At 40.7% G+C, this 230,686-nt stretch carries 208 protein-coding genes and 4 tRNA genes (3 of these 212 cut by a window edge); 74 read left to right on the top strand and 138 right to left on the bottom strand.

Features of this window, described 5'->3' with window-relative positions; translation table 11 throughout:
- Window positions 1-4: the 5' portion of a hypothetical protein gene (locus tag IA57_RS07250; protein WP_036121219.1), read on the bottom strand. Its footprint begins 1,133 nt before the window's first position; the window shows 4 of its 1,137 coding nt (coding positions 1-4); the start codon lies at window positions 2-4; its stop codon lies off the left edge, out of view.
- On the bottom strand, window positions 1-1,241 hold the 5' portion of the coding sequence (locus IA57_RS07245) for a hypothetical protein (RefSeq protein WP_036121216.1). It extends 10 nt beyond the left edge of the window; 1,241 of the gene's 1,251 nt are visible here — the first part of the coding sequence; the start codon lies at window positions 1,239-1,241; the stop codon falls past the left edge of the window. The genes IA57_RS07250 and IA57_RS07245 overlap by 14 nt, the downstream gene beginning before the upstream one ends.
- Window positions 1,223-2,431: a UDP-N-acetyl-D-mannosamine dehydrogenase gene (wecC, locus tag IA57_RS07240; protein ID WP_036121214.1), complete on the bottom strand. Its 1,209-nt coding sequence runs from the start codon at window positions 2,429-2,431 to the stop codon at window positions 1,223-1,225. Before wecC ends, IA57_RS07245 begins: the two co-directional genes overlap by 19 nt.
- Window positions 2,432-2,622: 191 nt before the next feature.
- On the bottom strand, window positions 2,623-2,982 hold the full coding sequence (locus IA57_RS07235) for a four helix bundle protein (protein ID WP_036121212.1): 360 nt from the start codon (window positions 2,980-2,982) through the stop codon (window positions 2,623-2,625).
- A gap of 172 nt (window positions 2,983-3,154) precedes the next feature.
- Window positions 3,155-4,276 carry a non-hydrolyzing UDP-N-acetylglucosamine 2-epimerase gene (gene wecB / locus IA57_RS07230; RefSeq protein WP_036121208.1) on the bottom strand — a complete coding sequence of 374 codons (1,122 nt, stop codon included), beginning with the start codon at window positions 4,274-4,276 and terminating at the stop codon, window positions 3,155-3,157.
- Window positions 4,277-4,283: 7 nt separating this feature from the next.
- Entirely contained in the window at window positions 4,284-5,282 is a 999-nt protein-coding gene (locus IA57_RS07225) for an SDR family oxidoreductase (RefSeq protein WP_036121206.1), read from the bottom strand.
- Window positions 5,283-5,694: 412 nt separating this feature from the next.
- Window positions 5,695-6,993, bottom strand: a complete 1,299-nt coding sequence (locus IA57_RS07220; RefSeq protein ID WP_036121203.1) for a nucleotide sugar dehydrogenase — start codon at window positions 6,991-6,993, stop codon at window positions 5,695-5,697.
- A 503-nt stretch (window positions 6,994-7,496) separates the two neighbouring features.
- The gene (locus IA57_RS07215) at window positions 7,497-7,925 is read right to left on the bottom strand and encodes a CBS domain-containing protein (RefSeq protein WP_036121200.1); all 429 of its coding nucleotides are present in this window, start codon (window positions 7,923-7,925) and stop codon (window positions 7,497-7,499) included.
- An 84-nt stretch (window positions 7,926-8,009) separates the two neighbouring features.
- Window positions 8,010-8,861, bottom strand: coding sequence for a zinc-dependent peptidase (locus IA57_RS07210; protein ID WP_036121198.1), 852 nt, complete (start codon window positions 8,859-8,861; stop codon window positions 8,010-8,012).
- Between the two features lie 74 nt (window positions 8,862-8,935).
- Window positions 8,936-9,009 (bottom strand) — tRNA-Arg (locus IA57_RS07205).
- Between the two features lie 13 nt (window positions 9,010-9,022).
- Window positions 9,023-9,472, bottom strand: coding sequence for a GatB/YqeY domain-containing protein (locus IA57_RS07200; protein ID WP_036121196.1), 450 nt, complete (start codon window positions 9,470-9,472; stop codon window positions 9,023-9,025).
- A 104-nt stretch (window positions 9,473-9,576) separates the two neighbouring features.
- On the bottom strand, window positions 9,577-11,535 hold the full coding sequence (gene ftsZ, locus IA57_RS07195; protein WP_036121194.1) for a cell division protein FtsZ: 1,959 nt from the start codon (window positions 11,533-11,535) through the stop codon (window positions 9,577-9,579).
- 17 nt (window positions 11,536-11,552) lie between these two features.
- Window positions 11,553-12,884 (bottom strand): cell division protein FtsA, encoded by a 1,332-nt coding sequence (gene ftsA, locus IA57_RS07190; RefSeq protein ID WP_036121191.1) that lies wholly within the window; start codon window positions 12,882-12,884, stop codon window positions 11,553-11,555.
- A 3-nt stretch (window positions 12,885-12,887) separates the two neighbouring features.
- Window positions 12,888-13,607, bottom strand: coding sequence for a cell division protein FtsQ/DivIB (locus tag IA57_RS07185; protein ID WP_036121189.1), 720 nt, complete (start codon window positions 13,605-13,607; stop codon window positions 12,888-12,890).
- On the bottom strand, window positions 13,594-14,949 hold the full coding sequence (gene murC / locus IA57_RS07180) for a UDP-N-acetylmuramate--L-alanine ligase (RefSeq protein ID WP_036121188.1): 1,356 nt from the start codon (window positions 14,947-14,949) through the stop codon (window positions 13,594-13,596). The genes IA57_RS07185 and murC overlap by 14 nt, the downstream gene beginning before the upstream one ends.
- 3 nt (window positions 14,950-14,952) lie before the next feature.
- On the bottom strand, window positions 14,953-16,044 hold the full coding sequence (murG, locus tag IA57_RS07175) for an undecaprenyldiphospho-muramoylpentapeptide beta-N-acetylglucosaminyltransferase (RefSeq protein WP_036121187.1): 1,092 nt from the start codon (window positions 16,042-16,044) through the stop codon (window positions 14,953-14,955).
- Window positions 16,044-17,231 (bottom strand): FtsW/RodA/SpoVE family cell cycle protein, encoded by a 1,188-nt coding sequence (locus IA57_RS07170; RefSeq protein ID WP_036121184.1) that lies wholly within the window; start codon window positions 17,229-17,231, stop codon window positions 16,044-16,046. The genes murG and IA57_RS07170 overlap by 1 nt, the downstream gene beginning before the upstream one ends.
- 9 nt (window positions 17,232-17,240) lie before the next feature.
- Window positions 17,241-18,572 (bottom strand): UDP-N-acetylmuramoyl-L-alanine--D-glutamate ligase, encoded by a 1,332-nt coding sequence (gene murD, locus IA57_RS07165; RefSeq protein ID WP_036121181.1) that lies wholly within the window; start codon window positions 18,570-18,572, stop codon window positions 17,241-17,243.
- Complete coding sequence (mraY, locus tag IA57_RS07160) at window positions 18,573-19,814, bottom strand: phospho-N-acetylmuramoyl-pentapeptide-transferase (protein ID WP_036121179.1); 1,242 nt, start codon at window positions 19,812-19,814, stop codon at window positions 18,573-18,575.
- Window positions 19,815-21,278, bottom strand: coding sequence for a UDP-N-acetylmuramoyl-L-alanyl-D-glutamate--2,6-diaminopimelate ligase (locus IA57_RS07155; protein WP_036121176.1), 1,464 nt, complete (start codon window positions 21,276-21,278; stop codon window positions 19,815-19,817).
- Window positions 21,278-23,233 (bottom strand): penicillin-binding protein, encoded by a 1,956-nt coding sequence (locus tag IA57_RS07150; protein ID WP_051881001.1) that lies wholly within the window; start codon window positions 23,231-23,233, stop codon window positions 21,278-21,280. The genes IA57_RS07155 and IA57_RS07150 overlap by 1 nt, the downstream gene beginning before the upstream one ends.
- A 61-nt stretch (window positions 23,234-23,294) precedes the next feature.
- Complete coding sequence (locus IA57_RS07145) at window positions 23,295-23,612, bottom strand: FtsL-like putative cell division protein (RefSeq protein ID WP_036121170.1); 318 nt, start codon at window positions 23,610-23,612, stop codon at window positions 23,295-23,297.
- A 6-nt stretch (window positions 23,613-23,618) separates the two neighbouring features.
- The gene (rsmH, locus tag IA57_RS07140) at window positions 23,619-24,515 is read right to left on the bottom strand and encodes a 16S rRNA (cytosine(1402)-N(4))-methyltransferase RsmH (RefSeq protein ID WP_036121411.1); all 897 of its coding nucleotides are present in this window, start codon (window positions 24,513-24,515) and stop codon (window positions 23,619-23,621) included.
- Window positions 24,502-24,969 carry a division/cell wall cluster transcriptional repressor MraZ gene (gene mraZ / locus IA57_RS07135; RefSeq protein WP_036121168.1) on the bottom strand — a complete coding sequence of 156 codons (468 nt, stop codon included), beginning with the start codon at window positions 24,967-24,969 and terminating at the stop codon, window positions 24,502-24,504. Before mraZ ends, rsmH begins: the two co-directional genes overlap by 14 nt.
- Window positions 24,970-25,252: 283 nt before the next feature.
- On the opposite strand from mraZ, the gene IA57_RS07130 reads away from it, so the two are divergent.
- Complete coding sequence (locus tag IA57_RS07130; RefSeq protein WP_036121165.1) at window positions 25,253-26,017, top strand: alpha/beta fold hydrolase; 765 nt, start codon at window positions 25,253-25,255, stop codon at window positions 26,015-26,017.
- Window positions 26,018-26,029: 12 nt separating this feature from the next.
- On the top strand, window positions 26,030-26,635 hold the full coding sequence (gene yihA / locus IA57_RS07125; RefSeq protein WP_036121162.1) for a ribosome biogenesis GTP-binding protein YihA/YsxC: 606 nt from the start codon (window positions 26,030-26,032) through the stop codon (window positions 26,633-26,635).
- Here the strand turns inward: yihA and IA57_RS07120 are convergent.
- Together IA57_RS07120 and IA57_RS07115 are read right to left on the bottom strand one after the other, a co-directional pair.
- The gene (locus IA57_RS07120) at window positions 26,632-27,717 is read right to left on the bottom strand and encodes an ABC transporter permease (protein WP_036121160.1); all 1,086 of its coding nucleotides are present in this window, start codon (window positions 27,715-27,717) and stop codon (window positions 26,632-26,634) included. The genes yihA and IA57_RS07120 overlap by 4 nt on opposite strands.
- Before the next feature lie 6 nt (window positions 27,718-27,723).
- Complete coding sequence (locus IA57_RS07115) at window positions 27,724-29,865, bottom strand: carboxy terminal-processing peptidase (protein ID WP_036121409.1); 2,142 nt, start codon at window positions 29,863-29,865, stop codon at window positions 27,724-27,726.
- Between the two features lie 212 nt (window positions 29,866-30,077).
- Between IA57_RS07115 and surE the strand changes: the two genes are divergently transcribed.
- The 5 genes from surE to IA57_RS07090 are packed head-to-tail and all read left to right on the top strand — an operon-like array spanning window position 30,078 to window position 34,898.
- Complete coding sequence (gene surE / locus IA57_RS07110) at window positions 30,078-30,854, top strand: 5'/3'-nucleotidase SurE (RefSeq protein WP_036121157.1); 777 nt, start codon at window positions 30,078-30,080, stop codon at window positions 30,852-30,854.
- The gene (locus IA57_RS07105; protein WP_036121154.1) at window positions 30,847-31,131 is read left to right on the top strand and encodes a hypothetical protein; all 285 of its coding nucleotides are present in this window, start codon (window positions 30,847-30,849) and stop codon (window positions 31,129-31,131) included. Before surE ends, IA57_RS07105 begins: the two co-directional genes overlap by 8 nt.
- Before the next feature lie 15 nt (window positions 31,132-31,146).
- Window positions 31,147-32,271, top strand: a complete 1,125-nt coding sequence (lpxB, locus tag IA57_RS07100) for a lipid-A-disaccharide synthase (protein ID WP_036121151.1) — start codon at window positions 31,147-31,149, stop codon at window positions 32,269-32,271.
- Window positions 32,268-32,822, top strand: a complete 555-nt coding sequence (locus tag IA57_RS07095) for a C40 family peptidase (protein ID WP_036121149.1) — start codon at window positions 32,268-32,270, stop codon at window positions 32,820-32,822. Before lpxB ends, IA57_RS07095 begins: the two co-directional genes overlap by 4 nt.
- A 33-nt stretch (window positions 32,823-32,855) precedes the next feature.
- Window positions 32,856-34,898, top strand: a complete 2,043-nt coding sequence (locus IA57_RS07090) for a ComEC/Rec2 family competence protein (protein WP_036121146.1) — start codon at window positions 32,856-32,858, stop codon at window positions 34,896-34,898.
- A gap of 4 nt (window positions 34,899-34,902) precedes the next feature.
- Here the strand turns inward: IA57_RS07090 and IA57_RS07085 are convergent, their stop codons facing one another.
- From IA57_RS07085 to IA57_RS07070, 4 genes are all read right to left on the bottom strand, one after another.
- A complete protein-coding gene (locus IA57_RS07085; RefSeq protein WP_036121144.1) occupies window positions 34,903-35,451 on the bottom strand; it encodes a thioredoxin family protein in 549 nt (182 codons plus the stop codon).
- 88 nt (window positions 35,452-35,539) lie between these two features.
- Window positions 35,540-37,324 (bottom strand): peptide MFS transporter, encoded by a 1,785-nt coding sequence (locus IA57_RS07080; protein WP_036121142.1) that lies wholly within the window; start codon window positions 37,322-37,324, stop codon window positions 35,540-35,542.
- A gap of 15 nt (window positions 37,325-37,339) precedes the next feature.
- Window positions 37,340-38,740, bottom strand: coding sequence for a peptide MFS transporter (locus tag IA57_RS07075; RefSeq protein ID WP_036121139.1), 1,401 nt, complete (start codon window positions 38,738-38,740; stop codon window positions 37,340-37,342).
- A 26-nt stretch (window positions 38,741-38,766) separates the two neighbouring features.
- The gene (locus IA57_RS07070) at window positions 38,767-41,001 is read right to left on the bottom strand and encodes a S9 family peptidase (RefSeq protein ID WP_036121137.1); all 2,235 of its coding nucleotides are present in this window, start codon (window positions 40,999-41,001) and stop codon (window positions 38,767-38,769) included.
- A gap of 218 nt (window positions 41,002-41,219) precedes the next feature.
- Here IA57_RS07070 and IA57_RS07065 point away from each other — a divergent pair, with 218 nt between their 5' ends.
- Complete coding sequence (locus IA57_RS07065) at window positions 41,220-42,536, top strand: hydroxymethylglutaryl-CoA reductase, degradative (RefSeq protein WP_036121134.1); 1,317 nt, start codon at window positions 41,220-41,222, stop codon at window positions 42,534-42,536.
- Complete coding sequence (locus tag IA57_RS07060) at window positions 42,536-43,450, top strand: GYDIA family GHMP kinase (RefSeq protein ID WP_036121131.1); 915 nt, start codon at window positions 42,536-42,538, stop codon at window positions 43,448-43,450. Before IA57_RS07065 ends, IA57_RS07060 begins: the two co-directional genes overlap by 1 nt.
- 49 nt (window positions 43,451-43,499) lie before the next feature.
- Here the strand turns inward: IA57_RS07060 and IA57_RS07055 are convergent, their stop codons facing one another.
- From IA57_RS07055 to IA57_RS07025, 7 genes are all read right to left on the bottom strand, one after another.
- Window positions 43,500-45,626: a SurA N-terminal domain-containing protein gene (locus IA57_RS07055; RefSeq protein WP_036121128.1), complete on the bottom strand. Its 2,127-nt coding sequence runs from the start codon at window positions 45,624-45,626 to the stop codon at window positions 43,500-43,502.
- 100 nt (window positions 45,627-45,726) lie between these two features.
- The gene (locus IA57_RS07050) at window positions 45,727-47,016 is read right to left on the bottom strand and encodes a hemolysin family protein (RefSeq protein WP_036121125.1); all 1,290 of its coding nucleotides are present in this window, start codon (window positions 47,014-47,016) and stop codon (window positions 45,727-45,729) included.
- Window positions 47,017-47,024: 8 nt separating this feature from the next.
- Complete coding sequence (locus IA57_RS07045; RefSeq protein ID WP_036121122.1) at window positions 47,025-47,216, bottom strand: hypothetical protein; 192 nt, start codon at window positions 47,214-47,216, stop codon at window positions 47,025-47,027.
- A gap of 33 nt (window positions 47,217-47,249) precedes the next feature.
- The gene (lptC, locus tag IA57_RS07040) at window positions 47,250-47,771 is read right to left on the bottom strand and encodes an LPS export ABC transporter periplasmic protein LptC (protein WP_229730260.1); all 522 of its coding nucleotides are present in this window, start codon (window positions 47,769-47,771) and stop codon (window positions 47,250-47,252) included.
- 32 nt (window positions 47,772-47,803) lie between these two features.
- Window positions 47,804-49,180 (bottom strand): tetratricopeptide repeat protein, encoded by a 1,377-nt coding sequence (locus IA57_RS07035; protein WP_036121116.1) that lies wholly within the window; start codon window positions 49,178-49,180, stop codon window positions 47,804-47,806.
- Window positions 49,181-49,201: 21 nt separating this feature from the next.
- Window positions 49,202-50,515, bottom strand: coding sequence for a membrane protein (locus tag IA57_RS07030; RefSeq protein WP_036121112.1), 1,314 nt, complete (start codon window positions 50,513-50,515; stop codon window positions 49,202-49,204).
- Window positions 50,515-51,243 carry a type III pantothenate kinase gene (locus IA57_RS07025; RefSeq protein ID WP_036121110.1) on the bottom strand — a complete coding sequence of 243 codons (729 nt, stop codon included), beginning with the start codon at window positions 51,241-51,243 and terminating at the stop codon, window positions 50,515-50,517. Before IA57_RS07025 ends, IA57_RS07030 begins: the two co-directional genes overlap by 1 nt.
- Before the next feature lie 100 nt (window positions 51,244-51,343).
- On the opposite strand from IA57_RS07025, the gene IA57_RS07020 reads away from it, so the two are divergent.
- A tRNA-Phe gene (locus tag IA57_RS07020) sits at window positions 51,344-51,419 on the top strand.
- Window positions 51,420-51,472: 53 nt separating this feature from the next.
- Here IA57_RS07020 and IA57_RS07015 read toward each other — a convergent pair.
- From IA57_RS07015 to IA57_RS07005, 3 genes are read right to left on the bottom strand one after another with little or no spacing between them, the layout of a single operon-like run.
- Entirely contained in the window at window positions 51,473-55,126 is a 3,654-nt protein-coding gene (locus IA57_RS07015) for a metallophosphoesterase (RefSeq protein WP_036121107.1), read from the bottom strand.
- Between the two features lie 27 nt (window positions 55,127-55,153).
- On the bottom strand, window positions 55,154-57,496 hold the full coding sequence (locus tag IA57_RS07010; RefSeq protein WP_036121406.1) for a hypothetical protein: 2,343 nt from the start codon (window positions 57,494-57,496) through the stop codon (window positions 55,154-55,156).
- Window positions 57,497-57,500: 4 nt separating this feature from the next.
- Window positions 57,501-58,679, bottom strand: a complete 1,179-nt coding sequence (locus IA57_RS07005; RefSeq protein WP_036121105.1) for a Pycsar system effector family protein — start codon at window positions 58,677-58,679, stop codon at window positions 57,501-57,503.
- Window positions 58,680-58,839: 160 nt separating this feature from the next.
- Between IA57_RS07005 and IA57_RS07000 the strand changes: the two genes are divergently transcribed.
- Both IA57_RS07000 and IA57_RS06995 read left to right on the top strand, forming a co-directional pair.
- Window positions 58,840-59,652, top strand: a complete 813-nt coding sequence (locus IA57_RS07000) for a purine-nucleoside phosphorylase (RefSeq protein WP_036121102.1) — start codon at window positions 58,840-58,842, stop codon at window positions 59,650-59,652.
- Between the two features lie 12 nt (window positions 59,653-59,664).
- Window positions 59,665-60,486, top strand: coding sequence for an alpha/beta hydrolase (locus IA57_RS06995; RefSeq protein WP_036121100.1), 822 nt, complete (start codon window positions 59,665-59,667; stop codon window positions 60,484-60,486).
- Here IA57_RS06995 and IA57_RS06990 read toward each other — a convergent pair.
- The 15 genes from IA57_RS06990 to IA57_RS06920 all read right to left on the bottom strand — a co-directional run bounded on the left by IA57_RS06990 (window position 60,483) and on the right by IA57_RS06920 (window position 74,525).
- Window positions 60,483-61,262 carry an RMD1 family protein gene (locus IA57_RS06990; RefSeq protein ID WP_036121097.1) on the bottom strand — a complete coding sequence of 260 codons (780 nt, stop codon included), beginning with the start codon at window positions 61,260-61,262 and terminating at the stop codon, window positions 60,483-60,485. The two genes, IA57_RS06995 and IA57_RS06990, sit on opposite strands and share 4 nt — an antisense overlap.
- Complete coding sequence (locus IA57_RS06985) at window positions 61,262-61,675, bottom strand: VOC family protein (RefSeq protein ID WP_036121094.1); 414 nt, start codon at window positions 61,673-61,675, stop codon at window positions 61,262-61,264. The genes IA57_RS06990 and IA57_RS06985 overlap by 1 nt, the downstream gene beginning before the upstream one ends.
- A 132-nt stretch (window positions 61,676-61,807) precedes the next feature.
- On the bottom strand, window positions 61,808-62,119 hold the full coding sequence (locus IA57_RS06980; RefSeq protein ID WP_036121091.1) for a hypothetical protein: 312 nt from the start codon (window positions 62,117-62,119) through the stop codon (window positions 61,808-61,810).
- A gap of 7 nt (window positions 62,120-62,126) precedes the next feature.
- Window positions 62,127-63,101: a deoxyhypusine synthase family protein gene (locus IA57_RS06975; protein WP_036121088.1), complete on the bottom strand. Its 975-nt coding sequence runs from the start codon at window positions 63,099-63,101 to the stop codon at window positions 62,127-62,129.
- The gene (gene speB / locus IA57_RS06970; protein ID WP_036121085.1) at window positions 63,091-64,029 is read right to left on the bottom strand and encodes an agmatinase; all 939 of its coding nucleotides are present in this window, start codon (window positions 64,027-64,029) and stop codon (window positions 63,091-63,093) included. Before speB ends, IA57_RS06975 begins: the two co-directional genes overlap by 11 nt.
- A gap of 59 nt (window positions 64,030-64,088) precedes the next feature.
- The gene (locus IA57_RS06965) at window positions 64,089-65,510 is read right to left on the bottom strand and encodes an arginine decarboxylase (protein WP_036121082.1); all 1,422 of its coding nucleotides are present in this window, start codon (window positions 65,508-65,510) and stop codon (window positions 64,089-64,091) included.
- A gap of 326 nt (window positions 65,511-65,836) precedes the next feature.
- Window positions 65,837-66,712, bottom strand: coding sequence for a pseudouridine synthase (locus tag IA57_RS06960; protein ID WP_036121079.1), 876 nt, complete (start codon window positions 66,710-66,712; stop codon window positions 65,837-65,839).
- 76 nt (window positions 66,713-66,788) lie between these two features.
- Entirely contained in the window at window positions 66,789-67,703 is a 915-nt protein-coding gene (locus IA57_RS06955) for a geranylgeranylglycerol-phosphate geranylgeranyltransferase (RefSeq protein WP_036121076.1), read from the bottom strand.
- Window positions 67,704-67,761: 58 nt separating this feature from the next.
- Window positions 67,762-68,691 (bottom strand): mevalonate kinase family protein, encoded by a 930-nt coding sequence (locus IA57_RS06950; protein ID WP_036121073.1) that lies wholly within the window; start codon window positions 68,689-68,691, stop codon window positions 67,762-67,764.
- 226 nt (window positions 68,692-68,917) lie between these two features.
- Complete coding sequence (locus IA57_RS06945) at window positions 68,918-70,018, bottom strand: diphosphomevalonate/mevalonate 3,5-bisphosphate decarboxylase family protein (RefSeq protein WP_036121070.1); 1,101 nt, start codon at window positions 70,016-70,018, stop codon at window positions 68,918-68,920.
- A 9-nt stretch (window positions 70,019-70,027) separates the two neighbouring features.
- On the bottom strand, window positions 70,028-70,558 hold the full coding sequence (locus tag IA57_RS06940) for a DUF1697 domain-containing protein (RefSeq protein WP_036121067.1): 531 nt from the start codon (window positions 70,556-70,558) through the stop codon (window positions 70,028-70,030).
- A 58-nt stretch (window positions 70,559-70,616) separates the two neighbouring features.
- Window positions 70,617-71,849 (bottom strand): BaiN/RdsA family NAD(P)/FAD-dependent oxidoreductase, encoded by a 1,233-nt coding sequence (locus IA57_RS06935; RefSeq protein ID WP_036121064.1) that lies wholly within the window; start codon window positions 71,847-71,849, stop codon window positions 70,617-70,619.
- Window positions 71,846-72,709: an acyl-CoA thioesterase gene (locus tag IA57_RS06930; RefSeq protein ID WP_036121063.1), complete on the bottom strand. Its 864-nt coding sequence runs from the start codon at window positions 72,707-72,709 to the stop codon at window positions 71,846-71,848. The genes IA57_RS06935 and IA57_RS06930 overlap by 4 nt, the downstream gene beginning before the upstream one ends.
- 23 nt (window positions 72,710-72,732) lie before the next feature.
- Complete coding sequence (locus IA57_RS06925; protein ID WP_036121060.1) at window positions 72,733-74,292, bottom strand: protein adenylyltransferase SelO; 1,560 nt, start codon at window positions 74,290-74,292, stop codon at window positions 72,733-72,735.
- A gap of 148 nt (window positions 74,293-74,440) precedes the next feature.
- Window positions 74,441-74,525 (bottom strand) — tRNA-Leu (locus IA57_RS06920).
- 108 nt (window positions 74,526-74,633) lie between these two features.
- Between IA57_RS06920 and IA57_RS06915 the strand changes: the two genes are divergently transcribed.
- The 3 genes from IA57_RS06915 to IA57_RS06905 all read left to right on the top strand — a co-directional run bounded on the left by IA57_RS06915 (window position 74,634) and on the right by IA57_RS06905 (window position 77,856).
- Entirely contained in the window at window positions 74,634-76,022 is a 1,389-nt protein-coding gene (locus tag IA57_RS06915; protein WP_036121059.1) for a dipeptidase, read from the top strand.
- Between the two features lie 242 nt (window positions 76,023-76,264).
- Window positions 76,265-77,365, top strand: a complete 1,101-nt coding sequence (locus tag IA57_RS06910; RefSeq protein WP_036121056.1) for a DUF4407 domain-containing protein — start codon at window positions 76,265-76,267, stop codon at window positions 77,363-77,365.
- A gap of 44 nt (window positions 77,366-77,409) precedes the next feature.
- Entirely contained in the window at window positions 77,410-77,856 is a 447-nt protein-coding gene (locus tag IA57_RS06905) for a YybH family protein (RefSeq protein ID WP_036121054.1), read from the top strand.
- A 3-nt stretch (window positions 77,857-77,859) separates the two neighbouring features.
- On the opposite strand, the gene IA57_RS06900 is transcribed toward IA57_RS06905, so the two are convergent.
- From IA57_RS06900 to IA57_RS06865, 8 genes are all read right to left on the bottom strand, one after another.
- Window positions 77,860-78,438 (bottom strand): PhnA domain-containing protein, encoded by a 579-nt coding sequence (locus tag IA57_RS06900; RefSeq protein WP_036121051.1) that lies wholly within the window; start codon window positions 78,436-78,438, stop codon window positions 77,860-77,862.
- Between the two features lie 114 nt (window positions 78,439-78,552).
- A complete protein-coding gene (locus IA57_RS06895) occupies window positions 78,553-79,374 on the bottom strand; it encodes a hypothetical protein (protein WP_036121049.1) in 822 nt (273 codons plus the stop codon).
- Between the two features lie 183 nt (window positions 79,375-79,557).
- A complete protein-coding gene (locus IA57_RS06890; protein ID WP_036121046.1) occupies window positions 79,558-79,920 on the bottom strand; it encodes an MmcQ/YjbR family DNA-binding protein in 363 nt (120 codons plus the stop codon).
- Window positions 79,917-80,525, bottom strand: a complete 609-nt coding sequence (locus IA57_RS06885) for a DUF4230 domain-containing protein (protein ID WP_036121043.1) — start codon at window positions 80,523-80,525, stop codon at window positions 79,917-79,919. Before IA57_RS06885 ends, IA57_RS06890 begins: the two co-directional genes overlap by 4 nt.
- A 116-nt stretch (window positions 80,526-80,641) precedes the next feature.
- Window positions 80,642-81,391 carry a cyclase family protein gene (locus tag IA57_RS06880; RefSeq protein ID WP_036121041.1) on the bottom strand — a complete coding sequence of 250 codons (750 nt, stop codon included), beginning with the start codon at window positions 81,389-81,391 and terminating at the stop codon, window positions 80,642-80,644.
- 145 nt (window positions 81,392-81,536) lie between these two features.
- On the bottom strand, window positions 81,537-82,712 hold the full coding sequence (hemW, locus tag IA57_RS06875) for a radical SAM family heme chaperone HemW (protein WP_036121038.1): 1,176 nt from the start codon (window positions 82,710-82,712) through the stop codon (window positions 81,537-81,539).
- 7 nt (window positions 82,713-82,719) lie between these two features.
- Complete coding sequence (gene ruvC, locus IA57_RS06870) at window positions 82,720-83,274, bottom strand: crossover junction endodeoxyribonuclease RuvC (RefSeq protein WP_036121036.1); 555 nt, start codon at window positions 83,272-83,274, stop codon at window positions 82,720-82,722.
- Window positions 83,274-83,912, bottom strand: a complete 639-nt coding sequence (locus tag IA57_RS06865; protein WP_036121032.1) for an outer membrane beta-barrel protein — start codon at window positions 83,910-83,912, stop codon at window positions 83,274-83,276. The genes ruvC and IA57_RS06865 overlap by 1 nt, the downstream gene beginning before the upstream one ends.
- 26 nt (window positions 83,913-83,938) lie before the next feature.
- Here IA57_RS06865 and IA57_RS06860 point away from each other — a divergent pair, with 26 nt between their 5' ends.
- From IA57_RS06860 to IA57_RS06845, 4 genes are read left to right on the top strand one after another with little or no spacing between them, the layout of a single operon-like run.
- Window positions 83,939-84,895, top strand: a complete 957-nt coding sequence (locus tag IA57_RS06860) for a membrane protein (RefSeq protein WP_036121029.1) — start codon at window positions 83,939-83,941, stop codon at window positions 84,893-84,895.
- Window positions 84,896-86,023, top strand: a complete 1,128-nt coding sequence (locus IA57_RS06855) for a glycosyltransferase family 2 protein (RefSeq protein ID WP_036121027.1) — start codon at window positions 84,896-84,898, stop codon at window positions 86,021-86,023.
- Window positions 86,024-86,074: 51 nt separating this feature from the next.
- Window positions 86,075-86,959 carry an outer membrane beta-barrel protein gene (locus IA57_RS06850; protein ID WP_036121024.1) on the top strand — a complete coding sequence of 295 codons (885 nt, stop codon included), beginning with the start codon at window positions 86,075-86,077 and terminating at the stop codon, window positions 86,957-86,959.
- A gap of 1 nt (window position 86,960) precedes the next feature.
- Window positions 86,961-87,695 carry a Bax inhibitor-1/YccA family protein gene (locus tag IA57_RS06845; protein ID WP_036121021.1) on the top strand — a complete coding sequence of 245 codons (735 nt, stop codon included), beginning with the start codon at window positions 86,961-86,963 and terminating at the stop codon, window positions 87,693-87,695.
- On the opposite strand, the gene IA57_RS06840 is transcribed toward IA57_RS06845, so the two are convergent.
- Genes IA57_RS06840 through IA57_RS06825 form a run of 4 tightly spaced genes read right to left on the bottom strand, consistent with a single transcriptional unit; the run spans window position 87,692 to window position 91,120 of the window.
- On the bottom strand, window positions 87,692-88,168 hold the full coding sequence (locus tag IA57_RS06840) for a hypothetical protein (RefSeq protein WP_036121018.1): 477 nt from the start codon (window positions 88,166-88,168) through the stop codon (window positions 87,692-87,694). The genes IA57_RS06845 and IA57_RS06840 overlap by 4 nt on opposite strands.
- A 42-nt stretch (window positions 88,169-88,210) precedes the next feature.
- A complete protein-coding gene (locus IA57_RS06835; RefSeq protein ID WP_036121015.1) occupies window positions 88,211-89,344 on the bottom strand; it encodes a tetratricopeptide repeat protein in 1,134 nt (377 codons plus the stop codon).
- Window positions 89,337-90,758 (bottom strand): M56 family metallopeptidase, encoded by a 1,422-nt coding sequence (locus IA57_RS06830; RefSeq protein ID WP_036121012.1) that lies wholly within the window; start codon window positions 90,756-90,758, stop codon window positions 89,337-89,339. The genes IA57_RS06835 and IA57_RS06830 overlap by 8 nt, the downstream gene beginning before the upstream one ends.
- Window positions 90,755-91,120: a BlaI/MecI/CopY family transcriptional regulator gene (locus tag IA57_RS06825; protein ID WP_036121010.1), complete on the bottom strand. Its 366-nt coding sequence runs from the start codon at window positions 91,118-91,120 to the stop codon at window positions 90,755-90,757. The genes IA57_RS06830 and IA57_RS06825 overlap by 4 nt, the downstream gene beginning before the upstream one ends.
- A gap of 120 nt (window positions 91,121-91,240) precedes the next feature.
- Here IA57_RS06825 and IA57_RS06820 point away from each other — a divergent pair, with 120 nt between their 5' ends.
- Window positions 91,241-91,750, top strand: coding sequence for a DUF456 domain-containing protein (locus IA57_RS06820; protein ID WP_036121007.1), 510 nt, complete (start codon window positions 91,241-91,243; stop codon window positions 91,748-91,750).
- Window positions 91,751-91,998: 248 nt separating this feature from the next.
- Here the strand turns inward: IA57_RS06820 and IA57_RS06815 are convergent, their stop codons facing one another.
- From IA57_RS06815 to IA57_RS12345, 8 genes are all read right to left on the bottom strand, one after another.
- Entirely contained in the window at window positions 91,999-92,676 is a 678-nt protein-coding gene (locus IA57_RS06815; protein WP_036121004.1) for a helix-turn-helix domain-containing protein, read from the bottom strand.
- Between the two features lie 10 nt (window positions 92,677-92,686).
- Window positions 92,687-94,702: a tetratricopeptide repeat-containing sensor histidine kinase gene (locus tag IA57_RS06810; protein WP_036121002.1), complete on the bottom strand. Its 2,016-nt coding sequence runs from the start codon at window positions 94,700-94,702 to the stop codon at window positions 92,687-92,689.
- 142 nt (window positions 94,703-94,844) lie between these two features.
- Window positions 94,845-95,027: a hypothetical protein gene (locus tag IA57_RS06805; protein WP_036120999.1), complete on the bottom strand. Its 183-nt coding sequence runs from the start codon at window positions 95,025-95,027 to the stop codon at window positions 94,845-94,847.
- A gap of 470 nt (window positions 95,028-95,497) precedes the next feature.
- Window positions 95,498-95,571, bottom strand: a tRNA-Asp gene (locus IA57_RS06800).
- 77 nt (window positions 95,572-95,648) lie between these two features.
- Entirely contained in the window at window positions 95,649-96,578 is a 930-nt protein-coding gene (locus IA57_RS06795) for a DUF58 domain-containing protein (RefSeq protein WP_036121403.1), read from the bottom strand.
- 69 nt (window positions 96,579-96,647) lie between these two features.
- Entirely contained in the window at window positions 96,648-96,965 is a 318-nt protein-coding gene (gene trxA / locus IA57_RS06790; RefSeq protein ID WP_036120996.1) for a thioredoxin, read from the bottom strand.
- A 241-nt stretch (window positions 96,966-97,206) separates the two neighbouring features.
- Complete coding sequence (dnaE, locus tag IA57_RS06785) at window positions 97,207-101,589, bottom strand: DNA polymerase III subunit alpha (protein WP_036120993.1); 4,383 nt, start codon at window positions 101,587-101,589, stop codon at window positions 97,207-97,209.
- Between the two features lie 160 nt (window positions 101,590-101,749).
- On the bottom strand, window positions 101,750-102,763 hold the full coding sequence (locus IA57_RS12345) for a DUF6252 family protein (protein WP_051881000.1): 1,014 nt from the start codon (window positions 102,761-102,763) through the stop codon (window positions 101,750-101,752).
- A 153-nt stretch (window positions 102,764-102,916) separates the two neighbouring features.
- Here IA57_RS12345 and IA57_RS06775 point away from each other — a divergent pair, with 153 nt between their 5' ends.
- The 5 genes from IA57_RS06775 (at window position 102,917) to IA57_RS06755 (ending at window position 107,031) form a co-directional block, all read left to right on the top strand.
- Window positions 102,917-103,426, top strand: coding sequence for a 30S ribosomal protein S16 (locus IA57_RS06775; RefSeq protein WP_036120989.1), 510 nt, complete (start codon window positions 102,917-102,919; stop codon window positions 103,424-103,426).
- 108 nt (window positions 103,427-103,534) lie between these two features.
- Complete coding sequence (gene rimM / locus IA57_RS06770; RefSeq protein ID WP_036120987.1) at window positions 103,535-104,059, top strand: ribosome maturation factor RimM; 525 nt, start codon at window positions 103,535-103,537, stop codon at window positions 104,057-104,059.
- Entirely contained in the window at window positions 104,059-104,769 is a 711-nt protein-coding gene (locus IA57_RS06765; RefSeq protein WP_036120985.1) for a tRNA1(Val) (adenine(37)-N6)-methyltransferase, read from the top strand. Before rimM ends, IA57_RS06765 begins: the two co-directional genes overlap by 1 nt.
- 62 nt (window positions 104,770-104,831) lie before the next feature.
- Window positions 104,832-106,010 carry an acyl-CoA dehydrogenase family protein gene (locus IA57_RS06760; protein ID WP_036120982.1) on the top strand — a complete coding sequence of 393 codons (1,179 nt, stop codon included), beginning with the start codon at window positions 104,832-104,834 and terminating at the stop codon, window positions 106,008-106,010.
- A 121-nt stretch (window positions 106,011-106,131) separates the two neighbouring features.
- Window positions 106,132-107,031 carry a metallophosphoesterase family protein gene (locus IA57_RS06755; protein ID WP_036120979.1) on the top strand — a complete coding sequence of 300 codons (900 nt, stop codon included), beginning with the start codon at window positions 106,132-106,134 and terminating at the stop codon, window positions 107,029-107,031.
- A gap of 3 nt (window positions 107,032-107,034) precedes the next feature.
- On the opposite strand, the gene IA57_RS06750 is transcribed toward IA57_RS06755, so the two are convergent.
- The 7 genes from IA57_RS06750 to trmB form a co-directional block, all read right to left on the bottom strand.
- Window positions 107,035-107,364 (bottom strand): 2Fe-2S iron-sulfur cluster-binding family protein, encoded by a 330-nt coding sequence (locus IA57_RS06750; protein ID WP_036120977.1) that lies wholly within the window; start codon window positions 107,362-107,364, stop codon window positions 107,035-107,037.
- Between the two features lie 68 nt (window positions 107,365-107,432).
- Window positions 107,433-108,491, bottom strand: coding sequence for an NAD(P)/FAD-dependent oxidoreductase (locus IA57_RS06745; protein WP_036120974.1), 1,059 nt, complete (start codon window positions 108,489-108,491; stop codon window positions 107,433-107,435).
- Window positions 108,492-108,558: 67 nt separating this feature from the next.
- Window positions 108,559-108,801 carry a NifU family protein gene (locus IA57_RS06740; RefSeq protein WP_036120972.1) on the bottom strand — a complete coding sequence of 81 codons (243 nt, stop codon included), beginning with the start codon at window positions 108,799-108,801 and terminating at the stop codon, window positions 108,559-108,561.
- Between the two features lie 2 nt (window positions 108,802-108,803).
- The gene (locus IA57_RS06735; RefSeq protein WP_036120970.1) at window positions 108,804-109,937 is read right to left on the bottom strand and encodes an Mrp/NBP35 family ATP-binding protein; all 1,134 of its coding nucleotides are present in this window, start codon (window positions 109,935-109,937) and stop codon (window positions 108,804-108,806) included.
- An 87-nt stretch (window positions 109,938-110,024) separates the two neighbouring features.
- Complete coding sequence (locus IA57_RS06730; protein WP_036120967.1) at window positions 110,025-110,372, bottom strand: MGMT family protein; 348 nt, start codon at window positions 110,370-110,372, stop codon at window positions 110,025-110,027.
- Entirely contained in the window at window positions 110,372-111,001 is a 630-nt protein-coding gene (locus IA57_RS06725; RefSeq protein ID WP_036120965.1) for a lysine transporter LysE, read from the bottom strand. The genes IA57_RS06730 and IA57_RS06725 overlap by 1 nt, the downstream gene beginning before the upstream one ends.
- Window positions 110,998-111,678 (bottom strand): tRNA (guanosine(46)-N7)-methyltransferase TrmB, encoded by a 681-nt coding sequence (gene trmB / locus IA57_RS06720; protein WP_036120963.1) that lies wholly within the window; start codon window positions 111,676-111,678, stop codon window positions 110,998-111,000. The genes IA57_RS06725 and trmB overlap by 4 nt, the downstream gene beginning before the upstream one ends.
- Window positions 111,679-111,737: 59 nt before the next feature.
- On the opposite strand from trmB, the gene IA57_RS06715 reads away from it, so the two are divergent.
- A complete protein-coding gene (locus tag IA57_RS06715; protein WP_036120960.1) occupies window positions 111,738-112,799 on the top strand; it encodes a glycosyltransferase in 1,062 nt (353 codons plus the stop codon).
- Here the strand turns inward: IA57_RS06715 and IA57_RS06710 are convergent.
- Complete coding sequence (locus IA57_RS06710) at window positions 112,773-113,810, bottom strand: sensor histidine kinase (RefSeq protein ID WP_036120957.1); 1,038 nt, start codon at window positions 113,808-113,810, stop codon at window positions 112,773-112,775. The two genes, IA57_RS06715 and IA57_RS06710, sit on opposite strands and share 27 nt — an antisense overlap.
- On the bottom strand, window positions 113,810-114,493 hold the full coding sequence (locus IA57_RS06705) for a response regulator transcription factor (RefSeq protein ID WP_036120954.1): 684 nt from the start codon (window positions 114,491-114,493) through the stop codon (window positions 113,810-113,812). The genes IA57_RS06710 and IA57_RS06705 overlap by 1 nt, the downstream gene beginning before the upstream one ends.
- 285 nt (window positions 114,494-114,778) lie before the next feature.
- Here IA57_RS06705 and IA57_RS06700 point away from each other — a divergent pair, with 285 nt between their 5' ends.
- The 3 genes from IA57_RS06700 (at window position 114,779) to IA57_RS06690 (ending at window position 118,058) form a co-directional block, all read left to right on the top strand.
- Window positions 114,779-115,111 (top strand): T9SS type A sorting domain-containing protein, encoded by a 333-nt coding sequence (locus IA57_RS06700; protein WP_036120952.1) that lies wholly within the window; start codon window positions 114,779-114,781, stop codon window positions 115,109-115,111.
- Window positions 115,112-115,222: 111 nt separating this feature from the next.
- On the top strand, window positions 115,223-117,007 hold the full coding sequence (locus tag IA57_RS06695; protein ID WP_036120950.1) for a DUF5689 domain-containing protein: 1,785 nt from the start codon (window positions 115,223-115,225) through the stop codon (window positions 117,005-117,007).
- Window positions 117,008-117,080: 73 nt separating this feature from the next.
- Window positions 117,081-118,058, top strand: coding sequence for a LuxE/PaaK family acyltransferase (locus IA57_RS06690; protein WP_036120947.1), 978 nt, complete (start codon window positions 117,081-117,083; stop codon window positions 118,056-118,058).
- Window positions 118,059-118,175: 117 nt separating this feature from the next.
- On the opposite strand, the gene tyrS is transcribed toward IA57_RS06690, so the two are convergent.
- A complete protein-coding gene (tyrS, locus tag IA57_RS06685) occupies window positions 118,176-119,483 on the bottom strand; it encodes a tyrosine--tRNA ligase (protein WP_036120944.1) in 1,308 nt (435 codons plus the stop codon).
- An 89-nt stretch (window positions 119,484-119,572) separates the two neighbouring features.
- Here tyrS and IA57_RS06680 point away from each other — a divergent pair, with 89 nt between their 5' ends.
- Window positions 119,573-120,577, top strand: a complete 1,005-nt coding sequence (locus IA57_RS06680) for an NAD-dependent epimerase/dehydratase family protein (RefSeq protein ID WP_036120941.1) — start codon at window positions 119,573-119,575, stop codon at window positions 120,575-120,577.
- Here IA57_RS06680 and IA57_RS06675 read toward each other — a convergent pair.
- From IA57_RS06675 to IA57_RS06665, 3 genes are read right to left on the bottom strand one after another with little or no spacing between them, the layout of a single operon-like run.
- Window positions 120,574-121,026: a DUF4296 domain-containing protein gene (locus IA57_RS06675; RefSeq protein WP_051880999.1), complete on the bottom strand. Its 453-nt coding sequence runs from the start codon at window positions 121,024-121,026 to the stop codon at window positions 120,574-120,576. The two genes, IA57_RS06680 and IA57_RS06675, sit on opposite strands and share 4 nt — an antisense overlap.
- Window positions 121,023-122,369 (bottom strand): dihydroorotase, encoded by a 1,347-nt coding sequence (locus IA57_RS06670; RefSeq protein ID WP_036120939.1) that lies wholly within the window; start codon window positions 122,367-122,369, stop codon window positions 121,023-121,025. The genes IA57_RS06675 and IA57_RS06670 overlap by 4 nt, the downstream gene beginning before the upstream one ends.
- Window positions 122,359-123,096, bottom strand: a complete 738-nt coding sequence (locus IA57_RS06665; protein WP_036120936.1) for a polyprenol monophosphomannose synthase — start codon at window positions 123,094-123,096, stop codon at window positions 122,359-122,361. The genes IA57_RS06670 and IA57_RS06665 overlap by 11 nt, the downstream gene beginning before the upstream one ends.
- Window positions 123,097-123,201: 105 nt before the next feature.
- Between IA57_RS06665 and IA57_RS06660 the strand changes: the two genes are divergently transcribed.
- Window positions 123,202-123,849: a DUF4271 domain-containing protein gene (locus tag IA57_RS06660; protein ID WP_036120934.1), complete on the top strand. Its 648-nt coding sequence runs from the start codon at window positions 123,202-123,204 to the stop codon at window positions 123,847-123,849.
- A gap of 19 nt (window positions 123,850-123,868) precedes the next feature.
- Window positions 123,869-124,618 (top strand): uroporphyrinogen-III synthase, encoded by a 750-nt coding sequence (locus IA57_RS06655; RefSeq protein WP_036120931.1) that lies wholly within the window; start codon window positions 123,869-123,871, stop codon window positions 124,616-124,618.
- Between the two features lie 134 nt (window positions 124,619-124,752).
- Here IA57_RS06655 and pckA read toward each other — a convergent pair whose 3' ends face one another.
- Together pckA and IA57_RS06645 are read right to left on the bottom strand one after the other, a co-directional pair.
- Complete coding sequence (gene pckA, locus IA57_RS06650; RefSeq protein WP_036120928.1) at window positions 124,753-126,369, bottom strand: phosphoenolpyruvate carboxykinase (ATP); 1,617 nt, start codon at window positions 126,367-126,369, stop codon at window positions 124,753-124,755.
- Between the two features lie 68 nt (window positions 126,370-126,437).
- The gene (locus IA57_RS06645) at window positions 126,438-126,827 is read right to left on the bottom strand and encodes a DUF423 domain-containing protein (protein ID WP_036120925.1); all 390 of its coding nucleotides are present in this window, start codon (window positions 126,825-126,827) and stop codon (window positions 126,438-126,440) included.
- A gap of 77 nt (window positions 126,828-126,904) precedes the next feature.
- On the opposite strand from IA57_RS06645, the gene IA57_RS06640 reads away from it, so the two are divergent.
- The 6 genes from IA57_RS06640 to IA57_RS06615 all read left to right on the top strand — a co-directional run bounded on the left by IA57_RS06640 (window position 126,905) and on the right by IA57_RS06615 (window position 132,625).
- A complete protein-coding gene (locus IA57_RS06640; protein ID WP_036120922.1) occupies window positions 126,905-128,269 on the top strand; it encodes a saccharopine dehydrogenase family protein in 1,365 nt (454 codons plus the stop codon).
- 284 nt (window positions 128,270-128,553) lie between these two features.
- Entirely contained in the window at window positions 128,554-129,918 is a 1,365-nt protein-coding gene (locus tag IA57_RS06635; RefSeq protein ID WP_036120920.1) for a LytTR family transcriptional regulator, read from the top strand.
- 165 nt (window positions 129,919-130,083) lie between these two features.
- On the top strand, window positions 130,084-130,335 hold the full coding sequence (locus tag IA57_RS06630) for a hypothetical protein (RefSeq protein WP_036120918.1): 252 nt from the start codon (window positions 130,084-130,086) through the stop codon (window positions 130,333-130,335).
- A 67-nt stretch (window positions 130,336-130,402) separates the two neighbouring features.
- Window positions 130,403-131,362 carry a TolB family protein gene (locus tag IA57_RS06625; RefSeq protein WP_036120915.1) on the top strand — a complete coding sequence of 320 codons (960 nt, stop codon included), beginning with the start codon at window positions 130,403-130,405 and terminating at the stop codon, window positions 131,360-131,362.
- 21 nt (window positions 131,363-131,383) lie between these two features.
- Window positions 131,384-131,875: a hypothetical protein gene (locus IA57_RS06620; RefSeq protein ID WP_131505678.1), complete on the top strand. Its 492-nt coding sequence runs from the start codon at window positions 131,384-131,386 to the stop codon at window positions 131,873-131,875.
- Window positions 131,876-132,154: 279 nt separating this feature from the next.
- The gene (locus IA57_RS06615; RefSeq protein WP_036120909.1) at window positions 132,155-132,625 is read left to right on the top strand and encodes an Lrp/AsnC ligand binding domain-containing protein; all 471 of its coding nucleotides are present in this window, start codon (window positions 132,155-132,157) and stop codon (window positions 132,623-132,625) included.
- A gap of 72 nt (window positions 132,626-132,697) precedes the next feature.
- Here the strand turns inward: IA57_RS06615 and IA57_RS06610 are convergent, their stop codons facing one another.
- From IA57_RS06610 to leuS, 4 genes are all read right to left on the bottom strand, one after another.
- A complete protein-coding gene (locus IA57_RS06610; protein ID WP_036120906.1) occupies window positions 132,698-133,393 on the bottom strand; it encodes a zinc metallopeptidase in 696 nt (231 codons plus the stop codon).
- 78 nt (window positions 133,394-133,471) lie between these two features.
- A complete protein-coding gene (locus tag IA57_RS06605) occupies window positions 133,472-133,819 on the bottom strand; it encodes a hypothetical protein (RefSeq protein ID WP_131505677.1) in 348 nt (115 codons plus the stop codon).
- A 50-nt stretch (window positions 133,820-133,869) separates the two neighbouring features.
- A complete protein-coding gene (locus IA57_RS06600) occupies window positions 133,870-136,173 on the bottom strand; it encodes a type IA DNA topoisomerase (RefSeq protein WP_036120904.1) in 2,304 nt (767 codons plus the stop codon).
- 170 nt (window positions 136,174-136,343) lie between these two features.
- A complete protein-coding gene (gene leuS / locus IA57_RS06595) occupies window positions 136,344-139,178 on the bottom strand; it encodes a leucine--tRNA ligase (RefSeq protein ID WP_036120903.1) in 2,835 nt (944 codons plus the stop codon).
- Between the two features lie 127 nt (window positions 139,179-139,305).
- On the opposite strand from leuS, the gene IA57_RS06590 reads away from it, so the two are divergent.
- From IA57_RS06590 to IA57_RS06565, 6 genes are read left to right on the top strand one after another with little or no spacing between them, the layout of a single operon-like run.
- Window positions 139,306-140,184 (top strand): cell division protein FtsX, encoded by an 879-nt coding sequence (locus IA57_RS06590; RefSeq protein ID WP_036120900.1) that lies wholly within the window; start codon window positions 139,306-139,308, stop codon window positions 140,182-140,184.
- Window positions 140,185-140,200: 16 nt separating this feature from the next.
- Window positions 140,201-140,554 (top strand): hypothetical protein, encoded by a 354-nt coding sequence (locus tag IA57_RS06585; protein WP_036120897.1) that lies wholly within the window; start codon window positions 140,201-140,203, stop codon window positions 140,552-140,554.
- A gap of 2 nt (window positions 140,555-140,556) precedes the next feature.
- On the top strand, window positions 140,557-140,820 hold the full coding sequence (locus tag IA57_RS06580; RefSeq protein ID WP_036120894.1) for a DUF3098 domain-containing protein: 264 nt from the start codon (window positions 140,557-140,559) through the stop codon (window positions 140,818-140,820).
- A gap of 46 nt (window positions 140,821-140,866) precedes the next feature.
- Window positions 140,867-141,661, top strand: coding sequence for an undecaprenyl-diphosphate phosphatase (locus IA57_RS06575; protein ID WP_036120892.1), 795 nt, complete (start codon window positions 140,867-140,869; stop codon window positions 141,659-141,661).
- Window position 141,662: 1 nt separating this feature from the next.
- Window positions 141,663-142,364 carry a tRNA pseudouridine(55) synthase TruB gene (gene truB / locus IA57_RS06570; protein WP_036120889.1) on the top strand — a complete coding sequence of 234 codons (702 nt, stop codon included), beginning with the start codon at window positions 141,663-141,665 and terminating at the stop codon, window positions 142,362-142,364.
- 42 nt (window positions 142,365-142,406) lie between these two features.
- The gene (locus IA57_RS06565) at window positions 142,407-143,132 is read left to right on the top strand and encodes an energy transducer TonB family protein (RefSeq protein WP_229730262.1); all 726 of its coding nucleotides are present in this window, start codon (window positions 142,407-142,409) and stop codon (window positions 143,130-143,132) included.
- On the opposite strand, the gene IA57_RS06560 is transcribed toward IA57_RS06565, so the two are convergent.
- On the bottom strand, window positions 143,116-143,727 hold the full coding sequence (locus IA57_RS06560) for a thioredoxin family protein (RefSeq protein ID WP_308418504.1): 612 nt from the start codon (window positions 143,725-143,727) through the stop codon (window positions 143,116-143,118). The genes IA57_RS06565 and IA57_RS06560 overlap by 17 nt on opposite strands.
- 108 nt (window positions 143,728-143,835) lie before the next feature.
- Between IA57_RS06560 and IA57_RS06555 the strand changes: the two genes are divergently transcribed.
- Window positions 143,836-144,411 carry a DNA-3-methyladenine glycosylase I gene (locus tag IA57_RS06555; protein ID WP_036120884.1) on the top strand — a complete coding sequence of 192 codons (576 nt, stop codon included), beginning with the start codon at window positions 143,836-143,838 and terminating at the stop codon, window positions 144,409-144,411.
- Between the two features lie 64 nt (window positions 144,412-144,475).
- On the opposite strand, the gene IA57_RS06550 is transcribed toward IA57_RS06555, so the two are convergent.
- From IA57_RS06550 to IA57_RS06530, 5 genes are all read right to left on the bottom strand, one after another.
- Window positions 144,476-145,027: a DUF4256 domain-containing protein gene (locus tag IA57_RS06550; RefSeq protein WP_036120882.1), complete on the bottom strand. Its 552-nt coding sequence runs from the start codon at window positions 145,025-145,027 to the stop codon at window positions 144,476-144,478.
- A 77-nt stretch (window positions 145,028-145,104) separates the two neighbouring features.
- Window positions 145,105-145,728: a leucyl/phenylalanyl-tRNA--protein transferase gene (gene aat / locus IA57_RS06545; RefSeq protein WP_036120880.1), complete on the bottom strand. Its 624-nt coding sequence runs from the start codon at window positions 145,726-145,728 to the stop codon at window positions 145,105-145,107.
- On the bottom strand, window positions 145,725-147,101 hold the full coding sequence (locus IA57_RS06540; RefSeq protein ID WP_036120878.1) for a short-chain fatty acid transporter: 1,377 nt from the start codon (window positions 147,099-147,101) through the stop codon (window positions 145,725-145,727). Before IA57_RS06540 ends, aat begins: the two co-directional genes overlap by 4 nt.
- 65 nt (window positions 147,102-147,166) lie before the next feature.
- Window positions 147,167-147,544: a DUF3127 domain-containing protein gene (locus IA57_RS06535; protein ID WP_036120876.1), complete on the bottom strand. Its 378-nt coding sequence runs from the start codon at window positions 147,542-147,544 to the stop codon at window positions 147,167-147,169.
- Window positions 147,545-147,563: 19 nt separating this feature from the next.
- Window positions 147,564-148,433, bottom strand: a complete 870-nt coding sequence (locus IA57_RS06530) for a flavin reductase family protein (protein ID WP_036120874.1) — start codon at window positions 148,431-148,433, stop codon at window positions 147,564-147,566.
- 119 nt (window positions 148,434-148,552) lie between these two features.
- Here IA57_RS06530 and IA57_RS06525 point away from each other — a divergent pair, with 119 nt between their 5' ends.
- Entirely contained in the window at window positions 148,553-149,752 is a 1,200-nt protein-coding gene (locus tag IA57_RS06525; RefSeq protein ID WP_036120871.1) for a sensor histidine kinase, read from the top strand.
- Between the two features lie 11 nt (window positions 149,753-149,763).
- The gene (locus tag IA57_RS06520) at window positions 149,764-150,111 is read left to right on the top strand and encodes a hypothetical protein (RefSeq protein ID WP_036120869.1); all 348 of its coding nucleotides are present in this window, start codon (window positions 149,764-149,766) and stop codon (window positions 150,109-150,111) included.
- Here the strand turns inward: IA57_RS06520 and IA57_RS06515 are convergent.
- The gene (locus IA57_RS06515) at window positions 150,083-150,475 is read right to left on the bottom strand and encodes an HIT family protein (protein ID WP_036120866.1); all 393 of its coding nucleotides are present in this window, start codon (window positions 150,473-150,475) and stop codon (window positions 150,083-150,085) included. The genes IA57_RS06520 and IA57_RS06515 overlap by 29 nt on opposite strands.
- Before the next feature lie 98 nt (window positions 150,476-150,573).
- On the bottom strand, window positions 150,574-151,047 hold the full coding sequence (greA, locus tag IA57_RS06510; RefSeq protein ID WP_036121388.1) for a transcription elongation factor GreA: 474 nt from the start codon (window positions 151,045-151,047) through the stop codon (window positions 150,574-150,576).
- Between the two features lie 224 nt (window positions 151,048-151,271).
- Between greA and IA57_RS06505 the strand changes: the two genes are divergently transcribed.
- Entirely contained in the window at window positions 151,272-151,721 is a 450-nt protein-coding gene (locus IA57_RS06505; RefSeq protein WP_036120863.1) for a hypothetical protein, read from the top strand.
- 88 nt (window positions 151,722-151,809) lie between these two features.
- On the opposite strand, the gene IA57_RS06500 is transcribed toward IA57_RS06505, so the two are convergent.
- The 8 genes from IA57_RS06500 to IA57_RS06465 form a co-directional block, all read right to left on the bottom strand.
- The gene (locus IA57_RS06500) at window positions 151,810-153,996 is read right to left on the bottom strand and encodes a TonB-dependent receptor (protein ID WP_036120859.1); all 2,187 of its coding nucleotides are present in this window, start codon (window positions 153,994-153,996) and stop codon (window positions 151,810-151,812) included.
- A 399-nt stretch (window positions 153,997-154,395) separates the two neighbouring features.
- Window positions 154,396-154,800, bottom strand: a complete 405-nt coding sequence (gene arfB / locus IA57_RS06495; protein ID WP_036120857.1) for an alternative ribosome rescue aminoacyl-tRNA hydrolase ArfB — start codon at window positions 154,798-154,800, stop codon at window positions 154,396-154,398.
- On the bottom strand, window positions 154,793-156,325 hold the full coding sequence (locus IA57_RS06490) for a DUF4301 family protein (RefSeq protein ID WP_036120853.1): 1,533 nt from the start codon (window positions 156,323-156,325) through the stop codon (window positions 154,793-154,795). The genes arfB and IA57_RS06490 overlap by 8 nt, the downstream gene beginning before the upstream one ends.
- Window positions 156,322-156,891: an AAA family ATPase gene (locus tag IA57_RS06485; protein WP_036120849.1), complete on the bottom strand. Its 570-nt coding sequence runs from the start codon at window positions 156,889-156,891 to the stop codon at window positions 156,322-156,324. Before IA57_RS06485 ends, IA57_RS06490 begins: the two co-directional genes overlap by 4 nt.
- The gene (gene pnuC / locus IA57_RS06480; RefSeq protein ID WP_036120846.1) at window positions 156,852-157,484 is read right to left on the bottom strand and encodes a nicotinamide riboside transporter PnuC; all 633 of its coding nucleotides are present in this window, start codon (window positions 157,482-157,484) and stop codon (window positions 156,852-156,854) included. The genes IA57_RS06485 and pnuC overlap by 40 nt, the downstream gene beginning before the upstream one ends.
- Window positions 157,468-157,728 (bottom strand): thiamine-binding protein, encoded by a 261-nt coding sequence (locus tag IA57_RS06475; RefSeq protein ID WP_036120843.1) that lies wholly within the window; start codon window positions 157,726-157,728, stop codon window positions 157,468-157,470. The genes pnuC and IA57_RS06475 overlap by 17 nt, the downstream gene beginning before the upstream one ends.
- A 50-nt stretch (window positions 157,729-157,778) precedes the next feature.
- The gene (locus IA57_RS06470) at window positions 157,779-158,516 is read right to left on the bottom strand and encodes a phosphoglycerol geranylgeranyltransferase (protein WP_036120840.1); all 738 of its coding nucleotides are present in this window, start codon (window positions 158,514-158,516) and stop codon (window positions 157,779-157,781) included.
- A gap of 1 nt (window position 158,517) precedes the next feature.
- Complete coding sequence (locus IA57_RS06465; protein ID WP_036120838.1) at window positions 158,518-159,144, bottom strand: 4'-phosphopantetheinyl transferase family protein; 627 nt, start codon at window positions 159,142-159,144, stop codon at window positions 158,518-158,520.
- A 123-nt stretch (window positions 159,145-159,267) separates the two neighbouring features.
- Here IA57_RS06465 and ahcY point away from each other — a divergent pair, with 123 nt between their 5' ends.
- Window positions 159,268-160,584, top strand: coding sequence for an adenosylhomocysteinase (gene ahcY / locus IA57_RS06460; protein WP_036120835.1), 1,317 nt, complete (start codon window positions 159,268-159,270; stop codon window positions 160,582-160,584).
- Between the two features lie 192 nt (window positions 160,585-160,776).
- Here the strand turns inward: ahcY and IA57_RS06455 are convergent, their stop codons facing one another.
- The 5 genes from IA57_RS06455 to IA57_RS06435 all read right to left on the bottom strand — a co-directional run bounded on the left by IA57_RS06455 (window position 160,777) and on the right by IA57_RS06435 (window position 166,322).
- A complete protein-coding gene (locus IA57_RS06455; protein WP_036120832.1) occupies window positions 160,777-161,814 on the bottom strand; it encodes a phytase in 1,038 nt (345 codons plus the stop codon).
- On the bottom strand, window positions 161,795-164,641 hold the full coding sequence (locus IA57_RS06450) for a TonB-dependent receptor (RefSeq protein ID WP_188358225.1): 2,847 nt from the start codon (window positions 164,639-164,641) through the stop codon (window positions 161,795-161,797). Before IA57_RS06450 ends, IA57_RS06455 begins: the two co-directional genes overlap by 20 nt.
- 204 nt (window positions 164,642-164,845) lie before the next feature.
- Window positions 164,846-165,106, bottom strand: a complete 261-nt coding sequence (gene rpmA, locus IA57_RS06445) for a 50S ribosomal protein L27 (protein ID WP_036120831.1) — start codon at window positions 165,104-165,106, stop codon at window positions 164,846-164,848.
- 38 nt (window positions 165,107-165,144) lie between these two features.
- Window positions 165,145-165,780: a 50S ribosomal protein L21 gene (gene rplU, locus IA57_RS06440; RefSeq protein ID WP_036120828.1), complete on the bottom strand. Its 636-nt coding sequence runs from the start codon at window positions 165,778-165,780 to the stop codon at window positions 165,145-165,147.
- An 86-nt stretch (window positions 165,781-165,866) separates the two neighbouring features.
- Window positions 165,867-166,322 carry a DUF4199 domain-containing protein gene (locus IA57_RS06435; RefSeq protein ID WP_036120825.1) on the bottom strand — a complete coding sequence of 152 codons (456 nt, stop codon included), beginning with the start codon at window positions 166,320-166,322 and terminating at the stop codon, window positions 165,867-165,869.
- 195 nt (window positions 166,323-166,517) lie between these two features.
- Between IA57_RS06435 and IA57_RS06430 the strand changes: the two genes are divergently transcribed.
- Together IA57_RS06430 and IA57_RS06425 are read left to right on the top strand one after the other, a co-directional pair.
- Window positions 166,518-167,837 carry a M16 family metallopeptidase gene (locus IA57_RS06430; protein ID WP_036120822.1) on the top strand — a complete coding sequence of 440 codons (1,320 nt, stop codon included), beginning with the start codon at window positions 166,518-166,520 and terminating at the stop codon, window positions 167,835-167,837.
- A 16-nt stretch (window positions 167,838-167,853) separates the two neighbouring features.
- The gene (locus IA57_RS06425; protein WP_036121382.1) at window positions 167,854-169,917 is read left to right on the top strand and encodes a M16 family metallopeptidase; all 2,064 of its coding nucleotides are present in this window, start codon (window positions 167,854-167,856) and stop codon (window positions 169,915-169,917) included.
- Window positions 169,918-169,951: 34 nt separating this feature from the next.
- Here IA57_RS06425 and IA57_RS06420 read toward each other — a convergent pair whose 3' ends face one another.
- The gene (locus IA57_RS06420) at window positions 169,952-170,836 is read right to left on the bottom strand and encodes a DMT family transporter (protein ID WP_036120819.1); all 885 of its coding nucleotides are present in this window, start codon (window positions 170,834-170,836) and stop codon (window positions 169,952-169,954) included.
- 88 nt (window positions 170,837-170,924) lie between these two features.
- On the opposite strand from IA57_RS06420, the gene IA57_RS06415 reads away from it, so the two are divergent.
- Window positions 170,925-171,434, top strand: coding sequence for a heavy-metal-associated domain-containing protein (locus IA57_RS06415; RefSeq protein WP_036120817.1), 510 nt, complete (start codon window positions 170,925-170,927; stop codon window positions 171,432-171,434).
- 49 nt (window positions 171,435-171,483) lie between these two features.
- Here IA57_RS06415 and gldD read toward each other — a convergent pair whose 3' ends face one another.
- The 4 genes from gldD to mutY all read right to left on the bottom strand — a co-directional run bounded on the left by gldD (window position 171,484) and on the right by mutY (window position 174,978).
- Window positions 171,484-172,068, bottom strand: coding sequence for a gliding motility lipoprotein GldD (gene gldD / locus IA57_RS06410; protein WP_036120814.1), 585 nt, complete (start codon window positions 172,066-172,068; stop codon window positions 171,484-171,486).
- A gap of 3 nt (window positions 172,069-172,071) precedes the next feature.
- Entirely contained in the window at window positions 172,072-173,376 is a 1,305-nt protein-coding gene (locus IA57_RS06405) for a gliding motility-associated protein GldE (RefSeq protein ID WP_036120811.1), read from the bottom strand.
- A 37-nt stretch (window positions 173,377-173,413) separates the two neighbouring features.
- Complete coding sequence (locus tag IA57_RS06400; protein WP_036120809.1) at window positions 173,414-173,857, bottom strand: single-stranded DNA-binding protein; 444 nt, start codon at window positions 173,855-173,857, stop codon at window positions 173,414-173,416.
- A gap of 89 nt (window positions 173,858-173,946) precedes the next feature.
- Window positions 173,947-174,978 (bottom strand): A/G-specific adenine glycosylase, encoded by a 1,032-nt coding sequence (gene mutY / locus IA57_RS06395; RefSeq protein ID WP_036120807.1) that lies wholly within the window; start codon window positions 174,976-174,978, stop codon window positions 173,947-173,949.
- An 80-nt stretch (window positions 174,979-175,058) separates the two neighbouring features.
- Here mutY and IA57_RS06390 point away from each other — a divergent pair, with 80 nt between their 5' ends.
- Entirely contained in the window at window positions 175,059-175,406 is a 348-nt protein-coding gene (locus tag IA57_RS06390) for an HU family DNA-binding protein (RefSeq protein ID WP_160171684.1), read from the top strand.
- A gap of 348 nt (window positions 175,407-175,754) precedes the next feature.
- Window positions 175,755-177,296: an Rne/Rng family ribonuclease gene (locus tag IA57_RS06385; protein ID WP_036120801.1), complete on the top strand. Its 1,542-nt coding sequence runs from the start codon at window positions 175,755-175,757 to the stop codon at window positions 177,294-177,296.
- A gap of 55 nt (window positions 177,297-177,351) precedes the next feature.
- On the opposite strand, the gene IA57_RS06380 is transcribed toward IA57_RS06385, so the two are convergent.
- The 6 genes from IA57_RS06380 to IA57_RS06355 form a co-directional block, all read right to left on the bottom strand.
- Window positions 177,352-179,259, bottom strand: a complete 1,908-nt coding sequence (locus IA57_RS06380; RefSeq protein ID WP_036120798.1) for an OmpA family protein — start codon at window positions 179,257-179,259, stop codon at window positions 177,352-177,354.
- Between the two features lie 21 nt (window positions 179,260-179,280).
- Entirely contained in the window at window positions 179,281-180,195 is a 915-nt protein-coding gene (locus IA57_RS06375; RefSeq protein ID WP_036120795.1) for a PorP/SprF family type IX secretion system membrane protein, read from the bottom strand.
- Between the two features lie 25 nt (window positions 180,196-180,220).
- Window positions 180,221-185,989 carry a fibronectin type III domain-containing protein gene (locus tag IA57_RS06370; RefSeq protein ID WP_036120792.1) on the bottom strand — a complete coding sequence of 1,923 codons (5,769 nt, stop codon included), beginning with the start codon at window positions 185,987-185,989 and terminating at the stop codon, window positions 180,221-180,223.
- Between the two features lie 199 nt (window positions 185,990-186,188).
- Window positions 186,189-187,226, bottom strand: coding sequence for an aldo/keto reductase (locus IA57_RS06365; RefSeq protein WP_036121379.1), 1,038 nt, complete (start codon window positions 187,224-187,226; stop codon window positions 186,189-186,191).
- A gap of 56 nt (window positions 187,227-187,282) precedes the next feature.
- Complete coding sequence (locus IA57_RS06360) at window positions 187,283-188,242, bottom strand: OmpA/MotB family protein (protein WP_036121377.1); 960 nt, start codon at window positions 188,240-188,242, stop codon at window positions 187,283-187,285.
- A 17-nt stretch (window positions 188,243-188,259) separates the two neighbouring features.
- Window positions 188,260-189,024, bottom strand: a complete 765-nt coding sequence (locus IA57_RS06355; RefSeq protein ID WP_036120789.1) for an exodeoxyribonuclease III — start codon at window positions 189,022-189,024, stop codon at window positions 188,260-188,262.
- Between the two features lie 124 nt (window positions 189,025-189,148).
- On the opposite strand from IA57_RS06355, the gene IA57_RS06350 reads away from it, so the two are divergent.
- The 5 genes from IA57_RS06350 to IA57_RS06330 all read left to right on the top strand — a co-directional run bounded on the left by IA57_RS06350 (window position 189,149) and on the right by IA57_RS06330 (window position 200,546).
- Complete coding sequence (locus IA57_RS06350; protein WP_036120787.1) at window positions 189,149-192,583, top strand: hypothetical protein; 3,435 nt, start codon at window positions 189,149-189,151, stop codon at window positions 192,581-192,583.
- 56 nt (window positions 192,584-192,639) lie between these two features.
- Window positions 192,640-193,032 (top strand): hypothetical protein, encoded by a 393-nt coding sequence (locus IA57_RS06345; RefSeq protein WP_036120783.1) that lies wholly within the window; start codon window positions 192,640-192,642, stop codon window positions 193,030-193,032.
- Between the two features lie 73 nt (window positions 193,033-193,105).
- Window positions 193,106-197,407 carry a CusA/CzcA family heavy metal efflux RND transporter gene (locus IA57_RS06340; RefSeq protein WP_036120780.1) on the top strand — a complete coding sequence of 1,434 codons (4,302 nt, stop codon included), beginning with the start codon at window positions 193,106-193,108 and terminating at the stop codon, window positions 197,405-197,407.
- A gap of 2 nt (window positions 197,408-197,409) precedes the next feature.
- On the top strand, window positions 197,410-198,564 hold the full coding sequence (locus IA57_RS06335; protein WP_036120778.1) for an efflux RND transporter periplasmic adaptor subunit: 1,155 nt from the start codon (window positions 197,410-197,412) through the stop codon (window positions 198,562-198,564).
- Between the two features lie 5 nt (window positions 198,565-198,569).
- On the top strand, window positions 198,570-200,546 hold the full coding sequence (locus tag IA57_RS06330; RefSeq protein ID WP_036120774.1) for a heavy metal translocating P-type ATPase: 1,977 nt from the start codon (window positions 198,570-198,572) through the stop codon (window positions 200,544-200,546).
- A 45-nt stretch (window positions 200,547-200,591) separates the two neighbouring features.
- Here the strand turns inward: IA57_RS06330 and IA57_RS06325 are convergent, their stop codons facing one another.
- Both IA57_RS06325 and IA57_RS06320 read right to left on the bottom strand, forming a co-directional pair.
- Window positions 200,592-202,133 (bottom strand): glycine--tRNA ligase, encoded by a 1,542-nt coding sequence (locus IA57_RS06325; protein ID WP_036120771.1) that lies wholly within the window; start codon window positions 202,131-202,133, stop codon window positions 200,592-200,594.
- Between the two features lie 64 nt (window positions 202,134-202,197).
- Window positions 202,198-203,061 carry a hypothetical protein gene (locus tag IA57_RS06320; protein WP_036120768.1) on the bottom strand — a complete coding sequence of 288 codons (864 nt, stop codon included), beginning with the start codon at window positions 203,059-203,061 and terminating at the stop codon, window positions 202,198-202,200.
- A gap of 146 nt (window positions 203,062-203,207) precedes the next feature.
- Between IA57_RS06320 and IA57_RS06315 the strand changes: the two genes are divergently transcribed.
- Window positions 203,208-203,891, top strand: a complete 684-nt coding sequence (locus tag IA57_RS06315) for a ComF family protein (RefSeq protein ID WP_236625378.1) — start codon at window positions 203,208-203,210, stop codon at window positions 203,889-203,891.
- A gap of 62 nt (window positions 203,892-203,953) precedes the next feature.
- Window positions 203,954-205,585, top strand: coding sequence for an Ig-like domain-containing protein (locus tag IA57_RS06310; RefSeq protein WP_036120766.1), 1,632 nt, complete (start codon window positions 203,954-203,956; stop codon window positions 205,583-205,585).
- Here IA57_RS06310 and IA57_RS06305 read toward each other — a convergent pair.
- The 3 genes from IA57_RS06305 to IA57_RS06295 form a co-directional block, all read right to left on the bottom strand.
- The gene (locus IA57_RS06305; RefSeq protein WP_036120763.1) at window positions 205,545-206,324 is read right to left on the bottom strand and encodes a nitrilase family protein; all 780 of its coding nucleotides are present in this window, start codon (window positions 206,322-206,324) and stop codon (window positions 205,545-205,547) included. The genes IA57_RS06310 and IA57_RS06305 overlap by 41 nt on opposite strands.
- A 32-nt stretch (window positions 206,325-206,356) precedes the next feature.
- Entirely contained in the window at window positions 206,357-206,860 is a 504-nt protein-coding gene (locus IA57_RS06300; protein ID WP_036120759.1) for a hypothetical protein, read from the bottom strand.
- A gap of 75 nt (window positions 206,861-206,935) precedes the next feature.
- The gene (locus tag IA57_RS06295; protein ID WP_036120756.1) at window positions 206,936-208,078 is read right to left on the bottom strand and encodes a methionine aminotransferase; all 1,143 of its coding nucleotides are present in this window, start codon (window positions 208,076-208,078) and stop codon (window positions 206,936-206,938) included.
- 87 nt (window positions 208,079-208,165) lie between these two features.
- Between IA57_RS06295 and IA57_RS06290 the strand changes: the two genes are divergently transcribed.
- The gene (locus IA57_RS06290) at window positions 208,166-210,256 is read left to right on the top strand and encodes a S46 family peptidase (RefSeq protein ID WP_036120753.1); all 2,091 of its coding nucleotides are present in this window, start codon (window positions 208,166-208,168) and stop codon (window positions 210,254-210,256) included.
- A gap of 51 nt (window positions 210,257-210,307) precedes the next feature.
- On the opposite strand, the gene IA57_RS06285 is transcribed toward IA57_RS06290, so the two are convergent.
- The 5 genes from IA57_RS06285 to IA57_RS06265 all read right to left on the bottom strand — a co-directional run bounded on the left by IA57_RS06285 (window position 210,308) and on the right by IA57_RS06265 (window position 216,590).
- Window positions 210,308-212,077 (bottom strand): MutS-related protein, encoded by a 1,770-nt coding sequence (locus IA57_RS06285; protein ID WP_036120748.1) that lies wholly within the window; start codon window positions 212,075-212,077, stop codon window positions 210,308-210,310.
- Window positions 212,078-212,162: 85 nt separating this feature from the next.
- On the bottom strand, window positions 212,163-212,909 hold the full coding sequence (locus IA57_RS06280; RefSeq protein ID WP_036120744.1) for a succinate dehydrogenase/fumarate reductase iron-sulfur subunit: 747 nt from the start codon (window positions 212,907-212,909) through the stop codon (window positions 212,163-212,165).
- A gap of 8 nt (window positions 212,910-212,917) precedes the next feature.
- Window positions 212,918-214,930 (bottom strand): fumarate reductase/succinate dehydrogenase flavoprotein subunit, encoded by a 2,013-nt coding sequence (locus tag IA57_RS06275; protein ID WP_036120741.1) that lies wholly within the window; start codon window positions 214,928-214,930, stop codon window positions 212,918-212,920.
- 12 nt (window positions 214,931-214,942) lie between these two features.
- Window positions 214,943-215,617: a succinate dehydrogenase cytochrome b subunit gene (locus IA57_RS06270; protein WP_036120738.1), complete on the bottom strand. Its 675-nt coding sequence runs from the start codon at window positions 215,615-215,617 to the stop codon at window positions 214,943-214,945.
- Between the two features lie 103 nt (window positions 215,618-215,720).
- Window positions 215,721-216,590, bottom strand: coding sequence for a hypothetical protein (locus tag IA57_RS06265; protein WP_051880997.1), 870 nt, complete (start codon window positions 216,588-216,590; stop codon window positions 215,721-215,723).
- Window positions 216,591-216,709: 119 nt separating this feature from the next.
- Here IA57_RS06265 and IA57_RS06260 point away from each other — a divergent pair, with 119 nt between their 5' ends.
- Window positions 216,710-218,002 (top strand): aminopeptidase P family protein, encoded by a 1,293-nt coding sequence (locus IA57_RS06260; RefSeq protein ID WP_036120735.1) that lies wholly within the window; start codon window positions 216,710-216,712, stop codon window positions 218,000-218,002.
- A 75-nt stretch (window positions 218,003-218,077) separates the two neighbouring features.
- Here the strand turns inward: IA57_RS06260 and IA57_RS06255 are convergent, their stop codons facing one another.
- A complete protein-coding gene (locus tag IA57_RS06255) occupies window positions 218,078-219,409 on the bottom strand; it encodes an aspartate kinase (RefSeq protein ID WP_036120732.1) in 1,332 nt (443 codons plus the stop codon).
- A gap of 107 nt (window positions 219,410-219,516) precedes the next feature.
- Here IA57_RS06255 and IA57_RS06250 point away from each other — a divergent pair, with 107 nt between their 5' ends.
- From IA57_RS06250 to IA57_RS12605, 4 genes are all read left to right on the top strand, one after another.
- Window positions 219,517-220,173, top strand: coding sequence for a hypothetical protein (locus IA57_RS06250; protein WP_036120730.1), 657 nt, complete (start codon window positions 219,517-219,519; stop codon window positions 220,171-220,173).
- Window positions 220,174-220,197: 24 nt separating this feature from the next.
- Window positions 220,198-220,977: an alpha/beta fold hydrolase gene (locus IA57_RS06245; RefSeq protein WP_036120728.1), complete on the top strand. Its 780-nt coding sequence runs from the start codon at window positions 220,198-220,200 to the stop codon at window positions 220,975-220,977.
- A 61-nt stretch (window positions 220,978-221,038) separates the two neighbouring features.
- Window positions 221,039-221,296 (top strand): hypothetical protein, encoded by a 258-nt coding sequence (locus IA57_RS06240; RefSeq protein WP_036120724.1) that lies wholly within the window; start codon window positions 221,039-221,041, stop codon window positions 221,294-221,296.
- Window positions 221,297-221,411: 115 nt separating this feature from the next.
- Window positions 221,412-221,639: a hypothetical protein gene (locus IA57_RS12605; RefSeq protein WP_036120722.1), complete on the top strand. Its 228-nt coding sequence runs from the start codon at window positions 221,412-221,414 to the stop codon at window positions 221,637-221,639.
- Here the strand turns inward: IA57_RS12605 and thiL are convergent.
- On the bottom strand, window positions 221,636-222,685 hold the full coding sequence (gene thiL / locus IA57_RS06230; protein WP_036120719.1) for a thiamine-phosphate kinase: 1,050 nt from the start codon (window positions 222,683-222,685) through the stop codon (window positions 221,636-221,638). The two genes, IA57_RS12605 and thiL, sit on opposite strands and share 4 nt — an antisense overlap.
- 119 nt (window positions 222,686-222,804) lie before the next feature.
- Between thiL and IA57_RS06225 the strand changes: the two genes are divergently transcribed.
- From IA57_RS06225 to sufB, 7 genes are all read left to right on the top strand, one after another.
- Window positions 222,805-224,250 carry a choice-of-anchor B family protein gene (locus tag IA57_RS06225; protein WP_036120717.1) on the top strand — a complete coding sequence of 482 codons (1,446 nt, stop codon included), beginning with the start codon at window positions 222,805-222,807 and terminating at the stop codon, window positions 224,248-224,250.
- Window positions 224,250-225,599, top strand: coding sequence for a choice-of-anchor B family protein (locus IA57_RS06220; RefSeq protein ID WP_036120714.1), 1,350 nt, complete (start codon window positions 224,250-224,252; stop codon window positions 225,597-225,599). Before IA57_RS06225 ends, IA57_RS06220 begins: the two co-directional genes overlap by 1 nt.
- Window positions 225,600-225,601: 2 nt before the next feature.
- A complete protein-coding gene (locus tag IA57_RS06215; protein WP_036120713.1) occupies window positions 225,602-226,957 on the top strand; it encodes a hypothetical protein in 1,356 nt (451 codons plus the stop codon).
- A gap of 7 nt (window positions 226,958-226,964) precedes the next feature.
- Window positions 226,965-227,738 (top strand): MbnP family protein, encoded by a 774-nt coding sequence (locus tag IA57_RS06210; protein ID WP_036120710.1) that lies wholly within the window; start codon window positions 226,965-226,967, stop codon window positions 227,736-227,738.
- 7 nt (window positions 227,739-227,745) lie between these two features.
- On the top strand, window positions 227,746-228,819 hold the full coding sequence (locus IA57_RS06205) for a cytochrome-c peroxidase (RefSeq protein WP_036120707.1): 1,074 nt from the start codon (window positions 227,746-227,748) through the stop codon (window positions 228,817-228,819).
- 103 nt (window positions 228,820-228,922) lie between these two features.
- Window positions 228,923-229,252 (top strand): HesB/IscA family protein, encoded by a 330-nt coding sequence (locus IA57_RS06200; RefSeq protein ID WP_036120705.1) that lies wholly within the window; start codon window positions 228,923-228,925, stop codon window positions 229,250-229,252.
- Window positions 229,253-229,272: 20 nt separating this feature from the next.
- Window positions 229,273-230,686, top strand: partial view of a Fe-S cluster assembly protein SufB gene (gene sufB, locus IA57_RS06195; RefSeq protein ID WP_036120702.1) — the 5' portion only. It continues 35 nt past the right edge of the window; only the first 1,414 of its 1,449 coding nucleotides appear in the window; the start codon lies at window positions 229,273-229,275; its stop codon lies off the right edge, out of view.

The raw sequence follows: 230,686 nt of genomic DNA, 5'->3' as shown, positions 1-230,686 counted from the left end.
ACATTCTTATTAATCAGTTTTAATTCTTTAATTGTAAAGTAATTAGATACAGAAAATCTTCCAATCCAATTTAATAAAGAGGCTATTGCAATTCCGAGAACTACAAATTCATTTTCTAAATAAGCCAACATTATAAAAATGCTGAATATATAAACAATAGTAAATACCCAAAACATTAAAGCTGATTTTCCTATAGACCTCTTAGAACCAAAAATCCCTAACCCTATTGATGTTGAAATATAGACTCCTCTAACTATACAAAGAAAAGCTAATACTAAAATCAATGCCCAATCTATTTCTATTTTCGTAATATTCATAAATTTTATCATATAAAAATATCCTGATATCACTGAAAAAATTGTAATTAAAATTGAGAACACAAGAATTTTCTTAGAAAAATTAAAATAATGTTTCAAGTTAAATTCTTTTTGGCGTCTTATTTTAGGTCCAAAATAGAAACCTAAAAAACCATTAATACTAAGTGCTATAGGAGTAAAAACAGAAAAATAAGTAAATAAATGAGCTGAAACATTGGCATCTCCGTATAAGTTAATTACAAACTGTTCTCCATTAACTGCAAAAATGAGCGTCAGATTAGTCAATAAAAAGTAGAATCCCATTTTATTGGCGTCTGGTAACGATAGATATTTTCCTCCTTCTTGAATATTCTCTTTTTTAGGATAATAACCTTTTAAAAAAAAAGACAATAAAACCCCTATAATAACAGCTAAAACATAATATTCAATAGGTTGAGCGAAATAGCCTAATAATAACAAAAGAAGTAGTATAATCTTCCAAAAATTAATTGAAAATTGTGCCTTCCATAAATTATAACAAGCCCTAGAACTTGAAGATATATAATTAAGAAAAGCTAAACCAACAATAGCAAAAAAAAGCATTATAACTTGATTGATAGACAACCCTTTTACCTGCCAAATAATTGTCGATACTAAAAAAGCAATAATAATTGTTTGTCCCCAGAAACGTTTAAAATATCTTTTAATTAACGATTGATCTCTTATAAAAAGAGTATCATATCCCATAAGGCAAACTGTGCTAATTATTAAAACAGATGATTTAACAAACGCCCAATCTGCGATAAAATCAATATCAAAATTTTTTGATATATACAAGTCTGATATTAACATTGAAGCTAAACCAACACCATATATTAAAAACGAAACTACAACCTCTTTATTGACATTCACCCCAATCCAAACTATTACTTTCTTACCCCACAAAAATCTAACACAATTTGCTCCTTTTTAAAGATCAAATCTTTAAACTCATTATGTGCTACTAATAATACCACAATATCTGCTTTTTCAACAGCTACTTTATAATTAGTTAATTTAAACACTTTATGCTCTTCTATATTAGGTTCTACAATAAAATACTCGCCATTGCTATCGTTTTGCAGCACTTTGTTTACAATGTACTTGGCCGGAGACTCCCGTAAATCGTCAATATTGGGTTTAAAGGCCAGACCCATCAGTGCCACTTTGGGGGTGCGGCCGTGTTGCAGCTCGAACTGCAGTTTGGCATTTTGTATTTTTTCGGCACACCAAAACGATTTGTAGTTGTTTACGCCCCTAGCGGTACCAATAAGTTTGGACTCCATGGGGTAGTCTGAGACAATAAAGTAGGGGTCTACAGCTATGCAGTGGCCGCCAACGCCACAGCCGGGTTGTAAGATGTTTACCCGCGGGTGTTTGTTGGCCAAACGGATGAGTTCCCACACGTTAATATCGGCCTTGTCGCAAATTAAAGACAGCTCGTTGGCAAAGGCTATTTGGGTATCGCGGGAGGCGTTTTCGGTCAGTTTGCACATTTCGGCGGTACGGGCATTGGTAGGGTGCAATTCGCCCTGTACAAACTGCTGGTAAAAGGCCATGGCTTTTTGGGTGCTGGCGTTATCTACTCCGCCAATCACGCGGTCGTTATGCACCAGCTCGTACATGACATTGCCCGGCAATACGCGTTCTGGACAATAGGCCAGGTGTATTTTGCCTTCCAGCTCTGGGCGCTCGGCGAAAATCAGGGCCATCATTTTTTCGGTGGTTCCTACTGGCGAGGTGGACTCGATAATATATAAATCGCCTGCTTTTAACAGGGGGATGATGCCTTTTGTGGCGGCTTGCACATAGGAAATGTCGGGTTCGTTATTGCCTTTAAAGGGTGTGGGTACCACGATCAGGTAGACATTGGCCGTGGCGGGTTTGGTATCGGCTTTTAGGTAGCCGTCTTGTACTGCTTTGGCCACCGCTTGGTCTAAATCGGGCTCTACGATGTGTATGTTCCCTGCATTAATGGTATCGACCACATGTTGCGAAATGTCTACGCCATGCACCGGGATTTGGTTGTTGGCTATTAAAGCTGACGTTGGTAATCCGATGTAGCCTAAGCCTATGGTTGTTACTTTTGGTTGCATATCTGTTTTTTATTGCGGATTCGTTGATTTGCTGATTTGCTGATTTGTTTTTTTGCGGATTCGTTGATTTGCTAATTCGCTGATTTGTTTTTTTGCGAATTTGCGGATTCGCGGATTTGCCTATTTGCTTCTCTGCCTCTTTACCTCTCCACGAACAGCGAATCCACGAATTTGCGAATTTACGTTTCTACTTACCTTTCAAATTTATTATATAAGCTATTCAATTGATTTGTTATTTTTTCTAATTTTTCTCTCAGCTGAACATATTCTTCATGCTTTAAAAATTGTAAATCGTTACTTAATATTAAAAAACTCATGACTTCTATTGCCGAACTGAACGCCTGATTGATAAAACGCGCTTTGTCTTTTTCAGTTTTTCGAGACATCCCTTCTGCTGTATTTGCTGCAATACTCATAGATGCTCTTCTGATTTGAGATATTAAACCAAATTTTTCTTCAGAAGGAAAATGGTTTGTAACTAGATAGATCTCTTTTATAAAAGACCTTCTCGCTTTCCAAACTTCCAGTCGCTCAAAGTAATATTCTCTCATCTGTTTTTTCTTATTTGTTTATCTGCGGATTTGCTGATTCGTTGATTTGTTTTTTTTTTGCGGATTTGCGGATCTGCGAATCTGCAAATTTGCGAATTTGCCTCATTGCGTCTCTGCGAACTTACGAATTAGCGAATCCACGAATTAGCGAATTTGCATTTCTGCAATCATCTTATTCTTTCAATTCATTAATAAACTCCACTATTCGTTGACATGCTTTTCCATCTCCATACGGATTATGTAATTCACTCATCGATTGATAGCGACTTGTATTGGTTAATAAACTATTGGCTTCTTCTACAATTTTATGCTTGTCGGTTCCTACTAAAATAACGGTACCTGCGTCTACAGCTTCCGGGCGCTCGGTGGTATCTCGCATAACGAGTACAGGTTTCCCTAAACTTGGGGCTTCTTCTTGTACGCCTCCTGAATCGGTAATAATCATATACGATTGATTCATTAACCACACAAAGGCCGGATAGGCTAAGGGATCTATTAACTTTATGTTTTCGATACCCGACAGGATTTCATGCACCGGTTTTTGTACGTTTGGGTTTAAATGCACGGGATAGATAATTTGCACATCCGCATGTGTGGTAGCAATCTCTTTCAAGGCTTCACAGATGTTGATAAAACCTTGTCCGTGATTTTCGCGGCGGTGTCCTGTTACTAAGATTAATTTCTTGGCAGGATTTACCATTTCTTTTAGTGCTGAAATTTCGTCATTTTGAAGTGATGTTACACGTTCTGAACTATCCAGCAAGGCATCAATCACTGTATTTCCGGTGACTAAAATATCTTCTTCCTTGACATTCTCGGCCAATAAATTCTGTTTGGATTGGGCGGTTGGTGCAAAGTGATAATCACAAATACGTCCCGCTACTTGGCGGTTGATTTCTTCGGGGAAGGGTGACCGTTTGTTATGGGTACGCAAGCCTGCTTCGACATGACATACCTTCGCCCCTGAATAAAAAGCAGCGATACTAGAGGCCATGGTGGTGGTGGTATCGCCATGTACATACACATAGTCGGGCTTAAAGTCCTCGAGTATGGGTTTTAGGCCTGTAATGATATCGGCGGTTAGGGTGTACAGGTTTTGGTTGGGTTTCATCAGGTCTAAATCGTAATCGGGTGTAATTTCGAAAAAGTCCAATACCTGGTCCAGCATTTCACGGTGTTGGGCGGTCACGCATACGCGTGTATCAAAGTTGTTGTATGTTTTAAAGGCCTTTACCAAGGGGGCCATTTTTATGGCTTCGGGGCGGGTACCAAATACAATCAGGTTTTTTTTCATGTTCGGGTTATTTTAAATGCGTCCAATACCAATTAACAGCAGCTTTAATACCGGCTTCTATGGTGTGGGTAGGCGTATAGCCCAATAGAGTTTCGGCCTTGGCCACCGATGCTAACGAATGGGGAATATCGCCCTTGCGGTTAGGGCCATGGGTTACGGTTACGTCGTTTATTTTTTTATCGTATTCGGCGAGGTATTTTTTTAAATGGCTAGTGAGTTCCAATAGGGTTGTTCTATCGCCAACGGCTGTGTTATACACTTGGTTTAAGGCACTTTTACGCTCGGTGGTTAGCGCTAGTAAATTCATTTGTAGCACATTGTCGATGTAAGTGAAATCGCGCGAATAGGTACCATCGCCATTAATTACCGGGCTCTCGTGGTTCATAAATTGTTTAACAAAGAGGGGAATTACCGCAGCATAGGCCCCATTGGGATCCTGACGGCGCCCAAACACGTTAAAATACCGCAAACCTATGGTGTTTAGGCCGTAGGTGGTGTAGAAGTTTTCGGCATACAGCTCGTTTACATACTTGGTAATGGCATAGGGCGACAGCGGCTTGCCAATCTTATTCTCTACTTTTGGCAGGGCTTCGTGGTCGCCATAGGTGGAGCTGCTGGCCGCATAAACGAATCGCTTTACACCGGCATCGCGAGCAGCTACAAGCATGTTTAGAAAGCCACTAACGTTCACCTCGTTGGAGGTAATGGGGTCGTTAATGGACCGTGGCACCGAACCCAAAGCTGCTTGATGCAACACAAAGTCGGCCTTGTTGCAGGCCTTATGGCAGGTTTCCAAATCCCGAATGTCTCCTTCTAGCAATGTAAAGTTGTTGTTGCTTAAGAAGGGTGCTATGTTATGGCGGTGTCCTGTGGCAAAATTATCCAAACACCGCACCTTAGCGCCAATGTGTAAAAGGATTTCACAGAGGTTGGAGCCAATAAAACCAGCGCCTCCTGTTACTAATATCTGTTTGCCTTTTAATGCTGTAAATTGATCTATGTTCATGTATCGTTCTTCTTGACCTATGACATACGATTTGAGACAATTTCCCAAAACATGTTACATAGGGTGTTTTTAAATATTTTTTTTGCGGGTTTTCTTGCCGCGGCTTAAGTCGGATTTCCTTTTCCTGACCTAAGTCGGATTTCCCTTCCCCAACCCTAAAGGGTGGGAAATCCTTTATTCTTTCTTTATTTTTCCGCTTTTGCACCCTTTAGGGTTGGGGAACAAAAGTGGGTTAATCTTGGATTTCTTGCCCCGACCTAAGCGGATTTCCATTCCCCGACCCTAAAGGGTGGGAAATCCTTTGTTTATTCTTTCTTTATTTTCCACTTTTGCACCCTTTAGGGCTGGGGGAACAAAAGTGGTTAACTTGACTCCCTTTAGGGGTGGGGAAACAAAGCGATTTAATGTGCTCTTATAATTTCGCACAGGCTTTTTCGCCTAGTACGCCTTTTACATCGTAAACAACGGCATCTTCGGTTTTAAGGGCATCAAAGTCCAAGCTTAAAAACGTTTTGTGGGCAACTGCCAGCACGATAGCTTCAAACGGGCCTTCTGGCAGGGTTTGGGTGGTGGTTAGTCCATACTCATGCATCACCTCCTCCGGATTGGCCCACGGGTCGTAAATAGTGACTTGGGTACCAAAACTTTCCAATTCGGCAACCACATCCACCACCTTGGTATTGCGCACATCGGGGCAGTTTTCCTTAAAGGTAATGCCCAGTAGTAAGACCTTAGCGCCTTTTACCTTAATATCGTTTTGCAGCATGCGTTTAATCACCTGGCTGCCTACATATTGCCCCATGGCATCGTTCATGCGGCGGCCGGCCAAAATAATTTCGGGGTGGTAGCCCACTTCCTGAGCTTTTTGAGCCAGATAGTAGGGGTCTACACCTATACAGTGCCCCCCTACAAGGCCTGGGGTAAACGGCAAAAAGTTCCATTTGGTACCTGCTGCTTTTAACACCTCGTGGGTATCGATGTCTAAGCGGTTAAAAATTTTGGCCAGTTCGTTAACAAAGGCGATGTTAATATCGCGCTGGGAATTTTCGATGACCTTGGCTGCTTCGGCCACTTTTATAGAAGCCGCTTTATAGGTGCCTGCGGTAATTACCGAACGGTACAGCTGGTCTATGGCTTCGGCAGCTGCCGGGGTAGAGCCCGAAGTTACCTTTAATATTTTACTAACGGTATGTTCCTTATCGCCCGGATTGATACGCTCTGGAGAGTAGCCCACCACAAAATCGGTGTTAAAGGTCAGGCCGCTCTCACGCTCTAGAATAGGAATACACACCTCTTCGGTTGCCCCAGGGTATACCGTCGATTCGTACACCACCGTATCGCCGGGTTTTAATACCCGACCCACCGTTTCTGAAGCTTTAACTAAGGGGGTTAATACCGGACGGTTGTTTTTATCGGTAGGTGTTGGTACCGTAATGATATACACATTGGCCTGTTGCAGATCTAAAACATCGGCTGTGGGCAATAACCCCTGTGGGGTTTGCAACAACGCTTGCGGATGGCTTACCAAAACGGCTTGCAAATCTTGATCTTCTACCTCTAGGGTCATGTCGGTTCCTTCTTGTAATTCGGAAACCCGTTGGGTGTTAATATCGAACCCTACGGTTTTATACTGTTTAGCGAATTCTACCGCTAAGGGCAAGCCCACATAACCAAGTCCTATAACGGCAATGGTTGGATGTTGTTTGGTCATTATTCAAAAGTTTTTTAGTGCGACAGCTTTAAGGTGTTACCCCTAACATATATATGAAGTAAACTCTCTTTAGCTGTCTTTATTGTTTATATATTATGTGCAGCCCCGACCAATACCACCTAGCATTTTATCGGTAACGGATAGAAAAAATACTACGGCCAGCTGTAGGCTACAGACTTAACCAGGCAGACATTTAGATTTAAGGGCGGCATGCTTTTAAATACATGCTGTATTTAAGCCGATAAAATTACCATTTTTCATTGGCTTTTGCCCATCTAAATCCGGAAAATTAACGATTTGATAAAAACAACGCATGGCTGTATGAGGGCGTTGGATTAAAGCTGTTTGCTTTATGCCCTTCTGAAGATTTTTTAACAGTGCCCCTACGAGTTATGACATGTAGTCTCCTTGCCATTGGCAACCTGCAAAGCAAGGGCGGTTATGGATGTTTAACCCCTTAGGATTCCTCGCTGGATTGGGTTAAACATCACATACCCCCTAAATTACGCTTCAGCTTCCTCCTTTAGCATATACCGAATTAAATCGGTTGTGGTTACGATACCCACTATGGTTCGTCCTTCTAAAACCGGCAACGCATGAAACTCTCTAATGGCTAATATTTGCGCCACCTCTCTAACGGTTGCTGTGGGCGGTACGCTAATGAGCTTTTTGGCCATCACCTGTTCTATGGTAAACATGTTATACACCAATGCCTCTACGGTATCGTCATCGTCGTTTACAGCATCGGCAAAACTAATGCGTAACAGGTCGGTATAACTTAGCATGCCTACAATAGCTTTCCCATCGACCACAGGGATGTGTCGTATTTTATGGGTTTTAAAAAGGCGTTCGGCCGTTTCTAGTTCATCTGTATGGTTTAATGTAATGACCTTCTTGGTCATAATCTCTGAAATGGGCGTATACATTTTCATCACTTATGGCTTTTTTAAATTCTTCATTAAAATTAGCCCAGATTGGTTTAATAAAGTATGACAAAAATCATGGAAATCGCCGTATTAATATCCAGCGAAATTAAAATTCAGCATTTGCTTGGTTTTGGTGTAAAGTTGCGGGAACTGGCTTCTGAACTCCCTAGGGGTTTCTATAAAACTCTCGATAATCACCGCCACAAACTCGTATTGGTTGGTAAAGGCATAGTCACGTAGGTATTGCGAATCTAGCAAATCTTGTTTGAGTTTCTGGTTTTCGGTTAGCAGTTGAACTAACTCTTCAAAAGACTTTAAGAACAGCGCTCCATTAATATCGCTGTACGTTTTACTGTTTAAATGAATGGCATGGGCAAACTCGTGTACGCCCAGGTTTAAATTGTCGTTAGTGACATCCAGCCCCATAACAAAATCTTCCCAGGAGAGCACCAAGGTTTTTAATTTGGGGTTAAACTCGCCTTTGTGGTGGTTGTCGTTGGTTTGGGAGTAGAACGTTGAAGGGTAGACCAAAATGGTATTGATGCCCTCGATAACATAATTGCGAAAGCCAAACGTCAGCATTACGGCCGTAGCCGAGATGAGCAGTTTTACCTCTTCGGTCATTTCCAGCCCCTGCCGTCCAACAAATTCTTTATCGTTAATAAAGGTTGCCAAGCGGTGCTTAAAATACCGTTGTCGCTTTGGGGTTAACCGCTTATAGAAGGCCAGCCTAGAGATCAAAAGGCGTTCTTGTTCGGGACTAATGGTTTGCAGGCGCCAATACCAATGGGTGTATATGGGCTTTTTTCTTAGCAGGGCATAGCCCATTTCGAAATACCGAAAGACAAACCGAAAAAAGAAGAGCACAAAGGCCATAATAAAAAGGCCATCCACAACCCAATCGTAGGGTGTTTTTGGAGCTATAAACAAGACACAGTACATGGTTAAGTTGGGGCTTAGTGGTTTTAAAATGCACTAATATAAAAAAAGCAAGCGAGAACGCTTGCTTTTTTTTGTGACCACGGTAGGATTCAAACCTACGACCGCTGGAGCCGAAATCCAGTGCTCTATTCAGCTGAGCTACGTGGCCAATAAGGGGATGTTTAGCCCAATTGCTGTTTAACAATGGCCGAAATGGTCTTGCCATCGGCCTGACCTGCCAGTTTTTTGCTGACAACGCCCATAACTTTTCCCATATCTTTCATGCCTTCGGCTTTTAGTTCGCTAATCACCTCGGCCACGACCTGGGCGATAGCGTCCTCCGATAAGGCTTCTGGCAGGAACTGCGAAATCACTTCGGCTTCCTCCAATTCTGGGGTTGCCAAATCCTCGCGGTTTTGATCTATATATACTGCGGCGCTGTCTTTGCGCTGCTTAACTAGTTTTTGAAGCAGTTTTAATTCCTCTTCCTCGGTCAATTCGGCTTTGGCTCCACTTTCGGTTTGCGCCAACAATATGGCCGATTTTACCGACCTTAAGGCGGTTAATGCGGTTTGATCTTTCGCTTTCATTGCGGCTTTTAAGGCCGTCATAACCTCTTGCTGTAAACTCATAATTCCATAAAATTAAATCGTGCCGCGAAGATAAAAAAGAAAACCCGATTTTAAACTATAAAAACGGGTTTTCAAGAAGCTTAAAACACTAAACTTACCTGCTATTAATCTACATTGTCATGCAAAAACGAATTATTACTTCGCAATTGGATGTCGTCGTTCTCATCGGAGCTGATGCTCGTTTTTGAAATGGCATTGGTTGCCGAGGAGTGTTTGGTTTCATCCAAATCAACTCCTTGTCGCTTGTATGCCGGAACGCGCTCTATGTCGTCTATTTTTGAATTGTTGAACTTATAGTTAAAGTCTTTCATTTTACGTCTTCGCTCTGCTGCACGTTCTTTTAACAGCTCGGAAATTGGCGTATTCACGGGATCGATGTCCTCCTGAGGCGTTTCTGGTGCCACGGGTGCCGTTTTCTTTTCGAAGGCCAGCTCCTGATCTGCTTTTGTCTCTGCTAGCTGTGAAGCCGCTTGTTCTTTTTGGTGGTTTTCTGCAGGCTCGAAAGTCATATAATCGTCTAGAGCGTAGCGCTTTTCGCCCACCTCGTTGGTTTCGGTTACGGGAATTAGCTCGACATAATCCTTAACGGGTAACTTTTTTATGTTCTCATCCAGCTCGTGTACCACGAAATCCTCATCCTTGGCCTGTGGCGGCTCGGGCTTAGGGTTAGTGTTGTTTATGGGCATATCGAAGGTTAGCGTAAACTGCTGCTCCTCCTCAATCGCTTCGGGTGTCACGGGCTCGGTTTCTGGAGCCACTGCCGTAATGTTAAATTCGTCGTCCTGAACAACATCTACAACCACTGTTTCATAATCGACAGCGATGTTTCTTATTTCCGGCGTGGTTTCTACCAAATCGGGCGCTTGGGGTTGCGGCTTGGGTTTATCCATAGCCTCCAACTCTTCCAGGTCTAAAGTATGTTTAACTACGGGCGGGGCTTTTTTCTCCAGCTCGATATGCGGTGTAATAATGGCCGGGTTTTTTTCCCGTTGGGTCAGGTCGCGCTCTAGGGGTTTTTCCTCTTCCAGGGCGTGAATAACTTTTCGCGACTCGGTATTTGAGATTTCGTGCTGTTGGTCCACATCAAAGCCTGTTGCAATAATGGTTACTGCAATCGATTCTTCTAACGCATCGTCTTCGCCAACCCCCATAATGATGTTGGCGCCATGGCCCGCTTCTTCTTGGATGTGGTCGTTAATCTCTCCAATCTCATCGATGGTGATTTCTTGGGTTCCAGAAACGATAAGCAACAATACGTTTTTGGCCCCTGTAATTTTGTTGTCGTTCAGCAATGGCGAATCCAAAGCTTTTCTAATGGCCTCTTGGGCCCTGTTTTGTCCTGTAGCCGTAGACGAGCCCATAATGGCGGTTCCGCTATTGCTCAAAACGGTTTTGGCATCGCGTAAATCGATGTTTTGGGTGTAGTGGTGGGTAATTACTTCGGCTATGCCTCGCGCTGCTGTAGATAGCACTTCGTCGGCCTTGGAGAACCCGGCTTTAAAGCCTAGGTTACCATAAACCTCACGCAGCTTGTTGTTGTTAATAACCACCAACGAATCTACCACATCCCTAAGGCGTTCGACCCCTTGTTGGGCTTGTTTGTTTCTTGTTTTCCCTTCAAACTGGAACGGCATGGTTACAATACCCACGGTTAAAATGTCCATATCTTTGGCCATTTTTGCAATAATGGGTGCTGCTCCGGTACCGGTACCACCGCCCATTCCTGCGGTAATAAAGACCATTTTGGTGTGGGTATCCAGCATGTGTTGGATGTCTTCCAAACTTTCGACTGCTGCCTGTTCGCCTACTTCGGGATTGGCTCCAGCCCCCAACCCTTCGGTTAGGTTAACCCCTAATTGGATTTTGTTAGGAACACCGCTGTTTTGCAAGGCTTGTGCATCGGTATTACAAATCACAAAATCTACGCCCCTAATGCCTAACTGGAACATGTGGTTAATGGCATTGCTACCACCGCCGCCAACTCCAATAACCTTAATGACATTGGATTGGTTTTTAGGGAGATCAAAAGAAATGTTGTGTTCGAATTCGTTGTTGCTACTCATGAATTTCGGGTTTTTTGTTATTCTGCGTTATCTAAAAAATCTTTAACTCGTTCGGTTAATTTATCCAGAAACGAACGGCGTTCTGGTTTTGGTTGGGGCGTTTGTTGGTTGTTTTCTATGGGGGTGTCCTCGGCTGCTTCGGGATTTTCCTCCTCTGCTATTTCTGCTGCCGTTTCGACCTGTTTTCGCTCTTGACGCTTTAGGCCGTCCATAACCAAACCTACTGCTGTTGCATATAAAGGACTGGTTACTTCGTCGTCGCTATCGCCTGCCAAGTGCTCGTTTGGATATCCTATGCGGGTATCCATTCCGGTAATGTACTCTACAAGTTGTTTAAGGTGCTTTAATTGAGCACCGCCACCGGTTAGCACAATACCGGCTATAAGTTTCTTTTTCTGTTCTTCGTGGCCGTAGTTTTTTATCTCGACATATACCTGTTCTACAATTTCCACCACTCGGGCATGAATGATTTTCGACAGGTTTTTTAAGGTGATTTCTTTGGGTTCGCGTCCTCTTAATCCCGGGATGGAAACGATTTCGTTATCCTTATTTTCTCCCGGCCAGGCCGAGCCAAACTTAATTTTTAGCAGTTCGGCTTGCTTTTCGATAATGGAGCAGCCTTCTTTAATGTCTTCGGTAATCACGTTACCTCCAAACGGAATGACTGCGGTATGGCGAATGATGCCATCTTTAAACACGGCCAAATCGGTTGTTCCGCCACCTATATCGATTAATGCTACACCTGCTTCTTTTTCTTCCTGACTTAAAACGGCATTGGCAGACGCCAGAGGTTCTAGCGTAATGCCCTCTAGGGTGAGCCCTGAGCTTTTTACACAGCGCCCAATGTTCCTGATGGAAGATACTTGGCCTACCACCACATGGAAATTGGCCTCTAAGCGGCCACCATACATGCCTATGGGCTCTTTTATTTCCGGTTGCCCATCGACCTTATACTCTTGTGGCAACACATGGATAATCTCTTCGCCGGGCAACATAACCAATTTGTGCACCTGATTGATTAGGCGTACAATATCTGCTTCATCGATAACCACTTCTGAGTCTGGTCTAGTAATATAATCGCTGTGTTGTAAACTACGGATGTGCTGTCCTGCAATGCCTACGGTAACCTCTTCTATTTTAAGTTGAGAAGCGGCCTCGGCCTCTTGTACCGCGGCTTGTATGGACTGAATGGTTTGCGTAATGTTATTCACCACACCTCTATGCACCCCAAGGCTTTTAGAGCGCCCAATACCCAAAATCTCTACTTTTCCATAATCGTTTTTTCGTCCAATCATGGCCACAATTTTTGTGGTTCCTATGTCTAATCCTATCGCTATATTATGCTCCATAGTTTACGCTTTAGTACACACCACCTGACTGTCGAATTTCAGGTTGATTGTTTTGTAATCGTTCAGTGTTTTAGCTTTTAGCCCTATTTTATAGAACGCTTTTAAGTTGTTTATTTTTTTGTCCAGTTGTTCCAATCCGCCCAATTGCACCACAAACGCATGGCCTCTTAAGCTTAACAGAATGTCCTGGTTTTTTGTTTGATGGATTTCCACCACATGCTCCTTTAAGAACGTATCCTGCGTTACTTTTTGGGCAATTTTAAAAACCGTTTCAAGATTTTTCTTACTCACTTGACCTGTTACAAGAGGCACGCGAGCCGTATAATTAGGCGACAACGGCATATACCCCCCTTGATCATCGATATAATATGATGTTTGTGTTTGCACTCTTGCAATAGGTTTTTTTTGCACAACCTCGGCGGTAAGCGCTCCATTTACAGACAGATACACTTCTGCCGATTTAATCATTGGATTGGAATTTAGGGCAGTTTCCAACGTATTCAAATCTAAAGTTTCTTTAGACGTGTTTTTAACACTGCTATAATTTTGTATTAACAATTTACTAACAGTCTCACGGGCAATATATAAGTTCTCGTCGCCATGAAATACGACCCTAGGATCGCCAACGATGCGCTTGGCATTTTTTTGGGTCGAAAACGCATACAAGCATGCGGTTGCCAACAGCAAAAGCCCTAGTGCTATGTTTGTTCTATTTTTCCGCAAGTTCCAAAGCTTGTTTAATGTGTTTAACGTCTTCTCCTATATCGCCAGCACCAACGGTTAACACCACTGATGCGCCACTTTCCTTTACCTTTTGAACAATGTCGCTCTTGCTTATGAGCTGTTTGTTTGTTTGCGTTATTTTTTCCAGCAACCAGGCTGCGTCTACCCCTGCAATGGGCAGTTCCCGAGCTGGGTAAATGTCTAACAGCAAAACCTCGTCGAAAAGGCTTAGGCTTTCTGCAAAGCCCTCGGCAAAATCCCGTGTTCTACTGAACAGGTGCGGCTGGAACACGATAACATTCCTACGGTTTGGAAACATCTCCTTAACCGCTTGGTATACCGCTTTTATTTCTTCTGGGTGGTGCGCATAATCATCGATATAAACCAATTCACTGGTTTTTATATGATATGTAAACCGTCGCTTAACGCCTTTATATAATGCTAAAGCCTTGGCAAGCTGCTGGTGAGGGCAACCGTATTCTGCAGCCATTGCCAAGGCTATTAAAGCATTTGACAGGTTGTGCCTGCCCGGTAGGTTAAATTTAATGTCGTTAAGCGTGGTGCTTGGTGTTTGCACATCAAACACATAAGTCCCATTGTGTATTCTTATGTTGGTAGCACAGTAATCTGAGCCATCCTCTATACCATAGGTTTTTCCTGCCAAGGTCAACCCTTGTTTTACAAAAAGGGTGCCTTCCGGCTTTAATTTGGCCGCAAAATCCTTAAACGAGGTTTGCAGTGTTGCCGCATCGCCATAAATATCTAGGTGGTCTGCATCCATAGACGTGATGCACGCCATGTTGGGCGACAGGGTTAAAAAGGAACGATCGAACTCATCGGCTTCCACCACGGTAACTGCTGTGCCTTTAGAAATGTAATTGGACTGGTAGTTTTCACTAAACCCGCCCAAAAATGCTGTTAATGGCACATCGCAACTGTAAAGCAAATGCGCCAAAATGCTTGTGGTTGTGGTTTTACCGTGCGTTCCTGCAACCGCCAAACAGTAGGTGTTTTGTGTAACAAGCCCCAAAACCTGAGCCCGTTTCATGACGGGATAACCTGCCTTTATAAACGCATTCAGTTCGCTGTGGGTTTTAGGAATTGCCGGCGTGTAGACCACCAAAGTATGGTCTATACTAAGCTGGTTAAAATCGAGGTTTGCCGCATCATCTTCAAAATGTACTGCGATGCCTAATTCTATGAGTCCCGCTGTTGTTTCGGTTGGGGTTTTATCATAACCCATCACCTGTTTGTTATGGGCATGGAAATACCGGGCCAGGGCACTCATCCCTACGCCGCCTATGCCTATAAAGTAAACATGATGTATGTGTTCTAAATTCATGTGTTATGATACTAATTTTTCAACCTCATCGACAATATGCTTGGTTGCCTGGGCCAAGGCCATGGCTTTTATATTGGCTCCCAGCTCTTGGCGACGCTCTGGCGACATCATGAGTTGGGCAAATTTGTTTTCGAAATCGACGTCCAAATCGGCTTCTTGTATTAAAATTGCTGCATCTTCCTTAACTACGGCCTGGGCATTTTTGGTCTGGTGGTCCTCGGCCACATTGGGCGAGGGGATAAAAATAACGGGCTTGCCCACTAGGCTCAATTCTGAAACCGATAGCGCCCCTGCCCTAGAGATAATAATATCGGCAGCAGCATAGGCCAGATCCATTTCCTTAATAAACGCATGTACCTGCACATCTTTTGTGTGGCCATACAGTTTGTACTTATCGTAATACAGCTTACCACATTGCCAAATGATTTGCACGTTGTGGGTTTGAATAACATCCAGTTCTTTTTTTAGCAATTGGTTTATTCGTCTAGCGCCCAAACTTCCACCTAAGACCAAAAGGGTTTTCTTGTCCTTATTCAAAGAAAAATGCGCTAGAGCTTCAGGGCGTTTCGAGTGGATGGTAAGCACATCCTGACGTACTGGATTGCCCGTTTTCACGAGTTTTTCCTTTGGAAAAAAGCGCTCCAACCCATCGTAAGCTACACAAATCCTATCGACTTTTTTTGCCAACAGCTTGTTGGTAATTCCGGGATAAGAATTTTGCTCCTGAATGATGCTGGGAATGCCTTTAGACACCGCCACCTGAAGCAAAGGTCCACTAGCATAACCGCCGGTACCAATAACGATATCGGGTTTAAAGCGAGCAATTATGGATCGGCATTTAAACAGGCTGCTTATCACCTTAAAGGGAAAGCTCAGGTTTTTTAATGTCAATGCACGCTGTAAGCCAGAAATCCAAAGGCCTTCTATGGCGTAGCCCGCTTCGGGCACCTTCTCCATCTCCATTCTATCCTTAGCCCCAACAAACAAGAATTCGGTTTCGGGATACCGCGCCCTAATCTCGTTGGCTATGGCTATGGCCGGGTAAATATGCCCCCCTGTGCCTCCTCCAGATAATATGACTTTAATGTTTTTCATTATATGGTTTCAGACAACACCTCTAACGGGTTGTCCTCATTATTTTGTTGTTCTTTAATTTCTTCTCTTTTGGCACTTACGCTTAAAACAACGCCTAAGGCCAAGCATGTCATCCAGATTGATGTTCCTCCGCTACTAATTAGCGGCAGGGTTTGCCCCGTTACGGGAAACAGCTCTACGGCAACCGCCATATTTATCAAGGCTTGGAAAACAATAGGCAACCCTACTCCAAGCACCACCAATTTTCCAAAAACCGTATCGGCTTTTTGCGAGGCGATTACAATTCTAAACAGCAGCCACAAATAGCATATCATTAAAATAAAGGCGCCTATTAACCCATACTCTTCGACGATAATGGCATAAATAAAATCGGATGAGGATTGCGGTAAAAAGTGCTTTTGCATGCTTTTTCCCGGGCCCAGCCCTTGTATGCCTCCAGAAGCGATGGCTATTTTTGCTTTTTCTATTTGGTAGCCCTCTTCGCCAACTTCGTTGTTACTAAAACTTTCTATTCTGCTCATCCAGGTATCTACCCTATTGGGCATGGCCTCTGGAAATGCTTTGGCCACTAGAACAAACAAGGTTAATGCCAACACCCCAGCGCCAACAATAACCGCCAGATACCTAATGGGATACCCCCCCAGAAAAACCAACATCAATACCATAGAAAACATGATGGCCGCTGTGGAGAAGTTTGCCGGAAGAATTAATATCAATACTAAAAACACGGGCAACCACAAGGGTAAAATAGAGGCTTTGAAGGTGATGGTTTGTTCTTTCATTTTTGACATATACCGTGCCACATACACCATTAAAACCACAAATGCCAAGGTTGATGTTTGAAAGGACATGTTAACAATAGGAATGTTAATCCATCGGCTGGCATTGGCTCCGGCCATGGTTGTGCCCTGAAGCAAGGTAATAAGCAGCAAGACCAAAACCACGGGCAGTAGTACAATGGACAACCCCCTAAAATACCTATACGGCACTTTGTGCACCCCAAACATCAATAAAAACCCAAGCATTAAATGCAGGAAGTGCTTGGCAAAATCACCAAAGGTTCCGCCACCGGCTTGCGACAAATTACTGGCAGCACTATAGACCGGCAAAAACGAAAAGATGGCCAATAGCGCTGCAATGGCCCATATAAGCCGATCGCCTTTGATATTTTTAAAAATGCCCTGCATCAATTGAGGTTATAGGTTTCTTACGGCCTCTTTAAACTGTCGGCCGCGATCTTCGTAATTTTCAAACAAATCGAAACTTGCGCAAGCTGGTGATAACAACACATTATCGCCAGGCGCTGCTAGCTTATAGGCAATTTTTACAGCCTCGCTCATGAATTGGGTTTCTACCACCACATCTACCATACTGCTAAAGCTTTTTAGCAGCTTCTCGTTATCGACACCCAAACAAATGATGGCTTTTACCTTTTCGTTTACAAACGGAAAAAGCTCTTCGTAATTATTGCCTTTGTCTTCGCCACCAACAATCCAAACGGTTGGTGCTTCCATGCTTTCTAGCGCGTAATACGTTGCATTAACATTGGTCGCTTTAGAGTCGTTAATGTATTGCACCCTGTTTATTTTAAGCACATTTTCCAAACGGTGCTCTACCCCATGGAAATTCTCCAGGCTTTCGCGTATGGTTTGCTTTCTTATACGAAGTAAATGCGCCACTGTAGATGCCGCCATGGCATTTTTAACATTGTGCTTGCCCTCTAAGGCTAAATTATTTGTTGGCATATGTATTTTGTTGTTATCTATGGTTATTATTATGTTATTGTTTTCTAAATAAGCGCCTTGGCTAACGGGTTGCGTTAACGAAAACGGCAATAATGTTGATTTTACGGGATGCTTGCTTAACCAATTGGTTATGACCTTATCATCGGCATCATAAATTAAATAGTCGCTACTAGTTTGATTTTCGGCTATCCTGAATTTAGAGGCGATGTACTTTTCAAATTGATTCTCGTAGCGGTCTAAATGGTCGGGTGTAATGTTAGTAAGCACTGCTATATGCGGCTTAAACTGCTCGATATCGTCCAATTGAAAGCTGCTAATTTCCAAAACATAAACCGCCTTATCGTTAAGTAGCAGCTGTTTTGCAAAACTGTGGCCAATGTTTCCCGCCAGACCAACCTGCAATTCCTGTTTAAGAATGTGATGCGTTAAGCTGGCTGTTGTTGTTTTGCCATTGCTTCCTGTAATCCCCACTAGGGTTGCTTGGGTAAATCTGGCTGCGAATTCAATTTCTGAAACAATAGGAACTTGCTGTTCCCGCAGCTGTTTTACCAAAGGCGCCCATTCTGGAATACCAGGGCTTTTCATGACCAAATCGGCTTGCAACACTTTGGCTGCTGTATGCTGCCGTTCCTCCCATGCAATCCCATTATTTATAAGAACGTCTTTATAAGCTTGTTTTATGCTTCCCGCATCTGAAACAAACACTTCAAATCCTTTTGCCTTTCCCAAAAGTGCGGTTCCTACACCGCTCTCGCCACCACCAAGGATCACCAATCGCTTCATCTATCTGATTTTTAGCGTCACTATGGTTACTATGGCCAGTAAAATCCCTACAATCCAAAAGCGCGTAACAATCTTACTCTCGTGATATCCTAGCTTTTGATAGTGGTGGTGCAATGGCGACATTTTAAAAATACGTCGGCCTTCGCCATACTTTTTCTTGGTGTATTTAAAGTAGCCTACCTGCATGACCACCGACAGGTTTTCTGCTAGGAAAATGCCGCACAACACTGGGATTAGCCATTCTTTTCTAACAGCTATAGCAATAACCGCGATAATACCGCCTATGGTTAAGCTTCCCGTATCGCCCATAAACACTTGTGCCGGATAGGTATTGTACCACAAAAATCCTATTAACGCCCCCACAAATGCCGCGATATAAATGGTAATCTCCTCGACCTTTGGGATGTACATGATGTTTAGGTAATCGGAAAAGATGATGTTTCCCGATACCCAGGCAAAAATGCCCAAAGTCAAGACGATTATCGCCGATGTGCCTGCTGCCAGGCCATCTATTCCATCGGTGAGGTTTGCTCCGTTAGACACGGCCGTGATGATAAAAATGGCCACCAGAATGAAGATGATCCACGCGTAAGGTTTTAAGCCCGGATTAATCCAGGTAATTAAATCGGCGTAGTCAAACTCATTGCCTTTTACAAAAGGGATGGTTGTTTTGGTCGATTTTTCCTCCGGCTTAAATAGCTTGGACGGCTCTATGTCTGGGTTTTCTGCCAGCATTTCCTTTTGCTGGGCTACCGGTAATTTTTCTTTTATGGTTACATTTTGGTTAAAGTACAAGGTGGCACCAACAATAATCCCCAGACCTACTTGTCCCAGCACTTTAAACTTTCCTTTTAGCCCCTCTTTATCGTTTTTAAATTTTTTAATATAATCGTCAATAAACCCAATGGCTCCCATCCAAACGGTTGTAACCAATAAGAGAATGATGTAGATGTTTTCCAATTTGGCCATAAGCAAAACGGGAATGATAGTAGCCAGAATGATGATAATCCCTCCCATGGTGGGGGTCCCTGCTTTTTCTACCTGTCCTTCAAGCCCTAAGTCTCTTATGGTTTCGCCTACTTGTTGGCGCTGTAAAAACTTAATGATGCGCTTACCAAATATTGTGGAAATTAAGAGCGACAGAATGATTGCCACCGCAGCGCGAAAGGTTAAATACCCAAATAGCGATGCCCCTGGAACGTCGTAATGTTTTTCTAAATATTCGAATAGGTAATACAACATCTATTTTTCTATTTGCTTTAAAGTTTCTTGTACTATTTTAAAATCATCAAAATCGAAACGCTCCCCCTTAATCTCCTGATAGGTTTCATGGCCTTTACCGGCGATTAAAATAATATCGTTTGGTTGCGCCATTTGGCAGGCGGTTTTTATGGCCTGTTTTCTATCGGTAATGGACAGTATTTTTTTAATATGGGTTGGTGCTACTCCGGCTTCTACATCCTTAATAATTGCATCGGGGTCTTCGTTTCTGGGGTTGTCGCTAGTAAACACAACCTTGGTACTCAAAGCCGAAGCGATATGTCCCATTTTTGGGCGCTTGGTCTTATCTCTATTTCCACCACAACCAACTACCGTTATTAAGGTTTCGTTTTTTGTACGGATGCTGTTTATGGTTTCCAGAACGTTTTTTAGGGCATCTGGTGTATGGGCATAATCGACAATGGCTGTTATTTTCCCTTCGGATATCACATACTGAAACCGCCCAGAGACACTCTCCAGCTCGCTTATCAATCTTAAAATCTCGATACGTTCCAGCCCCAACAAATCTGCAGCACCGTAAATGGCCATGATGTTATATGCATTGAAAGTCCCTATAAGCTTTGTCCACACATCGTTATCATTAATCTTTAGCAACAAGCCGCTAAACTGATTTTCCAGAATTAACGCCCTATAATCTGCCATGCCTTTTAGGGCATAGGTGTATTTTTTTGCTTTGGTATTCTGCAACATGACGCTTCCATTTTTATCGTCGGTGTTTACCAATGCGAACGCCTGACTTGGAAGCTCGTCGAAAAAGCGTTTTTTCACATCCCTGTATTCGGCAAACGAGGCGTGGTAGTCTAAGTGATCGTGCGATAAATTGGTAAAAATCCCTCCCGCAAACTCCAGAGCTTTTGTTCTGTCTTGATGAATGCCATGAGAGCTCACCTCCATAAAGCAAAATTGCACCCCAGCATCGTTCATCATGCTTAAATAGCGGTTTATGGTTAGGGAGTCTGGCGTTGTATGGGTGGCTGCATAAGCTGTATCGTCTACCATGATTTTTACCGTAGACAACAAGCCCACTTTATACCCTGCTTTCTTAAACAATTGGTACAATAAGGTTGCAATGGTGGTCTTACCATTGGTTCCTGTTACCCCTACCAGTTTTAGGTTTTTTGAGGGCGCATTGTAGTAGTTAGAAGCCATAATGGCCAACGCTTCCGAAGTGCGTGCGACTTCCAGATACACCACATTTGGCGCGGGACGCTCTGGCATGTTTTCGCACACAACAGCAACTGCACCATTGGCAATAGCCACATCGATATAATCATGGCCATCTACCACATTTCCTGTAATGGCCACAAACACATCGTTCTTTTTTACCAGTCTAGAATCGAACTGAATGCTATTGATTGCCACATGCGTGTTCCCAATAACTGCGTTTAATCCTACTTTGTACACTATGTCTTTTAATACTCTCATTATGCTTTGATCACGACTGTTTGACCTTTTTTTAACTTTTCGCCTTTAGCGACCGACTGCGACGCCACTTCACCACTACCCTGCACTTTAACCTTAATTGACACCTCCATGTTTTCCAATAATGCTACGGCATCCATCACTGGCATTCCTACCACACTTGGCATGATTGTTTTATATGTTTGGGCGATATCGTAATACCCTTTATAGCTCTTATCTGCCACCTGACTTGCCACCTCTAAAGACTCCAACTCCTCTACAATTGGTGTTTCGGTAAATATTTTTTGGGCAATTCGTTTAAATACCGGCCCCGAAACATCGGCGCCATAATACCCTTTCTTGATGCTGGGCTTGTGTATGATGACAATGCAGGAGTACTTAGGGTTTTGAGCGGGAAAATAACCTGCAAACGACGACACATACCTCGGGTCGTCATTCCAATCGTCCATCCAATATTCTGTCTTGGCCGTTCCTGTTTTTCCTGCCATAGAGAAGTAAGGCGAATACAACGAACGCCCTGTTCCGCGCACCACCACATTCTTTAACACTTCCTGCATTTGTTTCACCGTTTCGTCTGAACAGATTTTATCATTAATAACCTGGCGGTCGAAATGCTCTATCTCGCGGTTAAGCTCCTTAACCCGTTTTATAAATCTTGGTTTTACCATAACCCCATCGTTGGCAATGGCATTGTAAAACGTTAACACCTGTAGCGGCGTTAGGCGTAGGTTATACCCATAGGCCATTGAAGGCAGTGCATTTTTACTCCAAAGCTTATGCCCCGGCCCCGGTATTACAGGATCGCCCTCGCCAATTATAGGTAAACCTAAAGGCTTGTCTAACCCCCAAGATTTCAATCTGTTTAAGAACTTTTCTGGCTGTTGGGAGTAGTTTTGATCTACAACTGTTGCCAGACCAATATTAGACGACACCTCCAAGGCCCGTGCTATTGAAATCTTACCATAGCCTCCATATTTGGAATCGGTAATATCCCTTCCGTAAAAACGTTTTCTCCCATGCCCAGTATCAACTATGGTTGCGGTATCTACCACTTTATCCTCCAAGGCCGCTGTAAGCACCATGGTTTTAAATGTAGAGCCTGGTTCATGCGACTCCCAAACGGCATAGTTGCGCTTTTCGTAATAATTCCCTTCCTCTGTCCTTGCCAAATTAGAAATCGCCCTTACTTCGCCGGTTTTAACCTCCATAACCACCACACAACCGTGTTCAGCCTTATAATATTCTAACTGCTGTAATAAGGCATGGTGCGCAATATCCTGAATGTTGCTGCTTATGGTGGTATACACATCGTAACCATCTTGTGGCTCTACCTGATTGTAATCTGCCACAGGTTTCCATTGGCCGTTTCCTATTTTTTGTTTTAAGCGCTTGCCATCAACCCCGCTTAAATACTTAGCTCCAAAGGCACCATCTAGCCCCGGACGTGTTACATTGCCCGCATCATCAACACGCTCGTAACCAATGGTTCTTTGCGCTACGCCCCCCATAGGGTATTCCCGTTTGGTGGTTTGCTCAACAATCAGCCCGCCCTTAAACGCTCCCAATTTTAAAAGCGGGAAGCTTCTAAAACGCATATAATCTGAATAGCCTACATTTCGCGCCAAAAGGTAATAGCGGTTTCGGTTTGCCCTAGCCGCTCTTAATTTTTTCTGGTAGTTGGCAGACGGTTTCCCGTAATAGACCGCCAACGAATCGGAAAGCGCTTTTATGTTTTCTTCAAATACTTTTGAGGTTGGTGTAACGGCATCGATCCTGATATCGTACTTAGGTATTGAGGTTGCCAACAGGTTGCCATCTACCGAGTAAATATTGCCCCTATTTGCGGGAATGGTCACGTTCTTCACCAAACGCTTCTCGGCCATGCTCTTGTATTTTTCGCCTTGAACAAATTGAATGCTCAAAAGTTTAAACACAATGAGTAGCGCGAAGATGAACATACATCCTGCTATAAAATACAATCGGTTTAATATGTTCTTCTCATTTACTGCCAAGCCGAACTTACTTTTTAGATTTTACTTTGATTTTTGTTGGCGGGATTTCCGAAATAAAAATCCCTTTTTCTTTCATTCTGTGCTCTACAACCGTCTCTTTTTTTAAGCCCATAAGCTCACTTCGGCCCTCTACAAATCGCGAATGCAATTCCCGCACCTCATCTTTTAGCCTTGCTACTTCGTGCACCTTCCTATCGGCGCTGTGTGAGCTGGCAATCATAATTAAGGCCAATACGGACAAAAACAGAATCATGCGCCAATTTTTAAAAGCATCATCATTAACTAAAAACTTACCTTTTAGAATGTTATAGATTTTTCTTTTCACGACACTTTATAGTTTTTCTGCCACCCGAAGCTTCGCGCTTCTCGCCCTGCTGTTCTGTTGGATTTCTGCTGCTGAAGGCACAATTAAGCCGCCCACTTTTTTTAAAGGCACCTCTACGTTGCCATAAATATCTTTTTCCGGCTCACCTTCAAACAGGCCATTTCTTATGAACCGTTTTACCAAACGATCTTCTAACGAGTGGTACGAGATGGCACTTAACCGTCCTTTGGGATTTAACAGCTCGGGCACCTGAAGCAAAAACGCCTTAATCACTTCCAACTCCTGGTTAACCTCTATTCGGAGCGCCTGATATATTTGCGCCAAAACTTTATTCTCGTGGCGATGCCCTAAAAACTTGGACAGCACCTCCTTTAACTCCTTACCTGTAGTAATCGCCTCTGTTTTTCGCTGGTGTACAATCTCCCTAGCCATTGCCGGTGCTTGCCGCAATTCGCCATATTGACGAAAAATCTCCGCTAGATGCTTCTCGTCATATTCGTTAACCACATGAAAGGCCGAAAGCTTATCGCCTTGGTTCATACGCATGTCTAGAGCGGCATCAAATCGGGTAGAAAACCCGCGTTCCGGCACATCGAACTGATGGGATGACACGCCAAAATCGGCCAAAATCCCATCGACCTTTCTCACACCGTACAGTCTTAAAAACCGCTTGATATACCTAAAATTTTCATTAATCAACACAAACCTATCGTCATCCAATGCATTTTCCAGCGCATCTTTATCCTGGTCGAAGGCAAACAACCTGCCGTGATCGCCTAGCCTGCTTAATATTTCTTTACTATGGCCACCGCCACCAAAGGTCACATCAACATACACACCATCTGCAACGATGTTTAATCCATCGACCGACTCGTGCAACAATACCGGATTATGATATTCCATCTGCTTCATCTTGACCCATTACTTCTTCGGCTAAATCGGCAAAATCCAACGCCGCATCATCAATAGCCGCTTCATATTTATCTTTATCCCAAATCTCGAGAATGTTTACTGCAGAAGACACCACAATATTTTTTGAGATGCCTGCAAAAACCACTAAATCCTTAGGGATTAACAACCTTCCAGACGCATCGACCTCTATGGGTTTTACCCCAGCCGTAAAGCGTCGAATAAAATCGTTGTTCTTTTTCTTAAATCGGTTTAATTTGTTCACTTTTTGCATAAGCGCTTGCCACTCGGCCATAGGATACAATTCCAAACACGGCTGAAACACGGCTCGCTTAAGCACAAACCCATCCTGAAGCACACCTGCCAACTGCTTTTTTAGCACAGAAGGCAACATTAACCTGCCTTTGGCGTCTACTTTGCATTCATATGTTCCTATTAATGAGTTCAAAAGCTAAACAATCTTTAAAATTCAAATATATCGAAAAATATACCACATTTTACCACAATTTCCCACTTTGTTAATAATTTTTCGATTAAAGCCTCTAAAAACCCAGCCAAAAAGCACAGCACACAGGCTTCTTCCTTGGCTTTTAACAGGTTTCAACATTGAAAGGCAACGGTGCCTTTTTGTTAATATCTCGATTTGCCATCGCGAGATGCTTGCTGCAATAATTGCTTATATTAGGAATGATTTGACTATATTTGCTCTAACGATCAAGACCAACTAATTAATGACGCATAGACTAAAAAAAGAAAAAAACTACAGCTATATTGAGGTAGGAGAAGGCACGCCAATTATTGTTTTACACGGATTAATGGGCGGGTTAAGTAATTTCGACTCTGTGACCTCACACTTTAGTCAGACCGGATACAAAATCGTCATTCCCGAACTTCCTATCTACTCCATGTCGTTGCTAAAAACCAATGTTAAAAGTTTCGCAAAATACCTGCACGACTTTATTGATTTTAAAGGTTTTGAAGAGGTTATTTTACTGGGGAATTCTCTTGGCGGCCACATTGGACTATACCATACCAAAATGTTTCCAGAGAAGGTAAAAGCACTTGTTATAACCGGGAGTTCTGGCCTATACGAAAGTGCCATGGGTAGCGGTTACACCAAGCGTAGCGACTATGAGGTGATTAAGAAAAAGGCTCAAGATGTTTTTTACGACCCCGAGGTGGCTACCAAAGCCATTGTAGACGAGGTTTACGAAACGGTAAACGACCGCAACAAACTAATAAAAACCCTAGCCATAGCAAAAAGCGCCATTAGGCACAACATGTCTAACGATTTGCCAAAAATGCACGTTCCTACCTGCATTATTTGGGGCAGGAACGACACGGTAACCCCGCCAGAGGTGGCTGAAGAATTTCATGAGCTGTTGCCAGATTCGGACCTATACTGGATTGATAAATGTGGGCATGCGGCCATGATGGAGCACCCAGAAACGTTCAACACCATTCTTGATGCGTGGCTTACTAAACGAGGCTTTTAAAACACCCCTCCTATGGATATAAAATCGGCTGAGTTTATTGTAAGTAATTCTGAGGTTAGCAAATGCCCCAACAACAATCTACCCGAATATGCCTTTATTGGACGAAGTAATGTGGGCAAATCGTCTTTGATTAATATGCTAACCGGCAAAAAAAAGTTAGCTAAAACTTCTGGAAAACCAGGAAAAACACAGCTGATTAATCACTTTTTAATAAACAAAAACTGGCATTTGGTGGACTTACCCGGTTATGGTTACGCCAGAGTTTCGAAAAGTACAAAAAAGACCTTTCAAAAATTTATTACCCAATATTTTGAAAAGCGCAAGCAGTTGGTATGCGGCTTTGTTCTTGTAGACATTAGGCACGACCCGCAACCCATCGATTTGGAATTTATGCAATGGCTGGGTGAAAACCTGATTCCATTCTCTATTGTATTTACCAAGGCCGACAAACTAAAACCCAAAGCGATTGAAAATCACATAGAAAGCTACAAAACCATTTTATTAGAATTTTGGGAAGACATGCCTAATTATTTTGTAACCTCCTCGACAAAAAATATGGGCAAGGACGAACTTTTAGGTTACATCGACAACATTAATCAGTCTTTACGAAGCTCTTAAACTTTAACTTCCAAAGCATCTCTAAGCGCATTACCCATAAGCATAAATGCCATAACCAAGACCATAATACACAGGCCGGGGATTAATGCCAGATAGGGTTTCCCTAAAATAATGTAGTTGTAGTGGTCTTTTATCATAGCACCCCAACTAGCCATGGGCGGTTGCGCCCCAATACCTAAAAAGCTCAACCCGCTTTCTATTAAGATTGCTGCTGCAAAATTGGCCGCACAGATAACAATAACGGGCGCCATAATATTGGGAAGCACATGCCTGATGATAATTCTAACATCCCCGTAGCCTAACGCTTTGGCCGCCGTAACGTATTGCATGTTTTTTACGCCTTTAATCTGCCCCCTAACCACACGAGCCACCTCGACCCACATGGTTAAACCCACCGCTATAAAAACCTGCCAAAACCCTTTTCCTAAGGCTAAGGTAATGGCTATTACCAAAAGCAAGGTTGGTATGGACCAGGTTACATTAATGAGCCACATAATTACTGCATCGGTCTTACCGCCAAAATATCCCGACAGGCTGCCCAGAACAACCCCAATAAACAATGAGATAAGCACGGCTACAAAACCAATAAAAAACGAAATCCGGGCACCCACCAAAACACGGCTCAACAAATCTCTACCATACTTATCGGTGCCAAACAAAAAGGTTTGCTTTGCAACAAAGGGTTGCTCGCCTGTTGCGGGTATTGCCAATGATTTTTGTATTCCTTTCAGGCCATCGGAAGCATATTCGGTATAAAACAGCGTATCGTTTTTAATGTGATGCGCAGAAACCGGAACACTATTAGCCACGACCTTTTTTCCAAAAAACAGTTTATTAAACAACCCCTGGTCCGATTCTAAATTAGACGGTATGCTTAGCATATCGACTTTAAATCCCGGGGCTTTGGAGTGAATGGCCAAATGCATTTGATTGGCATTTTGCGAATTATCTGGGGCAATAACATACGCAAACACGGCTATTAGCCCTATGCAGATTATAACTACCAAACTAAAAACGCCCCAAAAATTTGTCTTGAATTTTTGGAGCGCCAAAGCACTCAATGCGTTTGAATTGTAAGCCATAAATGCTTAGTCTTTTACTGTAGCTACTTTTTTAATGCTGTAAGACAGTTTTAAATCTTCTAATACATTAAGCGCTTCTTCTATATACACATCTTGGCTTAAACTTTTATGCCAACGGTTTCGCTTGTCTTCCAGCACGGTATCTTTAAGGAACATCTCCTGTTCGTAAGGCAGCGACTCGAAGGTTAAATTTGTTTGGTAGTCTGCAATTTTATCAAACATTTTGGCCACCGCTTCATTTTCCTCCAGTTTACTGGCATACGCTTCGTAATTTAGCGGATGTGTCGTTTCGTCCATGCGCTCTTTTACCCATTTCGCATTCTCGTCTATAAGCTTTAATTGGCTGTTGTTGCGCATTCGCGCTTCACTGTTCTTTATGGCTTCTTCGTAATCGTAATAGCCATCCCAAAAGGCGTGGTCTACAGATTCTATCTTATCGTAAGGCAATGGATTTTCAAGATCCTTTTCACCCACGTTTATATACGAATACCTATCTGGAACAACAACATCGCTTTTAACGCCTTCCAATTGTGTTGAACTACCGTTAACACGGTAAAATTTCTGGGTGGTTATTTTAAGCGCTCCCAAATCGCCATCCCTATTATTTCGCACCATACGGTTTAAGTCCAAAACATTTTGAACTGTTCCTTTACCATAAGTTTGTTTGCTTCCTATAATAATTCCACGCTTGTAATCTTGCATGGCGGCAGCTAGGATTTCTGATGCTGAGGCAGACAGTTCGTTAACCATAATCACCAAAGGACCATCCCACACAATAGAGCGGTCTTTATCCTTTAATATTTCTTTTGGTTCGCCTGTTGATCTCACTTGAACAATAGGACCATCTTTAATAAACAGCCCGGCAATATCGACAACTGTTTGCAGGGAACCTCCGCCATTGTTTCTTAAGTCTAACACCAAGCCTTCTACGCCTTGTTCCTTTAAGCGTTCGATTTCCTTTTTAACATCGGAAGCAGCATTTCGGTTTTTATAATCTTCGAAATCCACATAAAACTTAGGCAAGTTTATCACCCCAAATGTCTGGTTGTTTTTCTTTACTATTGAAGATTTTGCATAGGTTTCTTCCAGCTCGACAACATCTCTTACAATAGCAATCTCTTCGTGGGTACCATCGACCTTCTTAACCGTTAAGATAACCTTAGTCCCTTTTGGACCTTTAATTAGTTTAATGGCATCGTCTAGGCGCATGCCTACAATATTCACCGCCTCTTCTTCAAACTCTTGACGAACTTTTACAATAATGTCGCCCACTTCCAGCTCTTGTCCTCGCCATGCGGGCCCACCAGAAATTAGCTCGACTATTTTGGTATTGTCCATACGCTTTTGAAGTCTAGCGCCAATGCCTTCTAATTTGCCCGACATTTGCTGATCGAAACGGTCCTTATCTTCTGGAGCAAAATAGAATGTGTGTGGGTCGAACGCTTCTACTATCGCATTAACATACATGGCAAACCAATCTTTTCGCAACAGGTCGTCTACATAATCGGTATAGTAGTTGTCTATGGTTTTCAGGGTTTCTTCCCTGGCCTCTTTTTCTAGTGCTTCTATGGTTTTTGGCGCTGCGTTGACTTCGTCTTCTGCGGCGGTCTCGGCATTGTTTCGCTCCTGCATTAAGGCATCGTAATTGGCTAAATTAGAAAACTTAAGCTGTTTTCTCCAACGGTCTTTTAGCAGGCGTTTGCTTTTTACATAATCTTGGTTTTCGTAATCGGAGCTATACGTTTCATCCAAGGTATAATTGAAAGGCTGGGCCAAAACCTCTTTATAAATAATTTTGGCTTCGTCTATTCTTTGTATGAGCCTATCGTAGGTTAGGTTAAAAAACGAAATATCGTTAGACCTGAGTTGGTCGTCTATTTCGTATTTATAGGCTTCGAACTCTTTAATGTCCGATTTTATAAAATACCTTTTTAACGGATCGAGTTGTTCTAAATAAGCATCAAACACACCTTCGGAAAAATCGTCGTTTAAATCTTTAGGATCGAAATGCCCACGCTCCAAAACAAAGGTGATCACCTGTACCAACAGCTTGTCCTTGTCTGGATTCTCAAACTTTTTGGACGTAAAACTGCATGACGCAAATGCCAATAAGAGCATTAACATCAATATTCTATAATTACTTTTCATAAATCTTATCATCATTTTTTTAAACCTACTTAGCATTTTGGGCACTATAAAGACACGACCCTCTTTTTTTAAACATTTTTAAGAAACACTAATTTAAAGGAAAAAACCATGCCAATAAAATGTATTGGCGCTAATTTTTTGTTAAACGGGATAATTTCATGCTTTACATCAGATTTTATGTATTTTAGCCTACATAAAAACACCACCTAAAAATGTCTAAAAAACCGCTTATTTTAGTCACCAATGACGATGGTATTACAGCGCCTGGTATTCGAGCATTAATCGAAGCCATGAAAACGCTTGGCGATGTTGTGGTTGTCGCGCCAGACAGCCCACAAAGCGGCATGGGCCATGCCATTACCGTTAATTCGACCTTGCACCTTGATCGCGTCACCATAGACCAAGGCGACCAACCCGAATACAGCTGTTCTGGCACACCCGCCGATTGCGTTAAACTGGCCGTTAGAGAGATTATGGATCGGCAACCCGACATTTGCGTATCGGGTATTAACCACGGCGCCAACTCATCGATAAACGTTATCTATTCTGGCACTATGAGTGCTGCCTTAGAAGCTGGCATTGAAGGGATTCCTGCCATTGGCTTTTCGCTTTGCAACTACAACTACAACGCCAATTTTGATGCAGCCAAGCACTATGCCAAACAAATTGTTGCAAAAGCATTGGCAGAAGGCATTCCTAAGGATGTTGTTTTAAACGTTAATTTTCCAGACGTTCCACAAAAGGACATTAAAGGCATAAGAATTTGCCGCCAAGCCAAAGCCAATTGGATTGAGGAGTTCGACAAACGCCAAACCCCTCATGGCAAGGATTACTATTGGCTTACTGGAACCTTTGTAAACCAAGACAATGGGCAGGACACCGATGAATGGGCCTTGGAAAACAATTACATTTCTATAGTTCCGGTACAGTTTGACCTTACAGCACACCACAGCATACAAACTTTAAACTCTTGGGATTTTAATGACTAAAAAAGAAGTATTCATAGGCTTTATTATTGGTTTGGCAGCAAATGCTGTCGGGCTATTTATCGCTGCCTTGTTGTACAACAACAACGGCTCGGTTTTCAACAACATTAAAGCCGCTTCGGTGCATGGCAATCTTGGGCAGCTTATTAGTTTTGGAGCCGCTATAAACCTTTTGGTATTTTTCTTATTTTTAAGAAAAAAACACGAGTACCGTGCACGTGGCGTGTTACTGGCTACACTTTTTGCAGCCCTATTAACATTGGCCATTAAGTTTTTTTAACCCTATTTTTAATTAATGAAATATTACATTATTGCAGGAGAAGCCTCTGGAGACTTACACGGCGCCAACTTAATGAAAGCGCTACTAAGGCAGGATGTAAATGCCGAATTTAGGTTTTGGGGCGGCGATTTAATGCGCCAGGTTAGCAACAGCCTTATAAAGCACTATAAGGATCTTGCCTTTATGGGGTTTGTAGAGGTTTTACTAAACCTTAAAACCATTGCTAAAAACCTGTCGTTTTGTAAAAAAGATATTGCTGCATACCAACCCGATGTTATTATTTTTATTGATTACCCGGGGTTTAACCTAAGAATTGCCAAATGGGCCAAAGTCCAAGGCTATAAGACTCACTACTACATTTCCCCACAAATTTGGGCCTGGAAAGAAAGCAGGATAAAAGCCATAAAACGGGACGTTGACAAGATGTATGTTATTCTTCCTTTTGAAAAGGATTTTTATGAGACAAAACACCACTACCCTGTTCATTTTGTGGGCCACCCACTAATCGATGCTATTGCCAACCGGGTACAGGTAGATGAATACGAATTTAGGGCAGACCACGAACTTAACGAAAAGCCTATTATTGCCATTTTACCTGGCAGCCGAAAGCAAGAGATAAAAAAAATGCTCTCGGTTATGTTGGAGATGCCGCAATATTTCCCAAACTATCAGTTTGTTATTGCCGGAGCTCCCAGCCAGGATTATGAGTTTTACAAACCGTTTATTAAAAGCGATCAAGTTCATTTTGTATCGAACAAGACCTACGACCTTTTAAGTGTTTCTACAGCGGCCTTGGTTACCTCTGGAACGGCTACCCTAGAAACGGCTTTGTTTAAAGTTCCCGAAGTGGTTTGCTACAAAGGCAGCTGGCTGTCTTACCAAATTGGGAAACGTCTTGTTAAGCACATTAAGTACATTTCATTAGTTAATTTAATTATGGATCGGGAGGTGGTTGTGGAGTTAATTCAAGGCGACTTTAACAAACGCCGCCTAAAACAAGAACTGGCTCTTATTCTCGATCAAGAAAAACGCACCGAGCTTTTTATGGCCTATTACGATCTGGAAGCCAAACTTGGCGGTAAAGGCGCCAGTAAGAAAACCGCAACTTTAATTTACGATACGATTGCCAATACCCCATGAAAAAACAAATTCTCATACTTACTTTAATCTTATTATTTTCATCCTGTAAATCTACCAAGGGCACTAAAGTCGTTACCAAACGCAGCGATCGACCAACGCCAACAACGCCCCAAGTAGCCACAACGCCTGAAAAAACAGCAGCTATTCCGGCAGCCCCCTACAACAGCAAGACCGTGAATAGCATCATCTCTGAAGCACAAACCTACAATGGTGTAAAATACAAATACGGTGGTGACACCAAGCGTGGTATAGATTGCTCTGGATTGATTACCACGGCTTTTAAACGTGAAAACATTTTGCTTCCTAGGTCGACCTCTAGTTTATCTTCCCATGGTGATTGGATTGCCCTAAAAGAGGTTCAAAAGGGGGATTTATTGTTTTTTGCCACAAAAAAGAACAGCCGCCAGATAAACCACGTAGGCCTAGTTACCGCTTCGCGCCCTGGCCATGTGGAGTTCATCCATTCGACGACCAGCCGTGGGGTAATCACCTCTAAGCTTTCGGAAAAATATTGGTATTTCGCCTTCGTACAAGCCAGACGGGTCCTCTAAAACATATCTCGCTTATTTTTAGTAACTTACACTATGAAGTTACTAGACTTTGTTATTGTTAAGCTAACACTTGCACTCCTTTTAGGCATTATAGCGGGCGTATATTTAAACGCTGCAAGCAGTGTTGTTTATACCGCTCTTGGCATTGCCTTATTTGCTTTAGGAGGCGCTTATTTGATGTACAAAAACACTTCAAAAAAGACCATTTGGTTTGGAGTCATAACCTATTTAACCACCTTTTTTCTCGGAATGGCTACGGTTAACCTACATCACGAAAACAATCTAAAATCCCATTATTCCCAAGTCATCCATTTAGATAGCGCAGCAAGAACCCGGCTTATTTTTAAGGTGAAAACGTCTTTAAAACCGGGAAACTATCACCAAAAATATGTTGTTGAACTTCTTGAAATTGGCCCCCATAAAGTCACTGGAAATGTACTGCTTAATGTTAAAAAGGATAGTTTGCAACACCCGTTAATCACCGATGGCATATATGCAACAAAAACGGCACTGGCTCCTATTGCAGCTCCTTTAAACCCTTATCAGTTTGACTATGGTGCTTATTTAAAGAAGCGCTACATCTACCATCAAATATTTTGCGACCCAAGGGAGTTGCTTACTGTAAGCACAAAAACATCTACCCTATCTGGTATTGCCTACAACATAAGAACTCAGATTAACAACAAACTGGCCATATACAACTTTCATCCTGATGTTTTGGCCATTACAAACGCCCTTATTTTGGGGCAACGCCAAACCATTAATCAAGACATCTACAGCAATTACACCAATGCGGGTGCCGTGCATATTTTAGCGGTTTCGGGGCTACATGTTGGTATTATTCTCATTATTTTAAACGTTCTTTTCCGACCGATTTCACGCTTAAAACACGGCAACACCCTAAAAATTTGCCTATTAGTTGTTTGCCTTTGGAGCTTTGCTATTATCGCGGGGCTTTCTGCTTCGGTAATTCGTGCCGTTTCCATGTTTACAGCTGTTGCCATTGCCATAAACTTAAAAAAGCCTACAAACACCTTAAACATTCTTGCCATTTCTGCCTTTGTATTGCTGCTAATAAACCCCTTATTTTTATTTCATGTGGGCTTTCAATTGAGCTATCTGGCCGTGATTGCCATAGTGACTATCAATCCCTTACTACGGCAATTATACAAACCCCGATGGGCCTTAGACAAGTTGTTTTGGAATATTAGCACGGTATCCTTTTCTGCCCAAGTTGGCGTAGCACCCATTGCCCTATATTATTTTCATCAGTTTCCGGGGTTGTTCTTTGTTTCCAACCTTGTTATTTTGCCTGTACTTGGCACTATTTTAAGCCTGGGTATCCTTTTAATGGTGTTGGCTCTAATGCATGTTAACCTCCCCTTCTTAGCGATAATTTATGCGTTTCTTATAAACAGTATGAACCGTTTAGTCGCATGGATAGCCAAGCAAGAGGCTTTTCTTTTTGACAACATTCCGTTTAATTTATGGCATGTACTGGCCACTTATATCTTGATTATTTTAGGGGTGTCCCTGCTGCAATCTAAACATAAGGCTAGGTTTGTAGTCCCAATTCTAGCAACCGTATTTTTATTTCAGTTGGTGTTTATAGGCACGAAAAAGAAACACAGCAAAACCAGCTTGGTTATTTTTCATAAAAGCCGCCACAGCATTATTGGGCACAATGCTGGAGGCACACTCGCCATTGATCACAATTTGCCTTATGATGACGCTAAAACCCTATCCCTAATTAAAAATTACGAAGTTGGGGCTCATGTTGCTGAAACGACATACGATTCTTTAAAATCCTTTTATGTGGTAAACAACAAACTTCTACTTGTTGTTGATAGTTTAGGCATTTACAACACCAAAACGCTAACTCCTGATATTATTTTACTAAGAAACTCCCCTAAAATAAACTTAACGCGCTTAATCAACGCTATTCAACCCGAACTCATTATCGCGGATGGCAGCAACTACAAGTCGTATGTTGCGCGTTGGAAAACCACGTGTAGAATGCAAAAACTCCCTTTTCATTATACTTATGAAAAGGGAGCTTTTATTGTTTCTTATTAATTTTTTAATTTGAAAACTCTGGCGTAAAGCCTTGATAGTAGGCATTAAATTTTTCCTGAGTATCCATTTCCACATGCTTGTTATCTTTAAACAGTTTTAAATAAAGTTCTAACTGCTGTGGTGTTTTATAGCCTATTACCGGGGTTAACAAATTGGCCTGTTCGTCTAGGAATACTAATGTAGGGTATGATCTAATACTAAAATATCTAGACAATTGGTGGGGCGAATTACGCCTGTTGGCCTTAGCCGGATCGTAACCCGGGTTGGTAAATGTATTGCCCTTAAAACGCACTTCCTCGTTGCCTTCGGCATTAAATTTTACCGCGTAGTAGTGCTTGTTAATGTAATTGATAACGTCTTTATTGCTAAAGGTGTTTCTATCTAACATTTTACACGGTCCGCACCATTTGGTATACGCATCTAAAATAATTTTTTTAGGTGATTTTTTCTGAAGCTTCACGGCCTCTTCCAAAGAGACCCAATTAATTTCCTGTGCCGATAACGTGCCCACAAAAAGGCATACCGCTAGAACGGCTATAACATTTGTTTTCATAATTATAGTTGTTGCAAAAATGGTTCCTAACTTACAAAAAATGCTCCAAGAATGGAGCATTTTTGTGTTATTTTAACGGTTTTATCGATTAACGAATTCCGTGCATGAGTTTTTTAAGTATCGGGTTTAGGATTATCGATACAATACCTGCACCTATTGGAATTAGTGTAAAAATCAAAAAGAACGTACTTAAAGAGTACTCTTCAGAAATCTTATCGATCATACCTCCCATAGTTCCTGCGGCTTTTTGGCCTACGGCTATGGCCAAATACCAAACACCAAACATAAACCCGATCATTCTTGCTGGCACAAGCTTGCTTAAGTATGAGAGTCCAACCGGCGAAATACACAATTCGCCCATGGTGTGAAACAGATATGCCACAATTAAGAATACCATGCTTACAGAAGCTGTTTTAGCCCCTTGCGGGATGTCTCCTGTACCGTAAGAAAGGAAGGCAAAACCTAGTCCTAATAGTATTAGGCCAATTCCGTATTTCATGGCCGCACTAGGGTTGTATTTGCTTTCCCACCATCTTGAAAACAACGGTGCTAAAGTAATAATGAAGAACGAGTTTAAAATCCCGAACCAAGTGGCATCTACTTCGTTTCCTTCTTGCGAAAACTTATCTACCAAACGGTAAATAACCAAAGCCCAGATACCAACAAAAGCTACACCTAAAATAATATTCGACAAGGCAATTCGGTTAAAGGTTTTCTTAGCTAAAAGAAATAAAACCCACGTTATTATAATTAACGGCACCGTGGTTAGTAAGGCATCTACAATTTTAAAAACCATGGCCGATGATCCTACTAAAGACCTATCGGTATAATCTCTGGCAAAAAGGGTCATGGATCCTAACGACTGCTCGAAAAAAGCAAAGAAAAACACCGTGAACAACCCAAAAACCGACACCGCTATAATACGGTCTCTTACAATGGGCATATACCGTGCTATTCTAGTAATTAACAAGACCAAAAACATGGCCAATGCCGCCAATACCACTACATTAGAACCACTTAATCCACCTATTTCGAACGGTAGCATGTTTAGGTTTCCAATTTTTTCTAAGGGATCATTAAACAAATACAGTAGTCCCCCTATTGAAGACAACACGATTAATACCTTATCGAAAAGTGTAAAAGGGTTTAATTTTGTTTCTTCTTTAGTTTCTTCGTGTTCTTGTGGGTGTTCTTCGTTAATGTTTTGTGGCAGCTCTACTTCATGTATTTTGCTTGGCTTGGCACCAACGCTTCCAAACAACTTACCGGCCAACAAAAACTGCAACATCCCCAAAAGCATGAAGATACCAGCAAGACCAAAGCCCCAAGACCATCCGAAATTTTCTGCCAAATACCCACAAAGCATCATTCCAAAGAAAGCCCCTGCATTTACCCCCATGTAAAATATGGTATAAGCGCCGTCTTTTTTAGACTCTTTCCCTTTATACATGGTCGAGATTATTGACGTGATGTTCGGCTTAAAAAAACCTGTACCAATAACCAATAAGGCTAAACCTACGTAAAACATAACCGTGGTCTCTATTGCCATTGCGGCGTGCCCTAGGGTCATGATAATACAACCTAAAACCACAGCCATACGGTAGCCTGTAATTTTATCGGCTACCCAGCCCCCTATAATTGGAGTTAAATATAAAAGCGAGGCATAGGTTCCTATTAAGGCTAATGCATTTTCGCGTGGCCATTCCCAGCCTGGGTTGTCGCTTAATATGGGTGCCGTTAAAAACAGCACCAAAAGGATTCGCATCCCATAAAACGAAAAGCGTTCCCACATCTCGGTAAAAAACAGCACGAATAGCGCTGCTGGGTGCCCAATTACTTTATCCTTAAATAAATTTTCAATATCCGTATTCATTGTTTGTATTGTTGGTTAGTTTAGTTTGTTGTCTGCCAGTTGCTGGCCTTGAGGCAATTCTTCAGCCATTTCTCTTTCGTTATCTTCTACACCATGGGTAAGAACTTCCAGTTTCTTTCTAAATAACATAACAATACACCCGAAAATCACACAAAACACAGCAATTCCGGTAAAAATGGTAAACTCACCAAACTCAGAGGCCGATTCTCCTAACAATCCAGCCAGTTTGTTCCCGAAGCCCGTCATAGCAAAAAATACCCCCATCATTAACGAGGCGTATTTTAATGGGGCTAATTTGGTAATATACGATAAGGCTACTGGCGAGATACAAAGTTCTCCAATGGTGTGGAATAAATATGCCAACACCAACCAATACATGGCCGATGAGCCTGTACTCTCTAATTGCGATGAGGCAGCAGACATAAAGAAAAAGCCGGTTCCCATAATAATTAGACCTATAATCATTTTAAACAAGGATGTAGAAACTTTTCCTTTTAATTTTCTTTTGGCCCAAAATCCTGCTACAGTTGTTCCTAAAAATATAATGAACATGGCATTTAACGACTGGAACCATGACGCTGGAACTTCCCAGCCCATTAACATCCTGTTGGTGTTATCCATGGCATAAATGTTCATAAGACCACCTGCTTGTTCGAAGGCACCCCAAAAAACAATTACCAATAAGAAAGAAATGAGCAATACAACTATTCTATCTTTTTCAATTTTAGTTAGTGGTCTGTTTACAGCCTCTTTATCTGCTTCGTTATCTGAAGTTCCTATAAAGTTACCCACATATTTTAAGTGCTTTTGACCCAGCACGTATTGTAGCAATCCTAAGGCCATACCAATTCCAGCAAGACCAAAACCGTAATGCCAGCCGTGAACTTCGCCCACATAACCTACAATTAAACTCGACAGGAATGCCCCTACGTTAATTCCGATATAGAAAATGGTAAATCCTTTATCTCTTCTAATATCGCCCGGTTTGTAAAGCCCTCCTACCATGGTAGAGATGTTAGGCTTAAGCATGCCTACACCGGCGATAATAAGACCTAGACCCGTATAAAACGCCCACATTTGTTCGATGGCCAAAACGCTGTGTCCTGCTACCAATAAAATTCCGCCATAAAGCACCGATTTTTTTTGTCCTAAAAACTTATCGGCAATCCAACCGCCTGGTATCGAAGCCACATAAACCAACATGGTATACCAACCGTACAGCGCTAGGGCTTCGGCATTTGTCCATCCTAATCCAGCATTGGCATCGGTGGTTTGCGCCACCAAATAAAGTACCAGGATGGCTCGCATTCCGTAATAGGAGAAGCGTTCCCACATTTCGGTAAAAAATAAAACATACAATCCTATTGGATGCCCAAAGAGTTCTTTTTGTTTAATCGAATTGGCTTGATCTGACATAAATTTTATATTAGTTAGTTTGGTTATTATAATTTAATTTTCACTTGATCGTTTTCTTCTGAAGCGTCGTTTTTAAGCTTATCGCCTAGGGTGTTGTCTATGAAGTTGGTCATTTTCTTATATAGGTGCAATCGGGTATTGCCGCCATAAATTCCATGATTATCGTCTGGATAAACCATCCATTCAAACTGTTTATCGGCTTGAATTAGCGCTTCTACCATACGCATGGTATTTTGCAAATGCACATTGTCATCGGCCGAGCCATGGATTAATAAAAAGTCGCCCTTCAACTTATCGACATGACTTAATGGTGAGTTGTCATCATAGCCGCTAGGGTTTTCCTGTGGTGTGGTCATGTAGCGTTCGGTATAGATGGTATCGTAAAACCTCCAGCTTGTTACAGGCGCAACAGCAATGGCCATTTTAAACACATCGTTGCCTTTAAACAGGGCATTACTACTCATAAAACCACCGTAGCTCCAGCCCCAGATTCCAATTCTAGACGCATCGATATAAGGCCGCTCGCCCAATTTTTTTGCGGCTGCTATTTGGTCTTCCACTTCGTATTTTCCTAATTCTTTTTGGGTAACCTTTTTAAACTCGGCCCCTTTAAACCCGGTACCGCGACCATCTATACAAACAATAATGTAGCCTTTTTGCGCTAACATTTGATACCAATAATCGTTTGCCCCATTCCAGCGGTTTGCCACCTGCTGCGATCCTGGCCCCGAGTATTGATACATAAGCATGGGGTATTGTTTTTTTGCATCGAAATTGGCGGGTTTTACCATCCACATGTTTAGGTCGTTACCATTTATGTTTATGGTGGTAAATTCCTTTTCTGACGTTTTATAGTCTAACAGTTTTTCGGCTAGCTTATCGTTGTCTTTAATGCTTTTTATTAAATCGCCGCTTGCCGCATTGTTTAAGGTGTATTCTGGCGGCGTAGTAGCATTGGAGAACGTATTGATGAAGTATGAAAAATCGGCACTAAATGCAGCGCTATTGGTCCCTTCGCTTTTTGTTAAACGCACTTTGTCTCTACCGTTTAATTTAATGGCGTAAACGTCTCTGTTGATTGAGCCATTTTCGGTAGATTGATAAAAGATTCTTTCGGTTTTAGGATCGTACCCATAATAGTTGGTAACTTCCCAATTACCTAGCGTTACCTGATTGATTAACTTGCCGTCTTTACTGTAGTGGTAAATGTGGTTAAACCCATCTTTCTCGCTAGTCCATATAAAGCTATTGTCTTTAAGAAAGGTTAGGTTATCGGTAACGTCTACATAGGCCTTATCGGTCTCTTCCAGCACCAGTTTGGTCTTGTTGTTGTTTTTGGTGTTTATCATCCACAAATCCAACTCATTTTGGTGTCTGTTCATAAACTGTGCACTTAGCACATCGCTATCCTTGGTCCATTTAATTCTAGGAATATAAAAATCGTTGTAGTCTTTGCTTACCTGTATTTCGTTAAGCTTATCCGATTTCAGATCGTACAGATGTAACGATACCACAGCATTGGCCTCGCCAGCCTTAGGGTACTTAAACTCTTGTTGGTCTGGGTAAAGTCCTGTACCGTAAACATCCATAGAAAATTCTGGCACTGCACTTTCATCAAAGCGTATAAAAGCAATTCTATCTCCAGAGGCATTCCATTGAAACGCTCTTACAAAGGCAAATTCCTCTTCGTAAACCCAATCTGTAATCCCGTTAATTATTTTATTCACTTCGCCATCGAAGGTTATTTGCTTGGTTGCTCCCGAGTTTAAATCCTTTACAAAAAGGTTGTTTTTGTAGGCATAAGCCACTTTACTACCATCTGGCGAAAAGGTAGGCTCCTGAATTTTTTTATTAGCCACCAAGGTGGTGTTTTGTGTGTTTGTATCGTAAACAACATATTTCCCAACGGTAGAGTGTCTATAAATAGATTCGACCTCTGAGGCTAGTAAAAGTTTGCTTTCATCTTGGCTAAACGTATAGTTGGTAAAATATTGCATTTGTTCAATATTGGCCGAACTCACCAAAGTTTTCACTTTCGCTAAGGTTTTATAATCGTACACATCTACAGAGGTGCTTCGTGCTTGTCGGTCAAAATTTAAAACCGAATATTGTTGGCCATTTTTCATGGAGTGTAACGCATCCATACGCTGTGTAGAAAACGTTCCATTCCAAATTTCATCTAATGTTATGTCCTTTTCTTGAGCAGTTACCAAGGTTATGGCAAAAAAGAAAATGAGGGGCAAAGACTTCAAAAATCCCATGAATTATTTTTTTTGGTAAAATGTCGTCAAGTTTACTAAAAAATACTCAAAAAACCGTACACATTAACAGTTTAATAAGCAATTATAACGTATGAAACCGAATAATGACACAAGAATAGTATCTTTGTTGTTTAAAAACGCCGTTCTTACCTACAGAACAGGATTAAATTAACGTGTAACCTTAGCATTGAAGTCTCCCATAGCGAGCACTAATATATATGAGCAAATCGATTTCCGGGTTCTCGAAACTCTCTAAAACCAAAAAGATAGATTGGATTGTAGATACGTATTTCAGCAACAACAAAAATGCCAAAAGCATTATTAAACAATACTGGAATACCAACGAGAAACTACAACAACTACACGACGAGTTTATAGAAAATACCATTACCAATTACTATTTGCCTTTAGGCGTTGCGCCCAATTTTTTAATTAATGGTAAAATGCATACCATTCCTATGGCCATAGAGGAAAGCTCGGTGGTTGCTGCTGCCAGTAAGGCCGCAAAATTCTGGTTGGATCGCGGTGGTTTTAAGGCCGAAGTGCTCTCTACCACAAAAATTGGGCAGGTTCACTTTATGTATGCTGGCGACAAGGCCAAGCTTACCGCTTTTTTTAACCACGTTAAGCCCAAGCTCATTTTAGCGACCAAGCCCATTACAAAAAACATGGAAAAACGCGGGGGCGGTATTTTAGATATTGTGCTTCGCGATAAAACCCAAGACATTCCTGGGTATTACCAGCTGCACGCCACTTTTGAGACCTTAGATGCCATGGGCGCCAACTTTATAAACTCCTGCCTAGAAGCATTTGCCAAAACCTTTAAAGCTGCTGCCAACGATTTTACTGACTTTACAGACAAGGAAAAAGACATTCAGGTGATTATGAGCATTCTCTCCAACTATGTGCCAGAATGCTTGGTAAGGGCCGAGGTTAGCTGCCCTATTGCAGAGCTTACCGAAAATAGCGATATAGATCCCGTAGCGTTCGCCAATACATTTGTGCAAGCGGTAAATATTGCCGAAGTAGAACCTTATCGTGCCGTTACACACAACAAAGGCATTATGAACGGTATTGATGCTGTTGTACTCGCTACCGGAAACGACTTTCGCGCTGTTGAGGCTGGTGTTCATGCCTACGCCTCCAGAAATGGCAGATACAGCAGTTTAACACATGCCAAGATTGAAGGGGACAGGTTTATTTTCTGGATTGAAATTCCTTTGGCACTTGGTACCGTTGGGGGCTTAACGAGCCTTCATCCACTGGTAAAACTATCGTTAGAACTCTTACACAAACCAACAGCAAAAGCACTTATGCAAATTGTTGCTGTTGCCGGACTGGCGCAAAACTTTGCCGCTTTAAGGTCGTTAACCACAACAGGCATACAAGAGGGGCACATGAAAATGCATTTGATGAATATTTTAAACCAGTTTGAAGCTTCCGACAGCGAAAAAAGCAAATTGATTGCGCATTTTAAAACCCATCCCGTAACCCACAGCGCTGTTGTAGAAGCCCTTGAAAAATTGCGTTCGTAATGGAATTTTACAGCTCAGGCAAACTTCTTATAAGCGGCGAATATGTTGTACTTGATGGCGCCAAGGCTTTGGCCTTGCCAACAACTTACGGTCAGTATTTAGAGGTTAGCCCCATTGCAGACAACTCTCTTATTTGGGAAAGCCTAACCAACACCAACACCCTTTGGTACACCAACCGCTTTAAGTTGGAACCAACTGGTATAACCAGCCAAACAGAGGATGAAACCACAACGTGGCTCGCACGCCTTCTTAACGAAGCCAAGAAAATGAACCCCCATTTTTTAACCCAAGGCGCTAAAGTGGTAACACGACTCACTTTTCCGCGTGATTGGGGGCTAGGATCCTCTTCAACCTTAATTAACAACATTGCCCAATGGGCAGAGGTTGATCCTTTTAAATTATCGGATAAAACCTTTGGTGGTAGCGGTTACGACATTGCTTGTGCCAATGCAAAAACGGCCTTATGCTACCAATTAATTCGCCATACAGCACCCGAGGCTACAGAACGGCAAATAACGCCACTGCCGTTTAACCCAGCGTTTAAATCACACCTCTATTTTGTTTTCTTAAACAACAAGCAAAACAGTCGTGAGGGCATAGCCCAGTACAAGGCCGCGTTGTTTAACAAGGCACAAACTATTACACAAATTAGCCAGATAACCCACGACATCATCCAAGCCGATACATTAGAAACGTTTTCGAATCTTGTGGAAAGGCACGAACAGCTTATTGGGGAAATTATTAAACAGCAGCCAGTAAAAGAGCGGTTGTTTTCAGATTTTTCTGGCAGCGTAAAGAGTCTTGGTGCCTGGGGAGGCGATTTTGTACTGGCCTGTAGCCAGGAAGACCCAACCGCTTATTTTGCCCAAAAAGGCTTTAATACCGTTATTCCTTTTGAAAAAATGATTCTATAAAAAAAAGTCCTACATTGCTGTAGGACTCTTTTTTGTGTGTTACACCTTTTTACTGAACGGTGTTAGCTCTATTATCTTCAATTTCTGAAGCTTCTTTTAAGGCTTCGTACAATTTAGAATTTACGCTATTTGCTTTTTGTTGCTCAACTTGGAAAGAAAACCCTTGGTAGTTCTCTAAATCGACTGCTGGTGTTTTTTTGGTTACTTCTACCATATACACCCCTTTGTCGCCATTGATTAAACCTGAGGTTTGTCCTTCGTTTAACGCAAAAGCCTGACCTACTACCAATGGTTCTGAACCGGCACCCGAGATGGTTGGGTTTTTCATGTTGATGGCCATTGATGTTTTTACTGTTGTATTTTCGGCCGTTGCAAGGTCTTGCAAAGTTGTTGCCGAGATGCGCTCGCGAATTTGGGCGGCTTTTTTCTCTTTTCTAAGTTTAGGCAATACGTTTACCGAAGCTTGCTCAACATCCATTAAACCAGCTTTGTGCTTAGCCGTTACTTGTACAACAACAAATCCATTAGACACGGTAAAACGCTTGTAATCGCCTACTTTTGTGCCTTCTTCAAAAGCCCAACGAACAATTTGTCTTTGTGCATTTAACCCTGGAATGTTCTCATCTAAAGCTTTTACCCCGTTAACTGGTCGCACCGCATAACTGTTCTCGTTTGCTAAAGTTTCGAAATCTTTATTCTCTAAAGCGATTTCGAAGTTAGACACATCGGCGAACACCTTATCTATGGTTGCTTCTGAAGCTTCTATCTTTCTGGCGATTGTGCCTAGTTTAACCACCTTTTGTGTGTTCTTGTGGCCTTCTACTTCTATGATATGAAATCCGAAGTTAGATTTAACAACGCCCAAGTCGCCTTTGTTGTTTTCAAACACAAAATCTCTAAACTCTGGCACCATGCGGTTGTATCCGAAGTACTCATATCTTCCGCCGTTTTCAACACTTCCTAAATCTGAAGAGAAATCGGTTACAAAAGTATCAAACTTTGTAATATCGGTTTTTAAAACGCTTAGCAAGCTATCTGCTGTTGCTTTGGCTTGGGCTTCTGTTTGGGTAACATCGGCAGCAGCGCTAGCAGCACCAACAAACGGAATTAAGATGTGTCTTGCTTGAGCAGAATCTGGTAAGTTTTTAGTTGCAATAAGTTTTGTTAGCTTTAAGAAACCTGCATCTTTGTAAGGGCCGTATACATCGCCTACGTTTAGGTTGTAAACGCTATCGACAATTGCTTTTGAGATTTCTGATTTAAACTGAAAACGGTCGTTAAATTTTATATCAGAATTTGCGTTGATAAACGCCTTGTTATCGGTTGCTGTTCCAAAGCCTTGTACGGTGTCGTTTGCTTTGGTTGTTTCGTTATACTCTACACGTCCTTTTAGTAATTCTTCAAGGTCGGCTTTAATTTGGTCTTCATCAGCTACAGAAGCTACTTCTTCGAACTTCACATAACGAAGGTCTCTGGTTTCATCTACTTTAAACTCGGCAGCATGTGCTTTGATGTAGTTTTGGATGTCGCCTTTAGACACTGTAATGGTGCTATCTGGGATAGAGGCGTAAGGCAGCTGTACAAATTTAATGTCTATTTTATCGTTTTGCAGTTTGTACTCCAATTCGCCTTCGGCAACGGTACCCATCATTCCAGCTTTAACCATATTAAAATAATCTTGCTGTAATGAGTTGGTGGCAATGCTGTTTTCGTAATCTACCCATTGGGCATAGGCTATTTCTGAGGTTGCTTTTAAATTGGCAATGTACTCGTTTAGTTTTGCTTCGTCGAAAAGTCCGGCTTCATTTTGAAAATTTGGGTTGGTCGCCAAACTGGTTCTCAACAAATCTCTCATTTCATCGGTCTCTATGCTTAGGCCTAATTTTTCAAATTGTGTTTCCAACACGGCTTGTCTAAGCTCCTGATCCCATACACGGTTCATGGCTTGTGTTGTGGTTCCTGCACCGCCCATTTGTCGTTGTGCAAGTTCTACCTTTTGCATGAAGTCCTCTCTGGTGATGTCTTTGCCGTTAATGGTGGCCACGACATTTTGGGATTTGCTCATAAGGGCATCGCTGTTTCTAAACAAATCTGCCAATACAAATGAGAATAATGCTAACGCAATAACAATGATTAAAAACAATCCGCGTTTTCTAATATTATTTAAAACTGCCATTCTTTACTATGTTGATTAAAATTTATCGTGCGCGAAAATACCATTTTCTATTTAATAATAAAAGCAGAAGAGTCCATTAATTACAAAGCCCTTAAGTATTTTAGTCTTCTTGCAGGACTTTAAGTTCTACCAAGTCGATTTTGGTATTGGACACCTCTAGGATGGTAAATTGAAAAGGCGGAATAACCACCACTTCGTTTTGCTGTGGGATTTCCTCTGTATGGGCGACTATAAGCCCACCAAGAGTTTCGTAATTTTCGTTTTCGGGAAGCTCCAGCTTGTAGGTTTCGTTTAGGTAATCGACTTCTAGTCTGGCCGAAAACTTATAGGTGTTTTCATTTAGGGGTTCTTCGGTTAGGACTATGGTATCGTGTTCGTCCTCGATCTCGCCAAAAAGCTCTTCAACAATGTCCTCTACGGTCATTACGCCAGAAGTCCCGCCGTATTCATCGAGGACTATGGCCATGCTTTTGCGCTTTTTAATAAGCACGTTTAAAATATCTTTAATAAGCATGGTTTCTGGCACAAACTCGACGGGCATGATAATAGACTTGACCGTTTTTGGTTTTTTAAACAGCTCGAAAGAGTGCACATAGCCTAGAATATCGTCGATGGTATCTTTAAACACTAGGATTTTAGAGTAGCCTGTTTCGGTAAATAGTTTGTTTAGGTTTTTTGGGGTTTCGGTAACATCTACCGCTACAATCTCGGTTCTTGGCACCATAACCTCACGGGCTTTTACATCGGAAAACTCCAAGGCATTTTGAAAGATTTGTATTTCACTATCAACCTCATCGTCTTCTTCTACCGATTCCATTTGCTCGCTAATATAATGCCCCAACTCTACTTTTGAAAAGGCTAACTGCACCTGATCGCCTTCGGTTTTAAACACATACTTTAGTATAACATCGGAAATCCACATGACTACCCGCGACACTGTAGAAAACAATCTATAGAACACATAAGCGGGCAAGGCCAATACCTTTAAAAGTTTGTTGGCATAAATCTGGAAAAACACTTTGGGCAAGAATTCTGCTGTTACCAAAATAACCAATGTCGAGATTATTGTTTGCGACAATAGGCTCAGCTCATCGAACAAATAGTTAATAAGCCCTATGTTAGAGGGCAAAAACGACTGAAACCACGCCACTAGCAAATCGCCCATAAAAAACCCGTAAACAACTAGGGCTACGTTGTTGCCAATTAACATGGCCGCAATAAATTTTGACGGTTTTGCTGTAAGTTTTGTAAGGATTTTAGCTAGAATGCCTGTTTGTTTTTTCTCTATTTCGATGTGAATTTTGTTTGAAGACACATACGCAATCTCCATACCCGAGAAAAACGCCGATAAAATTAGGGATACGATAATAATAAGAACCTCTGCTCCCATAAGCACTACTAATCTTTATCCTCGAACCTTTTATTAAATCGTTTTCTAAAGAAAAACATAAAAACTGCTGTAGCCGCTAAAAGCAGTGACATATAAGCTATAGTTCCATTGGCCATATACTTGCTTATGGCATCGTAAAGAAAGATTACCGCGAAGAACAGGTAAGCGTACTGAAAAAACTTAAACAGTTTGGTTTTCATATAAAAGTCTATTAAAGACGTAAAGATAGTGAATTATTCGTCAAGTGTGATAATCCCATCGATTTCCAGAACCTGGGCTTGTTTAAATTTCACGTCAGAGTCGAAGCCTGTGCCATTTATACGGTCACGTCCTGTTTTAAACGTTACTTTTTGGTTGGTAAACAGCCATTCTTTTTTCTGGTCGTAAAACAGCTGATCGGCATAGAGGGTGTCTTTTGTTGCCGATGCCAACACCACATTGCCCTGCATATCGATAAGGCCTGTTTTGTCGTACACAATGGCATAATCTGCAAGCACCGTACTCTTTTGGTCTTGCTCATCAAAAAGATAAAGTGTTATCCCGTTAGGAAACTCGTTAAACGCAAACTCTCTGTTTGAGTAGTCTAGCATTTTGGGACTTAACAAATTGGCTGTAACGCGCCCAGAGTCTGTATACTTTAGGTTAATGTGCTCGGCTACGCCTATGGGCTCGTTTTCTGAAACGCCTATTTTCTTAACGTCTTCGAAGTTGCTTTTGCACGAAAAAAACATGGTCACAGCGCATGCTGTGACCATAAGTTTTATAATATGTTTTGAGTGTTCACCCATTAGATTGTTGGTACTTTAACGCTAGCGCCAATCCAACATCCAATGTTAATGGTTTGTCCTGCGTTACCTTCGCTAAAGATCTCAGATTTTTGAGGAGCTTTAGCTCTGTAGCTTGTAGCAGATTGTGCAGCGGCACTCTTTAAAGTTGGGTCTACACGTCCCGCTTTTTCAGCTTCGATAGCAGCCAACCAGAATACGGCACGCTTGTTAAAGTTTGTATCGCCACAGCTGTTTGCGCTGCTTGCATACATCGAAGCTATAGCCAAGTGTGGTCTACCATTAGATGGGTTTAACTTTAAAGCTTCTCTGTAATAGCTTCTCGCCTTAGCGTAGCTACCTTTAGCCTTAAGTTTAGATGCTATTTTGCTGTATAATTTTGCTTTCTTAAAGTTATCGGTTTCTAACTTTAAGGCTTGCTCGTAATACTTAAGCGCTTCTGATGATTGCCCAGCTTTATCCTTTAAGATTCCCACATAGAACGCCGTGTTTGAATCTGGATCGATGGTATTTTTTTGCTCTACAATCTTTACAAATAACGGATCGTCTGTACATTCTTTTTGGTACATTTTACCCATAGCTCTTTGCAACCAAACCGCATCGTTTTTGTTTGCTTCAAAATCTCTGGTGTAAAGCGGGATTAAGTTTTCGCAATTTGCTCTTTCACCTAACTTGCTATCTATACTCCCAGAAATTTGGTCGTATGCTTTTAAATAGCTTTCATAATATTTTTTGTACGACTTGTCTTTAGACGTTAAAGCCGTACCAGCATCTTCTTTTTCTATTAGCTTGTTTAGCTTGTTAGAATAGTTTTCTACTTCGCTCTCTACCTTTTCAACAACATCGTCGTATTTGTTAAATAATTCTGCTGGTTGCTTGTTCCCGGCATCGTAAAGATCTACCATTAACGAAAAATATGTATATAACGATTTTGGGTTGGTAAAGGTTTTTGGGTCTGCTTTGTAGGCATCGTCAAAACACTTGTACAACTCATCGCTAGATTTATTTAATTCTTTTCTGTAGTCGTACATTAACTGACACGCTTTGGCACCGTACTCACCTTTTGGGGTATTGGCCGAGAAGTGTAAAGCTCTTTCATCCCAAAGCTTAATCATATCGTTAATATAGGCAACTTGTTCTGCACCTGTTGTGTTTTCTATTTTATGCTCAAGAATATCCTCTCCATACTTATAAATTCCTCTATGGTATTTTGGATTTCTCTCGCGTAATTCCATAAACGGTTTATATGCGGCGTCGTAGTTTTTAGACTTCGCATACTCTGTCATGATGGAAAGCGTGTTTAAATCTTCATTTTGGGCTGTGGCAGCACCCCATCCTAAAAACACAAAGGTTAATAATAATGCAATTTTAGTTTTCATAATTCGTTAATTTATCTGACCTTAATTATACTTTCTTTTTTGGAACCATCTATCGTTTAACGACAGGCTTAAGTTAATATTAACAAAGTTTTCTTGTATTAGATTATTGTTAACAGTTCCTTTTTTACCCATCTCAAATCCAAGGTTAGCATTGGAGAACAGATTTCCCATTGGTAATCCTACTCCAAAAGATATGCCAAACTCCTTCACATCTTCACCTTGAATGTTTAACCCTGTATTCTCGAACCTTAATCCGGCACGGTAAACCACGCGTTTTAAGTAACTTGAAAACGAATTGTACTCTGGAATATAAAATCCACCAAGGGCAAATGTTGAAGCATTTTTATATTGCGTTCCTGTTACAGATTGGCTGGTGTTGTAAAATTTATTGGTGAAATCTTTTGTTTTCTGAAGCGTATACTCGGCTCCTACAAACCATTTTCTTGGTTGTCCAATTCCTGCGCCAAAAGAAAACTTGGCGGGCATAACCAACTTGGTTTCCTCTAATCCTGCAGACGCTAAATCGGCGGCTATAGTATTGGCTATGACTTCTTCTCCAGTGGTTGTTATGTTTATGGTGTTAAACTCCCTTTGATTTTTAGAGGTTAATTCGCTTTTAGGAGTATAGGTCATGGCCGATGTTAGTTCTAATGTCTCATTCAGCATGCGCTTGTAAACCACCCCAAAATTAACATTAAACCCACTAAGGTCAGACCTGTTGTCCTCTCGTGTTTGGTAGCGTGCCAATGTATTGTCTGAATTATAAACATACGCGATGGTATTGTTCTGTATGTTTCCGAAGTTATAATTTACATCGATTCCTGCGCTTAAGCCATCGGTAATCTGGTACCCTAACGACAAGAAGGCTTTGTTCACCCCACCGTCGCCTCTAAATCTGGTTTCCAGGCCGCGGCTGCTAGAGGATTCTAATTTGTAGCCTACAGATGTAAAGGGCAATAGGCCAAATCCTACACCAAATTTTTGCATCGGAATTGACAAGGCAATATAATCGAAGGTCGAGCTGCTATATCTGTCGCTTCCAGAGTTGCTTTTAAGTTTTGCCGTTGTATGGCTTCCTCCTACTGCAAACTTAACTGGCCTTCCTTCATCCTGAAAAGTCGCTAAATTATGGCCCGCATACGAAGCAGGGTTTCTTAGGTTAACATGTATACTATCTGTAAAAATGCTAATGCCTCCCATGCTTCTGTTTTCAACTGTCCCCTTAAACTTCAAGCTTCCTATGCCGTAAAAGGAATAAGGCGAGGTCGTGTCTTCTTGGGCATATCCAGTTATTGCAAACAGCACACCGAAAACAATTAAAAGTTTCTTTATCATTAAGTTAAATTAAATCGTAATATATGGTTCAAACCTTCTAAAAGAAAATTAGAGTTGGCAAATATGCTACTTTTTAATTGTTTAGACAAAAAATTAGCGTCCCCTCCTGTTAAAATAACTGTTAAATCTGGATATTGGCGCCTATATTTTTCAATAAACCCATCAATCTCGTTTAAAACCCCACACACAACACCGGCATGAATGGCCTGGTTTGTCGTGTTTCCTACATAACTTTCGGGCAACGCTTTTTCCAACAAAGGCAATTTTGCTGTAAATGCATTTAATGCTTGGTAGCGCATGTTTACTCCTGGAGAAATAGCACCGCCAAAATACACTCCTTCGCTACTTAAAAAATCGTAGGTTATACAGGTTCCCGCATCGATAACCAAGACGTTTTTTTGCGGAAATTGCGCTGTCGCAGCACTTACTAATGCCAACCTATCTACACCCAATGTTTTTGGTGTTTTGTATTTATTTTGAAAGGGTAATTTTGTTTCGTGGTTTAAAACCAATAGCTCTGCACGTTGTTTTAACCAACTTATATCACTTTCGGGAAGATGCCCTACCGAAGACACCACAACCTGTACTATTTCGGGAAATTCCTTAAAAATGGCCGCCGCATTTTCTTTAAAATCACCTTGTAACTCACTGGTTTTAAACACCAAGTCCTGTGCCTTAAAGACCGCCCATTTAATTGCGGTATTGCCTACATCTATAATTAAATTCATCTGTTTTTTTATAGCTTCAAAAATACAAAAGGAATTTTTATATCTTTTATTTTTGTAATTTTAAAAATGGCGTTATATTTGCATCCGCAATTAAGCGACTGGTGCCTTAGCTCAGTTGGTAGAGCAAAGGACTGAAAATCCTTGTGTCCCTGGTTCGATTCCTGGAGGCACCACCAGAAAAAACCCTGACAACTGTCAGGGTTTTTTGGTTTATAGCAGGTTGTGGTTTTTAAAATCCAAACCCTAAGCCCACGGTTAACCGGGTACCGTCATCGGAATTAAAAAGCCCTACATTGGCCGAGAGCACATCGACAGCATTAATAAAAAGCCCGCCCCCAAAAGAGGTGTGCCACTTTTTAGAGGTATCGTTTTCTATCCATACCCTACCATAGTCGAAACTCCCATACACACCTACATGCAAAGGGATTAACTGCGTTTTAAAACGGTTGAAGCTGTAACGCAAATCGGTGTTTTGGTATAATGCCTGCTGTCCTGTAAAACGCTGGTTTCTAAACCCGCGAAGCCCATCAGAGCCTCCAATGGCTGCGGCCTGATAAAACTCGAAGCCATCGCCAAAATTTAAGTGCGACTTTACCAACGAAGCCAGCACCAACCGCCCTTCGTAATCTAATTTATGAACCACATTTACCGATGGCACCACATAAACAAAATCGCTATTCCCAACATCGAGATTTCGGGTATAGCCCAAGTTTAAATTAAAGTTTAATCCCATTGTAGGGTAGGCTTTACTATCGGTATTAGTGTAATTGAATTTTGCATAGACCCCACCAAAATTCACCTCATCAAACAAATAGTCGGGCAAGACATTAAACGCATTAACAAACCTGTTTTTGGTGTTGTGCACTTCTATAGATTGATAAGACACCCCTGCCGCCACACTACTGCCGCGCTTGGAATCCCACCGCAGGGCTGGAGCCACAGAAAACTCCCGCACTTTCACCCGATTGTAATTCATCCCAAAAGCGCCATCGTGATTTTTGGTTTCATTGCCATAACCAAAGAAATTTAAACTAAAATTAGGGCTATGAAACACCACATTAGCCACCAGATTTAACCGGCCAACCACATGTGCAAACTCCCCTCGGTATTTTAAATCGTAGCCTCTAGTCGCAAAAAAATAGTCGGCTTGAAATTGATGCTTCCCAGTAAATGGATTTTGCTCAAAGCCATACGTTTTATAGGTGCTAGACATGCCTAACCGTACGCCATCGTCTGGGTTATACCCTAGTTTTGGCAAGAGCAGGTTTTCGTTATTCCTTAACTTTCTGTAGTTATACACATTTATATCGTAGGCATCGGTTTGTTTTACTGTCGCCTTTTGGGCACGATTAAAGGTGTTTTTTTTGGTTTTGTAATCGTAAATTATAACGTTTCTACCGTTTTCAACAATAAACTCATCGTTATTCTGCCCACCAATTAGCCTAACCTTTATTTTCTTAAGTGTACCAAAAACCTCAAACGTATCGTCATCGTCCAACCCATAAATCCATATTTCTTTAGTTAAGGAAGGGGTAAATGTTTTGTAGTAAAACTGGTCTTTATAGGCGTCGCCTTTTTTTCGCAGCATGCTAACCGTTACGGCTCCATGCTCTCCTGCTTCAATTTTAATGTAATCGTCCTTATCGGTTGCTTTTAATACGGCGTGTTTATGAAGTAGTTTTTGGTATCTGCCTGCTATTTTCTGAAGGTTTTTACGGCGTTGCTTTAGTGTTTTTACAATATCGTTTTTAATTTGAACGTCCAGCGCTTCCGGAAAATACTCAAAGGCTTTATCGATTACCTCATCGGTCATACGCTCTTGAATAAATTGCGCCTGCGCCTCCCAAACAGCTGGATCGCTCATTGACGTAAAAGCAACATCTAAAGGGAAACCAGAAATGTTAAACCCTTTTACATCTTTTAAATCGGGCTGGTAGGCTCTAAACTTCCTTGCAGGTGGAAAAAGCGCCACCGCTAGGCTGGGCAAGGCCCCATCGGACATTCTAGAAAATGCCAAATCCCTATCGCGAGGCAACGGATGGTAAATGGTTTTCCCGTTTTCTTCATAAGCCATCCAACGCCATTGGTCTTGATGTCTATCGGCATCGCCAATAAGCATATCGAACAACCGCGCCTTAACAAATGCCGTTTCATTTATTACAACATCCTCATCGCTTTGCACCTCCTGCATCATATCGAAGGTACTTATAATATCGCCTGTAAAGCCATCGCTACCCAACTCTAAATGCCCATCGGAAGGATGTTCTTCCAACATATACAGCTCGTTGCCAAAATCGGTATTAAAACGCCCTAAGGCTTCTTGTTTGGGAATGTAGTACAGCTTCGGGTTTAAATGAGGCAACGCTATAGCCTCGGCAAGTGTTGCTATAGTAAATGCCGCATACGGATGCGAGCCCGTAAAAAGATCTTCGAGCAAAGCCTCCGATTGGGTGTTTTTAAAATCGTCTTCAACATACTGGTCCTTTAACAGGGCCGCCTGTACAAATTGCGCCGCCTGCTTTCTCATGGCACGCATAACATAACGCCTACCATCCTTTGCTTTGAGGTGCAATGTTTTAGACTGGGTGCCACCACCTTTTCTAAACGGCTCTAAACCGCCATAAAGCGTATCCAAATAAACCACATTAGCCTTTACCGGTGTGCTGTAACTATCGCGAAAACGTTTACCCCAAAGCCACTTGCCCATCTTGCTTTTTGACGTTTCTTCCTTGGTATATATAGCCGCTGTTACATGCTTGAAGGATTCTCGTGGATAGCTTACCGTTGTGGTATCTTCTTTGGTATGAATTGTTTTTTTAAACGCTATTTGATTGCGCTGTGTATTAACAAACTGCACATTGGTAGTTTTGTCGTTATAGACATTTAACACAGCATAACCATTGGCTCCTTCGCCATAATCGGACTTGTTTTTTACCTTAACAGCGGTTGTTTTGGCTCCAGAACCACTAATAACTTGCGCGAGACCTTCTGTTTGTATGTATTGCAATGAGTGGTCGTGGCCCGATAAGAAGATGACCCTGTCGTTTTGTTGTGCCGCTGCAACCAAGTTTTGGCGCAGGTCATTATAAAACTGGTTGTAAATATCGGCATTAACAATGCCGCTGGTCGACCTTAGTATGTTTTTAAGTGTTCCTAAACCTGGAATGGGTTTCATGTGGTCTGAAAAACTGTAGTTCGCACCATGAGTCCCATTTGTAAACACAGGGTGATGGATGGCGACAAGAGTTGTTTTTCCCCGGGCTTTTTTTATTTCGCTTCTAAATTCCTCTAAAAAATCGTGTCGGGTTCTAAACTCACAAGCATCGTTAATTGTGGGATGCCGGTCCCAATTGGTAATGTACCAATGGGAATCGACCACCAAAAGCAGCACCTCATCGTTAATTTCTATTTTTTCTATGGGGCAGCCATTTTCCGGCTGAAAGGTGTTTTTCCCTAAAGCTTCCTCTACTAACTTTTCTTGGCGTTTTAATCCTTCAACGCCGCTATACCAGTCGTGGTTCCCCGGAATAAACAAAACCTCTCCCGGAAAGGTTTTGGCAACATCCAATTGCATTTGTAAAGCACGGATATCGGCTTGGGTATGTGTTTCTGAAATGCCTTTAGGATAAACATTGTCACCTAAAAACAAAAGCCAATCCTCTGGCCCTGCCTGGTGAAACTGTTCTTGCATTGCACCTAGAGCGTGTGGCGGCGACCCGTCTTTATTGGGAAAACCTGCATCTCCGATAAGAAAAATATTAAGGGTATTGGCATTTATATTATCTAGTTGGCGCGTATCCAAGGCTTGCTGGTTGGTTTGTAGTGTTGCACACCCACCAACTAAAAATAACACCAAAACTGTACCTAGTAGCTTTAATTTCATAGGCTGATTTTCTTTACGCTTAGCATATTAAACCACTTGCAGGTCTTTAACCGTAAAGACCTCTTTTACTTGTTTTAAATCATGATTCATATCTACTCTTATGGCTTTAATACCGCTAGCGCCTTGCAATTCTTCCAGTTCGACCACCTCTATGTTTTTACCGATATAATTTTTGGCTTGTAAAAACTCGAAATAGTTTAAGTACTCCCGCTCTATCGCCTTACTGGAATACACCACACATAGTTTATGCGGTTGGGTAAGCCGCTCGTTGGTATTTTTTATGTGGGCTTTGTCTATGCGCTTTTTTATCATTTCGTAACGCACGTTATAGGCCCCATCAACATCAAATTGTTTTTCGTCCATACGGTAGCGAATGTTTATTGGCACATCGTAAGCTAAAATTAAAGACGCTACTTCAAGTTTTAAAGGGAACTCTTGCTGCTTGGTATAATACATGGCCTCCATTTCGCAAGTGGCCTGAAGCTGCCATAATCGCAAGTTGTAAAGTGCTACTTCGTGATATTGGTGATATTTTGATATGGCCTGCCCAACGTACATGTTATGCTCGATTCCATCGGTTTTAAATTTTTCGAAATAATGCGGAAATATTTTCTGGGCCTTTATTTGCTGTTTATCCAAGAAGGACGATAACAGCTTATTTGCCAAGCTAACCGTCTCGTCATATTTTTTTCGGGCGTTATATAGGCTTTTGGTATCTGGGTCTAGGGTATCTAAAAAGGCTGTGATTTCGTTATGATTTTCTGTACTTAACAGGTATTTAAATAACGGAAAAAGCTTGTTGCCAAAAAACAAGTTTATTTCCTGCTCTGTATTAGCATGGTAATCTTTTACTAACCCCAGTAAGTACTTATCTATTTGATAGATGAGCTGCTCGTAAAAGGGCAGGCTTTTATCGTGAATTTGATCCTGTAAAATGGTCTTGGCTTGACTTAGCTGCTTTGTTAAGTCTTCTATAATGGCCTTATTCTGGGCTTTTGAAGAGGCTACAATATCGGTTTGCCCATAAAGCGGGAGCACATCTTTAAACACAATCTCTTCAAACACGGGCGATTCGCCATAATTTCTATCCAAGATAAACTTACTGGCTTCTTCTTCAAAACGCCACTGTACCGATGGGTGTATGGAGGTACATTCCTCTTGGATAACAGCGCTTATCTCGTTGTTATACTCGTTAATGGTTCTTCGGGAATAGCTTAAAATAAACGGCATAATCGCTTCTAGCTTAACCATATTAATGGCGTTTAGCTGATTGACTTTATCGGTTGCCAGCTCTATAACAAACTCTATATCTCCATCTACCGAAATAGGAATTAGGGCAACACTCTTTAACCCCTTCTCTAACAAAATTTTACTTAGCCTGCTGCCGCCACAATTGTCATGGTACTGCTCTACATTAGAGATAACAACTGGTTTAACATCCTCGAACAAAAGCCTGTTAAAATCGCAGCACGCGTAATTATCGATAGAAATCTTATCGGAAGAGGAGATGGTTAAAGTGTTAAAATGTTTATCGTACGGCGGCACAATGCTTTTATGGTCTACGCCATAGCTTCCCACCTGTAAATTAGGCAGATTGAATATGCGCCTAATGTCTTCTGCCAAGCTATCGAAACTCTCCCGATTTGGTTCGATTAAATGGGTTTTAAAATCATCGATTTGTTCATCTAGCGTTGTGTCTAGAAGGTTAACAATGCCAAAGCCTTCTACGGTCCATGAGTTTTCTGGAAAATACGTTTTCCAAACTGCTTTATCGTTGGCATTGGCCAACAATTTGTTTAGGATGTCCTGGGTAATTTCAATAGCATTCTCATTGGGATAAATGTCTAAAAAATCGCCATTAAAGGCTGCTCTAAACCGCTTTTTTTCGCCGTTTTCATTAATTACCGAAATGGTTTTTGGCCGGTCGAAATCCACATCGTATTTGTAGTATTTGTTAAGAATAATGGCGTAGGTAAGCAGATCTAGGGAGTTGTCGTAATCTCTGTATAACTCCCCAAAAATATCAATTTCATTGCCTAGATCGACTATTTTTTTCATTCGCTGCGACATGAAAAAAGGCTGATTGGTATACGGCAAAACAGCCACTTTTATTTCATTTTCTGTTAAGGCCACAGGAAACAGTTGCCCCATTAAAAAACCTAGTGCTTCTTTATTTTCTAAAAAAGCTGCTTCAGAAGTTGTTCCGTTTGCCAAAACCGGGTGTTTTTCGAACACGCTTAACGCTTGTTTGGCTTGTTGCTTTTGTACGTCATCGCCTTCCCGAAAAATCTGTTCGTATTTTTCTTTTAGAAAACGCAATGAGTATACCATTTTAAAGGGGCCCAATTCTATCTGTTTTACCTTCTTCATTTGCTTATAAACTATGGCCACTAACAATTATGTAATAACTAAACATAAAGGTTAAAGCCGAAATAATAATTCCTATCATAAAAACTGTATACGTTACCCGCAACAGGCTATACTTACGTTTTAACACCAGCCCCAAGTAATACAAATCCTTGGTTAAGGCATTGTAGAGCACATCATCATTTTCAATTAAATAATCTACACCCCACTCAAATTCCTCTAGGGTCATTTTATAAAAATTACCAAAAAACAAGATGTTGGTTTGCTTGTTTTTAATCATGTCTCGCGTGACCTCGACATTAGACACTTTGGGTCTTGTAGACATGACCGACAACACAATGGAAATCACACTAGAAACCGTTAGTACAAGCGTGGGGATGACCAAAAAGGCGTTAGAAGGGTTGTCTAGCTTTGGCACCAAACTGGTTAACGCCACCGAAATAATAATGGCATTTACCGAAAGTAAGATGTTGGCCTTTGTATCGGCAATGGCACTTAGTTCTATATGGTTTTTTAGCTGTACCCTAAACAAGGTTTCTACCCCCCTGCCAAGCTTGTTGTTTTCTTTGGCTTTTTTTATTTTCTTAACTTTTAGCTTGTCTATTTTTTGTTGCACCCTAAACTGGTTGATCTCCTTTTGCGGCTGCCACATTTTTTTAGCATGTGCTGTATAAAACCTATGGTTCTTTAAGAAATTTACATTCCCCATAAGCCAATCGTTCTCTGGGATGTCCTCGCCTTTTTTTAGGCTTATTTCGGTATGCAGATTCTCTGAAACATCCATAAAATCTTCATGTCCCACATGGCCGCAATCGGCATCTTTTATAATGTATTCTAGTTTATTTTGTGGTTCGATGCCTTTTTTAGTGACTAAAATTAACTGAGCCACCTGCTGTATTTCATCTGGAGTTAACCCCTTGTCGGTTAAAAAAGCTGTGGCCAACTCGGCACCTTGCTCTTCATGATTAAAATCGGCATGCACATAGCCTACATCATGAAACCAAGCCGCTAATTGCAACAAAAGCAGCTCTTTATCGCTGCAGCCTTCTTGCTCGGCCAGAGTATTTACCAATGCAACAACCCGCCGGGTATGCTGAATGTTATGGTAATAATTTTTAGGCGAAAGCTGACGATTCAACAATTCTACCACATGTGCTTCTGTAAGCTGTAAAAGATTATTATGCATACTGTAAAGATAATGATAAAACAAAAAGGAAACCAGATAAAGTAATTTGGTTACTCATACCGTTATTTTTTATTCCCAGATTGGTCAAGATCTCTCCTGAAAACTTACGTCGCTTAATTATTTAATTTTACATTTGTATGAGACCATTTTTCATATCGACATGATAGAGTACATTAACGAAACCACCGATTACCTAAAAAACAAAGGCTTTGAAAACCCCGAAATAGGCATTGTTCTAGGCACTGGACTAAACCAGTTAATAGAGCATATGGATGTTTTAAAGGAAGTAAGCTACAACCACATTCCTAATTTCCCAACAGCCACGGTCGAGTTCCATAAAGGAAAACTCATCTATGGCATCTTGGAAGGAAAAAAAATTGTGGTTATGCACGGGCGTTTTCATATTTACGAAGGCTATTCGCCCCAAGATGTCACCTACCCAGTAAGGGTTATGAAACAGTTGGGTATTCATACGCTACTCATTTCTAATGCCTCGGGCGCCTTAAACCTAAACTTTAAAAAGGGCGAGCTTATGCTTATTGAAGACCATCTTAACCTTCAAGGTAGTTCTCCTCTAGCCTTTAAAGGCGTTTCTTTGCTGGGCGAACGTTTTGTAGACATGGGCGAACCTTACGACATTAATATAAGACACCAATTTAAAACCCTTGCCGAACAACACAACATTACCCTACACACAGGGGTTTATGCCAGTGTGCTTGGCCCACAACTGGAAACCAAAGCCGAATACCGCATGCTTAAAATTATTGGGGCTGACGCTGTAGGCATGAGTACCGTTCCAGAAGTTATTGTGGCTAACCACCTTAACCTAAAAGTAGCTGCCATTTCTGTATTGACCGATGAGTGCGACCCTGACAACCTTAACCCCATTAATATTGAAGACATTATAGCCACGGCAAAACAAGCCGAGCCCAAACTAATATTACTGGTTAAAGCGTTAATAAAAGGGCTTTAAAACACCTTTATTTTGAACTTAAATGTCCCTAAACTCTTTCGCCGCACGCTACGAGTAATTGCCGTATTGGCAACACTTCACGTCGTTATCTTAGCCGTTTTATACTTTAAACAGGAACACTTTTTTTTCAACCCTAAGGTTCTAGATAAAAACTATGTTTTTGAGTTTGAAGCACCTTTCGAAGAATTAAATATTAACGTTGATGATGGCATTTCATTAAACGCCTTGCTTTTTAAAACCGAAGCCCCCAAAGGGCTTATTGTGTATTACCACGGAAATGCCGGCGCCATTCACGACTGGGGAAAACGCGCCCCTCTGTACCTTGAAAATAACTACGACATTTTATTTGTTGATTATAGGGGATATGGAAAAAGCAACGGCAAATACAGCAACAGCAAGCAGTTGTTAGACGATGCTCAAAAAGTATACGCCTTTGCAAAAACCAGATATAAAGAAGAACAGATTATTGTCTTGGGGTTTTCGCTTGGCAGTGGTTTAGCCACCTATGTTGCCTCTAAAAACAACCCTAAAATGTTAATTATAAATGCGCCTTACTATTCGTGGAAAACGTTAATCTCCGAACAAATTGCCCCACCCATTCCAGCGTTTATTGTGAAGTACGACATTCCTACCCACACGTACATTAAGAACGTAACATGCCCTATAAAAATATTTCATGGTAGCCGTGATTTTTTGGTGGATGTTGAAGAAAATTCCAAAAAGCTACAGGCTCTTGCCCCAGAAAACATCGAGCTCACCATAATACACGATGCTGGACACAACGGCATACATATCACCAAACAATACTACGATGCTCTAAAGGAATTGCTTTAGAAGAAAATCTTGGCGATAAACATATCGACCACCTCAACTAGAATTAGGATAATAATAATCCACTCTAGCTTACTGCTTTCCTTATGATCCATAATATCCTTAAAAAGCTCTAAATTTTCCTTGATAATTTCTATGCGGTCGTGAATTAAGTGATAGCGGTCTGTTAGGTCGAAAGACAGTTTTAAATCGGCATTCAACCGGTTTAGTTGTTCGTTTTCCCAGGCAATGTCTGGCGCATCGAAAATATAGAGGTTTTCAGAAATTTTGTTTTTAATATTAAGCGTTTTACCAATAAACCGTTTTAGTTTGTTTCCTGAAATGTCCAGTTTTCCTTTACGCTCTAAATACAGGGTATGCCCATTGGTTTCCTCCAGCAGCGCTTCGGTAATTTCGGCATATCGGTTTAAGGCTACAGATTGAGAAGCGTTTAGCACCACCAACCGTACCATTTCGGCATCCAGCCTAGGTAAAATCACTTTTTCAAACTCGACCTTAAGGGTATCCTCCTGAACGTCTACAGTTATAGTTTCTGATATTTTCTCCTGAAAAAACTCTTTAGAAAACGGTTTTATTGTTTGCAGAATGCCAGTAATTTCATCTGATGGAAAGTTAAAAAAACCAACCATGCCATATTGAAAAATATAGATGTATTTATCTTTTGACGCGGCATAAAACAATTCGTCGCTATCTGAAAACAGCAGATTCCAATCTACTTGTTTTCTTACATCTTTTGTACTGATAGCGCTGGCTACTTGATAGGCAACAACTGGATACATTAGGCTTTAAAAATCTCCGATGGCGTTTTAAAACATTTAAACTCCACCGTATAGTCGTTGGGATCTTTAACAAAAAACGACTGGTGCTCGCCTGTTTTACCATCCAAGAACGTAATTTGGTTGGTAACGGCCCCCTCTTGCTCTTTAAGCGAACGGTACAGGGTTTGCCAATGGTCTTGAGGCACAATAATGCCAAAATGAAATGATGGCAGCACCTCATCGCCCAAGGAATAGCTCCTGTAGTCGAAATTAAAACTACCGGTTTTGGTAAACGTAATTTGGTGCCCATACAAATTAATATCGACCCAGTTTTGCGCAGAACGCCCCACCGATGCCTTTAACATTTCGGTATAGAACGCCTTGGTTTCCTTAATACTAATGCAGGGCAAAGCAAGATGAAATGGTGTTTCCATAGGACTAGTGTTTATATAAATTTAATGTATTTTTCGAAATAAAAACACATTTACAAACAAAAATAGATGGTATAAAACCATCTATTTTTAAAACCTAGCGTCTTTAATTACAAGCGTATAGGCTATGTTGCATTAGTCGTTATCGTCTTCCTCTTCTGGCACATCTGGTGGCTGCACAGCCTCTGGGTCATCGTAACTATCCTCATCGTAATCATCTTCATCGTAATTCTCCATGGTTACGGCAAGTTTGGTACTAACCTTCACTAAATACTTGGTGTCTTTTGTGGTTACCTCTACCGCTTCTACGATTTCATTTTTAGCGTTTCTAAACGAAATAATGTGATCCTCGTCGTAGCCGTCTGGGTATTTTTCTACCAATAAAGCCAAAATTTCTGGTGTTAGTTTTTTAAAGTCAACAATGACTCTTTTTAAATTGTCCCTCATAATTAATTTACATATCTAATAAATAGGCGAATATTAATGGTGCCACAATAGTAGCGTCACTTTCTATAATAAATTTTGGCGTATCTATGTCCAGCTTACCCCAAGTAATCTTCTCGTTTGGCACAGCCCCAGAATACGACCCATAACTGGTGGTCGAATCGCTTATTTGGCAGAAATAGCTCCAAAACGGCGTGTTGGTACGCTCCATGTCTTGGTACAACATGGGCACAACGCAAATGGGGAAATCTCCCGCAATACCGCCTCCTATTTGGAAAAAGCCAATGCCATTTTCAGAATTATCGGTATACCAATCGGCCAAAAAGGTCATATATTCTATACCCGATTTCATGGTGCTGGCCTTTAGCTCGCCTTTTAACACATAGCTGGCAAAAATATTCCCCATGGTACTGTCTTCCCAACCAGGTACGATTATAGGCAAATTCTTTTCGGCAGCGGCATACATCCACGAGTCTTTTAAATCGATTTCGTAATACTCTTCTAAAACACCACTTAACAGCATTTTATACATAAACTCATGCGGGAAATAACGCTCGCCGTTTTTTTCGGCATCGCTCCAGATTTTAAAAATGTGCTTTTGTAACCTTCTAAAGGCTTCTTCTTCTGGAATGCAGGTATCGGTTACGCGGTTTAACCCACGCTCCAATAAATCCCATTCTTGTTTTGGTGTTAAATCGCGGTAGTTGGGCACACGTTCGTAATGCGAGTGTGCCACCAAATTCATGATATCTTCTTCTAGGTTGGCCCCGGTACAGGAAATAATTTGCACTTTATCTTGGCGAATCATTTCGGCAAAGATTTTACCCAGCTCGGCCGTACTCATAGCTCCTGCCAACGACACCAACATCTTGGCGCCATTGTTTAACTGCGCTTCATACCCTTTGGCGGCATCTACCAATGCTGCGGCGTTAAAATGCAGGTAATATTTTTCTATAAAATTTGAAATTGCTCCTTTAGTACTCATCATTATTAAATTTAGAAAATTTACTTAAACCTGTTTCGTCTTCGTCAAAATTATCATCGGTATCTGCTTCTACATCTTCACCCATAAACTTATACGATAACATTTTATAATACAACTTTGCCGCCAAGAAATCTGAAGATTTTTCTTGTGTGTTGGGGCAAAGCTCAACAATATCGAAACCAACTACATTTTTTTCTTCAAAAACGGCTTTCAGGAAGTCTAGGGTTTCGTACCAGAATAGCCCTCCGGGTTCTGGCGTTCCGGTACTTGGCAGGATAGAGGGGTCGAAAGCATCTAGATCGAAGGTGATAAACACATTATTGGTCATTTGGTCTAAGGCCGCGTCCATCCAGGCATCGTCCTGTGCCATTTCGTGTGCAAAATAGGTTTTCCCTTCGTCCATAACGGTTTTTTCCATAACATCCATAGAGCGGATACCCACCTGTATTAAATTGGTAGTCTGACTGGCTTCGTAAACCGCACAGGCATGATTGCAGCTGGAACCTTCGTAGGTTTTACGTAAATCGGCATGGGCATCTATGTGCAAGACCGTCAGGTTATCGAAACATTCGTTAAACGCGCGTATGGTTCCAATAGAAATGGAGTGTTCGCCTCCAAAAAGGGTTACAAACTTGTTGCGTTTAATGTATTTTTTTGTGGTTTCATGAACTGCATCGACCATGGCTTCTGGCGAGCTGTTTTCGGTAACGGCATCGGCCAAATAAACCCCTTGCTGGTATACTTCGGTTCCCGTTTCTATATCGTATAGCTCCATGTTTTCTGAAGCGTGTAAGAATGCTTCCGGGCCCTTATCGGAGCCTTTCTGCCAGGTGCTCGTGCCATCGTATGGCACAGGTATTAAAACAATTTTAGAACTGTCTAATTTGGCGTATTTTTCAGGAATTCCTGCGTAAGTTCTAGTTTTCATCTTGTAAATCTTGTTGTATTAAATTGTAAAAGGGTTTTGCCACACGGCTTTTAAATGGCTTATTTAAGCTCCTGTTTGTTGCTCGTGCTATGGTACCCTAAAATGTTAAGTAAGTCTTCACTTTTTTGTTGTTCACTAAATAGCTTTGTTGTTATGTTGCCATTGGCATCCTTATCGATTAGCACGTGTTTTGGCGATGGGATTAAGCAATGCTGCAACCCGCCAAAACCACCAATGGTCTCTTGGTATGCGCCTGTGTTAAAAAACCCGATGTACAGTGGCTTTTCCTTGCTGTATTTTGGCAGGTAAATGGCATTCATGTGCTGTTCGCTGTTGTAATAATCGTCGCTATCGCAAGTTAGCCCGCCTAGCAAAACACGCTCGTAAGTATCGTTCCATCGGTTTATAGGCAGCATAATAAAGCGTTTGTTTATCGCCCAGGTGTCTGGTAGTGTGGTAATGAAAGACGAATTGATCATGTTCCATTTCTCACGGTCGTTTTGTTGCTTTTGGTACAGCACTTCATAAATAGCACCGCCGCTTTCGCCAACGGTAAAACTACCAAATTCGGTAAAAATATGCGGCACATCTACCCCGGCATCGTTGCAGGCAATTTGAATTTGGTTAATAATCTCATCAACCATATACTCATAATCGAAATCGAATGCTAAAGAGTTCTTTATCGGAAATCCGCCACCAATGTTCAGGCTATCTAATGTGGGGCAAATTTTCTTTAGGCTAATGTAAACCTTCAAACACTTTAACAGTTCGTTCCAATAATACGCATTGTCGCGAATGCCGGTATTGATAAAAAAGTGCAACATTTTTAATGTTACCTTATCGTTGTTTTGAATTTGGTTTTTATAAAACGGCACGATGTTCTTGTAACCAATACCCAATCTTGAGGTATAGAACTCGAATTTAGGCTCTTCTTCCGAAGCGATTCTTATGCCTACCTTAAACGTTCCTTTAATCTCTTCCGAAAGGAGGTCAATCTCTTCGTAGTTATCGATAATTGGAATGCAGTTCTTATGGCCTTCGTTCATTAAGCGCGCAATATTGGTTATGTATTGTGCCCGCTTAAACCCATTGCACAGTACAAACGTATTGTCGGTTATTTTCCCTTCTTGCTTAAGGTTCTCCACGATATCTATATCGAAAGCCGAAGAGGTTTCGATGTGGATGTCGTTTTTTAAAGCTTCGTTTAAAATGTGCTTAAAGTGCGAGCTTTTTGTGCAATAGCTATAGTTGTACGTTCCTTGATACCCGTGTTTATCAATCGCATTGGAAAACCAATGCTTTGCGCGTTTAATGTTGTTGGTTATCTGCGGCAAATAGGTGAACTTTAGGGGTGCGCCATAGGTTTCTACCAAAGCCTTAAGGTCGATGTCGTGAAATTTCAAAAATTGCCCGTCAAGCGTAAACTCGTCTTGAGGGAAATAAAAAGTTTGACTGATTAAATCGATATATTTTGTATTCATTATTTATTATATCTGTGGTTAAAATTGTGAATTAAAAATTAATTCAATATTAAGACAATAACAAATAATGACTATCAAACCTGCAATTGCAATTGCGTGGTAGGGGTAAAACCAAACAGGTGTTGGCTTACCAAAAGATGTATTTCGGAAGTTAGCTTTAAATTTCGGTTTCCCTTCTTAAGGGTTACTTTTGGGTATGACTTCCTATTTTCCAAAAGCCCGAACGTATAAACAGTATTCACGTTGTTCAGCTAAAAAACCGATACAAATGAAATACAAAAAAATGAATTACAAGGCTTTTTTTGAAAAAAAATAAAATTATTTAACTATAACATTCTCAAAGTATTAACCTCTTGCTTGGTTAAATGTTTCCAGTAGCCTCTTGGGAGATCTTTTTTGGTAAGATGCCCTATGGCCACACAATCGACCTTTATAAGGTCGTAGTTTAGGTGATCAAAAATATTACGTATAATGGAGTTTCCGGTATTTTTAATTTTTAAGCCAACCAGGTTTTTGCTCTGTCCTTCTATATAGCTTATTTCTTCTACCACAACATCTTTACCATCAATTTTAAGGCCTTCTTCTACTTTTTTTAAATCTTCAAACTTGAGGTTTTTATCCAATTCTACTTGAAATAGTCTAGAAACGCCATTTTTCGAATGGGTGAATTTTTTCACGATGTCTTCGTCGTTAGTGAACAACAACAAGCCTGTTGAGTTTCTTCCTAGGCGACCAATAGGTTTTATTTTGGCGCTGGTGGCATTCGCCACAAGATCCATAACGGTTCTGTCTTTCGTATCGCTGGTGGTTGTAGCAAACCCCTTGGGTTTATTAAGCAGCACATAGGTTTTTGGTTCTGGGTTAATACGGCGCCCATCAAAGCGCACATCGTCTTCCAGCTTTACTTTATAACCCATTTCGGTTATCACTTTTCCATTTACGGTCACCAAGCCAACGGCAATATGTTCATCGGCTTCACGGCGTGAGCAAATGCCAGAATTGGCAATATACTTGTTTAGGCGAATGCCATCTGATGCTGCTGCTTTAGGTGTACTGGCCTTTTTTACTGGAGCATTCCCGCGCGAAAAACTTTTCCCACCGGTATTGTTTCCGCCTCTACCAGACTTACTATTTCCGCTATGCTGTCTTTGCCCTCTTCCCGATGGTTTACTTTTCCCTCCTGTTCCTTGCTTTCTGCTCATATGGTTTCCCCTAAAAAGGGCCTTTTTTAAATTTATACGTTTAAATTTTATGCAAAGATATACGATAAAAAATTGCTTATCGAATAAAAGTAATTTTATTCAGCACCAAACCTATGTCAATCAACGGGATACTAACCACCCCCAATACAATAATAAGTTTTAAAATGTTGTGCAAAACAAGGTATTGCGATCTTGAATTTGCTTTCCAAAGCATTACTACAAAGATTATTAGCAGCACCATACTTAAATAAAAGTAATAATTCATGCGCCCAACCTGAAACTGAAAAATGAGCAACAAGGCTGGCAGCAGGGTTAACACCCCCAATACGGTAAGCATTGTTTTAGAGACGTTTTCGCCATAAACTACTGGAATGGTGTGATAATCCTGAGCCATATCGCCCTGTAGGTTTTCCAGATCTTTTGTAAGCTCTCGCATGGATATGACTAAAAACAGGAACATGGCATGAACAAAAATAACCTGCTCGAAATTCTTGTAATACACAAAAATAACAAAGAACGGCGCTATGGTTAACAGGGCCGAGACCACATTGCCTATAAAGGGCATTTTTTTAAGTTTATGCGAATACAACCAAATACCAAAAATATAAACCGAAAAGAAAATTACTGCCGAGAAGGCCACATAACTCGCCAGTACTACCGAAATAAAATTAAGCACAAAATAGAACGACAGCTTAGTGTTTTGGCTAACCAAACGATCGAGCATGGATTTTCTGGGACGGTTTATAAGGTCTTTTTCAGAATCGTAAAAGTTATTTATAATGTAGCCCCCTGCTATCGCTGCGGCCGAAGCCAAAACCAACATTAACAGGTTGACATCTAAAACCACAGCTTTAACGGCTTTATTATGCGCTAAAATATAGACAGATGCCAGATATTGAGCAATAACAACAACCAAGATATTATAACCACGTACCACAGAAAACATACTGAAAAATTTAAGCAGGATATGTTTCTGGCGTCTGGTTAACATAACTATTTAAGGATTAAAGTAGTGCCGTTTTGGCGGCGCTTGGAGTAGTAAAGACATACTAAAAATTATAAACCACCTCTAGTTTATAACCTGCCAAAGTTTTTTGGGCTTTGTCGATATCCTCTGTAAATCCTAGAATGTAGCCCCCGCCGCCAGAGCCACATAGCTTTAGGTAGTAATCGTTAGTATCTAGGCCTTTTTTCCACAGTTCGTGAAACTGCTTTGGAATCATGGGTTTAAAATGGCTTAGCACCACTTTTGAAAGTTGCTTGGTGTTTTGAAATAACGATTTAATATCGCCTTTCAAGAAATCTTCCACACAGGCATCGGTATGTTTTATAAACTGATCCTTTAGCATGTTGCGAAACCCTTCCTGTTTCATGTTTTCCATAAAAATTCGCACCATAGGAGCAGTCTCTCCTACAACACCGCTATCCAGTAAAAACACAGCACCCTTGCCATCTAGTTTTTGCGATGGAATGCCCGTGGCTTCAATATTGTCTTTTGAGTTGATAAGGATTGGCAAGCTTAAATAGCTGTTTAAAGGATCCAATCCCGAGGATTTCCCATGGAAAAACGATTCCATTTCGGCAAAAATGGCCTTCAGTTGTAAGAGTTTTTCGCGGGTTAGGTTTTCTAAAACCGTAATCTTATTGTTGGCATACTTATCGTAAATTGCTGCAACCAAAGCACCACTGCTTCCTACGCCATACCCTTGCGGAATGGACGAGTCGAAATACATGCCATTGGCCACATCTTGCTTTAAGGCTTCGCTATCGAAGGTAACCAAATCGGCATCGATTTGCTCTAGATATTCGGCAAATTGCTTTAAAGCGCTATTAGATGCTTCTGCCTTATCGGTAAGATTTGCAGCGACCTTTAACGCCCCGTTGTAAAAGTTGTATGGAATGGATAATCCTTTGGAATCCTTAATAATTCCATATTCCCCGAATAGCAGGATTTTAGAGTAAAAAAGCGGTCCTTTCATAATTCAATTGATAACTAAACCATTGGCAATTTACAGTTGCTCATGCAAATTTAGCAATTATTGTTTATTCGCACGCTTAATTATACGCATTAAACGTTTTATTTATACAATTCTTACTGGCAAGATAATCAGAATTTTTCTAATTGTGCAATTCATGGTACAATTCTAATCCAACGTTCTTACTCTGGCACTGGTTAAAAAGTTTTAAAAAACGTGCCTTTTGCTTTTACGGGTTAACTTGTTGTGCCCCTAGGCCAACCGTATCGCAAATATAGGCTTCGTCTTTACAATAAGCCGCCAATTCTGCTTCGATAAACTCTAGCACTAGGTCTTTTTCTGCCTTTGGGTACAACACATGTACATTTGCTCCGGCATCTAGTGTAAACCCAACATGAAGCCCAGTTTCTTCCCTAAATTTCCAAATCAAGTTAATCACCTCCAGCGTATGGGGTTTCATTAAAATAAAATACGGATTACTGGTCATCATCATCGCATGTAAGGTTAACGCCTCGCTTTCAATAAGGTCGATAAACGCTTGCAAATCTCCTGTTTTAAGAATGGTTTTTAGCATTTCCATATGGTCATGCGCTTGCGAGAAACGCGCTTCTGCATATGGGTGCCCATACATTAACTCATGCCCCAAGGTGCTGCTTACTTGCTTTTCGCCCTTATCGATTAACAGAATGGTATCTTGGTACTCTTTAAAATTCTTGTGTACGCTGTAGGGATATTTTACCCCAAATAAATTACTGCTACCTGCTATGCTTTGCGTTTGGCCCCAAACCACCAAATCGCCCGCTACACTGCGGCAGGCACTACCCGATCCCAAACGTGCTAGGAATGACGCTTTTCGGTTGAAATATTCGCTAGCTGCTTCGCTCTCGTCTTGAATGTTAGAAAGGGCTTTTTCAATACTCATTAAGCACAACGCCAAAGCGCTCATGCCACTTGCCGAAGACGCAATACCAGAGCTGTGCGGAAACGTATTTTGGGTTTTAATAGTAAAATGGTAGTGTTTTAAAAACGGCACATACCCTTCAATACGTTTAAAAAACGTTTCGATTTTTGGTTTGAAATCGGCTTTCTTTTCATCATTTAAAAACACCTCAAAAGAAAAGTCTTCTGCTGTAGCTTTCTTTTCGTAATCTACCGTTGTAATGGTCTTACAGGCACTTAACGTAAAACTTATGGATGGATTTTCGGGAATTTGCTGATCGCGCTTGCCCCAATATTTTATTAAGGCGATATTACTTGGCGACTCCCAAGTAACGGTTCCGCTATCTATTAATTCTGAATATCCTTTTGGAATAAAGTCTTGTTCGGTCATGCTCTCTGTTTATTGCGACAAAGATAACAACTTTACCATTGTTTTGTAGTTTCTTGCCGTGGCTGTGACGTTTAATTTTCGTTCAAAGAAATTGTTGTTGTATTTGGTACGCCCATACCCTGCCGAACAGTAAAAATAAATGCAGTTTTTTGTGATGCTAACGGTTTCGTTTGGGTACTTGATTGTCGACACCTCATCGATTAACTCTTGGCGAGGCGTAGCATACAACAACGAGAAGTAGCTGTTTTGCTTTTGGGTTTCAGGAAAAGGGCAAGCGTCTAAAATTTGTTGCAGTTGCGTGGGTGTTTTAATTAAAATGGGCACCTCGAAACCAAAATATGCTTTAATGCTCTTATGAATGTCTTCCGCTAATTGCTGCGTGTTTTTGTTATTTGCTTCGAAAATTACATTTCCAGACTGAATGTACGTTCTCACCTGTTCTAACCCAGACTTGGTCAGCACCTCTCGCAACGCTGCCATTGGCACTTTTTTTTGTCCGGCGACATTTATACCGCGAAGTAGGGCTATGAATGTTGGCATATTAAAATTTTGTTTTCGATTAAGGGTGCTTAACTAGCCTTTGAATACAAGTAGGACATTAAGAATTAAAACTGGCATTCGCCATCGCCCTAGCAGCTATATACGCTCCCGTCCACGCATTCTGAAAGTTAAATCCGCCTGTTACCGCATCGATATTAAGCACTTCTCCCGCAAAATACAAATTAGGAATTAGCTTGCTTTCAAAGGTTTTAAAATTCACTTCTTTTAGCGCCACGCCTCCAGCGGTAACAAACTCCTCTTTAAAGGTGCTTTTCCCATCAACATTAAAAACGGCTTGGGTTAACTGTTTTGTCAGGTTTTCCAACTGTTCTTTATTAACATCTGCCCAACGGGTATCCTGTGCCATACCCGAAGCCAAGACCAGTTGCTGCCACAGCCGTTTGGGCAAATTAAATTGCGGTAATTTAAATACCGTTTTTTTTCCTAAATCCTGTTTTGTTGCTTTTAACTGGTTTAAACAGCTCTCGGCATCTTGCTTTATAAAGTTAATTTCAATGTTAAATTTATAATCCATTTTAGCCAGCACAACGGCGCCAAAAGCCGAAAGTTTTAAAATGGCCGGCGCACTCATGCCCCAATGCGTAATAAGCAATGGCCCTTCCGAAACTAAATCGGTTTTTAATATTTTTACTTCAACATCTGGCGCGACAACCCCCGGAATATCTTTAATACGCTTGTCGGTAATATTAAATGTGAATAATGACGGCACGGGCTTAACAATCGTGTGGCCAAGTTGGCCCATCAATTTCCAAAATTTCACGCTGCTTCCTGTTGCTATGAGCAATTTTTTACACTGAAAGCTTTCAGACTTAGTTTCTACCTCAAACCCTGTTAATTGGTCTTGAGGAGATAGCGTTGTTACGCTCTGACTGTATAAAACGTCTATTTTGTGCTTTTTAGTTTCGCTTAAAAAACAATCAATAATGGTTTGCGACGAATTGGTCACCGGAAACATGCGTCCATCGTCTTCAATCTTTAAGGCCACACCGCGCGCTTCAAACCAAGCTATGGTATCGCCTGTCATAAACTGGTGAAAGGGCCCTAATAGTTCTTTCTCCCCTCTGGGGTAATTAAGCACCAGTTCTTGTGGGATAAATTCGGCATGTGTAACATTGCAACGGCCGCCCCCAGAAATCTTTACTTTTTGCAGGCCTTCTTTATTTTTTTCTAAAATGCATATGGAGGCGTGTGGCATTTGCTCGGCCACATTAATTGCTGCAAAAAAACCGGCAGCCCCACCGCCAACTATTATCAAATCGTAGGTTTTCATTTTAAAGGCCGCATTAACCCTTCTTGTGTTACCGAAGCCACTAAAACACCGTCCCGAGTATAAATATTGCCTCTAGCAAATCCTCTGGCATTCGAGGTATTTGGCGTATCCATAGAAAAGAGCATCCAATCGTTAAAGTCGAAATCGCGATAATACCACATCGAATGGTCCAAGCTGGCCGTTTGCGTATTTCCCCAATGGGCTTTACTGGCATGCCTGTGCAAGGCCACTGCTAAAATATTATAATCTGAAATGTAGGTTAAAATCTGTTGTTTTGTCGCCAAATCGTAGGCCGATGCATCGCCTTTTACCTTAAACCAAACATCCATATAAGGTGGCAAGTCCTTTTTTTCGAATGGATTGGTGATTTGGGTTGGTTTAAAGGAAACAGGCCTGGGAATTTCCAGAAAGGTTTTGGTTTTTAACGGCAGGGTATCGCCAAATTGCTCAAGCATATCGTCCCAACTTAATAAGGTTTCTGGTGGTTTCACCTCCTGTTTCATATCCATTTGGTGGCTGTAGCCGTCTTCTTTTTTATGAAAAGATGCCGATAGTATAAAAATAAGCTTGTCGTTCTGGCTTGCCGTTACGCGCCTCACCGAAAAACTACTGCCATCGCGCATAACCCCCACATCGTAAGTTATGGGCAAATTAAGATCGCCTGCCTCTAAAAAGTACGAATGCATGGAGTGTAAAATACGTCCGTTGTTTATGGAGCGGTAAGCTGCATTTAAAGCCTGTGCCAAAACCTGGCCGCCAAACACATTGGGACTGCCAACGGTTTTACTAATGCCTTCAAAACGCAACGCTTCAATTTGGTTTAGGTGAAGCACCTGGTATAAATCATCTATTGATGTCATTAAAAACTGTTTTTACAAATATATTAAGAACTGCACGATAACATAGAACACCCCACCTTATGTCTGGCCCATTCAGGGCGTTTGGCAAACCATTTTTCATACTCAGGCTGGTTGCTGTAGGGGTTTTGCAGCATCGAAAACAATTCATCTAGCAACTTATAATCGCCTTTATCCGCATCGTCTATGGCCAATTGTGCCATATAATTGCGTAAGACGTATTTTGGATTTACCCGATTCATTTTTTCTGCTCGATCTGCATCGGAAAGGGCTTCTTCCTGCAACCTCTTGGCATACCGTTTAAACCAGTTTTCCCATGTTTTAACAACAGCTTCTGAAATAGTTCCCTCATAAAATGCTTCAGAAACAATTGAAACACCCTGTTCTGGATGATTCTTTTTAAATTCTGAAAGCTTTCTGAAGAAGATGGTCATATCGGTTTCAACAAGTAACAAATTAGTTTCTAAATCTTGGATTAGCACTTTATCCTCACGGTTGTTTTCGTATAAGCCTAATTTGCTTCGCATCATGGCGAGCGATTGGTTATCGAAATCGGTTTTAAACTGGTTAAGAATAGCTTCCAGCGGCTTAGCATCTTCTATTAAGAGATAGAGAGCATTGGCCAATTGGTACAAATTCCAAAGGGCAACATTGGGCTGGTTGCCATAGCGGTAGCGCTTGTTTTCGGCATCGGTGGTGTTGGGCGTCCAACCAAAATCAAACCCTTCCAACCAACCGTACGGACCATAATCTATGGTTAACCCTAAAACCGACATGTTATCGGTATTCATTACCCCATGTACAAAGCCTACACGTTGCCAATGGATGACCATGTTTAACGTGCGCCGAGATACTTCAGAAAAAAATTGCGTGTAAGTAGCTTTTGAAGGCGCCCCAAGCTGCGGAAAAAAATGTGTTATGGTATAATTGGTAAGTTGTGTTAATGTTTTAAGGTCCTGGCGGGCTGCAAAAATCTCAAAACTCCCAAACCTAATAAATGTTGGCGCCACACGACATACCACAGCTCCTTTTTCGTATTCCGGATGTCCATTGTACAGCATATCCCTAAGCACCTCATCGCCTGTAAGCACCAACGAAAGCGCCCGCGTTGTCGGGATACCCAAATGGTGCATGGCTTCGCTACACAAATACTCCCTAATGGAAGAACGCAACACAGCCAACCCATCGCCTTGACGCGAATAGGGTGTTTTTCCCGCTCCTTTTAACTGCAATGCCCAACGTTGGTGATTGTTAACTAACTCGAACAGGTTTATGGCGCGCCCATCGCCCAACTGCCCTGCCCAATGCCCAAACTGATGTCCGCCATAGGCCATGGCATAAGGTTTGGTGTTGGGGTAAACGCTATTGCCAGACATAAGATTGAGAAAGGTTTCTGAAGCTACATCCTGTTCGGACAGGCCTAAAGTCTTGGCCAACCCTTTGGAGGCATGTACCAATTTAGGGCTTGACACTTTAGAAGGCAACACATAAGAAAAACAGGCATTCTCTACCTGGCGCACCCGGTTTTCGGTTTCGGGATCGGCAGGAAGTTCTGTGGTAAATGTGTTGTTTATTTTTAGTTTCATCCGTTTAAATTCTGGCGCTGTTATATTTTTTCAGATTTATAACAAAGTTACAACAATCTACAATGACCGCTAAACAACCGGGAATTCCAAACGCATTTTCGGCACATAAGGCCAAAAAAAAGAGTTTCGATTATCTCGAAACTCTTTCTGGTGCGGATGAAGGGAGTCGAACCCCCACGCCTCGCGGCACTAGATCCTAAGTCTAGCGTGTCTACCAATTCCACCACATCCGCAAAATTGTGGATGCAAATATACACATTCTTTTGTATATACAAACAACAAAATCCACGAAAATAAGTCTGCACTATTTTGTACCTTTGAAACAAATTCAAAATCTTCTTATGAACAGCATCAATTCGTATATAGAAAACAACAAAGAACGCTTCTTAAACGAGCTTATCGACTTACTTAAAATCCCGTCTATCAGTGCCGATTCGGCCTATAAGGGAGAGGTTAAAAAAACCGCCGAAGCCGTTAAAGAACAATTAGAACTGGCAGGCTGCGACAAGGTTGAAATTCACCCAACCAACGGTCACCCTATAGTTTATGGCGAAAAAATTATAGACCCCAACCTACCAACCGTATTGGTTTATGGGCATTACGATGTGCAACCCCCAGACCCGTTAGACCTTTGGGACTCTGAACCTTTTAACCCCGTTATAAAGCCTACAGCTCTACACCCAGAAGGCGCTATCTTTGCCCGAGGTGCTTGCGACGACAAAGGGCAAATGTACATGCATGTTAAAGCCCTAGAGTACATGGTAAAAGAACAAAAATTACCTTGTAATGTGAAGTTTATGATTGAAGGCGAAGAAGAAGTGGGCAGCGAACACCTGGCCGGTTTTATTAAAGCTAACAAAGACAAACTTAAAAACGATGTTATCTTAATTTCCGATACGGGAATGATTGCCAAAGATGTGCCTTCTATTACTACTGGGTTACGCGGTTTAAGCTACGTAGAAGTAGAAGTTACCGGCCCAAATCGCGATTTACACTCTGGACTTTACGGTGGTGCCGTGGCAAACCCTATCAACATTTTAAGTAACATGATTGCTTCACTTCACGATGAAAACAACCACATTACCATTCCTGGGTTTTATGATAAAGTTGAAGAACTAAGCGACGAAGAGCGCGCTAAAATGGCCGAAGCACCGTTTTCTCTAGACCAGTACAAAGCATCTATAGATATTGATGCGGTTCATGGCGAAACAGGATTTACCACCAACGAGCGCAACTCCATTCGTCCTACCTTAGACGTTAATGGTATTTGGGGTGGTTATATTGGCGAAGGCGCCAAAACCGTGTTGCCTAGTAAGGCTTATGCCAAAATATCGATGCGTTTGGTTCCTAATCAAGACTGGGAGGAAATTACCGCATTGTTCCAATCCCATTTTGAACGTATTGCCCCTAAAAGTGTGCGTGTTAAAGTAACGCCTCACCACGGTGGTCAAGGTTATGTTACGCCAATAGACAGTATAGGTTACCAAGCTGCAAGCAAAGCCTACGAACAAACGTTTGGCAAAACGCCTATCCCACAGCGTAGCGGCGGCAGTATTCCTATTGTTGCCTTATTTGAACAAGAACTAAAAAGCAAAACCATTTTAATGGGCTTCGGGCTGGACAGCGATGCCATCCATTCGCCCAACGAACATTTTGGCGTTTGGAATTATTTAAAAGGCATAGAAACCATTCCTTGGTTTTATAAGCATTTTGCCGAACTGTCTCAATAACAAACTACAGCCTCGCTTTACCAAGTGGGGCTTTTTTTTAAGCCGTAAAAGCCCGTATTGCCCTAACACTTCCTTTTTAGCACCCGCCTTAATTCGCTTCAAAAAACGGCACTAGCGTTCTTAGTTCTCTCTAGGAAACATCGACAAAACCTTAGCTTCCAAACGAAAATAACCGCCAAATTTTGTAACAAATTACTGGGGTTCACGTTCTAATAGTCTATCAATCAAAAAAAATAGCCATCATGTTAAAACAATTTTTCATCCTTTGCTCTGGATCAGATGTAAGCATTCTTCAACACTGTTCTAATGGCGAACAAAACAAATACGCGGGCATTGGGGCCACGGTTTTCTTTACGGCTGTCATGGCATTTATAGCCGGAAGTTATGCTCTTTACACTGTTTTCGACAACCTATTAACCGCCATATTTTTTGGCTTAGTTTGGGGTTTGCTCATTTTTAACCTAGACCGTTTTATCGTTTCAACCATAAAAAAGCGTTCGCGTAAGCGCGACGAACTCATTCAAGCCTCGCCCAGAATTATACTCGCCGTTATTATTGCCATTGTTATTTCTAAACCCTTAGAATTAAAAATCTTTGAAAAAGAAATTAACCATGTGCTGTTAGAACAGAAAAACGATATGAGCTTAAGCAACCAAGCCCAAATCGCCCAGCAATATACCCCCAACATAACAAAACTGGAAAACAACATAACACATCTAGAAAACCAAATAGCCACTAAAGAAGCTAAAGTAAATGCCCTTTACGCCACTTATATTTCTGAGGCCGAAGGCACTTCTGGCACCATGAAACTAGGCAAAGGCCCTGTTTATAAAGAAAAACGCGAAAAACATGACGCAGCCTTGGCCGAACTGCAACAGCTTAAAACCGATAACAACGCTAAAATAGCTGAAGCCGAAACTCAAATTACAGCCCTTAAAGCAGCCTATGAGGCTCATGTTAGCAGCACGCAACCCATTATTAATGGTTTTGATGGCTTAATGGCGCGGGTAAATGCCCTTGACCAATTGCCGTGGCTGCCTTCGTTTTTTATCTTTTTGCTCTTTTTGGCCATTGAAACCTCACCCATATTTGCCAAGCTGCTATCACCTAAGGGCGAATACGATTTTAAATTGGAAGATGCCGAAACAGCCGTAAAAACCTGGGTAGAACAAAAAGTAAACGAGCGCAAATTGTTACTAAACACCGACATGGCTCTTAACAACCGCATTTACGACGATATTGCCAAAGAAGACGACCTGTATGCCTACAAACGCAAAAAAGCACGTGAGCTTATGCAGCTACAAGCCGATGCTTTTTTTAAACATCAAAAAAAGGCGCTTTAATTTATAGTTAGTACATTTAAAGCTCATTATAACACCTTTTAGGCATGAAACCTTTTTTCTATATCCTAATATGCATTGGCTTGCTAGTTTCTTGCAAGCATGAGCAACCCCAACCAACCAACTCCCAGGCAGCAAAAAAAGCCATCATGGCGGTCTTGAAGGCCCAAGAGATTGCCTGGAACCAACACGACCTTGAAGGGTTTATGCAAGGGTATTGGAAAAACGATTCCTTAAAATTTTACGGTAGCCAAGGGCTAACCTATGGCTGGGAGAACACCTTAAGTAATTACAAGAAAAATTACCCCACAAAAGCCGAAAGTGGGGAACTAAAATTTGTTATTAACGACCTTACTAAAATTGAAAACGACACCTACTACGTTATGGGCGAGTACCATTTAACACGTCGCATTGGCAATAGCAATGGGGTGTTTATCATTATCTTTAAAAAGTTGGACGGGCAATGGAAAATTATTGCCGATATGTCGTGCTAAAACCTATAGCTTTTTAACAAACTCGGTTACAATTACAATATTCTGCCCATCTACCTTGCCCTCAATGTAGGTTGCATTTTCACGATCCAGGCGTATGTTTCTAACGGCCGTACCTTGTTTGGCTACCATGCTAGACCCTTTTACTTTTAGGTCTTTAATTAGCACTACAGCATCTCCGGTTTCTAACACTGTACCATTGGCATCTCTGTGGATAATTTTTTCGCTCTCATCCTTATGATCGCCTGTTTCTTTTGCAAACGCCATGGTTTCATCGTCTAGGTACATCATGTCCAGCAAATCTTGCGGCCAGCCTTCTTGGCGTAAACGTTGCAACATACGCCAAGCCGCTACCTGAACAGCTTTATGCTCGCTCCACATGCTGTCGTTTAAGCATCGCCAGTGATTGGCATCCATATCTTGAACCCCTTCCATTTGATCTAAACAGGTGCTGCACACCAATAAACTATTGTCTACGGTTTCTGTTAATGAAGGTGGTAAAGTATGTGCTTTTAAACGCTCTTGCGAACCACAAAGTTCACAGCTTGAGTTGCTACGGTCTTGAAGGGTTTGTAATACTTGCATTGTTTTATCTTAAAATGCAAAAATACACTTTTCAAAAAGCTATGAAAAATAAAAAGAACACTTAAAGAGAAATAACGCCTTAAGTGCTCTTTTGCTTGGTTGGCTATTGTGCTTTCATTTTCTTAATTCTGGAACGACCGAGTAGAGGGCATCGGCATGTACCCCTGTAAAATATTTCCGGCTTTTTTTGCCTAACTCTTTTCTTCTAGCCTCGTTGTAGTACGCTTTGGTAAGTTCGTCATTTCTGTCGAACATCTTACCCAGATTGTCTAGAGAGTCCAGATAGAAGGCCTCTATAAAGTCGCTGCTATTGGCGCCATATCTATGGGAGTGCGGGTAATACCCTTTTATGTATTCGTTTTTATAAAACACGTTTTGAACAAACTCTGAGTTGAATTTGTCGAACTCCTCAAAACTTCCGTCTTCTGGAAAGGCAAAGTAGTTTTTTCTAACATAAATTACAGTATCGTCGGTCATGTCCCCTTCAAAAAGTTTGGCGTGATCCATTGTTCCGTAAATTTCATCGGAATGTACGGGCGAATAATATTTTGCTCTTTTCTCAAAAAAAGCTTCTCTTTTGGCTTTGTCTGGCCAACCCGATTCAATAAATTCGCCATTTTTCTCCGCTGCCAAGAGAATGTCGTTCCAAGTACGGTACACACGAACAAATAAAATTTCGGTATTATCGTCTGTAAACAGGTGAGGGTAAACGCCATAAGTAACAATGTGATCGTTTTTCCTGATAACCTTATCCACAAACTCCTTCTCTGTTGCCAGCCATTCTTCCCTATCAAAATCGTCGTTGTCCATGTTCCTGTGCATGGTTGTAACAACAACAAATTCTGGTCTGGTCTGTTCATCTTGCGACAAAACGGGGGCAGTAAACAATAGCAATACCGTTAGTATTGCAGCTAAAACGTGTTGGTTTGTTTTCATAATAATGCAATTAGAGTTAGTATAAATGTTAAATTTTCGACACTAAATTTGTCTTGGGACAACCCAATAATTAGGCTAATTGCTATTGACCTTGCTGGTGAAGTCTTAAATACAAGGCAGCACAAATATACAAAATAAGCTTATGACTATCAGTTAGTTTTTAAAAAAACTACTTTAATGCTCTTACAGCAATGTATCTCGTGTTTTTTTAGGCAAACTATCCAGAACCAGCTGATACGACAAGTCTATTAATGCTTTTATTAACTGTGGTGAGAGTTCGTTTTTATAAAGTTTTACGGTGTTCCAATGTTTTTTGCTCATGTGGTATCCGGGCTCCACACTTTCATAGGTTTCACGAAGTTCTTGCGCATAATCGGGATCGCATTTTAGGTTTATGGCCGCTTCGTTCTTTTCCCAGCTATCCAATCCTGTAAGCAAAAACATCTTACCCAGAACTTTAAACACCAAAACATTATCATCAAAAGGAAAGTGCTCTGTAACGCCTTTTTTGTTTAAACAATAATGGTATAATTGCTCGATATTCACGGTAAAAGCGGCTTGTGGTTTTCTTCTATTTCCAAAGCCGAATAATCTAGTTTCCAACCAATGGTTTGCACAATATTTTCAATTAATGCTATGGCTTCCATGGCTTCCTTTTGCGCCACCTGAAACAGACCGCTTTCTGGTATTTTATCTAAAATATGTTGCTTTGCAGCTTTGTTTAGGCCAGTTAAATCTGAAGCTTCAAACTTATTAAACATCCCATCTTTCTTGTCGTAATAATTCAAATCGGTTTGTACGCCTAGCACCTCGGGCTGGGGAAAACTCTGTATTACGATGGTTTTTAGCTTGGTATTGGCCTTGAGCTGCACTTTAGAAAAGTCGTAGCCTACCTGGGCTTTGGCATTAATAACCACCAACGCTTTTTTCTTAGAGCTAAGCAGGTTTAAAAACCGATCTTTAGCATCTTCGTAATGGTAAATTTCGGCAAAATCTCCTTCGACCGTTATAAATTTGTAAACCTTTTTTATGCGCTCCAACAAAATAACCGATTGGGTTTGCACCCGTACTTTTGCATTTCTACGCTGAAACAACCAAAGCACCAACATCGATGCCAAGATGCCCACTATAAGCCCAATAAAAATCTCCATAGGTTGTTTTCTTTGGTTTTTGAATGTGTATGTTTAAAATTATCAAAAATATTTTAAAACCCTAATCATTTGAATCTGATAAGATTCTGTCAGTCCTTGTTTTTACCGTTACCCACCTACTCTATAATTTGGTACAATACCGGTTTACTTGGGCTGGCATCGTTTTCGAACGGTGCTATTTGCAGGTTTAAAAAATGTGTCCCATCTTGAACGTGGTTGGGTACAAAAATCATTTCTGTAATGGTAGCGTCCAACCGCAATTTGCCTTCTGTATTCCAAAACGCATGGTGAGCCGCAAGCACGCCTTCGTCTTCTTCCCGATCTACACTAGGCAAATCAATCAATAAATGCTTCACGCCTTTTTCGCGCAAATAAACCGCTGCTTCTGCCAATAAATAAGGCGGATTGGTATGCGAGTATTGGGTGTTTAGTTTTTCTGAAGTATTTGGAATTGTTCGAATAACCAAAGCTTGACGTTTTTTATTGCCCAAGGCAAATTGGATTTGCTTTTTTGAAATTACAAAGTCCCGTCCTTTCTTTTCGGGAGCTACCGTTATCACCTCGGCCAAAAACATAAACTGTTTAAGGTTGCTATTTACCGAATGGACTTTTGGTGTTACGTGCCCGGCACATTCGGTATGTGTGCCATGCGCATGCGGATTAAAAAACACATTGTTAAAATTTACCGCAGCCCCTTGTGCTACACTCCCCACCCAATCGCTATCGGTAACGGGAGTTATTTTTGGAGGCGCTTGGTACCAGGCATTGACATTGTTTTCTGAAGCCCGCATAGGGATAGAAATATCAAGGGGTTTGGTTAGGTCTATTTTATATTTTTTCGAGTTGGTCTCTATTGTTGCAATCATAAGTTGTTTTTTTCTAAATACAGTATACCAAATTTATTGGATTTACAAAATAACATAAAATTAAAAATGCCCGCCACTCTGGGCTTGTTTTAAAACAAGACTTTAACACTTACTCTACGCCACCAATTTATCGCGATTGTTTGGGTTAATTAATGTAAAACAATTGAGAGGCAATACCATCGGCTAAAAATTTGCCTTTCTCGGTAATAACCAGCCTTTCCGCATGGTCTTTCGCTACATGCGAATCCTGCAAAGCAATTGCCAGAAGGTCTTGTTGCATAAAAACTTCGGCCTCGTGTAAAAGATGTTCTTTAAAAGTTTCACCAAAATCCTGCGTTACTTTATTCAAAGAAATGCCCCAAATGGTTCGCAGTCCTGTCATCACATATTCGTTGTATCGATCGGCCACCGATAGTGTTTCTACAGTTCGAGGCAGTTTGCCTGCCATAAGCCCCTTAATATATTTGGTGTTATTGGCTACATTCCAACTGCGAACTTGCCCAGAAAACGAATGTGCCGAAGGCCCTATTCCTAAATACGGCTTGCCTTGCCAGTAACTTGTATTGTGTTTGGAAAAGTAATTGGGCTTTCCAAAGTTTGAAATTTCGTAATGTACAAAGCCCTGCTCTTGGGTTGCCGCAACCAAGCAGTTAAAGTGTTCCTGAGCTAAAGCATCGTTAATTGGCGGGTAATCCCCTTTTTTTATAAAGCGTTCTAAAGCGGTTTTAGGCTCGACGGTTAGAGCATAACTGGAAATGTGGTTAATGCCAAAAGCAAAGGCCTGTTGCAGGTTGTTCTGCCATTTCTCGAGGCTCATGTTTGGGATGCCGTAGATTAAATCGATGGTAATGTTATTGAAGTGCTTGGTCGCTGTTTCTAAACACCGCTTGGCTTCGTTTGCTGTGTGGGCGCGGTTCATGCTTTTTAAATCGTCTTCAAAAAAAGACTGAATCCCGATGGAAAGCCGGTTTATCCCTATTTCTTTATAGGCCTTAACGGTTGTTTCCGGTTGTGCTTTCTCTGAAACCAAATCATCTGGATTGGCCTCTAGCGTGATTTCCGGATGGCTAGCAACCTTAAAATTACGGTACACCTCATCGATTAACCCTTTCAGCTCCTGAACCGTTAGTAAACTAGGAGTTCCTCCACCAAAATAAATGGTCTCGACAGTTTGGTCTTGCAGGTCCTTTTTGCGGCGTTGCAGTTCTTTTTTTAACGCCCAAAGCAGGTCGCCTTTTTTCTTAAGGGACGTTGAAAAATGAAAATCGCAGTAATAACACGCCTGTTTACAAAAAGGTATGTGAATATAAATCCCGGCCATGCGCTATTTATTTCTTGATTTTTGAAGGATTTTGCTTTACAAAGCTTTCCCAACCCGAATAGCTTTTTCCAACATCAACCCGACCTTGGTTATAAAAGTGGCATACGGCCGCCGCTAGGCCATCGGTTGCATCTAGATTTTTAGGTAAGGTTTTTAGGCCTAATGTGCTTTGTAACATTTTAGCCACTTGCTCCTTACTAGCGTTGCCGTTTCCGGTAATGGCCATTTTTATTTTTTTTGGGGAATACTCGGTAACGGGAATTTCTCTGGAAAGCCCTGCTGCCATGGCCACTCCTTGAGCCCGCCCTAGTTTAAGCATGCTCTGTACGTTTTTCCCGAAAAAAGGCGCTTCGATGGCTATTTCATCGGGGTGGTAGGCCTCTATTAATGCTATGGTACGTTCAAAAATAAATTTCAACTTTAAATAGTGGTCGGTGTATTTTTTTAAATCCAATTCGTTTAGCTGCATAAAAGTCATGGTTTTACCCGTTACTTTTATAAGGCCAAATCCCATTATGGTTGTTCCGGGATCAATTCCCAATATGATACGTTCCTGTTTCATTAATCACAATAATAACACCCACTTAAAGAAAAAGACACGCCAAGGGTTACCGTGAGCAGGTTTCCGTTAAACGCCCCATAACCTGTCGCCATGGGATTAAAATCTTTTGCAAATCCATAAATATAGGACACATCGCTATAGATGGTCATAAGTTGCGTTACGCCATAATGAACCTCAAACCCTGCCATAACATTAAAAAAAGACAGGTCGTTATCGGCATACACCCCTAGTGGCTTAACAAAAGAGTACCCGGGGCCTGCATGAGTTACTACTCCCATTTGGGCTGGCAGAAAACGCAACTTTGAAGTGGGATCGTAAACGGCCTGTGCGTTTATTCTAGAATAGTTTAATTTAAACTCCGGCGTTTGGCTTTCATTGGAAATTCTATTGAACCCATAATCCAGTTTTGCCCCAAATTGCCGTGAAAACATATGCTGAATCCCTAGATTTACCGTTGGAAAGTTGATGCTTTTAGCCTCGAACCCATCGACAAACCCGTCTGAGAAAGCGTGGTTAACCCCCAGTCCTATTTGGGCTTTCCATTTACTGGTTTCCAACTGTGAAAATGCCATGCTAGTGACCAAAAACGTAAGTAATAAGAATAATATGCGCTTATGCACTATAGAATATAAAATCATATTATTAAAATGGTTTAATTTGCGGTATGCCCTTTAGAGCGCTTTCATACAAAACTAAGCAATTCTTTGTTGTGCTTATTAAATTAAGTCTAGTTGTTGGTGCTTTTTACTTTATCTACTTAAAAATAGCCCAAAACAACACCCTAAGTTTCGATGCTTTTTTAGGGTTTTTACACCAAAACCGAGTTTTTTCAATAAAAAATATAGCATTTTTAGTTGGTTTAAGCAGTCTTAACTGGTTTTTTGAAATTTTAAAATGGAAAACCTTGGTGCAATGGGTTACGCCTATATCCTTAAAGCATGCTACCGAGCAAACCTTAGGCGCCTTAACAGCTTCGTTGTTTACACCCAACCGTATTGGAGATTACGGTGCCAAGGCCATGTACTTTGCCCCCCCACTAAAAAAGCGCATTTTACTGCTTAACCTCCTAAACAATGCCACCCAAATGGGCATTACATTTGTGCTGGGGCTTGCGGGGCTTGTTTTATTACAAGCGCATTTTAATGTAGAGCTTGCATTAAAAAAGGCCCTTAAAATAGTTACCCTAATGGTTTTAATTGGCAGCATTATAGGCTTCGGTCTTAACAGCATTAAAGGCCAAACATGGCCCAAGTTAATTTCGTTTTTTAAAACTTTTCCTAAACCCAAACTCATGCACGCCTTATGTTTAGCGTTTGTTAGGTATGCTATTTTTTCGTTTCAATTTTACTGGCTCTTGCGACTCTTTAATGTTCCCATAACATATTTCCATGCCATGATTATGATAAGTAGCATGTACTTACTCGCCTCTATTATTCCTAGTCTTGCTATTTTTGATGTGGTTATAAAAGGCAGTATTTCGGTGTATTTGTTTGGGCTTTTGGGCGTAAACGCCATTACTGTACTTAGCACGGTAACCATTATGTGGGTTTTAAACTTTGCCCTGCCCAGTATTTTAGGCAGTTATTATGTATTACATTTTAAATTTCCAAAATCGGATTAAATGCTAACCACCATCGTCCTTATTCTTTTTTTACTGTACCTTATCGTTATAGGCAGCTTTGCCTTGGGATTTGATAAGGTTAAGGAATTTCCTTTGGAAGACCTCACGGCTGTTAATAGATTTTCGGTAGTAATCCCGTTTAGAAACGAGGCCAAAAACCTACCGTTATTACTCAAATCGATTACATCATTAAACTACCCACCTGCTTTTTTTGAACTTATTTTTGTTGATGATGATTCCACAGACCACTCTACTGAAATCATTCATGCCGCCTTGCAGGACACCCCCATGACGTACCGCATTATTACCAACCACCGCCAATCGCCATCGCCAAAGAAAGATGCCATTACCGCGGCCATTAAAACGGCCAAGAACGCTTGGATTATTACCACAGATGCCGACTGCCAATTGCCTAAATTCTGGCTAGATTGCTTTGATGAGTTTATCCAGAAACAAGCCCCAAAAGTTATTGTAGCCCCCGTTACACTACATAAGACCACGACTTTTTTTAAACGCTTTCAATGCCTTGATGTTTTAAGTTTACAAGCCAGCACTATGGGCAGTTTTGGCATAAACAAGCCCTTTATGGCCAATGGGGCTAATTTGGGGTACCACACATCGGTTTTTTCAAAAATTGGTGGTTTTTCAGACAATAACCACATGGCCAGTGGTGATGATGTTTTCTTACTACAAAAAGCCTTGACCGCTTTCCCTAAAGAGGTTCGCTACTTAAAACAGCTTAAAGCCACGGTAACCACCACTCCAGAAAGGACGTTTAAACATTTCTTTTATCAGCGTGTTCGTTGGGCTGCCAAATCCAGCCACTACAAAAGTGCTTTTGCCAAACTAACAGGCCTTATTGTGTTACTGGTTAACGGCGGACTTATAAGTATTGGCATACTTGCTTTAGCAGGATATTTTAATGGACATACCCTATTTAAGTTGTTCTGCTTAAAGTTTTTAATAGACTTTTTGCTCTTGTTTAAAGCTACGCGTTTTTTTAAGCAAGAAACGGCCTTACGCGCCTATATTTTAAGCAGTGTATTATACCCTTTTTTAACCCTTTTGGTAGTTTCTACCTCAATATTTGGCTCTTATAAATGGAAAGGCAGAACCTTTAAAAAATAAACACACTCTCGTTTATTTTTGTTAAGTTTACTTAAACCAATCTACTTTCTTATGAAAAAGTATGTCTTTGCTGTGATTTTTATCTGTGGCCTCTCCTTTACTTACGGACAAAAAACCTATACTATAGAGAGTGAAGCGCTAGAACTGAAAACCGAAGTTGAAGGCCATTTAAGTTTGCTTTGGAACATTATCGGTGGCCAATACCGGTACTTTGTTAAAGCCCAAGACGGCAAGATTCACGAACTAAAAAACACGAAAGACGAAAACAACAAATATCAGGAAGAATACAAAGCAACCTTAACACAGCTTATGGATGCTGGGTATAATATTTCTGTAGCCGACGTTAACCTAACGCTTCCCGACCTAAAAGCAGTGATTGATTTGTACAATGGCACTGCCGATGTATCGTACCAATCGGTTATTAAAAAGCCTAAGCCCCAACTGCGTTTAGGTTTTTTTGGCGGCCTTACCAATTTCCCTTTTTCCGACAATCTCAACAACGACATATCACCCCTTTTTGGCAGCGAACTAGAAGTTATTTCCAACAAAGAAAACCCTCGACACTCTGGCTTCTTTCAAGCCTATCATGCCTTTGAGAATGAAGACTTCGGGTTTTCCAAAACTGAGTTGTCCCTTGGGTACAGATTCCGGTTTATAAGCACTCCAAAGGTTGGGGTTTATGCCAATGCCACATTTGCTACCCTAAGCTTTACCAAAGCAACCTACGTTTATACCGATAGCCAGGCACAAGTGGTTAAGGTTAGCGAGTCGAAAACCAACTTCGATGCACCTTTTATTTTTGGTATTGGTGCCGATTACCGGATTAGCAACCGCGGGTTCATTACCTTTGGATACCATAACCTTGTGGCGGTTTTTTTAGACAGCCCTAACCATTTTTCGACCGATGTTTCTTTAGGCTTTAAGATGATTTTATAAGATGGCGTTTCATCTAAAAACCTCCAATCCGGCGTTTACCCCTTACTTTTGGAACGATAACGGCCAGCACACTTCAACCATGACCGTTAGGGGTATTTTTATTAAATCCGTGCTATGCATCATGGCCATTATGGCAGTAACGTTTGGCATTTGGACCCTGCACGAACAGGGAGTAGATGTGAGTTGGTTTACTTACGGAGGACTTATTGGATCGGTTATTATAAGTGTTATCATATCGTACAAAACACATTGGGCGCATATTCTGGTGCCGCTTTACACCATTACCAAAGGGTGTTTTTTAGGCGGGTTTTCGGCTTACGTAAGAGCTAAATTTCCAGACATGCCTTACCAAGCCATTGGCGTTACCATTGTTGCTTTTTTTACAACCCTTGTGCTATACCAAACCCGCATTATTGTTGTTACAAAAAAGTTTAGAAGTGTTATTATTACAGCCGCTGCAACCATTTTTGTGGTGTACCTTATTTCTTTCATCCTGAATTTTTTCGGCATTAAAACCTTTATTTGGGGCACGTCTTGGGTGGCTATTATTTTTAACGTGGTTGCGGCCATTGTAGCCTCGTTATCTTTATTGTTGGACTACGATTTTATTGAACGCCATAAAAACCGAGCACCAAAGTATAAAGAATGGCTAGCCACTTGGGGGCTGCTGGTGACTTTAGTATGGCTTTATGTTGAAATTTTAAGGCTTATGCGCAAATTGGCCATTAAGTTTTAGTCGACATGAATAACCACAGGCAAATCGAACTCTGTAGTTACCTGTTGCGAACGCTTTACAGCTGGATAGATTTTAGGCAACGAATCTAATGCTCCTATTAACAGGCTGTCTATATTGGGAATTTCTTTATACGTTAATGCACTGGCTTTTACATTTAGCACCTTTAATTCACCTGTATGCAAAATTTGAAAGCGCATGAGCACGGTATCGGTTACATGTTCTGAAACTTCGACATGTTTATGGGCCAATTGTTCTGTAATGGTACCGACCAACGTTTGTGTAAAGCATTGCTTGCGCGCTTCATTTTCGAACGTGCTGTCGCAAGAAGCAAATGAAGGATACTCATCGACATCTTTCCAATTAAATGTTTTAAGCTCTTCGCTTAAAATGCTCTCGGAAGATATTTTTTTAACGTTGAAATGATTACAAGACGTCAAACTTAAAACCAATAAAACTGTCGTTAACTTTTTCATAAACCGCTATGAAAGCGAAAAGTACAATTTTTTTGGATTTTATTATTTACCCTGCATAAACTTTTCTTCTTTTAGCTTGCTTAACCTGTACTTTACGATTGCCTCGGAACTGCTTTTGGGGTACTTTTTTAAAAACGATTCATGCAGTTTAATCTTATCGTCAATATGCGTAAGCACTTCTGCTTTTGTATTTAAAAGAAAAAATATGGCGCGTTCATTTTCTGGTGCTTCCTGTATTGCTGTTTCAAAAGCCGCGATGCCTTTATTGTACTTTTTCTGTCTATTATATAGAAGGCCTAGTTGCAGATATTCGTTGCCTAGAGGCACATCCTGCAGCGCAATGGCCTTTTTAATATAAGTTTCTGCCTTTTTAAACTGTTTTAAATGAGCATAAACCATCCCTAGATTAAATACATTTCCAGGTTTTTCCGGGGCTATGCTAAGAGCCTCTTCAAAATAGGCAATCGCTTTTGCGTAATTATACGTATTGGCATAACAGGTTCCTAGTTTTTCATAAATAAACAACGTTTTTTCGTTGAGCTCCAACAACTTCTCAAAACCGGATATCGCGCTGTGGTTGTCGCCTTTATAATAGTCGTTTTGTGCGTTTAGGCTTATTAATTCCACATTGTTTTCATAAGAAGACAGTCCTATATTGGTGTAATGGGCAACCGAATCTGGCTGGCGTTGTACCAAATGGTATTTGGCTATTTTAAAAATAGCCTTTTGGTGGGTTGTGTCTAATTTGAACGCTTTTTTAAACGCAACCATGGCCAGCGAATCATTTTCTTGTTGGTAAACTAACCCTAATTGATATTGATAATTAGGGTTAAGAGAATCGGTAGATATTAAGGCTTTAAACTCACTTTCTGCCAACGTTTGCTTTTTAGTCTTAGCAAGTAACTTAGCATACTTATATCTGGTTAACAACTTACTGCTGTCTGCCTGTACACTGGTTTTGTAATACGCCAACGCTTTATCGTAATGGCCTAAGGCCTCGTAAGCGGCAGCTATTTTACTCCCAGTTTTGGCATTGGGCGGTTGGGTTTTGTAAAGTGTAATGGCCTTGTTATAATTGCCAAGCGCATACAAACTATCTGCTTTAGTTAAAACCGAAGTTTGGGCTTCGGTTTTAACATAGCACAGCAATATGCAGGCAAAAATTATTCTAATCATTCACCTGAAACTTTATGGGCAGGTAATAGGCCACGGCAACCTTTTTACCTTGTTGTTCACCAGGAATCATTTGTGGCAATAGGTTTACTACGCGCTTGGCTTCTTTTTCTAGCTCTGGGTGTGCCGCACGACATTTTACATCGGTTACATGGCCATTGGCATCTATTTTAAAGTATACCGCTATTTTTTGAAGACCTGTTAATCCTAGCCCTTTTGCGATGTCTGTATTAAAATTACCCGAGATTAACGCATTCATTTTCCAATTAAAACATTCGGTTTTTACCTTTTTATCTCCTTGGCAGTCGGCATCGGTAAATTGGGGTACTTTTTCAACCACACCAAACGGTATTTCAATGTCGGTTTTCACCGCATCGTAATAGGCATGGTTCAGACCTTCTTCCGACGTTAGTACGACAAGGGCCTTTAAGGCGTTTTCCTCTTCTGGGGTCATGGTTCCTTTTGCTGCGATCGATTCCTTTAAAGCCTCGATATGCGCTAAAATAGATTGCTGCTGGGGTGCTTCTTCAGCTGAAACAGCTGTGTTGTCCTGAGAGCATGACGCATACACCAACATGGCTAGTACCATGGGTACTAAAAGAACGTACTTAAATAAATTAACTTGTTTTGATTTTGATTTTTGTAACATAACGATTCGTTTTTTGATTAATGATTGTTTAAAAAATGGATTGATGAAAGCTATTTTCTTGGTGTTGAATGTTTGCGATAACAAACTCAAGTAATACTGTTTTTTGCCCTGTTGCTTGGCGGCTTCTTTATCGGCGATAAACTCGTGAAGCTCGGTCATTCTATGCTGATACATATAAACCAACGGATTGTACCAAAACGCCATTTTAAAGAACTCGAAAAGCAACATGTCCCAAGAGTGTTTATGCGTGACGTGAACCCATTCGTGCTTTAAAATGGTTTGTTGCTCTTGTTCTTCAATTAAATCGCCAATAAAAATGTGGTTAAAGAACGAAAAAGCGGTTTTGCTGTTGGCTACTTTTACAATTGTAACCCCGTTAGCCTGCTGTTTTTCGCCCGCTTTGTAGCTTTTGAAGATTTCGAAAAGCTTACGCAAAAACACAAAAAACATAACACCGCTACCTAAAACCAGTAGGCTACTCCAAGACCATTGAACATCGATTGCTTGTTGTGCGTCTATAACCACCGGATTTAAGGCTATTGGCTTGGCATTCCCTATAAAAACCTCTGGAAGCCTGATAACATAATCCTGCGGGATGGCTGTTTTAAACCAATCGATTTTGATAAAGGGTATAATGACTGCCAAAATTGAGGTTGTTAAAAGATACCCCCTGTTCCAGTTAAAAAAGGTTTCCCGTTTTAAAACACCATCGTAAACCAACAGGAAAAGCAATTGGTACGCCATTATTTGAATGATATAATGTATCATGCGTCTTCTTCTTTATCGATGTCTTTTAACACTGCTTCTAACTCGCTTAAACTAATATCGTTCTTCTTTACAAAAAACGACACCATGCTTTTAAACGACCCCTGAAAATAATTCTCAACCAACGTATGCAAGCTTTGGTTGCTATAATCCTGCTTTTTTACCACAGGAAAATACAAGTAGCCTTTACCCTGCTTTTCGTGGTCTACAAATCCCTTGCTCTCTAATATTCTAACAATAGTAGACACGGTATTGTATGCAGGCTTAGGATCTGGCAGTTGTTTTATTAACTGTTTTACACTAGCTTTTTGTAACTGCCAAAGCACTTGCATGATTTGTTCTTCTGCTTTTGTAAGCTGCCTCATTTTTAACTAATATTTTAGTTGAATAACACAAATATAACTAATTATTTAGTTTAAACTAATAATTTAGTTAATTATTTGTAACATGTTATCGTTATCTTCGTCTTATAGCAAAACATTTTTATGGACATTATTCTTTCTATAGTTGGTTTATTGTTTGTCTTAACAGGCATTATAGGCAGCTTTTTACCCATTTTACCGGGACCGCCAATTAGTTGGGTAGGCTTGTTGTTATTGTATCTTACAAAAGCTGTTGAGGACAACTGGTGGGTATTGGGCATTACCCTTGTAATTGCCCTATTGGTGTTTGTATTGGATTATATTATTCCGGCTATGGGGACTAAGAGGTTTGGCGGCAGCCGCAAAGGCATGGTAGGCACAACCATTGGGTTAATTGTCGCCATATTCTTTCCTGTGTTGGGCATTTTTGGCATTATTATCTGGCCCTTTGTTGGGGCTTTAATTGGTGAGTTGTTTAACAAAACGGATTCTAAAATGGCAACCAAGGCAGCTTTTGGTTCGTTTTTGGGGTTTTTAACTGGCACCTTTTTAAAGTTTATTGTCGCCGTGGTGTACTTGGGCATATACATTAAGGTTTTTGTAGAACACGCCGACGCGATTTTTTCTTTCTAAAAAAAGAAGGAGCCTTACGGTTTTTCACCATAAGGCTCTTGTAAATGCTATTATCAACAATATCTTCTTGAGGGATTAATTAATTTTATGCTGTTGACTTAAACAAAGGTAGTATTTATCTTATTAACACCTTTACGGTTTTTCCGCAAAAAAATTACGGAAAAACCGTAATTCACAGTGATACCAAGACCTAAGACACACTTACCACTTGTACTTTCACCCATAAAAAAGCTTATTTATTATAAATCTTATAAAAAGCCATTTTTTCTCGCTTCGTTTAGTAAAGTTTCGTCACTGCCATCTTGAACCAAAAAAATTTCCTTTAAGTGTTTTTTACGCTTTTCAATGGCACTCATAGACAAATTGATATGCTCTTTTAAACTTTTTGTTTTTATCCCCTGCGATAGGAGGTGCAGGATTTTACGGTTTACATCGTCTACTTCCATATCGGCAGAGATGGTTTTTCGTATTAAGCTATTAACAGTACCGCTATAAAAGGGCGGGTTTTTTAAGGCCGCCTGGAAAGCGCTTGATAGCTCGTTTGAGGTTAAGTCGCTTTTAATGAGCAAGCCTTCGGGGTTTATACGTTTAACAATATTGTGTATTCGATAAGATTCGTTAAACATAGTTAAGATAATTATTTTAGCATTGGGCATTAGGGTTCTAGCATGAATGGCCAGATCTTCGCCCGAAGTATATTTGCCATCGGATGATGGTGGCAAGCTAATATCCATAAAAAGCACATCGTAAGGGCGTTCTTTTTTTATGGCCTCTTGCATGTATTGTAATGATTGGTCGCAATTATTGGCTATATCTATCTTAAGCTCTTGATCGGGCTTTTTGGTGGCTAAAAGCGTGTTCTGATATCCCTCTATAATAATGGGGTGATCATCGGTCATTAATATTCGTATAACATTATGTGTCATGTATCTTGTTTTAAACAGGCACCCTTACGGTAACCGTTGTTCCTAAATTAATGGCTGAGTCTATTTTTAATTTACCGCCTACATCGCTTACGCGCGAGGCCATATTTTTTAAACCTATGCCTTTTTTAGACTTGTTAATATCGAAACCTAAGCCGTCATCGGTAATTTTTAGGCAAACGGTTCCTCTTTTTCGTTGGAAACTAATCTCAACCCGCGTGGCATTGGCGTGCTTGTAGATGTTTTGTAACGACTCTTGGACAATTCTATAATAATGGATTTTTGTTTTATTCGATACAGCATCCCAATCAATATCATCGTCATTGGTTAGTTGATAGTCTAAGCCATAGGCTAGGCACTGTGTTTCTACCAAAGATTTTATAATGCTGAAGAAACTGGAGCCGCTAACAAAATCGGTATTAAGATCGTGCGATACCTTTCTTATGTCCTGCTCGATATGCTTTAGTTCTTCAATATATTTATTGCGGTTGTTAATGGCCTCTGGCGTTACCATCATGTTTAAACTGTCTAAACTTAATCGGGTACCAAAAAGCCGCCCTAAAATGCCATCGTGAAGCTCTTCTGAAATGCGCTTCTTTTCCAAAATTCGCGCTTCATCAATTTTGTCTTGTTGCGAAAGCATTAAATTATAAATCTCTTCGTTGGCAAGCTGCTGCTGCTGCACAAGCTGTAATTGCCTGTTTTTGGCCCGTTGCGAAACAATAATATACAGCAAGACTAGTGTAAATATTAAGCCTGCCGACAAAACCATAAACCACATACGCTCTCGGGCAATTTGCCTATTTTTTTCCTTTAAATTATCTGTTTCAAATTCAATTCTGGCAAATTTGTTTCTAATGGCTCGCTCCTTGTGTTGCAAACTATCGCTAATAGCCACGTAACGGCTTAAATAATCTGTCGCCCTTTGTGGGGGCTCTATCTTAGACTTTAACAAAAGGGTTTTTAATATCACATTATTGGTATTGGTCTCCTCAGCCAATTGATACGCCCTATTGGCAAAAACCAAGGCAGAATCCTTTTGATTGATGTCCAAATAATATTGTGCCGCATTTAAAGAAACCGACATGATGCTGTAAAAATCCTGAATGCTATCGCTAACCCGATACGCTTTTCTTAGCATGCTCTTCACCTCTGTTTCTGGGTATTTGCCCGACAAGTGCTTTACAAAGGCGTAGTCTCCCAAGATTAACGCATAGTTTGAAGGCTCTTTTAACAGCTCTTGCTTGTTACTACTTAAGGTTTGGTAAATGTTTAAGGCCTGGTTATACTTCTCTTGCTTTTTATAGATTAAAGCTATGTTGCTATTCGAGTAAATGGTGTATAAGGTATTGTCTGCTATCTGGTCGCTATAGGACAGAGCCTCTTTATGGTAGTTAATCGCATCGTCGTATTGGTCTAGTTCGTCGGAAATAATGCCCAGCAAATTGTACAACGCCCAAAGGGCATCGAGATTGGCTTCAGATTTTGGAAATGTTTGATACAACCTTATAGACCTTACCGCATTGCTTTCGGCCCCCAGATAGTCTTTTTCCATGAACTGTATGTCTGCCATGTTTAACAGGGTTTCGGCATAATTTTTCTTTAAATCTAAATCCGAAAACAATTTAGACGCTTTGTAATAATAGTAATACGCACTATCTATTTGTTGCTTGCTAAAATGGCTCCACCCAATAATGTTATTAACATGGGCCATGGCCACAGAGTCCTTTAACTTTACCGCTAATGTTAAATTTTCACGATTAATCAGCATTAAAGTATCTGCATCCTGCTTGTACAGGTAAAGTGTAGAGAGCTGCCTTCTGTGTTTTAAAAGCACACTATCGCTGGCGTGCTTAGCAGCTAGTCTAATAGCCTTTTTAGCATAGTCTATTCTAAGCTCTAAGGGCAACTGCTGATTATTAGATTGGTTTGAATAGTGCGTTATGCTGTCCATAATAGCAGGATTGGACTGGGCATACACACCAAATGCAAAGAAGACACTTAATATGACACTATAGTGCTTATACAATGAGATTCATTTTTGTAAGTCTCTCAAATTTATAATAAATATTATTGATAATTAAACGCGACAACCATTTTAATTTCCCCAAAGCAATAAAACCCGTCCAGCAGCGCTAAACGGGTCTATAACATTATGGCGACAAAAAAGTTTAGCCCTGGGTAGGCACTTTTGTTTTTCTAATATGCTTACTAACGGCAAGATCATGCGTAAAGTCATGAGATTGCACTTCTTCTTGATTTATAAGATCAATACTGATGTCTTTTTTACTGTTAAGTCCGGTTAAAGCAACACAAAAAATAATTGCTATTAAGGTAATTGTTAGGGATTTCATATTTATCAACTTTAAATTGGTTACACTGCAAGCAAATACCGTTTAAGAGCTAAATGCTCTAAAAAAGTTGAGGGATATTATGGAATAATTAATGTGTACACATCATGCCATAAAGCATAACGCTACGTGTGTGAGGGAAAATATGGATTAACAACCTTAATAAGCTGATTGTAAAATAATTTGGGGCTTAATAAGGAAGTTTAAAAGTAATTTAAAGACATCATACAAACAGAAAAAATCCGTTGAAATACCAATTTAATCGATTAAAGGCTATTTAAAGCCTTTTTTAAACAAAAAAGCATCCCAATTTTCACCTAAGTGAAAAAAGGAAAGCTTTCCATTGGAACACTCAAAAAAATTGAGCTCTTCCTACTATTTGCCTCAATTACAACATTAAGGCAAAAACAACACAACTAAATTTTATTGCTAAAAAAAAGCTCCAACGGATGGAGCTTTTGAGCAATTTTTTGCGGTCTGGACGGGACTCGAACCCGCGACCCCCTGCGTGACAGGCAGATATTCTAACCAACTGAACTACCAGACCGTTGCACAATTGCGGATGCAAATATACATGGCTTTTTCTATATCTCAAATATTTTACAACTTTTTTTTAAAATTATCTTATAAAAAATTCTGACGCTCCACCATAAAGGCCGTCAATATTGCGCTAAACCCCTCATTTATATCGGCTTCCACATATTTTATCTGATACTGCCCACATTTTAAACGAATGGCCTTAAAATAATCCGATACCGCTTTTTCGTAGTTGTCCTTAATGTTTTCGGCGTACAAATTAATATGGTCGCCTGTTTCAACATCCACAAAACGTCTTGGAGCATGGCCAAAATCGAACTTTAATTCCTTTTCCTTATCAAACACATGAAACAACACCACCTCATGCTTATTGTGCTTTAAATGCCGTAAGGCCTCAAACAATTTGTCTGCTTCGGTTTCTGTTTGAAACATGTCGGTAAACAAAAAAACCAACGAACGCCTATGTATGTTCTCGGCAATTTGATGCAAAAAGGTATAGGTTCCTGTTTGCTTGTTCTCTGGGCGCTGCTTTAGCAGTTCGCCAAGTTGGTGCAGCAGCATATGGTGGTGCCTGTCGCTGCCTTTTTCTGGGGCGTAAAAATCGTAGGCATCGCTATACACACTTAGTCCAACCGCATCGCGCTGGCGCTTTAAAATGTGCATTAAACTCGCCGATGCCAAAGCAGAAAACGCTATTTTATTAAGATGGTCTATCGAAAACGACGCCATCTCTGGGTAATGCATCGAACTGCTGTTGTCTATAATTAAATGGCAACGCAAATTGGTCTCCTCGTCATAGCGTTTGGTATACAGCTTATCTGTTTTAGCGTATAACTTCCAATCAATATGTTTGGTACTTTCGCCCTGATTGTAAATTTTATGCTCAGCAAACTCTGCCGAAAACCCATGAAACGGGCTTTTGTGCATGCCCGAAATAAACCCCTCTACAACCTGCTTGGCCAAAAGGTCGAGTTTGTTAAACCCACTTGTTTTATTTAGTTCCTGTTGTAAATCCATCCTATGCCCTAAACTAAAAAAGGTTTGCCATAACAGCAAACCTTTTATCATTTCTTTAATCTTTATTGCTTATAAAAGCGAATCCAAAGCTTCGGCATAAGCACTTTTTTGCGCTACACCCACTTGGCGGCCTACAACTTCGCCATTTTGGAACACCAATACTGTTGGAATGTTTCTTACGCCGTACTTTGCAGCAAACTCTTGGTTGGCATCTACATCTACCTTTCCTACCACGGCTTTGCCTTCGTATTCCGTACTCAACTCATCAATGATTGGCCCAACCATTCTACAAGGTCCGCACCATGCAGCCCAAAAATCTACCATTACTGGCTTGTCGCTCTTTAATACTGTTTCTTCAAACGTTGCATCTGTAATTTCTAATGCCATAATTTATAATTTAAAAAATTGTACTTCTAAGTTTTATGCAATATTAGTCAAAAAAATAACGAAAGCTTACAACCAAGCAATTTGTTTTGCCTATGTTGCTATTATAATACGCTATTATTTGCTTTAGGGCGCATAAACCAGGCTTTCGGCAGTCGCTTTTTGTTGGGTCGTACCGTGCCTTTCGGCAAGGCCCAACCACAAAAGAGCTCCAACAAAGCCTCAATCCTTTGCGCAAAAAAAATCAATTCAATTTATAGAACACATCATGTTCGGTGAGCTCGCTTAACAGTTCTTGCGAAATCCTCACCTTCTGTTTTCTACTAGGCATGTTTAGTTTTATACGCTCTTCATTGTCGTAAATTATAAAACTTAACGCTTTATCGCCAGCATGTATTTTAAACAGCTCTTCCAAAACCTGAATACGCTGCCCCTGCAAATCCGAAATATCCAACTTCACCGACAACTTTCTGGCGTAAGCATCCATAATATCGTGCAGCAACTGAAAACTGTTAAACTGCAACCTAGGCTCGCCTTTTATACCGGTATTTTTATTTACCCAGCCTTCACGCACATAGCTTTTAACATGAACAAAAGAGTTTTTCACCAAAAAATGCCGAAACTTCAAATAGTCCTCTCCAAAAATCCGAAACTCAAAGCTGCTTTCGTAATCCTCCATGGTAAAGGCCGCCCATCCTTTTCCCGCTTTACTTACGCGGTGCTGCACATCGGTTACCACACCACCAAAGGTAAGCTCTCTGTTTACATGGTTGTTCAAATCGCCAAACAACGACAGGTCGGCATTACAAAAATTGGTCATCTCTACCTTAAAATCATCCAACGGGTGGCCAGAAATATAAATCCCAACCACTTCTTTCTCCTTAGCCAGCTTCTCCATAGTGCCCCAATCATCGCATGGTGGCACTTGCGGCTCTGGAATTTGCACATCGCTAGCCTCGCCAAACAAACTCACTTGGGCCGAATTTTCATTCTCTTGATGTTTGGCACCGTATTTCATAGCTTTTTCTAAAAAAGTAATCCCATCGCCTTCATCTTGAAAATACTGCGCGCGATGCGTACTGGAAAAACAATCAAAACCTCCAGCCAATGCTAGGTTCTCAAAAGCTTTTTTATTGGCTGCCCGCAGATCAATTCGCTTAGAAAGATCGAAAATAGACCTATAGGCGCCCCCTTCTTTACGGTTTTCTACAATGGTTTTTACCGCACCATGGCCAACACCCTTTATGGCTCCCATACCAAACCGAATGGCATTCTCCTGATTTACTGAAAACTTGTAATACGATTCGTTTACGCTAGGCCCAAGCACATTTAACTTCATGCGCTTACACTCTTCCATAAAAAAGGTTACCTGCTTAATGTCGTTCATGTTGTTAGACAGCACAGCGGCCATATATTCGGCAGGGTAATGCGCCTTTAAATAGGCCGTTTGGTAAGCTATCCAAGCGTAGCAGGTAGAGTGCGACTTGTTAAAGGCATAACTGGCAAAGGCTTCCCAGTCTTTCCAAATCTTCTCCAGCACATTTCTTGGGTGGCCATTGGCTTCGCCCCCATCCAAAAACTTAGGCTTAAGCTTTTCCAGTAAGGCAAATATTTTTTTCCCCATGGCCTTTCGCAACACATCGGCTTCACCCTTAGTAAAACTGGCCAGTTTTTGCGAAAGCAACATTACCTGCTCTTGGTATACTGTAATCCCGTAGGTTTCCTTCAGATATTCTTCCATGGCAGGCAAATCGTAAACAATCTCCTCCCTACCGTGTTTACGGGCAATAAAACTAGGAATATACTCCATAGGACCCGGGCGGTACAAGGCGTTCATGGCAATAAGATCATCAAAAACCGTAGGTTTTAAGTCCTTCATGTGCTTTTGCATTCCCGGCGATTCGTATTGGAAAATCCCAACGGTTTCACCCCTTTGGAACAGTGCATATGTTTCTTCGTCATCCAACGGAAAACGCTCAGGGTCGAGCTCGATACCGTGTTTTGCTTTTACAATTTTAACAGTATCCTTAATTAGGGTTAAGGTTTTTAACCCTAGAAAATCCATTTTTAATAAGCCCGCATTCTCTACTACCGAGTTGTCGAATTGGGTGACATACAAATCGGAATCCTTGGCTGTAGAAACAGGCACGAAATTGGTAATATCGTCTGGAGTAATGATTACCCCACAAGCGTGAATACCGGTGTTTCTTACCGAGCCTTCTAACACCCGCGCTTGGTTAACCGTTTCGGCCTCTAGCCCTTCGCCTTCAGAAATATTAATAAGCTCGTTAATGAGGTCGACCTCTTCAGAACGAAACTTGCTCTTTAGGGCCTTCTCGTCCATTCCAAAAATCTTGGCGAGCTTGGTATTGGGTATCAACTTGGCAATCCTATCGGCATCAAACAGGGGCAAATCCAACACACGTGCCGTATCGCGAATGGAGGATTTGGCCGCCATGGTACCATAGGTGATAATTTGCGCCACTTGATTGGCACCGTATTTATCGATAACATAGTCCATAACACGCCCCCGGCCTTCATCATCAAAATCGATATCAATATCGGGCATGCTCACACGGTCTGGGTTTAAGAACCGCTCAAAAAGCAGGTCGTATTTAATGGGGTCTATATTGGTAATTCCCAAGCAATATGCAACGGCAGAGCCTGCTGCCGAGCCTCGCCCTGGCCCTACCGATACGCCCATATTTCTAGCCTCGCGTATAAAATCCTCTACAATCAAGAAATACCCGGGGTAACCCGTATTAGCAATAACATCCAATTCGAAATCGAGACGTTCTTTTATAGCATCGGTTATTTCGCCATAACGGTTTTTAGCCCCTTCGTAGGTTAAATGTTTTAGGTAAGCATTCTCCCCGCGCTTGCCGCCATCGGCGTTATCGGCCTCTACTTGAAACTGCTCTGGAATATCAAATTTAGGCAGCAAAACGTCCCGAGCCAATTCAAAGGGTTCTATCTTATCGACCACCTCTTGCAAATTGGTAATGGCCTCTGGCAAATCCTTGAAGAGTTCCTTCATCTCTTCCGAAGACTTAAAATAGTACTCCTGATTTGGCAGTCCGTAACGGTACCCACGACCACGACCTATTGGTGTGGCCTGTTTTTCGCCGTCTTTTACACACAATAAAATATCGTGTGCATTGGCATCCTCTTTTTCGGCATAGTAGGTGTTATTGGAAGCCACCAACTTAACATGGTGTTTTTTAGAAAATGCGACCAACACTTGGTTTACGCGGTTCTCATCTTCCTGATTATGCCGCATAAGCTCGATATACAAATCGTCTCCAAACGTATCTTTCCACCACAACAAGGCTTCCTCGGCTTGGTTTTCACCGACATTAAGCACCTTACTTGGCACTTCGCCATACAGGTTTCCGGTAAGTACAATAAGGTCTTCTTTATATTTTTCTATAAGTTTTTTATCTATTCTTGGCACATAATAAAACCCCTGTGTATAGGCTATTGAGGATAGCTTGGCCAAATTGTGGTAGCCGTTTTTGTTCTTGGCCAGCATGACAATTTGATAGCCATTGTCTTTTCGGGTTTTATCGGTATGGTTTTCACAAACAAAAAACTCGCAACCCACAATCCCCTTAATAGGCTTTGCCGTTGGCGTTTCGCCTTTTTCTTGGGCCTCGTTATTTTTTTCTTCAACCGCTTTGTTGTGTCTTCCTATGGCACTTACAAAATGAAATGCCCCCATCATGTTGGCGTGATCGGTTAGTGCTACTGCTGGCATGTTGTGCTTGGCGGCAGAGTCTACCAAATCGGCAATGCTTATGGTGGACTGCAATATAGAGAACTGCGAATGGTTGTGAAGGTGTACAAAATCGACATCGGCCAAATCGGAAATGTTTTGTTTTATTTCCGCTGTCGATATGGTATCGGTTTGTTGCTTTTCAAGACGCTCGCGAATTTTAGCACTCTCGCGTTTAAGGTTGATGTGTTTTAGGCCAATTAGCTGGATTTCCTGCGGATTGACTTCAGAAAAACGCTCGAAATAATCGGGCTGTACATCTAGTGCTTCTTTTGTAAACTCCCGTTTTCTAATCAATTCCAGAAAACAACGTGTTGTTGCCTCTACATCGGCCGTAGCATTGTGTGCTTCGGCAAATGGCTTGTTAAATAAAAATTCGTGTAGCTCTGTTAGGGTAGGCAATTTAAACTTCCCGCCCCGACCACCAGGAATTTTACACAGCTGTGCCGTGTGCTCTGTACAGGTATCTAAAACCGGTAATTCTTGAAGCGTATTGGCCACATCCTCCCTAAAGAATTCGCAGCCCATAATATTAACATCAAACCCAACATTTTGCCCAACAATAAATTTGGCTTTACTAATTGCAACATGAAACTTTTCCAGAACCTCTGCCAATGGCACCCCTTGTTCTTGGGCCAACTCGGTAGAAATGCCGTGAATTTTTTCGGCATCGTACGGAATATTGAACCCTTCGGGCTGAATTAAATAGTCTTGATGCTCGACACAGCGCCCCATTTCGTCGTGCAACTGCCAAGCGATCTGTATGGCCCTTGGCCAGTTGTCGGTATCGGTAATTGGCGCGTCCCAACGCTTTGGAAGTCCGGTGGTTTCGGTATCGAAAATTAAGTACATAAAAGGCCTGGTGGTTTGTCCTGTTGTAGGATTGTTAACTCAAAAATTGAACGTTTAAAAGTACAGAGAATATTCACATTAATAAAGCGAAGTTATAAACAGTTATAAACAAAAAAAAGCGACCCATTGGGCCGCTTTCCTATGCTGTAATCGTGTGCTTTTAGTTTGCATCCAGATAATCTGGAGTACCGTCCATATCGGTATCGTCGTTGGTTGGATCGCCATCGCCATCGACATCTTCGTTAATTGTTAAAATGCCATCGCCATCATCATCGTTATCTAAATAATTTGGTACGCCATCCATATCGGTATCGTCATTGGTTAGGTCGCCATCGACATCAACATCTTCATTTGCTGTAAGAATGCTATCGCCATCGTCATCGTCATCTAAATAATTTGGTGTACCATCGGCATCGGTATCATCGTCTGTTAAGTCGCCATTGCCGTTTACATCTTCTAAAACAGACAACAAGCCATCGGCATCATCATCATCGCAATATAGGCCATCAATCACATCTTGTAGCATTCCTGTTTCATCGCCACAAGCGTCCTGTTGCTGCATTAATGCTGCGGCATAGGCATGGCAGGCGTTGGAATATCCCGTACTGTTAAGCGATGGGTCTGCCGCAAAATACGCTTCTTGTGCGGTTTGGGTCTCTAAAATAGCTTCTTCACATGATACAACATCTGGGCTAGACACATTAGGCAGAGGCACATCGTAAAAAACCCCTTGACTAAAGTTTACGGTTTCTGTGCCAGAACTGTTGTATGCATTAAACCAAAACTCGCCAGATACGGTATTCTTTTCTTGGTTGTGAGTCGTGATGTTTATTATCCCATCCGATGGGTAAACCTGAGTTTCTCCATCTGGGAGGTTTAGCGTAGAGAACTCAACGCCCTGGCCATCTTCTACACTGGCCATATTGTTGTTGTTTACGCCAAGCTCGAAATGTACCCCAACCGATAGCGAAGCTACCCTTAATGTAATATCGTCGTAATTATCGCTAGCGGTAATTACCAATCTACCACTATCGTCGTAAGTCGCATGATAAGATACTGCTTTCCAGTAGTTTCCGTTCTTTTTTCCTTGAACAGCTGGTGAGTTAAATTCAACGTCATCGCTACACCCAAAAACCATAAAGGCTACCAACACAAAGGCTAAAAGGTTTCTCATAGTAAATATATTTTTAAATTTTATTGCTCTCAAAAATAGAATAAAAAAACAGAATATACATTGCCAGTCGTAAAAGATTGGAAATTAAAAAAATGTCGTATCTTTGCACCCTTATTAATAATAGAGGTCGAGAACCTCACTAATTAATTATTTATGCCTGTAAAAATTAGATTACAAAGACACGGTAAAAAAGGAAAACCTTTTTACTGGATTGTTGCCGCCGATGCGCGCTCAAAAAGAGATGGTAAATACCTTGAAAAAATTGGTACTTACAATCCAAACACCAACCCAGCAACTATTGACCTTGATGTTGACGGTGCTGTAAAGTGGTTACAAAATGGTGCACAACCAACAGATACTGCAAAAGCTATTTTGTCGTACAAAGGTGCCCTATTAAAAAACCATTTGGCTGGCGGAGTAAGAAAAGGCGCTTTAACCGAAGAGCAAGCTGAAACTAAATTCAACGCTTGGTTAGAAGAAAAAGCAACTAAAATCAACGCAAAAACCGATGGTTTAGCAAAAGCCGATGCCGATGCTAAAGCCAAAGCGCTTGAAGCTGAAAAAGCTGTAAACGAAGCTAGAATTGCTGCTAACACACCAGAAGAGGTTGTTGCAGAGGAAGCTCCAGCAGCAGAAGCTGATGCTTCGAACGAAGAAGAATAAAAATTTATTTTTATACTTTTGAACCCAGGCAAAATTTGTCTGGGTTTTTTTATGATTTAATATAATTAAGGTTTCCGGTACCTTGGAAACAAAAATTTAAAATTTCCGATGAAAAAGGAAGACTGTTTTTTTTTAGGGAAAATTGTAAAAAAGTACAGCTTTAAAGGCGAGCTCCTTATTAAGCTAGATACCGACGACCCAAGTGCTTGCGAAGCCTTAGACGCCATGTTTGTTGATGTTCGCGGCCAGCTGCTTCCGTTTTTTGTAGAAGCCTCGCAATTGCACAAATCGGATTTGCTGCGGGTAAAATTTGAAGACATCGATAGCGAAGCCGATGCCGAAGCCCTTTTAAAAAGCGATGTCTACCTCCCTCTGGAGCTTCTTCCAGAACTTAAAGACGATAAGTTTTACTACCACGAAATTATTGGATTTACCATTACAGATACCCATTTTGGCGATGTTGGCACCATAACCGCAGTAAACGACACCACGGCACAAGCCCTGTTTGTTATTGATCGGGACGGTGTGGAAATTTTAATTCCCATGAACGACGCCTTTATAAAGCAAGTAGACAAACCCAATAAAACCATTGTTGTTGAAACGCCAGAAGGCCTCATTGACCTTTATCTCTAATGAAGCCGTTCCAATTCAAACAGTTCACTATTCATCAAGATCGCTGCGCCATGAAAATTGGCACCGATGGCGTACTGCTTGGCGCTTGGGCCTCTGTTAAACACCAGCCGTTTTCTATTTTAGACATCGGCTCAGGTACTGGCATTCTTGCTCTTATGCTGGCACAAAGAAGTCACGCCGAACTTATAGATGCCTTAGAAATTGATGACGATGCCTACGAACAATGCGTCGAAAATTTTGAAAACTCCCCCTGGAACGATAGACTTTTTTGCTATCATGCCGCTTTAGAGGAATTTACAGATGAAATAGACGACACCTACGATCTAATTGTTTCTAACCCGCCATTCTACCAAGACGCTTTTAAAAGCAACAACAAGCAACGGGACTTAGCAAGATTTTCAGATGCCCTTCCCTTTAAGCATTTATTAAAAAGCGTGGCCAAACTACTGGCCGAAAACGGTTGTTTTTGTGTGGTTATCCCATATTCTGAAGAACCTCAATTTATAGCACTGGCGGCAACATTTCAACTATTCCCAAAAGACATCCTACACGTAAAAGGCACACCAAAAGCTCCCATTAAAAGAAGCCTAATAACATTTTTCACCACACAAAACGAAACCGTAGTCAACGAACTTATTATAGAAACATCACGCCACAACTACACCGAGGATTACATTAATTTAACCCAAGATTTTTACCTTAAAATGTAAGGCGAAATATTGTACGCTGAAAACGTTTTCGTTACATTTGGGCTTCAAATTAAAATTCCGTTATGAAGCCAGATTTATTCGAAGCTCCAGATTATTACAATTTAGACGAGCTATTATCAGAAGAACATAAATTAGTACGCGATGCCGCCCGCGAATGGGTAAAACGCGATGTCTCTCCAATTATTGAAGAGTACGCTCAAAAAGCCGAGTTCCCAGAACAAATTATTGGAGGTTTGGCAGAAATTGGTGCCTTTGGCCCATATATCCCAGAAGAATATGGCGGTGCGGGTTTAGATCAAATTTCTTACGGCTTAATCATGCAAGAAATAGAACGTGGCGACTCGGGTGTGAGAAGTACAGCTTCTGTACAATCTTCGTTGGTGATGTACCCCATCTGGAAGTATGGCAACGAAGCACAACGTCAAAAATATTTACCAAAACTAGCTAGCGGCGAGTGGATGGGATGCTTTGGTTTAACCGAGCCTGACCACGGTAGTAACCCTGGTGGTATGGTAACTAATTTTAAGGATATGGGCGACCACTATCTTTTAAATGGTGCCAAAATGTGGATTAGCAACGCCCCGTTTGCACAAGTGGCCGTAGTTTGGGCAAAAAATGAAGAAGGCCGTATTCACGGTTTGATTGTTGAACGTGGCATGGAAGGGTTCTCAACCCCAGAAACCCACAACAAATGGTCGCTAAGAGCATCGGCTACTGGCGAGCTTATTTTTGATAATGTTAAAGTACCAAAAGAAAACTTATTACCTAACAAATCTGGCTTAGGCGCACCACTTGGCTGCTTAGACTCCGCGCGTTATGGTATTGCCTGGGGTGCCATTGGTGCTGCTATGGACTGTTACGATACCGCTTTACGCTATAGCAAAGAACGCATACAATTTGGGAAACCTATTGGTGCTTTCCAATTGCAACAAAAGAAACTAGCCGAAATGATTACCGAAATCACCAAAGCCCAATTATTAACCTGGCGACTTGGTGTGTTGCGTAACGAAGGCAAAGCCACCTCAGCACAAATTTCTATGGCCAAGCGTAACAATGTGGACATGGCCATTAACATTGCTCGCGAAGCCAGACAAATGCTAGGCGGTATGGGCATTACCGGAGAATACAGCATTATGCGTCACTCCATGAACCTAGAAAGCGTTATTACTTATGAAGGCACACACGATATTCACCTTTTAATTACCGGATTGGATGTTACAGGCTTGAACGCCTTTAAATAAAACCTCAACAAAGGCGGGAATATCATGGTAAAAAAACACCAGTAGATACATACAAAATTTTAAAAATGCTTCTCTTTTTCGGGAAGCATTTTTTATTGAAATTTGTTTACATTTACTTGATATGTTTTCATCCAAAAAACGATTAGACAAGGCCTATAAAAACGCTAAAGTCATCCCCTTTGACGACGCTAGCAAGTTTATTTTGTTTAGCGATTGTCACCGAGGAGACAATAGTTTTGCCGACGATTTTGCCAACAACCGCAACATTTATTTTCATGCCTTAAAGCATTATTATGCTGAAGGATTTCAGTATTGTGAATTGGGCGATGGCGATGAGCTTTGGGAGAACCTCACGTTTAAATCTATATTTGAAGCGCATAAAAACGTCTATCTTCTATTAAAAGCGTTCCACAAAAACAAGCGTTTACATTTATGCTATGGAAACCACGATATGGTGTATAAAAATCCAGACTATGTTGCAAAACACTTGTCTACCTATTTTGAGCCCATTAGCGGAAAGGATGAGGAGCTGTTTCCTAATTTAACCTATCATGAGGGACTAGTTTTAAAACATACAACAACAAACCAAGAACTCTTTTTAACCCATGGCCACCAAGCCGATTGGTGGAATTACACCTTTTGGCGATGGAGCAGGTTTTTGGTGCGGATACTTTGGAAACCCTTAAATGTTATGGGCATTGCAGATCCCACAAGCCCAGCAAAAAACTACAAGGAGCTTATTAAGGTTGAAAAACGGATTAAAAAATGGATTGTCAACAACAATAACTTACTTACCATTGCAGGACACACGCACCGACCGCGCTTTCCGGAGCCCGGCGACATTGCTTTCTTTAACGACGGAAGCTGTGTTCACCCAAGAAGTATTACTGGAATAGAGATTGAAAACGGCGCAATAGCGCTAATAAAATGGCAAATCGCCACTACAGACGACGGTACCCTAAAAATTGTTCGCGTGTTGCTGGAAGGCCCAAAACCCTTAACAGCCTACAAAACCAAATAATTCTTAGCTCTCTGGCGCTAGCTCGACTTTCAAACCATCCATTGCTGGCGTAATTTGAATTTGGCAGCCTAGCCTACTATTCTCTTTTACATCGAAAGCCTCGCTTAGCATAGCCTCTTCATCGTCTTGCTTTTCCGGCAAATCGTGATCAGACAATACATAACATTGACAAGAAGCACACATGGCCATGCCACCACATACACCAATGGTTCCTTCTGGCGCTAATTCGTAACTACGTACTACTTCCATAAGGTTCATGGCCATATCGGTTGGCGCATCGACTTCGTGGGCTATTCCTTCGCGGTCTATAATGGTTATTTTTACGTCGGTCATTTTAGTATGTCGTGATTATCGTTATACGAATTGTAATAATTTATTTGTTTTTTGAGGATTTTCAACAGCTATTCAATGGCTTTTACTACTGCTTTGGGAGCTTCTTTCCTGCTCCCGTCAAAACCATCAATACCACTAACGGTGGTGTATTTTAACACATAGCGCTTCCCGGGGTTAATAATCTGGTAGGCCGCTTGGCACATAAGAGTAGCCTCGTGAAACCCGCAGAGAATCAGTTTTAATTTTCCAGGATAGGTATTAACATCGCCAATGGCAAAAACGCCAGGAATATTGGTTTGATAATCTAGAGCGTTGTTAACCTTGATGGCATTTTTTTCAATCTCCAAGCCCCAATTGGCCATAGGCCCTAGTTTTGGAGACAAGCCAAATAATGGCACAAAATGGTCGCATGCCAAATCGAAGGGTTCGGCTTCGCTGTTTAATTTAATTGAAACGGCTTCTAGTTTGCCCTCTCCCGACAACCCGACAACTTCGGCTGGAGTAATTAAATTAATCTTGCCTTGATTTTTTAAGTCTTGAACTTTCTCTACAGAATCTAAAGCACCTCTAAACTCGTTTCTTCTGTGAACAAGGGTTACTTCTTTTGCCACATCGGCTAAAAAAATACTCCAATCCAAAGCAGAATCGCCACCACCAGCAATCACCACTTTTTTATCGCGGTATAATTCGGGATCCTTAATCATGTATTCCACACCGCGATCTTCGTATGCCTGAATGTTGGATATTTGAGGTTTTCTCGGTTCAAAACTCCCCAATCCACCCGCAATGGCTACTACTGGCGCATGGTGTTTTGTACCTTTATTGGTGGTAACAATAAAGGTGCCGTCTTCTTGTTTTTCTATGGTTTCGGCGCGTTCTCCTAAGGTAAATCCAGGCTCGAATTGCTTGCCTTGCTCTAAAAGTTTTTCGGTAAGATCGCCGGCTAAAATTTCTGGATAGGCCGGTATGTCGTAAATGGGTTTTTTGGGGTATATCTCTGAGCACTGTCCGCCCGGCTGTGGCAAGGCATCAATAAGGTGGCACTTTAGTTTTAACAAACCAGCTTCAAAAACAGTAAACAACCCTGTAGGGCCAGCGCCAATGATAAGTATATCGGTTTTAATCATGGAATTAAGGTTCTAATAGGCAAAGTTAGAAGTGTTTCATAAAACTACAGATGACAATCATCAGGTTTTAGGCCTCTACATTAATAACCTGCTCAATTTGTGGGGCGTATTTTTTAATGGTCATTTCAACGCCAGACTTCAACGTCATTTGGTTCACGCTACAACTTGTGCAGGCGCCTTCCAGTTGAACTTTCACTAATTTACCGTCTTCAATAGACAGCAATGAGATGTTGCCCCCATCGCTTTGCAAAAACGGGCGAATCTCCTCCAATGCTTTTTCTACATTCTGCTTTAGTTCTTCTTGTGTCATTGTTATTTCTTAACTGCCGAACAACCGGCCATTGTGGTTATTTTAATTGCTTCGGTTGGCGGTAACGCATCGTTGCGTCTTACAACTTCCTGTACAATGTGTTTGGTTAGCGTTTCAAAAGCCTGCTCTAACGGCGTTGCGGTTTGCAGAGCCGCCGGACGACCTATATCGCCTGCTTCACGTATGCTTTGGACCAAAGGAATTTCACCTAAAAAAGGAACCTCTAAATCTTCTGAAAGATGCTTGGCTCCTGCCTGTCCGAAAATATAATATTTATTGTCTGGCAACTCTTCAGGGGTAAAATAGGCCATGTTTTCTACCATCCCTAAAACGGGCACGTTAATGCTTTCCTGTTGAAACATGGCTACACCCTTTTTAGCATCGGCCAAGGCCACCTGCTGTGGCGTACTCACGACAACGGCGCCTGTAATTGGCATGGCTTGCATAATGCTTAAGTGAATATCGCCTGTTCCCGGAGGCAAATCGATTAACAAGAAATCAAGCTCGCCCCAATCGGCGTCAAAAATCATTTGGTTTAAAGCTTTGGCGGCCATAGGACCACGCCAAATAACGGCTTGGTCTGGTTTGGTAAAAAAGCCTATAGACAGGATTTTCACCCCATAATTCTCGACAGGCTTCATCTTAGACTTTCCATCAACATTTACCGACAGTGGGCGTTCGTTTGCCACATCGTACATAATTGGGATGGAAGGGCCATAAATATCGGCATCCAATATGCCTACCTTAAAGCCCATTTTCGCTAACATGGCGCCAAGGTTTGCTGTTACTGTAGATTTTCCTACACCACCTTTACCCGAAGCTACAGCTATAATGTTCTGTATGCCTGGTATGGGTTTGCCTTTAATTTCGTTTTTTGGTTTTGCAGGCGCATCAACCTTAACATTTACTGTAATTTTTGCCTTTTCGTAAACCTTATCGTGAATGGCTTTCATAATCTCGACTTCGGTTTTCTTTTTGGCCTGTAAGCTGGGGTTACTTATGGTTACATCTACCACAACTTCATCGCTAAAGGTTACAATATTGGTAACCGCCCCGCTTTCTGCTAAATTTCGCCCTTCGCCAGGAGCTGTTATGGTTTCGAGGGCTTTTAATATATCTTGCTTGTTCAGTTTCAAAATCAATAATTTAGATTTGTTCTAAAATGCAAATATACTGCTAAATGTTTACAAACCGAAGCAGTTTAATTGAAATGATTTATGGTGCTATGCTCCTGAATTATCGGGCAATTCTGTAAGTGGATCCCAAAAAATTTCGTCAAAATCCTGAAGTTGGTTGTCAACTACTTTATGCCCTTCGCTCTCTAACAATTGCTGCATTAAGTTTGTCCCCTCGAAATGGTGTTTTCCTGTAAGCAGTCCCCGCCTGTTTACCACCCGATGTGCCGGCACGTCCTTACCCGAAGCGCCATTCATGGCATACCCTACCATTCTTGCACTTCTGGGCGCTCCCAAGTATCTTGCAATAGCGCCATAACTGGTTACCCGTCCGTAGGGGATTTTGCGCGCCACCCAATAGACTTTCTCGAAAAAACTAAGTGTTTCGGGAAGCATTACAGTTCTTTTATAATATTGATTAAGGTTACTATGGCGATAATTCCTGTTATGCCACCAATAATGTAATTCATGTTCTTTTGCGAGGTAAAGGATTTGCCCTTAATCTTTTCAAAAAAGAACATATAAATATACAAAATAACAAAGGCTCCAGATGTAGAGCCCGTAACATAGGAGGCTATGCTGGTTTTATCGAAAGCCAACCACCCAAAAGACGAAAAGGTAATGGCCATATACGCCTGAAACGGAATGGGAAAAACATTTATGCTCGACAGAAAAACGCCTTGAAAAAACCGGCTAGACTTGCTTTTAACATTAATTTCTTTGGGTTGCGCCTCGTGGTTCTTGGCGATAAAAAGAAAGTAAACCGAAATTAAGACAAAAATAACAAAAGCAACACGCTGTAAAATATCGACAATATCGGGGTGATTGCTTAGGTATCTTGCAAAAACCGTGGCAATAAGCACCTGGAAAACAACAATTGTACAAGCCCCAAGAGAGAACATCACCCCTCGGTTATGCCCTTCTTTTAAGGCTATTTTTGCGGCGTTCATGTTTAGCAATCCCGGTGGCAAGGTTGCCAAAGCGGTTACTATAAAACCAAGAAAAAAAACGATGGTTAAATTCAATCTGCTTTTATTTTGAATCTAATATACGTAATTGGTTTCTCTAACTCCAAATATTGTTTTTCGTAAAAGGTTTGTATATCAACCACTTCTTCGGGGCTTCCGCCTAATCTGTACACATCGTGATTGGCATAAAGCACCTCATGGCCGGCAGCGTGCAACACCCCTAGGGTATACCCGTGCATAAACTCGCTATCGGTTTTAAGATTCACAACACCTTCTGGCTTTAAAATAGATTTATAGCGCTTTAAAAAGGCCTCGTTGGTCATACGGTGTTTGGTGCGCTTATATTTTATTTGGGGATCTGGGAAGGTAATCCAAATCTCATCGACTTCGTTTTGTGCAAACGCATACTCAATTAGTTCAATTTGCGTTCGCAAAAAGGCCACATTAGGCAGTTGCTCTTCTATGGCGGTTTTGGCACCACGCCAAAATCTCGCGCCTTTTATGTCTATGCCTATAAAATTCTTATTAGGATATTTTTTTGCCAATCCTACGGTATACTCCCCTTTTCCGCAACCCAATTCTAAAACCAACGGGTTATCGTTCTTAAAAAAAGTAGCATTCCACGTCCCTTTTAAAGGAAAATCGCCTGTTTCCAATGCCGCTCTTGTTGGTTGAACCACATTATGAAACGTTTCGTTCTCCCTAAATCTTTTTAATTTATTTTTACTTCCCACAGAAATTTAAAGTTTAGGCAAAATTAAGGAAACATATTAGTTTTACATTTGCTTTTTTTATGAAGTTGAAAAAAAGAATTTTAATCGCCCCTTTAAATTGGGGCCTCGGGCATGCCACAAGATGCATTCCGCTTGTAAAGGCATTATTGGACAACGGTTTTGAACCCGTTATTGCCAGTGATGGCGTGGCTTTAGCATTGTTAAAAAAGGAATTCCCTACCCTAACCCATTTGGAGTTGCCTTCGTACAACATTACTTACTCCAAAAAAGGCAGCATGTTTAAACTTAAAATGCTTAAGGATTCTCCAAAAATGCTTAAAGCTTTTAAGGCCGAAAAAAAAGCCACGAAAAAGATTGTGGCCGATTACGAGATCGATGGCATTATCTCGGACAACCGCTTTGGGGTTTACAGCAAGCACATCCCCTCGGTATTTATAACCCACCAATTACGGGTATTAAGTGGTACCACAACGTGGTTTAGCACAAAAATACACCATAAAATAATTAAAAAATTTGACGAATGTTGGGTGCCCGATAATCTGGGCACGCCCAATTTAAGCGGGCAACTTGGCCATATAGACCAGCCCATTATCCCGACCAAATACATAGGGCCCTTAAGCCGTTTTGAAAACACCAACCAAGCGCCCGTTTATGACCTCTTGGTCTTACTTTCGGGGCCCGAGCCCCAACGCGGTTTTTTAGAGGAGAAATTGCTTAGCGAACTAAAAGCCTACAGTGGGCGGGTTATGTTTGTAAGGGGCGTTATCGAGGCCCAACAAACCAGAGAGGACAGCCCAAAATTAACCGTGGTTAACTTTATGACAAGCCACGAACTGGAAACCACTATAAACAAAAGCCGTTTGGTTATTTCCCGCTCGGGCTACACAACGGTTATGGATTTGGTTAAGCTCGGCAAAAAGGCCTTTTTTATTCCAACCCCCGGCCAAACCGAGCAAGAGTATTTGGCCCAAAAACTGGACGAGGAAGGGTTTGTCCCAACATGCACACAAGATGCTTTTACCCTTAGCGCCCTAGAAAGGGTTAAGGACTACAAAGGCCTGTCGGCTTTTGAATATGCGATTAATTACAAGAGGTTATTCGGCCTTTTCAAGGCTAAATGAGAATTCGCTACCCACACCGGCCTCGCTTTCAATGTAGATTTTTTCGTTATGCGCCTCGATAATATGCTTAACAATAGAAAGCCCTAGACCCGAGCCCCCCTCTTTTCTGGAGCCACTTTTATCAACCCGATAAAAACGCTCGAACACTCTAGAGATGTGTTCTTTTGATATGCCTTCGCCATTATCGGTTACACGAACAATTACCTTATTTTTAATGAGGTTTTCAATACTAATTTCGGTAGTACCCTTTTCCCTACCGTATTTTATGGAGTTTACCACAAGGTTGGTTAACACCTGCTGAATGCGTTCTTTGTCGGCCTTTACCATAACGGGATCTGTATAATCCATATCGAAGGTTAGGGAAATTTGCTTTTTGGCGGCTTTCATTTCTAGCAATTCAAACACATTTTCAACCAATTCTATAATGTTGAAGGTTTCTACATTCAGCCTTAAATCGCCCACTTCCAGCTTGGTAATCATGTCTAGATCCTTAACAATATAAATAAGCCGCTCTACGCCTTTGTTGGCACGCTCTAAATATTTATCCAGAATTTTCTTGTCGTTTTTAGCACCATCTAACAACGTTAGCAAATACCCCTGAACCGTAAACAGCGGGGTTTTTAATTCGTGCGATACGTTACCCAAAAACTCTTTTCTGTATTCTTCCCTCACCTTTAGGGTTTCTATTTCCAGCTTTTTATCCTTGGCGTACTTATCGATTTCCTTAGTAAGGGTGGCCATGTCTGTCGTTACAGAACGGTTGGTTAGCGAGGTGGATTCTAGCAGGGTTAAATCGTCGTAAATTTTCTTAACCCTTCTATATATAAAACGTTCAACGCGGTATTGTATAATAATGAAGGATATGGCGTATAGCAACAGCGCGTAAGGAACGGTCATCCATAGAGATACGCCTCCGAGGTATAAAAAAACACTCATAAGGAGTGTTGTAATTATGGTTATAAACAGCGATGTTTTTATCGCAAACTTATATGTTTTTTTCAGTTTCAGCATTAATCGACAAACTTATAGCCAACACCTTTAACGGTTTTAAAGGAGTCGTCTCCTATTTTTTCGCGAAGCTTTCTTATATGCACATCTATTGTACGGCCACCAACAACCACTTCGTTACCCCAGACTTTGTCGAGTATTTCTTCGCGCTTAAATACCTTTCCAGGTTTAGAGGCTAACAAAGATAGCAATTCAAACTCTTTTCTGGGCAAGATAATTTCTTCGTTCTTTAAAATGATTTTGTACTCGTCGCGATTAATTACAAGGCTACCTATTTTAACCACCGACTCGTTGATCTCGTTTTCTTTTAAGCGTCTTAACAAGGCTTTTACCTTGCTTACCAAAACTTTGGGTTTTATGGGTTTTGTAATGTAATCGTCAGCCCCGGCATCAAACCCTGCTACTTGCGAGTAATCTTCACCTCTTGCTGTTAAAAACGTAACTATGGCATCTTGCAAATCGGGGTGTTTACGTATTTGTTCGCAAGCCTCAATACCATCCATTTCGGGCATCATCACATCTAGAATAATAAGCTGTGGTTTTTCTTTTTTGGCTTTTTTAACGGCTTCCATACCATTTTCGGCGGTAATAACTTGATAGCCTTCAGAAGACAGGTTGTAGCCTACTATTTCTAAAATATCGGGTTCATCGTCTACAAGTAAAATTTTGATGTCCTTTTTTTTCATCATAAATGGTGTTTAATATCGTGCTTTGCCAAATTGTAATTTACATATTTTATCTAAAAAAACCGTAAATGGCAATCACTTAAATGATTTTACCTTTAAATATTGGGCAAAAGTACTATTAATAACAACGACTGATAAACCGCTTCTTTATAAATAACAATTACGTAACACCTAGGTTACATTCCCTTAATTGTGCAAAGGGCTTTTTTGGCATTGCAGCAACACCTTGGTATAAAGTTTGATAATTTTTTTGTACATTTATAACTTTAAAGGATTCAAGACACTATGAAGCATTTTTACACCCTTATACTTACTGCTTTAGTTGCTTTGTTTTGTTCTGCGGCAGGGTTTTCGCAAGACCACCGCGGCCTTGCTAGTGTTGACCAATCTACAGACATTAACATTTACCCAAACCCTGTAAAACACGGCTTGGTAACCATTACAACCCACAGCCAAAAGCAAAAGCATATCGAGGTGTACAATGTACTGGGCAAACAAGTGTTAAAGACCACCTTACTTAAGGACAAGCTTAATATTTCTAAGCTACCTTCTGGCATTTATATTTTAAAAATTACCATAGGAAACCAAGAAGCTACAAGGAAACTTGTGGTGGAATAATCCATGTTATATAATTGTAAAAAAAACCTTTTACCACAACAAGCTGTTAGACTAACCATTTAATTCTTCCTATATTTGTTTCTCTAATTTTTTTAAAACTATTACTCAATTATGAAAAAACTTTACTTTTTATTTACTTTTTTAATTGGCCTTGGCGCTTTTGCGCAATCACCAATTATTACCACTATTGTAGATGGTGACTGTTCAGGAGGTAACCCAAAATTGTTAGAAATTTATGCTGATGGCGCTGTAGACTTTTCGCTATATAGTCTAGAAAACCAAACTAATGCTAATACCACTTGGGGCAATACAGAAGATTTATCTAGCCTAGGAACTGTAGTAGACGATTTTGTATACATTACAACGTCTGGCAGTGCAGATGCAATTATCTCTGATTTTCCTTCTTTAGCTTCTGCCAATGTTTTAATTTCTAACACCATAAATGTAAACGGTGATGATAGAATTAGAATTATTGAAACAGCTACAACCACTGTAATTGATCAATATGGTGCTGAAGGCGTTGATGGCTCTGGGCAATCTTGGGAATATGCAGATTCTTACGCAACAAGAATTAACGGTTCTGGCCCTGATGGTGGTTTTATAGCATCTAACTGGAATTTTGGTGGTGCAGGGGCTCTAGATGGATTAGGAATATGCCAAGGTGGGACAGACACTTTTGAAACACTTATTGGCGGTGTTGGTGTATACACTACAACTGGTTCTACAAATCCTTCATTAGCAATTGTATCACCTTCAAACGGTGAAATGTTTATTCCTGGCACAACAAGTGTTAACGTTTCCTTAAACGTACAAAACTTTGTGGTTGGTACACCTGGCGCTGGAATAGACGGTCATATCCACTGGACTTTAGATAGTGGTAGCGGTGCAGTAGCTCAACCTATGAAATACGATACTAACGACGAGCCTATTACAGTAACCAACGGTGGTTCTTATACTGTGTATATGGAATTGGTTGACAACAACCACAACCCAATAACGCCTGCCGTTAACACCACAGTTACGTTTTCTGTTGCCGATATTAACGTTGTAGCTGATATCACGGCTTTACTTGCCGATGTAACAGCTAATGGCGATGGTCGTTATTACGAAATTACAGGAAGCTCTTTAGTAAGCCATACCGATGGCTTTAGAAACAGAAAATGGATTCAAGACAACACGGTTTCTGGTATTTTAATCTACGACCAAGCCGGTACCATTGCAACAACTTACAATGTAGGCGATATGGTTTCTGGACTTAAAGGTTATACTCAGGAAGTTAGCGGAGTACTAAGATTTATACCAACTGAAGACTCTGGAAGCATTGATTCTTCTGGAAATACTGTTACTCCACAGCTGGTTACTATTGCCGACTTAAACGCTAACCCAGATGACTACGAATCTGAATTAGTAGCGTTGCAAAATGTTTCTTTTGTTGCTGGTGATGGTGTTGCCACTTTTGACACAGGTCAAAACTATGATGTTACCGATGGCACAAATACAATAGTTAAAAGAACCGACTTTTTTGGCGCAGATTATATTAATGAGTTGATTCCTTCTGGCAACATCGCTAACTTGACAGCCGTTGCCGGTGAATTTAATGGAACAGCCCAGATTTATGTTAGAAATCTAAACGATATCACATTATCTACCCAAACCATTAACGCAGCTACTGCATTCAACCTTTACCCTAACCCAACTAACACGGGTTACGTAACCATCGCTTCGGCTAAAAATAGCGCTATAGCTGTGGAGGTTTATAACATTTTAGGCAAGCAGGTATTAAACAGCACATTAACCAACAACAACTTAAATGTGTCTGCTCTTGCTGCTGGAATGTACATCTTGAAAATTTCTCAAGACGGTGCTTCTACAACTAAGAAACTTGTTATTAAATAACATATCCTAATAAATTATTTTAGAAAGCGCTACTATTATGGTAGCGCTTTTTATTTTGCCTATTTTTGCATGAATGATAAGTGCTAATCACATTTTTAATATAAACACTAGCCAAGAATTTGATACCGTGGCTTTAGATATTTTCAAATTTCAATTTGAAAATAATCCCGTTTATCGCTCGTATTGCGATTTACTGTACAAGCACCCCAGCGATGTAAAAACCTTGGAAGACATTCCGTTTTTACCCATACAGTTTTTTAAATCGCATAAGGTATTAAGCCAACCACAAGTCGAAAAAACCTTTACAAGTTCGGGGACTACAGGACAGGTTACCAGCAAGCACCACGTTAGCGACATACACTTTTACGAGCAGAGTTTTACCACAGCTTTTAAACAGTTTTATGGGAATATTGAAGACTATGCTGTTCTTGCATTGCTCCCATCGTATTTAGAGCGCGAGGGCTCTTCGCTAATTTATATGGCCAACCACTTTATTACACACGCCAAACACCCTAAAAGCGGCTTTTATCTCGACAACCTTTCAGCCTTAAAAAATACCCTCCTCGAGCTAGAGTCCCACCAACAAAAAACCTTACTATTAGGCGTTTCCTTTGCACTTTTAGATTTGGTAGAAGCACACACCTTTAACCTTAACAACACCATTGTTATGGAAACCGGCGGTATGAAAGGGCGACGCAAAGAGCTTATAAGGGCCGAGCTACACGCCCGATTAAAACACGGGTTTGGTGTGCCGCAGATACACAGCGAATACGGCATGACCGAATTGCTTAGCCAAGCCTACTCCAAAGGCGATGGCCGCTTTGTTTGCCCCCCGTGGATGCGCGTTCTAACACGAGATCCCGAAGACCCATTAACCCTGTTAAAAACCTCATCGTCTGGCGGCTTAAACATTATCGATTTAGCAAATATTAACTCCTGTAGCTTTATTGCAACCCAGGATTTGGGGAAAGTATACCCCGACCAATCGTTTGAAGTACTAGGCCGGTTTGATCATTCTGATATTCGCGGGTGCAACCTTATGGCGCTGTAAGGTGTTTTCTTTTTTTCCGACTAACTAGGTACTTTCAAAAATGAGAAAGAAAAATTATTGGTTGGTTTTAAATTTGGTTTGAAAGTAAAACGCCTGGACAAGTCCAGGCGTTTTTATTTAAATAGCTTTTATAATGTAGGTTTTCTTCTTACCGCGATTAATAATAATGTAGCGGTTGTTTATTAAATCGTCTGCCGTAAGCACATACGATTCGCCCACTTTCTCTTTGTTTACCGAGATGGAGTTTTCTTTTAGTGCCCTTCTAGCTTCGCCATTTGAATCTAAAAAGTTGGTCTTAGCCGATAGGGCTGCAATCATATCTACGCCTTCTGCAAATTCCGAAAGTGGTATTTCGGCTTGCGGCACGCCTTCAAACACATCTAAAAAGGTGGTTTCGTCTAGAGTTCTAATATCATCTTTAAACGTTTTACTAAATAAAATGTTAGACGCTCTTTCGGCGACTTCAAAATCGGCTTTCGAGTGCACAAAGGTCGTTACCTCTTCGGCCAAGCGTTTCTGCAACAACCTTAAATGCGGCGCTTCATTATGAGCTTTTACCAGTTCTTCTATGGTTGCTTGATCTAAAAACGTAAAGATTTTAATGTACTTTTCGGCATCCTCGTCGGAAGTGTTTAGCCAAAATTGGTAAAACTTATACACCGAAGTCTTATCGGCATCTAGCCAAATGTTACCGCCTTCACTTTTACCAAATTTAGAGCCATCGGCCTTGGTAATTAACGGGCAGGTCATGGCATAGGCCTTTGCCTCTTCGCCTACATGCATGCGGCGTACCAGTTCGGTTCCTGTTGTAATGTTTCCCCATTGGTCGCTACCGCCCATTTGCAGCACACAATTATAGGTTTTGTACAGGTGGTAAAAGTCATACCCCTGAATTAATTGGTAGGTAAACTCGGTAAACGACATGCCTGCGCTACCCTCTTCTCCCGAAAAGCGTTTCTTAACAGAATCTTTGGCCATCATGTAGTTTACGGTAATGCGTTTTCCTACATCGCGGGCAAAGTCTATAAATGAAAAGTCTTTCATCCAATCGTAATTGTTTACCAATACCGGAGCATTAGGAGCTTCAGAATTGAAATCTAAAAACCGTGACAGCACCCCTTTTATGCCAGCTACGTTCTTGGCAAGTGCGGCTTCGTCCAACAGGTTTCGCTCGTCGCTTTTTCCTGAGGGATCTCCAATCATTCCTGTAGCGCCCCCTACTAAAGCAATGGGTTTATGCCCAAAACGCTCGAGGTGCACCAAAAGGATAATCGGCACTAAACTACCAATATGCAGGGAATCGGATGTTGGATCGAACCCAATATAAGCAGTGGTCATTCCTTTACTTAATTGTTCTTCGGTTCCTGGCATAATATCGTGAACCATTCCGCGCCAACGCAGTTCATTTACCAATGTTTTTGACATGATCGTTAAATTTTCTTTTTATCGTGCAAAGATAAAAATCAATGTAGAATTCCTAAGGGGTTTACCAATAATTCTTTAATTTCGTTTTTATGATTTTAGTTACTGGCGGAACAGGATTGGTTGGCTCCCACTTATTGGTTTCCCTAACCGGAAAACACGAAAAGGTACGGGCCATTTACAGGAACAAAGCAACCCTTGCTGCTGTTAAAAACGTGTTTGGCTACTTTAATGCCCAAGAGCGTTTTAACCGCATAGAATGGGTTGAAGCTCATTTATTGAACCTTCCCATGCTTACCGAAGCCTTTGAAGGCATTAGCCATGTTTACCATTGTGCCGCTCTGGTTTCTTTTAACCCAGACAAGTACCACGACCTTCGTAAATCGAATATTGAAGGTACCGCAAATATTGTTAACTTATGCATTGCCAACGGCATAAAAAAACTCTGCTATGTTAGCTCGATTGCTACCTTAAGTGCTTCTACCACCCCCAATAAAGCCATTACAGAAACGTCTTACTGGAACCCCGAAGCGTCTAATAGTGTTTACAGCATTACCAAATACGGTGCAGAAATGGAAGTTTGGCGCGGCACCCAAGAAGGGGTTCCCGCAATTATTGTTAACCCCGGCGTTATTTTGGGCAGTGGTTTTTGGGCAAACGGAAGCGGCTACATCTTTACAAAAATAGCCCAAGGCACGCCTTTTTACACTAAAGGGTCTACAGGCTATGTAGATGTTATGGATGTGGTGCATATTATGGTTAAGCTAATGGCCTCTGACCAAGAAAACCAAAACTACGTTCTCGTGGCTGAAAACTGGGCCTATCCCGATTTTTTAACAACCGTAGCCCAGGCTTTGCATGTATCGCCACCAAAAAAACAAGCCTCTAAACTTCTTTTAAATATCGCTTGGCGGTTAGATTGGTTACGGGCAAAGCTTACCAAAAAAGACCGGCAATTCACCAAGCATTTGGCTAAAACCCTTAACACTAAAAGCACCTACGATAGCACAAAAATTAAAACCACTCTAGACTATACGTTTACGCCACTCGAGCAAAGTATTAACACCATTGCTGCACGGTTTTTAAACGAGCATTAATCTTTTTTTATCCGTTTTTGGTCAACAGCATTAATTATTTTTTTCTTACCAAACTTTTCAACTCTGGCAATAGAGTCTTTTTTCTGTTTTTCGTCGGCTTCTTTTTTGGCTAGTTTATCGTAACGCTCTCTAAACCGTTCAAGTCTACTGGTTATGGTGTCTAGAATGCGGGTGTAAGTTTTGCTATCGGAAGCATAGTATGCGTTGCTTAGGGCAAACTGCAAACTATCTACACCGTATTTTTTATAAATGTACGCCTCTGGGTTTATTTTTTTTTGCTCCAGCTTTTTCTTGTTAACCCCTTTGGCCGAGGACAACAGTGCCACATCTATCATAATACTGGCCATATTATCTTCTGAAATTAAATTCTTAGGCTTTTCGATTTCTGGGGTATGGTCACACCCTAAAACCAACAGTACAAAACAGCTGTATATTAAACTTTTTCTCATCGGTTAAACGTTAAGCGTTTTCCATTTTTCTGGTCGCTGTACTTAAAGTTTTCGTATGCCAGATGACCATTAACAAACGTATGGGTGATTCGCGATTTAAAGGTGGTGCCTTCAAAAGGCGACCAGCCGCATTTGTAAGCTAGATTGTCTTTATTAACCGTCCATGGGCTTGCCGGGTCAACCAATATAATATCGGCAAAATACCCTTCTTTTAAAAAGCCTCGCTTTTCAATTTCGAATAAAATTGCTGGGTTATGGCACATTTTCTCAACCAATTTTTCTAGGGTAATCTTCCCGTTATGAAACGCCTCGAACATTGCCACTAAGGCATGCTGCACTAAAGGTCCGCCAGATGGCGCTTTGGTATATACGTTATTTTTTTCGTCTAGTGTGTGGGGGGCGTGGTCTGTGGCTATCACGTCAATCCTATCGTCTAGCAGGGCCTCCCATAGTTGCGCCCTATCTGTTTTGGTTTTAACGGCTGGGTTCCACTTTATTAGGGTGCCTTTTTCATCGTAATCCGCATCGGAAAACCACAAATGGTGTATGCATACCTCTGCCGTTATTTTCTTATCTTTTAAGGGTATTTTGTTTGAGAACAACTGTGTTTCCTTCCCTGTAGAAAGGTGAAACACATGCAGCCTGGCACCTGTTTTCTTGGCCAGTTCAATAGCTTTGGACGACGATAGATAACACGCCTCTTCGCTTCTTATTTTTGGATGAAACTTTAACGGAATGTCATCGCCGTATTGTTTTTTGTAAGTTTCAAGGTTGTTTTTTATGGTTTGTTCGTCTTCGCAGTGTACCGAAATTACCATATTGGTGCTTGAGAAAATCTGCTCTAGCACATCGGGGTTATCCACCAACATATTTCCTGTCGATGATCCTAAAAACAGTTTTAATCCTGCAACGGTTTTGGTGTCTACTTGTTTTATTTCGGCTAAGTTATCGTTGGTTCCGCCAAACATAAACGAATAATTGGCATAGGAACTTTTTGAGGCGATGGCAAATTTCTCCTCCAATTTTTCTATGGTTGTTGTTTGAGGTACGGTATTAGGCATTTCTATAAACGACGTAATTCCGCCGGCTACGGCAGCACGCGATTCGGTTTCTATGGTGGCCTTGTGGGTAAGCCCGGGCTCCCTAAAATGCACTTGGTCGTCTATCACCCCTGGAAGGGCATAGTTGCCCTCGGCATCGACAACCTTAACATGGGCTGATTTGGCACTAATAGAGGTGTCTATTTTTTTAATCAAGCCATCTTCAACAAAGATGTCTCCTTCAAAAATGCGTCCTTCATTTACAATCTTGGCGTTTTTAATTAATAGGCTGTTATGCTGCATGTTGACTTTTATTAAAGATGCTTTTCAGTTTCATTTTTATAACTCCAAAAATAGCTTCGGAAATTATCCCGCTGCTCATTTTAGATTTTCCTCTTGTTCTATCGGTAAAAATTACGGGCACCTCAACAATATTGCATTGTTGTAGGTAGGCTTTAAATTTCATTTCAATTTGAAAGGCATACCCCACAAACTCGATGCGGTCTAGGTTAATGCGTTCTAACACGTGCTTTTTATAGCATACAAATCCTGCGGTGGTATCGTGTATTTTCATGCCGGTTACTAGCCTAACATATTTAGAAGCAAAGTACGACAACAACACCCTACTCATAGGCCAATTTACCACATTTACACCTTTAACATACCGAGATCCTATGGCCACATCTGCCCCATCTTGCTTACAGGCCTTATAAAGTTTTTGCAGGTCGTTTGGGTCGTGGGAAAAATCGGCGTCCATTTCAAAAATGTAATCGTACCCTTGTTCCAAACACCATTTAAACCCCGCTATATAAGCAGTACCTAAGCCTGTTTTACTCTGGCGCTGCAAAAGAAACAACCGATCTTTAAACGTTTTCTGAAGTGCTTTCACCTTTAAGGCTGTTAAATCTGGCGAATTGTCATCGACCACCAAAATATGAAAGTTACCTTCTTGCGATAGTACAGCACGCACAATAAGCTCTATGTTTTCTATTTCGTTATAGGTAGGAATAATGACAATAGCGTCCTTCATGAAACGTGCTTTGGTATGCAAATGTAATCTTTTTAAAAGATTTATTTTTTTAAATATTCCTTAAATAAAAGCTGCCAAACGCTATTTTTATAATAATTTTATGGCATGATAAGACAAGTCGTTTCTTACGATATATTTACTATTTTAATTGTACTAGGGCTGGCTATGGTAGCCTTGGCCAAGGTTTTGTTTGAAAAACGGTTTAAGGATTTCTCTTATGTTTTTATCAACTCGACCTACCTTAAAGTATACGAAAGGGATCAACGTTTTTTCGACCTATTTGATGGCTTGTTGTTTACAAACCTAATATTTGGGCTAACCACTTTTACCCATTTGGCCATAAACACCTTTAGCGGACAAAACGATATTTCGTTAAACCTACTGTTTAAACTAAGCATTGGGATTGCGGCCTTTTTCACTATAAAAACGTTGTTGGAACGCCTGGTGGGGAGTTTGTTTGAAATAGATCACGTACTCGACTCCTACCTGTTTCAGAAAATAAGCTACAAAAATTTTCTCGGGCTCATTTTAATCCCGATAAACATGCTATTATTATACAGCATCGAGCCTACAAAAACGATTATCTATGTTGCCGTTGGGCTCATTTTTTTAATCAATATGGTAGGTTTGGTAACTTCTTATAAATCAAATCAAAATTTGATAAGTCGAGATGTGTTCTATTTTATTTTGTATCTTTGCGCTCTCGAAATTAGCCCTTTGCTAATTTTGTACGAATTGATTACTCAACATTAAGCCTTAACACACCTAATCTATGAAAGTGAAAACAATTTTAGTGTCTCAACCAGAACCTAAAATAGAAAATTCGCCTTATTTCGACCTAGAGGAAAAGCAGAAAGTAAAGATTGACTTTAGACCTTTTATTCATGTTGAAGGGGTTCCTACAAAGGACATAAGAATGCAGAAAATAGACTTAAGCAAGTTTACTGCAATTATTCTTACCAGCAGAAATGCTGTAGACCACTTTTTTAGAGTTGCTGAAGAAATGCGCTTTAAAGTGCCTGATAGCATGAAGTATTTTTGCCAGTCGGAAGCCGTTGCTTATTACCTACAAAAATACGTGGTTTATAGAAAACGAAAAATTTATGTTGGCAAGCGCACCTTTGCCGAATTGTCACCGCTTATTAAAAAGTACAAGGATGAAGCTTTCCTTTTACCTACAACAGACAAACTTAAACCTTTGGTTCCAGAAACTTTAAACGATTTAGGGGTAAATTGGAAACAAGGGGTGTTTTACAAAACGGTAATTAGCGACCTTTCTGACCTAGAAAATGTATTTTACGACATTCTAGTGTTCTTTAGCCCTTCTGGGATTGAATCGTTATTTCACAACTTCCCAGAGTTTAAACAAAACGACACCAGAATAGCCGTTTTTGGCAACACTACCATTAAAGCTGTTGAAGAACGTGGCCTGCGTGTGGATATTGCGGCACCAACACCAGAAACACCATCTATGACCATGGCTCTGGAAAAATACATTAAAGAAGCTAACAAGAAGAAGTAAACAACCTAACAATTCAGGTTGTTAAACACCCCCAAAAGGCTCTTGCTTTTTGGGGGTGTTTTTTTGAAAGTACTTATAAAAAAAGCGGTTCCTTTTACAGAAACCGCTTTTAATATTATACTAAAACGTTTTTATTAAAACTCGTAGCGTTGTGGGCCACCGCGTCTTATTTCCTCACTAGCATATGATTCAAACTGCTTGAAGTTTTCTCTAAAGGCATTGGCCAATTTAAAGGCCGTTGTATAATACCCTTTATCGTCTTTCCAAGTAGATCTTGGACTTAACACTTCTGTTGGCACCCCAGGACAAGTTCTTGGTTGCGCCACTCCAAATACCGAGTGAATGTGGTAGTCTTCAAAATTGTATGCGCCTAAATCGCCATTTAGTACAGCGTTTATCATCGCACGCGTGTATTTTAATGCCATACGCTTACCAACACCGTAAGGACCACCAGTCCAGCCTGTGTTTACTAACCATACGTTTACTCCAGCCTCCTTCATTTTCTTGCTTAGCATTTCGGCGTATTTTGCCGGGTGCAATGGCATAAATGGCGCTCCAAAACATGCCGAGAACGACGGTTGTGGCTCAACCACCCCAGCCTCTGTACCAGCTACTTTTGCCGTATAACCCGACATAAAATGGTAAGCTGCCTGTGCTGGTGTTAATTTAGAAATTGGAGGCAACACACCAAAAGCATCGGCCGTTAAGAAAAAGATATTCTTCGGGTTTTGCCCTATAGAGGGTTGCTTAATGTTCTCGATATGGTAAATAGGGTAACTTACACGGGTGTTTTGTGTAATGGATGTATTGGCAAAATCGACCTCACCTTTAGCGTCCATAATAACGTTTTCCAGGATGGCGCCTTTTTTAATTGCTCCATAAATTTCAGGCTCCTTTTCTGCTGAAAGGTTAATTACCTTGGCATAACAGCCTCCTTCAAAATTAAAGACTGTATTTTCGTTTGTCCAACCGTGCTCATCATCGCCAATTAAACTTCTTTTAGGGTCTGTAGATAAGGTTGTTTTTCCTGTTCCAGACAAGCCGAAGAAAATAGCAGTGTCACCATCTTTACCTACATTGGCACTACAGTGCATAGGCAAGGTGTTTTTAAATACGGGCAGAATAAAGTTTAAGGCCGAGAAAATACCTTTCTTAATTTCGCCTGTATATCCAGTACCACCAATTAAGGCGATTTTTTTTGTGAAATTTAAGATGGCAAAATTATGCTGGCGTGTACCATCTTCTTCTGGGTTAGCCATAAAACCCGGTGCATTTACAACAGTCCATTCTGGAGTAAATGTCTTTAATTCTTCTTCTGTTGGGCGTAAAAACATGTTGTAAGCAAACATGTTACTCCAAGGGAATTCGTTTATTACGCGAATATTCAGTTTGTAATCTTCATCGGCACAAGCGTAGCTATCTCTAACAAACACTTCCTTTTCAGATAGATATGCGGCTACCTTATCGTAAAGTTTGTCGAATTTTTCTGAATCGAAAGGGATGTTAATATCGCCCCACCAAACTTTATCCGCTGTAATATTATCCTTAACAATAAAACGGTCTTTAGGGGAACGCCCCGTAAACTCTCCTGTTTCAACTGCCAATGCTCCCGAAGCAGCCTCAACGCCCTGTCCTTTTTCTATCGTTTCGTCATGAAGTTCATCAGCGGTTAACTGATATCTTACTTTAGCATCCTTGATGCCATACTCCTCTAATGAAATCGGTTTCGTAGTATGCGTATGGTTTACCATAATTGTGTTGTTTTTTGAATAGTGCAAAGCTAAAACTTTATTTTAAAACGTGCACAAAATCCTGACTGTTAATCCTGTTTTAGTTTTAAAAAGTTTATTAATAAAACAGCCCAAGCGGTTATAAGCAATAAACCTCCTACAGGCGTTATTAGGGCAATGGTTTTAAAGTCGAAACCCGATAGGCTATTTGTGGCCAACCCGTATATAGACCCAGAGAAAAATACCACCCCTAAAACCACCAAAAGATAACTGATTTTTTTGGTTTTAGCACTTATTTTGTCTGTTATCCCAACAAACAGCAACAAAAAAGCGTGATACATTTGGTAGGTGACGCCCGTTTTAAAACTGGCCACACTTTCTGCCGATACTATTTTTTCTAAGCCGTGTGCAGCAAATGCGCCAAGCACAACAGCAAGCAGCCCCAATAAAGTTGCTGTTACTAAAACAATTTTGTTCATATTTAACTTTTTTAGATTTTTAAAGCCCTTTTGATTTCTTACATTCGTGGGCACAAAATTACAGAACAAAACCCATTATGCGAAACATATTAGTCATCGGTTCAGGAAAATCAACCGCCTACCTTATTAAATACTTTTTAGAAAAATCGACCACCGAAAATTTGTTCCTTACCGTTGGTGATTTAGACATAAACACCGCCGAAAAACTTTTGGATAACCACCCAAATAGCAAAGCCATTACACTAGATGTTTTTAATGAAGCCTCGCGGGAACAAGCCATTAAAGCAGCCGATATTGTTGTATCGATGTTGCCGGCCAGATTTCATATTGAAGCTGCAAAGGATTGCCTAAAATATGGCAAGCCTATGGTAACGGCATCGTATGTTAGCCCAGAAATGGAAATGCTGGATGAGGAGGCTAAGGCTAAAGGCCTAGTGTTTATGAACGAAATAGGGGTAGATCCCGGCATAGACCACATGAGCGCCATGAAGATTATTGATGACATTAGGGATAAAGGCGGCAAGATGGTTTTGTTTGAATCGTTTTGTGGTGGACTTGTTGCTCCAGAGAGCGACAACAACCTATGGAATTATAAATTTACCTGGAACCCTAGAAATGTTGTGGTTGCCGGCCAAGGTGGTGCCGCTAAGTTTTTGCAAGAAGGCACCTATAAGTACATTCCTTACAACCGTTTGTTTAGACGCACCGAGTTTTTAGAAATTGATGGCTACGGCCGCTTTGAAGGTTATGCCAACCGCGATTCCCTTAAGTACCAATCGGCTTACGGGCTAGAGGATGTTAAAACCCTTTATCGTGGCACCATGCGCCGTGTTGGGTTTTCGCGCGCTTGGAACATGTTTGTGCAATTAGGCATGACAGACGACAGCTACGTGATAGACAACAGCGAGAGTATGAGCTACCGCGATTTTATCAATTCGTTTTTGCCGTACAGCCCAACAGATTCTGCTGAATTGAAATTTAGACATCAATTAAAAATTGATCAGGACGATATTGTTTGGGACAAATTGGAAGAACTGGATGTGTTTAGCCCAACAAAAAAAGTAGGCTTAAAACGTGCTACCCCTGCGCAAATCCTTCAAAAAATATTAATGGACACCTGGACTTTAGACCATGACGATAAAGACATGCTTGTTATGTACCACAAGTTTGGCTATGAATTGGATGGTAAAAAACATCAAATCGACTCTACCATGGTATGTATTGGCGAAGACCAAACCTATACAGCTATGGCAAAAACTGTTGGTTTGCCAGTCGCTATGGCTACTCTGGCTATTTTAAATGGAAAAATAACGACGCCTGGTGTTCAAATTCCTATTAATAAAGAGGTTTACACCCCTATTTTAGAAGAACTTGAGGATTACGGCATTGTGTTTCACGATAAAAACGTTCCTTATTTGGGGTATAATCCTTTAAATGTTTAATGCTGTAGTCCCGCTAAACGTTAATATTATTTTTAAATAATCAACACTCTTGGTTTGGCTAACACATGATTAGTACCACAAGGTTTCTCAAAACATTATGGCAATGTTTTTATTATTAGCAGCACCGCTCGCAAACATTTTCCTTTGCAAGAGCAGGGATTAAAACTCATTTGGTTTTAAGCACAAAAAAAATGACCTCTGGAGACATTAAATACTGTGTTTAACACTTTCACACTGTTTATGTTTAAGATATATTTGTGCTTATATGATCTTAACACCTATTCATGAAAAGATTTTTTTTTGCTTTTGTTCTCTTCATTATAGCTATCAATAGTTTTGCACAAGGCTCTCAGGACATACATACCAAGCAGTTGCAAAAACTATGTCAGAAACACATTAGAAATACAGATAGTCTAATATTGTACGCAACACAATTATTGGATCTGGCTACTAAAAACAATGAACTTCAGGCAAAGATAGAAGCCCATAGATTTCTGGGCAGTGCTTTAAGCCGCAAACAGTCCATAAATAAAAGTAATAAACATTTACACCAAGCTGTTAAATTGTTTTCCCCAACGGACAACCAGAATGTTAAAAACAGCATTTATATTAATTTGGTGAACAACCACAAAAATTCCAAACAATACGATTCAGCTCATTTTTATATCAACCAGTTATTAAAAGACAATAAAAATCATCCTGACCATTTTTTTAAAAACTCGATCTATTATAATCTAGCCACTTTATTCTTTCTTCAATCAAATTTAGACAGCACACAATTTTACTTAACCAAAACCATAAAGGGATTTGAGGGTAACCCTCTTAAAAATCCAAATGAAAAAAGGTTTTTAGCCCAAAGCTATTCACTGCTTGCCGAAGTGTATTATCAAAAACAAGATTATAACCAATCGCTAGAACAGGCAACTAAAAGTTTGGCACTTACAAAAGAAATAAACTTTAAAGCGGCATTAGAAAAAACATACAACCTCATGGCCAGAAACCATGAAAAATTAGGAAACCTAAACAAGTCACGCGAGTATTATTTGCTGGAAGACGAACATATCGCGCCAGAACCTAAAGGAGCTTTTAAGCATGAATTTAGTGAAACTCATAATAAAGTAGCTGGGCAAGAAAGCCGAAAAAAAATTTTTAGGTTAAACAATGAAAAGACATTTTACAAGAAGAAAATATTCATCTCTCTTTTTGCTATTACCCTTTTAATTTTAACCTCCTTGTTCCTTTTAAAAAAACATAAAACTCAGAAAATAGAGGTTGAAAAACTACAAGATGAACTAGAAGCTTATAATAAAAAAGCTGAGAAAAAAGTTATCCCTACCCCATTAAAATTTCTTTTAAAAAGTAAAGCAACCATAGATATTGCATCTATTTTATACATAAAATCCGATGGTCATTATGTAGAAATATACATGCAGGACAAAGACAATCCGGAAATAGAGCGCATTTCATTATCGAAAATGCTAACCCAGTTGCCAGAACAAGACTTTATTAGAATTCACAAATCTTACATCGTGAATATTCACAAAATAAAAATTATCAACTCTACTCAAGTTATGCTTGAAAATGGCGAATGGTTAAACTTGTCCAGGACCTACAAACAAGACTTGAAAAATTTACTACACAAGCCATAGCTCATGGTTTAAAACAACAGTGAAATTTTAAACCTTTTTAATGTCGTTCATGTACAGCAACCTGTAATTCATGTACAACAACGTGTCAGTTATGACAAAAAGTTGTTCATGTTCGTTGCCGTGAAGTAGTTTTGGGTAAAACTTAACCAACCTAAACCTTACTGCATGAACAAACTCTACTTTTATTTTTTAACAACCTTTCTCTTTTTTAACAGTACTGTACGCAACACCCAAATAGAAGACGTTTTAGATTATACAGCTAGCGACCACAACCATTTTTTATTCGCAAACAAGGTATTGTATTATGCACAAGACAATGGCTTTTTAAAAAAACCATGGCTGCTTCATGACTTACATTATCAAATGTTACCCCACGTGAATACCACTCTTAATTTATCATTAACCCAAGCACAATAAAAACCAGTCGTTTTTATTATGGCCAAATAACTTTCAAAAAGAAACCATTTAACCAATACAAATAAATATGAAAAATAGATTTTACAATGCTATTCTAGTTAGCACTTTAGTCACTTCTTTAGTTAGTTGTGGCGGCAGTAAGACAATCACAGTCAAGACCATTTATTCAAGCTCTTCGCCACAGGTATCTGCAAGTGCTACCGAATTAACAAGAATTACTGATGATTTTGTTCCTGAATTTCAACCGCAAATTTCTCCCGATGGACTAAAAATGATTTACGCCATTCGAGATGATGCCAAAACAGTCAATCAATTTAGTATTAGGCTAAAAACCGATATTTTGGCTCCTGGTTTCAACCCATTAATTGACAAGTCTGATTCCCCTTCTTGGATAGATAACGAAGAGTTCTTATTTTCTTACCAAGCCAGCAAAAGAATTATTGCACGCAGTAAAATAAACCAACTGGGAATAAAATACTTAGGACAAGGAAACTATGGCGATTTTGACACAAGCCCACAAATGATTTCCAACAAGGCCAAGGTTGTTATTAACACAAAAATCTCGGGAGAACACAATATAGCCTTATTAAATCCTGATGGCAGTGGCTTAACAATTATCGAGAAAGGGAGTTATCCAAAATGGCACCCAAGTAAAAATGTACTGCTTTTTTATGCGTTGTCAGGAGATAAGTATCAATTATTTGAGTTAAACCTAGATACCAACCAAAAAACACAGATAACTTCTGGCACTTCCAACTCTTTTGAAGGAAACTACTCGCCTAACGGAGAATATATCACTTTTATTTCCGACAGGGACAATGAAAGAGAACATGTTTTCATTATGGACCGAAATGGTCAAAGTATCACGCAATTAACCTCAGGAGATTCCGATGAAACCCATCCTTTCTGGGGCAGTGACAATTTTATTTACTTTTCTTCAAATGCAGGGGCTAAAAAGCCTGATGGCGCTGAACAAACAACCAAATGGAAATATGCAGACATTTGGCGCGCAAAACCAATCCTATAGACCACTTATAATCCTAAGCAAATGAAAACTACCCATATACGTAACATAATCGTATTCGTCTTATTTTCCATGCTATCTACCCCGTTCTTGTTTTCCCAAAAAGCTGGAGAGAGTGCACAAGGAATGACTTCTGTCACTACTTCCAGGGGGTCTGGAGATGCTCGGTCTTTTATCGTTTCCTCGATAAACAACCATGGTTACTATCACAATAGTTTTAAATGGAAACTAAAAGCATCTTTCGAAGGGTCTTATCTAGGCATAGTCCCTTACAACCCACAAAACAATAAAGTCAAGGAAGAAACCATGTACTGCGATTTTTCAAATCTGTACACATCAGGAAATGTCGATGTAAGATCTAACAATCTAGCTTTTATCAACATTTATGTCGCCTCCAGCAGAAACATAAACAAGAAAAAATGGAAAAAAGAAAAGCTGGTTATTAGAGTAGATAATCCTGAAATTGCCAAATCGCTTCTCGATGCTTTTCAAGATCTAAATAGATCTTTACGTTAGATAAAAATTAGTTTTCAATAAGGGATTATTGAATCATTCAAAAGGGCTGATAAAATTTTATTTGCAGCCCTTTTAATCTATTTACCAAATAAGAAAGAGCATACTGAAAATTTCGGAATATAAGAATAGTAAGAAAACAACCCATTAACCTACCTGTTATCACCTATACAGAGCTATAATCAATCCTTTTTTTAAAAGGCTGCAAAGAATTCCCTTTACAGCCTTTCCTTTTTTAGCAAATGTGTATTTTTATGCATCAAACTCAAATAAAAAAAGGCAGTGAAAGCATCAAACCAAAGCATTAGCATAGACGGCATCGATAAAAAAATCCTGCGGGCTTTAATGGCCGATGCCCGAACCCCTATTTTGGAAATTGCCCGTCAGGTTGGAATTTCGGGAGCAGCCATTCATCAGCGGTTACGAAAACTAGAAAAATCTGGACTCATTGCCGGCTCAAAATTTATTATCAATCCCAAAGTGCTCGGGTATACCACCATGGCCTTTGTTGGCATTTACCTAGACAGGGCCATGAGCAATCCAGAAGCTGTTAAGCAGTTACAGAAAATCCCCGAGGTTATTGAGTGCCATTATACCACCGGGCATTGGAGTATTTTTATTAAAATTCTTGCCAAGGATAACGAACACCTCATGCATGTTTTAAATAAAGAAATACAGTCTATTAGCGGGGTTTCGCGTACCGAAACGTTTATTTCACTTCAGCAACAAATAGAACGGCAGATTAAAATTTAGCTCTCGTTTTAAATATAAAAAAGCCCGTGGTATCACGGGCTTTTTTTTAGATATCTACATGGTGTAAATACATTAATCTCTTCCGCCAAATACTTGAAGCGCCCAATACAATAAAGACGCCAAGGCGCCAATAGCGGCTACCAAGTATGTTCTGGCGGCCCATTTAAGCGCATCTTCGGCACCTATATACTCTTCTGGGGTAACCATATTTTTGGCTTTTAACCATGCTAAGGCACGGTTGCTAGCATCGTATTCCACTGGTAACGTAATAAAACTAAACAACGTGGCGGCTCCCATAAATGCCAAACCGGCCAACGCCACCCAAAAACCTAGTCCCACACCGGCAGCAGCTCCTAAAACCAAGCCGCCAATAATTAACCATTGCGACATGCCCGAGGTCACACTTACTATGGGCACCAAAGCCGAACGCATTTGCAAAGCTCCATAGGCTTGTGCATGCTGCACTGCATGGCCACATTCGTGTGCCGCCACTGCTGCCGCCGCTGCGTTGCGCTCGTTGTAAACAGATTCGCTTAAATTTACGGTTTTATTTTTTGGGTTATAATGGTCTGTTAACTGGCCGGGAGTTGAAATAACCTCAACATCACGAATGCCATTGTCGGCCAGCATTTTTTCGGCAATTTCCTTCCCGCTCATTCCATTTCTTAAATGAACTTGCGAGTATTTTTTAAATTTTTGTTTTAATTGGTTGCTCACCAACCAGCTTACTAAGGCAATGCCCCCTATAAGAATATAGTATCCTATCATGTTTAATCTGTTTTTAAAAGTGTAAATTTAGCGTATTCGTCGCAAATAATTCCCCAAAATTTCGTTAAGATAATACGGTTAATTCTGTTCATTTACCAATAAGACTTTTTGCACTAAGGCCGCTTCAAAAACAACCACCAACACCTGTTCGTTTTCTTTAAAGAAACTTGGCGGCGTTCCTAGCTTATATAGCAAATGGTGCCTCCCAGATAGGTTAGACACATCTGGCTCTCCCAAAAGGGCGATGACTTCTCGCGCTGTCTTACCTATTAGCACTCGACTTTCTACAACATCCTTAGCCATTTTATAGCGATGCATCGGTTCGTTTTTCCATGTTTGGTCGTTAAATGGGGGCTCGAATACCTTTAAAACACCAACAGCAATAATAGCTGCTAAAAACAATATGGCTATGCTTCTTTTCATCATTATTTAAAGGTAACGAAAAAAGCCGTATAGGTAAGAAGTGCTTTAAAACACTAACTGTTTTTTCTTAATATTTGGTAGACTAATTGTTTGGTTGGTTTTTGACCGTTTATAGCTTGCCTAACAGTTTCGAAGGTCACTTTAAAATCACAACCCAATTTATAATTACTACAGCCATAAGCAGTTTTTCCTTTTATAATCGTTCCAGAATTACATTTAGGACAATGCAGCTCTTCGGGATTTTCTTCTTCCTTTTTATTTTTTGATGATTTTTTAGGCTCTAACTTTAGGTTGTAGTTTTCATCAAACCGAATGACCCCTTCCACCTTACCTGATTGGGTTTTAAAGCCTTTTAAATTAACTGTCGCTTCTTTTTTAAGCAGGCGTATGAGTTGTTTTTCAGAAATTTTCTTATCCATAAAAGTAAAGGGCAAAACAAAATTACAGCCGTCCTTATACCCGCTACATCCGTAGGCCGTTTTCCCTTTTAGCAATTTGGCCCGCTTGCATTTGGGGCACGTTTCGTTTAAAATACCAGCTGCCTCTACTTTTTTTGCCTTGGCTTCTTTATGTTTTAAAGTCGTCGCATGCGAGATGTTGGCTCGTTTGGTTTCGCTGCGCACTTCGTACACCAAGGCATCGACCATACGCTTCATATTTTTTATGAATGCTGCAGCACTAAACGTACCTTTTTCAATGTCTTTTAACTGTTTTTCCCAAGACCCTGTAAGCTCGGCCGATTTTAACAAATCGTTTTGAATGGTATCGATTAATTGAATGCCTGTTACCGTAGGCAACACCTGCTTTTTGTTTCGTTTTATATATTTTCTTTTGAATAGGGTCTCTATAATATTGGCACGTGTTGACGGACGCCCAATGCCATTTTCTTTCATTAAGTCACGAAGCTCGTCGTCATCAACTTGTTTGCCGGCGGTTTCCATGGCGCGCAATAAAGAGGCTTCGGTAAATTGCCTAGGGGGTTTGGTTTCTTTTTCTAAGAACGACGGTTCATGCGGCCCTTTCTCGCCTTTTTCAAAAGTAGGTAGAATACCCGATTCTTTTTTCTTAGCATCAGGATCTTCAAACACAACCCGCCAACCTTTCTTTAGAATTTCCTTTCCCGTGGCCTTAAACATAATTTGGGCGGCACTGCCCATAACTGTTGTGTTAGACACCGAGCAATCGTCGTAAAACACCGCAATAAACCGTCTTACAATAATATCGTACACCTGTTGTTGGGCAGCTGCTAACTGGGTTTCTATACCTGTGGGAATAATGGCATGGTGGTCGGTTACTTTTTTATCGTTGAACACTTTAGCCGATTTTTTTATTTTTTTACCCAAAAGCGGCTGTGTTAGTTCGGCATAACGGGTTAGCTTTTTAAGAATGCCCGCCACCTTGGGGTACAAATCGCTAGGTAAAAAGGTGGTGTCTACCCTAGGGTAGGTCACCACTTTACGTTCGTACAGGCCTTGCACAATTTTTAAGGTTTCTTCGGCCGAGAAGCCAAACTTGGTATTGCAATATACTTGCAGCCCCGTTAAATCGAATAGTTTGGGCGCATACTCCTTGCCTTTTTTCTTGGTGATATCCGCTATGGCAAATTCACTTTCTTTAACCTTATTGGCCAATGCTTCGCCATCTTCTTTTTTAAGAAAACGACCTTCTTCGTAACTAAATAAGGTGTCGCGGTATAGGGTTTGCAATTCCCAGTACGGTTGTGGTTTAAAATTTTCAATCTCTTTAAACCGATTAACCACCATAGCCAAGGTAGGGGTTTGTACCCGACCAATAGACAACACTTGCTTGTAGCCTCCGTGTTTTAAGGTGTATAATCGCGTGGCATTAATGCCTAACAACCAATCGCCAATGGCTCGGGAAAAGCCTGCATAATACAAATTATCGTATTGCGCTGCTGGTTTTAAATTTTCGAAACCTTCCTTAATAGCTTCGGTAGTAAGCGATGAAATCCATAAGCGTTTTACCTCCCCTTGATAGTTGGCTTCGTTCATCACCCACCGCTGAATAAGCTCACCTTCCTGTCCGGCATCGCCGCAGTTTATAATGATATCGGCTTTTTCAAACAAGGTTTTAACAATCTTAAACTGCTTTTGAATGCCCGAATTGGCTACCACTTTGGTTTCGAACTTTTCTGGCAACATCGGGAGGTTATTCAAATCCCATTTTTTCCAATACGGCCTGTAGTCACTGGGTTCTTTTAGTGTACACAAATGCCCAAACGTATAAGTTACTGCATAGCCATTACCTTCAAAATACCCATCGCGCTTGGTATTAGCACCTAAAACAGAGGCTATTTCTCGTGCAACACTGGGTTTTTCGGCAATACAGACTTTCATGAATTGGGTTTAAAACAAGGCTCTAAAATAGGGTTTTTAGGCAATTTTAAAAAAACAAAATGGTCATTCTAAATTTATTTCATAATCCTTTTAGACCGTTTATTTTATATTTACTCACCTGAAACATCTACCTGCCGGCAGACTCTCAAAAAACCTATACTGCCTGTTTATTATCCTACAACATTAACTATTTTACCTGGTACAACAATCACTTTTTTAGGTGTACGGCCTTGTAATTGCTCTTGAGTTTTTTCGTGTTCTAACACCGCTTTTTCAATAGCTTCTTTACTCAAATCTAACGGTAACTCTAGTTTAAATCGCATTTTCCCATTAAACGAAATAGGGTATTCTTTACTGCTTTCCACCAAGTGCTTTTCGTTAAATTCTGGAAACGGTGCTGTAGCTATACTTTCATTATTACCAAGTGTTTCCCATAATTCCTCTGCAATGTGCGGCGCATACGGTGAAATTAAAACAAGTAATTGTTCCAAAATGGTTTTGCTTGTGCACTTTTGGGCCGTAAGTTCGTTAACCGCAATCATAAAGGTAGATACCGACGTGTTAAACGAGAAATTCTCGATGTCTTCCTCTACTTTTTTTATGGTTTTATGAAGCGTTTTTAGATTGTCTTTTGTTGGTTCAGTTTCGGTAACTTTAAGGGTGTTGTTATCGTAAAACAACTTCCATAATTTTTTAAGGAACCCGTGCACGCCTGTGATACCAGCCGTATTCCAAGGCTTGGCTTGCTCTAATGGCCCAAGAAACATTTCGTACAAGCGTAAACTGTCGGCGCCATATTGCTCGCAAATGCTGTCTGGGTTGACGACATTAAACCATCTTTTCGACATTTTTTCGACTTCGCGACCTACAATGTACTTCCCTTCTTCTAAAATAAATTCGGCATCTTCAAACTGTGGCTGCCATACTTTTAGACCTTCAACATCTACCTCATCTGAAGCATTTACTAAATTAACATCAATACGCAATTCATCTACATCATAATCAGCCTTTAATCCCTTAGATACATATTTGTTTTCTCCCGAAACACGATACACAATAGCACTAGTCCCAAGTATCATCCCTTGGTTAATGAGCTTTTTAAACGGTTCATCAACACCAACAAAACCACGATCTTTTAAAAATTTGGTCCAAAAACGGGCATACAATAAATGTCCTGTGGCGTGTTCGCTACCGCCAATGTATAAATCGACGTTTTCCCAGTATTTAAGAGCGTCTTCGGTGGCAAACGCTTCTCCGCGTTTGGCTTGCTCTTCCATATAACGGAAAAAGTACCACGAGCTTCCCGCCCAACCCGGCATGGTGTTTAGTTCTAATGGGTAAACGCCATCAGATTCTGAAACAAGTTCAGAATGACAAACTGTATTGGTTTTTGTGTCCCAAGCCCAAACATCGGCGCGACCTAGTGGTGGCTCGCCGGTTTCCGTTGGCAAGTATTTTTCGACTTCTGGTAAGGTGATTGGCAGATATTCTTCGGCAATCATTTGTGGTTTTCCATTCACATAATACACTGGAAATGGTTCACCCCAATAACGCTGACGACTAAATACCGCATCACGCAAACGGTAGTTGGTTTTTCCTTGTCCTTGCCCGATTTGTTCCAATTCGTAAATAGCGCGTTTAGTCGCTTTTTTGCTATTCATTCCGTTTAAGAAATCGCTATTGGCAATAATGGTATTATTTTTATCGGCAAAGGCTTCTTCAGAGATATCGACCCCTTCAAAAATATTAGGAATATCGATATTAAAATGTTTTGCAAAATCATAATCACGCTGATCGCCACAAGGCACAGCCATTACAGCGCCCGTACCGTAACTTGCCAACACGTAGTCGCCAATCCAAATAGGTACTGGTTCTTTAGTAAACGGATGTTCGGCATAAGCTCCTGTAAACACCCCCGAAATGGTTTTTACATCGGCCATACGGTCGCGTTCGCTACGTTTTGCAGTCGCTTCTATATAGGCATCGACCTCAGCTTTTTGTTCTGGTGTCGTTATTTTTTGTACCAAATCGTGTTCTGGCGCGAGGGTCATGAAAGACACCCCAAAAATGGTATCGGGGCGTGTGGTAAAAACTTCTATTTGATGAGATTGCTTCGCTTCGCACGCAATGACGTTAAATGAGACACTCGCTCCTACCGATTTTCCTATCCAATTGCGTTGACTTTCTTTTAAAGAATCGGTCCAATCTATAGTGTCCAAGCCCTGTAATAAACGTTCGGCATAAGCCGAAATACGCATACTCCATTGGGTCATTTTTTTACGTATTACCGGATGACCACCACGCTCGGACACGCCATTTACAATTTCGTCGTTTGCCAAAACCGTTCCCAAAGCAGGGCACCAGTTTACTTCGGTTTCGGCTAAATAAGTTAACCGATATTGCAATAAAATATCTTGTTGTTTTTCAGATGAAAAGTTGTTCCAATCTTCAGCAGAGAATATCTCGACATCATCATCGCAAGCGGCATTAATGGTTGCATTTCCTTCGGCAGCAAACACCTCAATCAATTCTGAAATGGGTCGTGCGGCATTAGCATCGTTGCAATAGTACGACTCAAATAGTTGGATGAAAATCCACTGTGTCCATTTGTAGTACTCGGGACTACTGGTGCGCACCTCGCGGCTCCAATCGAACGAAAAACCAATTTTATCGAGCTGCTTGCGATAGGTAGCAATATTGGTTTCGGTAGTCACCGCAGGATGCTGCCCGGTTTGAATGGCATATTGTTCGGCTGGCAAGCCAAAACTATCGTACCCTTGCGGGTGCAACACGTTAAACCCTTTGTGGCGTTTGTAACGCGCATAAATATCGGAAGCAATATACCCTAGCGGATGCCCAACATGCAACCCCGCTCCCGATGGGTACGGAAACATGTCTAACACATAATACTTAGGTTTATCGCTCTTATTTTCGGCTTTAAACGTCTGGTTCTTGGCCCAATATTCTTGCCACTTGGCTTCGATGTCGTTGAAATGGTATGTCATCCGATTGAATTTCTGCTTTTTTGAAAGCGCAAATTTACAGTTATTATAACAATGTTGAAAGTTTAGACGTTATAAACCTTTAGGGTACAGAATAGTTTTATATTTTTACATCGCTAACTAGTTTTTTATGAGTTCATCTTTTGAAAGATATCAAAAACGCCGATTGATTTCGTCGTATTTCTCTGTTGTTTTAAGCATTGCCTTAGTCTTGTTTTTATTGGGGCTATTGGGCCTATTGGTGTTAAACGCCAAAAAAGTATCGGACCACTTTAAAGAGCAGGTGGTGGTTACCATTTACCTGAAAGATTCTGCCAAAGAGGTTGAAGTAAAGCAATTGGAAAAAAGTCTGGCCATGGCCGATTATGTTAAGGCCACCGAATATGTCTCGAAAGACCAAGCCGCCGAATTAATGAAGGTTGAAAACGGTGAGGACTTTATGGACTTTTTAGGATACAACCCCCTACAGAACTCCATAGATGTTACCGTAAAAGCCGATTTCGTTACAGAAGAACAACTTAAAAAGATTGCCGATGAAACCACTGGCAAATCCTTTGTTGAGGAGGTGCGTTACGATAGCGACTTGGTAACCCTAATGAACAATAACGTTCGTAAAATAAGCTTTTGGATTTTGGTTTTAAGCGCCGTATTTACCGTTATTGCCGTACTGTTAATCAACAGCTCCATCAGGCTTTCGGTTTATGCCAAACGATTTACCATAAAAACCATGCAAATGGTTGGCGCCACCAAACACTTTATACGCAAGCCTTTTGTTTGGAAAAGTGTGCGCCTAGGCATTATAGGTGCCCTTGTGGCCATGATAGGCATGGCTGTAACCTTGTATTACATTAACAAAACCTTTCCCGAGTTAAACTTTATGAGCAACCAGATATTAATAGGAAGCTTGTTTTTAATCATTTTACTCTTAGGCATTGTTATTACTTGGATAAGCACGTTTATTGCTACTCAGCGTTTTTTAAATTTAAAAACCGACCAGCTATACTACTAAGTCCAACCTAGCCATTATGAACATACGCCGCCTTGGACTTATTGTCGTTTTTTTCTGTGCAGGATTCTTTGGATTTAAGGCTATAGCTCCTCTGTTTGCCAGTGCTCCTACATTACAATCCTGCGTTTCAAAAACCGAAACCATTGCCCAGGTATTTAAGGACAACTCGCAGCACATTGTTCTTAAAACTGTTTCGGGAGACCAGTATTACATTTCCCAAGACTTGCATGAGATAAATTTAGATACCCTTAACGCTAAAGTTCTAAATAAAACCGTTACTTTGCACATGGCCAAATTGTGGTTGGGCACCTCGGAATACATCGCCCAGCTAGAAATTGACGATACAATTATCTTTACAGAATTTAACTAATTATGGGAGAACAAAAACGAAAAGACGCCAACAGAAATGATTTTATCTTCGGAAAGAAGAACTACCAGTTTATGTTTATTGGGCTTTTAGTTATCGCGCTAGGATTTATTTTAATGTCTGGCGGTGGCAGTGACGACCCCAATGTTTTTAGCCCAGATATTTTTAGCTGGCGCCGCATTCGTCTAGCACCTATGCTAGTTCTTATAGGGTTTGGCATTGAGGTTTATGCTATTTTATTAAATCCTGATAAGGATTCGAAAAAATAACGTCTTTATTTTTAACATCATTCTTTAGAATTGATACTTTTGCCCCATGGATGTTATAGATTCGATTATTTTAGGGATTATACAGGGGCTTACCGAATTCTTACCTGTATCGTCCAGTGGGCATTTAGAATTGGGAAAAGCCATTCTTGGCGACCACTCTGTCCCCAAAGAAAGTTTACTTTTTACCGTTGTGTTACATTTTGCTACAGCATTAAGTACCATTGTTATTTTTAGAAAAGATATTGCACTTATTTTAAGAGGACTTTTACAATTTAAATGGAATGACGATTTACAGTTTTCATTAAAGATTATTCTCTCCATGATTCCTGCTGTTGTTATTGGTGTACTGTTTGAAGACCAATTAGAAAGTCTTTTTGGTGGTAACATTCTACTCGTTGGTTTTATGCTACTTGTTACTGCTATTTTATTATTCTTAGCAGATAAAGCCAAAGACACCAATAAAAAAGTAAGCTTTAGCAATGCCTTTATTATTGGTATTGCGCAAGCTATTGCTATGCTACCGGGGATTTCACGCTCTGGAGCAACAATCTCAACTTCTGTATTATTAGGCAACGATAAAACTAAAGCTGCTAGATTTTCATTTTTAATGGTCGTTCCTCTTATTTTTGGTAAAATCGCCAAAGACGTTTTAAGTGGCGAACTTACCTACGAAAGCACAAACATACTCCCTTTAAGCCTTGGGTTTCTGGCTGCATTTATTTCTGGTTTATTTGCTTGTACCTGGATGATTGCCCTGGTACGCAAAAGCAAACTTACCTACTTTGCCCTGTATTGCGCCATTGTAGGTTTAATTGCCATTACCTTTTCATTACTGAATTAATATGAAAACTGCTGAAGATTTTAAAACCGGACAGGTTTTACTTATTGACAAACCCCTGGAATGGAGCTCCTTTCAGGTGGTAAACAAATTGCGTTGGGTTATTAGAAAAACCCACAACATAAAGAAAATAAAAGTTGGGCATGCGGGCACGTTAGACCCCCTAGCCACAGGCCTTTTGGTGATTTGCACAGGCAAGATGACCAAGCAGATAAACACCTATCAGGGGCAAGAAAAAGAATATACCGGTACATTTGTTTTGGGCAGCACCACCCCTTCTTACGATTTAGAAACCGAGGTTGACCAAGAGTTTCCTACAGATCACATTACCGCTCCCTTAATCCACGAAGCCGTTTCACAATTTATTGGAGATATTGAGCAATTTCCACCCGTATTTTCAGCCATAAAAAAAGACGGAAAGCGCTTGTATGAATTTGCTCGCGAAGGAAAAGCCGTAACCATTAAACCTAGAACCATTCATATTTCTGAATTTGAAATCACAAAAATTGAAGGCCTTACCGTTAATTTTAGAGTGGTTTGTAGCAAGGGTACCTACATCCGTTCATTGGCACACGACTTTGGTAAAGCTTTAAATTCTGGCGCACATCTTTCGGTATTAAGACGCACGAGAATTGGTGCTTTTTCGGTTGAAGACGCCATGACGCCAATACAGTTTGAGGAACTTTTAACAACCAAATCCTCATAAATTCCGTATATTAGGTCGTAAACACCCCGCTTTAAGGGCGCTATGGATTTAAACAACAAACAAAAATCTTTGCTGCTAACCTGTCTGGTTTCTGGCACAATCGTACTTTCTTTATTTGGATTTCATATAAAGAAACAAACCGAGCGTATGGCCGAAAGCTACTACGACATAAGCCCCGAGGAGTTTTTAGAAGAAGAAGAAGCGTTGGAGGACCTTACAAAAGCCCTCGACAACAACACCTCTGAAACCAACAAAGCTTTTAACGAAACCCAGGAATACAAACGTTTTGCCGAGGCATACCAACCTATAGCCCCACCTAAAGACTACGAGTACAAGCCTTCAGAGTCGACCTCGCCAACCACCAACCCACCTGAAACAAAACGCCAAGGAGCATCTGGTATTGACGACGATGTATTATCTTCGTATAACAACGTAAGCGATGTGTTAAAAAAACACCGCAGCGGCAGTATGGGAGAGCAATCGGTAAACAAAAATAGCTCCATGCATTACTCCTTAAAAGACAGAACCCATGTGTTTTTGCCTACCCCCGTTTACCTATGCGAGGATGGCGGTAAAATTATTATTAACATTACCGTTAATGCCAAGGGACTGGTAACCAAAGCGTATGTTAATGGCGCTACTAGCACCAATAACGATTGCCTAGAACAACACGCTTTAGAATATGCCAAGGATGCGCGGTTTAGCCCCGACGCATCAAAAAACACCCAATTAGGAGCTATTACTTTCTATTTTAAAGGGAAACGCTAACAGGCAAGAGCTTTAATAAATCGCTTGCTGCCGTTTTTCCCTTATCTTTATTATACCATAGCTGTAAATCCTCTTTAAACTCTGGCGTTATTTGCCCATGGGCTGCCTTATAATCGCTAACCATTTGGGTGGCAGCACTAGGTCGTGGCCCAAAGGTGTTAATCACCTTCTTGGTATCGGCATCCAACATAATTAGTTTAGGAACAGCCCGTGCACCATTGGTTAAAAACAAATCCATTAATTCTGGATGCTCGTCGCGTAACACCACCCTTAAATTAATGTTTTCGCTTTGCTCTGCCACTTTATTGATTACAGGCATAACATGGGCAGCATCGCCACACCAACTCTCTGTAATGGCCAACCAAATCATGGGTTTATCAAACGCTTTAAGCTGTTCTTTTTGACTTTCGGTTAAGGTTAAACGTTTATCCCAACGCGACATGCGCTTTTGGTTTAGGGCGGTATAGTTTACTAAGTCCTCTGTCGATTCAGCACCAGTTGTTTTATTGTTCAAAACCAAATAATCAACCAAAGTTATGTACTCATTGTACGACATGCTGGTCTCCAGGCTATTCTCTATAATTTCTTTCATCATTTTAAATTAATATACTGCTCAAAATTAGAGGTTGTTGGTTGTATTTTTTATGATTTATGTCATAAAGTATGTCTATCTTTATTGAAGAAACTTACACGCTTAAAAACCATGGAAAAACACAGATGTGGCTGGTGTATTGGCGACCCTCTATACGAAGCCTACCACGATAACGAATGGGGTGTTCCTGTTTATGACGATGCCACACTTTTTGAATTTTTAATCTTAGAGACTTTTCAAGCGGGTCTAAGTTGGATTACCATTTTAAAAAAACGCGAAAACTTTAGAAAAGCCCTAGACGGTTTCGATTATAAAAAAATTGCAAACTATAAAGATGATAAAATAAGTGCACTACTTGAAGATGCAGGCATTATAAGAAACAAGTTAAAGGTACGTGCTACGGTTACCAATGCACAAGCTTTTATGAAGGTGCAAGAAGAGTTTGGTTCGTTTTCAAAATACATTTGGGCGTTTGTTGACGGTAAGCCCATAACCAATAGTTGGAAGCATTATAAAGATGCTCCAGCAACAACTGCTCTGAGTGATTCCCTAAGTAAAGATCTTAAAAAACGTGGTTTTAAATTTGTAGGTTCTACCGTAATCTATGCCCACATGCAGGCCACGGGCATGGTAAACGACCACGAAGTTGGGTGCTTTAGGTATCATGTCGTGAGTCGTGAGTCGTGAGTCGTGAAAGCTACAATATACTTTGAATAAGCTACTTGCTTTTCTTTTCCTTTCTTATTCTGAATTAAACAAATAAAACCCCTCTAAACCCTCTGGCCGCATAGTACGATTCTGCACCATTGTGATAGATAAAAACTTTACCAAAGCGGTTATCGCCAAAAAGGGCTCCTCCAAGCGCTCTAACATCTTCGGGGGTTTTTACCCAACTGGATGTTTTTAAATCGATAGCTTCCAACTTTTGTAAATCTTGATATTGGTCAACGCTTAAAAGCTCGATTCCCATTGCCGTAGCCACATCCATGGCATTATTTTTCGGCTTGAATTTTTTTCTAGACTCCAAGGCTACTGCATCGTAACAAAGGCTTCTTCTTCCGTTTGGACTTTCTTTAGAGCAATCGCAAAATACATAAATGTCTGTTTTTTTATCGTAAGTCACCACATCTGGTTCGCCACCTGTTTGTTCCATTTGGTGGAGCGACCATAATTTTTCTGGGTTAGCCTCTAATTTTGTTTGTATCTTTTCCCACTTCAAACCTTGATGACGATGCATGTGTTTTTCAAACCGATTGTTTAAGATTTGAAGCAGCGCTTGACTTTGGGCGGATGATAATTTCATATGTTAAAAAGAGTTCTCTAAGTTAATTAGCCGTCATCTAAGGTATTATTTTATTATCATCTGACAACAAAACTTCTTTACAAAAGCCCCAAAAAAGCCTCTCTAGAAATTTCTTCAGCGCCTAAACTGGCTAAGTGCTTGGTATAAACTTGGCAATCGATGAGCCTGTAATTGGTATTTTGTACAAACGTTATAAAGCCTATTTTACTGGCATTGCTTGTCTTGGTAAACATGCTCTCGCCACAAAACACCCCGTTTCCTAAATCTATGCCATACAACCCTCCAACCAATTGGTTATCCAACCACACCTCTACCGATTTTGCGTAACCCAATTCGTGTAGTTTTGTGTAGGCCAATATCATCTCTTGGGTGATCCAGGTATCTTGTTGCCCATCGCGTTTTATAGCAGCACAGTTTTCAATAACTTGGGAAAACGCTTGGTTTACGGTAACTTTAAAAGCAGCTTTTCTAAGTATTTGCCGCATACTTTTAGAAACCTTTAATTTCTCTGGAAACAAGACAAATCTAGGATCTGGGCTCCACCACAAAATAGGCTGATCACTTTCAAACCAAGGGAATATGCCACTTTTATAAGCCAACACCAACCGCTCTACAGATAAATCGCCCCCAACAGCCAATAACCCTTCTGGGGTGGCCTGGGTAACCTCTGGAAATGTTATTTCGTTGGTAAGCACTCTCATAGCAGGATTAATCCGCCAATAAAAACAACCATTCCCACACCCATCATAATAAGTGTGTACGGCAAAATTTCCTTAGCTTTTAATTTTGTTATTCCCAATAATGGCAACGCCCAAAAAGGCTGTAACATGTTGGTTATTTGATCGCCATAGGCCAAGGCCATAATGGCTTTGGGCAAAGGCACCCCCAATTTTAATGCCGATTCGATAACTATGGGACCTTGTACAGCCCATTGGCCGCCGCCGCTAGGCACAAAAATATTTACCAATCCTGCACTAAAAAAGGTAAAAATAGGCAAGGTTGTTTTGTTGGCGATAGACACAAAAAAATCGGAAATCATGATGACCATTCCCGTTTGCTCCATAATCCCCATGATTCCAAAATACAGAGGAAACTGAATTAATATTCCCGAAGCGCCCTTAATGGCTTCTTGCAAAGCATTTAAAAAACTACTAAACGACCCATGGAGTAAAATTCCCAAACCTAACATAAAAAAATTAAGCATATTGGGCGTAATTTGAAAAGCCTTTAAGGCATTTGAATACTGATAAAAAAAGGCGATTAAAATAATTGCTCCAAAGCCCAGCGACAAGCCCTTGGAATAGTCGAGCCGTTCGGCACCTTTTAAATTTTGACGTTGGGCAGAAGCATTTTTATAGGAATCTAATTTTAAGGGAGTAGGTGCTGTTTTTTTGGCCACTCGAGAAAGCACCAAGGGAACGGCAAAAAGTAAAATGGCAAACAACAACAAGTTGGCTCCGCTAAAAACTGTCTGGTTAAAGTTAATGCTTACTGGCAATTGAGATAGCCTTTCGGGGGAAGCAATGTTTCCCATAAACGTTTTTATGTGGTTGGTCTCCGACACCTTTATCAAGGCAGAGCCGCTTATCCCGCCATGCCAAACCATAAGCCCGACATAGCCCGCCGCACCAACCAACGGATAATTTAAAGGAATGTTATTGTTTTGGGCATGTTCCCCCACTTTCCGTGCTAAAATGGCACCAAAAATAAGCCCCAATCCCCAATTAAAGAAAGCGACCAACATGGTTGTTACACTCACTAGTACAACAGCTTTCTGGGTGCTCTGGGCATAACCCGTAATGCCCGAAATTAATTTACTTATTGGCTTGCTTAGTACAAGCACGTGCCCCAATACCAAAATAAGCATCATTTGGTAGGCAAACACCAATAAATTATTGTTCCACACACCAGCCTCCCAATACGACAAAATTTGCAAAACATGTGGGGTATTGGGCTCTGGAGTTGTTAATACCAAGGCCAGCGCTATGGTTAGCAACGTTAACAAAACCGCAATCGTAAAGGGCGATGGCAGGTATTTTTTAAACGTGGTTTCTATAAATTTTGTAAGCTTCATAAATAAAAAAAGGCCTAAAAAAGTAAACTTTAATAGGCCTAAATGTAATGGTTTCCCGTGGGTTATTAAAACGGAAGATCGTCGTGATCTTCTTCATTTAAATTGTTAGCAGGCTCAAAAGCATCGGCGGGAGGTATTGGCGGCATGTTCTGGTCTGCTTGTTCCTGTTGCAAGGTTTCTATTCGCCATCCTTGAATGGAATTAAAATATTTTGTTTCGCCCTGTGGATTTACCCACTCACGCCCTCTTAGGTTAATGCTTACTTTTACCTGTTGTCCTACTTGGTAGTTATTCAATAAATCGGTTTTATCTTGAACAAACTCGATCATTAAGTGTTGCGGGTATTGCTCCTCTGTAGTAACAACAACTTCGCGTTTTCTAAAACCGTTGTTTCCAAATGTTTGTGTGTCTCCAATAAGTTTAATTCTTCCTTGTACTTCCATCTGTCTAAAAATCTGTTATTTATGATAATAATATTTTCCACGCGCTTTGTATGTCTCCAAAGCTTAAATAATTGTGGGCTAATTTATGTTTTTCTCTGGTTGAGGCGTCTACTATGTTGGGGTAGCGCTCACTAATTTCGGCTATAAACGTTTTTATGGCCTCTTGGGTTGGCAACTGTTCTACATTGCCCAGCATACCCAAATCGTTTCCTGTTAACACCATGCTATTTTTTATTTCTTCAGGAAAACTATCAACCCCAATTCCTAGTGTGGTTAAGGGTTTTGGAATCTCGAAAAAGCCATTTCTTGCCCTGCTGTAATAGCTGCCTCCTGCTCTGGCTACCAAATCCAGTTTTTCTTGATCGATGATGTTGTCTTCATTTAAAACATCGTTATCGATATGCAATTTTACCACTTCGCAAATCACTAGGTTGCCTGCGCCACCTTCGGTTCCTAGTTTTACAACGTTGTTAACTCTGCATTCTAATTGAATGGGCGATTCGGCCACACGAAAAGGCTTAACCAAATCGGACGGCAACATGGTTAATCCTGCCTTTTCAAATTCGTTTACCCCAGTAGGATACTCGGTACTGCTTAACGACATTTGGTGAACCAGATCGTAATTAACCACATTAATAACTACCTCTTTGGTAATTTCAACATTTTCCAGAGTATGTTTTGTGGTATTATCTCTTACACGCCTTGCGGGCGAAAAGATTAAAATTGGCGGATTGGCACTAAAAACATTAAAAAAACTAAACGGCGATAAATTAGGCGCTCCATTTGCATCTATGGTGCTTGCAAACGCTATAGGCCTAGGTGCTACAGCACTAAGCAGGTATCCGTGCAGTTTTCCTGTTGAGAGTTCTTTTGGTTCGAATGACGTCATTTAGTAAAACTAATTTTAGCAAATGTAACTATTCCATGACTGAACTAAAAATGATTTGGCCTGTTGGAACACAATATTATTAACAGAATTCTATTATCTTTCAACATAAAATTCTCAACATGCTTTTTGCCAAGTACCGCAACATTACAAGATGGGGGATTGTTTTGGCCTCCTTTATTATTATCTCCTCTATTTTATGGAACACTTATATGTTCTTTCAAAAATTTAAAGCCGAGGAGCGCAGTAAAATGGAAAATTGGTCCTTTGCTCAAAACGAATACCTAAAAATTATTGAAAGTTTTTCTTTAGACGATAATTTAAGTTCTGCCAACCTTGACCTTATTTTAAAAATCTTGGGCAGCAACACCACAACTCCCATGATTGTAATTAATGCAGATTCGAGCATTGTAACGTTTAGCAACATTAAGGAAAGCAACCATGACGAAACTTCCCTAGCCCACGAAGATTCGGTTTATGTAGAAACCCATGCTAAAACACTCATTACCCAATTTAGTAAAGAAAACAGCCCCATTAACATCGGGTACGAAAGCCAAACGCTTTACTACGGAAACTCCCCATTGTTAAACAAACTAAAGTACTACCCTTTAGCCTTAATTTTAATTATTGTGCTGTTTGGAGCCGTAGTGTATTTCTTTTACCGAAGCACTAAAAACGCCACACAAAACAAGCTTTGGTCTGGAATGGCCAAAGAAACCGCGCACCAAATAGGTACGCCCTTGTCGTCTTTAATTGGGTGGGCAGAAATTTTAAAGACTGAAAACGTTAACCCACAATACATTGAAGAGATTGAAAAGGACATTAGCCGTCTGCAAACCATTACCGAGCGGTTTAGCAAAATTGGATCGTTACCTACCTTGGCAAAAGCCGATATTGTTTCAGAAACCATTACCTCTTACGATTACCTGAAAGCCAGATCATCTAAATTAATTGATTTTGAACTTATTGCGCCAAATAACGAAATTTATGTAAATTTAAACCAACAATTATATAGTTGGGCGATAGAAAACTTGGTAAAAAATGCCATTGATGCCATGAAAGGCAAGGGCAAACTCACCATAGAAATCGTTCAGTCTGAAGACCTTGTAAAAATTCGTGTTAGCGATACCGGAAAAGGGCTTTCAAAAAACCAATTTAATACTATTTTTGAACCTGGTTTTACAACAAAAAAACGAGGTTGGGGCTTAGGGTTATCGTTAACCAAGCGTATTGTTGAAGAGTTTCATAAAGGCAAGATAAAAGTGCTTCATTCTGAACTTGGAAAAGGCACCACCATGCAAATTACGTTAAAGTTGATTTAAAGGCTTAAATTATGGAAGAACATTTTTTTACAGTTAAAGAAGCTGTGCTAAACAACAATTGCCCAGAGTGTTACAACAACAATGGGCTACACTTAACATTTAAGCAAAAGTTTATTGAAACCAAATGGTACAAATCTATTACCAACGAGACTGCACAGGAAATTGAATGCCGTGTATGCCATACCGTTATTTACCCTGCCCGATGGACCGACGACATAGACCGCGTGTTTAATTACCACCAACGTGCTTTTAAACCTAAAAAAACTTCTATAAAATTAAAAAAAGCGGCTTGGTGGCTTATTGCCGGTTCTGTATTGGTTGCAGCTGCAATTATTGCAACGCTGCTTGTATGGCCGTAGCTACTGCTTTAAATTCTTCTGGTGTAAGGGTATCTTTAGTGGTAAATCTGGCGTCTTCCATATGGCGTAAAGGAATTAAATGCACATGAACATGAGGCACTTCTAACCCAATAACAGACATGCCCACACGCTCGCATGGAATAACTTGCTCTATAGCCTTGGCCACCTGTCTTGAAAAAGCCATTAAACCCATGTAGGTCTCCTCATCTAAATCGAAAATTTTATCCACTTCCTTTTTAGGAATACACAACGTATGCCCCTTGGCGTTTGGATTAATATCCAGAAACGCAAAGAACTCGTCGGTTTCGGCTATTTTGTATGATGGTAGTTCGCCATTAATAATTTTTGTGAAGATTGATGCCATGTTTACAATGCTATAAAAATACAGTTAAAGATAAAAAGAAAATTCCTGCCTAAATACATCAAGCAGGAATCTTTTTTCTGTTTTAATTTTTGGGCAAGTTATCTCGAAATTTCTAAAATCTCGAAGTTTATTTTTCCATTGGGCACTTGTATCTCTGCGACATCGCCAACCGATTTTCCTAAGAGCCCTTTTCCTATAGGCGAATTTACCGATATTTTCCCTGAGGCCAAATCGGCTTCACTTTCGGCCACTAGGGTATAATTCATTTCCATACCATTGGCTTGATTTTTAATTTTCACCTTAGAAAGTACCAGCACTTTAGAGGTATCTAATTGCGACTCGTCTATCAACCTGGCATTAGACAAGGTTTCTTCCATTTTGGAGATTTTCATCTCTAGCAGTCCTTGCGCTTCTTTGGCAGCATCGTACTCGGCATTTTCACTCAAGTCTCCCTTATCTCTGGCTTCTGCAATGGCTTGTGAAGCTTTGGGACGTTCAATATCTTTTAAATGATTTAACTCGGCCCTTAGCTTTTTTAATCCTTCGGCAGTGTAATAAGATACTTTACTCATAACTTCATCGTTTAAATTAAACCTGTTTTTATTATAGACCCTTTGGGCAATAAAATACAAAAATCCCGTTTTCACGAGATTGTAACACAAATATACAAAATATTTATGTCAGTCGTCTTTTTTTGTAAATTACGCCCCGTATTTCATCTTTTTAAAACCTTTTAACACCCCTTTTTAGGTGGTAACTGCCACAGGCACAAATAGCAACTTGAAATTTTACACCCATGAAACACCCCTTATACTTTAGTTTACTCGCTTTATTTTTAATGGCTTCTTGCAATAAGAATGATGACGACCACAACAACAACCAATACCTCCCTAATGTAGCGTTTGATACCGGCACATTAATAAACACCAACCTACCACAGTTTAACGCGCTTAACTTTCCTAACAATCCCGTGGCCATAAACAATGCTGCCTATGGCATTAATGGTATTGTGGTTATGAATACTGGTAGCGGCTTTACCGCTTTTGAGTTGAGCGACCCCAACCACGCCTTACAAACCTGCTCTAAGCTTAACCTAGAAGGCATTATTGTGTCGTGTTTGTGCGACGATGGCAATGCCTACGACGTGCTAACCGGGCAAGGACAAGAAGGCACAACAGGACCTTACGGGCTACGCCCTTATTTTGTAGAAGTGAGTGGGAATATTATTAGGGTTTATAACAATTAAGCCTGCCCAAAAACAATAAAAGCCCAAACATTGCTGCTTGGGCTTTAAGGTTAAGTTCGTACGAATAGAACTTAGAGAAACATAACGTTTAAAATTTTAGAGTAGCGCCCAACAAAAAGTTGGCTGTAGCTTGTGGGTAATACCCTGCGCCTTCTATGGTAGTTACTTGGTTAGGGTCGGTCCAAGTATCATCATAAGTATAGTAATATCCGTTAGAAATGTATTCTTTATTCAAAATGTTATTGGCCACACCTTTAAAGACTATCGACTTAAAAATCTTGTTCATCTGCAACTCGTAAACAATGTTAAAGTCATTTACAAAATAGCTATCCAGTTTTGAGCGTTCAGAATTGGTGTTGCCCATATACTGCTCGCCTACAAACTTGCTTAACAATGCCATGTGTAAATTTTTAATAGGCTTTACTACAATGGCATTTCCTGCAACCACTTCTGGAGAAAATGAAATATTGGTGGTTCCCAAGTTTTTCAACTCACCATCTACAGCTGCTAGCATGTCCTTATTTTTATTCGAGCTTAAGGTAACGTTAGGATGCAGAGAAAGTATGTTGTTTATTTTTATGGCTGCATCAATCTCCAGACCTAATCGGTAGCTTTCACCACTGTTATCGCGTTGCGGACTTCCTACGTCGTCTAACTCACCCGTTAGCACTAATTGGTCATTATACAGCATAAAATAGCCATTCGCATAAATTCTGAAGTTGTCATTATTATGTCTCCAACCCAATTCAAAATCGTTTAGTTTTTCTGGCTTAATATCTGGGTTGCCTTTAAAATCGTCGCGGTTAGGCTCTCTGTTAGCTCTCGCATACGAGAAATACAGGTTGTTCTTGTTGTTTAATTCGAAGGTTACCCCTGCTTTTGGATTGAAGAAAGTGTAATTTTTATCAACATTAAATGGTACTAAATCCGATGAAATCCCCGTGGTTTCATAAGCCACATGTCGCAATTGTAAATCTCCAAATAAGCTCCAATTATCATTAAAACGGAAGGTCGCCTTAGCAAAACCACTTAAGTCTTGTTTTTTACCAACCCCATCGTAATAACGGTCTCTAATTTCGCTATTGGTGGCATACCTTGCCCAAATAACTTCACCAAAATGATCGCCTTTGTAATGGCTGTAAGACCCTCCAAAAATAACGTTAAGTTTATCGTTATCCTTATAAGTGGCATTAGCATTCACCACATAAAAATCGTTATCCAACCAACGTCTTCTTATTAAATCGGTGGTATTTACCAATGTGCCGTCTACGGTTAATTCCTCAAAACCGTAATCTGAAAAATCTTCGTCTTCTTTGTACTGCTCAAAATAACCGTGCCCTTTGGTATAATTCAGGGCTAAGTTTGTCGACCAGTTACTGGTTAGTTTTTGGTTCCAATGCAATTGGTAATGATCTTGTTGGTAATTGTCTACTTCGTTATCGTAGAACCTGATGTTGCCGTCTGCATCGGTATATTCTCCAGCCGTATTGTACGTTCTATCGTTTTCAAGTTTATCTAAGTCCTCCAAGCCATTCCAAGACTGGTAGGTCACTTCTTTTCCTGAAAACGTAATGGCCTTTAATAAGGTTTTATCGTCTACATAAGCGGCCTGCAGATAGTACGATTTGATGTCTGAAGACGCCCTATCGATATACCCATCCGATTTAATTTGCGACAAACGCCCGGCAATTTCAATGCGATCGTTAAGTTTTCCTGTGCTAAACTTTAGCGTGTGTTTTCTAGTGTTATAACTTCCAAATGTGTTTGAAATTTCGCCATAAGCATCATTAGAAACGGCATCGGTAAGCACATTAACACTTGCCCCAAAAGCTCCCGAACCATTGGTCGATGTTCCCACACCACGTTGTAGCTGTAAGCTTTCTACAGACGAAGCCATATCGCCTAAATTCACCCAAAACGTCCCTAACGACTCGGCATCGTTATACGGAATTCCGTTAATGGTTACATTGGTCGACTGCGAGCTTACACCACGCACACGAATGTTGGTATAGCCCACACCGGCACCGGCATCGGTAGTGGTAACTACAGAAGGCAAATAATTTAAAAGCACAGGAATGTCCTGGCCTAAATTGCGCTTTTCTAAGTCTTCTTTAGTGACATTGGAATGTGTTATTGGCGATGTTGCCTCTACCCTTACGGCCTTTACCAAAACCTCGTCTAAGGTTTCTATTTTGGTAGAATCCTGCTGTTTTTCTTGTGAAAAAGCACCTAGAGATAATAAAAACAGTGCTAAAAATGCGCATACATTTTTCATTCGATAAAATAAATTTTGTCGAATAAAAAGAGGTCATTATTCTTTGTTAGTATTTTGATTAAAAATGGGAATGTCCAAAACTCTGATCCGGATACAGAAATATGAACATTCACTGTCCCTAAACAGCATTACCTGTTCTAGGTTCATTGGGTATGATCTCAGCCTTTCAGATTTTTTCGATGGTCGATTTCCGATGGTCGATTTATGCGTTTTAAATTGCTAAAACCGGTAATCGGTAATCTCAAATCGGTAATCTATCAAGCACCCCTTTTTGAGAACGCCGCAAAGGTAGGCAACAATTCACAATTGGCAATGAATAATCGGTGTTTTATCCCGAGTCCGCAGCAAGTGTTTTGACACAATGTGTTTTAGCCTTTTATAAACAGCACCCTAACCTCGTTATAGTTTTGGCGGCTTTCTATTGGCCTTTTTTTCGGATTGTTGTTTTTTATTTTGAAGTCGTTTTAGTTTGGCCATCTTGGGAACCGTTGTTTTTTTTCGCTTTTTGGGGCGTTTAATATGAGTACTTACAAGCTTTAAAAACCGCGAAATAACCGTTTCTTTATTTTTATGCTGGCTTCTACTTTCGCCACATTGCAACATTAACACCCTGTCTTTAGTGAGCCGGGTGCCTAGGTTTTTAATTAGGAGTGCTTTTTGTTCCTCGTTTAAAACTTCGGAAGCTGCAACATTAAAGTACAGCTCAACCTTTGACGCTGTTTTATTAACATGCTGCCCACCAGCACCAGAGCTTTTAACGGCTTTAAACTCGAGTTCTTTTATAAGTGCATCGGCATTAAACATGGGGTTGATGTGTGGGCTTTAAAAGGTCGTTTACCGTTTTTACCGGATTAAATGTAAGTAAGGGCACCTCAACAAAAATGGTGTTCCAATAGGCCATGGCACCGTTCCAAAGACCAGGAAGTTCTAAGGCTTTTAACGGCTTTCCTGCTTTGTCTTTCTGGGTTATAAAGGCCGCCTTAGCATCTACAAACTGTGTTAAATTAAAAGCCTCTCCTTTATAGTTCTTTAAACCACAAACCAAATCGACAGGATTAAAATGCGTGGCATTTTGCAAAATCTGGCGTTGCGAGCTATCTGCAGTATTCATTTGTGCCGACTCTACAATCTGCAACGATATCCTACCCTCGCTATTTTCTGTCCAAAATGGTCCTCCCCCTGGTTCGCCTTCATTTTTCACCATGCCACAAACACGAATGGGCTTATTGAGATGCGTCTTTAAACGGCCTATTTTTTCGGGTGTTGAAAGGCTGTTGTAATCTTCTAAAAAGACCACATTCAAACTTTCGGTCAAGAACATTTCAAGAGCACCTAAGTCTTCAACCTTTCCTTCCTCTAAGACCTTGGCATAGGCAAAACTCTCTTGCTGAAGCTTAAGCAACATGCCGGCCAGCATTTTCTTGTACGCAACTACATCTTCTTCGAAAGCGTCTATTACAACATTATCAATATTTTTAACAAACACGATATCGGCATTCAAATCATTCAGATTCTCTATTAAAGCTCCGTGCCCTCCCGGACGGAATAACATAGCACCATCGGCCAGCCTAAACGGTGTATTGTCTAAGTTAACGGCAACCGTATCGGTTGTTTCCTTTTGAAACGAAAACGCCACATCAACTTGAACACCGGTCTTGTGCTCTACCATTTTTAAAGCCTCTTGAAGCTGGTCTTTAAAATTGTTTTCGTGCTGAGGCGAAATGGTAAAATGCACATTTGCCTTACCTTTTGAAACCGCATATCTGGCGGCTTCTAGCAAATGCTCGGCAAAAGCAGTTCGGGTTTGGTTGGTATATTTATGAAACGGCAACAAGCCCTTTGGCAGCGCTCCGTAATTTAATCCGTTAGAATTTAGAAGCACACTAGCAAAACGATAGGTCTTATGCCCTAAATCTAAAGCCTTAAAATCTGGGATGTGCTTTACCACCTTTTCGTAAAACGGAAAACGCTCCAGGCCATTTACAAAAACAAGAAGGTCTGGATGATTTTGGGTGTAGGTTTTAAAGTCGTCCTGCTCTGGATTAAACGTTTCTAAAAAATGGTATAAAAACTTAAACATTCGCGTTGCGGCACCAGAAGCTGGTACAAATTTTTGAATGGCATAGGCATCCTTAACATCGTTAAAAAAACGGATATACATGTGTTTATCGCTTTCAGGAACGCTTACAATGCCTTTTCCTATTGTAGCGGCGGCTTTAAGTGTTGTAACGGGCAGGCCTGCTTTAAAAGTTTGGAGCTGTTGCTCTACCTTCTCTACAGTTTGCCCTTTATGTTGTATGACTTGAACATCTGTTTTAGAAAAACTCATGTATTTTGCTTTAAAAGTTCATCAATATGCGACACGGCTGTTTTTAGGCGCGATTCCTTATCGCCCTTTAACAAAACATACGGTCTGTTGTGGGTTTTTAGTGCGCGCTCAAACGCTTTAAACATGCGTTCTCGCTCATTGGGTTTGTCGCGCAAATCGTCTTTTTCCCAAGGCACGTCAATATAGGTTAAAAAATATAGGTCGTAGGTATTTTTAAGAGCGTATTCTTCTAATAATGGGTCGCACGTTTCGGCATAATACGCTTCGGAATACACTTTGGTTTCCAACAAATCGGTATCACAAATTAACACCGTATTGGTTTTTTTAGCCAAGCGGTTCTCTAAGGCCATTTGCCCAACCGCTATGGGCAGCAGATCCTCTGGAGCACAGGTTTTACGTTCGTTGTTCCATTTATTTTGAAGGTATTCCCGGGCATATTCTGGCACCCAAACCGAGCTGTAATGTCTGGCTAACTGTCTTGACAAAGTTGTTTTCCCGGTACTTTCGGGGCCAAACAACACAACTTTTATGCAGTTTGCGGGTTGTTGTTTAAGCTGTTCTTCCATGCTCTAAATCCATAAATCGCTATAATAGTAAACAAAAAATATTGAAAAGACGTAAAAATCAACCCTTTGTAAAAATACAAAGGCACCGAAATAAGATCGCCTATAATCCAATAGGTCCAATTTTCCAGTTTCTTTTTGGCCATTAACCACATGCCAACAAAAAATATGGCTGTTGTAACCGTATCTACATAAGCAGTCCAAGCATTAAACTTGTTGTTTACTTTATAAACTGCGATTACAAACAGTAGGGTTAGCACAAAAATAACTACACTCCACAGGTGTTCTTTTTTGGTGGTTTTGGTAACGGGTACTTGGGTGTTGTCGGCACCTTTTCGGGTCCAGTAATACCATCCGTAAATGCTCATGGAAAAATAATAGGCGTTTATAAACATGTCGCCCAAAAGGCCATAAACCCATAAAATGTAGACAAAAATTGCGGTGCTTATAATGCCTGTGGGATATACAAGAATATTTTCCTGTTTAGAATACCACACGCTTAAAAAACCAAAAAACACTCCTAAAAACTCTAAAACAATAAGGTGTGTATCAACGCCTTGGTATTGTGCAAACAACCAATCAAAAATGGGGCTCATAGTCGTGTCTGTCAGATTTTACGATTTTCATGTATAGCAGGCCGCGTTCAACCAGTTCAAAAGCATCTTTAATCTCTGTGGTTAGGAGGTGCATAACCTCATCATACTCGCCATAAACCTGGGTGCTTAACGGGTTTTCCAAAACCTCTAGGTTAGATGCTCTTAGCTTTTTTATAAAATGAATGATTGCAGGTTCAAAATCGTCCTGTAAAGGGGTAAGGGTAAGTTCGACTGATATTTTCATGTTACTTTCTGCAAAATGCAGTTATGTTTTTAATTAATTTCTGCTTGTTCCTAAATCTTCGCTTCCAGCTTTAACGCTTCAAAAAAAGTGGCGTCCGTTTCAAAAGCAGTTCCTATAACCACTAAATCGGCTCCAGCCTTATAGGCAGATTCGAGTTGGTTTTTGTTTTTAATACCACCACCAACAATTAAAGGAATGTTTAGTTCTTGCTTTACTTTTGAAATAATCGTTTCTGAAATGGGGTGCAAAGCCCCACTGCCAGCCTCAAGGTATATAAGGTGTTTCCCCATATACTCGCCAGCTTTTGCCGTATGAACAATTTGCTGCACGTTATGCCTTGGCATGGGCGCGGTACCTGTTACCCGCTGTACGGCTGTTTCCTTGCCATTTTCTATTAAAAGATACCCTGTTGGTATCACTTCTAAAGTTGTATTTTTTAATTTGGCCACCGAAGCCACCTGTTTATCGATTAGATATTCTGGGTTTCTTCCTGACAGCAGGCTTAAGAACAATATCCCATCGGCTTTATTGGTAATTTGCGTAACATCGCCCGGAAACAGTACAACAGGCAATGTTGTATGTGCCTTTATTTGGGCAACTAAAGCTGCTGTTATCCCGGCCTTTACCGTACTTCCCCCAACAAAAATATGCGTCACCCAGGATTCATTCACATTTTTAATCGTGCCTTCAACGTTGTCTAGCGGCATTTTATCGGGATCGATTAAAACGGCGAGGAGTTTTTTGCCTTGCGCTATTTGCTGTAATATGTTTTGGTAAATAAATTTCATTTTAAGGGGTTACATAAGCACACGTAAAGCCTTCAAACTCTATAAATTCGGCTTGGTAGCGGCACTTTCTGCCATTATAATCTATCCAGGAAACCGTTGAAGTATCGTCCATAGTAAACGGTATAACCAAAGTGTGCTGCAAAAAGCTTAGCCCCGGCGTTGCAAACAATTTGTACAACGACTCCTTAATGCACCAAATAACCGTTAGCTTATTAATGTATTGGGGCGCTGTTTTATTGAGATACTCAAACTCATAGTCCATAAATTTATGGGCAATGACTCCTATTTTTTCGCGCTGCTTTTCTATATCAATCCCCACCACATCATTACTAACCACAACACCCGAGAAGGTAAACGAGTGTGTAATGGAAATATGCTTACCATCCTTCAAGTGTGGTTTGCCGTTTTCGTCGTAAAACAAATCGTTATCGGTATAGCCAAATTCTGCCAGCAAATGCCGAACACTTAAAAAGCCCCTTTGGTGCAACTCACTTTTCATGCCCAGCACACGTGCCTTATTTTGAGGCTTTAGTGTAATGGGCGCCATTAACTCGTTATACGATTCGGTAATCTTCCAAATTTTAACGGTGGTTTCGGAGTTGGGAGTAAGTGTTTTATATAGTGGCATTTAATATTCTAAAAGTTATTGACTACCTTTGCACTTCTTAAAGAAGTTTAAACAATTTTGTAAAGCGAATTTAACCATTTAAGTACGATTGCCAAAGTTGTAATACCATAAAAAAGAAAAACTATGAGCACAAAAACGATTCCTTTTGTACCTTACAAGGTAAAGGACATTTCTCTGGCTGAATGGGGAAGAAAAGAAATAGAACTGGCCGAAGCAGAAATGCCAGGATTAATGAGTTTAAGAGAAGAATACGGCGCGCAACAACCTTTAAAAGGCGCTAAAATTGCAGGATGCTTGCACATGACCATCCAAACCGCTGTATTGATTGAAACTTTAGTAGCCCTAGGCGCCGAAGTAACCTGGAGTTCTTGTAACATATTCTCTACCCAAGACCATGCTGCCGCAGCCATTGCAGCTGCCGGTATTCCTGTATATGCTTGGAAAGGCATGACCGAAGAAGAGTTTGATTGGTGTATAGAGCAAACCCTTTTCTTTGGCGAAGACAGACAGCCATTAAACATGATTTTAGATGATGGTGGCGATTTAACCAATATGGTACTGGACCAATATCCAGAATTAGCCGCCGGTATTAAAGGCCTTTCTGAGGAAACCACGACTGGCGTTCACCGTTTATACGAGCGTATGGAAAATGGTACCCTACCTATGCCAGCCATAAATGTAAACGACTCTGTAACCAAATCGAAATTCGATAACAAATACGGCTGTAAAGAAAGTGCTGTAGATGCGATTCGTCGTGCTACCGACGTGATGCTTGCCGGAAAACGTGTTGTGGTTTGTGGGTATGGCGATGTTGGTAAAGGCACAGCTGCTTCATTTAAAGGTGCTGGAAGTATTGTTACCGTAACAGAAATCGACCCAATCTGTGCGTTACAAGCTGCAATGGATGGTTACGAAGTTAAAAAATTAGAAACTGTTGTTGGTAATGCTGATATTGTCATTACAACAACTGGAAATAAAGACATTGTAAGAGCTGAACACTTTAAAGCGATGAAAGACAAAACCATCGTTTGTAATATTGGGCACTTCGATAACGAAATTCAGATGGCTTGGTTAAACCAAAACTACGGAAACACCAAAGTTGAAATCAAACCTCAAGTTGATAAATATACTATAGATGGTAACGATATCATCATCTTAGCCGAAGGTCGCTTAGTAAACTTAGGATGCGCTACAGGCCACCCAAGTTTTGTAATGAGTAACTCATTCACCAACCAGACGTTAGCACAAATCGAGCTTTGGAACAACGCTGAAGCTTACGGAAACGAGGTTTATATGCTTCCTAAGCACCTAGACGAGAAAGTTGCCAAATTACACTTAGCTAAAATTGGTGTTGAGCTTACCGAGCTTAGCGACGAGCAAGCTAAATACATTGGTGTAACCGTTGAAGGTCCATACAAACCAGAACACTACAGATATTAATTTAAATTGGTGTTGCGTTTAGACTTTAGAGCGCTTCCGGTTTTAAATATTAGATTAACCCTTGCAGAAATGTGAGGGTTTTTTGTTTTTAAACACCTTTGTATTGAATGCTTTTACCTATTGAAAACATATTAAAAAAGCCCTCTTTTATTACAAAAGGGCTTTCTTTCAATCAAAAAAAGTGAGAATCAATTATTTTTTTAACCGTAACGAATCTAACGCGTGGTAGAAAAAATTACGCTCGTCGTTCATAGATACAAACAAGCCATTTGGATACTTTGCCCCTAGTGGAGTTGTCACCACATCGCAACCATCTGTCTCTAGCGTTCCTAAGTTTAAGGTTTTTATGTACGCATTATCGGTTCTATTAAAAATGTTAAACGTCCCGTCCTGCTGATTAGACACAATTAAAGCTCCTTCGCCATTACTGTACTTGGCAATGGCTATGCCTTCTATATCATCTTTAAAATACTCGCTACCAAACATGGCAATTTCATCATCTCCCTTTTTGGGGTTGGCGTGATATTTTCTAATGCCTACGCCTTCATCTGAATAATAAACATAACCCAACTCGTCGTCTACGGCAATGGCTTCTATTTCCTTTTCGCCGCTAAACCGCCCTATTTTTCTTAACAGGGTGGCTTTTACGCCTGCAGCACCTGATGTTAAGGCATATTGATATAGATAGCCTTGTTTTGGTCCTTCTTTCCTACTTACAAACACCGATACCTCTGCAGTTTCTGGATCTTTAAACACCGCTACCCCCATGGGGCGTTTCATGGCTGCATTCGATTCATCTTCAAAAACAGGAAAACCACCGTTGTCTAAAGGAGTCATTTCGGGTATGGCATATACTCTAATGCGGTGTTTTTCCCTTTCGGAAAACACCATAATATCTGTTTGGGTCGAGTCGGTTAATTTAAACCCGTATTCCACATCAACATTATTAGGGTAACTCACTCCTGTTACACTTTTTTCGGCCATGATGTTACCCGCTAAATCGAAGGCATAAACCCCTCCGTTAACCTCATCTTTATCGGTGCCAAAAACAATACTTTGTTCTGGGTTGTCGCTATTTACCCAAATGGCCGGGTCGTCGCTATCGTGTGGCACCTGCTCGGTTTTTAAGGTTGGTGCTATTTCGGGCAATGTCTTGGCGCAAGAGCCTATTAGTAACGGTAGAGCTACTACTGCCAAGGTTCGTTTTATGTTATTTCTTAAATAGGTCATATTTTATTCCAAAAGTTAAACGTTTTTCGTAATATTCCATTTGCATGGTGCGGTTTTTTACACCTTGGTAATAGCGCAAAGGTTGGTTAGTGATGTTGTTTAGGTTAACGTATACGCTTAGGTTTTTATTGATGGCCACATTGGCGTTAAAATCTAAGAAAAACTGCTCATCGTAATACCTATCTTCAAATGCATTTCCGCCAATTTCGTCAACGTAAGCATCGGAGTAATTTCCTGATAGACGAAGGCTAAACCTTTTTCCGGCATACCCTAACGAACCGTTAAACATGTTTGGAGCTGTGTTGGGCAAATCTAGGTCGGTACGCTCCTCACCATCTTCATTGTAAATCCCTTCTGAATCTGATTTTAAGTACGTATAGTTTAAGTAAACACTAAAGTTTTTAGCAAAGCCCGGCAAGAAATCCAAACGGCGTTGTAACGATACCTCGGCTCCGTAAACATTGGCACCTTCACCATTAAGTGGTTGGTATACTTCAAAGCCATTATCGTCTTCGGTTTGTCTTATGTAAACAAAGTCTTTAATGTCTTTGTAGAACACCCCACCCGATATAATACCTACCGACTTAAAATAATGCTCGGCCATAAAATCAAAGTTCATTGATGTGGTTGGATTTAGCTCGGCATTTCCTAAGAAAATCTCTTCATCTTCCCTATTAATTTCCCTATAAGGCACCATATCGACATAGTTAGGTCTTGCCAACGTATTTGTCCACGCCAAGCGCAATACGGTATTGTCTGAGATGTTGTACTTTAAATGCACTCCCGGCAAAACATTGGTGTACGAACTTTCGTCTACCACTTCTTGAATACCCGATACATCGCCATTGGTATCGAACTCTAATTCGTTCCCTTGGCTATTAATTACCGTATGCTCTAGCCTAACGCCTGCCAGTACGCTAAACTTATCGGACAGGTCTTGGTTAATCATGGCATAGCCGGCATAAACATCTTCATTAACATCAAAATTACTTGTAATGTATTCTTCTGGAAGATTTTCTCCAGTAAACAGATTGGTATTGTACAAATCTAACCCGCCTAAATAACCGGCATCGGCAAATACGCCAGCTGCATATTGCTCTCCAGCCAAGAAATCGACATCTGTATAGTTTCTGGTCGGAATCATGCCCAAAAACTCTAAACCTCCCGTTTCGTCGCTATATTCTGTAAAGTCGTTGTCGCGATTTTTATTTTTCATTCTGGTTTTAGCACCAATCTTTAAAAACCCATCTTGGTTACTAACTACAGATAAAGGAATTTGCGCATTTACAAATACGTTAATGTCTTTTTCTTCGGTATACTGATTTTCTTCTGTGATTTCACCCAATTCAAAATCGGCAAAACTGGCGTCATTTGCATTTAAAGGTGAAAACAGCGGCTTGTCTTCGTTGTTGTTAAAGCCAACAGCATATTCGCTTTCATACTCTAAATACCTTTCGTTTAGGCGTTCTTCCGAAGCTTTGGAAAACGACCCCATCCAGTCTAGTTGCACGTTTCCTATTAAATGCTCACCACCCAAACTGTAGTTTTGCATGCGTTGGTCCTCTAGTCTGGCATTTTTATTTCGTTTGCTGTCTATACCCCCTTTCGTTTGGCGTTTTGCCTCTACCGGAAAGCTTGTAAGGTTACCATTACCATCAACGGTAAAATCGCCCATTTCAATATCTTCACCATCTAAAATTTCATGTTCTAGCCTAAACCTGTTTTCACGGTCGTCTCGCCAATTGTAAATAGACTTAAAATAAAGGGTATTGTTCTTATCTAGATTGTAATCGAAATTAGCCGAGAAGCTCCTGCGAATACGTTGCACTAAATACTCTCTAATTTCAAACACATTGGCATACGGGTTTACGTTAACCTCTTCCATAATAGGATCGCCATCGGCATCGTTTACGCCTGTGTTATATTCAAATTCATCGGTCCATTCGGCCTCGACGTTATCGCTTCCAAAGTCGTTATCGTTTATAGAAGCCGAAACCATCCAGCCAAACTTGTTGTTTTTTGAACGGTTTCCTACCAAGAAAGCGCCATTTAAAATACGTTTATCGGTAATGAAGTTTAATCCAGAACCTGCAGTTGCCGACAAACGAAAGCCTTGGGGCGATGTTTTTGTAATTAGGTTTACCGAACCTCCAAGTGCATCGGCATCCATATCTGGTGTTACGGCTTTGTTTACCTCTATAGTTTGAATCATGTCTGACGGAATTAAATCCATCTGCACATTACGGTTATCGCCTTCTGCCGAAGGAATTCGGCTTCCGTTTAACGTTACCGAGTTTAGTTGTGGCGACAAGCCGCGAACAATAATGTTACGCGCTTCCCCTTGGTCTACCTGCATGGTAATACCTGGAATGCGCTTAACAGCATCGCCTACATTGGCATCTGGAAACTTTCCAATTTGATCGGTAGATACGATGTTGGTAATGTTCGTCTTGTTTTTCTGGGTGTTAAGCGCTCTGGTTTGCCCGCTAAGGCCATAACCCGTAAGCAACACCTCCTCAAGCTCTGTACTTTCTGAGCTTAGTGTTATATTTAATGTTACCGTACTACCCGCTACAACAGTTACATCTTGATTTAAACTGGCATACCCTAAATATTTAACGGTAACAACGTGTTTACCTTCAGGCACGCCTACCAGTGTAAATTTACCATCGAAATTGGAGCTTACCCCTTTATTTAAAGATTCGATTAAAACTGTTGCTCCGGGAATGGCGAGCCCATTATCGTCTGCAATAACCCCTTGAATGTTACCCGATTGCGAAAACCCACTAATACTAAACAGCATGAGTAGGACGTAAAAATATTTCATTATTTTGATTGTTTTAGTTAAGCCACTAAATAATGAAATCGGTTTTAGAGCGCTTTTAATTAAAACCTAAGCTTAGGTTAACTTTTAAGGCTGTCGTGCTTTATTTAACAATTTATACACATAGGTTTTATAATTCTATAAAACGAAAAAAGCGCTTTCTAATAATTAGAAAGCGCTTTTTATATGTTTTAAAAAGACTGTTTCTTAGGCTTCAAAAGGCACTATAGAAACAAACGATTTTCCGTTTTTCTTCTTTTCAAATTTTACAACACCATCAACTTTAGCGTGTAAAGTGTGGTCTTTTCCAGCGTATACATTCTCACCAGGATTGTGAGCTGTACCTCTTTGTCTTACGATAATGTTCCCTGCAACAGCAGCTTGTCCTCCAAAAATCTTAACACCAAGGCGTTTCGATTCTGATTCTCTACCGTTTTTAGAACTACCAACTCCTTTTTTATGAGCCATTGTCTTAAGGTTTTATTTTATTAATAATTAACGAAGATCTATTGCTCGATCCCGCCGTCTAGTTTGTCTTGTAATTCTTTTAACTCGTCCCATTTACCATCGGCGGCAAGTTTAGCTTGCTTTGGCCAAGTATCGGTTACTAAATGAGCTAATCTTGAGCTAGCTTCTGAAAGCACTTCGCTCAATTTTTCTGGTTTGGTAGCAGCAATTTTTTCGAAAGTATCAAGACCTGCATTTACAAAAGCTTCCATAGCTTTTGGACCTACGCCTTCAATTTTCTTTAAATCGTCTGCTTTAGCGGCAGCCTTTTTTGGTGCAGCTTTTTTTGTTTCTTTTTTAGCTGGAGCAGCTTTTTTTGCTCCTGAAGCTACAATACTTTCGATTACGATTTCAGAAAGGGCTTGACGGTGACCATTTTTTACACGGTAACCTTTACGTCTTTTCTTTTTGAAAACGATAACCTTATCTCCTTTAAGGTGTTTAACGACTTTTGCTCCTACTTGAGCGCCGTTTATAGCCGGGGCGCCAACAGTTATATTGTCACCATCTCCAATTAGAAGAACGTTGTCGAAAGACACAGTCTTTCCTTCTTCTGTTTGTAAACGGTTAACAAAAACTTTTTGGTCTTTTTCAACTTTAAATTGTTGCCCTGCTATCTCTACAATTGCGTACATAGCGTAACGTTTAAGTTAATGTTAATTAATTTTTACTCGAAAAAATGAGTGCAAATATACGCCTAAATTCTTAAAGTACAAACGTTTTATGCCTTTTCGGTGATTTTTGTACTTCTTTTAAAGATTTGCATAAACGTTAATGTTAGTACGGTTGTTGAAGCCAACCCTTCTATAAGAATAATAAAAATTAAAATCCCACCTCCTTTATCGGTGTTTTCAAACCAATTTTTCAGCAGTGCGTGCATAAACTCCACATCCAGATGAAACATGTAAACCGCCATAAAAGCAGCAAAAATAAAGGTCGCCCAAAACCCGGTTAACAACCCCGTTTTAAAGCCATTAATGTAATTAAACTGATTGCCCGAAACGCTTTTGTAATGTTTTATCCCCATAAAAAGCCCAAAGGCCATAATAACCCCATTAAACAGCCTAAACCAAGGGTTTTGATGTAATCCGATAAGCTTAAGCAGTAAAAAATACCCGACAAGGGCCACCGCTGTAAGCACCCCATATTTTAACGAAACCGATGCTGAAGTATTCATTTCTTTAATTGTTTATGGTTAACTCCCTTAAATTTCGTGAAAAAATATAACTTCTTACCTATAATCTTTTATTTTTTAGCCCCTTGCTATAAAAACAACCTTGATTTATATTGTTTATCTTTGGACTTATGTAACTTTTACCTAAAAAAGTAGTCATACAACAAACTCGATTTATAAATCTAATTAAAACAACACATGAAAAAAAACATCTTTTTTCTATCTTCCTTGCTTTTTGGCAACTTCGCGTTAATGGCACAAGAAGTTGCGTATGAAGAGTACGACCTAGATAACGGCATGCACGTTATTCTTCACCAAGACAATTCTGCCCCTGTCGTAACCACCTCGGTAATGTACCATGTGGGCGCTAAAGACGAAAACCCTGAACGCACCGGATTTGCCCATTTTTTTGAGCACCTATTATTCGAAGGTACCGAAAACATAGCGCGTGGCGAGTGGTTTAATATTGTAACCTCTAATGGTGGGAGCAACAATGCCAACACAACCGACGACAGAACTTACTATTACGAAGTATTTCCCTCTAACAGTGTTGAGTTGGGATTATGGATGGAATCTGAAAGACTACTACACCCCGTAATAAACCAAATAGGTGTCGATACCCAAAACGAGGTCGTAAAAGAGGAAAAAAGACTTCGAGTTGATAACCAACCTTACGGGAACCTGCTTGCAGAAGTTAAGAAAAACTTATTTAAAAAACACCCATACCGTTGGGCGACCATAGGCTCTTTAGAGCACTTAGATGCCGCTATACTAGAAGAGTTTAAAGCGTTTAACAAAAAATTCTATGTACCCAACAATGCAGTACTTGTTGTTGCCGGAGACATTGATGTTCCTGCAGTTAAAAAAATGATTGAAAATTATTTTGGCCCCATTCCAAGAGGTGAAGACGTTACTAGAAACCTCCCACAAGAAACGCCTATTTCACAACAAATAAACGCCAAATACCACGACCCTAACATACAAATCCCTGCCATTATTGCTGCCTACAGAACGCCTTCTTTTAAAGCACGCGATGCCTATGCCCTAGACATGCTTTCTTCTTACCTAAGCAGCGGAAAAAGCTCTGTGCTTTACAAAAAACTTGTTGATGAGCAAAAACAAGCCCTTCAGGTGCAAGCGGTAAACATTAGTCAAGAGGATTATGGTATTTATGCGCTTTTTGGCCTGCCGTTAGGCGATGTGCCATTAACAGATTTATTATCGGAAATGGATGAGGAAATTGTAAAGGTTCAAAACGAGCTAATTTCTGAAAAAGACTACCAAAAGCTTCAAAATAAATTTGAAAATCAGTTTGTAAACGCCAACTCTAGCATAGAGGGCATTGCCAATTCGCTTGCCAGATATTATATGCTTTACGGCGATACCGCACTTATTAATAACGAAATAGACATTTATCGCTCTATCACCAGAGAAGACATTCGCAATGTTGCCAAAAAATACCTTAACACCAACCAACGCTTGGTATTAGAGTACTTACCTAAAACAGATGACCAATAAAAAGACCATATCAAAAATGAAACAATATATATATCCATTAGTCGCGTTGTTTTTCATATCTATTGGAGTACAAGCTCAAATAGATCGTTCTAAACAACCAGAGCCCGGGCCATCACCAAAAATTACACTGGAAGTTCCTGGTGAATTTCAACTTAAAAATGGCCTTAAGGTACTTGTTGTAGAAAACCACAAGTTACCTCGCGTATCTTACAGCTTAAATATAGACAACAAACCTATTAAAGAAGGTCAGATTGCCGGGGTTTCGCAGCTTTTTGGCAGCATGATGGGCAAAGGCTCTGATAATATCTCGAAAGATGATTTTAACGAAGAAATCGATTTCTTGGGAGCCTCTTTAAGCTTTAGATCCAACGGTGCCTATGCCCGAGCATTATCGAAATATTCCGAGCGCATTTTAGAGCTCATGGCAGATGCAGCCATTAACCCGGTTTTTAACCAAGATGAATTCGACAAGGAAAAAGAAAAAGCTATTGAAAGCATAAAATCTGGCGAAAACAGTGTCGCTACCGTAGCCAGTCGTGTGGGCAGTGCTTTAGCCTATGGCACACACCACCCGTATGGCGAGTTTGTTACCGAAACTACTTTGAACAAAACCACCCTTAACGATGTTAAAACCTTTTATCAGGAGCACTTTAACCCTAGCAATGCTTACCTAGTTGTGGTAGGCGATGTAAAGTTTAACGACATAAAACAGCAAGTTAAAAAGTACTTTGGCAAATGGCAGCAAGGTGTGGACATGTCTTATAATGTTCCCGATGCCAGCAACAATGTAGGCAAAACCCAAATAGATTTTGTAGACATGCCTAATGCCGTACAGTCCAATATTTCGTTAACACATACGGTAGACCTTAAAATGAACGACCCAGATTATCATGCGTTGCTCATAGCCAATAAAATTCTTGGCGGTGGTTTTAACAGTTACCTAAACATGAATTTACGCGAAGCCCATGGTTATACCTATGGTGCGCGCTCTAGCCTAAGCGCCGATAAATACATCGCCCGCTTTAGCGCAGGCGCCTCTGTAAGAAATGCCGTAACAGACAGCGCTGTTGTAGAGACCTTAAAGGAAATTAAACGTATTAAGGACGAGCCTGTATCTGCTGAAGACTTAGCCAATGCCAAAGCTAAGTACGTGGGCGATTTTGTGCTCGCATTAGAAAATCCGCAAACCATTGCAAGGTACGCCCTTAACACCATTATTAACGATTTGCCCGAGGACTTCTATTCAACCTACCTTCAAAAAATAAATGCGGTAACCACTGCCGATGTTAAGCGTGTAGCCAACAAATACTTTAAACCAGAACACGCCCGTTTTGTGGTTGTAGGTAAGGGTAGCGATGTTCTTGAAAACCTAGAGAAAACAGGGTTACCAATAAAATACTACGACAAATACGCCAATCCAACCGAAAAGCCAGAAGCCCCAAAAGAAGCTTTAGGTGTAGATGCAAAAACCGTTTTAAGCAACTACATTAAGGCCATTGGTGGTAAAGAAAAGCTAGACAATGTCACCTCTTTAATCCTTAAATACGAAGCCAACGCTATGGGGTCTACCCTAGTAAACGAAGAGAAAAAAGTAGACCATAAAATGGCGCAAACAGTTTCGATGAATGGGGCTCCTATGATGAAGGTTATTGTTACCCAAGAAACAGCCTTTATGAAACGTGGCGAAATGAAACAATCGCTTCCAGAAAATATGGCCAAAGACATGACCATTATGGCTGGACTATTCTTAGAAAAGGATTTACTTAATTCTGATAGTGCAAAACTTTCTGGCATTGAAAACATCGATGGTAAAGATGCCTATAAAATTGATGTAGCAGGAGAAGTTATTTCAGTAAGTTTGTATTACGATGTAAAAACTGGCCTTAAGGTGAAAGAGGTTCAAACCACTTCTATGCAAGGGCAAACCCAAACGCAAGAAGCTATTTTAAAAGACTACGTCGCTTACGACGGCATTCTTTTCCCTTCGATAAAAGAAGGCACCCAAATGGGACAGAAAATCACCTCCAAATTAATTGAGGTTACCATTAACAAAGGCGTATCTGAAGAAGATTTTAATTAAGCCTATACCGCCTTTAACAAAAAAAGCCCAACGTTTAGTTGGGCTTTTTTCTTTTATTCGATAAATAAACTCCAAACAAAATCATAACGGTCGCCGCCATTTGAACTACACTAAGCCCCTCACCATCTAAAAGTCCCCATAACAACGCCACAACAGGCATTAAATAGGTTACAGAAGAAGCAAATACCGGCGTTGAAATTTGCACCAGTTTATTGTACAGCACTTTGGCCAAAGCCGTTCCAAACAACGACAGCACTACGACATATACAAGCGCCTCATGAAATAGCGGGCTTTTAAGTGTTGAAGCCTTAAAAAAATCGGTGAAGACTAAAATTAAAACCGCAGGAACAACAATAACCGCATAATTCCCTACCGCAATACCCAAAGGCTTAACATCTTGCAAATGGCGTTTAATAATGTTTACATTTAACGCATACATAATGGTCGCCAAAATAACATACAAAGCATAGAGGTAGTTTTGGTCTGGATTGATATCGGCGCCTTCAAAAATTAAAATTGCCGTCCCTATAAACCCCACAATAACCCCCATAACTTGCCTTTGCGAGGAGATTATTTTAAAAAGGAACAAACCAGTTAAAATGGTGTTTAACGGCACCAACGAATTCAGGATAGATGCAATAGCGCTGTCTATTTCGGTTTGTGCTATGGCAAACAAAAATGCGGGAAAAAACGACCCCAAAAATCCCGAGGCAGCAATCCAGATCCACTTGTCTTTAGCAATTTGTCTTATTTGCCCAAACCCCACAAGAAACAGGATTACCCCCGTTAACAGTGTTCTTAATGCTCCTAGCTGTAGCGGGGTTAACCCAACCAACGATTTCTTAATAAGAATAAACGAGCTTCCCCAAATTAGAGATAACACCACCAAAAACACCCATTTTGGGCTGATATTTTTCATTCTGCGTTTTTAAAGCACAAAATTCTAACTTTTAACAGAATAAAAAGCAATATTTTTTAAATTTGTAAGAACCTAAAACACATTTAAAATGAAATCTTTAAAATATATTTTTGTTCTTAGCTGCATTACCGTGTTGTTTTCAGCTTGTAAGGACAACCCGCAAGCTCCTGAAGTAAAAACCGTTACTGTAGAAGCTTCTCAGGAAAAAACCTTAGATCCTAACGCGACTTATGCCAAAGCCGAGTTTAACATAAAAGGCATGACTTGCGCTATGGGCTGCGCCAAGACTATTGAAAAGAAATTAGCAAAGATGGATGGTGTAAAATCTGCAAAAGTAGATTTTGACACGCAATTAGCTATGGTAGAATACGATGTGGCTGCGGTTAACCCAGGAACTTTAGAAGAAACAGTAAAAAATACTGGAGAGGTTTACAGTGTTGAAAACATGAAAACTGTTGATGCTTTTTCAACTGAAACGGCCTGCAAGCCAGATTGTAAAAAAGCCTGTTGCGCAAACAAAGAAGGTGCTAGCAACGAAAAAATGGCTTGTGCCAAAGACTGCAAAAAAGCGTGCTGTGCTAAGGAAAGTCAGGCCTAATTTTTTAAAATAAATAATATAAAACGAGCATCCTTTTAAGGGTGCTTTTTTATTTCCACTTAACCGACTCCATAATCCGTTTTATATCATTTTCCAGATACTTTGCCGCAGGCAGGATAGAATCGTAATTTGGCTTGGCATAAAAATACAACGACCCTGTTAAAAAGTGGTTTAAGCTATCGGTAACATAAAACTGCGACTGCGATGCAGCATTACCTCCAACCTCATACAGCATTCCGTATACGTTTCGCTCTGGGTTTATGTATGGCTGCTCGACAATCTCATCGGCCTTTCTGGTATGTTCTTGCGTAAATTTTTGGGCGTCCCTTAAAAAGGTTATCAGTCTGTCTTTATCTTGGGCTATACTTTTATAGGTTAGGTAAATGGTGCCTTGCAGCTTTTGGTAATCTAGGTTTACACCCCATGTTTGGGTTTCGCCCTCTAAAAGCCTCACCTCCTTTTTAGAGACCAACTCATTCATTTCGAAGGTTAAGGGCAAATCTAACTTAGAAGTATTGTACTTTGGCTCGGGATAGTCTAACCTTAGGTATGCCTTGGGTTTAGGCAAGGGGTCTTCGCCACAACTCAACAACATTAAGGCTGAAATTAATCCTAAAAAGCTCGCTTTCTTCATCTTTTAAGGTATGGTAACTTTTATGCGCTTTATACGCTTTTTATCCAATGATTCTATGCTAAAAATAAAATTGTTAAAATACACTTTGCTTCCAAGCTTGGGAAAACTTCCTGAAATTTCAAGAACAAAGCCCGCTACGGTCTCGGCTTCGCCTTTTTTTGCTTCGAAAGCTGCTGTGTCTTTTATTTTAACAATCTTATAAAAGTCCTTGAGTTGGGTTTTCCCTTCAAAAACATAATTATTTTTATCCAGTTTGGAGTAAATCAAATCCTCATCATCAAACTCATCGCTTATATCGCCTACTATTTCCTCTATAATATCTTCTAACGAAATAACTCCCGATGTGCCTCCGTACTCATCTACAACAATGGCTAAGTGCACCTTCTTTTCTTGAAACTCGACCATTAAATCGTCTAGTTTCTTGTTCTCGGGCACAAAAAAAGGCGCCCTTAATAGTGTGGTCCAGTTAAAATTACTTTTATCTATATGGGGCAATAGATCCTTAACGTACAAAACGCCTTTAATATTATCGACATTGTCTTCAAAAACCGGTATTCTGGAATATCCATTCGCAATAATACTAGGGATAATTTCTTGATACTCCTGATTGATGTTAAGCGCAAAAATATCTATTCTTGGTTGCATAACCTGTTTGGCATCGGTATTTCCAAACGACACTATGCCTTGTAATATTTTATGTTCTTCTGTAGAGGTTTCTTCCTCGTTTGTTAACTCTAAAGCTTGCGATAATTGGTCGATGCTTAAATTAGATTTTTGCTTGCCTAAACGTTTTTGAATGTTTAAGGTAATGCTGCGCATGGGCACACTTAAAGGCGAAAAAACCACCGTTAAAACCCGCAAGGGATAGGCCATTAAATACGCAAACTTTAAATTGTTCCGGCTGGCGTATATTTTTGGCAAAATCTCGCCAAAAAGCAAGATAAAAAACGTTACTACAATAACCTCTACTACAAACCTTAACCAATAAACAACAATGCCTTTAAACAGAAATTCGCCTAAAAAAGCAAATAGAATAACGATAGCAATGTTTACAAAGTTATTAGCGATTAACATGGTTGCCAATAACTTTTTGGGACTTTCTAAAAGGCTTGAAATAATTTTTATCCGGCTGGGATTTTCTTCAAGACCTTTATCGATATCAGATTTTGTCAATGAAAAAAAGGCTACTTCTGCACCTGAAATCAAGGCTGAGCTTACCAATAAAAGCAGCAATAAAAGAAACCCAACGATAATGGTGTAATCTATGGAAAGCGCTAGGGCTAAATAACTGGGAGGTTCTGTGTCCAATATTATGGGATTAATTAAACAAATCTAAAGGGTTTGATTAAAACGGCAAATCATCACCATCTTGATTATCTATTGATGTGTTTTTATTGTCATCCAGTTTTTTTGGCGCTGACTGCTGTGGCTGTTGGCTGTTTCCGCTTTCGTTCTTTGTGGTTAAAAAGGTAAAATCTGTACATTGTATTTCTGTTGCATACCTTTCGTTACCGCTATCGTCTGTCCATTTACGGGTTTTTATTCTTCCCTCCACATATATACGATCGCCTTTACTTAAGTATTTTTCACAAATTTCGGCAGCTTTATTTCTAACTACAATGTTATGCCATTCGGTATTGGTAACACGTTCGTTTGTTTGTTTGTTTGTATAGGTTTCGTTGGTTGCCAAGGGAAAACGCCCTATGCATCCGCCACCATCGAAGTAATGCATTTTTACATCATCGCCCAAATGCCCAATTAGCATAACCTTATTTAATGTTCCTGACATCGTCTTTTTCTCGTTTTAAAAAAGCAAAATTACGCTTTTGCTTTACATTTCTTTAAAATTAGTAAAAATTTGTGAGGCAACATCATATTCTAAAAGTTAAAATCCTTTATAAAGTTTTCTATAACAACGGGAACCGCATAGTGGCTTAATTGCGCTATCGAAATGCCTTTTTGCGGCAACTGGTTTAAATCTATTATCCAAAATTTGGTGTGCAAATGTTGGTGGGAAAGCTTATGTACAACGTCCTGTTTGTTGTAAAGCCTAAGGTCGAAATCTACTTTTAATTCGCTATCCAACCTATCTTTTAAAGCATTATAAGGCAATGCCTTTTCCGACTCGATAAGAGGAAACTGATACAGGTGCTTCCAAATGCCGTTAGCTTTGCGCTGCTCGACAATTGTTTTTTTATCCTTTGACAGGTAGACCAAAAAATTAAAATACCGGTTTTTAGGTTTTTTTGCTTTTATTTTAACCGGCAGCTCACTAACCGTTCCCGTGCTATAAGCAGTGCAAGCTGTTATTAGAGGACAAGTATTACACGCTGCTTTTTTGGGCGTGCACTGTGTTGCGCCAAAATCCATAATCGCTTGATTATACATCGCGGGGTTTTGAACATCTAAATTATCCTGTGCCAGAGCTCTAAACACCTTAAACCCGCTAGTAGTATTAATAGGAGCATCGACACCAAAATATCTGGAAAGTACGCGATAAACATTCCCATCCAACACCGCTTTTGGCTCGTTAAAACATATCGAGGCTATGGCACTAGCGGTATAATCGCCAACCCCTTTTAATTTTAGCAGTTCGCTATAGCTTGTTGGAAAAACCCCATCCAGCTCGAAAGCAACGTGTTTGGCTGTTTCGTGTAAGTTTCTTGCTCTAGAATAGTAGCCCAAGCCTTGCCACAATTTTAAAACATCGTCTTGCGAGGCCTGCGCCAGATCGTAAACTTTTGGAAATCGCTTTACAAAAGCCTGATAATAAGGCAACCCTTGCTTAATTTGTGTTTGTTGTAAAATAATTTCTGAAAGCCAAATACGGTAAGGATCCGTGGTATTTCGCCAAGGAAAATCACGCTTATTTACTGAGTACCAAGATGTTAAATTTTCTGTAAATGTCATATAAAAAATATACTACCCGCAAAAATAAACGTTTATAATGTTAAATTTTAGTTATTTAGGTTTGAAGAATTGAATTTTAAATGACTATATTTGCAACCCTTTTATTATTAATAGTAACAATACAAAATATTATAAAGATGACTAAGGCAGATTTAGTAGCAAAGATTTCCGAAAAATTAGGAATAGAAAAAGGCGATGTACAAGCAACTGTTGAAACTTTCATGGACGAAGTAAAGACCTCTTTAGAAAGCGGAGACAATGTGTATTTAAGAGGTTTTGGAAGTTTTATAGTTAAAACTAGAGCTGAAAAAACTGGTCGTAATATTTCTAAAAACACAACCATAAAAATACCTGCTCACAACATTCCAGCATTTAAACCGGCTAAAATATTTTTAGAAGGTGTAAAAGCTAACGTTGAAGTAAAATAATAAAAAACACAGTATTAATTTAAACAAAAGTGACCTATGCCAAGTGGTAAAAAACGTAAAAGACACAAGGTAGCTACGCATAAGCGTAAGAAGAGAAGACGCGCAAATCGTCATAAAAAGAAAAAATAACCGTAAAAAGTAGTTTATTAACTACTTTTTTGGTTTTACATAACAAGTTCTTTGAAAACGGGTTTTGTTTAAAATGGCGCTTACCTTACGCCGTTAAAACCCCACGGATATTACATCCTGTGAAAAAAAATGTTTAATCCATCTGTACAATTTTAGCTATAAGCTAATGTGCTTAAACAATTGGTTTATAGCTAAACCGTATGGATAAAAATTAACAAAATGGATAAAGAATTAATTATCAGATCTAATTCAGACCATGTTGATTTTGCCTTATTAAAAGATGGAAAACTAATTGAATTACATAAGGATGAGGATAATAATAACTTTTCGGTTGGCGATGTGTTTATAGCCAAAATAAGAAAGGTTATTCCAGGCTTAAATGCTGCTTTTGTAAATGTAGGCTACCAAAAGGATGGCTTTTTACATTATCACGACCTAGGCCCAAAGTTATCTTCACTTGTAAAATTCACCAAACGTGTAAGCACAGGAAAACTAAAAGATTTTTCTTTAAAAAACTTTCCATTTGAAAAAGAAATCGATAAAGACGGTAAAATTAGTGACGTCTTAAAATCAAACCAGTCTATTTTAGTACAAGTAGTAAAAGAGCCTATTTCCACAAAAGGGCCGCGCATTAGCTCGGAACTTTCTATAGCAGGCAGATACATTGTTCTAGTCCCTTTTTCCAACCGCATCTCCATCTCGCAAAAGATTGAAGATAAAGAGGAAAAAGAACGTTTAAAACGACTAGTAAAGAGTATTACGCCTCCAGGCTTCGGAATTATTGTACGCACTGTAGCCAAAGGCAAAAAAGTGGCCGAATTAGACAAAGATTTACACAACCTTATGGGGCGTTGGAACGCCATGTGTAAAAAATTGCATAAAGCCAACCATCCAACTAAAGTTTTGGGAGAGTTAAACAAAGCCTCGTCTATCCTACGAGACATTTTTAACGACACCTTTACAAGCATTCATGTGGATGATGAAGCGCTTTATATTCAAATTAAAGATTACGTGCAGGAAATTGCACCAAAAAAAGAATCTATAGTTAAGTTATATCAATCTAATGTTCCCATATTCGAAAAATTTGGCATCGAACGCCAAATTAAAACCTCATTTGGGAAAACTGTATCGATGGCAAAAGGCGCCTATCTGGTTATAGAGCATACCGAAGCCATGCACGTTGTAGACGTAAATAGCGGCAATCGCTCTAATAAAGCCAAATCGCAAGAAGATACAGCACTAGAAGTTAACCTTATAGCCGCTACAGAAATGGCACGACAACTACGCTTGCGTGACATGGGCGGCATTATTGTGGTTGATTTTATTGATATGACCAAAGCTGACAACAGAAAAGCGCTCTACAATCATTTGAGAAACGAAATGAAAGACGATAGAGCCAAACACAAAATTTTGCCTCCAAGCAAATTTGGGTTGATACAAATTACAAGACAACGTGTTAGACCAGAAATGAATATTAAAACCCGGGAAATAAATCCTAACGGGAATGGTTCTGAAATTGAAGCACCCATTGTATTAGTACAAAAAATCACCCAAGACCTTGAGCAATTATTTAAAAAAGACTATAAAAAGGTGACTCTAAACACACATCCTTTTATAGCAGCCTTTTTAACTAAAGGCTTTCCATCTATACGCTCGAAATGGTTTTTTGAGCACAAAAAATGGGTTAAAGTTTTACCAAGAGATGCTTACACATATCTCGAATACCATTTTTACGATAAAAATGGCGACGAAATTAAATAACAAAAAAGCCTTACTATTTTTAGTAAGGCTTTTTGTTTTTTATACCATTAGGTAGTTAGTCTTGGGAAGGCCCACCACTAACAATAATAAATTCCGATCTTCTGTTATCTTGATGCTGCTCTTCTGTACAGTTCGAACCACAATCTACTTTAGGTTCGTTCTCACCTTTACCTACACCAGAAATTCTAGAAGCTTCTATGCCCTTAGAAATAACGTACTGCACGGTTGATTGTGCACGTCTTTCAGACAATTGCTCGTTGTAACGCTTAGACCCTCTGTTATCGGTATGCGATTCTGCAGAAATAACCATATCCGGATATTTTTTCATAACCGCTACAAGCTTATCCAATTCAAACGCTCCTTGCGAAGTGATGTTTGCCTTGTCAAACTCGAAGAAAATTGGGTTAAGCACCACTCTATCCTTCACAATAATCTTGTCTATTGGTTTTAAGTTAACCTGAAAGATATCTTGTTCTTTCTCGCTACCACCAAAGGTTACTTTATTGCTTTCGTACTGCTCGTATTTAGCTGCAATTTCTAAAGTGTCGCCACAAGGCAAAGTGTAAGAAACCTCGCCATTGCTGTTTGCCTTTCCTGTTGAAACAACACGTCCTGTTGCATCTGCAATAATAACATCGGCACCAGATATTGGGTTGTTGGTATCAGCATCAACAACTACAACCGTTAAATCTACATTACACGGCTTTAAACGCTTAACAGCATAAATATCGTCGCTGCCTAAGCCTCCACTTCTGTTAGACGATACAAACCCTTCGCCAGAATCTTCGTTTATAGAAAATGCTAAATCGTCAGACTTGCTATTAACTGGTCTTCCCATATTTTGAACTTTCCCAGACGCATCTACATAAAACACATCTAATCCTCCTAGTCCTAAATGACCTGTTGAAGAAAAGTAAAGTGTTCCGTTATCGCTTGAAAAAGGAAACATTTCTTGGCCTGCAGTATTTACCTTATCGCCTAAGTTTTCTACGGTTCCATAAGAGCCATCATCATTTATGGCCACTTTATAAATATCGTATTGACCTACGCCACCAGACATATCCGACGCAAAATAAAGCGTCTTACCATCTTTGCTTACCGATGCATTTTTAACCGAGTAATCCTCGCCATTAAACGGAAGCAATTGCACATTGCCCCATTGCTCGCCTTGCTTGGTAGCTTTGTATAAATACAGGTAGCTTATTTTAGTTCTGCTATCAGTACTTTTCTCGTAAACGCCTTCAAAGAAGCTTTCTCTCGAAAAATACATGGTATTGCCATCTGGACTAAAAGACACTAGGCCTTCGTGGTATCTGGTATTGATGTCGCCAGAAACCTTTACAGGCTCTGATACTTCACCATCGGCCATCGACATGTCTACTTGATAAACGTCTAAAAATGGCTCTTCATTCCAGCCGTAATCACGTCTAGCATTGTTTCTTGCAGATGAAAAGTAAAGCACCCCATCTTGAATGGTTCCACCAAAATCGGTTACATCAGAGTTGATATCCAATTCTGATACCTCGTAAGCTTGTTTGGCATTTAAAATTCCAGAAACATAATCTGGGTTAGAGACAAATGCTTTCGCTCTGTCGTCTTTTGGTGCCATTTTCGCAAATTTGGACATCCAAGTATTGGCCGCATCATATTTGCCGTTCGCTCTAAGCATTTGGGCGTACTTATAAATGGTTTCGGCGTCTTGATCGCCAGTACCCTCTAAAGTTTTGGCGTACCATTTTTCGGCTTCTTCTGTATTGAAAATGTTGTAATTGGCTTCTGCTAATTGGGCATATACATAGCTATCTGCTTTTCCCTTTTCAACCAACTTATTGTAAGCGTCTATGGCCTCAACAAACGCGTATTCAGAAAAATACTTGTCGGCCTCGCGAGTATCTTTATTTTGAGCAGTTACACTTAAACTACTCATTAATATTAATGTGATAAATATTTTAATTTTTCTCATAATGTTTAGCTTAAGTAGTTATTAGAAGTAACGTGGTGAACGCGATACTTTCTTCGACAGATTAATATCAAAATTGATGAAAATTTCATGTGAAGAAGACGTCACTACATCCAAATCAGACTGAATGTTATCGTAAGCGTACCCTACTCTTAAGTTTGGAGTGATTAAAAAGTTAATCATGCCACTAAAAGAGTCTTCTAAGCGGTACCCTACACCTACTTCAACTAGGTCGTACATAAAAAGGTTGGCATTAACGTCGAAACTCACTGGTGCATCTACAGCCGCTTTAAGAAACGCATGTGGTTTTAACTTAAAGTTGTCAGACAAACCAAATACATAACCTGCTGCTGCAAAAAAGTGCTGTACTTCCGACCCTATTTTACGGCCATTGGTATCTAAGTGCACCGAATTTAACATGTTAGGCATAGACAAAGACACATAGTATCTGTTTGGTTGATACAAATACAATCCTGCACCGATGTTAGGGGTTACTTCGTTTACGTTTTCATCTAATAAAGGGTCGCCCGTATTTATTGCTTGAAGACTTGTTAACCCAATGTCGTGAAACGTTGCTCCGGCTTTAACTCCAAAGGCCAACTTATGCTCGCCTCCAAGAGGCAATGTGTATGAGAAATCTGCATACACATTGTTTTCACTTACAGGACCTATTTCATCGTTAATAAATGAAAGTCCCAAACCTACACGCCTACCAACAGGAGAGTGGAGAGAGAGGGTTCCTGTTTTAGGAGCCCCATCTAAACCAACCCATTGACTTCTATATAACGCGCCTATGGAAATAGCATCTTCTACAGATCCAGCATAAGCAGGATTTACGACATTCATGTTATACATATACTGCGTATATTGTGGATCTTGCTGTGCTTGTGCTTGCCATGCAAGCAAAACTGTTACGATTATTATATATAGTTTTTTCATTATAATATTTTAGTTGTTTGTTGGTTTACTTCTCTCTGTTAATATATAACCAAGCGGTTTTAACCTGGTTTCCTTGATATTTAACAACATAGTAGTATGTTCCTGTTGGCAACTCTTCACCATCATCTGAAATACCTTCAAACTCGTTAGTGTAGTTTTGCTTGCTGAAAATTTTAACGCCATGCCTGTTAAATATTTCAAGGCTTTGAACGTTGTATCCAGACAAATCAAATGCTTGGTTGTACGCATCTCCGTTAGGTGTTATAACCTCTGGGAACGCACACACTTCTACTGTTACACTAACAACATCATATTGCGGACAAGGCCCGTTGGTGGTATACATTACTTGGTAAGTAGCACCCACACTTCCTTCGGTTATTTGTCCTGTTTCACTATTAATAACGGCACTGTCTGTTGGTGCATTTGCAAAGGCAAATTCACCACCTTCATCGCCCATAACAGTTGCTATGGCACCACATACATCTGGTGTCATCATAAACGATGCATCTTCGAAAGGCAATACTGTGAATGTTTGTGTCGCAGCTGTTGGACAATTACCCGCCGTGGTATACGTTACGGTATACTGTGCGCCATATTCGCCTCCTGTAACCTCACCAGTAACAGGGTCAACATCTATGTTATCGCTTGTTGTGAACGTTCCACCTGCATCTCCTGTTACAGTTGCTGTTGCACCGTCGCAAGTTGGTGTCATGGTAAATGACGCATCCTCGGCTGGTAGCGCCGTTACTGTTTGCGTTGAAGACATAGGGCAGTTTCCTGCTGTGGTATAAACTACGGTATAAGAGCTTCCTGGTGTGCCGCCTGTAATTTCACCTGTTTGGACGTTTATTACTGCATCATCTCCAGGTTCAGGGCTAAAGGCAAATGTTCCGCCTGTAGTACCTGTTACTGTGGCTGTAGCGCCATCGCAAGTAGCATTTAGTGTAAATGACGGATCATCTTCTAATGTTACAACAAGAGAGAACTGAACTATGGTATAACAATCAGAACCTGTATTTACAGCGTCAATATCCTCTACTCTTACATAAATAGTTTGTGGATTATCTGTATTGGTATAAGGTGATGTAAGTGCCACTGAGTTATCTCCAGCTTCTGCTTCTACTAAGGTAGCATAGTATGTTACTGAAAAATCTGTATCAGATTGACCGTCTAAAATTTGAGCTGTTTGAGACTCTAAATCAAAGTCGGCAAACCCATCTGCATCACATACGGTCATATCATCAGGTTGCACTGCAAAGCCAGTATCATCGTATAGGTTTATAGTAAGCATTTCAGATTGGTAATTTCCATCGCACACATCGCCTCTAGAAATAACAAAGTACTGACCTGAGGTTGTAGCCTCGAAGGTAGGTGTTGTTGTTGTAGCTTGATAAAAGCCGTTTACATACCAATCAAATTCATCAGCATAAGGCGAGCTGGCTTCTATGGTCACACTTGTTTCACCACAAAAATCAACTGTATCGGTAGCTGTTACGTCTATGCCGCCTACTTCTTCTATAACCACATCACATACTACGCTACAGTTTGTTCCATCTGTAGGTCCAGAATCCTGTGTAAAGGTGTAATATCCATTTTGTTGTGAATAGTTGGTTATTAATATAATGAATACATCTCCAGCTTGCACCCCATTAAGGTTTATGGTTTCTTCTGCAGTAGCAGAATAACTACAATCCGCTTGGGTTTCTGGCAACAACTGGAAACAAGCTCCATCTTGACTATTAAATGGCCCCCATACAATAAAATCAATATCTAAACCAGTTCCAGAACCATCTGGTTGTGTGTTTTGGTTTAACGAGAATTGATAATCCCCTGCTTGATCAAAATATATAGAGTTCCATTGTGGGTCTGGTTGTGAGCCCAAACATCCGTAATCTAAATAATCTGGCGCTACTTGGTCACCAACAATACTTGGATATACCAAATCGCTCGCACAAATAGGCAACGCATCTAAACAGTAGGTTGGACAAGATGACAAGAATGACTGACTAATAATTGTACAATCGGTATTTTGCTCATTAATTAGAGACATGGTAATACTTTGATCTAGGGCAAAAGGTCCAATTTGGTACGTTCCTACATCTGTTATTTGTTGCTCTAATGAAGCGTCTACGTTATTTGAAATTAACAAACTCGTTGCATCACCTACACTGGTTACATCAACTTCGACAAAGACCTGCCCATTATCACAATCTTCAATCATAGTAAAGGTGGCTTCTGGCAACGTACATGATAATTGTTGAATATTTAACATAAAGTCCAATGTCACACCCCAAGATCCTGAATAACATGGATCTGGTGTTGACTGCCCAAAATCTGCTGTCCCTATTCTCATGGCATGTTGCCCAAGAGGTGCTGTTGCCGGCATGGTAAAAGACGCATTTAATGTGGTTGGGTTTTGACCTGCAGACTCTCCAGAATAAACCAATTCTGAGGCTTCAAAAATAAAGTTGTCGTTAAAGTCTATCCAAATGTTGGCATCGTAAGGAATCCCAGTTACAAAGGTAATTTGAACATTGGTTAATATGCCTGCAAAGGCATCTACTGGTGTAGCCGTATGGTCTTCATAGGTTACATCGCCAAAACTCGGGAAATCTGTTGTTACAATTTGTACATTGCCCACACCGTTCCCGTCGTTACTTGTTGGCACAGACTCGCAATATCCTGTAAAGAAAGATCCGGTTCCAGCCCACTCACTAACACCATCTACAGCACCACAATCGGCCTGTACATAAAAATCGTAATTTGTATTGGCATCTAATCCTGAAATTTGATAAGGGTTCGTTACTCCATTTACAACCGTTCCAGCGCCTGTTCCAGGAACAAAGCCAGATGGTCCGTATTCAATATTCCACGAACCTTCAGGCCCAACGGCAGTCCAGCTTACTTCAACAGATGTATAAGATAATACAGTAGCTGTTAAATTTATTGGTTTAAAACAGGTAGGGGCTTCGTTAAACCCAACATCATCTACTAAAATATCGTTATAAAATGCAGAACCTGGACTGTTTGTATTAACTGTAAACCTAGCTTGTACTGGTCCTGTAATTGTATATGTAGACAGGTCAATAATCATATCATTCCATCCGCCTGATGATCCTTGAAGTGTATAAACATTAGTCCATGCTGCTCCATCATAAAATTCTACATCAATTGTATTATAGGTTCCATCGTCTTCATTTTCACTAAAAATTGAAAAGAATAATGCAGGTGTTGTTAATGGCGATACATCTATTAAAGGTGTTGTTAGTATACTAATTGTATTTGCTGTCCCTGATCCATCTATCCATGCGTAATTGGTGCCTCCGCCAACAGTATTGTCTCCTGCATTTGCAGCGGCATAACCTCCATTAGTATCATAAATCCAACTTTCATCTCCAGACTCTGTCCAGCAGTTTGGTGTTGAGCTATCATCAAAAGGCTCTACAAAAGGCGCTGTAAACACATCGCATGCCGTGGTAAACGCAAAAGGCCCTACCCATGTACTTGCGCCATCAACGGCGCCACAATCGGCTTGTACGTAAAATTCGTAATCGGTAGCTGCTGTTAAGCCATTAACGGTATGTGGGTTAGACACTCCTGTTTCGGTTGGTGTGCCTGTGGCTGGTGTGCCTGCAGGCACCACTTCTATATTCCAAGCTGAAACAGTACCCGTCTGCACCCAACTTAACTCGGCAGAGTTTGGTGTAGTAGCATTTACAGCTAGTTGTGATGGCTCTGGACAAGTAGGAATTTCTCGCACTCTAAAGTTATCGAAAAACACATCAACGTCTACAGAACCACTAGTTGCTCCTTCAGAAGCCCAAACACCAAATTGAACAATATCACCACTATTAGCCGTCAAGTCGAAGGTATAATGTGTACCTGTCGCTGTAAAAGTAGCTGTATTATCCCATGTTTGTAATGCTGTCCAAGTGGCACCTCCATCGTTAGACATTAAAAATTGCACTTGATCATCACTATCTAAAGCTCCCGGCGTATCTGTGGTAGCCCAATCTAATACGGCAAAATCAAATTCTACCTGAAATGGCCCACCTGTTAAATCAATTTGCGGGGAAAGAATCCAATCGCTCTTACCTGTAGTATAAAGGTTAATTTTAAAGGCTCCTGTAGTCCCGTTATTAAGGTAACCGTCTGCCGTCCATGAACCGCCTCCTAAGTTTTGAGGGCCAGTAGTAGGATCTCCTGCATCGGCTTCATCCCAACAATCGGCTGGAATGGTTGTAAAATCTTCTAGGTAATCTGGCACATAAACATCACATAGTGTTGTAACGCTTACTGCCCCTGCCCATTCGCTAACACCATCAACGGCGCCACAATCTGCTTGCACATAAAAATCATAGGCCGTAACAGCTGTTAAGCCATTAACCGTATGTGGGTTAGACACCCCTGTTTCGGTTGGCGTCCCCGTTGGAGGCGTTCCAGCTGGCACCACCTCTATATTCCAAGACGCTTCTGAACCAGCTGCTGTCCATCCAAACTCTACTGAATTTGCAGAAAGCACGGTTGCTGTTAAACCAATAGGCTTAAAACATGTAGGTGCTTCGTTAAACCCAACATCATCTAGCAGTATATCATTATAAAATGCATCTCCTGTGCTATTGGTATTAATAGTAAACCTAGCTTGCACAGCACCAGTAACATTGTATGTCGTAAGATCTATAGCCACATCTTGCCATCCACCAGACGCCCCTTGAAGTGAAAACACATCATTCCAAGCAGCACCATCATAAAATTCTACATCTATGGTATTGTAAGTTCCATCGTCGCTGTTTTCACTGAAAACTGAAAACAATAATGCTGGTTCTATTAATGGCGACACATCTACTAAAGGTGTTGTTAATGTGCTAACGGTATTTGCTGTTCCAGACCCATCAATCCAGGCGTAGTTGGTACCGCCACCTGAAGTATTATCTCCAGCATCTCCAGCATCATAATCACCACCTAAACTGTAAATCCAGCTCTCGTCTCCAGCCTCTGTCCAGCAGTTAGGTGTTGAACTATCATCAAAAGGCTCTACAAAAGGCGCTGTAAACACATCGCATGCCGTGGTAAACGCAAAAGGCCCTACCCATTCACTAGCGCCATCTACGGCACCACAATCGGCTCTCACATAAAATTCGTAATCGGTAGCCGCTGTTAAGCCACCAACCGTATGCGGGTTAGACACCCCCGTTTCTGTAGGCGTTCCTGTGGCCGGTGTTCCGGCTGTTACCACCTCAACATCCCATAGGCCTTCCGAACCACCTAAATTCCAAGCCAACTCTACAGAGTTAGTGGCAATTACATTGGTCACAATATTAGAAGGCTCTGGACAAGTAGGCTGCAAATGCAGGGTTACTTGAATGTTAGACCATTCGGCAGAAGACCCCGACCAAGATTGGTTCATAACAATATCTAAGGCGCCATCAACCGAGGGGTCGTAAAGCCCCGAAAAGTCTCCAGAAAACTCAATTGTGGTCATAGCACCACTATCATCCGTCTCAGAAGTTGGCGAATCAATCACCACCGTACCGGCAGTAGTCGTTACGGTTAAGCCGGCCTCACTGTCCCAAGCATTACTAATGCTAACCCAATCTGCCGTTACAGTAAAACTGTCGTAAAGTCCCGCTGTTACACCTCCAGAATTCCCTGCGTCGTTGACATTAATCGTTACCGGAGTGCCATTGGCTACCGTGTAAGGCCCTGCATCAGCAGGAAACGAAAATTGAGAGAAAACTGAAAATGAAGCTAAAAAGACAATACTAAAACATAGTAAAGATGTAATTTTTTTCATTTTTAAGAATACGTTAGTTATTATGGTTTTTTTTAAATAATACCTTAATGATAATCCAACAATATTGCTAGATTACTTTAAGTGTACTTCAATAAAATTTGAATTCCTAAAATTAGAAAAAAACAATGGTAAGATTACCTTAACACAAAGTTAATAGATGAAATGCTGTTTTATTCGACAAAACGAATAGGGCTTTTCTTTAAGGTGCAGGATTAGGGGTCTGAGCGTGTACTAAATTTATTTCACTTAACACCTCTGCCGATAATTCTAACGCGATGCTTTCTATATTTTCTTTTAACTGGTCTATGCTTGTGGCACCTATAATATTACTGGTTAAAAAAGACTGCTGATTAACAAAGGCTAAAGCCATTTGCGACAGCTTAAGACCATGATTTTTAGCCACTTTCAAATAGCCTTTTGTTGCTTTAGTTGCCTGAGCACTACTATACCTACTATATCTTGAAAACATGTTAAGTCTGGACTTGGCAGTATCGGTGCCCTGTATATATTTCCCAGAAAGCACCCCAAACCCCATTGGTGAGTACGCCAACAGGCCCATATTCTCCCTCATGGAAACTTCGGCCAAATCACCTTCAAACGTCCTGTTTAAAAGCGAATACGGGTTTTGAATGGTTACCATTCTTGGCAAGTTGTATTTTTTAGCATCTTCCAGATAGCGCATTGCTCCCCACGCTTTTTCGTTGGAAATCCCCACTTGCCTAATTTTTCCCGATTTAACAATATCTTGAAGCGTTTCTAACACCGCCTTAAAATTATCCTGCCAGGCGTCGTTGGAATTGTACTTAAAATCGCGCACTCCAAACGTATTGGTCTGCCGCTCTGGCCAGTGCAATTGATACAAGTCTATATAATCGGTTTTTAACCGCTTAAGGCTGTTGTTAACCGCATCGTGCAAAGCTTCTTTTGAAAACCCATTGGTTCTTATATGCGATGTATAATCGCCATTACCGGCTATTTTGGTGGCCAGAACTACCTTATCCCTATTATTTGTTTCTTGAAACCATTGCCCAATAATACGTTCGGTTTCTGCATAGGTTTCTGCACATGCAGGCACGGGGTACAGCTCTGCCGTATCAAAAAAATTCACACCTTGATCCAAGGCAAAATTCATTTGCTCGAAACCTTCTTGCTGGGTATTCTGGTTTCCCCAGGTCATGGTTCCCAAACATATTTTACTAACTTTTATATCGGTATGTGGTAATGTGGTATATTTCATAAGCATTAAAAAAAGGCGCATCTCTTTTTTTTGATGCGCCTTAAAGCATGTTATTATTATAGATCGTTTAACAGCTTGGAAATCTCATCGAGTTTTGGGGTTAAAACCACCTCGATACGTCTGTTTTTAGCACGCCCTTCTGCCGTCTCATTGCTCGCTATTGGCGCAAACTCACCACGCCCGGCGGCTGTTAGGCTACTAGGATTAATACTAGGGTTTTCCCTTAAAATATTAACAATGGCCGTCGCTCTTTTGGTAGACAGATCCCAGTTATTGCTTAATTGCCCCCGCCCAGAATACGGCACGTTATCGGTATGCCCTTCTATAAGGATATCTATTTCTGGGTTATCGGCCAACACATCTCCTAATTGTTTAACCGCTCGCTTTCCGTTGGTCCCTACAGCCCAGCTTCCAGACTGGAACAACAGTTTATTTTCCATAGACACGTAAACTTTTCCGTTTCGCTGCTCTACGGTTAACCCCTTCCCTTCAAAATCGGTTAAGGCTCTCGAAATGGCATCTTTTAATTGCGACATGGCTTGGTCTTTAGCCGCAATGACACGCTCTAATTCTGCCACGCGGTTAGACCTGTCCTCTAAGGCCTGCTTAAGTTTTTCCAGTCTGGAATTCTCGGCTTCCAAAGCTGCTTCCTTAGCCTCTAACTGAGCTAAAAGCTCGCGGTTTTTTTGTGCGTTCTTGGCAATGGCCGCCGAACTGTTTTTCTCTAACGCTTCGTATGACGCCTTAAGGTTATCGAGGTTGCTTTTTGCAGCATTGTAATCCTGCTGGTATTGGTCGCGTTCTGCTATGGCTTCTTGATACGCTTGCTGAAGTTGTGATAGCTCGTTTTCTGTTGCCGTGTTTTTATGCTGCAGCGTTTCATTTTCTTCTGCAAGTGCTTTGTTCTCCTTCTTTAAGGTCGCGTACTTACTCTCCAGGTCTTTATATACCTTTGGCGATACGCAAGAGGTTGCCAGTGCTATTCCCAATAAAGAGGTTGCCAGTTGTTTTTTCATAGTAATATAGTCGTTTTTTAAGGTTCTATTTCTACCATTATAGGACAATGGTCGCTGTGTTTTGCTTCAGGTAGTATAACGCCGCGTTTAAGGTTTTCTTGTAAAGGTTTTGCTACCATGGCATAATCTATACGCCACCCTTTGTTGTTAGCCCGGGCATTGGCGCGATAACTCCACCAGCTGTAGTGATGCGGATCTTTATTAAAATGCCTAAAGGAATCGATAAAACCACTAGCGATAAAATTCCCCAGCCATTCCCGCTCAACAGGTAAAAACCCAGACACATTTTTGTTTCTAACTGGATCGTGAATATCTATGGCTTCGTGGCAAATATTATAATCGCCGCAAATAACCAGATTTGGATACGCTTGTTTTAACTCGTTTACATACGCCTGAAACATGGCCATGTATTCCAATTTGTGCTCCAAGCGTGCTATATTGGTTCCAGAAGGTAGATACAAACTCATAATAGAGACGCCATCAAAATCTACCCTAAGGTTACGCCCCTCGGCATCCATAGATGGTATACCGGTTCCGTATTCAACATGATTTGGCTCCTCTTTACATAAAATAGCCACCCCGCTATAACCTTTTTTTTCTGCTGAAAACCAATAATGATACTGATAACCAGCTTCTTCAAAAAGCGCCACTTCTACCTGCTCTTTTAAGGCTTTTATTTCCTGAATGCATATCACATCGGGGTTAGCCGCTTTTAACCAATCGACAAAGCCTTTTTTTACCGCTGCACGAATGCCATTTACATTGTATGAAATTATTTTCAAAAGAATGATTTTTTAAGAATTTCAGCTAAAATAAATAATGCGTTACTTTTACACCACTAAATTAATGTGCTTTTAACAACTCGTTTCAACAAAATATTTTTAACGTTATTATGTTTTACTGTTAATGAAAGGGTTATTACCACTTATTACCTGCCTTATAACGCTTGGCGCTTTTGCCCAAGACACCAACAGCAACTACAAAACCAAACGCGTTGCCGTTAGGGATAGTGTGGTAATTGATAGCGTGAGCATAAACCCGAACTTTTTTAGCCTTAAAACCAAAACAGGCACTTATGTAGACGAAAGCTACTACACCGTAAATTTTACCAATGCCACACTTAACCTAAAAAAACCCATTGCCAGCGACACCTTAATTATCGATTATTTAACCTACCCCCGTTTTTTAACCAAAACCTACAAACAACTAGACGACAGCATTATTGTAGCCCGCAGCGGCAATCTTGAAAAACTCTATCGATTTTCCCAACCTAGCGAGAAAAAAACATTTACTCCTTTTGACGGGCTAACCACTTCTGGTAGTATTTCTAGGGGCATTGTTATTGGCAACAACCAAAATTCGGTCCTGAACAGCGAATTGGATCTACAAATTACCGGCAAGCTTAACAACAACATCTCCATTAGAGCTTCTATACAAGACGCCAATATTCCGTTGCAAGAAAGCGGGTATTCGCAACGTTTAGATGAATTTGATCAGGTTTTTGTAGAACTCTTTAGTGCCAATTGGAAAATTCGTGCCGGCGATATCGACCTAACAAACCCGCATAGTTATTTTGCAAATTTTTCTAAGCGGGTACAGGGCTTACATGTGCAGGGACGCCTTAACCACAACAACTCCAACACCAACCTTTTTGCCTCGGGCGCTTTGGTGCGCGGACAGTTTACCACCAGCCAGTTTACTGCGCAAGAAGGCAACCAAGGCCCCTATAAACTTCGCGGCCCAAACCAAGAGCTCTTTGTGCTTATTGTTTCTGGAAGCGAAACGGTTTACGTAAACGGTATTGCTTTAGAGCGTGGTGAAAACAACGATTATATTATTGATTATAATGCAGGCGAAATTATTTTTAACCCAACCTTTCCAGTCACTTCGGAAATGCGCGTAACAGTCGATTACCAATATAGCGAACGCAATTATTCCCGACTGGTTGTTTTTGGTGGTGGCCGCTACCAAAGCAACAACCTTAACTTGGGCATTGCCGTATACAGCGAAAACGACTCTAAGAACAATCCGTTACAACAAAACCTATCAACCGAACAAATAGACATCCTCGCTCAAGCCGGCGACGACCAAACCCAAATGTTTGCGCCCTCTAGCACCCCCGAAAACTACAACGAAAACCGCATTTTATACCGAAAAGAACTCCTAAATGGCCAAGAAGTATTTGTCTTTTCAAACAACCCAGACGACCAACTGTTTAGCGTTCAGTTCTCTTTGGTTGGCGATAACCAAGGCGACTATATTATAAGCAACAGCAATGCCATAGCCAATATTTACGAATATGTGGCACCTGTAAATGGCATACCCCAGGGAAATTACGCCCCCCTTGTGCGCCTTGCCGCACCAACAAAACTACAAATAGCCGTTTTAAATGGCGATTATAAACCCACCCAAAAAACCAATATTGCGTTTGAAATTGCCGGCAGCAAAAACGACTTAAACCTATTTTCTACCATAAACGATGAGGATAACGACGGCTATGCCGCGAAACTAGAAGTCAACCAAGCCCTACTAAAAAAAGACAGTCTTTGGAATTTAAATGCCGTTGTTGCCACCAATTACATCAATAAAAACTTTACATCCATTCAGCGTATTTACAATGCCGAGTTTAATCGCGATTGGAATCTGGATCAAGCGTCAGACAGCTATTTGGCTACCAGTTTCGGGAATCAAACCCTTTTAAAATCAGGGCTGCAAGCATTTCATCATAAAAAAGGGATTGCTGAATACCAGTTTGAACACTTAAATTATTCTGAAAACTTTAATGGCAGCCGCCATGTGCTTAACACCAATTTACGCTTAAACCGTTGGCACATTGTATCGGCCACTAGTTTCCTAAACGCATCTTCAACCACAAACACCTCAACATTTTTACGCAGCTACAATCGTGTAACCTATAGCTTTAACAAGGCTTGGGCCGGAACAAGATTAGCTCTTGAAGACAACGAACAAAAGGAAAAAACAACAAACCAATACACCCCCTTAAGCCAACGTTACAAATCGGCCGACCTGTTTACCGGCATTGGCGACAGCACCGATGTTTTTGTTGAAATGGGCTATAAGTTTCGAGTAAACGACAGCCTACAAAACAACCAATTGCAAAAAGTAAACACATCGAATACCTATTATTTAGACTCACGACTTATTAAAAACCAAGCTACCAATTTATCGCTTTACGCCAATTACAGAACCCTAAAACACGACGATGACACTTTAGAAGACGAACACGCGATAAACTCCAGGTTACAGTTTAGTCAGCGTTTGTTCAGGCAACTTATATTTTTTAACACCTCCTACGAAACCAACTCTGGAACCCTCCCGCAACAAGATTATACCTTTGTTGAAGTAGAACCCGGGCAGGGCGCTTACACCTGGATAGACTACAACCAAAACGGCATTCAGGAGCTAGAGGAATTTGAAGTGGCCCAATTTCAGGATCAGGGAAAATACATTAGGGTCTTACTTCCTAACCAGGTGTACATAAAAACGCATCAAAACCGCTTAAGTTTAAACTTAACGTTTAATCCGCAGCAATGGTCTACAGCCAATAATGGGTTTTTAAACGTAATCTCGCGCTTTTATAGCCAGACCTCGTACCTGGTTGACCGAAAGCAGCGCCGCCAAGGCAACCAGTTTAATTTAAACCCCTTTAAGGGCGACCCCGAAAACGAACTGGGGCTGCAGTCTAACTTTAGGCATGTGCTCTTCTTTAATCGTGGCAAACAACGCTACACCACATCGTACACCTACCTACAAAACAACACCAAAAACACCCTTAGCGTTGGGCGCCTTGAAAATGCCCTTATAAGCCACAAACTACAGTTTACCCATAAATTTGCCAAAAGCTGGCTGTTTAATTTGGAAGAAGCCTACAACAATAACAAGAGCTCTAGCGAGAATTTTAGCAGTAAAAACTTTAACCTAGATGAAGTGGATATTTACCCCAAACTCTCTTATTTGTTTAACGACAACGCCCAATTTGATGTTTTTTACCAATACAGCCATAAAGAAAATACCATTGGTAGCCTAGAAACCCTATCGCAACAACGCTATGGCGTTTCTTTTTCTTACGCCAACACCGAAAAAATTGCCTTAAACGGCGAGTTTAATTATTTTTCGAACACCTTTTCTGGCGACAACAATACCCCAGTAGCCTACCAAATGCTGGAAGGCCTGCAACCGGGCACCAATTTTACTTGGAGCCTTTTGGCACAAAAAAAGATTACCAAATATCTGGACTTGAATTTAAATTATCTGGGCAGAAAAAGCGAAACCAGCCGCGTAATACACACCGGGAACATCCAGCTAAAAGCGTATTTTTAGGGCTTATAACTTTTATCATATTTTAGCATGGCATTTTTTTGTAGCTTTGTGTTTTTATGAGCAAGTTGTTCTCCATAACGTTTTCGTTGTTAATACTTGTACAGAGTTTTAACATTAGCTTAGAGGATTTTTCTAAGCTGGGCAATCTTTTTGAGCACGCCCAATACCACAAGAAAACCTATGGTGATTCCTTTTACCAGTTCTTACAGGAACATTATGGCAACACCGAAATTGCTCATAACCATGACGACACCAACAATCACGACAACCTTCCTTTTGGCCACGACAGCCAATGTTGCCACCACTTTAGCAACCCGTTTACCATACAGGCCAATCATTTCAACATTAGCACGGCAACGTTTTTAAAAATACCGTTCAACTTTTTCTACAAAGAGTCTTCTTCGCTTTTCGAAAAGCCCAGCGTTTTTCAACCCCCGCAACTAGCATAATTTATTTTTCGTTTTAACGTACGCCTTTCCTAGGGGAATGGTGGATTAAAAATGTCTTTTAAATAAATAAATCATGCTAAAAAAAATTATTGCGTTTAGCTTAAACAATAAGCTTATCGTTTTTTTGTTCACGGCCTTAATTATAGGCTTTGGGATATTCTCCCTTACCAGAATTTCTATTGGTGCTGTGCCAGACATCACCAACAACCAAGTGCAAGTTATTACCACATCTCGAAATTTAGCCACGCAAGATGTCGAGCAGTTTATTACCTACCCCGTAGAATTGGAAATGGCCAATTTGCCTGGAGTTCAGGAAATACGGTCGGTATCTAAATTCGGCCTATCGGTAGTGACCATTGTTTTTAATGACGCTATGGGCACCTACTTGCCCCGCCAATTAATTGCCGAAAAAATTAAATCGGCTTCCGAAAAAATCCCCGAAGGCTTTGGCACGCCAGAAATGGGCCCCATTACAACAGGTTTAGGCGAAATTTACCAATACATTTTAGATGTCGAACCAGAACACAAAACCACCTACTCCATTACCGATCTGCGCTCCATTCAGGATTGGATTGTTAAACGCCAATTATCTGGAATTCCAGGCGTTGTAGAAGTTAACACCTGGGGCGGGTATTTAAAACAATACGAAATTGCCATAAACCCCACCAAGCTTGCCGCCATGAACATTAGCATTGGCACGATTTACCAAGCCTTAGAAAAAAACAACAGCGTTGCCGGTGGTGGTTATATCGAAAAAGCGAACAAGGCCTATTTTATTCGTGGCGAAGGTCTTGTGGGCACCCTACAGGACATTGAGAATATTGTTGTAAAAAACGATGGCACCCCCATATACATTAAAGACATTGCCGAAGTAGGTTATGGCCATGCCACACGCTTTGGAGCCATCACAGGAAATGGCGAAGGCGAAAAAGTTCTAGGGCAAATTATGATGCTTAAGGGCGGAAACTCCAAAAAAATAATCGACGATGTTAACCAACGGGTTGCCAGCATCCAAAAAACCCTTCCAGAAGGCGTGTATATTAACGGGTTTTTAGAGCGTAGCGAACTTATAGGTAAAACCACCTTTACCGTATCTGAAAACCTAATTCTAGGCTCTTTAATCGTTATTTTTGTGGTCGTCCTATTGCTAGGAAACTGGCGCTCCGGATTGGTTGTTGCTTCGGTTATTCCATTAAGCTTGTTGTTCGCTATTTCGTTAATGTACCTTTTTAAAGTCGATGCCAATTTAATGAGTTTAGGCGCTATAGACTTTGGTATTATTATCGATGGCGCCGTGATTATAGTCGAGTTTATTGCCTTTCAAATTACCACGCAAAGTGCTAAGCTAAAAACACTTTCAAAAAAGGATATCGATGGCATTACCTTAAAAAGTGCATCAAAGATGATGAACTCGGCCATATTTGGGCAACTTATCATCTTAATCGTATTTATCCCTATTCTTACCTTAAGCGGCATTGAAGGAAAAATGTTCAAACCCATGGCCATGACCTTCAGTTTTGCCCTTATAGGGGCCATGCTGCTGTGTTTAACTTATGTTCCCGTCGTATCGGCATTATTTTTAAAACCCGAGCAACCTTCAAAAAAGAACATCTCGGTAAGACTTATGAGCAAGCTCACACAATGGTACCAGCCTAAAATAGATTGGGCCTTAGGCCACAAGCGTTTGGTTATAGGAGCCGCCCTAGGGCTTCTACTCTTAAGCTTCGGTATATTTAGTAAAATGGGAGGCGAGTTTGTCCCTACCCTAGACGAAGGTGACTTTGTAATACAGCCCGTTTTAAAAACAGGCACCTCGCTAGGAAAAACCATTGACATCACCACAAAAATAGAAACCATTCTTTTAGACCAGTTTCCAGAGGTAGACCAAGTGGTAAGCCGCATAGGTGCTGCCGAAGTCCCTACCGACCCCATGTCTATGGAGCAAAGCGACGTGATTATTAAACTGAAGCCTAAAAAAACATGGGTTTCTGCTGAAAGTAAAGACGAACTAGCCGAAAAAATGAAAGCTGCTCTAGCAGTAATTCCAGAAATGGAGGTCGAATTTACCCAACCCATAGAAATGCGTTTTAACGAACTTATTACTGGGGTTAGAGCCGATGTTGCCATTAAGGTTTTTGGCGAGGACCTCTCTGTTTTAGCCGAAAAAGCAAATGCCATAAAAAATGCCATTGCAGATGTTGAAGGCGCTTCGGATATTATTGTTGAAAAAGTAGAAGGTCTCCCACAAATGACCGTTAACTTTAACCGAAGTAAAATTGCCCGTTACGGCCTAAATATCGCGGATTTAAACCAAGTCATTGCCATGGGGTTTTCGGGCCATGTTCTAGGCAGTGTTTTCGAGGGCGAGAAACGGTTCGATCTAGCCATACGGCTTAAGCAGGAAAACAGACAAAACCTATCGGATCTTAAAAACCTGTACGTCGACCTGCCTAGCGGCGGCAAAATCCCCTTAAACGAATTGGCAGAAATCTCATACACCACTGGGCCTGCACAAATCTCGAGAGACGACACCAAACGACGTATTGTGGTTGGTGTTAACGTAAGAAACCGCGACCTACAATCGGTTGTCGATGACATTCAGGAGCGCATTAACCAAAACGTACAATTGCCCGTTGGGTACAGCCTTACCTACGGTGGGCAGTTTGAAAACCTCCAAAGTGCTAAAAACAGACTATTCGTCGCCATTCCTATTGTGCTTGTGCTTATTTTTATTTTGCTCTACTTTGCCTTCAACTCAATTAAAGATGCGCTTATGGTCTATTCTGCCATTCCTATGGCTGCCGTGGGCGGCGTACTTTTACTGTGGTTTAGAGACATGCCCTTTAGCATTTCTGCGGGTGTTGGCTTTATTGCCTTGTTTGGCATTGCCGTTTTAAACGGCATTGTATTAATAGAGCACTTTAAAGAGCTCCAACACATGGGCATTACCAATATTAGAGAGCGCATTAAGCGAGGTGCTACAGAGCGTTTGCGTCCAGTGCTCTTAACCGCATCGGCGGCAGCATTAGGGTTTTTACCTATGGCAGTCTCTACCAATGCCGGAGCCGAGGTACAACGTCCGCTAGCAACCGTTGTCGTTGGCGGCCTAGTAAGCGCTACTATTTTAACCCTTATTGTCCTTCCCGTAATCTACGCATGGATGGAAGAAAAAAAACCGTTGAACATGAAAAAAACACCCATAGCCATCCTCTTGGTTTTGCTTACAACAGTTAGTGGGTTCTCACAACAGCATCCATTATCGGTTGAAGAGACCATTGCTTTGGCCATAGAAAACAACCAAGGCATTAAAGCAGCTTCCTTGAGTGTCGATGAAGCTGAAGCCCGCATTGGTAGTGCTTTCAGTTTTGAAAAAACTCAGGTTTTCCACAGCTACGACGAAAACAACATGGCCGTAAACAACAAGCCCTTAAAAATATACGGTATTGCCCAGGATTTTAAATTTCCGACAGTGTATTTTGCCGATAAACAAACGCATACGGCAGCTTTAAACATGCAACAGTCTAAGTACAAGATTGAGCTAACTGCACTAAAAAAAGCGGTTTACACCAATTACTACCAGCTTAGTTATGCCAAGAACAAGGCAAAAACCTATCGGTTTTTAGACAGTTTATATGGGGCATTTGCCCATAATGCCAAACGCCGTTTCGAGCTTGGCGAAACCAATTATCTGGAAATGATTACGGCCCAGTCCAAACAAAAACAAATGGAAACCAGCTACAAACAGGCTCAGCAAGATGTTCTGGCCAAAAGCCAAGCCTTAAAACAAGTGGTTCAGGTAGACACCTTGTTAATTAAGGACGCCCCCTTGTCCAGAATAGCCTTACAAGCAATTGCTCCTGAAAGCAACCCAGGACAGCAGTATTTAGAAGCTTCTAAACAGTATTATAAAACCCTAAAAAACCGAGAGCGACAGGAATTACTTCCAGACATTAGCGCCGAATATTTTATAGGCACCAACAGCAGCCTTAACCACAACATTCAAGGGTATCAAATAGGCTTAAAAATCCCGGTGTTATTCTCTGGACAGGCTTCTCGTATAAAAGCCTCTAAAATTGCCGAGGAGATTGCTAAAACAAACCAAAACGATTACAACATAAAACTCGAAAAAACGCACAAAAGCCTTATGGCAAAGCTGGCCGAGCACGAAGCCGCCATTAGCTATTACGAGACACAGGGCAAAGCGCTTTCAGAAGAAATTATTAAAACGGCTAACCGTTCTTACAAAACAGGTGAAATAGATTTTTTCCAGTACATACAAAGCTTAGAAACGGCTACAGATATTGAATTGGAATATTTAAGCAACCTCAACACCTACAACCAAACAGTAATTACCATCAATCATTTAACTTTATAGTCATGAAATATTTATATATCAGTTTTTTAGCCATAGCGCTTTTTTCCTGCCAAAACCAAGAAAACAGCAGCACCACGCAAAAACCTCATGCCGAAAACACCGAGCATCACGATCAGGTTTTTATTTCCAAACAACAATTTCAAGGTGAAAAAATGGCTTTGGACACCCTTTCACAACAGACCTTTAAAGAAACCGTTGTTGTAAATGGCATGATCGATGTGCCGCCACATAACAAATCTAAAATTACCACTTTTATGGGCGGATACATTACGCAAACGCCTTTACTTATTGGCGATGAGGTTAAAAAAGGGCAACTGCTTGTTTCCTTAAAAAACACCGAATTTGTAACTTTACAACAAACATTTTTAGAGGTTGCAGAGCAATTACAATACCTGGAGAATGAGTACACGCGCCAGAAAACCTTGTATGAAGAACAAATAACCTCGCAAAAAAGCTATTTAAAAGCAGAGAGCACCTATAAAAGTAACCTAGCGCATTATAACGGATTGAAAAAAAAGCTGGAAATGCTCAACATAAATCCAAAGTCGGTTTTAAATGGCAATATCGTCGACAACATCAATATTTATTCGCCTATAGCTGGGTCGGTTTCCAGCATACATGTTAGCAATGGCGCCTTTGTTGCTGCCAGCGATGTCATAATGGAAATTATAGATTCTGAGCACATTCACTTAGAGCTGTCGGTGTTCGAAAAAGATATTATGAACATTAAAAAGGGGCAAAAAATCACCTTTAAAATCCCCGAAGCCTCAAACGAAACATTCCTAGCAGAAGTGCATTTGGTTGGTAGCACAATAGATGAAACCACTAGACGCATTAAAGTTCATGGGCATATCGCCGACGAAAGCAAGCCCTTTATTGTTGGCATGTTTTCTGAAGCCGAGATTTACACCAATGAGCTAGTGAGCATCGGGCTTCCTAACGAGGCCATTATACCGGTGGGAGACCACCATTACATTCTAGTTTTAAATAAAGAAACCGAAACCGGCTACCAGTTTAGCAAAACCGAAGTCACCATAGGAAAACAAACCGAGAGCCATACAGAAATATTAAATGCCAAGCCCTTATTAGGCAAGCAGATTATTACAGCAGGAACAAGCATGTTATTAAACGATAGTGAGGGTGGCCACAGCCATTAAGCAATATGTGCAACACCGCAGAGCATAAACACGAACATTCCCATAGCCAAGGTATTTTTGGCAAACGCACCGAACTATACCTATCGTTGCTATGTGGCCTTTTCTTAATTATTGGTTTTGGTATAGAGAAGTTAACCCATTGGCCTTGGTACACCTATTTGGGCAGCTATATCATGGCCTACGGTTTTGGCGGGTATTACATTACCATTGAAGCCGCCAAAAAGCTATCTCATGGCAAATTTGAAATCGATTTTTTAATGATTGCCGCAGCTGTAGGAGCTGCCTACATTGGCAGTTGGACAGAAGGCGCCTTTTTGCTGTTTTTATTTAGCCTAGGCCATGCCTTAGAGCATTACGCCATTAAAAAGGCCGAAAAATCCATTAAAGCCCTTGGTAATCTAACTCCGAATACCGCTTGGTTAAAAAATGAAAACGGGTTAAATGAAATTCCTATTGAAGACCTTCAAATAAACGATGTGATTGTGGTAAAACCAAACACCAAAATTGCAGCAGATGGTGTTATTATTAAAGGGGACAGCAGCATTAATCAAGCCCCCATAACGGGCGAGAGCATACCTGTAGACAAAACCGCTATCCCAAACACCCAAAACACACCAGAGTTTGCCCATATAGATAGCAAACACCTCGTTTTTTCTGGAACCATTAATGGCGACAACACCCTTGAAGTTAAAGTATTAAAGCTCACAAAAGACTCCACCGTATCGCGATTAATCACCTTGGTTAATGAGGTTGAAACCAAAAAATCGCCTACACAACGCATGACAAAAAAATTCGAGGAAACGTATGTTCCCGTTATCGTTATATTGGTTGTACTGCTTTGTTTTGCCTTTTTGGTGGTAGACGAATCTTTTAATGAAAGTCTTTATCGCGCCATAACTGTTTTGGTTGCAGCCAGCCCCTGCGCTTTGGCCATCTCTACCCCAAGTGCTGTGTTAAGTGGTATTGCCAGAGCAGCGCAAAGCGGCGTTTTAATAAAAGGTGGAAAAGCCCTTGAGAATCTTGGGGTCATTTCTACCATAGCATTTGATAAAACAGGCACACTCACAGAAGGCAAACCCAAATTAACCAACGTTATTCCGGTTAACGGATTTAACAAAGAAGCGCTTTTAGAGTTGCTCTTCGAGGTGGAAAGCTTAAGCAACCACCCCTTAGCAAAAGCCATTGCTAACGACATTCAGGCTCAAAACCAATTAACCCATAAAGGGCTGGCCTCAAACATAAAAGCCATGCAAGGCCAAGGCATACAAGCCATTTATAATAACGCTCCTGTTTACATAGGAAATGCTAAATTAATGACCAACCATAATCTGGTTTTAAATGGTAGTCTTTCAACAGAAATGGACACCCTCTTAGAAAATGGGCATACGGTAATGCTTGTTGGGTATAACAACCAAATTGTCGGCTTGGTAAGCGTTATGGATCTGCCACGTAAAACGGCCAAGCAAACCCTATTAAGGTTAAAAAAAATAGGCATTAAGCGCATGGTTATGTTAACTGGAGACCACCAACATGTTGGAAATTCTATAGCAAAGCAAATTGGCCTTACCGAGGCCAAAGGCAACCTCTTACCCGAAGATAAAGTCACAGCCATTAAGGCTTTAAAGGCTCAATATGGTAAAGTTGCCATGGTTGGCGATGGGGTTAACGATGCGCCTGCCATGGCTTTAAGCACGGTAAGTGTTGCTATGGGAGCCGCAGGAAGTGATGTGGCTCTAGAGACTGCCGATGTGGCCCTTATGTCTGATAAAATTGAAAGACTTCCCTTTGTTATTGGCTTAAGCAGAAGGTCTAAACACATTATTACCCAAAACATCTGGATTAGCATGGGCGTTGTGGCTCTGTTGGTACCTGTAACCATCCTGGGGCTTACCAATATTGGACTCGCTGTACTTTTTCATGAAGGCTCTACTTTAGTTGTCGTTTTAAATGCTTTGCGGCTTTTAGCCTACAAAGACCAATAAAAAAAGCCCCGTAATGGGGCTTTTTCATGTTGCTTATAAGGTTAATTACATACGCATTAACCAGGCCTTAACATCAACCTCTTTTTTAATAATTTCGCGAAGCGCATCGATTTTCACACGTTTTTGCTCCATGGTATCTCTATGCCTAATAGTTACCGTATTATCTTCCAAGGTGTCGTGATCTACGGTAATACAAAATGGCGTACCATTGGCATCTTGCCTGCGGTAACGACGTCCTACAGCATCTTTTTCATCATAACTTACATTAAAGTCCCACTTTAAATCATCAACAATCTGCTTTGCCACTTCTGGCAAACCATCTTTTTTAACCAATGGCAGCACGGCTGCTTTTGTAGGTGCTAAAACAGCAGGCAACTTTAAAACGGTTCTTGTGGTATTATTTTCCAGTTCTTCTTCTACCAAGGCATTAGAAAACACTGCTAAAAACATTCTATCAAGCCCTATAGAGGTCTCAATAACATAAGGCACATAACTTTTATTTTCCTCGTGATCGAAATACTGCATTTTTTTACCGGAATGCTTTTCGTGCTGGCTTAAATCGAAATCGGTACGCGAGTGAATGCCTTCCAATTCTTTAAACCCAAACGGAAACTTAAATTCTATATCGGTAGCCGCATCGGCATAATGTGCTAATTTTTCATGGTCGTGAAAACGGTAATTTTCATCGCCCAAACCTAGGGACAGATGCCATTTTAGGCGGGTTTCTTTCCAAGTTTTATACCATGATTTCTGGGTTCCCGGCTTAACAAAAAATTGCATTTCCATTTGTTCGAATTCCCGCTGGCGGAAAATAAACTGGCGTGCAACAATCTCGTTACGGAAAGCCTTTCCTATTTGGGCAATACCGAACGGGATTTTCATACGGCCGGTTTTTTGAACATTCAGGAAGTTTACAAAAATACCTTGTGCGGTTTCAGGGCGCAGGTACAAATCCATAGCCGAATCTACCGAAGCCCCTAACTTGGTCCCGAACATTAGGTTAAACTGCTTTACATCGGTCCAGTTTTTCGAACCGGAAACGGGGTCGGCAATTTCCAATTCTTCTATCAAGGCTTTAACATCGGCCAGATCTTCTTTTTCCAACGATTTTCCCAAACGCGATAAAATACCGTTTATTTGTTCTTGGTACTTTAGCACTCGCGGGTTGGTTGCCACAAACTGCTCCTTATCGAAAGCCTCGCCAAAACGTTTTTCAGCTTTTTTAACCTCTTTATCGATTTTAGCCTCTATTTTGGCACAATAATCTTCTACCAACACATCGGCTCTATAGCGTTTTTTGGAGTCCTTATTGTCTATTAAAGGGTCGTTAAAGGCATCGACATGCCCCGATGCTTTCCAGGTGGTTGGGTGCATAAAAATAGCCGAGTCGATTCCTACAATGTTGTCGTGCATTTGCACCATGGCTTTCCACCAGTAGTCGCAAATGTTTTTCTTTAACTCTACGCCATTCTGCGCATAATCGTAAACTGCACTTAGTCCGTCGTAAATTTCACTACTCTGGAACACGTAACCATACTCTTTAGCATGAGAGATTACTTTCTTAAATTGATCGTCGTTATTTGCCATGGCACAAAAATAAAAAACCACTCTGACAAAAAGAGTGGTTTACTAAAAAATATCTGATTAACTTTTAGTTAAGGTACACCTGTGTTTCTCCTAGCAATTTTGTGTCTTGAAACACCTTAATTTCATAGTTACCTGGAGTTAAAACTGTTTGGTTGTTAACGTTAATCTTGGTACAAACATTCATTTGTTGTCCCAAAGTGTTTACGGCTGTTTTTCCGCTATACAATATTGTTTTCCCACCGTGTTCTACAAGCCCTCGCCCGGCAACTACAGTATTGTTGGGGGCTAATATTTGCACATAAATCTGTTTGCTTCCTTCGGAGGTAACTCTATTTTTCTTTAAGACCAAACAAACCTCTACATGATCTACCATGCTAGCTTCTTTAGTTTCTATAAGATCTTTGGTATTAGGTGTTGCAAGTGTTTTAACCTTTACATCTTCTAACTTAAGTAAGGAAACCTCGTCTAACGATTCTTGCAACTCCAGACTTAAGCTTTCTAACATGTTTAATTGTTGGTCCTTACGTTCTAACGCGATTTTAAACCTGTCGTTTTCGTTCTCATACGAATCGACCAATGTGGCAAGCTTACCATTATGGTGCTTTAAGGTTGTTAACTGAGACTTGTACTTAGACATTAAAGATGCATTAGCGCTAACAAGGCTTAAAGAATCTAAAGCCTCTTGAAGCTCTAGTTCAATGTGTTTAAAACGGGTGTTTAATTTGGAATAATCTGTACTAACCGCCTCATACATTTCCAACATTTCAGAAAGTTCGTGCTGTATTAATGTACTTTCACGCTCAAGAATACCTTGCTGCTCTCTTAATGTGTTGTGATGGGATATGCTATAAAACCCTAAACCTAAAATTGCTAAAACTAACGAACCGATAATTAATCTGTAGTTAAATAATTGAGGGATAACTATCATCTTAATTGTTATGATTAATTAATTGTAAATCACAAATTAATTGTAAATCACAAAACTAACAATATCATAAACTTTAATTAACTTTAATCGATAAAATGAAAAAAAACTTGTTAAAACCATAACCCAACTAAAGAGAAGCATTGCAATTGGCTGTTTTTGAAAGTATTATCCGACTGTTTTTCCCCGATGTGTGCTGTGCCTGCATGATGATGCTTAGCGACAACGAAAAACACCTATGTACCTCGTGCAGACATAAGCTACCCGTTACCAACGAGCCCTTTGGCAAAAACAACAGCACCTACAAAATGCTATATGGTAGAGTAAAAATAGAAGCGGCCATTTCGCTGCTTCGTTTTGAGAAAAAAGGCATTACTCAAAAATTGCTTCACAACCTAAAATATCGGGGATATGAGCAAATAGGCGTGTTTCTAGGAAAATGGCTTGGCGCCACCCTTAAAGAAACGGCCAAAAACCACACCATCGATCTGGTTGTCCCGGTTCCGGTTCACCGTAAAAAATTAAGAAAACGCGGCTACAACCAAGTCGATAAATGCGCCCGAGAGATTGCCAAAGCCCTAGAGATTGAGTACAACGACCGCATTCTTATAAAAGAAAGCAACAGCAGCTCGCAGGTTAACAAAAACCGGTTTAAACGGTGGTTAACCAATCAAGAGGTCTTTAAACGCAACCCAAAAACCAATATTGAAGGTAAGCACATTCTTTTGGTCGACGATATTATTACAACCGGCGCAACCATGGAGGCCTGTATTTTGGTTTTATCGCAGGCCAAAAATGTTAAAATAAGTATTGCAACTATGGCAATAGCGTAACTTCGGTTTCGTTAATGACAAATAAGTTGTTACTTTGCACACAAATTAGTATTGTGCCAAACATGAAGACATGCCTTTATAACGTTCTACTCGCATTTAGTTTAGTGCTCATGGTTAACTGTGCTAATAGAGGCAGGCCTACCGGTGGCCCTAAAGATGTTGCCCCGCCAGAGATTATACGCTCGGTACCCGAAAATTTCTCAACAAATTTTAAAGGCGATGAGATTCGTATTTATTTTAACGAGTATATTAAGGTTAACAACATCCAGAAACAGCTTATTATCTCGCCTCCTATGGATCCTGCCCCAGAGATTACCCCACTAGGAACGGCCAGTAAATACATTGCTATAAAAATAACCGATACCCTGGCACCAAATACCACCTACGCCTTTAACTTTGGAAATAGCATTGTAGACAACAATGAAGGCAATCCCTACCCTTACTACCGCTATGTTATCTCTACAGGCGACTATATCGATTCGCTTTCGGTTACTGGAAACATTATCGATGCCACTTTGCGCCAACCCGAAGATTTTATATCGGTTATGCTCTATGAAATAGACTCGACCTATACCGACTCTATCGTGTATAAGCAAAACCCAAAATACATTACCAATACCTTAGACAGCACGACTACATTTTCGATAGACAACATTAAAAAGGGAAACTATTTATTGGTAGCCATGAAGGATGAAAACCAAGACAATAAGTTTCAACAAAAAACAGATAAAATAGGCTTTCACGATGCGTTTATCACCGTGCCTTCAGACTCGAGCTACACCCTTAAACTGTTTAAAGAAAAACTAGACGATAAGGTTATTAGACCCCGTTTGGTATCGGGTGAAAAAATTGCTTTTGGCTATGAAGGCGATTACAAAAATCTTAATATCGAACTGCTATCTAAAGTCCCCGATAGTTTTAACTACCGCATTACCAAAGACCCCAAGACCGATTCGCTTAACTATTGGTATGTGCCTAGGCTAAAAACCGATTCGTTACTGTTTAACGTTAGCAACCATAAAAATTACACTGAAACCTTTACCGTAAAACTTAGCGAACAACCTCGTGACACTTTAACTCTAACCGCCAAACCTAATGGTGATATTGGCTTTAACGAAGACTTTACTATTTCAGGAAGCACCCCCTTGGTGCGTTTTAACCAAAAACAGCTTACCATAATAGACAAAGATTCTACTCGCATAGACTTTGCCACAGTATTTGATACCTTAACCAACACCTACACCTTTAAGTTTGAAAAAACCGAAAGCAACCAATACCGCATAAACATGCTGCCCAATGCAATGGTTGACCTGTTTGGTAACACCAACGATACTTTAAACTACAGTATTTCTACCAAAGCACTTTCTAATTACAGCAATGTTCGGGTTGTTTTACAAAATGCTACTTATCCTGTTATTATTCAGCTTACCGACAACAAGGGCAAGGTTACCCACGAGATGTATAGCGAACAAGCAGCACCTGTAGACTTTAGGAACATTACTCCCGGAACATACTTTTTAAGGGTGGTTTTTGATACAAACAAAAACCAAAAATTCGACTCGGGTAATTTCTTAAAAAAACAGCAACCAGAACGCATTAGCCATTACCCCGAAGCACTTGATGTTAGAGCGGGTTGGGATTTGGTACAGGAGTTTACATTATCTCGAAGTGATCTCGATCCTTCAGAAAATTAAGCGTTTTACGGTATTGATTAATGTGGTCTTTTAAAAGCGTTACCACCTCTACGGTTTCTGCGCCTTCAGTAACGGTGTCTATGCGGTTTCCCAACACATCAAAAGCCATAGAATGTCCGTTATATTCATGGCTATGAGCATCCTGACCTACGCGATTTACTCCTATGCAATAGGCCATGTTTTCGATAGCTCGGGCTTTTAACAAGGCATCCCAGGCAGCAATGCGCACCTTAGGCCAATTGGCAACATAGATTAAGGCATCGTATGCTTCGGTATTTCTCGCCCACACAGGAAAGCGCAGGTCGTAACAAATCATGAGGCACAACCGCCACCCCTTATACTCAACAATACGCTTCTGGGTTCCAGAAGTGTATATTTTATCTTCTCCCGCCAACGAAAATGTATGGCGCTTATCGTAGCTTGCTATTTGCCCGTCTGGAAAAACAAACAACAACCTGTTGTAATAGCGGTTGTTTTCTTTTATAACCAAGCTGCCCATAATGGCAGCCTGCTTTTCCTGTGCTTTCTGCACCATCCAGTTTACGGTCTTGCCTGTCATAGACTCTGCTACCGCATTTGCATTCATGGTAAATGCTGTCGAGAACATTTCGGGTAGCACAAACACATCAACCGGTCCCGATACACGATCGATCATGCGGGACAGGTTATTTGTATTTTCAATGGGATTTTCCCAAGATAAATTGCTTTGAACCAATGCAACCTTTAACGCGTTTTCCATAGCCTAAAGGTACACTTTTTTAACTGCAATTATTAAAGTTTACGCGTGGCTTTATCCAATTTGCCTTTTAGTTTTTCCATTTTGTCAAGCCATTTAGCCTCATCGTTTGGCGAAAGGTCGCCTCTTTTTTTAAGCTTGTTGTATTTGCGGGTGGCCGCTTCGTATTTTTCTTTGGCTTTACTGTAATTTTTCTTGGCTTTTTCTTGCTTTTTTAGCGCCTTTTCGGCCTTTTTTTGCTCTTTTAGCGCTTTTTTATGCGCCTTTTCTAGACGTTTCTGCTCTTTTTCGGCTTGGGCTTTGGTTTCTTCAAGTGCCTTTTCGGCGTCCTGCAAAAGCTGTTGCTTTTCTTGCTCGTTGTGTGCCGCTAAAATAGCGTCTTTACGTTCTAAGCTTAATGTATCGGTCACATCATCCTCTCCAATAAAAATTCTGTTTTCCTTAACAGTATAAGTCACATCAGGATTGGCACCCGTAGTTTGGGCGGTTGCAACCATAGAAATTGCTGAAAACAATCCTAAAAACACTAGTTTTTTCATGCTTTAAAATATATCGGTTTTGTTTTTTAAGACCCAAAAATCGGAAAATGTCACCTATCCTTAAAATCTTTTATCTTAAATCCCACATAAAATAGCTGCGGCTTCCTCTAAAGTCTCGTTGGTCTTGGCAAAACAAAACCGCAGCACCTTATCGTCACGCTTGTTTTCGTTAAAAACCGATAATGGGATGGCAGCCAATTTATGCGTAATGGTTAGGTGTTTGGCAAAAGCCACATCGTTTTCATTGGTAATGTTTGAATACTCTAACACCTGAAAATAGGTGCCTTGCGAGGGTATGGCTTTAAACCTAGACCCTTTAATTAAACTTAAAAACAAATCGCGCTTGTTTTGGTAAAATTCAGACAGTTTTAAGTAATGGCTTGGTGTTTGCATATAATCGGCCAAACCCTTTTGCGCAGGGTGGTTTACCGAAAACACATTAAACTGATGCACTTTTCTAAACTCCTGCATGAGCGCTTTTGGCGCGCAACAATACCCCACTTTCCAACCCGTATTATGGAACGTTTTTCCAAACGAAGCCGTAATAAAACTTCGTTCTTTTAATTCAGAAAATAAACAGGCGCTTTGGTGCGATTGCCCATCAAAAACAATGTGTTCGTAAACCTCATCACTTAGCACAATAATGTTGGTATCCTTGGTTATTTGCTGCAACCGCAACATGTCGTTTTTAGACCAAAGGGTTCCGCTAGGGTTATGCGGCGAGTTGATAATAATCATTTTGGTATTGGACGTTACCTTTGCTTCTACTACATCCCAATCTACAGTATAATCTGGTGCCTTAAGCTGGACAGAAACAGGTATGCCGCCCTGTAATGTTATGGCGGGTTCGTAACAATCGTATGCAGGCCTAAAAATAATAACCTCATCAGCTTTTCTAACAAAAGCCGATATAATTGTAAAAATGGCCTGGGTAGCACCTGCCGTTACCGTAATTTCTGTTTCTGGGCGGTAACTGCTCTTGTACAGCGCCTGATATTTTTGCGCTATGGCCGCTCTAAGCGCCATACTTCCAGCCATAGGAGCATATTGGTTATATCCCGCTTTCATAGCTTTAAACACCAAATCTATTAGCAATGGGTCGCTCTTAAAATTTGGGAAGCCTTGCGATAAATTAAGCGCTTTATGGGTGTTGGCCAAAGCACTCATTTCTGTAAAAATAGTCGTTCCTACTTGTGGTAATTTTGAAGCGTGTCTCATGCTTTTAAAGGTAAGAACTTCTTTCTGTTTTTTTATGATTAGAACTCGTATCTTTGGGAAATTATTTTTTTCAATCTATACAAAACAATGAAATATTTTAAACTCCTCTTTTTATTTCTTGCCCTGCAAGTGTCTGCCCAACAAGGTGGCATGTGGATTCCTTCGCTTTTAGAAGGCATGAACGAAACCGAAATGACTAGCCTAGGCAGCAAGCTTACCGCTAAAGACATTTACGATGTAAATAACTCCAGCTTAAAAGATGCCATTGGCCACTTTAATGGCGGTTGTACCAGCGAGGTTATTTCGCCTAATGGCCTTATTTTAACCAACCACCATTGTGGCTACAGCCAAATACAATCGCACTCGTCTTTAGAAAACGACTATTTAAAAGATGGGTTTTGGGCTATGAACTACAACGAAGAGCTTCCTAACGAGAGCCTATTTGTAGAATTTATTGTACGAATTGAAGATGTTACCGAACAGGTGCTTGCCGGTGTTTCTGATAGCATGAGCGAAACCGAAAAGCAATCTACCATCGATAAAAATAGCAATGCCCTACAAGCTGAAACAAAAAAAGAGGCTTGGCAAGACACCAAGGTAAAGGCTTTTTTTAAAGGCAATCAATACTTTTTATTTGTAACCGAACGCTACGAGGATGTACGCCTTGTTGGTGCCCCTCCAAGCAGCATTGGAAAATTTGGTAGCGATACAGACAACTGGGTATTCCCAAGACATACTGGCGATTTTTCACTTTTCAGAATTTATGCCGACAAAAACAATCGCCCTGCAAAATACAGCAAAGACAATGTGCCTTACACCCCTAAGCATTTCCTACCAGTTTCGTTAGACGGTGTTGAAGAAAACGACTTCACCATGGTATTTGGTTTTCCAGGAACCACCAATGAGTACCTTCCTGCCGTTGCCATAGAGCACATTACCCAAGAATTTAACCCGAGCAACATTGCCATTCGTGAGGCGGCATTGAAGGTTATCGACGCCAACATGAAAGCCAGTGATGATATTCGTATAAAATATGCCTCTAAACAGGCTAGAATAGCCAATGCTTGGAAAAAGTGGATTGGCGAAAACCAAGGGATTGAAAAAAGCCAAGCCATAAGCCAACGAAAAGCTTTTGAAGAGCGCTTTAAAAAAGCCCTTTACGAGAACAAACTGCATAAACAATACGGTCACATTTTGCCTGAGTTTGAAACCCTTTATGCCGATTTTGCCAACATTAACATAAAACGCCGAAACTTTATAGAAGTCTTTTTGGTAAACAACGAGTTAATGCAAATGACCTTTAGAGCTTATCAGTTTGAAGAGGCTGTAAAAAACAATCCCGAGGTTTTAGACCGTGCAAAAGCCTCTATAGAAGGCACCCTAAAAGGCATTCATAAAAATTTCGATGCCCGAGTAGACCAAGGTGTTTACGAAGCCATTATGCCGTTGTACAAAAAATCTAATATCGACCCAACTATTTACAACAAAACAGCATTCACCAATTTAGAGCAGGCCTTAACTTTATTCGAGGGGTCTGCCCAAGAGGTTGTTGATAACTTAAATGCAGATGCGGCCTATGTGTACGCCAAGCCTATTATAGAAGAATTCTACAACAGCATTAACCCAGAATACACAGAAAAAAACTTGGTCATTTCTGCCCTACAAACCAAATACATGACCGCCCTAATGAAAGCTTTACCTAACGAGCGTTATTACCCCGATGCCAACAGCACATTACGGGTAACTTACGGGCAAGTTAAAGGCTACGCTCCTAGAGACGGTGTATACTACAACCATGTAAGCTATTTGGATGGCGTTATGGAAAAATACATCCCTGGCGATTATGAGTTTGACGTACCACAAAAACTAATCGATCTTTACAATGCTCAAGACTATGGCCCGTACGCCGATAGCAACGGAAAAATGCCTGTCTGCTTTATAGGAACAAACCATACCACTGGTGGAAACTCTGGAAGCCCAACCATTGATGCGCATGGCAACCTAATAGGATTAAACTTTGACCGCGTTTGGGAAGGCACCATGAGCGACATGAACTACGACCCAAACATTTGCAGAAACATTATGGTAGATATTCGCTACGTATTATTTATTGTTGATAAATACGCTGGTGCAAAGCACTTAATAGATGAAATGAAATTGGTTCATCCTAAAAAATAGGATGATAGTCTATTCTACAAAAAAAGCCTCATAAATTTATGAGGCTTTTTTTTATACTATCTCCATCTTCTTTAATAGGAAACTAGCATTCATATTCTGGCAAACACCTTTTTTAAATTTATAATCAAAATAAAGCTCGTCGTTTTTTATTTGGGCATCAAAAAAGTAGTTTTTCACTTCCTTTAAATTAGCCTCTATGTTGGTCAGACTCAAATCGTGTGTCGCGATAATGCCTGTAGCATGACTTTGCACCAATTTCTCGACAAATTTTTGCGAACCAATAGCCTTATCGGTGCTGTTGGTGCCTTTTAAAATCTCGTCCAATATGATAAAATACGGTTCGGTTTTAATGGCATCTACGATAAACTTCAAACGCGTTAATTCTGAAAAGAAATAGCTACTATCGTCGGTTAGAGAGTCACTGGTACGCATACTAGTAATAAGTTTTATTGGGCTGTATTCACTTTTTAAAGCACACACCGGCAAGCCCACATTGGCCATAACAATATGCAGAGAAACCGTTCGTAAAAACGTGCTTTTCCCGGCCATATTGGCGCCTGTTACTATAAAAAACTGTTCGGCATCAATGTGCAAATCGCTATCTACTCGTTTGTTTACATCCAATAATGGGTGGCCCAACTGTTCCGCCTTAATGCAAAGGGGATTATCTACCAAGGTTGGATACACAAACTCTGGGTGGTTAAATGCATAATTCCCTAAGGAGTTATAGGCGTCGAAAAAAGTCACCACATCAAACCAATCTGCCACTGTTTTACAATGGTTGGCAATCCATTGTTCTATTTTATAACTGTTTTTTACATCGGTTAAAAATAGCCCATTTCCAAATATGGCACCTATAAGGTTGTTCCTATTGTCCAGAGCATCCAAATGCCTTGAAAACTGCTTAAATATAGCTGAAGCCTTTTGGCGTTCCCCTTTAATGCCATCTTGCTTTTCCAATAACAATGCTGATACGAACGGCGCCTCTTCTATTTGCTGAAGCAATTGCGCATACTGCTTAAAAGTGGCGCTCGCCCGATCGGTATTCGATGAAAGCGCATTCACTTTTTTCACATAGCCTCCAGTAATAAACAGCCCAAGCAGCAACCAGTAGCCCAAAAGTGACACATCTAACACTTTAAAAAGAAACAAAACAAATAATCCAACCGAAATACCACTAAAAACTACAGGCAGCCAACGCATGGTTTTAGGCAAAAAAGGCCTGTGATGCGTTAGCCAATGAATGATTTGTTTTGCAGATACCTCGACTTCTATTAAAGCGGCTGTTGCCGAGTACAATTGACGCCATTCTGGTTTTGAAGCAAGCTCCTTAATGGCCTGTTGCCTAAGTGCTATATTATCAATTTGATTAGCTTTTAAGGCCTTTGCAAGGGTTTCTGAGCCTTCTTTGATGTTGGTTCTATTTACAAATTGAAAAAACGATCCTGTTCCAAACAAATCGATGTCTAAACTATAAAAGTGTTTAGGATCCTGGTACTCGAGCCCTGCCGGACGGTGATGAAAATGGCCTGATGCTATATCCAATTCCATTTTGTTAATCTCAACCAAAGCCTTGTTAAGGTTGCGCTGTTGCTTTACATCGGTATATTTGGACAAGGCAAACAAAAATACTGCAACACCAATAACAGCAATAGCAAATGCCAGCTGCCAATTGTGAAACGCAAGATAAACGCCAAAGGCTGTTAGACCAAAAACAACAAGCCTAATCAAGCTTAATACGACCAATTGTTGTTTTAATTGGCGAACCTTGCTTTTAAACTGTTTTAATTGCGCGGTATAAAAATCGTTAGGTTGGTACATATAAAATTATTGAACTGTAAAGAAACAAAAAATCCCAACGGCATGTTGGGATTTTGTATATAATAGGTTTTGCTGAAATACTTGTTTACCCTTTAAAAGCGGCTTTTAAGTACTCGCGGTTCATTCGGGCAATATTCTCTAGCGAAATACCCTTAGGACACTCTACCTCACAAGCGCCGGTGTTGGTACAGTTACCAAAACCTTCTTCATCCATTTGTTTTACCATGTTTAACACACGGTCTGTGGCCTCTACCTTACCTTGTGGCAGTAACGCAAATTGCGATACTTTAGCACCTACAAATAGCATGGCCGAAGAGTTTTTACAGCTGGCTACACAGGCACCACAACCAATACAAGTAGCGGCATCGAAAGCGGTATCGGCATCGTGTTTATTTACAGGAATGGCATTCGCATCTATGGTGTTACCCGAAGTATTTACCGAAATAAATCCTCCTGCATGCTGAATGCGGTCAAAAGCGCTTCTATCTACAACCAAATCCTTGATTACCGGAAAAGCTGCTGCTCTAAAAGGCTCGATATAAATGGTATCGCCATCGTTAAACATACGCATGTGCAACTGGCAGGTTGTTACCCCGCGATCTGGCCCATGTGCCTCACCGTTAATATATAGCGAACACATTCCGCAAATCCCTTCACGGCAATCGTGATCAAACGCTACAGGCTCTTCACCTTTATTGATTAACGCTTCATTTAAAACATCCAACATTTCAAGGAAAGACATATCTGGCTCTATACCCGTTATTGGATAGTCTACCATTTTTCCTTTATCGTTAGCGTCCTTCTGACGCCATATTTTCAACGTTAAATTCATAGTCTTCCTTATTTATAACTTCTTTGTTTTAATTCTATATTTTCAAATACGAGATTTTCCTTATGCAATACGGCGTCTTTAGGTTCTCCTTTGTATTCCCAAGCCGCTACATATTTAAAGTTCTCGTCATCACGTTTGGCTTCGCCTTTTTGCTCGCCACTTTCTTCAACCGATTCTTCGCGGTAATGCCCGCCACAAGATTCGTTTCTGTGCAACGCATCTTTAGCAAACAGTTCGCCTAACTCAAGGAAATCTGCTACACGACCGGCTTTGGCCAATTCTTCATTAAACTCATTGGCTGTTCCAGGTACTTTCACATCCTTCCAGAACTCGGCTCTTAACGCTGAAATTTCCTCAACAGCTTCGGCCAAACCTTTAGCATTACGAGACATCCCTACTTTGTTCCACATAATTTTTCCTAACTTCTTATGGAAATAGTCTACAGAGTGGGTTCCGTTATTGTTAACTAATGTTTCAATACGATTACGAACATTGTTTTCGGCTTCTTCAAACTCTGGGCTTTCGGTTGAAATTGGCCCTGTACGAATATCATTCGATAAATAATCGCCAATGGTATATGGCAACACGAAATACCCATCGGCTAATCCTTGCATTAAGGCAGAAGCTCCCAAACGGTTAGCGCCGTGATCGGAGAAATTGGCCTCCCCAATGGCGTATAGCCCAGGAACGGTTGTCATTAAGTTGTAATCTACCCAAATACCGCCCATGGTGTAGTGTACCGCTGGGTAAATCATCATTGGAGTTTCGTATGGGTTTTGGTCTACAATTTTTTCGTACATCTGGAATAGGTTCCCGTACTTATTCTTGATAACCTCTTGACCTAGTTTTTTAATTAAAGCCGCATCGTTTTCATTTAAACCTTTAATATGCGCCTGCTCTTTACCGTAACGTTGAATGGCTGAGGCAAAATCTAAATAAACAGCTTCTCCTGTTTTATTTACACCATAACCTGCATCGCAACGCTCTTTTGCAGCACGCGAGGCTACATCACGAGGCACTAAGTTACCAAAGGCTGGGTAACGACGCTCTAGGTAATAATCTCTATTTTCTTCGGCAATGTCGGTTGGTTTTAATTTGCCTTCACGTATGGCTTTAACATCTTCCATGTGTTTAGGCACCCAAATACGCCCGTCGTTACGAAGCGATTCCGACATTAATGTTAATTTAGATTGGTGGTCTCCAGAAACTGGAATACATGTTGGGTGAATTTGCGTGTAGCATGGGTTGGCAAAATAAGCGCCACGTTTGTGAGCTTTCCAAGCGGCTGTTACGTTACTTCCCATCGCATTTGTCGATAAGAAAAATACGTTTCCATAACCACCAGTTCCCAACACAACAGCATGTGCCGAATGTCTTTCTATTTCGCCGGTAACCAAGTTACGGGCAATAATACCACGAGCTTTACCATCTACCACAACCACATCTAACATTTCATGGCGGTTGTACATTTTCACCTTACCACGACCTATTTGACGGTTTAACGCAGAGTATGCGCCTAATAATAATTGCTGTCCTGTTTGTCCCGCGGCATAAAATGTACGCGATACCAATACCCCTCCAAACGAACGGTTGTCTAGCAAGCCACCGTACTCACGGGCAAAAGGTACACCTTGTGCCACACATTGGTCGATAATATTAGCCGACACCTCGGCCAAGCGGTATACGTTAGCTTCGCGCGAGCGGTAATCGCCACCTTTTACGGTATCGTAAAACAAACGGTAGTTAGAGTCGCCATCGCCTTGATAGTTTTTGGCGGCATTAATTCCCCCTTGTGCAGCAATAGAGTGCGCACGACGCGGCGAATCCTGAAAACAGAATGCCTTTACGTTGTACCCTAGTTCTGCCAAAGTTGCTGCTGCAGAACCACCAGCCAAACCAGTACCAACAACAATAACATCTATTAAACGTTTGTTGGCTGGATTAACCAAGTTAATATTGTTTTTATGATTGGTCCATTTATCAGCCAAAGGACCTTTTGGTGTTCTTGAATCTAAAGCCATGTTAGCTGTATTTTAATGATTAAAATGGTGGACTAATGCAATGATGATAAACCCTAATGGAATAACAATGGCATAAGCCTTTCCAAATCCTTTTAATGCTTTTGTATACTTATTATTAGCCCCAACCGACTGGAAGGCAGACATAAACCCATGCATTAAGTGCAAGGCTAAGAACACAAACCCTAAGCAGTATAAAGCCACACGCCACATAGGCTGGAATTTGTGCACCAATTCTTCGTAATACCTGTACTCGCCACTTGGCAACAAACCAGACATATCGCCTTGAATGTACTTGGTGTTGATTTCAGGAATCCAAAAATCGATAAAGTGAATGATTAAGAAAATCAAAATAAACAGTCCGCTGTAAATCATGTTACGGCTCATCCAAGACGAATTGGCCGCTCCATTATTTTTAGCATACTTAATTTGTCTAGCACTTTTGTTTTTTATCTCCAATACAAATCCCATAATAAAGTGAAACATCACACCAAAAATCAATACGGGCTGCATGAGGTACTGTATTAACCAGTTGGTTCCCATAAAGTGCGACATGTTGTTAAATGCGTCTGCACTTACAATTGATGAGAAATTGATAATGAAATGCTGTAACAAGAAAATCATTAGGAAGAGTGCCGAAAGTGCCATGGCAAATTTTCTTCCTATCGAAGAATTTAAAATTCCGCTCATTGTTGAAGTTTATGTTTTACTACAACAAAGATACACTACCTTGAAATTTTAGACAAAACTCAATCTGATTTAGTAAAGTATTTAGAATGATTATAAACAGAAACTACTCTGAAACCATAGGGATGAGCCCTCTAAGCCCCATATCGACAACTTGCTCTCCTGCGCTTGGCTCGTATTTACCATCGGCATTAACCTCTGTCCATTCAAAACTATTGTTTATTGAAAATGATAAGACAACTTCAACATCTTGTGTTTCTTCACCTGTTATGGTAAACCCATTTTCAAATGCGCCAGTTACCACACAAGACCCTTGAGGAATAGGTGACGAATCGAATAATGGATTAGGAACTGTCGTTGCTCCAGCAGGCGCCTGGCCCTGCGCTGTAAACCCTTCGGCTTCAAAAGCCCAAAAGCCTTGTAATCTATTTCCATTTACATCTATACTTTGCCCGTTCAGGTCGAACGTTGTAATGTAAGTATTATACCCAACAAAACTTGCTAAAGTTCCGGTATAATCAACACCATCTAAAAGAAAATCGACATCGCCTTCTTGATAGGCTAAAGACACACGAACCCATTCGTATGTTCCCGCAGAAACTTGGTTTAATGGCAAGGTTAAAAACACCTCATCATTTCCAGCAAAACGTGCGTTTTGGAAATTAATCGCTCGGTCTCCTCCAGTTGTTGTTTCAGAACCATTAAAAACAACTTCACCTTCTCCTAAGGGCGTAAACGCGCCCGGAGCTAATTCAATATAATTAGCACTCATTCTTGAGATAGTTGGTGATTGAGCGGCATTACCATCTGGTATCGTGGCTGGTTCGCCAACATTATTTAAGCGTTCCTGACTAGGATCAAACTTTAACTTTATAACTAAATTAGGCGTATTAGGTTGTTGGGTCTCATCGTTATCTTCACTACAAGACATAACAACAAAAAAAGTTAAAAGGCAAATTTTAAATAGATGTTTCATGGTTTGAGGTTTAGTACAATAACCCAATTTGTTAAAAAATATTACATTAATAAAGTTTTAACAAGCTTATTTTATTAGAATTATTGGATTAACTACCTTTGAAAAAATTCAATTTTAATATGAAATACGCACCTATAAACAGCAACTTATTCGTTAAAAACCGCAAAAACTTTATGGCCCAAATGACGCCAAGTAGTTTGGCCGTTTTTAACAGCAACGACATTTATCCTATTGGCGCCGACAGCACCATGCCATTCCAGCAGGACCGCAATATTTTTTATTTAAGCGGCATTGACCAAGAGGAAAGTATTTTGTTATTATTTCCAGATTGCCCAAGCCCGAAGCACCGCGAAATTTTATTTTTAACCGAAACTAACGATCACATTGCCGTTTGGGAAGGCGAAAAGCTTACCAAAGAAAAAGCCTACGAAACATCGGGGGTAAAAACAGTGTATTGGCTGCAAGACTTCAACAAGATACTTAAAGAAGTGATGTCGCAATGCGACACGGTTTATATTAACACCAACGAGCATTACCGCGCCAATGTAGAAACAGAAACACGCGAAGCCCGTTTTAACAAACAGCTAAAAGCCCAATTTCCGGCACACAGCGTTAAAAAAAGCAACCCCATACTGCAACGCCTCCGCTCGGTTAAAGACCAACTGGAGCTAGACCTTCTGCAACAAGCCTGCAACATTACCGAAAAAGGGTTTAAACGGGTTTTAGACTTTGTAAAACCAGGTGTTTGGGAGTTTGAGATTGAAGCCGAATACATGCACGAGTTTTTAAGAAACCGCTCTAAAGGTTTTGCCTACACGCCTATTGTAGCCTCGGGAAACAATGCCAACGTTTTGCACTACATAGAAAACAACCAACAATGTAAAGCTGGCGATTTAATTTTAATGGATGTTGGGGCAGAATATGCCAATTACTCCAGCGACATGTCACGCACCATCCCTGTTTCTGGCACATTCAGCAAACGCCAAAAAGACGTTTACAATGCTGTAAACCGCGTTAAGAACGAGGCAACCAAGATGCTAGTTCCGGGAACTCTTTGGGCCGATTTTCATGTTGAAGTTGGTAAATTAATGACTTCGGAATTGTTAGGTTTAGGCCTTTTAGACAAAGCCGATGTACAAAATGAAAACCCAGATTGGCCGGCATACAAAAAATATTTCATGCACGGTACCAGCCACCACCTAGGGTTAGACACTCACGATTACGGTATTTTAACCGAGCCCATGACCGCCAATATGGTCTTTACGGTAGAGCCTGGCATTTACATTCCAGACGAAGGATTTGGCATTCGTTTGGAAGACGATGTTGTTATTCAAGAAAGCGGCGAACCGCTTAACTTAATGCGCGACATCCCAATTGAAGCAGACGAGATTGAAGAGCTTATGAATTCATAAGACAAAAAAAGGCCGGTACAACCGGCCTTTTTAATATCCAAACCCCAACAACACAAAGGGTTCGCACATATTAATTTAATACACTAACGCAGAATCCGTTTCAAAAACATAACGGTTAAGCTTTCTTAAGGTCTCTACCTTATCGCTGGTATTAACAAGTAGCGATATGTTATTATTACTCCCGCCATAAGCAATCATTCTTACGTTTACATCCTGCAATATTTGAAATAATTTAGGCGTATCTGGATGAAACACTATATGGTGTCCTACCAAACACACAATAGTCCTATGCCTATCAACCTCAACTAGGGCAAATTGCTCCAGCTCGTCAACTATTTCGTTTAGGCGCGCGGTATTATCAATGGTTAGCGACACCGCAATTTCCGAGGTAGTCACCATATCAATTGCTGTTTCGTGTTTTTCAAAAATCTCAAACACCCGTTTTAAAAACCCATAGGCCAACAGCATTCTTCCCGACTTAATTTTTATGGCTGTAATACCGTCCTTTGCAGCAATGGCCTTTATACCCTCGCCGTGTATGCTATTGGTAATTAAGGTGCCGTGGGCATTTGGCGCCATAGTATTCTTTAACCTTAAAGGAATGTTCTGCTCACGTATGGGGCCAACGGTTTGCGGATGCAAGATTTTCGCCCCAAAATAGGCCAACTCTGCAGCTTCATCAAACGACAAATTAGAAATGGCCTGCGTATGCTGCACAAATCTCGGGTCGTTGTTATGAAACCCATCTATATCGGTCCAGATTTGCACTTCTTCAGCATTAATAGCTGCCCCAATAATACTTGCTGTATAATCACTCCCGCCCCTTTGTAAGTTTGCGATATCCCCCTCGGCATCTAAGCAAACAAATCCTTGGGTAACATAAATATCAGCCTTAGGAAGTGCCTCCAAAAGTCGCGTTAAGTTTTGCTTCACATAAAAGCTATCGGGTTCTTTAAATTTGTCTACCCGCATAAAATCCAAAGCCGAAATTAACCGTACCGAAATGCCTTCCTGCTCTAAAAACTTGGTAAACAAAAACGTAGACAGAAATTCCCCTTTTGAAATAACAACCTTATACAACGCCGCAGTAAACGGGGCTTCAACACAGGTTTTAAGCTCACTAAAAACAGCTTGCACATACATTTTGGTTGCCTGATGCCATGTGCTGTTTTTAAGCAACCCATTAACCACCTCTTCATAATTAACACGCAGAGCATCTAGCAAACCATCCGCCTTTTTATGATCTTCATACTTTATGGCCTCTAACACCTCCACCAGAGCATTTGTAGTTCCCGACATGGCAGAGAGCACTACAATTTTTCTACGACCATCGTTTACAATGTTTTTTACACGAATCATGTTTTCAACAGACCCAACAGATGTTCCTCCAAACTTTAAAACTTGCATTAGCACTTTTATTTTAATTGCAGGCAAAACTAAGACGACTCCTATTTTAACCATGAAAATTTAAAAAATTGCACTAAATTTGCACACTGTGTTAAATAATTAACAAGATGAAAACCATTGCTGCCTGCGTTGAAGAACTTTTGGTTGCGCAACCTTTTTTAGAAGAAGCCTTAGCCCGAAACATTATAAATTACTCGGCATTGGCAGAGGAACTAACCACTCCTGTTAGCGACATGCTAAGAAAACCAGTAAAAACAGGGGCTATTATGATGGCCTTAAGACGCTACAGTCCTCCGCCAGATTTGGGTGGTTCTCCCCGCCTGAAAAAGGTTATTAAAAACTTGGGCGATATAACCGTACGCTCCAACCTAATTGATTTTACCTTTTTAAACTCGCAAAGCTTAATAAAAAGCCACAGCAAATTACTGGAACACATTCAACCCAACCCCAATGTGTTTTACGCCTTTACTCGAGGTATACTAGAAAGCAACATCATTATATCGAATGCCCAGAAAGCACACATTCTAAATTGTTTTAAAAACGAAACCCTATTGGCGCAAAAGGAACAACTTTCTGCCATAAGTTTAAACCTTCCCGAAAACAACTCGAAAGTTACGGGACTGTATTATCAAATATTTAAAAGGCTCGCCTGGGAAGGCATTGCCCTTTACGAGGTGGTATCGACCACAAACGAGTTTACCATTTTAGTAGAAGACGAATTGATCGACAAAGCCTTTTCTGTAATAAAACGACTAAAAGCATAACCACCATATTTTGTTTTGCAAGACATGAAAACACTGGTTTATAAAAACATCAACATCGCATATACCGACAGCGGCAAGGGCCCTGCCATTGTCCTATTACACGGGTTTTTGGAAAACCTCCACATGTGGAAAACCCTCTCTCCCGAGCTTATTAAAACCCACCGAGTTATCGCTATAGACCTGTTGGGACACGGCAAAACCGAGTGCTTAGGGTACATACACAGCATGGAAGACATGGCCGATGCCGTTAGGGCTGTCTTGGTTCATTTAAAACTTCGAAAATATACGTTTATAGGGCACTCTATGGGCGGGTATGTTGCTTTGGCCTATGCCGAATTCTTCCCAGACAACCTAAAAGGTCTCGTGCTACTAAACTCCACATCCAAAGCAGACTCTAACGAACGAAAACAAAACAGAACACGAGCCATTAAAGCTGTAAAGCAAAACCATAAGGCTTTTATAAGCATGTCTATCGCTAATTTATTTGCCGAAGAAAACAGAGCGCCCTTAGCAAAAGCCATTGAACATGTAAAAAAAGAGGCGCTTAAAACGCCCATACAAGGTATTATTGCCGCTTTAGAAGGCATGAAAGCCCGACCCGACAGAGAGGCCTTACTTCATTTTACCCCGTATAAAAAAATGATTGTCGCCGGAAGAAAAGACCCTATTTTAGATATTAACGATGTTCGGGCACAAACTGTTGGCACCAATGTTGAATTGGTAGAATTAGCCGATGGCCACATGAGTCATATTGAAAATATGAAAGGTTTATCCTACATTGTAAAGCGTTTCATCGAAAAATAATACGTTTTATCCGTTTAATTGATTTTGTTTCTTAAGTTTAAGTCCCAAAAATCCTAAACTTATGAAAACGACTAACGCAACCCCACTAAAGTTTTGGTGCGACATCATAGGGCACAAATATGTTGTTAGCAAAGAAGTTACATCACATGTAAAGGAGTACACCTGCAAATGCTGTAAAAAGCAACTAACAACCAACAGCAACGGTAATTTAACCGAATTAACACCAAAATTCAAGGAAATTAATTCCCTTCTAGAAGAAATATACATCCGCCGAACTCTTAGGCACAAAGCCAAAAAGCTATCGGCCCCGATGTATTGATTTTAGACCAAAACAAACCTTGGTCACATTACAATATCTTAACACATTTTCTTTTTAAAACTGGCTTATTTTGTTTATGTTAGGCGTTCTTTAACCCTTAAAAAAAATAATAGCCTTGAAGACCCTCTATTGCAAATTATTCAAACATACGTTTGTAATAAAAAAACACGTTACCAATGCTGTAATGGAGTACCAATGCATACACTGCAAAACTTATTTTACAACTAGCGACAAAGGGCAAATCATTCCCTTAACCTCAAAACGACAAGAAATTAATTTAGCGTTGGAGCGCCTGCATAAAATACGCTCTAAAAAGCGCAAGCTTAACGCGATTAACCACTAATCCTCTTTTAATGCATTCCAGCCTTTAGCTATTAACGGAATGGCTTGCTCGCCTCTGGTAATTAAATGCATGCCCTGGCTTTTATCCTTAACAAAACCAATAACCGTTAAATTAGGATTACCCTTTATTTTAGGATAGTCATTTTGATCTACCGTTAGCAACAACTCATAGTCTTCGCCGCCATTTAAGGCCACAGTAGTACTGTCTATATCAAACTCTTCGCAAGTTGCGATAACCTGGGGATCCAAAGGAATTTTATTTTCATACAACTCTACCCCCACATCGCTCTGCTTACACAAATGGATAACCTCAGAGGACAGTCCATCGCTTATATCAATCATAGACGTTGGCTTAACATCCAAATCCCGTAATAACGTCACCACATCTTTTCGTGCTTCGGGTTTTAATTGACGCTCAATAATATAGGTATAAGCATCGAGGTCAGGCTGGCTTTGCGGATTCACTTTAAAAACAGCTTTTTCCCTTTCTAAAACCTGCAAGCCCATATAGGCACCGCCCAAATCACCACTTACTACCAGCAAATCGTTAGGCTTAGCACCGCTTCTGTAAACAACACGATCAGCATCAACTTCGCCAACAGCCGTAATAGAAATGACCAAGCCCGAAACAGACGAGGTGGTATCGCCGCCAACAACATCAACTCCATAAATTCTAGCTGCGGTTTCAATGCCAGAGTAAAGTGCTTCTAAAGCCTCTAAAGAAAACCTATTGGAAACAGCAACAGATACTGTAATTTGTGTTGCTTCGGCATTCATAGCATACACATCAGACAAATTAACCATAACGGCCTTATAACCTAAATGCTTTAACGGCATATAGCTTAAATCGAAATGCACTTGCTCGATTAACATATCGGTTGTTAGCACAACCTGCTTATTTTTAAACGACATGACAGCAGCATCATCGCCAATCCCTTTAACTGTTGATGGTTGCTTTATTTTAAACGCTTTGGTTAAATGCGTTATTAAGCCAAACTCGCCCAATTCTGAGAGCGATGTGCGCCCTTGGTTTTTATCTTCAATCATGATGCAAAAATACGCGGTTTCATTAAACTAATAAGAAAAAGCCTAAAATCTTTAACTTTAACAGCAAAAAGAGTAATTTTTAATTTAGTTTTGTTTGCATTTTTTAAATTTTTAACACATTGAAATCTTTTTACCCCTTACTGCTCTTATTTTTCATTTTTAACCTTGCCTTCTCACAAACACCTTGCGAAAATGGTTTTGCCGGCGAATACCCGTGCCATGGTTACGACCTGCTTTCTAACGTGCCCGTTTCTGTTTTAGCAAACGGCTTAGGAAACCCCGAAGGCAGTGATATTTGGGGCTGGGTAGATCCTCTTGACGGAAAGGAATACGCCATTGTGGCCATGACCAACAGCACTGCTTTTGTTGATGTTACCGACCCCGTTAACCCTATTTTTTTAGGCCGATTAGACACAGCCACTAGCACCAGTTACTGGCGCGACGTAAAAGTGTACAACAACCACGCGTTTATTGTTGCCGACAATGTTGGCAATCACGGCATGCAGGTTTTTGATCTTACCCGATTAAGAAACGTTGGCGCACTACCAATAACCTTTACCGCCGATGCCCATTATACCGAATTTGGCAGCGCCCATAACATTGTAATCAACGAAAGCACAGGCTATGCCTACATAGTGGGAACAAGTCGTAACGGCCCCTTTTCTGGCGGACCAGCATTTATTGACATCTCCACCCCTACCAATCCCGTTAATGCCGGTGGATATCCAGACGAAGGCTATTCGCACGATGCGCAAGTGGTAACTTACAACGGCCCAGACACCGAGCATGCAGGTAAAGAAATTTATATTGGCAGCAACGAATCTGAAGTCTTGATTCTGGATGTAACCGACAAAAACAATGTTATAAAACTAGCCGAAATTTCCTATTCACAACTGGGCTACACCCACCAAGGTTGGTTTACAGACGACCATAGGTATTTTATTTTAGGCGATGAAACCGATGAGCTAAGCTACGGCTTTAACACCAGAACCCTTGTTTTTGACCTATACGATTTAGACAATCCCGTGCTCTCTTCAACCTACGATGGCCCCACAACAGCAATCGACCACAACGGCTATGTTTTAGGCAACCTGTTTTTCCTAGCTAACTACAGAGCCGGTTTACGCGTGTTAGACATTAGCAATATTGCCGCACCAACAGATGCCATGGTAGAAATCGGGCATTTCGACACCCACCCCGAAAGCAACAGCACAGCCTTTAACGGCGCATGGAGCGTTTACCCTTACCTCCCTAGCGGAAACATCATTATTAGCGATATTGAAAGAGGCCTGTTTGTTATTAAGAGCAATACGCTAAGCACTGAAGATGTTCAGCCTATCAAAAGTGTTGCTTTTGCTCCAAACCCAGCAACCTATCAAACCAAAATCACCTCCAACAAACAAGCCATTACATCGGTAGAGGTATACAACACCCTAGGCAAGCGTATCTTTAGCGTAAACAATATCAATCAAAAAGAATACGTTTTACCTGTTAAACAATTTGCCAAAGGCTTGTACTTGGTAAACATAAACAACACCTTCACTAAAAAATTAATTGTGAAATAATGAAATATGCTTTTGCTTACATAACGCTTTTGCTTGTTATCACTACCGCAACCTTAACATCCTGCAGCAACGACGATGGCCCAACAAACACCATTGTAGACACGGATAATGATGGCATACCGGACAGTGAAGACAACTGCCCAAACACGGCCAATGCCAATCAAACCGACACCAACAACAATGGTATTGGCGATGCTTGCGAAACCAACGGCTTGCAACCACTTGCCCCATGCGTAAATGGCATGGCCGGCATTTACCCCTGCAATGGCTACGACCTTATGGGGCAAATGCCACTAGAAACGCTTGCCGAAGCAAATGCCAGAGGTAATGACTGCTGGGGGTGGACAGACCCTATAACCAATATCGAGTACGCTTTGGTTGGCTCGACCCACGGCACTGCTTTTGTAGACATCTCCAACCCCACACAACCCCGTTTGGTTGGAAAGTTAGCCAGCGCTAATCCTGGAGACCAAGGCAACATTTGGCGCGATATAAAGGTGTATAACAACCACGCATTTATTGTTAGCGAAGCCACTAATTACGGCATGCAAGTTTTCGATCTTACCAGACTTCGAAACATCTCGCAACCTCAAGACTTTACAGCCGACACCCACTTTACCGAATTTGGAAGCGCACACAACATTGTTATTAACGAAGCCTCTGGCTATGCCTACATTGTAGGAACCTCCAGAAGCGGCACCTATGCAGGCGGCCCGCTTTTTATAAACATTCAAGATCCACTTAACCCAGTTAGCGAAGGCGGGCTACACGATTATGCCCACGATGCCCAAGTGGTTATATACAGCGGCCCAGATACCGAGCATCACGGCAAAGAAATTTTAATAGGAAGCAATGAAGATGAAATTGTCATTGCCGATGTAAGCAATAAAAGTAACCCCGTTGTAATTTCTACCATAGCAGGCTACAGCAACATTGGATATGTACACCAAGGTTGGTTTACCACCAACATGACCTATTTTATTTTGGGCGATGAGCTGGACGAGCTGCAATACGGCAACAACACACGGTCGTTGGTTTTTGATTTTTCAGACTTAGATAATCCAGAATTTCATATGGAATACCTTGGCCCAACGACAGCCATAGACCACAATGGCTATGTAAAGAACGACACCTTTTTCCAAGCCAATTACAGTGCCGGAGTAAGATTTATAGACGTTTCCAGCCTAGAAGCTGCAAGCATGACCGAAATAGGTTTTTTCGATACCTACCCAGAAAATAACTCGGCCAACTTTCAAGGAGCCTGGAGCGTGTACCCGTATTTCTCTAGCGGCAATATTGTTGTTAGCGATATAGACAGAGGGTTATTTGTGATAAGAAAACAAGACTAAGCATGTTAAAAAGAACACCTTCGTTAAACATATGGTTTCTTATAACTTGCAGCACCTTGCTGCTATCGGGCTGTTCTAAAGACGACACGGCAAATACAGCACCTCAAAATAACGGCCCCAAGGGCATTGTAGATGCAGTACAAACCTTTGGCGGCACCCTAAACGAAAGTGCCAATGCCGTTATAGCAACACAAGATGGCGGGTTTGCTGTTTTAGGACACACCCAAAGCATGGATGGTGACATTACTGATAAAACCAACGAAAGTTTTGATTTTTGGGTCTTAAAATTCAATAGCGATAAAACCCTGCAATGGAGCAAAACCTACGGCGGCTCTGAAAACGACAGAGGGCACGCCATAGTACAAACCCAAGATGGCGGGCTAGCTGTTTTAGGGTTTAGCGATAGCAACGACCAAGATGTAAGCAACAACAACGGACTAAAAGACTATTGGCTGGCCAAGCTCTCGGCAAATGGCACCCTACAATGGCAAAAATCTTTTGGCTATGCCGGGATTGACACAGGCTACGCTATTATTACAACTGCAGACCAAGGATTTTTAATTACTGGTGTATTGGATGTAACTGCCTCTGGAGGAGAAGGCAACTCGCGCACAAATGCAAAACATGCCGGCGGTGATTATTGGGCCATTAAACTCAACGCCTCTGGAGATAAGGAATGGAGCCAGTATTATGGCGGCTTTTTTACAGACACTCCATACGGTGTAGTCCAAACCGAAGACCATGGCTTTATTATGGTTGGCTCTTCCGATAGTGAAGATGTCGACATTTCAAACAACATTGGCTCCTACGATTTTTGGGTTGTTAGAACATCTGCCTCTGGCGACATTGTTTGGGAGAAAAACTTTGGTGGCACTGAAATTGATGAAGCGAGAAGCATCACACCATCAAACGACGGAAACTACATGATTGTTGGAGACACAAGAAGCAGCGATGTAAATGTTTCTAACAATTACGGCCTAGCCGACCTATGGCTAATTAAAATAACGCCCGAAGGCGAATTGCTCTGGGAGAAATCCTACGGCGGAAGCGGTTTTGATGTAGGCCGATCGATAAAAAAAACACAAGAAAATCACTTTATTATTGCAGGAAGCTCAAGAAGCCTTAATGGCCACCTAACAAACAACTATGGGCAAAACGATGCCTGGGTAATTAAAATAAACAGCCAAGGCGCCATAGCGTGGCAAAAAACCATTGGTGGTTCGCAAATAGATTTCTTTTACGATATTGCACAATTAAACGATGGTTCTATCGTTGCTGTAGGAGAATCCAATAGTGACGATTTTGATGTTCTAGAAAACAAAGGCTTTACAGACCTTTTAATGGTTACCTTAAAATAAAAAAACGATGAAACATATTTTCTTAATCGCTTTATGCTGCATGCTCTCGTTTTCCTGCAGCGAAAACAACGACGACAAATTAGGCAGCAACAACCAAAATGTCACCCCTACTTTTGTGTTTTCTCAACATTGGGACGACACCACCATTACCAATGCCGATATAGAAAACACCTCTTACACCAACGCCAATGGCGAAGTGCTTACCATAACAAGGCTAAGGTATTTGCTCTCCGGATTTCAATTGTTGGACAACAACGGCAACCCCATTAGCTTTCAAGGGTACAATTTAGTAGAGCTTTCTAACGCCGAAACCATGACCTTTACCCCTTCTGGATCAGTAACCCCTGGAGAGTACACACTGAGATTTGTTTTTGGTTTTGACGAAGCCAACAATATTGACGGCGCATACACCGATTTAAATACGGCCTCTTGGAACTGGCCAGAAATGCTAGGTGGTGGGTACCATTTTCTTCAATTAGACGGCCAATATAACGTTAACACAACCGCACCACTACCATTTAACTACCACAATGGCACCGCTATGGTTAGCGAGGGAGAGTTCGAACAAAACCATACAGTCTTCAACTTTACCGAAAGCATTACCATTGCCGAGGGCACAACCATCGAAATTAAATTTAATGTTGCCGAGCTCTTTAAAAACCCCAATCTATGGGACTTAAACGTTTACAACACCTCTTTAATGCCTAACTACGATGCCCAAAAGCTCATGCAACAAAACATTGCTTCGGCATTTACCTTAGGCTCCATTTCACAACAATAAAAAAAGCATGAAAAACGGGGCATTTTATATTATAATCTACTTGCTGCTTAGCACCTGTTCTAGCAGTTCAGATGGCGATTATACCCCGGTAAATTCTCCCACGCCACTCCCCTTAGAAATCCCTCAGATTTTCGAGGACAACATCATCCCTCCCGTATTACCCGTTAACAACCCACAAACGGTTGAAGGGGTTGCTTTGGGTAAAAAACTGTTTTTCGACCCCATTCTCTCGGTCGATTTCTCCCAAGCTTGCGCAAGCTGCCACAAGCCTCAAAAAGCCTTTACAGACGACAATACCTTTAGCACTGGGGTTAATGGCGATTTAGGCCGCAGAAACTCCATGCCCCTATTTAATCTGGCCTGGAACTACGAAGAAAATTTCTTTTGGGATGGCCGGTCTTTTCACTTAGAACACCAGGCCATGCAGCCCGTTAAGGATCCCACCGAAATGGCCAACACCTGGAACGAGGTTGTTAGCAGGCTAAGTAATCACAGCGAATACCCAGCCCTTTTTAAAGCAGCGTTTGGCCAACAAGACATCACCAAACAGCTTGTAGCCAAAGCGATAGCTCAATTTGAAAGAACCCTTATTTCGGCCAATTCAAAATTCGATAACTATTTATTAGGGCAAGCTACTTTAACGCCACAAGAGCAAAATGGGCTGAACGTATTTATGGATGAAGACCGCGGCGATTGCTTTCACTGCCACGGCAATCCCAACAACCCACTTTGGACCGACAATGCCTTCCATAACAATGGGCTAGACGCTACGTTTCTGGACAATGGCCTAGGCGATGTAACAGGCGATCCGGCAGACAACGGCAAATTTAAATCGCCCTCCCTTCGAAATCTCGCCTACACGGCACCATACATGCACGACGGCCGATTTACAACCCTAGACGAGGTCATTAACCACTACAGCGAAGGTCTGCAAAACTCGCCAACCATAGACCCCCTAATGAAAAAAGTTAACCAGGGCGGCGTACAACTTTCTCCTCAAGACAAAGCCGACCTAAAGGCCTTTTTACTAACCCTTTCCGACCCGTCTTTCATTAATAATCCCGACTTTCAAAACCCATAACAAAACCCTATTAACCTATTTAATAATATAATGTTAGGTTGTATGGTAAAACACTACTTATATTGTATATTTGCAGTCTATTTAGATATAATCTATTTAAGAAATGATAAAAGTATCAGAAACAGCTAAGAAGAAAGTTGCCGAGCTTATGACCGAGGAAGGTTATAATGTATTAACAGACTTTATTCGGGTAGGTGTAAAAAGTGGCGGATGCTCTGGGTTATCGTACGACCTTAGGTTTGACAAAGCCCAACAGAACGACGATAAGGTTTTTGAAGACAACGGCGTAAAAATTATTGTCGACAAAAAGAGTTTTCTATACCTTATAGGCACCACCCTAGAATACTCTGGAGGACTAAACGGAACAGGCTTTGTATTTAACAACCCCAACGCCAATAGAACCTGTGGATGCGGTGAATCATTTTCACTATAATTTTTGAAGCGAGAAAACCAATGAGCAAATATACCGAAGACGATTTAAGAGAAGAGTTAAAGACCAAGGAATACGAATACGGGTTTTACACCGATATTGAATCGGACACCCTTCCTGTTGGCCTTAACGAAGATATAGTACGTGCCATTTCGAAGAAAAAGGAAGAACCCGAATGGATGACCCAATGGCGTTTGGAAGCCTTTCGTATTTGGCAAGACATGGAAGAGCCGGAGTGGGCTAATGTAACCTACAAAAAGCCCGATTTCCAAGCCATTTCATACTACTCGGCACCAAACAAAAAACCAAAATACAACAGCCTAGACGAAGTCGATCCAGAACTATTGGACACCTTTAACAAACTGGGCATTTCGCTAGACGAGCAGAAAAAGCTTGCCGGAGTGGCCGTAGACATTGTAATGGACTCGGTTTCGGTAGCGACCACCTTTAAGAAAACACTTGCCGAAAAAGGCATTATTTTCTGTTCCATTTCGGAAGCCATTCAAGAGCATCCCGAATTGGTTAAAAAATACATTGGTTCTGTCGTACCCCAAAAAGACAATTTCTATGCCGCCTTAAACAGCGCTGTTTTTAGCGACGGTAGTTTTTGCTACATTCCTAAAGGCGTAAGATGCCCTATGGAGCTATCAACCTATTTCCGTATTAACCAGGCAGGCACCGGGCAATTTGAAAGAACTTTGGTTATTGCCGACGAGGGCAGCTATGTAAGTTACCTAGAAGGCTGTACTGCACCAACGCGCGACGAGAACCAATTGCACGCCGCCGTAGTAGAGCTTATTGCTTTAGACAATGCCGAAATAAAATACTCGACCGTTCAAAACTGGTACCCCGGAAATGCCGAAGGCAAAGGAGGCGTATTCAATTTTGTAACCAAAAGAGGACTTTGCGAGAAAAACGCCAAAATCTCTTGGACGCAAGTTGAAACAGGAAGCGCCGTAACCTGGAAATACCCTAGCTGTGTGTTAAAAGGCGACAATTCGGTTGGTGAGTTTTACTCCATTGCCGTAACCAATAACTACCAACAGGCCGACACGGGTACTAAAATGATTCATTTGGGCAAGAACACCAAATCGACTATCATTTCTAAAGGCATCTCGGCAGGGAAATCACAAAACAGCTACCGCGGCTTGGTACAAGTACATTCCAGAGCAGAAAACGCCCGTAATTTTTCGCAATGCGACAGCTTGTTAATGGGTAACGAATGCGGGGCACATACATTCCCTTACATCGAAAACAAAAACCAAACCTCACAAATAGAGCACGAAGCCACAACCAGTAAAATTGGTGAAGACCAAATTTTTTACTGCAACCAACGTGGTATAGATACCGAAAAGGCCATCGCCCTAATTGTAAACGGATTTAGCAAAGACGTATTAAATAAACTCCCTATGGAATTTGCCGTTGAGGCACAAAAAC

The sequence above is a fragment of the Mangrovimonas yunxiaonensis genome (assembly GCF_000733475.1).
Classification (GTDB): Bacteria; Bacteroidota; Bacteroidia; order Flavobacteriales; family Flavobacteriaceae; genus Mangrovimonas; species Mangrovimonas yunxiaonensis.
This window is presented reverse-complemented; position numbering and strand designations above follow the sequence as displayed.

Excerpts from the sequence above, each read along its gene's own strand:
- wecC (WP_036121214.1), bottom strand. The coding sequence starts at position 2,431 with ATGCAACCAAAAGTAACAACCATAGGCTTAGGCTACATCGGATTACCA.
- IA57_RS07235 (WP_036121212.1), bottom strand. The coding sequence starts at position 2,982 with ATGAGAGAATATTACTTTGAGCGACTGGAAGTTTGGAAAGCGAGAAGG.
- wecB (WP_036121208.1), bottom strand. The coding sequence starts at position 4,276 with ATGAAAAAAAACCTGATTGTATTTGGTACCCGCCCCGAAGCCATAAAA.
- IA57_RS07225 (WP_036121206.1), bottom strand. The coding sequence starts at position 5,282 with ATGAACATAGATCAATTTACAGCATTAAAAGGCAAACAGATATTAGTA.
- IA57_RS07220 (WP_036121203.1), bottom strand. The coding sequence starts at position 6,993 with ATGACCAAACAACATCCAACCATTGCCGTTATAGGACTTGGTTATGTG.
- IA57_RS07215 (WP_036121200.1), bottom strand. The coding sequence starts at position 7,925 with ATGAAAATGTATACGCCCATTTCAGAGATTATGACCAAGAAGGTCATT.
- IA57_RS07210 (WP_036121198.1), bottom strand. The coding sequence starts at position 8,861 with ATGTACTGTGTCTTGTTTATAGCTCCAAAAACACCCTACGATTGGGTT.
- IA57_RS07200 (WP_036121196.1), bottom strand. The coding sequence starts at position 9,472 with ATGAGTTTACAGCAAGAGGTTATGACGGCCTTAAAAGCCGCAATGAAA.
- ftsZ (WP_036121194.1), bottom strand. The coding sequence starts at position 11,535 with ATGAGTAGCAACAACGAATTCGAACACAACATTTCTTTTGATCTCCCT.
- ftsA (WP_036121191.1), bottom strand. The coding sequence starts at position 12,884 with ATGGAGCATAATATAGCGATAGGATTAGACATAGGAACCACAAAAATT.
- murC (WP_036121188.1), bottom strand. The coding sequence starts at position 14,949 with ATGAATTTAGAACACATACATCATGTTTACTTTATAGGCATAGGCGGC.
- murG (WP_036121187.1), bottom strand. The coding sequence starts at position 16,044 with ATGAAAAACATTAAAGTCATATTATCTGGAGGAGGCACAGGGGGGCAT.
- IA57_RS07170 (WP_036121184.1), bottom strand. The coding sequence starts at position 17,231 with ATGCAGGGCATTTTTAAAAATATCAAAGGCGATCGGCTTATATGGGCC.
- murD (WP_036121181.1), bottom strand. The coding sequence starts at position 18,572 with ATGAAGCGATTGGTGATCCTTGGTGGTGGCGAGAGCGGTGTAGGAACC.
- mraY (WP_036121179.1), bottom strand. The coding sequence starts at position 19,814 with ATGTTGTATTACCTATTCGAATATTTAGAAAAACATTACGACGTTCCA.
- IA57_RS07155 (WP_036121176.1), bottom strand. The coding sequence starts at position 21,278 with ATGAGAGTATTAAAAGACATAGTGTACAAAGTAGGATTAAACGCAGTT.
- IA57_RS07150 (WP_051881001.1), bottom strand. The coding sequence starts at position 23,233 with ATGTTCATCTTCGCGCTACTCATTGTGTTTAAACTTTTGAGCATTCAA.
- rsmH (WP_036121411.1), bottom strand. The coding sequence starts at position 24,515 with ATGGAATATCATAATCCGGTATTGTTGCACGAGTCGGTCGATGGATTA.
- IA57_RS07130 (WP_036121165.1), top strand. The coding sequence starts at position 25,253 with ATGACGCATAGACTAAAAAAAGAAAAAAACTACAGCTATATTGAGGTA.
- yihA (WP_036121162.1), top strand. The coding sequence starts at position 26,030 with ATGGATATAAAATCGGCTGAGTTTATTGTAAGTAATTCTGAGGTTAGC.
- IA57_RS07120 (WP_036121160.1), bottom strand. The coding sequence starts at position 27,717 with ATGGCTTACAATTCAAACGCATTGAGTGCTTTGGCGCTCCAAAAATTC.
- IA57_RS07115 (WP_036121409.1), bottom strand. The coding sequence starts at position 29,865 with ATGAAAAGTAATTATAGAATATTGATGTTAATGCTCTTATTGGCATTT.
- surE (WP_036121157.1), top strand. The coding sequence starts at position 30,078 with ATGTCTAAAAAACCGCTTATTTTAGTCACCAATGACGATGGTATTACA.
- IA57_RS07105 (WP_036121154.1), top strand. The coding sequence starts at position 30,847 with ATGACTAAAAAAGAAGTATTCATAGGCTTTATTATTGGTTTGGCAGCA.
- lpxB (WP_036121151.1), top strand. The coding sequence starts at position 31,147 with ATGAAATATTACATTATTGCAGGAGAAGCCTCTGGAGACTTACACGGC.
- IA57_RS07095 (WP_036121149.1), top strand. The coding sequence starts at position 32,268 with ATGAAAAAACAAATTCTCATACTTACTTTAATCTTATTATTTTCATCC.
- IA57_RS07090 (WP_036121146.1), top strand. The coding sequence starts at position 32,856 with ATGAAGTTACTAGACTTTGTTATTGTTAAGCTAACACTTGCACTCCTT.
- IA57_RS07085 (WP_036121144.1), bottom strand. The coding sequence starts at position 35,451 with ATGAAAACAAATGTTATAGCCGTTCTAGCGGTATGCCTTTTTGTGGGC.
- IA57_RS07080 (WP_036121142.1), bottom strand. The coding sequence starts at position 37,324 with ATGAATACGGATATTGAAAATTTATTTAAGGATAAAGTAATTGGGCAC.
- IA57_RS07075 (WP_036121139.1), bottom strand. The coding sequence starts at position 38,740 with ATGTCAGATCAAGCCAATTCGATTAAACAAAAAGAACTCTTTGGGCAT.
- IA57_RS07070 (WP_036121137.1), bottom strand. The coding sequence starts at position 41,001 with ATGGGATTTTTGAAGTCTTTGCCCCTCATTTTCTTTTTTGCCATAACC.
- IA57_RS07065 (WP_036121134.1), top strand. The coding sequence starts at position 41,220 with ATGAGCAAATCGATTTCCGGGTTCTCGAAACTCTCTAAAACCAAAAAG.
- IA57_RS07060 (WP_036121131.1), top strand. The coding sequence starts at position 42,536 with ATGGAATTTTACAGCTCAGGCAAACTTCTTATAAGCGGCGAATATGTT.
- IA57_RS07055 (WP_036121128.1), bottom strand. The coding sequence starts at position 45,626 with ATGGCAGTTTTAAATAATATTAGAAAACGCGGATTGTTTTTAATCATT.
- IA57_RS07050 (WP_036121125.1), bottom strand. The coding sequence starts at position 47,016 with ATGGGAGCAGAGGTTCTTATTATTATCGTATCCCTAATTTTATCGGCG.
- IA57_RS07045 (WP_036121122.1), bottom strand. The coding sequence starts at position 47,216 with ATGAAAACCAAACTGTTTAAGTTTTTTCAGTACGCTTACCTGTTCTTC.
- lptC (WP_229730260.1), bottom strand. The coding sequence starts at position 47,771 with ATGGTCACAGCATGCGCTGTGACCATGTTTTTTTCGTGCAAAAGCAAC.
- IA57_RS07035 (WP_036121116.1), bottom strand. The coding sequence starts at position 49,180 with ATGAAAACTAAAATTGCATTATTATTAACCTTTGTGTTTTTAGGATGG.
- IA57_RS07030 (WP_036121112.1), bottom strand. The coding sequence starts at position 50,515 with ATGATAAAGAAACTTTTAATTGTTTTCGGTGTGCTGTTTGCAATAACT.
- IA57_RS07025 (WP_036121110.1), bottom strand. The coding sequence starts at position 51,243 with ATGAATTTAATTATAGATGTAGGCAATACCGCAATTAAATGGGCGGTC.
- IA57_RS07015 (WP_036121107.1), bottom strand. The coding sequence starts at position 55,126 with ATGAAATTAAAGCTACTAGGTACAGTTTTGGTGTTATTTTTAGTTGGT.
- IA57_RS07010 (WP_036121406.1), bottom strand. The coding sequence starts at position 57,496 with ATGAAGAAGGTAAAACAGATAGAATTGGGCCCCTTTAAAATGGTATAC.
- IA57_RS07005 (WP_036121105.1), bottom strand. The coding sequence starts at position 58,679 with ATGCATAATAATCTTTTACAGCTTACAGAAGCACATGTGGTAGAATTG.
- IA57_RS07000 (WP_036121102.1), top strand. The coding sequence starts at position 58,840 with ATGATAGAGTACATTAACGAAACCACCGATTACCTAAAAAACAAAGGC.
- IA57_RS06990 (WP_036121097.1), bottom strand. The coding sequence starts at position 61,262 with ATGTATCCAGTTGTTGCCTATCAAGTAGCCAGCGCTATCAGTACAAAA.
- IA57_RS06985 (WP_036121094.1), bottom strand. The coding sequence starts at position 61,675 with ATGGAAACACCATTTCATCTTGCTTTGCCCTGCATTAGTATTAAGGAA.
- IA57_RS06980 (WP_036121091.1), bottom strand. The coding sequence starts at position 62,119 with ATGAGGGACAATTTAAAAAGAGTCATTGTTGACTTTAAAAAACTAACA.
- IA57_RS06975 (WP_036121088.1), bottom strand. The coding sequence starts at position 63,101 with ATGAGTACTAAAGGAGCAATTTCAAATTTTATAGAAAAATATTACCTG.
- speB (WP_036121085.1), bottom strand. The coding sequence starts at position 64,029 with ATGAAAACTAGAACTTACGCAGGAATTCCTGAAAAATACGCCAAATTA.
- IA57_RS06965 (WP_036121082.1), bottom strand. The coding sequence starts at position 65,510 with ATGAATACAAAATATATCGATTTAATCAGTCAAACTTTTTATTTCCCT.
- IA57_RS06960 (WP_036121079.1), bottom strand. The coding sequence starts at position 66,712 with ATGAGCAGAAAGCAAGGAACAGGAGGGAAAAGTAAACCATCGGGAAGA.
- IA57_RS06955 (WP_036121076.1), bottom strand. The coding sequence starts at position 67,703 with ATGTTAACCAGACGCCAGAAACATATCCTGCTTAAATTTTTCAGTATG.
- IA57_RS06950 (WP_036121073.1), bottom strand. The coding sequence starts at position 68,691 with ATGAAAGGACCGCTTTTTTACTCTAAAATCCTGCTATTCGGGGAATAT.
- IA57_RS06945 (WP_036121070.1), bottom strand. The coding sequence starts at position 70,018 with ATGACCGAACAAGACTTTATTCCAAAAGGATATTCAGAATTAATAGAT.
- IA57_RS06940 (WP_036121067.1), bottom strand. The coding sequence starts at position 70,558 with ATGCCAACATTCATAGCCCTACTTCGCGGTATAAATGTCGCCGGACAA.
- IA57_RS06935 (WP_036121064.1), bottom strand. The coding sequence starts at position 71,849 with ATGAAAACCTACGATTTGATAATAGTTGGCGGTGGGGCTGCCGGTTTT.
- IA57_RS06930 (WP_036121063.1), bottom strand. The coding sequence starts at position 72,709 with ATGACATCAATAGATGATTTATACCAGGTGCTTCACCTAAACCAAATT.
- IA57_RS06925 (WP_036121060.1), bottom strand. The coding sequence starts at position 74,292 with ATGAAACTAAAAATAAACAACACATTTACCACAGAACTTCCTGCCGAT.
- IA57_RS06915 (WP_036121059.1), top strand. The coding sequence starts at position 74,634 with ATGAACAGCATCAATTCGTATATAGAAAACAACAAAGAACGCTTCTTA.
- IA57_RS06910 (WP_036121056.1), top strand. The coding sequence starts at position 76,265 with ATGTTAAAACAATTTTTCATCCTTTGCTCTGGATCAGATGTAAGCATT.
- IA57_RS06905 (WP_036121054.1), top strand. The coding sequence starts at position 77,410 with ATGAAACCTTTTTTCTATATCCTAATATGCATTGGCTTGCTAGTTTCT.
- IA57_RS06900 (WP_036121051.1), bottom strand. The coding sequence starts at position 78,438 with ATGCAAGTATTACAAACCCTTCAAGACCGTAGCAACTCAAGCTGTGAA.
- IA57_RS06895 (WP_036121049.1), bottom strand. The coding sequence starts at position 79,374 with ATGAAAACAAACCAACACGTTTTAGCTGCAATACTAACGGTATTGCTA.
- IA57_RS06885 (WP_036121043.1), bottom strand. The coding sequence starts at position 80,525 with ATGGAGATTTTTATTGGGCTTATAGTGGGCATCTTGGCATCGATGTTG.
- IA57_RS06880 (WP_036121041.1), bottom strand. The coding sequence starts at position 81,391 with ATGATTGCAACAATAGAGACCAACTCGAAAAAATATAAAATAGACCTA.
- hemW (WP_036121038.1), bottom strand. The coding sequence starts at position 82,712 with ATGGCCGGGATTTATATTCACATACCTTTTTGTAAACAGGCGTGTTAT.
- ruvC (WP_036121036.1), bottom strand. The coding sequence starts at position 83,274 with ATGAAACAGGAACGTATCATATTGGGAATTGATCCCGGAACAACCATA.
- IA57_RS06865 (WP_036121032.1), bottom strand. The coding sequence starts at position 83,912 with ATGATTTTATATTCTATAGTGCATAAGCGCATATTATTCTTATTACTT.
- IA57_RS06860 (WP_036121029.1), top strand. The coding sequence starts at position 83,939 with ATGCCCTTTAGAGCGCTTTCATACAAAACTAAGCAATTCTTTGTTGTG.
- IA57_RS06855 (WP_036121027.1), top strand. The coding sequence starts at position 84,896 with ATGCTAACCACCATCGTCCTTATTCTTTTTTTACTGTACCTTATCGTT.
- IA57_RS06850 (WP_036121024.1), top strand. The coding sequence starts at position 86,075 with ATGAAAAAGTATGTCTTTGCTGTGATTTTTATCTGTGGCCTCTCCTTT.
- IA57_RS06845 (WP_036121021.1), top strand. The coding sequence starts at position 86,961 with ATGGCGTTTCATCTAAAAACCTCCAATCCGGCGTTTACCCCTTACTTT.
- IA57_RS06840 (WP_036121018.1), bottom strand. The coding sequence starts at position 88,168 with ATGAAAAAGTTAACGACAGTTTTATTGGTTTTAAGTTTGACGTCTTGT.
- IA57_RS06835 (WP_036121015.1), bottom strand. The coding sequence starts at position 89,344 with ATGATTAGAATAATTTTTGCCTGCATATTGCTGTGCTATGTTAAAACC.
- IA57_RS06830 (WP_036121012.1), bottom strand. The coding sequence starts at position 90,758 with ATGATACATTATATCATTCAAATAATGGCGTACCAATTGCTTTTCCTG.
- IA57_RS06825 (WP_036121010.1), bottom strand. The coding sequence starts at position 91,120 with ATGAGGCAGCTTACAAAAGCAGAAGAACAAATCATGCAAGTGCTTTGG.
- IA57_RS06820 (WP_036121007.1), top strand. The coding sequence starts at position 91,241 with ATGGACATTATTCTTTCTATAGTTGGTTTATTGTTTGTCTTAACAGGC.
- IA57_RS06815 (WP_036121004.1), bottom strand. The coding sequence starts at position 92,676 with ATGACACATAATGTTATACGAATATTAATGACCGATGATCACCCCATT.
- IA57_RS06805 (WP_036120999.1), bottom strand. The coding sequence starts at position 95,027 with ATGAAATCCCTAACAATTACCTTAATAGCAATTATTTTTTGTGTTGCT.
- IA57_RS06795 (WP_036121403.1), bottom strand. The coding sequence starts at position 96,578 with ATGGATTTACAACAGGAACTAAATAAAACAAGTGGGTTTAACAAACTC.
- trxA (WP_036120996.1), bottom strand. The coding sequence starts at position 96,965 with ATGGCATTAGAAATTACAGATGCAACGTTTGAAGAAACAGTATTAAAG.
- dnaE (WP_036120993.1), bottom strand. The coding sequence starts at position 101,589 with ATGTACTTAATTTTCGATACCGAAACCACCGGACTTCCAAAGCGTTGG.
- IA57_RS12345 (WP_051881000.1), bottom strand. The coding sequence starts at position 102,763 with ATGAGAAACCTTTTAGCCTTTGTGTTGGTAGCCTTTATGGTTTTTGGG.
- IA57_RS06775 (WP_036120989.1), top strand. The coding sequence starts at position 102,917 with ATGCCTGTAAAAATTAGATTACAAAGACACGGTAAAAAAGGAAAACCT.
- rimM (WP_036120987.1), top strand. The coding sequence starts at position 103,535 with ATGAAAAAGGAAGACTGTTTTTTTTTAGGGAAAATTGTAAAAAAGTAC.
- IA57_RS06765 (WP_036120985.1), top strand. The coding sequence starts at position 104,059 with ATGAAGCCGTTCCAATTCAAACAGTTCACTATTCATCAAGATCGCTGC.
- IA57_RS06760 (WP_036120982.1), top strand. The coding sequence starts at position 104,832 with ATGAAGCCAGATTTATTCGAAGCTCCAGATTATTACAATTTAGACGAG.
- IA57_RS06755 (WP_036120979.1), top strand. The coding sequence starts at position 106,132 with ATGTTTTCATCCAAAAAACGATTAGACAAGGCCTATAAAAACGCTAAA.
- IA57_RS06750 (WP_036120977.1), bottom strand. The coding sequence starts at position 107,364 with ATGACCGACGTAAAAATAACCATTATAGACCGCGAAGGAATAGCCCAC.
- IA57_RS06745 (WP_036120974.1), bottom strand. The coding sequence starts at position 108,491 with ATGATTAAAACCGATATACTTATCATTGGCGCTGGCCCTACAGGGTTG.
- IA57_RS06740 (WP_036120972.1), bottom strand. The coding sequence starts at position 108,801 with ATGACACAAGAAGAACTAAAGCAGAATGTAGAAAAAGCATTGGAGGAG.
- IA57_RS06730 (WP_036120967.1), bottom strand. The coding sequence starts at position 110,372 with ATGCTTCCCGAAACACTTAGTTTTTTCGAGAAAGTCTATTGGGTGGCG.
- IA57_RS06715 (WP_036120960.1), top strand. The coding sequence starts at position 111,738 with ATGAAGTTGAAAAAAAGAATTTTAATCGCCCCTTTAAATTGGGGCCTC.
- IA57_RS06710 (WP_036120957.1), bottom strand. The coding sequence starts at position 113,810 with ATGCTGAAACTGAAAAAAACATATAAGTTTGCGATAAAAACATCGCTG.
- IA57_RS06705 (WP_036120954.1), bottom strand. The coding sequence starts at position 114,493 with ATGAAAAAAAAGGACATCAAAATTTTACTTGTAGACGATGAACCCGAT.
- IA57_RS06700 (WP_036120952.1), top strand. The coding sequence starts at position 114,779 with ATGAAGCATTTTTACACCCTTATACTTACTGCTTTAGTTGCTTTGTTT.
- IA57_RS06695 (WP_036120950.1), top strand. The coding sequence starts at position 115,223 with ATGAAAAAACTTTACTTTTTATTTACTTTTTTAATTGGCCTTGGCGCT.
- IA57_RS06690 (WP_036120947.1), top strand. The coding sequence starts at position 117,081 with ATGATAAGTGCTAATCACATTTTTAATATAAACACTAGCCAAGAATTT.
- tyrS (WP_036120944.1), bottom strand. The coding sequence starts at position 119,483 with ATGTCAAAAACATTGGTAAATGAACTGCGTTGGCGCGGAATGGTTCAC.
- IA57_RS06680 (WP_036120941.1), top strand. The coding sequence starts at position 119,573 with ATGATTTTAGTTACTGGCGGAACAGGATTGGTTGGCTCCCACTTATTG.
- IA57_RS06675 (WP_051880999.1), bottom strand. The coding sequence starts at position 121,026 with ATGAGAAAAAGTTTAATATACAGCTGTTTTGTACTGTTGGTTTTAGGG.
- IA57_RS06670 (WP_036120939.1), bottom strand. The coding sequence starts at position 122,369 with ATGCAGCATAACAGCCTATTAATTAAAAACGCCAAGATTGTAAATGAA.
- IA57_RS06665 (WP_036120936.1), bottom strand. The coding sequence starts at position 123,096 with ATGAAGGACGCTATTGTCATTATTCCTACCTATAACGAAATAGAAAAC.
- IA57_RS06660 (WP_036120934.1), top strand. The coding sequence starts at position 123,202 with ATGATAAGACAAGTCGTTTCTTACGATATATTTACTATTTTAATTGTA.
- IA57_RS06655 (WP_036120931.1), top strand. The coding sequence starts at position 123,869 with ATGAAAGTGAAAACAATTTTAGTGTCTCAACCAGAACCTAAAATAGAA.
- pckA (WP_036120928.1), bottom strand. The coding sequence starts at position 126,369 with ATGGTAAACCATACGCATACTACGAAACCGATTTCATTAGAGGAGTAT.
- IA57_RS06645 (WP_036120925.1), bottom strand. The coding sequence starts at position 126,827 with ATGAACAAAATTGTTTTAGTAACAGCAACTTTATTGGGGCTGCTTGCT.
- IA57_RS06640 (WP_036120922.1), top strand. The coding sequence starts at position 126,905 with ATGCGAAACATATTAGTCATCGGTTCAGGAAAATCAACCGCCTACCTT.
- IA57_RS06635 (WP_036120920.1), top strand. The coding sequence starts at position 128,554 with ATGAAAAGATTTTTTTTTGCTTTTGTTCTCTTCATTATAGCTATCAAT.
- IA57_RS06630 (WP_036120918.1), top strand. The coding sequence starts at position 130,084 with ATGAACAAACTCTACTTTTATTTTTTAACAACCTTTCTCTTTTTTAAC.
- IA57_RS06625 (WP_036120915.1), top strand. The coding sequence starts at position 130,403 with ATGAAAAATAGATTTTACAATGCTATTCTAGTTAGCACTTTAGTCACT.
- IA57_RS06620 (WP_131505678.1), top strand. The coding sequence starts at position 131,384 with ATGAAAACTACCCATATACGTAACATAATCGTATTCGTCTTATTTTCC.
- IA57_RS06610 (WP_036120906.1), bottom strand. The coding sequence starts at position 133,393 with ATGATAGGATACTATATTCTTATAGGGGGCATTGCCTTAGTAAGCTGG.
- IA57_RS06605 (WP_131505677.1), bottom strand. The coding sequence starts at position 133,819 with ATGATGAAAAGAAGCATAGCCATATTGTTTTTAGCAGCTATTATTGCT.
- IA57_RS06600 (WP_036120904.1), bottom strand. The coding sequence starts at position 136,173 with ATGAAAGTCTGTATTGCCGAAAAACCCAGTGTTGCACGAGAAATAGCC.
- leuS (WP_036120903.1), bottom strand. The coding sequence starts at position 139,178 with ATGACATACCATTTCAACGACATCGAAGCCAAGTGGCAAGAATATTGG.
- IA57_RS06590 (WP_036120900.1), top strand. The coding sequence starts at position 139,306 with ATGAGTTCATCTTTTGAAAGATATCAAAAACGCCGATTGATTTCGTCG.
- IA57_RS06585 (WP_036120897.1), top strand. The coding sequence starts at position 140,201 with ATGAACATACGCCGCCTTGGACTTATTGTCGTTTTTTTCTGTGCAGGA.
- IA57_RS06580 (WP_036120894.1), top strand. The coding sequence starts at position 140,557 with ATGGGAGAACAAAAACGAAAAGACGCCAACAGAAATGATTTTATCTTC.
- IA57_RS06575 (WP_036120892.1), top strand. The coding sequence starts at position 140,867 with ATGGATGTTATAGATTCGATTATTTTAGGGATTATACAGGGGCTTACC.
- truB (WP_036120889.1), top strand. The coding sequence starts at position 141,663 with ATGAAAACTGCTGAAGATTTTAAAACCGGACAGGTTTTACTTATTGAC.
- IA57_RS06565 (WP_229730262.1), top strand. The coding sequence starts at position 142,407 with ATGGATTTAAACAACAAACAAAAATCTTTGCTGCTAACCTGTCTGGTT.
- IA57_RS06560 (WP_308418504.1), bottom strand. The coding sequence starts at position 143,727 with ATGATGAAAGAAATTATAGAGAATAGCCTGGAGACCAGCATGTCGTAC.
- IA57_RS06555 (WP_036120884.1), top strand. The coding sequence starts at position 143,836 with ATGGAAAAACACAGATGTGGCTGGTGTATTGGCGACCCTCTATACGAA.
- IA57_RS06550 (WP_036120882.1), bottom strand. The coding sequence starts at position 145,027 with ATGAAATTATCATCCGCCCAAAGTCAAGCGCTGCTTCAAATCTTAAAC.
- aat (WP_036120880.1), bottom strand. The coding sequence starts at position 145,728 with ATGAGAGTGCTTACCAACGAAATAACATTTCCAGAGGTTACCCAGGCC.
- IA57_RS06540 (WP_036120878.1), bottom strand. The coding sequence starts at position 147,101 with ATGAAGCTTACAAAATTTATAGAAACCACGTTTAAAAAATACCTGCCA.
- IA57_RS06535 (WP_036120876.1), bottom strand. The coding sequence starts at position 147,544 with ATGGAAGTACAAGGAAGAATTAAACTTATTGGAGACACACAAACATTT.
- IA57_RS06530 (WP_036120874.1), bottom strand. The coding sequence starts at position 148,433 with ATGACGTCATTCGAACCAAAAGAACTCTCAACAGGAAAACTGCACGGA.
- IA57_RS06525 (WP_036120871.1), top strand. The coding sequence starts at position 148,553 with ATGCTTTTTGCCAAGTACCGCAACATTACAAGATGGGGGATTGTTTTG.
- IA57_RS06520 (WP_036120869.1), top strand. The coding sequence starts at position 149,764 with ATGGAAGAACATTTTTTTACAGTTAAAGAAGCTGTGCTAAACAACAAT.
- IA57_RS06515 (WP_036120866.1), bottom strand. The coding sequence starts at position 150,475 with ATGGCATCAATCTTCACAAAAATTATTAATGGCGAACTACCATCATAC.
- greA (WP_036121388.1), bottom strand. The coding sequence starts at position 151,047 with ATGAGTAAAGTATCTTATTACACTGCCGAAGGATTAAAAAAGCTAAGG.
- IA57_RS06505 (WP_036120863.1), top strand. The coding sequence starts at position 151,272 with ATGAAACACCCCTTATACTTTAGTTTACTCGCTTTATTTTTAATGGCT.
- IA57_RS06500 (WP_036120859.1), bottom strand. The coding sequence starts at position 153,996 with ATGAAAAATGTATGCGCATTTTTAGCACTGTTTTTATTATCTCTAGGT.
- arfB (WP_036120857.1), bottom strand. The coding sequence starts at position 154,800 with ATGTTTAATGCCGATGCACTTATAAAAGAACTCGAGTTTAAAGCCGTT.
- IA57_RS06490 (WP_036120853.1), bottom strand. The coding sequence starts at position 156,325 with ATGAGTTTTTCTAAAACAGATGTTCAAGTCATACAACATAAAGGGCAA.
- IA57_RS06485 (WP_036120849.1), bottom strand. The coding sequence starts at position 156,891 with ATGGAAGAACAGCTTAAACAACAACCCGCAAACTGCATAAAAGTTGTG.
- pnuC (WP_036120846.1), bottom strand. The coding sequence starts at position 157,484 with ATGAGCCCCATTTTTGATTGGTTGTTTGCACAATACCAAGGCGTTGAT.
- IA57_RS06475 (WP_036120843.1), bottom strand. The coding sequence starts at position 157,728 with ATGAAAATATCAGTCGAACTTACCCTTACCCCTTTACAGGACGATTTT.
- IA57_RS06470 (WP_036120840.1), bottom strand. The coding sequence starts at position 158,516 with ATGAAATTTATTTACCAAAACATATTACAGCAAATAGCGCAAGGCAAA.
- IA57_RS06465 (WP_036120838.1), bottom strand. The coding sequence starts at position 159,144 with ATGCCACTATATAAAACACTTACTCCCAACTCCGAAACCACCGTTAAA.
- ahcY (WP_036120835.1), top strand. The coding sequence starts at position 159,268 with ATGAGCACAAAAACGATTCCTTTTGTACCTTACAAGGTAAAGGACATT.
- IA57_RS06455 (WP_036120832.1), bottom strand. The coding sequence starts at position 161,814 with ATGACCTATTTAAGAAATAACATAAAACGAACCTTGGCAGTAGTAGCT.
- IA57_RS06450 (WP_188358225.1), bottom strand. The coding sequence starts at position 164,641 with ATGAAATATTTTTACGTCCTACTCATGCTGTTTAGTATTAGTGGGTTT.
- rpmA (WP_036120831.1), bottom strand. The coding sequence starts at position 165,106 with ATGGCTCATAAAAAAGGAGTTGGTAGTTCTAAAAACGGTAGAGAATCA.
- rplU (WP_036120828.1), bottom strand. The coding sequence starts at position 165,780 with ATGTACGCAATTGTAGAGATAGCAGGGCAACAATTTAAAGTTGAAAAA.
- IA57_RS06435 (WP_036120825.1), bottom strand. The coding sequence starts at position 166,322 with ATGAATACTTCAGCATCGGTTTCGTTAAAATATGGGGTGCTTACAGCG.
- IA57_RS06430 (WP_036120822.1), top strand. The coding sequence starts at position 166,518 with ATGAAAAAAAACATCTTTTTTCTATCTTCCTTGCTTTTTGGCAACTTC.
- IA57_RS06425 (WP_036121382.1), top strand. The coding sequence starts at position 167,854 with ATGAAACAATATATATATCCATTAGTCGCGTTGTTTTTCATATCTATT.
- IA57_RS06420 (WP_036120819.1), bottom strand. The coding sequence starts at position 170,836 with ATGAAAAATATCAGCCCAAAATGGGTGTTTTTGGTGGTGTTATCTCTA.
- IA57_RS06415 (WP_036120817.1), top strand. The coding sequence starts at position 170,925 with ATGAAATCTTTAAAATATATTTTTGTTCTTAGCTGCATTACCGTGTTG.
- gldD (WP_036120814.1), bottom strand. The coding sequence starts at position 172,068 with ATGAAGAAAGCGAGCTTTTTAGGATTAATTTCAGCCTTAATGTTGTTG.
- IA57_RS06400 (WP_036120809.1), bottom strand. The coding sequence starts at position 173,857 with ATGTCAGGAACATTAAATAAGGTTATGCTAATTGGGCATTTGGGCGAT.
- mutY (WP_036120807.1), bottom strand. The coding sequence starts at position 174,978 with ATGACATTTACAGAAAATTTAACATCTTGGTACTCAGTAAATAAGCGT.
- IA57_RS06390 (WP_160171684.1), top strand. The coding sequence starts at position 175,059 with ATGACTATATTTGCAACCCTTTTATTATTAATAGTAACAATACAAAAT.
- IA57_RS06385 (WP_036120801.1), top strand. The coding sequence starts at position 175,755 with ATGGATAAAGAATTAATTATCAGATCTAATTCAGACCATGTTGATTTT.
- IA57_RS06380 (WP_036120798.1), bottom strand. The coding sequence starts at position 179,259 with ATGAGAAAAATTAAAATATTTATCACATTAATATTAATGAGTAGTTTA.
- IA57_RS06375 (WP_036120795.1), bottom strand. The coding sequence starts at position 180,195 with ATGAAAAAACTATATATAATAATCGTAACAGTTTTGCTTGCATGGCAA.
- IA57_RS06370 (WP_036120792.1), bottom strand. The coding sequence starts at position 185,989 with ATGAAAAAAATTACATCTTTACTATGTTTTAGTATTGTCTTTTTAGCT.
- IA57_RS06365 (WP_036121379.1), bottom strand. The coding sequence starts at position 187,226 with ATGAAATATACCACATTACCACATACCGATATAAAAGTTAGTAAAATA.
- IA57_RS06360 (WP_036121377.1), bottom strand. The coding sequence starts at position 188,242 with ATGAAAAAACAACTGGCAACCTCTTTATTGGGAATAGCACTGGCAACC.
- IA57_RS06350 (WP_036120787.1), top strand. The coding sequence starts at position 189,149 with ATGAAAGGGTTATTACCACTTATTACCTGCCTTATAACGCTTGGCGCT.
- IA57_RS06345 (WP_036120783.1), top strand. The coding sequence starts at position 192,640 with ATGAGCAAGTTGTTCTCCATAACGTTTTCGTTGTTAATACTTGTACAG.
- IA57_RS06340 (WP_036120780.1), top strand. The coding sequence starts at position 193,106 with ATGCTAAAAAAAATTATTGCGTTTAGCTTAAACAATAAGCTTATCGTT.
- IA57_RS06335 (WP_036120778.1), top strand. The coding sequence starts at position 197,410 with ATGAAATATTTATATATCAGTTTTTTAGCCATAGCGCTTTTTTCCTGC.
- IA57_RS06330 (WP_036120774.1), top strand. The coding sequence starts at position 198,570 with ATGTGCAACACCGCAGAGCATAAACACGAACATTCCCATAGCCAAGGT.
- IA57_RS06325 (WP_036120771.1), bottom strand. The coding sequence starts at position 202,133 with ATGGCAAATAACGACGATCAATTTAAGAAAGTAATCTCTCATGCTAAA.
- IA57_RS06320 (WP_036120768.1), bottom strand. The coding sequence starts at position 203,061 with ATGATAGTTATCCCTCAATTATTTAACTACAGATTAATTATCGGTTCG.
- IA57_RS06310 (WP_036120766.1), top strand. The coding sequence starts at position 203,954 with ATGAAGACATGCCTTTATAACGTTCTACTCGCATTTAGTTTAGTGCTC.
- IA57_RS06305 (WP_036120763.1), bottom strand. The coding sequence starts at position 206,324 with ATGGAAAACGCGTTAAAGGTTGCATTGGTTCAAAGCAATTTATCTTGG.
- IA57_RS06300 (WP_036120759.1), bottom strand. The coding sequence starts at position 206,860 with ATGAAAAAACTAGTGTTTTTAGGATTGTTTTCAGCAATTTCTATGGTT.
- IA57_RS06295 (WP_036120756.1), bottom strand. The coding sequence starts at position 208,078 with ATGAGACACGCTTCAAAATTACCACAAGTAGGAACGACTATTTTTACA.
- IA57_RS06290 (WP_036120753.1), top strand. The coding sequence starts at position 208,166 with ATGAAATATTTTAAACTCCTCTTTTTATTTCTTGCCCTGCAAGTGTCT.
- IA57_RS06285 (WP_036120748.1), bottom strand. The coding sequence starts at position 212,077 with ATGTACCAACCTAACGATTTTTATACCGCGCAATTAAAACAGTTTAAA.
- IA57_RS06280 (WP_036120744.1), bottom strand. The coding sequence starts at position 212,909 with ATGAATTTAACGTTGAAAATATGGCGTCAGAAGGACGCTAACGATAAA.
- IA57_RS06275 (WP_036120741.1), bottom strand. The coding sequence starts at position 214,930 with ATGGCTTTAGATTCAAGAACACCAAAAGGTCCTTTGGCTGATAAATGG.
- IA57_RS06270 (WP_036120738.1), bottom strand. The coding sequence starts at position 215,617 with ATGAGCGGAATTTTAAATTCTTCGATAGGAAGAAAATTTGCCATGGCA.
- IA57_RS06265 (WP_051880997.1), bottom strand. The coding sequence starts at position 216,590 with ATGAAACATCTATTTAAAATTTGCCTTTTAACTTTTTTTGTTGTTATG.
- IA57_RS06260 (WP_036120735.1), top strand. The coding sequence starts at position 216,710 with ATGAAATACGCACCTATAAACAGCAACTTATTCGTTAAAAACCGCAAA.
- IA57_RS06255 (WP_036120732.1), bottom strand. The coding sequence starts at position 219,409 with ATGCAAGTTTTAAAGTTTGGAGGAACATCTGTTGGGTCTGTTGAAAAC.
- IA57_RS06250 (WP_036120730.1), top strand. The coding sequence starts at position 219,517 with ATGAAAACCATTGCTGCCTGCGTTGAAGAACTTTTGGTTGCGCAACCT.
- IA57_RS06245 (WP_036120728.1), top strand. The coding sequence starts at position 220,198 with ATGAAAACACTGGTTTATAAAAACATCAACATCGCATATACCGACAGC.
- IA57_RS06240 (WP_036120724.1), top strand. The coding sequence starts at position 221,039 with ATGAAAACGACTAACGCAACCCCACTAAAGTTTTGGTGCGACATCATA.
- thiL (WP_036120719.1), bottom strand. The coding sequence starts at position 222,685 with ATGATTGAAGATAAAAACCAAGGGCGCACATCGCTCTCAGAATTGGGC.
- IA57_RS06220 (WP_036120714.1), top strand. The coding sequence starts at position 224,250 with ATGAAATATGCTTTTGCTTACATAACGCTTTTGCTTGTTATCACTACC.
- IA57_RS06215 (WP_036120713.1), top strand. The coding sequence starts at position 225,602 with ATGTTAAAAAGAACACCTTCGTTAAACATATGGTTTCTTATAACTTGC.
- IA57_RS06210 (WP_036120710.1), top strand. The coding sequence starts at position 226,965 with ATGAAACATATTTTCTTAATCGCTTTATGCTGCATGCTCTCGTTTTCC.
- IA57_RS06205 (WP_036120707.1), top strand. The coding sequence starts at position 227,746 with ATGAAAAACGGGGCATTTTATATTATAATCTACTTGCTGCTTAGCACC.
- IA57_RS06200 (WP_036120705.1), top strand. The coding sequence starts at position 228,923 with ATGATAAAAGTATCAGAAACAGCTAAGAAGAAAGTTGCCGAGCTTATG.